The 224,616-nt window shown below is 61.2% G+C and carries 211 protein-coding genes, 2 tRNA genes, 3 rRNA genes, 1 pseudogene and 3 riboswitches (2 of these 220 cut by a window edge); of the genes and pseudogenes, 117 read left to right on the top strand and 100 right to left on the bottom strand.

What is annotated here, in order from left to right; all coding sequences use genetic code 11:
- Together AB6Q56_RS10830 and AB6Q56_RS10825 are read right to left on the bottom strand one after the other, a co-directional pair.
- A protein-coding gene (locus AB6Q56_RS10830; RefSeq protein WP_434517052.1) for a hypothetical protein crosses the window boundary here: on the bottom strand, positions 1 to 21 show its start. It extends 183 nt beyond the left edge of the window; the window shows 21 of its 204 coding nt (coding positions 1-21); the start codon lies at positions 19 to 21; its stop codon lies off the left edge, out of view.
- Between the two features lie 14 nt (positions 22 to 35).
- Complete coding sequence (locus AB6Q56_RS10825) at positions 36 to 335, bottom strand: hypothetical protein (RefSeq protein ID WP_434517051.1); 300 nt, start codon at positions 333 to 335, stop codon at positions 36 to 38.
- Positions 336 to 796: 461 nt separating this feature from the next.
- Between AB6Q56_RS10825 and AB6Q56_RS10820 the strand changes: the two genes are divergently transcribed.
- From AB6Q56_RS10820 to AB6Q56_RS10810, 3 genes are all read left to right on the top strand, one after another.
- Complete coding sequence (locus tag AB6Q56_RS10820; protein ID WP_434517050.1) at positions 797 to 2,956, top strand: TonB-dependent receptor family protein; 2,160 nt, start codon at positions 797 to 799, stop codon at positions 2,954 to 2,956.
- A gap of 321 nt (positions 2,957 to 3,277) precedes the next feature.
- Positions 3,278 to 4,438 carry a porin gene (locus tag AB6Q56_RS10815; protein ID WP_434517049.1) on the top strand — a complete coding sequence of 387 codons (1,161 nt, stop codon included), beginning with the start codon at positions 3,278 to 3,280 and terminating at the stop codon, positions 4,436 to 4,438.
- Positions 4,439 to 4,492: 54 nt separating this feature from the next.
- Positions 4,493 to 5,002 carry a hypothetical protein gene (locus AB6Q56_RS10810; RefSeq protein ID WP_434517048.1) on the top strand — a complete coding sequence of 170 codons (510 nt, stop codon included), beginning with the start codon at positions 4,493 to 4,495 and terminating at the stop codon, positions 5,000 to 5,002.
- Between the two features lie 14 nt (positions 5,003 to 5,016).
- On the opposite strand, the gene fnr is transcribed toward AB6Q56_RS10810, so the two are convergent.
- The gene (gene fnr, locus AB6Q56_RS10805) at positions 5,017 to 5,760 is read right to left on the bottom strand and encodes a fumarate/nitrate reduction transcriptional regulator Fnr (RefSeq protein WP_434517047.1); all 744 of its coding nucleotides are present in this window, start codon (positions 5,758 to 5,760) and stop codon (positions 5,017 to 5,019) included.
- Between the two features lie 85 nt (positions 5,761 to 5,845).
- Here fnr and hemN point away from each other — a divergent pair, with 85 nt between their 5' ends.
- The 10 genes from hemN (at position 5,846) to AB6Q56_RS10755 (ending at position 18,239) form a co-directional block, all read left to right on the top strand.
- Positions 5,846 to 7,249 carry an oxygen-independent coproporphyrinogen III oxidase gene (gene hemN / locus AB6Q56_RS10800; protein ID WP_434517046.1) on the top strand — a complete coding sequence of 468 codons (1,404 nt, stop codon included), beginning with the start codon at positions 5,846 to 5,848 and terminating at the stop codon, positions 7,247 to 7,249.
- A 64-nt stretch (positions 7,250 to 7,313) separates the two neighbouring features.
- The gene (locus AB6Q56_RS10795) at positions 7,314 to 7,985 is read left to right on the top strand and encodes a sulfite exporter TauE/SafE family protein (protein WP_434517045.1); all 672 of its coding nucleotides are present in this window, start codon (positions 7,314 to 7,316) and stop codon (positions 7,983 to 7,985) included.
- A gap of 13 nt (positions 7,986 to 7,998) precedes the next feature.
- Positions 7,999 to 8,424: a universal stress protein gene (locus tag AB6Q56_RS10790; protein WP_434517044.1), complete on the top strand. Its 426-nt coding sequence runs from the start codon at positions 7,999 to 8,001 to the stop codon at positions 8,422 to 8,424.
- Entirely contained in the window at positions 8,421 to 10,619 is a 2,199-nt protein-coding gene (locus tag AB6Q56_RS10785; RefSeq protein ID WP_434517043.1) for a heavy metal translocating P-type ATPase, read from the top strand. Before AB6Q56_RS10790 ends, AB6Q56_RS10785 begins: the two co-directional genes overlap by 4 nt.
- Positions 10,606 to 12,363 carry a putative bifunctional diguanylate cyclase/phosphodiesterase gene (locus tag AB6Q56_RS10780; protein ID WP_434517042.1) on the top strand — a complete coding sequence of 586 codons (1,758 nt, stop codon included), beginning with the start codon at positions 10,606 to 10,608 and terminating at the stop codon, positions 12,361 to 12,363. Before AB6Q56_RS10785 ends, AB6Q56_RS10780 begins: the two co-directional genes overlap by 14 nt.
- A gap of 7 nt (positions 12,364 to 12,370) precedes the next feature.
- Positions 12,371 to 12,577, top strand: coding sequence for a heavy-metal-associated domain-containing protein (locus tag AB6Q56_RS10775; protein WP_434517041.1), 207 nt, complete (start codon positions 12,371 to 12,373; stop codon positions 12,575 to 12,577).
- A gap of 43 nt (positions 12,578 to 12,620) precedes the next feature.
- Entirely contained in the window at positions 12,621 to 13,667 is a 1,047-nt protein-coding gene (selD, locus tag AB6Q56_RS10770; RefSeq protein WP_434517040.1) for a selenide, water dikinase SelD, read from the top strand.
- 229 nt (positions 13,668 to 13,896) lie between these two features.
- The gene (locus AB6Q56_RS10765) at positions 13,897 to 16,050 is read left to right on the top strand and encodes a TonB-dependent receptor (RefSeq protein ID WP_434517039.1); all 2,154 of its coding nucleotides are present in this window, start codon (positions 13,897 to 13,899) and stop codon (positions 16,048 to 16,050) included.
- Positions 16,051 to 16,069: 19 nt separating this feature from the next.
- A complete protein-coding gene (locus AB6Q56_RS10760) occupies positions 16,070 to 17,083 on the top strand; it encodes a Fe(3+) ABC transporter substrate-binding protein (RefSeq protein ID WP_434517038.1) in 1,014 nt (337 codons plus the stop codon).
- A 13-nt stretch (positions 17,084 to 17,096) separates the two neighbouring features.
- Entirely contained in the window at positions 17,097 to 18,239 is a 1,143-nt protein-coding gene (locus tag AB6Q56_RS10755) for a DUF1513 domain-containing protein (RefSeq protein WP_434517037.1), read from the top strand.
- Between the two features lie 275 nt (positions 18,240 to 18,514).
- Here AB6Q56_RS10755 and AB6Q56_RS10750 read toward each other — a convergent pair whose 3' ends face one another.
- The 4 genes from AB6Q56_RS10750 to bfr (AB6Q56_RS10735) form a co-directional block, all read right to left on the bottom strand.
- On the bottom strand, positions 18,515 to 18,718 hold the full coding sequence (locus AB6Q56_RS10750; RefSeq protein ID WP_434517036.1) for a (2Fe-2S)-binding protein: 204 nt from the start codon (positions 18,716 to 18,718) through the stop codon (positions 18,515 to 18,517).
- A gap of 82 nt (positions 18,719 to 18,800) precedes the next feature.
- Positions 18,801 to 20,060 (bottom strand): HD domain-containing phosphohydrolase, encoded by a 1,260-nt coding sequence (locus AB6Q56_RS10745; RefSeq protein WP_434517035.1) that lies wholly within the window; start codon positions 20,058 to 20,060, stop codon positions 18,801 to 18,803.
- Positions 20,061 to 20,210: 150 nt separating this feature from the next.
- The gene (gene bfr / locus AB6Q56_RS10740; RefSeq protein ID WP_434517034.1) at positions 20,211 to 20,693 is read right to left on the bottom strand and encodes a bacterioferritin; all 483 of its coding nucleotides are present in this window, start codon (positions 20,691 to 20,693) and stop codon (positions 20,211 to 20,213) included.
- A gap of 10 nt (positions 20,694 to 20,703) precedes the next feature.
- On the bottom strand, positions 20,704 to 21,189 hold the full coding sequence (gene bfr, locus AB6Q56_RS10735) for a bacterioferritin (RefSeq protein ID WP_434517033.1): 486 nt from the start codon (positions 21,187 to 21,189) through the stop codon (positions 20,704 to 20,706).
- A gap of 278 nt (positions 21,190 to 21,467) precedes the next feature.
- Between bfr (AB6Q56_RS10735) and AB6Q56_RS10730 the strand changes: the two genes are divergently transcribed.
- The 4 genes and pseudogenes from AB6Q56_RS10730 to AB6Q56_RS10715 form a co-directional block, all read left to right on the top strand.
- Positions 21,468 to 23,195, top strand: a complete 1,728-nt coding sequence (locus AB6Q56_RS10730) for a PAS domain S-box protein (protein ID WP_434517032.1) — start codon at positions 21,468 to 21,470, stop codon at positions 23,193 to 23,195.
- Positions 23,196 to 23,296: 101 nt separating this feature from the next.
- Positions 23,297 to 24,322: an IS110 family transposase gene (locus AB6Q56_RS10725; protein WP_434515924.1), complete on the top strand. Its 1,026-nt coding sequence runs from the start codon at positions 23,297 to 23,299 to the stop codon at positions 24,320 to 24,322.
- A 356-nt stretch (positions 24,323 to 24,678) separates the two neighbouring features.
- On the top strand, positions 24,679 to 25,470 hold the full coding sequence (locus AB6Q56_RS10720) for a sensor histidine kinase (RefSeq protein WP_434517031.1): 792 nt from the start codon (positions 24,679 to 24,681) through the stop codon (positions 25,468 to 25,470).
- Positions 25,467 to 27,476 (top strand): annotated as a pseudogene (locus tag AB6Q56_RS10715) (EAL domain-containing response regulator); the annotation flags it as partial. The gene AB6Q56_RS10720 and the pseudogene AB6Q56_RS10715, both read left to right, overlap by 4 nt.
- A gap of 244 nt (positions 27,477 to 27,720) precedes the next feature.
- Here the strand turns inward: AB6Q56_RS10715 and AB6Q56_RS10710 are convergent.
- A complete protein-coding gene (locus AB6Q56_RS10710) occupies positions 27,721 to 28,944 on the bottom strand; it encodes an MFS transporter (RefSeq protein ID WP_434517030.1) in 1,224 nt (407 codons plus the stop codon).
- Positions 28,945 to 29,033: 89 nt separating this feature from the next.
- Here AB6Q56_RS10710 and AB6Q56_RS10705 point away from each other — a divergent pair, with 89 nt between their 5' ends.
- Entirely contained in the window at positions 29,034 to 29,681 is a 648-nt protein-coding gene (locus AB6Q56_RS10705) for an HD domain-containing protein (RefSeq protein ID WP_434517029.1), read from the top strand.
- 55 nt (positions 29,682 to 29,736) lie between these two features.
- On the opposite strand, the gene AB6Q56_RS10700 is transcribed toward AB6Q56_RS10705, so the two are convergent.
- Positions 29,737 to 30,201 (bottom strand): PaaI family thioesterase, encoded by a 465-nt coding sequence (locus AB6Q56_RS10700; RefSeq protein ID WP_434517028.1) that lies wholly within the window; start codon positions 30,199 to 30,201, stop codon positions 29,737 to 29,739.
- A 195-nt stretch (positions 30,202 to 30,396) separates the two neighbouring features.
- On the opposite strand from AB6Q56_RS10700, the gene AB6Q56_RS10695 reads away from it, so the two are divergent.
- The gene (locus AB6Q56_RS10695) at positions 30,397 to 30,627 is read left to right on the top strand and encodes a DUF2789 domain-containing protein (RefSeq protein WP_434517027.1); all 231 of its coding nucleotides are present in this window, start codon (positions 30,397 to 30,399) and stop codon (positions 30,625 to 30,627) included.
- 33 nt (positions 30,628 to 30,660) lie between these two features.
- On the opposite strand, the gene AB6Q56_RS10690 is transcribed toward AB6Q56_RS10695, so the two are convergent.
- Positions 30,661 to 31,041 (bottom strand): hypothetical protein, encoded by a 381-nt coding sequence (locus AB6Q56_RS10690; RefSeq protein ID WP_434517026.1) that lies wholly within the window; start codon positions 31,039 to 31,041, stop codon positions 30,661 to 30,663.
- A 72-nt stretch (positions 31,042 to 31,113) separates the two neighbouring features.
- Positions 31,114 to 31,518 (bottom strand): phage holin family protein, encoded by a 405-nt coding sequence (locus AB6Q56_RS10685; RefSeq protein WP_434517025.1) that lies wholly within the window; start codon positions 31,516 to 31,518, stop codon positions 31,114 to 31,116.
- A 202-nt stretch (positions 31,519 to 31,720) separates the two neighbouring features.
- On the opposite strand from AB6Q56_RS10685, the gene AB6Q56_RS10680 reads away from it, so the two are divergent.
- Complete coding sequence (locus tag AB6Q56_RS10680) at positions 31,721 to 32,113, top strand: glutaredoxin family protein (protein WP_434517024.1); 393 nt, start codon at positions 31,721 to 31,723, stop codon at positions 32,111 to 32,113.
- Between the two features lie 105 nt (positions 32,114 to 32,218).
- Here the strand turns inward: AB6Q56_RS10680 and fliD are convergent, their stop codons facing one another.
- The 7 genes from fliD to AB6Q56_RS10645 form a co-directional block, all read right to left on the bottom strand.
- Positions 32,219 to 33,214: a flagellar filament capping protein FliD gene (gene fliD / locus AB6Q56_RS10675; RefSeq protein WP_434517023.1), complete on the bottom strand. Its 996-nt coding sequence runs from the start codon at positions 33,212 to 33,214 to the stop codon at positions 32,219 to 32,221.
- Positions 33,215 to 33,369: 155 nt separating this feature from the next.
- Positions 33,370 to 33,879 (bottom strand): hypothetical protein, encoded by a 510-nt coding sequence (locus tag AB6Q56_RS10670; RefSeq protein ID WP_434517022.1) that lies wholly within the window; start codon positions 33,877 to 33,879, stop codon positions 33,370 to 33,372.
- Between the two features lie 10 nt (positions 33,880 to 33,889).
- Positions 33,890 to 35,671, bottom strand: a complete 1,782-nt coding sequence (locus AB6Q56_RS10665) for a restriction endonuclease subunit S (protein ID WP_434517021.1) — start codon at positions 35,669 to 35,671, stop codon at positions 33,890 to 33,892.
- A complete protein-coding gene (locus AB6Q56_RS10660; RefSeq protein WP_434517020.1) occupies positions 35,668 to 36,720 on the bottom strand; it encodes a PDDEXK nuclease domain-containing protein in 1,053 nt (350 codons plus the stop codon). The genes AB6Q56_RS10665 and AB6Q56_RS10660 overlap by 4 nt, the downstream gene beginning before the upstream one ends.
- Entirely contained in the window at positions 36,717 to 38,210 is a 1,494-nt protein-coding gene (locus AB6Q56_RS10655; RefSeq protein WP_434517019.1) for an N-6 DNA methylase, read from the bottom strand. The genes AB6Q56_RS10660 and AB6Q56_RS10655 overlap by 4 nt, the downstream gene beginning before the upstream one ends.
- A gap of 12 nt (positions 38,211 to 38,222) precedes the next feature.
- Complete coding sequence (gene hsdR / locus AB6Q56_RS10650; RefSeq protein ID WP_434517018.1) at positions 38,223 to 40,565, bottom strand: EcoAI/FtnUII family type I restriction enzme subunit R; 2,343 nt, start codon at positions 40,563 to 40,565, stop codon at positions 38,223 to 38,225.
- Positions 40,566 to 40,840: 275 nt separating this feature from the next.
- Positions 40,841 to 41,737 carry a LysR substrate-binding domain-containing protein gene (locus AB6Q56_RS10645; RefSeq protein ID WP_434517017.1) on the bottom strand — a complete coding sequence of 299 codons (897 nt, stop codon included), beginning with the start codon at positions 41,735 to 41,737 and terminating at the stop codon, positions 40,841 to 40,843.
- A 102-nt stretch (positions 41,738 to 41,839) separates the two neighbouring features.
- Between AB6Q56_RS10645 and AB6Q56_RS10640 the strand changes: the two genes are divergently transcribed.
- Both AB6Q56_RS10640 and AB6Q56_RS10635 read left to right on the top strand, forming a co-directional pair.
- On the top strand, positions 41,840 to 42,238 hold the full coding sequence (locus AB6Q56_RS10640) for a tautomerase family protein (protein ID WP_434517016.1): 399 nt from the start codon (positions 41,840 to 41,842) through the stop codon (positions 42,236 to 42,238).
- Positions 42,239 to 42,242: 4 nt separating this feature from the next.
- Positions 42,243 to 43,133 (top strand): DMT family transporter, encoded by an 891-nt coding sequence (locus tag AB6Q56_RS10635; RefSeq protein WP_434517015.1) that lies wholly within the window; start codon positions 42,243 to 42,245, stop codon positions 43,131 to 43,133.
- An 18-nt stretch (positions 43,134 to 43,151) separates the two neighbouring features.
- Here the strand turns inward: AB6Q56_RS10635 and AB6Q56_RS10630 are convergent, their stop codons facing one another.
- The 12 genes from AB6Q56_RS10630 to AB6Q56_RS10575 all read right to left on the bottom strand — a co-directional run bounded on the left by AB6Q56_RS10630 (position 43,152) and on the right by AB6Q56_RS10575 (position 52,058).
- On the bottom strand, positions 43,152 to 44,543 hold the full coding sequence (locus AB6Q56_RS10630; RefSeq protein ID WP_434517014.1) for a 4Fe-4S binding protein: 1,392 nt from the start codon (positions 44,541 to 44,543) through the stop codon (positions 43,152 to 43,154).
- Positions 44,536 to 45,339: an FTR1 family iron permease gene (locus AB6Q56_RS10625; RefSeq protein WP_434517013.1), complete on the bottom strand. Its 804-nt coding sequence runs from the start codon at positions 45,337 to 45,339 to the stop codon at positions 44,536 to 44,538. The genes AB6Q56_RS10630 and AB6Q56_RS10625 overlap by 8 nt, the downstream gene beginning before the upstream one ends.
- Positions 45,340 to 45,416: 77 nt before the next feature.
- Positions 45,417 to 45,749, bottom strand: coding sequence for a cupredoxin domain-containing protein (locus AB6Q56_RS10620; protein ID WP_434517012.1), 333 nt, complete (start codon positions 45,747 to 45,749; stop codon positions 45,417 to 45,419).
- Between the two features lie 8 nt (positions 45,750 to 45,757).
- The gene (locus AB6Q56_RS10615; RefSeq protein ID WP_434517011.1) at positions 45,758 to 47,230 is read right to left on the bottom strand and encodes a carbohydrate porin; all 1,473 of its coding nucleotides are present in this window, start codon (positions 47,228 to 47,230) and stop codon (positions 45,758 to 45,760) included.
- Between the two features lie 3 nt (positions 47,231 to 47,233).
- Positions 47,234 to 47,779, bottom strand: a complete 546-nt coding sequence (locus AB6Q56_RS10610) for an iron transporter (protein ID WP_434517010.1) — start codon at positions 47,777 to 47,779, stop codon at positions 47,234 to 47,236.
- 102 nt (positions 47,780 to 47,881) lie between these two features.
- Positions 47,882 to 48,301, bottom strand: coding sequence for an ExbD/TolR family protein (locus AB6Q56_RS10605; RefSeq protein WP_434517009.1), 420 nt, complete (start codon positions 48,299 to 48,301; stop codon positions 47,882 to 47,884).
- 1 nt (position 48,302) lies between these two features.
- The gene (locus tag AB6Q56_RS10600) at positions 48,303 to 49,046 is read right to left on the bottom strand and encodes a MotA/TolQ/ExbB proton channel family protein (RefSeq protein ID WP_434517008.1); all 744 of its coding nucleotides are present in this window, start codon (positions 49,044 to 49,046) and stop codon (positions 48,303 to 48,305) included.
- A gap of 2 nt (positions 49,047 to 49,048) precedes the next feature.
- Positions 49,049 to 49,684: a TonB family protein gene (locus tag AB6Q56_RS10595; protein WP_434517007.1), complete on the bottom strand. Its 636-nt coding sequence runs from the start codon at positions 49,682 to 49,684 to the stop codon at positions 49,049 to 49,051.
- 103 nt (positions 49,685 to 49,787) lie between these two features.
- The gene (hemP, locus tag AB6Q56_RS10590) at positions 49,788 to 49,964 is read right to left on the bottom strand and encodes a hemin uptake protein HemP (protein ID WP_434517006.1); all 177 of its coding nucleotides are present in this window, start codon (positions 49,962 to 49,964) and stop codon (positions 49,788 to 49,790) included.
- Between the two features lie 109 nt (positions 49,965 to 50,073).
- The gene (locus tag AB6Q56_RS10585; protein WP_434517005.1) at positions 50,074 to 51,375 is read right to left on the bottom strand and encodes a DUF2325 domain-containing protein; all 1,302 of its coding nucleotides are present in this window, start codon (positions 51,373 to 51,375) and stop codon (positions 50,074 to 50,076) included.
- Between the two features lie 64 nt (positions 51,376 to 51,439).
- Positions 51,440 to 51,868 carry a hypothetical protein gene (locus tag AB6Q56_RS10580; protein ID WP_434517004.1) on the bottom strand — a complete coding sequence of 143 codons (429 nt, stop codon included), beginning with the start codon at positions 51,866 to 51,868 and terminating at the stop codon, positions 51,440 to 51,442.
- Complete coding sequence (locus tag AB6Q56_RS10575; protein WP_434517003.1) at positions 51,852 to 52,058, bottom strand: hypothetical protein; 207 nt, start codon at positions 52,056 to 52,058, stop codon at positions 51,852 to 51,854. Before AB6Q56_RS10575 ends, AB6Q56_RS10580 begins: the two co-directional genes overlap by 17 nt.
- A 292-nt stretch (positions 52,059 to 52,350) precedes the next feature.
- A riboswitch (cobalamin riboswitch) is annotated at positions 52,351 to 52,550 on the top strand.
- A gap of 157 nt (positions 52,551 to 52,707) precedes the next feature.
- Between AB6Q56_RS10575 and AB6Q56_RS10570 the strand changes: the two genes are divergently transcribed.
- The 9 genes from AB6Q56_RS10570 to AB6Q56_RS10530 are packed head-to-tail and all read left to right on the top strand — an operon-like array spanning position 52,708 to position 65,398.
- Positions 52,708 to 55,482: a ribonucleoside-diphosphate reductase subunit alpha gene (locus tag AB6Q56_RS10570; RefSeq protein ID WP_434517002.1), complete on the top strand. Its 2,775-nt coding sequence runs from the start codon at positions 52,708 to 52,710 to the stop codon at positions 55,480 to 55,482.
- A 57-nt stretch (positions 55,483 to 55,539) separates the two neighbouring features.
- The gene (locus AB6Q56_RS10565; protein ID WP_434517001.1) at positions 55,540 to 57,564 is read left to right on the top strand and encodes a TonB-dependent receptor plug domain-containing protein; all 2,025 of its coding nucleotides are present in this window, start codon (positions 55,540 to 55,542) and stop codon (positions 57,562 to 57,564) included.
- 56 nt (positions 57,565 to 57,620) lie between these two features.
- Entirely contained in the window at positions 57,621 to 58,229 is a 609-nt protein-coding gene (locus tag AB6Q56_RS10560) for a MotA/TolQ/ExbB proton channel family protein (RefSeq protein ID WP_434517000.1), read from the top strand.
- Positions 58,207 to 58,548, top strand: coding sequence for a DUF2149 domain-containing protein (locus AB6Q56_RS10555; protein ID WP_234085643.1), 342 nt, complete (start codon positions 58,207 to 58,209; stop codon positions 58,546 to 58,548). Before AB6Q56_RS10560 ends, AB6Q56_RS10555 begins: the two co-directional genes overlap by 23 nt.
- 4 nt (positions 58,549 to 58,552) lie before the next feature.
- Positions 58,553 to 62,494 (top strand): cobaltochelatase subunit CobN, encoded by a 3,942-nt coding sequence (locus tag AB6Q56_RS10550; protein WP_434516999.1) that lies wholly within the window; start codon positions 58,553 to 58,555, stop codon positions 62,492 to 62,494.
- Positions 62,491 to 62,619: a hypothetical protein gene (locus AB6Q56_RS10545; RefSeq protein WP_434516998.1), complete on the top strand. Its 129-nt coding sequence runs from the start codon at positions 62,491 to 62,493 to the stop codon at positions 62,617 to 62,619. The genes AB6Q56_RS10550 and AB6Q56_RS10545 overlap by 4 nt, the downstream gene beginning before the upstream one ends.
- Positions 62,620 to 62,630: 11 nt before the next feature.
- On the top strand, positions 62,631 to 63,770 hold the full coding sequence (locus AB6Q56_RS10540) for a PepSY-associated TM helix domain-containing protein (RefSeq protein ID WP_434516997.1): 1,140 nt from the start codon (positions 62,631 to 62,633) through the stop codon (positions 63,768 to 63,770).
- A gap of 30 nt (positions 63,771 to 63,800) precedes the next feature.
- On the top strand, positions 63,801 to 64,934 hold the full coding sequence (locus AB6Q56_RS10535) for a ribonucleotide-diphosphate reductase subunit beta (RefSeq protein ID WP_434516996.1): 1,134 nt from the start codon (positions 63,801 to 63,803) through the stop codon (positions 64,932 to 64,934).
- On the top strand, positions 64,931 to 65,398 hold the full coding sequence (locus AB6Q56_RS10530; protein ID WP_434516995.1) for a GNAT family N-acetyltransferase: 468 nt from the start codon (positions 64,931 to 64,933) through the stop codon (positions 65,396 to 65,398). Before AB6Q56_RS10535 ends, AB6Q56_RS10530 begins: the two co-directional genes overlap by 4 nt.
- A 41-nt stretch (positions 65,399 to 65,439) precedes the next feature.
- Here AB6Q56_RS10530 and AB6Q56_RS10525 read toward each other — a convergent pair whose 3' ends face one another.
- From AB6Q56_RS10525 to AB6Q56_RS10500, 6 genes are all read right to left on the bottom strand, one after another.
- Complete coding sequence (locus AB6Q56_RS10525) at positions 65,440 to 66,153, bottom strand: class I SAM-dependent methyltransferase (RefSeq protein ID WP_434516994.1); 714 nt, start codon at positions 66,151 to 66,153, stop codon at positions 65,440 to 65,442.
- A 47-nt stretch (positions 66,154 to 66,200) separates the two neighbouring features.
- A complete protein-coding gene (locus tag AB6Q56_RS10520; protein WP_434516993.1) occupies positions 66,201 to 67,655 on the bottom strand; it encodes a TolC family protein in 1,455 nt (484 codons plus the stop codon).
- Complete coding sequence (locus tag AB6Q56_RS10515; RefSeq protein WP_434516992.1) at positions 67,652 to 68,593, bottom strand: HlyD family secretion protein; 942 nt, start codon at positions 68,591 to 68,593, stop codon at positions 67,652 to 67,654. The genes AB6Q56_RS10520 and AB6Q56_RS10515 overlap by 4 nt, the downstream gene beginning before the upstream one ends.
- The gene (locus AB6Q56_RS10510) at positions 68,590 to 69,336 is read right to left on the bottom strand and encodes an ABC transporter ATP-binding protein (protein WP_434516991.1); all 747 of its coding nucleotides are present in this window, start codon (positions 69,334 to 69,336) and stop codon (positions 68,590 to 68,592) included. The genes AB6Q56_RS10515 and AB6Q56_RS10510 overlap by 4 nt, the downstream gene beginning before the upstream one ends.
- Positions 69,337 to 69,346: 10 nt before the next feature.
- Positions 69,347 to 70,468 (bottom strand): ABC transporter permease, encoded by a 1,122-nt coding sequence (locus tag AB6Q56_RS10505; protein WP_434516990.1) that lies wholly within the window; start codon positions 70,466 to 70,468, stop codon positions 69,347 to 69,349.
- Between the two features lie 136 nt (positions 70,469 to 70,604).
- Positions 70,605 to 71,198: a TetR/AcrR family transcriptional regulator gene (locus AB6Q56_RS10500; protein WP_434516989.1), complete on the bottom strand. Its 594-nt coding sequence runs from the start codon at positions 71,196 to 71,198 to the stop codon at positions 70,605 to 70,607.
- A 287-nt stretch (positions 71,199 to 71,485) separates the two neighbouring features.
- Here AB6Q56_RS10500 and AB6Q56_RS10495 point away from each other — a divergent pair, with 287 nt between their 5' ends.
- From AB6Q56_RS10495 to AB6Q56_RS10470, 6 genes are all read left to right on the top strand, one after another.
- Positions 71,486 to 73,159, top strand: a complete 1,674-nt coding sequence (locus AB6Q56_RS10495) for a cytochrome D1 domain-containing protein (RefSeq protein ID WP_434516988.1) — start codon at positions 71,486 to 71,488, stop codon at positions 73,157 to 73,159.
- 514 nt (positions 73,160 to 73,673) lie between these two features.
- Positions 73,674 to 74,378 carry a Crp/Fnr family transcriptional regulator gene (locus AB6Q56_RS10490; RefSeq protein ID WP_434516987.1) on the top strand — a complete coding sequence of 235 codons (705 nt, stop codon included), beginning with the start codon at positions 73,674 to 73,676 and terminating at the stop codon, positions 74,376 to 74,378.
- A gap of 47 nt (positions 74,379 to 74,425) precedes the next feature.
- Positions 74,426 to 75,838: a PLP-dependent aminotransferase family protein gene (locus AB6Q56_RS10485; RefSeq protein ID WP_434516986.1), complete on the top strand. Its 1,413-nt coding sequence runs from the start codon at positions 74,426 to 74,428 to the stop codon at positions 75,836 to 75,838.
- 94 nt (positions 75,839 to 75,932) lie between these two features.
- Entirely contained in the window at positions 75,933 to 77,324 is a 1,392-nt protein-coding gene (gene ccoG / locus AB6Q56_RS10480) for a cytochrome c oxidase accessory protein CcoG (protein WP_434516985.1), read from the top strand.
- Between the two features lie 23 nt (positions 77,325 to 77,347).
- Positions 77,348 to 79,021 carry a nitrite/sulfite reductase gene (locus AB6Q56_RS10475; RefSeq protein ID WP_434516984.1) on the top strand — a complete coding sequence of 558 codons (1,674 nt, stop codon included), beginning with the start codon at positions 77,348 to 77,350 and terminating at the stop codon, positions 79,019 to 79,021.
- On the top strand, positions 79,005 to 79,493 hold the full coding sequence (locus AB6Q56_RS10470) for a DUF934 domain-containing protein (protein WP_434516983.1): 489 nt from the start codon (positions 79,005 to 79,007) through the stop codon (positions 79,491 to 79,493). The genes AB6Q56_RS10475 and AB6Q56_RS10470 overlap by 17 nt, the downstream gene beginning before the upstream one ends.
- An 18-nt stretch (positions 79,494 to 79,511) precedes the next feature.
- On the opposite strand, the gene AB6Q56_RS10465 is transcribed toward AB6Q56_RS10470, so the two are convergent.
- From AB6Q56_RS10465 to AB6Q56_RS10435, 7 genes are all read right to left on the bottom strand, one after another.
- A complete protein-coding gene (locus AB6Q56_RS10465; protein WP_434516982.1) occupies positions 79,512 to 79,820 on the bottom strand; it encodes a hypothetical protein in 309 nt (102 codons plus the stop codon).
- Between the two features lie 2 nt (positions 79,821 to 79,822).
- A complete protein-coding gene (locus tag AB6Q56_RS10460; RefSeq protein ID WP_434516981.1) occupies positions 79,823 to 80,428 on the bottom strand; it encodes a cytochrome c oxidase subunit 3 family protein in 606 nt (201 codons plus the stop codon).
- Between the two features lie 143 nt (positions 80,429 to 80,571).
- Positions 80,572 to 81,450 carry a DMT family transporter gene (locus tag AB6Q56_RS10455; RefSeq protein ID WP_434516980.1) on the bottom strand — a complete coding sequence of 293 codons (879 nt, stop codon included), beginning with the start codon at positions 81,448 to 81,450 and terminating at the stop codon, positions 80,572 to 80,574.
- Between the two features lie 295 nt (positions 81,451 to 81,745).
- Positions 81,746 to 83,563: a DEAD/DEAH box helicase gene (locus tag AB6Q56_RS10450; protein ID WP_434516979.1), complete on the bottom strand. Its 1,818-nt coding sequence runs from the start codon at positions 83,561 to 83,563 to the stop codon at positions 81,746 to 81,748.
- Positions 83,564 to 83,762: 199 nt separating this feature from the next.
- On the bottom strand, positions 83,763 to 84,554 hold the full coding sequence (locus AB6Q56_RS10445) for a ferritin-like domain-containing protein (RefSeq protein ID WP_434516978.1): 792 nt from the start codon (positions 84,552 to 84,554) through the stop codon (positions 83,763 to 83,765).
- The gene (locus AB6Q56_RS10440; RefSeq protein WP_434517151.1) at positions 84,554 to 85,591 is read right to left on the bottom strand and encodes an NADP(H)-dependent aldo-keto reductase; all 1,038 of its coding nucleotides are present in this window, start codon (positions 85,589 to 85,591) and stop codon (positions 84,554 to 84,556) included. Before AB6Q56_RS10440 ends, AB6Q56_RS10445 begins: the two co-directional genes overlap by 1 nt.
- A 24-nt stretch (positions 85,592 to 85,615) precedes the next feature.
- Positions 85,616 to 85,948 (bottom strand): hypothetical protein, encoded by a 333-nt coding sequence (locus AB6Q56_RS10435; RefSeq protein ID WP_434516977.1) that lies wholly within the window; start codon positions 85,946 to 85,948, stop codon positions 85,616 to 85,618.
- A 105-nt stretch (positions 85,949 to 86,053) separates the two neighbouring features.
- Between AB6Q56_RS10435 and AB6Q56_RS10430 the strand changes: the two genes are divergently transcribed.
- Positions 86,054 to 86,692: a DUF47 domain-containing protein gene (locus tag AB6Q56_RS10430; protein ID WP_434516976.1), complete on the top strand. Its 639-nt coding sequence runs from the start codon at positions 86,054 to 86,056 to the stop codon at positions 86,690 to 86,692.
- 14 nt (positions 86,693 to 86,706) lie between these two features.
- A complete protein-coding gene (locus AB6Q56_RS10425) occupies positions 86,707 to 87,714 on the top strand; it encodes an inorganic phosphate transporter (RefSeq protein WP_434516975.1) in 1,008 nt (335 codons plus the stop codon).
- Positions 87,715 to 87,859: 145 nt separating this feature from the next.
- Here AB6Q56_RS10425 and AB6Q56_RS10420 read toward each other — a convergent pair whose 3' ends face one another.
- Complete coding sequence (locus AB6Q56_RS10420) at positions 87,860 to 88,081, bottom strand: DUF465 domain-containing protein (RefSeq protein WP_434516974.1); 222 nt, start codon at positions 88,079 to 88,081, stop codon at positions 87,860 to 87,862.
- A 67-nt stretch (positions 88,082 to 88,148) separates the two neighbouring features.
- Between AB6Q56_RS10420 and AB6Q56_RS10415 the strand changes: the two genes are divergently transcribed.
- The 8 genes from AB6Q56_RS10415 (at position 88,149) to htpG (ending at position 96,658) form a co-directional block, all read left to right on the top strand.
- Positions 88,149 to 88,457 (top strand): hypothetical protein, encoded by a 309-nt coding sequence (locus tag AB6Q56_RS10415; protein ID WP_434516973.1) that lies wholly within the window; start codon positions 88,149 to 88,151, stop codon positions 88,455 to 88,457.
- Positions 88,457 to 89,014, top strand: coding sequence for a transcription elongation factor GreB (gene greB, locus AB6Q56_RS10410; protein ID WP_434516972.1), 558 nt, complete (start codon positions 88,457 to 88,459; stop codon positions 89,012 to 89,014). Before AB6Q56_RS10415 ends, greB begins: the two co-directional genes overlap by 1 nt.
- 390 nt (positions 89,015 to 89,404) lie before the next feature.
- Positions 89,405 to 90,942 (top strand): 16S ribosomal RNA (locus tag AB6Q56_RS10405).
- A gap of 59 nt (positions 90,943 to 91,001) precedes the next feature.
- Positions 91,002 to 91,078 (top strand) — tRNA-Ile (locus AB6Q56_RS10400).
- A 94-nt stretch (positions 91,079 to 91,172) separates the two neighbouring features.
- Positions 91,173 to 91,248, top strand: a tRNA-Ala gene (locus AB6Q56_RS10395).
- Positions 91,249 to 91,455: 207 nt separating this feature from the next.
- Positions 91,456 to 94,336 (top strand): 23S ribosomal RNA (locus AB6Q56_RS10390).
- 88 nt (positions 94,337 to 94,424) lie between these two features.
- Positions 94,425 to 94,537: ribosomal RNA gene (gene rrf / locus AB6Q56_RS10385) — 5S ribosomal RNA — on the top strand.
- Together the 16S, 23S and 5S rRNA genes with 2 tRNA genes alongside form the textbook arrangement of a ribosomal RNA operon.
- A gap of 204 nt (positions 94,538 to 94,741) precedes the next feature.
- Entirely contained in the window at positions 94,742 to 96,658 is a 1,917-nt protein-coding gene (gene htpG / locus AB6Q56_RS10380) for a molecular chaperone HtpG (RefSeq protein WP_434516971.1), read from the top strand.
- A gap of 88 nt (positions 96,659 to 96,746) precedes the next feature.
- On the opposite strand, the gene AB6Q56_RS10375 is transcribed toward htpG, so the two are convergent.
- The gene (locus AB6Q56_RS10375) at positions 96,747 to 97,280 is read right to left on the bottom strand and encodes a YgjP-like metallopeptidase domain-containing protein (protein ID WP_434516970.1); all 534 of its coding nucleotides are present in this window, start codon (positions 97,278 to 97,280) and stop codon (positions 96,747 to 96,749) included.
- A gap of 312 nt (positions 97,281 to 97,592) precedes the next feature.
- On the opposite strand from AB6Q56_RS10375, the gene AB6Q56_RS10370 reads away from it, so the two are divergent.
- Positions 97,593 to 97,805, top strand: a complete 213-nt coding sequence (locus tag AB6Q56_RS10370; protein WP_434516969.1) for a DUF3820 family protein — start codon at positions 97,593 to 97,595, stop codon at positions 97,803 to 97,805.
- Between the two features lie 58 nt (positions 97,806 to 97,863).
- Here AB6Q56_RS10370 and AB6Q56_RS10365 read toward each other — a convergent pair whose 3' ends face one another.
- A complete protein-coding gene (locus AB6Q56_RS10365; protein ID WP_434516968.1) occupies positions 97,864 to 98,391 on the bottom strand; it encodes a hypothetical protein in 528 nt (175 codons plus the stop codon).
- 138 nt (positions 98,392 to 98,529) lie between these two features.
- Here AB6Q56_RS10365 and AB6Q56_RS10360 point away from each other — a divergent pair, with 138 nt between their 5' ends.
- Entirely contained in the window at positions 98,530 to 100,314 is a 1,785-nt protein-coding gene (locus tag AB6Q56_RS10360; RefSeq protein WP_434516967.1) for a GspE/PulE family protein, read from the top strand.
- A 50-nt stretch (positions 100,315 to 100,364) separates the two neighbouring features.
- On the opposite strand, the gene AB6Q56_RS10355 is transcribed toward AB6Q56_RS10360, so the two are convergent.
- From AB6Q56_RS10355 to nth, 3 genes are read right to left on the bottom strand one after another with little or no spacing between them, the layout of a single operon-like run.
- Positions 100,365 to 100,796: a DUF1841 family protein gene (locus tag AB6Q56_RS10355; protein ID WP_434516966.1), complete on the bottom strand. Its 432-nt coding sequence runs from the start codon at positions 100,794 to 100,796 to the stop codon at positions 100,365 to 100,367.
- The gene (locus AB6Q56_RS10350) at positions 100,789 to 101,805 is read right to left on the bottom strand and encodes an FIST C-terminal domain-containing protein (RefSeq protein WP_434516965.1); all 1,017 of its coding nucleotides are present in this window, start codon (positions 101,803 to 101,805) and stop codon (positions 100,789 to 100,791) included. The genes AB6Q56_RS10355 and AB6Q56_RS10350 overlap by 8 nt, the downstream gene beginning before the upstream one ends.
- Positions 101,802 to 102,434, bottom strand: a complete 633-nt coding sequence (nth, locus tag AB6Q56_RS10345; RefSeq protein WP_434516964.1) for an endonuclease III — start codon at positions 102,432 to 102,434, stop codon at positions 101,802 to 101,804. The genes AB6Q56_RS10350 and nth overlap by 4 nt, the downstream gene beginning before the upstream one ends.
- Positions 102,435 to 102,522: 88 nt before the next feature.
- Between nth and AB6Q56_RS10340 the strand changes: the two genes are divergently transcribed.
- A complete protein-coding gene (locus AB6Q56_RS10340) occupies positions 102,523 to 103,932 on the top strand; it encodes a sensor domain-containing diguanylate cyclase (RefSeq protein WP_434516963.1) in 1,410 nt (469 codons plus the stop codon).
- Here the strand turns inward: AB6Q56_RS10340 and AB6Q56_RS10335 are convergent.
- The 8 genes from AB6Q56_RS10335 to AB6Q56_RS10300 form a co-directional block, all read right to left on the bottom strand.
- The gene (locus AB6Q56_RS10335; protein WP_434516962.1) at positions 103,921 to 104,988 is read right to left on the bottom strand and encodes an RNA methyltransferase; all 1,068 of its coding nucleotides are present in this window, start codon (positions 104,986 to 104,988) and stop codon (positions 103,921 to 103,923) included. The genes AB6Q56_RS10340 and AB6Q56_RS10335 overlap by 12 nt on opposite strands.
- Positions 104,989 to 105,021: 33 nt before the next feature.
- Positions 105,022 to 105,711, bottom strand: a complete 690-nt coding sequence (locus tag AB6Q56_RS10330) for an electron transport complex subunit E (RefSeq protein WP_434516961.1) — start codon at positions 105,709 to 105,711, stop codon at positions 105,022 to 105,024.
- Positions 105,708 to 106,370, bottom strand: coding sequence for an electron transport complex subunit RsxG (gene rsxG / locus AB6Q56_RS10325; RefSeq protein ID WP_434516960.1), 663 nt, complete (start codon positions 106,368 to 106,370; stop codon positions 105,708 to 105,710). Before rsxG ends, AB6Q56_RS10330 begins: the two co-directional genes overlap by 4 nt.
- Entirely contained in the window at positions 106,367 to 107,398 is a 1,032-nt protein-coding gene (locus AB6Q56_RS10320) for an RnfABCDGE type electron transport complex subunit D (RefSeq protein WP_434516959.1), read from the bottom strand. The genes rsxG and AB6Q56_RS10320 overlap by 4 nt, the downstream gene beginning before the upstream one ends.
- A complete protein-coding gene (rsxC, locus tag AB6Q56_RS10315) occupies positions 107,398 to 109,128 on the bottom strand; it encodes an electron transport complex subunit RsxC (RefSeq protein WP_434516958.1) in 1,731 nt (576 codons plus the stop codon). Before rsxC ends, AB6Q56_RS10320 begins: the two co-directional genes overlap by 1 nt.
- Entirely contained in the window at positions 109,128 to 109,688 is a 561-nt protein-coding gene (gene rsxB, locus AB6Q56_RS10310; protein WP_434516957.1) for an electron transport complex subunit RsxB, read from the bottom strand. The genes rsxC and rsxB overlap by 1 nt, the downstream gene beginning before the upstream one ends.
- Positions 109,688 to 110,272: an electron transport complex subunit RsxA gene (gene rsxA / locus AB6Q56_RS10305; protein ID WP_295007106.1), complete on the bottom strand. Its 585-nt coding sequence runs from the start codon at positions 110,270 to 110,272 to the stop codon at positions 109,688 to 109,690. The genes rsxB and rsxA overlap by 1 nt, the downstream gene beginning before the upstream one ends.
- A gap of 72 nt (positions 110,273 to 110,344) precedes the next feature.
- The gene (locus AB6Q56_RS10300) at positions 110,345 to 111,376 is read right to left on the bottom strand and encodes a quinone-dependent dihydroorotate dehydrogenase (RefSeq protein WP_434516956.1); all 1,032 of its coding nucleotides are present in this window, start codon (positions 111,374 to 111,376) and stop codon (positions 110,345 to 110,347) included.
- Between the two features lie 94 nt (positions 111,377 to 111,470).
- Between AB6Q56_RS10300 and AB6Q56_RS10295 the strand changes: the two genes are divergently transcribed.
- From AB6Q56_RS10295 to AB6Q56_RS10270, 6 genes are all read left to right on the top strand, one after another.
- Positions 111,471 to 111,947, top strand: coding sequence for an ankyrin repeat domain-containing protein (locus tag AB6Q56_RS10295; protein WP_434516955.1), 477 nt, complete (start codon positions 111,471 to 111,473; stop codon positions 111,945 to 111,947).
- A 94-nt stretch (positions 111,948 to 112,041) separates the two neighbouring features.
- On the top strand, positions 112,042 to 113,430 hold the full coding sequence (locus AB6Q56_RS10290) for a TolC family protein (RefSeq protein ID WP_434516954.1): 1,389 nt from the start codon (positions 112,042 to 112,044) through the stop codon (positions 113,428 to 113,430).
- On the top strand, positions 113,427 to 114,641 hold the full coding sequence (locus AB6Q56_RS10285; protein WP_434516953.1) for an efflux RND transporter periplasmic adaptor subunit: 1,215 nt from the start codon (positions 113,427 to 113,429) through the stop codon (positions 114,639 to 114,641). The genes AB6Q56_RS10290 and AB6Q56_RS10285 overlap by 4 nt, the downstream gene beginning before the upstream one ends.
- Positions 114,641 to 115,384: an ABC transporter ATP-binding protein gene (locus AB6Q56_RS10280; RefSeq protein ID WP_434516952.1), complete on the top strand. Its 744-nt coding sequence runs from the start codon at positions 114,641 to 114,643 to the stop codon at positions 115,382 to 115,384. Before AB6Q56_RS10285 ends, AB6Q56_RS10280 begins: the two co-directional genes overlap by 1 nt.
- Complete coding sequence (locus tag AB6Q56_RS10275) at positions 115,381 to 116,601, top strand: ABC transporter permease (RefSeq protein WP_434516951.1); 1,221 nt, start codon at positions 115,381 to 115,383, stop codon at positions 116,599 to 116,601. The genes AB6Q56_RS10280 and AB6Q56_RS10275 overlap by 4 nt, the downstream gene beginning before the upstream one ends.
- Positions 116,598 to 117,848 carry an FAD-dependent oxidoreductase gene (locus AB6Q56_RS10270; protein ID WP_434516950.1) on the top strand — a complete coding sequence of 417 codons (1,251 nt, stop codon included), beginning with the start codon at positions 116,598 to 116,600 and terminating at the stop codon, positions 117,846 to 117,848. The genes AB6Q56_RS10275 and AB6Q56_RS10270 overlap by 4 nt, the downstream gene beginning before the upstream one ends.
- Before the next feature lie 390 nt (positions 117,849 to 118,238).
- On the opposite strand, the gene AB6Q56_RS10265 is transcribed toward AB6Q56_RS10270, so the two are convergent.
- The 22 genes from AB6Q56_RS10265 to AB6Q56_RS10160 all read right to left on the bottom strand — a co-directional run bounded on the left by AB6Q56_RS10265 (position 118,239) and on the right by AB6Q56_RS10160 (position 137,501).
- Positions 118,239 to 119,279 carry a zinc-dependent alcohol dehydrogenase family protein gene (locus AB6Q56_RS10265; protein ID WP_434516949.1) on the bottom strand — a complete coding sequence of 347 codons (1,041 nt, stop codon included), beginning with the start codon at positions 119,277 to 119,279 and terminating at the stop codon, positions 118,239 to 118,241.
- Between the two features lie 380 nt (positions 119,280 to 119,659).
- Entirely contained in the window at positions 119,660 to 121,111 is a 1,452-nt protein-coding gene (locus tag AB6Q56_RS10260) for a PepSY domain-containing protein (RefSeq protein ID WP_434516948.1), read from the bottom strand.
- A gap of 1 nt (position 121,112) precedes the next feature.
- The gene (locus tag AB6Q56_RS10255; protein WP_434516947.1) at positions 121,113 to 123,227 is read right to left on the bottom strand and encodes a TonB-dependent receptor; all 2,115 of its coding nucleotides are present in this window, start codon (positions 123,225 to 123,227) and stop codon (positions 121,113 to 121,115) included.
- A gap of 129 nt (positions 123,228 to 123,356) precedes the next feature.
- Positions 123,357 to 123,618: riboswitch (cobalamin riboswitch) on the bottom strand.
- 49 nt (positions 123,619 to 123,667) lie between these two features.
- A complete protein-coding gene (locus AB6Q56_RS10250) occupies positions 123,668 to 124,033 on the bottom strand; it encodes a (2Fe-2S) ferredoxin domain-containing protein (RefSeq protein ID WP_434516946.1) in 366 nt (121 codons plus the stop codon).
- Positions 124,023 to 125,021, bottom strand: coding sequence for a precorrin-3B C(17)-methyltransferase (gene cobJ, locus AB6Q56_RS10245; protein ID WP_434516945.1), 999 nt, complete (start codon positions 125,019 to 125,021; stop codon positions 124,023 to 124,025). Before cobJ ends, AB6Q56_RS10250 begins: the two co-directional genes overlap by 11 nt.
- Positions 125,018 to 125,413 carry a cobalamin biosynthesis protein gene (locus AB6Q56_RS10240; protein ID WP_434516944.1) on the bottom strand — a complete coding sequence of 132 codons (396 nt, stop codon included), beginning with the start codon at positions 125,411 to 125,413 and terminating at the stop codon, positions 125,018 to 125,020. Before AB6Q56_RS10240 ends, cobJ begins: the two co-directional genes overlap by 4 nt.
- Positions 125,414 to 125,687: 274 nt before the next feature.
- The gene (locus tag AB6Q56_RS10235) at positions 125,688 to 126,422 is read right to left on the bottom strand and encodes a cobalt-precorrin 5A hydrolase (RefSeq protein ID WP_434516943.1); all 735 of its coding nucleotides are present in this window, start codon (positions 126,420 to 126,422) and stop codon (positions 125,688 to 125,690) included.
- A 38-nt stretch (positions 126,423 to 126,460) separates the two neighbouring features.
- Positions 126,461 to 127,261 (bottom strand): precorrin-2 C(20)-methyltransferase, encoded by an 801-nt coding sequence (gene cobI / locus AB6Q56_RS10230; RefSeq protein ID WP_434516942.1) that lies wholly within the window; start codon positions 127,259 to 127,261, stop codon positions 126,461 to 126,463.
- Between the two features lie 30 nt (positions 127,262 to 127,291).
- Positions 127,292 to 127,840: a GNAT family N-acetyltransferase gene (locus tag AB6Q56_RS10225; RefSeq protein WP_434516941.1), complete on the bottom strand. Its 549-nt coding sequence runs from the start codon at positions 127,838 to 127,840 to the stop codon at positions 127,292 to 127,294.
- A complete protein-coding gene (locus AB6Q56_RS10220; protein WP_434516940.1) occupies positions 127,837 to 128,181 on the bottom strand; it encodes an antibiotic biosynthesis monooxygenase family protein in 345 nt (114 codons plus the stop codon). Before AB6Q56_RS10220 ends, AB6Q56_RS10225 begins: the two co-directional genes overlap by 4 nt.
- A gap of 3 nt (positions 128,182 to 128,184) precedes the next feature.
- Complete coding sequence (gene cbiE / locus AB6Q56_RS10215) at positions 128,185 to 129,477, bottom strand: precorrin-6y C5,15-methyltransferase (decarboxylating) subunit CbiE (protein WP_434516939.1); 1,293 nt, start codon at positions 129,475 to 129,477, stop codon at positions 128,185 to 128,187.
- Positions 129,474 to 129,893, bottom strand: coding sequence for a GNAT family N-acetyltransferase (locus AB6Q56_RS10210; protein ID WP_434516938.1), 420 nt, complete (start codon positions 129,891 to 129,893; stop codon positions 129,474 to 129,476). The genes cbiE and AB6Q56_RS10210 overlap by 4 nt, the downstream gene beginning before the upstream one ends.
- Positions 129,890 to 131,068: a cobalt-precorrin-5B (C(1))-methyltransferase gene (locus tag AB6Q56_RS10205; protein ID WP_434516937.1), complete on the bottom strand. Its 1,179-nt coding sequence runs from the start codon at positions 131,066 to 131,068 to the stop codon at positions 129,890 to 129,892. Before AB6Q56_RS10205 ends, AB6Q56_RS10210 begins: the two co-directional genes overlap by 4 nt.
- 18 nt (positions 131,069 to 131,086) lie before the next feature.
- Positions 131,087 to 131,770 (bottom strand): precorrin-8X methylmutase, encoded by a 684-nt coding sequence (locus AB6Q56_RS10200; protein ID WP_434516936.1) that lies wholly within the window; start codon positions 131,768 to 131,770, stop codon positions 131,087 to 131,089.
- A 16-nt stretch (positions 131,771 to 131,786) separates the two neighbouring features.
- On the bottom strand, positions 131,787 to 132,716 hold the full coding sequence (locus tag AB6Q56_RS10195) for a sirohydrochlorin chelatase (protein ID WP_434516935.1): 930 nt from the start codon (positions 132,714 to 132,716) through the stop codon (positions 131,787 to 131,789).
- Complete coding sequence (gene cobM, locus AB6Q56_RS10190; RefSeq protein ID WP_434516934.1) at positions 132,709 to 133,500, bottom strand: precorrin-4 C(11)-methyltransferase; 792 nt, start codon at positions 133,498 to 133,500, stop codon at positions 132,709 to 132,711. Before cobM ends, AB6Q56_RS10195 begins: the two co-directional genes overlap by 8 nt.
- 31 nt (positions 133,501 to 133,531) lie before the next feature.
- Positions 133,532 to 134,410: an energy-coupling factor ABC transporter ATP-binding protein gene (locus tag AB6Q56_RS10185; protein WP_434516933.1), complete on the bottom strand. Its 879-nt coding sequence runs from the start codon at positions 134,408 to 134,410 to the stop codon at positions 133,532 to 133,534.
- Positions 134,407 to 135,147, bottom strand: a complete 741-nt coding sequence (gene cbiQ, locus AB6Q56_RS10180; RefSeq protein WP_434516932.1) for a cobalt ECF transporter T component CbiQ — start codon at positions 135,145 to 135,147, stop codon at positions 134,407 to 134,409. The genes AB6Q56_RS10185 and cbiQ overlap by 4 nt, the downstream gene beginning before the upstream one ends.
- Positions 135,137 to 135,457: an energy-coupling factor ABC transporter substrate-binding protein gene (locus AB6Q56_RS10175; protein ID WP_434516931.1), complete on the bottom strand. Its 321-nt coding sequence runs from the start codon at positions 135,455 to 135,457 to the stop codon at positions 135,137 to 135,139. The genes cbiQ and AB6Q56_RS10175 overlap by 11 nt, the downstream gene beginning before the upstream one ends.
- On the bottom strand, positions 135,454 to 136,131 hold the full coding sequence (locus AB6Q56_RS10170; RefSeq protein WP_434516930.1) for an energy-coupling factor ABC transporter permease: 678 nt from the start codon (positions 136,129 to 136,131) through the stop codon (positions 135,454 to 135,456). The genes AB6Q56_RS10175 and AB6Q56_RS10170 overlap by 4 nt, the downstream gene beginning before the upstream one ends.
- A 131-nt stretch (positions 136,132 to 136,262) precedes the next feature.
- A riboswitch (cobalamin riboswitch) is annotated at positions 136,263 to 136,472 on the bottom strand.
- Positions 136,473 to 136,539: 67 nt separating this feature from the next.
- A complete protein-coding gene (locus AB6Q56_RS10165; protein ID WP_434516929.1) occupies positions 136,540 to 137,034 on the bottom strand; it encodes a DUF411 domain-containing protein in 495 nt (164 codons plus the stop codon).
- Positions 137,028 to 137,501, bottom strand: a complete 474-nt coding sequence (locus AB6Q56_RS10160; protein ID WP_434516928.1) for an ankyrin repeat domain-containing protein — start codon at positions 137,499 to 137,501, stop codon at positions 137,028 to 137,030. Before AB6Q56_RS10160 ends, AB6Q56_RS10165 begins: the two co-directional genes overlap by 7 nt.
- Before the next feature lie 101 nt (positions 137,502 to 137,602).
- On the opposite strand from AB6Q56_RS10160, the gene AB6Q56_RS10155 reads away from it, so the two are divergent.
- Positions 137,603 to 137,911: an acylphosphatase gene (locus AB6Q56_RS10155; RefSeq protein WP_434516927.1), complete on the top strand. Its 309-nt coding sequence runs from the start codon at positions 137,603 to 137,605 to the stop codon at positions 137,909 to 137,911.
- A gap of 28 nt (positions 137,912 to 137,939) precedes the next feature.
- On the opposite strand, the gene AB6Q56_RS10150 is transcribed toward AB6Q56_RS10155, so the two are convergent.
- Genes AB6Q56_RS10150 through AB6Q56_RS10140 form a run of 3 tightly spaced genes read right to left on the bottom strand, consistent with a single transcriptional unit; the run spans position 137,940 to position 139,778 of the window.
- Positions 137,940 to 138,389 carry a MaoC family dehydratase gene (locus AB6Q56_RS10150; RefSeq protein ID WP_434516926.1) on the bottom strand — a complete coding sequence of 150 codons (450 nt, stop codon included), beginning with the start codon at positions 138,387 to 138,389 and terminating at the stop codon, positions 137,940 to 137,942.
- A gap of 19 nt (positions 138,390 to 138,408) precedes the next feature.
- Positions 138,409 to 139,377 (bottom strand): CapA family protein, encoded by a 969-nt coding sequence (locus AB6Q56_RS10145; protein ID WP_434516925.1) that lies wholly within the window; start codon positions 139,375 to 139,377, stop codon positions 138,409 to 138,411.
- Entirely contained in the window at positions 139,374 to 139,778 is a 405-nt protein-coding gene (locus AB6Q56_RS10140; protein ID WP_434516924.1) for a hypothetical protein, read from the bottom strand. The genes AB6Q56_RS10145 and AB6Q56_RS10140 overlap by 4 nt, the downstream gene beginning before the upstream one ends.
- Positions 139,779 to 140,071: 293 nt before the next feature.
- On the opposite strand from AB6Q56_RS10140, the gene AB6Q56_RS10135 reads away from it, so the two are divergent.
- The 3 genes from AB6Q56_RS10135 to AB6Q56_RS10125 are packed head-to-tail and all read left to right on the top strand — an operon-like array spanning position 140,072 to position 143,579.
- Positions 140,072 to 142,240 (top strand): TonB-dependent siderophore receptor, encoded by a 2,169-nt coding sequence (locus AB6Q56_RS10135; RefSeq protein ID WP_434516923.1) that lies wholly within the window; start codon positions 140,072 to 140,074, stop codon positions 142,238 to 142,240.
- A 5-nt stretch (positions 142,241 to 142,245) separates the two neighbouring features.
- The gene (locus tag AB6Q56_RS10130; RefSeq protein ID WP_434516922.1) at positions 142,246 to 143,388 is read left to right on the top strand and encodes a PepSY-associated TM helix domain-containing protein; all 1,143 of its coding nucleotides are present in this window, start codon (positions 142,246 to 142,248) and stop codon (positions 143,386 to 143,388) included.
- Positions 143,385 to 143,579 (top strand): hypothetical protein, encoded by a 195-nt coding sequence (locus AB6Q56_RS10125; protein ID WP_434516921.1) that lies wholly within the window; start codon positions 143,385 to 143,387, stop codon positions 143,577 to 143,579. The genes AB6Q56_RS10130 and AB6Q56_RS10125 overlap by 4 nt, the downstream gene beginning before the upstream one ends.
- Positions 143,580 to 143,649: 70 nt before the next feature.
- Here the strand turns inward: AB6Q56_RS10125 and AB6Q56_RS10120 are convergent, their stop codons facing one another.
- Genes AB6Q56_RS10120 through AB6Q56_RS10105 form a run of 4 tightly spaced genes read right to left on the bottom strand, consistent with a single transcriptional unit; the run spans position 143,650 to position 146,826 of the window.
- On the bottom strand, positions 143,650 to 144,306 hold the full coding sequence (locus AB6Q56_RS10120) for a YbaY family lipoprotein (protein ID WP_434516920.1): 657 nt from the start codon (positions 144,304 to 144,306) through the stop codon (positions 143,650 to 143,652).
- A complete protein-coding gene (locus tag AB6Q56_RS10115; protein ID WP_434516919.1) occupies positions 144,303 to 145,046 on the bottom strand; it encodes an arginyltransferase in 744 nt (247 codons plus the stop codon). Before AB6Q56_RS10115 ends, AB6Q56_RS10120 begins: the two co-directional genes overlap by 4 nt.
- A gap of 2 nt (positions 145,047 to 145,048) precedes the next feature.
- A complete protein-coding gene (aat, locus tag AB6Q56_RS10110; RefSeq protein WP_434516918.1) occupies positions 145,049 to 145,747 on the bottom strand; it encodes a leucyl/phenylalanyl-tRNA--protein transferase in 699 nt (232 codons plus the stop codon).
- Positions 145,744 to 146,826: an ABC transporter ATP-binding protein gene (locus AB6Q56_RS10105; protein WP_434516917.1), complete on the bottom strand. Its 1,083-nt coding sequence runs from the start codon at positions 146,824 to 146,826 to the stop codon at positions 145,744 to 145,746. The genes aat and AB6Q56_RS10105 overlap by 4 nt, the downstream gene beginning before the upstream one ends.
- A gap of 30 nt (positions 146,827 to 146,856) precedes the next feature.
- On the opposite strand from AB6Q56_RS10105, the gene AB6Q56_RS10100 reads away from it, so the two are divergent.
- A complete protein-coding gene (locus AB6Q56_RS10100) occupies positions 146,857 to 148,494 on the top strand; it encodes an ABC transporter permease (protein ID WP_434516916.1) in 1,638 nt (545 codons plus the stop codon).
- A 36-nt stretch (positions 148,495 to 148,530) separates the two neighbouring features.
- Here the strand turns inward: AB6Q56_RS10100 and AB6Q56_RS10095 are convergent, their stop codons facing one another.
- From AB6Q56_RS10095 to AB6Q56_RS10085, 3 genes are all read right to left on the bottom strand, one after another.
- A complete protein-coding gene (locus AB6Q56_RS10095; protein WP_434516915.1) occupies positions 148,531 to 149,100 on the bottom strand; it encodes an ankyrin repeat domain-containing protein in 570 nt (189 codons plus the stop codon).
- Between the two features lie 58 nt (positions 149,101 to 149,158).
- Positions 149,159 to 150,175, bottom strand: a complete 1,017-nt coding sequence (locus AB6Q56_RS10090; protein ID WP_434516914.1) for a Fe(3+) ABC transporter substrate-binding protein — start codon at positions 150,173 to 150,175, stop codon at positions 149,159 to 149,161.
- Between the two features lie 119 nt (positions 150,176 to 150,294).
- A complete protein-coding gene (locus AB6Q56_RS10085) occupies positions 150,295 to 150,801 on the bottom strand; it encodes a C40 family peptidase (protein WP_434516913.1) in 507 nt (168 codons plus the stop codon).
- A 122-nt stretch (positions 150,802 to 150,923) separates the two neighbouring features.
- Between AB6Q56_RS10085 and AB6Q56_RS10080 the strand changes: the two genes are divergently transcribed.
- Genes AB6Q56_RS10080 through AB6Q56_RS10070 form a run of 3 tightly spaced genes read left to right on the top strand, consistent with a single transcriptional unit; the run spans position 150,924 to position 154,976 of the window.
- Entirely contained in the window at positions 150,924 to 151,919 is a 996-nt protein-coding gene (locus AB6Q56_RS10080; RefSeq protein ID WP_434516912.1) for an oxidoreductase, read from the top strand.
- Between the two features lies 1 nt (position 151,920).
- On the top strand, positions 151,921 to 153,036 hold the full coding sequence (locus tag AB6Q56_RS10075) for a diguanylate cyclase (protein ID WP_434516911.1): 1,116 nt from the start codon (positions 151,921 to 151,923) through the stop codon (positions 153,034 to 153,036).
- A gap of 47 nt (positions 153,037 to 153,083) precedes the next feature.
- Entirely contained in the window at positions 153,084 to 154,976 is a 1,893-nt protein-coding gene (locus AB6Q56_RS10070; protein WP_434516910.1) for a propionate--CoA ligase, read from the top strand.
- A gap of 202 nt (positions 154,977 to 155,178) precedes the next feature.
- Here AB6Q56_RS10070 and AB6Q56_RS10065 read toward each other — a convergent pair whose 3' ends face one another.
- From AB6Q56_RS10065 to AB6Q56_RS10055, 3 genes are read right to left on the bottom strand one after another with little or no spacing between them, the layout of a single operon-like run.
- Positions 155,179 to 156,516 carry a PepSY-associated TM helix domain-containing protein gene (locus tag AB6Q56_RS10065; protein ID WP_434516909.1) on the bottom strand — a complete coding sequence of 446 codons (1,338 nt, stop codon included), beginning with the start codon at positions 156,514 to 156,516 and terminating at the stop codon, positions 155,179 to 155,181.
- Between the two features lie 2 nt (positions 156,517 to 156,518).
- On the bottom strand, positions 156,519 to 158,603 hold the full coding sequence (locus AB6Q56_RS10060; protein ID WP_434516908.1) for a TonB-dependent siderophore receptor: 2,085 nt from the start codon (positions 158,601 to 158,603) through the stop codon (positions 156,519 to 156,521).
- A gap of 58 nt (positions 158,604 to 158,661) precedes the next feature.
- Positions 158,662 to 158,868 (bottom strand): hypothetical protein, encoded by a 207-nt coding sequence (locus AB6Q56_RS10055; RefSeq protein ID WP_434516907.1) that lies wholly within the window; start codon positions 158,866 to 158,868, stop codon positions 158,662 to 158,664.
- A gap of 461 nt (positions 158,869 to 159,329) precedes the next feature.
- Between AB6Q56_RS10055 and ppx the strand changes: the two genes are divergently transcribed.
- From ppx to AB6Q56_RS10030, 5 genes are read left to right on the top strand one after another with little or no spacing between them, the layout of a single operon-like run.
- Positions 159,330 to 160,832 carry an exopolyphosphatase gene (gene ppx, locus AB6Q56_RS10050; protein WP_434516906.1) on the top strand — a complete coding sequence of 501 codons (1,503 nt, stop codon included), beginning with the start codon at positions 159,330 to 159,332 and terminating at the stop codon, positions 160,830 to 160,832.
- A complete protein-coding gene (locus AB6Q56_RS10045) occupies positions 160,829 to 161,935 on the top strand; it encodes an ABC transporter permease (protein ID WP_434516905.1) in 1,107 nt (368 codons plus the stop codon). Before ppx ends, AB6Q56_RS10045 begins: the two co-directional genes overlap by 4 nt.
- Entirely contained in the window at positions 161,932 to 162,687 is a 756-nt protein-coding gene (locus AB6Q56_RS10040; protein ID WP_434516904.1) for an ABC transporter ATP-binding protein, read from the top strand. Before AB6Q56_RS10045 ends, AB6Q56_RS10040 begins: the two co-directional genes overlap by 4 nt.
- Before the next feature lie 9 nt (positions 162,688 to 162,696).
- The gene (locus tag AB6Q56_RS10035; RefSeq protein ID WP_434516903.1) at positions 162,697 to 163,623 is read left to right on the top strand and encodes an MlaD family protein; all 927 of its coding nucleotides are present in this window, start codon (positions 162,697 to 162,699) and stop codon (positions 163,621 to 163,623) included.
- A gap of 1 nt (position 163,624) precedes the next feature.
- Complete coding sequence (locus AB6Q56_RS10030) at positions 163,625 to 164,230, top strand: ABC-type transport auxiliary lipoprotein family protein (RefSeq protein ID WP_434516902.1); 606 nt, start codon at positions 163,625 to 163,627, stop codon at positions 164,228 to 164,230.
- Here AB6Q56_RS10030 and AB6Q56_RS10025 read toward each other — a convergent pair.
- Positions 164,227 to 164,850, bottom strand: a complete 624-nt coding sequence (locus AB6Q56_RS10025; RefSeq protein ID WP_434516901.1) for a TetR/AcrR family transcriptional regulator — start codon at positions 164,848 to 164,850, stop codon at positions 164,227 to 164,229. The two genes, AB6Q56_RS10030 and AB6Q56_RS10025, sit on opposite strands and share 4 nt — an antisense overlap.
- 117 nt (positions 164,851 to 164,967) lie before the next feature.
- Here AB6Q56_RS10025 and AB6Q56_RS10020 point away from each other — a divergent pair, with 117 nt between their 5' ends.
- From AB6Q56_RS10020 to dnaB, 10 genes are all read left to right on the top strand, one after another.
- Positions 164,968 to 165,729: an electron transfer flavoprotein subunit beta/FixA family protein gene (locus AB6Q56_RS10020; protein ID WP_434516900.1), complete on the top strand. Its 762-nt coding sequence runs from the start codon at positions 164,968 to 164,970 to the stop codon at positions 165,727 to 165,729.
- 2 nt (positions 165,730 to 165,731) lie between these two features.
- Positions 165,732 to 166,664, top strand: a complete 933-nt coding sequence (locus AB6Q56_RS10015) for an electron transfer flavoprotein subunit alpha/FixB family protein (RefSeq protein WP_434516899.1) — start codon at positions 165,732 to 165,734, stop codon at positions 166,662 to 166,664.
- Positions 166,665 to 166,700: 36 nt separating this feature from the next.
- Positions 166,701 to 167,366: an energy-coupling factor ABC transporter permease gene (locus AB6Q56_RS10010; RefSeq protein WP_434516898.1), complete on the top strand. Its 666-nt coding sequence runs from the start codon at positions 166,701 to 166,703 to the stop codon at positions 167,364 to 167,366.
- A gap of 41 nt (positions 167,367 to 167,407) precedes the next feature.
- Entirely contained in the window at positions 167,408 to 169,216 is a 1,809-nt protein-coding gene (locus tag AB6Q56_RS10005) for a type IV pilus assembly protein FimV (protein ID WP_434516897.1), read from the top strand.
- Between the two features lie 5 nt (positions 169,217 to 169,221).
- Positions 169,222 to 171,003: an acyl-CoA dehydrogenase gene (locus tag AB6Q56_RS10000; protein WP_434516896.1), complete on the top strand. Its 1,782-nt coding sequence runs from the start codon at positions 169,222 to 169,224 to the stop codon at positions 171,001 to 171,003.
- A 114-nt stretch (positions 171,004 to 171,117) separates the two neighbouring features.
- Positions 171,118 to 171,492 (top strand): 30S ribosomal protein S6, encoded by a 375-nt coding sequence (rpsF, locus tag AB6Q56_RS09995; protein ID WP_434516895.1) that lies wholly within the window; start codon positions 171,118 to 171,120, stop codon positions 171,490 to 171,492.
- 67 nt (positions 171,493 to 171,559) lie between these two features.
- Complete coding sequence (gene priB, locus AB6Q56_RS09990) at positions 171,560 to 171,844, top strand: primosomal replication protein N (RefSeq protein ID WP_434516894.1); 285 nt, start codon at positions 171,560 to 171,562, stop codon at positions 171,842 to 171,844.
- Positions 171,816 to 172,091: a 30S ribosomal protein S18 gene (rpsR, locus tag AB6Q56_RS09985; protein ID WP_027458986.1), complete on the top strand. Its 276-nt coding sequence runs from the start codon at positions 171,816 to 171,818 to the stop codon at positions 172,089 to 172,091. The genes priB and rpsR overlap by 29 nt, the downstream gene beginning before the upstream one ends.
- Before the next feature lie 18 nt (positions 172,092 to 172,109).
- Positions 172,110 to 172,556 carry a 50S ribosomal protein L9 gene (gene rplI, locus AB6Q56_RS09980; protein ID WP_434516893.1) on the top strand — a complete coding sequence of 149 codons (447 nt, stop codon included), beginning with the start codon at positions 172,110 to 172,112 and terminating at the stop codon, positions 172,554 to 172,556.
- Positions 172,557 to 172,625: 69 nt separating this feature from the next.
- A complete protein-coding gene (gene dnaB / locus AB6Q56_RS09975) occupies positions 172,626 to 174,035 on the top strand; it encodes a replicative DNA helicase (RefSeq protein WP_434516892.1) in 1,410 nt (469 codons plus the stop codon).
- 6 nt (positions 174,036 to 174,041) lie between these two features.
- Here dnaB and AB6Q56_RS09970 read toward each other — a convergent pair whose 3' ends face one another.
- From AB6Q56_RS09970 to AB6Q56_RS09960, 3 genes are all read right to left on the bottom strand, one after another.
- A complete protein-coding gene (locus AB6Q56_RS09970) occupies positions 174,042 to 175,319 on the bottom strand; it encodes a transglutaminase-like domain-containing protein (protein ID WP_434516891.1) in 1,278 nt (425 codons plus the stop codon).
- 83 nt (positions 175,320 to 175,402) lie between these two features.
- Complete coding sequence (locus AB6Q56_RS09965; protein WP_434516890.1) at positions 175,403 to 176,824, bottom strand: PhoH family protein; 1,422 nt, start codon at positions 176,822 to 176,824, stop codon at positions 175,403 to 175,405.
- Positions 176,825 to 176,853: 29 nt separating this feature from the next.
- A complete protein-coding gene (locus AB6Q56_RS09960) occupies positions 176,854 to 177,309 on the bottom strand; it encodes a peroxiredoxin (RefSeq protein ID WP_434516889.1) in 456 nt (151 codons plus the stop codon).
- A 77-nt stretch (positions 177,310 to 177,386) separates the two neighbouring features.
- Between AB6Q56_RS09960 and AB6Q56_RS09955 the strand changes: the two genes are divergently transcribed.
- Together AB6Q56_RS09955 and AB6Q56_RS09950 are read left to right on the top strand one after the other, a co-directional pair.
- Positions 177,387 to 179,531: an ABC transporter substrate-binding protein gene (locus AB6Q56_RS09955; protein ID WP_434516888.1), complete on the top strand. Its 2,145-nt coding sequence runs from the start codon at positions 177,387 to 177,389 to the stop codon at positions 179,529 to 179,531.
- Positions 179,528 to 180,700 carry a methyltransferase gene (locus AB6Q56_RS09950; RefSeq protein ID WP_434516887.1) on the top strand — a complete coding sequence of 391 codons (1,173 nt, stop codon included), beginning with the start codon at positions 179,528 to 179,530 and terminating at the stop codon, positions 180,698 to 180,700. The genes AB6Q56_RS09955 and AB6Q56_RS09950 overlap by 4 nt, the downstream gene beginning before the upstream one ends.
- Before the next feature lie 514 nt (positions 180,701 to 181,214).
- Here the strand turns inward: AB6Q56_RS09950 and AB6Q56_RS09945 are convergent.
- The 4 genes from AB6Q56_RS09945 to AB6Q56_RS09930 all read right to left on the bottom strand — a co-directional run bounded on the left by AB6Q56_RS09945 (position 181,215) and on the right by AB6Q56_RS09930 (position 184,711).
- Positions 181,215 to 181,883, bottom strand: coding sequence for an HAD family hydrolase (locus AB6Q56_RS09945; protein ID WP_434516886.1), 669 nt, complete (start codon positions 181,881 to 181,883; stop codon positions 181,215 to 181,217).
- Between the two features lie 5 nt (positions 181,884 to 181,888).
- The gene (gene ubiG / locus AB6Q56_RS09940; RefSeq protein ID WP_434516885.1) at positions 181,889 to 182,584 is read right to left on the bottom strand and encodes a bifunctional 2-polyprenyl-6-hydroxyphenol methylase/3-demethylubiquinol 3-O-methyltransferase UbiG; all 696 of its coding nucleotides are present in this window, start codon (positions 182,582 to 182,584) and stop codon (positions 181,889 to 181,891) included.
- A 70-nt stretch (positions 182,585 to 182,654) separates the two neighbouring features.
- On the bottom strand, positions 182,655 to 183,320 hold the full coding sequence (locus tag AB6Q56_RS09935; protein WP_434516884.1) for an OmpA family protein: 666 nt from the start codon (positions 183,318 to 183,320) through the stop codon (positions 182,655 to 182,657).
- A 56-nt stretch (positions 183,321 to 183,376) separates the two neighbouring features.
- On the bottom strand, positions 183,377 to 184,711 hold the full coding sequence (locus tag AB6Q56_RS09930; RefSeq protein ID WP_434516883.1) for a TRZ/ATZ family hydrolase: 1,335 nt from the start codon (positions 184,709 to 184,711) through the stop codon (positions 183,377 to 183,379).
- A gap of 98 nt (positions 184,712 to 184,809) precedes the next feature.
- Here AB6Q56_RS09930 and gyrA point away from each other — a divergent pair, with 98 nt between their 5' ends.
- From gyrA to AB6Q56_RS09750, 36 genes are all read left to right on the top strand, one after another.
- Positions 184,810 to 187,452, top strand: a complete 2,643-nt coding sequence (gene gyrA, locus AB6Q56_RS09925; RefSeq protein ID WP_434516882.1) for a DNA gyrase subunit A — start codon at positions 184,810 to 184,812, stop codon at positions 187,450 to 187,452.
- Positions 187,452 to 188,537: a 3-phosphoserine/phosphohydroxythreonine transaminase gene (gene serC, locus AB6Q56_RS09920; RefSeq protein ID WP_434516881.1), complete on the top strand. Its 1,086-nt coding sequence runs from the start codon at positions 187,452 to 187,454 to the stop codon at positions 188,535 to 188,537. Before gyrA ends, serC begins: the two co-directional genes overlap by 1 nt.
- 4 nt (positions 188,538 to 188,541) lie before the next feature.
- On the top strand, positions 188,542 to 189,645 hold the full coding sequence (gene pheA / locus AB6Q56_RS09915) for a prephenate dehydratase (RefSeq protein ID WP_434516880.1): 1,104 nt from the start codon (positions 188,542 to 188,544) through the stop codon (positions 189,643 to 189,645).
- Positions 189,646 to 189,655: 10 nt separating this feature from the next.
- Positions 189,656 to 190,744 carry a histidinol-phosphate transaminase gene (hisC, locus tag AB6Q56_RS09910; protein ID WP_434516879.1) on the top strand — a complete coding sequence of 363 codons (1,089 nt, stop codon included), beginning with the start codon at positions 189,656 to 189,658 and terminating at the stop codon, positions 190,742 to 190,744.
- On the top strand, positions 190,745 to 191,626 hold the full coding sequence (locus AB6Q56_RS09905; RefSeq protein WP_434516878.1) for a prephenate dehydrogenase: 882 nt from the start codon (positions 190,745 to 190,747) through the stop codon (positions 191,624 to 191,626).
- On the top strand, positions 191,626 to 192,465 hold the full coding sequence (locus AB6Q56_RS09900; RefSeq protein WP_434516877.1) for a DNA ligase: 840 nt from the start codon (positions 191,626 to 191,628) through the stop codon (positions 192,463 to 192,465). The genes AB6Q56_RS09905 and AB6Q56_RS09900 overlap by 1 nt, the downstream gene beginning before the upstream one ends.
- Before the next feature lie 45 nt (positions 192,466 to 192,510).
- Positions 192,511 to 193,521 carry a UDP-glucose 4-epimerase GalE gene (gene galE, locus AB6Q56_RS09895; RefSeq protein WP_434516876.1) on the top strand — a complete coding sequence of 337 codons (1,011 nt, stop codon included), beginning with the start codon at positions 192,511 to 192,513 and terminating at the stop codon, positions 193,519 to 193,521.
- 91 nt (positions 193,522 to 193,612) lie between these two features.
- Complete coding sequence (locus AB6Q56_RS09890; RefSeq protein WP_434516875.1) at positions 193,613 to 194,725, top strand: DegT/DnrJ/EryC1/StrS family aminotransferase; 1,113 nt, start codon at positions 193,613 to 193,615, stop codon at positions 194,723 to 194,725.
- A 13-nt stretch (positions 194,726 to 194,738) separates the two neighbouring features.
- Positions 194,739 to 195,236 (top strand): acyltransferase, encoded by a 498-nt coding sequence (locus AB6Q56_RS09885; RefSeq protein ID WP_434516874.1) that lies wholly within the window; start codon positions 194,739 to 194,741, stop codon positions 195,234 to 195,236.
- Positions 195,236 to 196,192: a Gfo/Idh/MocA family protein gene (locus AB6Q56_RS09880; protein WP_434516873.1), complete on the top strand. Its 957-nt coding sequence runs from the start codon at positions 195,236 to 195,238 to the stop codon at positions 196,190 to 196,192. The genes AB6Q56_RS09885 and AB6Q56_RS09880 overlap by 1 nt, the downstream gene beginning before the upstream one ends.
- The gene (locus AB6Q56_RS09875; protein ID WP_434516872.1) at positions 196,189 to 197,175 is read left to right on the top strand and encodes an NAD-dependent epimerase/dehydratase family protein; all 987 of its coding nucleotides are present in this window, start codon (positions 196,189 to 196,191) and stop codon (positions 197,173 to 197,175) included. Before AB6Q56_RS09880 ends, AB6Q56_RS09875 begins: the two co-directional genes overlap by 4 nt.
- A complete protein-coding gene (locus AB6Q56_RS09870; RefSeq protein WP_434516871.1) occupies positions 197,172 to 198,260 on the top strand; it encodes a DegT/DnrJ/EryC1/StrS family aminotransferase in 1,089 nt (362 codons plus the stop codon). Before AB6Q56_RS09875 ends, AB6Q56_RS09870 begins: the two co-directional genes overlap by 4 nt.
- 13 nt (positions 198,261 to 198,273) lie before the next feature.
- Positions 198,274 to 198,903, top strand: a complete 630-nt coding sequence (locus AB6Q56_RS09865) for an acyltransferase (RefSeq protein ID WP_434516870.1) — start codon at positions 198,274 to 198,276, stop codon at positions 198,901 to 198,903.
- A gap of 173 nt (positions 198,904 to 199,076) precedes the next feature.
- On the top strand, positions 199,077 to 200,312 hold the full coding sequence (locus tag AB6Q56_RS09860; RefSeq protein ID WP_434516869.1) for a lipopolysaccharide biosynthesis protein: 1,236 nt from the start codon (positions 199,077 to 199,079) through the stop codon (positions 200,310 to 200,312).
- Positions 200,305 to 201,459: a glycosyltransferase gene (locus tag AB6Q56_RS09855; protein WP_434516868.1), complete on the top strand. Its 1,155-nt coding sequence runs from the start codon at positions 200,305 to 200,307 to the stop codon at positions 201,457 to 201,459. The genes AB6Q56_RS09860 and AB6Q56_RS09855 overlap by 8 nt, the downstream gene beginning before the upstream one ends.
- Before the next feature lie 41 nt (positions 201,460 to 201,500).
- The gene (gene asnB / locus AB6Q56_RS09850; RefSeq protein WP_434516867.1) at positions 201,501 to 203,462 is read left to right on the top strand and encodes an asparagine synthase (glutamine-hydrolyzing); all 1,962 of its coding nucleotides are present in this window, start codon (positions 201,501 to 201,503) and stop codon (positions 203,460 to 203,462) included.
- Entirely contained in the window at positions 203,459 to 204,595 is a 1,137-nt protein-coding gene (locus AB6Q56_RS09845; protein WP_434516866.1) for a glycosyltransferase family 4 protein, read from the top strand. The genes asnB and AB6Q56_RS09845 overlap by 4 nt, the downstream gene beginning before the upstream one ends.
- Before the next feature lie 121 nt (positions 204,596 to 204,716).
- Complete coding sequence (locus AB6Q56_RS09840) at positions 204,717 to 204,920, top strand: sugar phosphate nucleotidyltransferase (protein WP_434516865.1); 204 nt, start codon at positions 204,717 to 204,719, stop codon at positions 204,918 to 204,920.
- A 50-nt stretch (positions 204,921 to 204,970) separates the two neighbouring features.
- A protein-coding gene (locus AB6Q56_RS09835) for an IS3 family transposase (protein WP_374755713.1) occupies positions 204,971 to 206,097 on the top strand; the annotation gives its coding sequence in 2 pieces (ribosomal slippage) (positions 204,971 to 205,229 and positions 205,229 to 206,097; 1,128 coding nt in all).
- A 130-nt stretch (positions 206,098 to 206,227) separates the two neighbouring features.
- On the top strand, positions 206,228 to 207,775 hold the full coding sequence (locus AB6Q56_RS09830) for a glycosyltransferase (protein WP_434516864.1): 1,548 nt from the start codon (positions 206,228 to 206,230) through the stop codon (positions 207,773 to 207,775).
- Positions 207,766 to 209,421, top strand: coding sequence for a glycosyltransferase (locus tag AB6Q56_RS09825; RefSeq protein WP_434516863.1), 1,656 nt, complete (start codon positions 207,766 to 207,768; stop codon positions 209,419 to 209,421). Before AB6Q56_RS09830 ends, AB6Q56_RS09825 begins: the two co-directional genes overlap by 10 nt.
- The gene (locus AB6Q56_RS09820) at positions 209,418 to 210,062 is read left to right on the top strand and encodes an acetyltransferase (protein ID WP_434516862.1); all 645 of its coding nucleotides are present in this window, start codon (positions 209,418 to 209,420) and stop codon (positions 210,060 to 210,062) included. Before AB6Q56_RS09825 ends, AB6Q56_RS09820 begins: the two co-directional genes overlap by 4 nt.
- A 75-nt stretch (positions 210,063 to 210,137) precedes the next feature.
- The gene (locus AB6Q56_RS09815) at positions 210,138 to 211,292 is read left to right on the top strand and encodes a glycosyltransferase (protein ID WP_434516861.1); all 1,155 of its coding nucleotides are present in this window, start codon (positions 210,138 to 210,140) and stop codon (positions 211,290 to 211,292) included.
- An 8-nt stretch (positions 211,293 to 211,300) separates the two neighbouring features.
- Positions 211,301 to 212,284, top strand: a complete 984-nt coding sequence (locus AB6Q56_RS09810; protein ID WP_434516860.1) for an NAD-dependent epimerase/dehydratase family protein — start codon at positions 211,301 to 211,303, stop codon at positions 212,282 to 212,284.
- Positions 212,281 to 212,844: a sugar transferase gene (locus AB6Q56_RS09805; protein ID WP_434516859.1), complete on the top strand. Its 564-nt coding sequence runs from the start codon at positions 212,281 to 212,283 to the stop codon at positions 212,842 to 212,844. The genes AB6Q56_RS09810 and AB6Q56_RS09805 overlap by 4 nt, the downstream gene beginning before the upstream one ends.
- Positions 212,845 to 212,901: 57 nt before the next feature.
- Positions 212,902 to 214,725, top strand: coding sequence for a polysaccharide biosynthesis protein (locus tag AB6Q56_RS09800; RefSeq protein WP_434516858.1), 1,824 nt, complete (start codon positions 212,902 to 212,904; stop codon positions 214,723 to 214,725).
- A gap of 60 nt (positions 214,726 to 214,785) precedes the next feature.
- Positions 214,786 to 216,717: a bifunctional 3-phosphoshikimate 1-carboxyvinyltransferase/cytidylate kinase gene (locus AB6Q56_RS09795; protein WP_434516857.1), complete on the top strand. Its 1,932-nt coding sequence runs from the start codon at positions 214,786 to 214,788 to the stop codon at positions 216,715 to 216,717.
- An 89-nt stretch (positions 216,718 to 216,806) separates the two neighbouring features.
- Entirely contained in the window at positions 216,807 to 218,486 is a 1,680-nt protein-coding gene (gene rpsA, locus AB6Q56_RS09790) for a 30S ribosomal protein S1 (RefSeq protein WP_434516856.1), read from the top strand.
- A 12-nt stretch (positions 218,487 to 218,498) separates the two neighbouring features.
- The gene (locus AB6Q56_RS09785; RefSeq protein ID WP_150430159.1) at positions 218,499 to 218,783 is read left to right on the top strand and encodes an integration host factor subunit beta; all 285 of its coding nucleotides are present in this window, start codon (positions 218,499 to 218,501) and stop codon (positions 218,781 to 218,783) included.
- Positions 218,784 to 218,853: 70 nt separating this feature from the next.
- Positions 218,854 to 219,135 carry a LapA family protein gene (locus tag AB6Q56_RS09780; RefSeq protein WP_434516855.1) on the top strand — a complete coding sequence of 94 codons (282 nt, stop codon included), beginning with the start codon at positions 218,854 to 218,856 and terminating at the stop codon, positions 219,133 to 219,135.
- Complete coding sequence (gene lapB, locus AB6Q56_RS09775) at positions 219,132 to 220,304, top strand: lipopolysaccharide assembly protein LapB (protein ID WP_434516854.1); 1,173 nt, start codon at positions 219,132 to 219,134, stop codon at positions 220,302 to 220,304. The genes AB6Q56_RS09780 and lapB overlap by 4 nt, the downstream gene beginning before the upstream one ends.
- Before the next feature lie 8 nt (positions 220,305 to 220,312).
- Positions 220,313 to 221,632, top strand: a complete 1,320-nt coding sequence (locus AB6Q56_RS09770; protein ID WP_434516853.1) for a UDP-glucose dehydrogenase family protein — start codon at positions 220,313 to 220,315, stop codon at positions 221,630 to 221,632.
- A gap of 12 nt (positions 221,633 to 221,644) precedes the next feature.
- Positions 221,645 to 222,568 carry a D-glycero-beta-D-manno-heptose-7-phosphate kinase gene (gene rfaE1, locus AB6Q56_RS09765; protein WP_434516852.1) on the top strand — a complete coding sequence of 308 codons (924 nt, stop codon included), beginning with the start codon at positions 221,645 to 221,647 and terminating at the stop codon, positions 222,566 to 222,568.
- Between the two features lie 10 nt (positions 222,569 to 222,578).
- Positions 222,579 to 223,577: an ADP-glyceromanno-heptose 6-epimerase gene (rfaD, locus tag AB6Q56_RS09760; RefSeq protein WP_434516851.1), complete on the top strand. Its 999-nt coding sequence runs from the start codon at positions 222,579 to 222,581 to the stop codon at positions 223,575 to 223,577.
- Positions 223,570 to 224,469 carry a cysteine synthase CysM gene (cysM, locus tag AB6Q56_RS09755; RefSeq protein WP_434516850.1) on the top strand — a complete coding sequence of 300 codons (900 nt, stop codon included), beginning with the start codon at positions 223,570 to 223,572 and terminating at the stop codon, positions 224,467 to 224,469. Before rfaD ends, cysM begins: the two co-directional genes overlap by 8 nt.
- Positions 224,466 to 224,616 carry the beginning of a 3'-5' exonuclease gene (locus AB6Q56_RS09750; protein ID WP_434516849.1) on the top strand. Its footprint extends 635 nt past the window's final position, so only the first 151 of its 786 coding nucleotides appear in the window; it begins with the start codon at positions 224,466 to 224,468; its stop codon lies off the right edge, out of view. The genes cysM and AB6Q56_RS09750 overlap by 4 nt, the downstream gene beginning before the upstream one ends.

The following is a 224,616-nucleotide window of genomic DNA, read 5'->3' as shown; positions in this document are numbered from 1 at the left end:
AGAAGCGTTTGCCGGGGGCAATGGCTCGGCGATTTTCAGGAGGGGCTCCTCTTCGGGGTGAGCGGTGGATGCGGTGCGTCGCCTTCGGGAAGGATGATTTTGATGCGCTGCTCGGATAGGTGAACGATGAGCTCGAGTTCGCCGCCGAGGGCAGCGATGTGGCGACGCAGGGTCTCCAAGTGCATGTTGGCCTGGTTTTCGATCTGCGCTACGTGCGGCTGGGAAACACCGAGTCGGCCGGCGAGCGTGAATTGCGACAGGCCGAGCAAGCGGCGCAATCCGCCCAGGGTGGTCGGCGAGATCTGCTCAGCGCAGCGTGTCGTGGCCGACGGCATGGAGGCCTCGCGGGGCGTTGTGCGGCGATATCGTCACGGTGTGGCAGATGTGCCGGCTGGAGGGCGCTGAAATGGGTTTTTGGGTGTCGTGCATGCTCTCGATATGTTCTGGTGTATATAGTGATATTCCGGTTGTTTTGCTTGTTTGTTTTTAATGTATTGTTTTAAATTCATTTTCTGTTGCTTTGATGTCGATGTATATATGACTATACAACGATATCGGTGAGGTGATAAGAGGTTTCATATTTCAACGTTGAACCTGCATGCTCCGGCTGCCCTTTCTGTGCGCGGATGTTCAGGGGGCTGGGTGGCCAAAGTTTCACCCAAAGCCGGCAAGGTCGCTGCAGTCTCATGATTTTCTGTAGGTAACTCGGGTGATCATTTGGAGGCGAAGATCTTCTCCAATCCGAATAATTGCTCCTGGGGCAGCTGCGAGCTCGCCAATAAAAACAGGAGACAATATGAATACCCATCTTCCCGTACGGATTGCCCGGCCCAGCCGGATGGTTGCCTTGCTGGCCGCAGGTTTTCCCGGGCTGGCCGTGGCGGATGCCGTGGTGAACCTCGATACCGTCGTCGTTACCGGCAGTCGTGTCGAACACAATACCTTCGACCTGCCGGCCGCGATCGATGTGGTTGATGCGGCGCGCATCGGCGCCGACCAAGCCCGTGTCAATGCCTCGGAAGCGCTGGCGACGGTGCCCGGGATCACCGTGCAGAACCGCCAGAACTATGCGCAGGATTTGCAGATTTCATCGCGCGGCTTCGGCGCCCGTTCGGCTTTTGGCGTGCGCGGCATCCGCCTGGTTTCCGACGGCATCCCCGCATCGATGCCGGATGGTCAGGGGCAGGCCGCCACCTTCAACCTCGATCGCGCCGAGCGTATCGAGGTCATGCGCGGCCCGATGTCGGCGATCTACGGCAATCATGCCGGTGGCGTCATCCAGATGTTCACGCCGGATGGCAAGGGCGCGCCGAGCGTCGAGGGTAGCTTTGCGGCGGGCAGTTATGGCACCTGGAAGACCAATCTGAGCGCCCAGGGCGAGGTCGGCGGTCTGGGTTATGTGATCGACGCCTCGCGCTTTGTCACCGACGGCTATCGCGACCACAGTGCCGCCGAACGCGACCAGACGCTGGTCAAACTGACCTACCGGCCGAGCCAGGACGGCAAGCTGACCTTCATCGTCAACACTTTTCGGCAGGATGCCCAGGACCCGCAGGGGCTGCAGTGGTCGGAATTCAAGGCCAACCCGCGCGGTCTGGCCTGGGATGCGGCGCGTAACAACTATCCGGCACTGGCCTACGACACCCGCAAGAGCATCGATCATGCACAAGGCGGTTTGACTTACGAGCATCGCTTCGGCGACCACAGTATCCAGGTATCCACCTACGCCGGCCAGCGTTCGACGACGCAGTACCAGTCCATTCCGGTGGGAACCCAGACGTCGTCAGCCCGGCAGTCCGGCGGGGTGATCGATTTCGACCGCGAATTCGCCGGTTTGTCCGGCCGGTGGACCGGGCTTTTCGGCTTGGCCGGCGGTCGCCTGACGACGACGCTTGGGTTTGACTACGAACAGGCCACCGACGACCGGCAGGGTTACGAGAATTTTGTCGGCAGCGGCACGCCCGCCAATTGCATCGCCAACATCTGCGGCGTCACCGGCCGCCTGCGCCGCAATGAGGAGGATCGCGTCGCCACCTTCGATCAGTATGCTCAGGCCGAGTGGCAAGGAGAGCGCTGGGTGTTCAGTGGCGGCCTGCGTCACAGCCGGATCGCCTTCCGGGTCGATGACCGTTATCGCAGCGGCGTCAATGGCGACGACAGCGGTCGTGTCAGCTACGACAAAACGACGCCGACCGTCGCGGCCATGTATCGGGTCACCGATACGCTCAATGTCTATGCCAGTGCCGCGCGCGGCTTCGAGGCGCCGACCTTTAACGAGATGTTCTATTCCAGCGGCGGCGGCTCCTTCAATTTCTCGCTCAAGCCGGCGACCAGCACACATTACGAAGTCGGCCTCAAGGCCATGCTCGGTACGAGCAGCCGCCTCGATGTGGCGCTGTTCGATATCAAGACGCAGGATGAACTGGTTGTCCTTTCCAGTACCGGTGGCCGAACGGCCTACCAGAATGCCGGCAAGACCGAGAGGCAAGGTATGGAGGTGGCGCTCGACAGTCGCTGGGGCGACGGGGGGAGCAGTCGCCTGGCTTGCACTTTCCTTGATGCGCGCTATGCCGACAGTTTTTTGAACGCCGGCGGCATCGTCCCGGCCGGCAGCAAGCTGCCCGGCATCGCCGCCCACAATCTGTTCGGCGAACTGGCTTGGCGGCACAAGCCAAGCGGGTTCCACGCTGCTGTGGAGGGCGTTGTCCGCGACAAGGTGTACGTCGAGGACAGCAACTTGCGCCAGGCGGCGCCAGGCTACGCTATCGCCAACCTGCGCGTCGGTGTTGATCGCAAATACGGCCCCTTGAGCTTGCGCGGCTTTGTCCGGCTCGACAACGTTTTTGACCGCCAGTACGTCGGATCGGTCATTGTCGGCGACAGCAACAACCGTTTCTACGAGTCGGCGCCGGGCCGCAACTGGCTAGCCGGCGTGAGCGCCCGTTACGCATTCTGAGTTCTCTCCTTTCCCAATTTGCCCGGCCGCGTGCCGGGTTTTTTGTTTGTTGTCGGGGTGTTGATTTTTGGGGCAGAAGATCGTGCGTTGTCCAATAAATGAGCATCCAGTTGTGCAGCATTTGATGTTCGAGCGATTCGCCTTCTCTCAATTAAATCCAATCAAATCAAATGCATTGATTTGATGTGGAGGGTTTCGTCTTGAGCTGGCACGCGCTTCGCAAAGGGTAGGCGTCCTTGTTGCCACTGATTCGGCACTGGGGGAAGCCGCCGTGCCCGAGGGGGGTGGGCGTATTTCTGTACACACATCTGGAGACAATTCATGCAGAAAAAAATTATTGCCCTGGCTATCGCCGCCGCAACCTCAGGCGCCGCCTTTGCTCAATCCAACGTGACCATCTATGGCAATATCGACATGGGGTGGCTGACTACCAGCGGCACCAACGGCGCCGTGCCGGCCGGTGGTGCCGTGGGTACCGCCAACCAGGCCCGCAATTTTACCGGGCAAGCCGCATCGTTCAGCCACTTGGGCTTCAAGGGGGTTGAAGACCTCGGCAATGGCCTCAAGGCGCTGTTCGACATCCAATACCGCTTTAACCCGGACGCCGGCAGTGGCCTGAACCAGGCTGGTCGCTCCTATGTCGGTCTGACAGGGGGATTTGGTACAGCCGTTGCCGGTTATCTTGATGGCCTGCGCTATGGGATCTATGGCAAGTACAACCCATTTACCAATTATTCGATCGGCAATTTTGCCTCGATGACTACCCAGTATGATCGCGCAGCCAACGCGATTGCCTATATCTCTCCTGCCTGGAAAGGCTTTACGTTGATTTTGGCGACCGCCACCAACACTCAAGGCAATGAGGGTAGTTTGAAAGGTATTCATACCAACGGTGTTAATGCCATAACGGGTAGCAGCAACGCTGACGACCGCCTGTTCTCGGTCAATCTCGTCTATACGAACGGCCCGTTGAACGTCGATCTGGATTACGAAACCACCAAGGCTGCCGGTCTGTCGGATAGCCGTTTGTACGTGGCGACTGGTGGTGTTTCCTACGATTTCGGCGTGGTCAAGATCGGCGGCGTCTACGATGTGATCAAGGGGCAACAGAACTCTTTGATTGGCGGCAACATCGATCTCGACGGTGCCACCGCTGGTTTGCAGAATCTGGGCGGATTGGCGGCCGGTCAAGAATACGATCGCCGCAATTGGTTTGTCGGGGCTACCGTGCCGTTCGGAAAGGCCAAAGTTTTGGCCAGCTACGGCCAAGTTAAAGACAAAACCTTGAGCGACGCCGATGCCAGCAAGTGGGCAATCGGTGCTCGTTATGCTTTGTCGAAGCGTACCGAGTTGTATGCCGACTACGCCCATATCAAGAACGAGCGCAACGCTTCTTTTACCATCAATCCGATGGGTAACTCGGCAGGCCTTTCCGGTAACGGTGTCAACGGCTTTGCCATGGGTATCAAGCACGCGTTCTAAGTTTAGCTGGATCGGGGGGCGCTGCTTCAGCTATCCCTCGTCCGGGAGCGACTCTTGCGTCAGATGTCATTTCTGCATCTGTTTGGGGTGCCGTCAGCGGTACCCCGTTTTTTTGCTTGCCTCCTCATGCTCTGGGTGTCGCAGGGGCAGCAGGCTTGGGCTGAGGGTGATATCCGGACCTATCCTGTTCCTGATGGGGGGTATGAGGCCGCGCGCGATGCCTTGATCGAAGTGATTGAGGCAGAAGGACTGGTTGTCGGTGCTGTGTTTCCGTTCAATCAGATGCTGCAACGCACGGGGGGCAAGGGAGGCGTGTCTCCGTTCGAGAGCGCCGAAATCGTACAGTTTTGCAGTAGTGCGCTTGCCTGGGAATTGGTGCTGGAAGCAGTTGAGCACCTTGCTGTGTGCCCGCTGTCGATTGCTGTTTATCGTAAAGCCGCGAGCAGGGATGTCATGTTGGCTTATCGTTTTCCCGGCGATGCAACGCTTGGTCGTCGAAAGGCTGTCGAACTGCTACGGCGGATTGCTGTTCGGGCTGTGGAATTGGCTCGTTTGCGCTGGTGAGATTTGCCTGAGTGTCAGCGCTGGTGATTCATCAAGGCCTTGAGGCCGTTGACGTTCAGTATCCGGATGTGTTTCTGCTGGACTGCGATGTGGCCATCTTCCTGGAATTTGGAGAAGGCACGGGACACCGTTTCCAGTTTCAGGCCGAGGTAGGAGCCGATTTCCTCGCGCGTCATGCGCAGGTAGAACTCGGCATGCGAGAAGCCGCGGGACGTGAAGCGCTGCGACAGGTTGAGCAGGAAGGCGGCCAGGCGCTCTTCGGCGCGCATGGTCCCGAGGAGCATCATGACGCCATGGTCGCGGACGATCTCGCGGCTCATGACCTTGTGGAAGTGATGCTGCAGGGTATGGATTTCCCGGGACAGGACTTCCAGTCGGGAGAAGGGGATGGCGCAGATCTCGCTATCTTCAAGCGCGATGGCGTTGCAGGTGTGGTGTTCGGTGCTGATGCCGTCTAGTCCGAGCAGTTCCCCCGCCATCTGGAAGCCGGTCACCTGGTCGCGGCCATCCTCGAGTAGCACGTCGGTCTTGAAGAAGCCGCTGCGGATGGCGTAGATGGCGTCGAAAGCCTCGCCGGCACGGTACAGGTGGTCGCCGCGTTTGACACGGCGCCGGGTCGATACCAAGTCGTCCAGTCGCTCCAACTCTTCAAGGCTGAGCCCGAGCGGCAGGCACAGTTCGCGGAGGTTGCAGTTCGAGCAGGCTGTCTTGATGACGGACAACGAAACTTCCTGATTCAGCGGGCGTGTTTGGGGCATTGGCAACCTGCGTTGGCTTGATCCATGTCAACCACGATATGATGCCCTCCGAACATAATCCGAGCAATACTTCGTGGCTTGTCTAATGAATTTCGCAACTGAAAATCTCGTCTTCGATCCGCAGATCATTCGCCGTTTTGACGTCAACGGCCCTCGGTATACGTCCTATCCGACTGCCGACCGCTTCGTTGAAGCATTCGATGCGGAGGCAGCCAATCTATGGCTGGGCAAGCGCAATATCGGCGGAATCAGCAGACCGCTCTCATTATACTTCCACATCCCCTTCTGTAACACTATTTGCTATTACTGCGCCTGTAACAAGATCATCACCAAGGATCATGGGCGCAGCGCCAAGTATCTGAAATATCTGGCGAAAGAGCTTGATATGCAGGCTGCGGCCCTGGAAGGGCGCGACGGTGAGCATGAGGTGATCCAGCTGCATTGGGGTGGCGGTACGCCGACATTCCTGTCACATTCTGAAATGCGTCAGCTGATGGGTGAGACCCGCAAGCATTTCAAGTTGCTCGACGGCGGCGAGTATTCCATCGAGGTTGACCCGCGCAAGGTCGATTACGAGACCGTCGCGCTGCTTGGCGAACTCGGCTTCAACCGCATGAGCGTCGGCGTTCAGGATTTCGACGAAAAGGTGCAGGTTGCCGTCAATCGCGTGCAGAGCGAGGAGGAAACCGCACTGGTCATCAACGCGGCCCGTGCCAACGGTTTCAAGTCGGTTTCCATCGACCTGATCTACGGTCTTCCGTACCAGACGGTGATGGGCTTCAATCGTACCCTCGAACGTGTGCTGGCCATGGATCCGGATCGTCTGTCGATCTACAATTATGCGCACATGCCGAGCCTGTTCAAGCCGCAGCGCCGGATCAACGAAACCGATCTGCCGTCGGCCGACACCAAGATGCAGATTCTGGCGTTGGCCATCAAGAAGTTGACCGAGGCCGGTTATGTCTATATCGGCATGGACCATTTTGCCAAGCCGGACGACGAACTGGCCGTTGCCCAGCGTCAGGGGCGCCTGCACCGCAACTTCCAGGGCTATTCGACCTATGCCGATTGCGACATGCTGTCCTTCGGTATCTCGTCGATCAGCAAGGTCGGGCCGAGCTACTACCAGAACGTCAAGACCGCCGACGAGTATTACGATCGCATTGATGCCGGCGTGCTGCCGGTGTTCCGTGGTATCGAGCTGACCGCCGACGACATCCTGCGCCGTTCGATCATCCAGGCCCTGATGTGCCATTTCGAACTCTCCATCGAAAGCATTGAAAGTGCCCACCTGATCGACTTCCGCAAGTATTTCGCGGCCGAACTGGAAGACATGAAGGAAATGGAGCGTGCCGGCCTGCTCAAGGTCGAGCGTGAATGGATTTCCGTGTTGCCGCCGGGGCGCATGCTGGTCCGCGTGATCTCCATGGTCTTCGACCGTTACCTCCGCGAGGGGCGGCAGCGGGCGAATTACTCCAAGGTGATCTGATCGCCTGACACGACACGAACGGGCAGGTTAAACTGCCCGTTTTGCTTTTTGGCCCTGTCGTTCAATGCCCGATACCGGTTTTCTTGCCCTGTTCCTCGTCGGTTTGCTTGGCGGTACACACTGCGTAGGCATGTGCGGCGGCATCGTCGGCGCCATGTCTATGGGCGGCAAGGCCGGGTGGGGGATGCATTTCGCCTACAACGGCGGGCGCATTCTCTCCTACGTCGCCGCAGGCGCCATCGCTGGTGCGCTCGGTGCGGCCAGCCTGGGACTCGAGGGGCAGGTGCCGGCCCGCATGGTTCTTTATTTCATCGCCAACTTGATGCTGGTTGCGCTCGGGCTTTATTTGCTTGGCATTACCAGTGCGCTGGCTTTCACCGAACGGGCCGGGCAAGGTTTGTGGCGTCGCTTGCAGCCGTTGACCCGGCGTTTTCTGCCCGTCCGCGGCGTCGCTCAGGCTTTTCCGCTCGGCCTGCTGTGGGGTTGGCTGCCTTGTGGCCTGGTTTATAGCGCCCTGGCGACAGCGCTGGCCGCAGGGTCGGCAGGGCGGGGAGCGGCCGCGATGCTGGCCTTCGGGCTGGGTACCCTGCCCAATCTGTTGCTTGCAGGCCTGTTGCTGGCGCGACTGAACGAATTCGTCAAGCGTCCGGCTGTACGTACCATCTCCGGACTGTTGGTGCTAGGCTTCGGGATATACGGATTCTTCGGCCTGATGCGCTTGTCGGGCTGGATTTAAGATAGGTCTCGCCATGAAAATCTTGTTGCCGGCGGATGGTTCGCCTTGTTCGCTGCGTGCCGTCGACCAGTTGATCGCGACAGTCGCCTGCTTGCGCGACGTGCCGGAAATTCACTTGTTGCACGTTCATTTGCCAATTCCCATCGGCCGCGTTCAGGCGCATGTCGGCAAGGAGACGCTGCACGCCTATTATCTGGAAGAGAGCCAGGAGCAGTTGCTGGCTGCGCAGCAGAAGCTCGATGCGGCCGGGCGCTTTCACACCACACATATCCACGTCGGTCAGCCGCCCGAGGTTATTTGCAAGATGGCCGGTGAGCTTGGCTGCGATCTGATCGTGATGGGAACCCATGGGCGCAATCCACTTGCCGGCCTGCTCATGGGGTCGGTGGCGACGCGCGTGCTGCAGCACGCGCCTTGCCCCGTCTTGCTGGTCAAATGAGCGATAACGAATCGGCTCGGGTCGTCGAATTTTCCATCGGCGGCATGACCTGTGCTGCCTGTTCTGCCCGTCTGGAAAAGGTGTTGAATCGCCAGGCCGGCATGCAGGCGTCGGTTAATCTGGCCGCTGAGCGGGCCCGGGTGCGGCTCTCGGGGGCTGCCGACGAGACGGCTGTGGTCGCCGCGGTGGGCAAGGCCGGTTTTGTGGCCCAAGTCGTCGACGCCCGTACGCGCGAGCGAGAAAAAGCGGACAAGCTGCATAGCTATCGACATGATCTCAGGCGCTTCTGGATTGCCGTGCTGCTGACTGTGCCATTGGCCGGGCAGATGTTGTTCATGTTCGGCGAACAGGGTCACGAGCGTGAATTGCCTCGCTGGCTACAGCTGCTGCTGGCGACCCCGGTGCAGTTCTGGATCGGCTGGCGCTTCTACGAAGGAGCCTATAAGGCTCTGCGCGGCGGCGGTGCAAACATGGATGTGCTGGTCGCGCTGGGCACCACCATGGCTTGGGGGCTTTCAGCCGTGGTAACGATTTTTGAGCTACCGCAGCATGTCTATTTCGAAGGCGGAGCAGCGGTGATTACGCTGGTTCTGCTGGGTAAGCTGCTCGAAGCGCGGGCCAGGGCGCGGACCTCCGAGGCTATCGAGTCATTGATCCTGCTACAGCCGAAGACCGCGCGAGTCGAACGAGACGGGCGGTGGGTGGAGGTGGCAGTCGATACATTGATGCCGGGCGATATTTTCCAGGTCCGGCCCGGTGAGAGCGTTCCGGTCGATGGCGAAGTGATCGACGGGGAGTCCAGCATCGACGAAGCCATGCTTACCGGCGAGAGCATGCCAGTCAGGAAGCGCGCTGGCGACAAGGTTTTCGCGGCCACTTCGAACGGGCAGGGCGCCATGCGCTGCCGGGCGACCGGGGTTGGCGAGCATACCTTGCTGGCTGGCATCATCCGGCTGGTCGGCGAGGCTCAAGGCTCCAAGGCGCCGGTCCAGCGCCTGGCCGACCGGGTTTCCGCCATTTTCGTGCCCGCCGTCTGCGCAATCGCCTTGCTGACTTTCGTCGGGTGGTGGCTGTATTCGGGCGAGGTCGCCGAGGCGCTGATCAATGCGGTTGCCGTACTGGTCATCGCTTGTCCTTGCGCCCTGGGTCTGGCGACGCCGACGGCAATCATGGTCGGTACCGGACAGGGGGCGCGGGCCGGCATTCTGGTCAAGAACGTCGAGGCGCTGGAGCGGGCCGAGAAAATGAAAGTGCTGGCGGTGGACAAGACGGGGACGCTGACGTGTGGCCTGCCGCAGGTGACGGACAGCGAGGCGCGCGGCATGCCGGCCGCCGAGGCGCTGCGTCTGGCCGCTGCGCTGGAACAAAACTCCGAGCATCCCTTGGCGTGCGCCATCGTCGCTGCCGCAGCCGACGCAACCATCCTGCCGGTGAGCGGCTTCAAGGCCTGGGCCGGGATGGGGGTGGAGGGCGTCGTCGCGGGGCGCTCGTTACGCCTGGGGGCTCCGGAGTGGCTGGGTCTTGGGGGTGATGGCGTGGCCCACCGTTGGCAGCAGGAAGGCAAGACGGTCGTCGTGCTGGCAGAAGGCGCCGTGATACTGGCAGTTTTTGCGGTGGCGGACGCCTTGCGCCCAACGTCGCGTGCTGCGGTCGAAGGTTTGCGGCGACAAGGTATCCGCGTGGTCATGCTCACCGGCGATAATCCGAGAACGGCGGCAGCCATTGCGGCACAGGCCGGCATCGAAGAATTCAGGGCAGCCATCCTGCCCGGCGGTAAGGCAAGTGCCGTCAATGAACTGAAGGCGGGCGGCAATCTGGTCGGCATGGTCGGCGACGGCATTAATGATGCGCCAGCGCTGGCTGCTGCCGATGTCAGCTTTGCCATGGGGGCCGGCTCGGATGCAGCCATCGAGGCGGCGGATTTGACGTTGATCCGTAGCGACCTGCTCGGGGTGGGCGAGGCGATCTCCTTATCCACTGCTACTTTACACAAGATCCGACAAAATCTTTTCTTTGCTTTCATTTACAATGTGCTCGGAATTCCGCTTGCTGCCTTGGGTTTGCTCAGTCCGGTCGTTGCAGGCGCCGCCATGGCGATGAGTTCGGTTTCGGTGGTTTCGAATTCCTTGCTGCTCAAGCGTTGGCGGCCGCGGAATCAAATGGGGCAATTGGGGAAGTTCGATGGTCGTCGCTGATGATCGCGAGCTTTACAGCAAAGTGGGTGTCGATAATGGCAAGGAATTGGCAGATAGCACCGTAACGATGAGCGATCAGGAAACAATGTTTCGAGATGCGATGGAGGCGGCCCAGGTGGGTATCTTCATCATTCAGGATCAGCGTTTCAAATTCGTTAATCCCTTTCTGGCAAGCTTGCTGGGCTATACGGTCAAAGAAATGGTTGACCGGATGGGGCCGCCCGATGTCGTAGCATCCGAGCATCAGGGGCTGGTTTACGAGCAGATGTCCTTGCGCGCGGCGGGCATTCCCGGGCATGCCTATGAATTGACTGTCGTCCGCAAGGACGGCTCGACATTCCCGGCCATGGTTCAGGGCTCGCCGGCGGTGATTGGCGGTCGTCAGGCTTCTGTCGGAACGATCGTCGACATATCGACGCAAAAATCCGCTGAACAGCGTATACGCGAACTGGCCGATTACGATGTTCTGACCGGCTTACCCAATCGCCGCTTGCTGCGTGAACGCTTTACCCAGTTGCAGGCTGCGGCGGAGCGTGACAATGCTGAACTGGCGCTGATTTTCCTCGATCTCGATCATTTCAAGCGGGTGAACGATTCACTGGGGCACAGCGTTGGAGACGAGTTGTTGTGCGAAGTCGCGCGCCGCCTGGGTAGCGTGGTTCGTCGCGTCGACACCTTGGCCCGCCTGGGCGGCGATGAGTTCATCTTTGCCATGCCGGGCTTTCATACTGCGGCTGCCGCCGATGTCGCGCGACGGTTGATCGATGTCTTCGCGCGCCCTTTCGAGGTGGCTGGACATGAACTCACCGTGACGCCGTCGCTGGGGATCAGCATTTATCCGCATGACGGCGACGACCTGGAAACTTTGCTGCGTAACGCCGATACGGCGATGTACCGGGCCAAGGAGGTCGGTCGCAACGCATTCCAGTTCTACGCGAGCGAGATGAACTCTTCGTCGCTGGATCGCCTGCTGATGGAGAGCAACTTGCGTCGTGCGCTGGTCCAGCGGGAATTCGTCCTGCATTACCAGCCGCTGGTCAATCTTGAGAGCGGCCTGATTATCGGCGTCGAGGCGCTGATTCGCTGGAATCATCCTGAACTCGGTTCCATTCCGCCGGATCGCTTCATTCATGTGGCCGAAGAGTCCGGCCTGATCAATCCGATCGGTGACTGGGTGCTGTGCGAGGCCTGCCGTCAAGCCCAGGCCTGGCGCGACGAGGGGCTGCCGCCGATCACCATGGCGGTTAATGTGGCCCCCGTGCAATTCAGGCAATCCGGCTTCATTGAAGTGGTTGCCGGCGCCCTGGCTACTTCCGGCCTCGAGGCGGGCCGCCTCGAACTGGAGCTGACCGAACGCACCGTCATGCACGATGCCGATGCCACCATGGGAACCCTGTCGGCATTGCATCGCATGGGCGTCGAACTGTCGCTCGACGACTTCGGTACGGGCTATTCTTCGCTGGCTTACCTGAAGCGCTTTCCGGTCGGCAAGCTGAAGATCGACCGCTCTTTCGTCAATGATCTGGAAACCGATCCGGACGACTGGGCGATTGCCTCGACCATCGTCAGCATGGGACGCAGCCTGCGCATGACCGTGTTGGCGGAAGGTGTCGAAAAGCCCGAGCAGTTGGCGTTATTGCGTAAAATGGGCTGCGATATGGCGCAGGGCTATCTTTTCAGCCGTCCGCTTTCGGCCGAGGGAATGGCCGACATGCTGCGTCATCAACCTTTCATCCACGAGTAATCCGAACATGGAAAATACGATCATCAAGATCGGTGGCATGAGTTGCCAGGGGTGCGTCAGTAATATCGGTGGCGTGCTGGCCGGGCTGCCCGGGGTGGCTTCGGCCGACGTGTCCCTGGAGTCGGCCGAGGCCCGGGTGGCATTCGACCCGCAGGTCGTTTCGCGTGCCGTACTCGTGAATGCCATCGAAGATGCCGGTTTCGATGCCGAATGACCGGTTTCACCCACAATAATCAGCCTTACCCGAGAGAATAGCCGTGCCGGATGAATCCGTCAGATTGACCCAGCTTTCCCATGGTGGTGGTTGCGGTTGCAAAATCGCCCCTGCCGTTTTACAAAAAATCCTTGGCGGCATGACGCCCGGTATCGTGCCGCCGCAACTGCTGGTCGGCACGGAAACCAGCGACGATGCGGCGGTCTACCAGATCAATGCGCAGCAGGCGATCGTCGCGACGACCGATTTTTTCATGCCCATCGTCGACGATCCACGCGATTTTGGGCGCATTGCCGCAACCAACGCCATCTCGGACGTTTACGCCATGGGCGGTACGCCGCTGTTCGCGCTGGCGCTGGTCGGCATGCCGGTCAACGTGCTGCCGCTGGAAACGATCGGCAAAATCCTGCAAGGGGGCGAGGATGTCTGCCGCGCAGCCGGCATTCCCATCGCGGGCGGGCACACCATCGATTCCGTCGAGCCTATTTACGGGCTGGTCGCCATCGGCCTCGTCAATCCGGCGCACCTGAAGCGCAATTCAGGTGCGAAGCCCGGAGATAAGCTGATTCTGGGCAAACAGCTCGGGGTTGGCATTTACAGCGCAGCGCTCAAGAAGGACCGGCTGCGCGCCAGCGACTACGAGACCATGGTCGAGACGACCACCCAGCTCAACACCCCGGGGCCGGTTCTCGCCTGCCTGGACGGCGTGCATGCAGTGACCGATGTCACAGGCTTCGGCCTAGCCGGCCACCTGCTCGAAGTGTGCAAGGGCAGTGGTCTGCGGGCCAGGGTCAATTACGCCGACCTGCCCTTGTTGCCACGGGCGCGGGAGTTTGTCGAGGCCGGTCTGATGACGGGCGCCTCGGGGCGCAACTGGGCGAGCTATGGCGACCGGGTGCGCTTGGCGGCCGCTCTGGAGGCGCCGGCGCAAACCCTGGTAACCGACCCCCAGACCTCGGGCGGTTTGTTGGTTTCCTGCGCCCCGGATACGGTGACGGAAGTTCTTTCCATCTTCCTGCAGCACGGCTTTTCGCATGTTTCGGTGATCGGCGAGATGGGTGATGGCGAGCCCGGTGTCGACATTGCCTGACTTCCTTTTCTTCGGCGAATAACAACGCTTCTTGCATCTCGACCAGGGTGAGCCCCTGGCCGAGATGTTTTATATTGCAAATGCGATATATTCGCATTATCATTCGCGGCCGTATTCTGCTGTTCGAGGGGGATTTTCTCGCAGCCGATATGTAGACGACTCCAACGTCCGGCAAGCCAGCCTCTATGCCAGCCAGCCAAATTTGACTGACTATAAAAAAGGCTTGCACATGAGAATTCAATATTATCCGGGGCGACAGGCTCCGTTCGCCCCTGATTCGACGAAGGGGGGCGCACTCTTTTCTCACCGTCTGCCACTGGCTGCTGCCATGGCCACCGCGATGCTCGCAACGGGCGGTTACGCCTGGGCGGAGGACGACAAGACCCTGAAGGCGGTGACGGTTACGGCGACGCAGGAGCAGCCGGATGGCTATCGCGCCACCAAGACCCGGGTCGGCAAGGTGGTGCAGGACCCGCATGACGTGCCGCAGGCCATTACCACCGTGACGCGTGCCTTGATCGAGGAGCAGGAGGCGAACTCGTTGCGCGAGGCGCTGCGCAACGTGTCCGGCCTCAGCTTCAATGCCGCCGAGGGCGGCCGCTCGGGCGACAACATGAATTTGCGCGGTTTTTATACCTTCGGCGACATGTATCTCGACGGTATACGCGACACCGCCCAGTACAACCGCGAAGTTTTCAACCTCGAACAGGTTGACGTGCTGCGGGGTGCGGCGGCCATGCTCTTCGGCCGCGGTCAGGCGGGCGGGGTGATCAACCAGGTCAGCAAGACGCCGATGCTCTACGGCATCAACAAGGTGGGCGTCGGCGTCGGCACCGACGGGTTTCGCGAGGTCAAGGCCGATCTCAATCAGCGGGTTGGCGATACCACCGCTTTCCGGCTCAACGTCATGAACCGCGACGAAGGTAGTGCACGTAGCAACCCGTATACCGGCACGGAGCCGGAAATTCACCGCATGGGTTTTGCGCCGAGCATTTCCTTCGGACTCGGCACCAATCACGAAGTAACGCTTAGCCACTTCTGGCTTAAGACGAACGATCGTCCCGACTACGGCATTCCGTTCACCGCTCGCCGTCCGAACGAGGCAATGGCCAAGGCCGGCAACTACTACGGGGTTAGCGACAGTTTCGACGACAGCGAAACGAAGGTCTCGACCCTGAACTACCTCTACAAGATTTCGCCGGATACCCAGTGGCGCACCGTGTTGCGCTCGGCCAACTACAAGCGTGCCTACTGGGCGGTGGCCGGCCAGGGAACGCTGACCCAGTACAGTACGACCAGCCAGGCCAAGACCCGCCAGTTTGAGACCGACAACTATGTATTGCAGAGCGATCTGAATACGGTTTTCAATCTGTTCGGCATGCGCAACGAACTGATTACCGGCGTCGAGTATCTCAACGAGGATTCCATCCGCAGGGCGCTACGCAACGTCGGCTCGACGGCGCGGCCACTATACCTGCCCGGACAGTTCACGACGGCGGCACCGATTACCTACAAGGGCGAAACCTACAGCGCCTATGTTCAGGACACCGTCGAATTCGTGCCCGACTGGAAGCTGACCCTCGGCGTTCGCCGCGACATCATGAAGTCCGACTACTTCACCACGACGGCTTTCAGCGGCAATTTCAGCGAAAACAGCTATCGCGCCGGCCTGTCCTGGCAGCCGACGGCAGCCCAGCATTATTATGCCGGGTGGAGCGATTCGTTCAGCCCGACGGCCGACCTCTACCAGTTGTCCGGCAGCCAGTATCCAGCCGAGCGTTCCAAGGTCATGGAACTGGGCAGCAAGTGGCTGCTGGCCGACGGCAACCTCTCGCTGCGTACCGCGCTCTATCGCGCCATCAAGGACTGGGAGCGCAATACCGACCTGGAGTCCACGGCAACCATCCTGACCCGCAAGCGCCAGTCGGATGGTGTTGAGCTTGAGGTGGCCGGCCGCATCACCGACAACTGGGAGGTATTCGGCGGGCTGTCCTACATCCATGCGGAGATCCGCGAGGTGGCACCGGGCAACGGCAACCCCAATTTCATCGGCCAGTCGCCACGCAACACGCCGCGCAAGACGATGAATCTGTGGACGACCTATCAGCTGCCCTACGGTTTCAAGGTCGGCGGCGGCATGGAGTACAAGAGCCGCCGCTACGGCGGTTCGCCGACCGGAACCGCAGCCTTCAACCCGAACTGGGTCGATTCCTACGTGCGCTGGGATGCCATGGTCTCCTACGACCAGCCGAAATACACGGTCAAGTTCAACGTCCAGAACATCTTCGACAAGCTGTATTACGACGCGCTGTACGACAGCGGCGGCTTTACCGTGCCCGGCCAGGCCCGTCGTTTCATCCTGAGCACCGAGTACAAATTCTGATCGCAACGGAGTCATCATCATGAAAAAGCAATTGGCCCTGGTCGCGCTGGCAGTGCTGGCGAGTTTCGCAACGCAGGCGCAGGAGAAAGTCCTCAACCTGTACTCCGCTCGTCACTACCAGACGGACGAGAAGCTCTACGACAACTTCACCAAGCAGACCGGCATCAAGATCAACCGGATCGACGGCAAGGAAGACGAACTGATGGAGCGCATCCGCAACGAAGGCGCCAACAGCCCGGCCGACGTGTTCATTACCGTCGATGCCGCGCGCCTGGCGAATGCCGATGCGCTCGGCCTGTTCGCGCCGGTCAAGTCGAAAGTGCTGGAGAGCCGCATTCCGGCTCACCTGCACACCGACACCTGGTTCGCCTTCTCGACCCGTGCCCGCGTCATTATCTACAACCGCAATGCGGTCAAGGCCGAGGACGTCGCCACCTACGAATCGCTGGCCGACCCGAAGCTGAAGGGCAAGCTGTGCAGCCGCTCGGGTTCGCATCCGTACAACCTGTCGCTGGTCGCCTCGCTGATCGCGCATGACGGCGAAGCCAAGACCGAGGAATGGGCCAAGGGCGTTGTTGCCAACTTCGCCCGGGCGCCGAAGGGCGGCGATACCGACCAGATCAAGTCGGTCGCCCTCGGCGAGTGTGGCGTGGCGGTCTCGAACACCTACTACCTGGCCCGCCTGATCCGTTCCGACAAGGTCGACGAGCGCCGCATGATGGAGCGCGTCGGCATCGTCTGGCCGAACCAGGGCAATCGCGGCACGCACATCAACATCTCCGGCGCCGGTGTGGTCAAGACTTCGAAGAACGTCGAGGCGGCCGTCAAGTTCCTCGAGTATTTGGCCAGCGACGACGCGCAACGCTACTTCGCCGACGGCAACAACGAGTGGCCGGTGGTGGCCAGTGTGGCGACCAACAATCCGGCGCTGGAAGCCATGGGCAAGTTCAAGGCCGACACCCTGCCGATCGGCGCGCTGGCCAAGAACGTCGTGGCAGCGCAGAAGCTGCTCGACCGCGCCGGTTATCGCTGAGCGGAGAAGGCTGATGACGCACAACATGCAACGCCGGCAATTCCTCAAGCTGGCCGGCGCCTGCAGCCTGCTCGCCCAGGGCGGAATCGCCCTGGCGGCGGGCGACAAGGAGCCACAGCGCGCACTGGTGGCGGCTGCCTGGCGTGGCCCCAACCCGACCGATCCCTACCATGCCGGCATTCTGGCCGCCGATTGGGGGCGCAAGAAGCTCGACATCCTGTGTTCGGTGCCCCTGCCGACGCGGCCGCATGGCCTGTTGCCCGAGGCGGACGGCAGCCTGCTGGTGGCCGGCGTGCGCCCCGGCACCTGGCTGATGCGCATCGACCCCGAAGGCAAGGTGGCGCGCCGGATTGACATCGAGCCCTCGGCCAATGTCCTGCTCAATGGTCACGCCATTGTCGGCAAGGCCGGCGACGTAGTGTTCACCACCGAAACCGATTTCGCCTCGGGGCGGGGCAAGATCGGCGTCCGCGACCGCGTCACGCTGAACAAGCTCGACGAGTGGGAGAGCGGCGGCATGGAGCCGCATCAGGTGCTGCTCGATGCCGACGGACATCTGATGCTGGCCAACGGCGGCATTCCGCGCAACCGGGCCGACAAGAAATACGATCTGCCGCGCATGAATTCGTCGCTGGTCCGTCTCGATGCCCGTAACGGCAAGCTGTTGCACCAATGGAAGCTGGACGACCCCCGCCTCAGCCTGCGCCACATCGCCTGGAGTACGGCACCGGACGGCGAGCGACGTCTGGGGATCGCCATGCAGGCGGAGCACGACGATGCCGTTCTGCGCAGCCGGGCGCCGATTCTCGCGGTTCTGGAGGCGGAGCAACTGCTTGTGCCGACCCGCGCCAACGACGGCTTTGGTTATGGCGGCGACCTCGCTGCAGCCTATGCCGGCGGTTTCGTCGTCTCCAGCAATCAGGCCGGGCTGGCGCAGCTTTGGTACCCGGGGGCACCCGATAAACTGACGCCGGTGGTCGAGTTGCAGGAGGCCTATGCGATGGCCGAGTGGAATGGTCCCAGGCCGGGCGGCGGCGTGCTGGTGTCGACCGCGCTGGGTCTGGTGCGCTGGCATCCCACGGCCAAGGCGGCCTTCCTGCCCTGGCCGAAACCCATGGCGCTGGACAACCATTGGGCCCTGGTCAGCGAGGCCTGAAAGACGGTGCGCGGGATGACTTCTGATTCCCGCGCCTGCGCATCACCGACCATTTCGCGCGGGTAGGCCGCGCTCGTCGGGGCTCGGGCATGGTGCTGCGCAATCGCCTTGCCATCCTGGCCGATGGGCATCAGGCGTTCGGGAGTTGGCGGTGCTACGTCTGAAAATCCGTTTTCAGTGCTGTGATGTGCTGCTTTGCATCGCTGGAGCGGCGAATGCCAGCCGTTGGCCTGCCAGCGCGGAGGGCCGGCAGGGAGCGGCTCTTGTCGTATCGCTCAGGCGCTTCGGCGCGATGCCTTGGCCGGCGTTTTGGCGTCACCATGAACCTCGCGCAGGCAGTCGTGCGCGCAGGAGGCACAACGACCGCATTCGCGCGTGACACCCAGGTCGCGACGCAAGTCCTTCAGCGTGCGGGCACCCCCCAGTGCGGCTTCGCGAATTTGCCGGTCGGTGACAGCCTTGCAGACACATACGTACATGAACGATCTCCGCTAGTTGCGAGAATGAGAACCGTTCTTATTGTATTTAAATGAGAATGAATGTCAATATTATTCTTGTTTGCTAGGAGTGCGCGGCTGGAAGGGCGGCAGCCATCACGTCGTTGATTGCCGATTTGGCGACGGCGACGATGCGAGCATCCAGCCGATGTTCGGCAACGAGTTTGTCGAGGAAGGCGACGACATCGCTGGCGCCGAGACCTTTTCGATAGGGGCGGTCCTGGGCCATGGCCTGAATGATGTCGGCAACGCGCAGGATGCGTGCTTCCAGTGGCATTTCGCTTTCCGTGATCCGGAAGGGGTAGCCGCTGCCATCGGGTTCTTCGTGATGGTAGGCGGCCCAGCGGGAAATTTCGTCAAAACCGTCGATATTGCGAAGGATCTGGAAGGTCTCGAAACTGTGCGCGTTGATTGCCATGCGTTCCTCGGGGTCGAGTTTGGCCGGCTTGTCGAGAATTTCATCAGGGACGCGCAACTTGCCCAGATCATGCAGGAGGCCGGCAATTTCGAGTTTGTCGCAATTGATCGGCGTGATCCCCATTTTCTCCGCCAGCAAACGCGCCAGATTGGCCACGCCAAGCGAATGTTCGGCGGTGTAGGGGCTCTTGGCATCGACAATGCGGGAAAAGAGGGTCGCCAGCTGTTTCAATTCGCCGATGGTCGCCAGGCAGCCTTTTCCCTGCGACAGCATGTCCTGCAGCGAGCATTGGATGGATCGCGGTTCCAGCAGCAGCCAGAAGGCTTCCGGGGCCGAAGCTTCGAGGAAGGCGGCGACGAGATGGGGGGCAAAGTAGGTTCCGGTTCGTTGGCGAATTTGCTCGCGGATATGCTCCTTGTGCAGCAACATGCTGTTGGTCGCGTAGTACGGAGCGGTCAGCGCATCGACGCGATCCACCAGCAGGATCAGGTTGGCTTGCTCGGCGATTTTCGGCTCGACCTCAGTGGTGAGCAGGCGGTCCCAGCGGGTATGGTGATAGCGGATCGGCTTGGCCATGGCGGCGAGCGGCTTGAAGTCGACGAGCAGGTCGTGGCCGACGATGGCGTGATTCTGCGAGCCGGCCCAGTCGAACTCGCCGACCAGGTGTCGATGGATGTTGGTCGAGGAAACCCCGATGTCGTGGAGCAGCCCGAGGTCGAACAGGAAGGTCGTCTCCGTGTCGCTGTAACCCAGTTGGCGGGCGCATTCGGCGGCCATGATGCCTACCCGCTTGCCGTGTGCGACATCGTCGACGCCGACCAGATCGAGGGCGTCGGATAACGCATAGATTACGTGCCTGAGGTCGGCCTGTATCGAGGCCGCTGTGACTTGAGGGGGGCTGCGCATGATTTTTCCCGATTATTGTTTGATTGCGAGCAGATGCTTTTTCACATGGGTGCATCCATAATATAGCAAAAAAACAAAAATCATCAATATTGATTGTGGTTGTAAAAAAAGCCACAAGTCTCTTGTGGCTTGTTCGGGCTTGGGACCGGCTCAGTCGCCGCCGGGCTCCATGTGTGCCTGCAAGTAGTTCGGCAGGGTCACGTTTTCGATCAGGCTATGCTGGGTTTCCAGCCAATCGATGGCCTCCTCGCAGTGTTCGAGCAGTTCTTCGAGCAGTTCGCGGCTGACGTAATCCTGCAGTTCCTCGCACAGCGCGATGGCGTCGATCAGCAACGGACGCTGCGTCTCCCGCTCGTATTTGAGATCGCCTTGCAGGCATTCGACGACGTTTTCACCGATCAGCAGCTTGCCGAGGTTCTGCAGGTTGGGCAGGCCTTCGAGGAAGAGGATGCGTTCGATCAGTTCATCGGCTTCCTTCATGACGCGGATCGACTGCTTGTACTGATAGTCGTTGAGCTTCTCCAGGCCCCAGTTGCGGAACATGCGGGCATGCAGGAAATACTGGTTGATCGAGGTCAGTTCGTTCTTCAGGACCTTGTTGAGGATGTCGATGATCTTCTTGTCGCCTTTCATCGTACGCTCCTCAAGCCGGTTTGCCCGAGCCCATCTGGCTCTGCTGGTAGTTTTCGAGGCCGACCAGCTCGATCAGCCGGAGTTGCTTTTCGAGGTAGTAGGCGTGATCCATCTCGGTGTCTTCGAGTTGTACGCCGAGCATGTCGCGGGTCACGTAGTCCTGGGCCTTTTCGCAGGCGGCCATGGCCTTCTTGAGTTCGCCGACGACCTTGTATTCGACGGCGAGGTCTGATTTGAGCATGTCGGGAACGGTCTTGCCGATCTTCAGGGCTTCCCGCTTCGAAAGATCGGGCTTGCCTTCGAGGAAGAGGATGCGCTGGATCAGGGCGCGGGCATGCTGGCGCTCGTGGTCGGATTCGTGGATGGCCTTGTCGGCGAGTTCCTGCAAGCCCATGTCGGCATACATTTCGCCATGGATCAGGTACTGGTCCACGGCAGTCAGTTCGCCGGCCAGCAATGCGTTCAGGATGTCGATGATTTTCTTGTCGCCCTTCATGGCTATCTCCTTGGGAATCAGTGTTTCAGAATGGCATAGGGGGCTGTTGAAAGCAAGGCGGGAGAAGCCCCCGAGCTGCGACTGCAGCGTGATGAGCCGGAAGCGTATGTCGGCAGGAGCGGCGTTGCCTTGCTACTTGCCCGGAACGTTTTGAAGGTTCATTATCAATAAAAACGTCAAAACTGGAGGAGTTTTGATTCCCCATATCCCATGCGCGAATCCTCAAGGCTTCGTTCTTCCGGCGGTGAGATCGTGCCGCCCGGTTCCGGCAAGCACGCGTGGAAGCGCCTTCTGACGTGGCCGGCATATCCGATCAGGCGGCGATCCTCCACGCGGCCATTCTCGACAACTCAGGTCACGCAATTATTGCGACGGATACCGATGGAATCATCTCCGTATTCAACCGGGCTGCCGAACGCATGCTGGGTTACTCCGCCTCCGAGGTCATCGGAAAGCTGACCCCGGCGCTGTTTCACAAGCCTGAAGAAGTCGTCGAGCGTGCCCGGCTGTTCTCCGAGGAGACCGGCGTACCCATTGAGCCTGGTTTCGAGGTATTCGTGGCGAAGGCCAGGTTGAATCTGCCGAACAATCACGAATGGACCTACATCCGGAAAGACGGCTCCATCCTGCGCGTTTTGCTGTCGATTACCGCGTTGCGCAACGAATTCGGAGCATTGTTCGGCTTTCTCGGCATGGTGGTGGATGTCAGCGAGATCACCGTCTATCGTTCGACACTGGAGGAGCGGGAAGCCCAGTATCGGCAGCTGTTTCAGGAAAATCCGAATGCGATGCTGGTCTATGATCTCGACAGCACCCGCATCCTGGCGGCAAACGAGGCCTTGCTCGAAATGTATGGCTATCAGGCGGGGGCGCTCACGGGCCTGCCGCTGGGCGACCTGTTGGTGAGCGAGGATCGCGCCAGATTGAGCGAAATGGTCGTCGCGCAGGCCGACGACAGCAACCCAGGCACCCTCAACAAGCGCTGGCGTACCCGGCACCGCGACGGGCACGAAATCATCGTCGAGACGACCTCGCGGGCGCAGACGCTGGGCGAATATCGGGCCCGCCTGGTCCTGGTTCAGGAGGTGACGGACAAGGTCCTGACCGAAAAGAAAGTGGCCGATCAGGGGCGCTTCCTAAGTAGCCTGCTCGATGCATTGCCGGTGCCGGTGTTCTACAAGGACCGGGCGGGGCATTATCTGGGCGGGAATCCGGCCTATTTCTCGTTGATCGGCGTGGCCCCTGAGGCCTATATCGGAAAGACGGTCGACGATATTTCCCCACCCGAACTGGCAAAAACATACCGTGCGGCCGACGAGGATGTCTTCGCCGAGCCCGATGTCGTCCAGATTTACGAATCCCGGGTCCGGTCGGCCAATGGCGACCTGCGCGATGTGGTCTTTCACAAGGCGGCATTTCGCGATCACCAAGGGGCGGTCGCCGGTCTGATCGGCATCCTGCACGACATTACCCAGCAGCGCCGCGTAGACAAAGCACTGCGCGAAAGCGAGGCCCGCCTCTTGCAAGTGCTGCACAATAGTCCGCTCCCCATTTTTGTAGTCGATCAGAACCAGCGGGTGGTGTTGTGGAATGGCGCCTGCGAGCGGGTGATCGGTATTCCCGCGGGCGACATTCTGGGGACGACCGATGCATGGCGGGCCTTCTATCCCGAGCGGCGCCCCGTGCTGGCCAACCTGATCGTCGAAGGCGGCGACGAGGGCGTGGTCAGAGGCTATTACGGGTCCTCGTGTCGGCGTTCGCCGCTCAATCCGGATGCCTTCGAAAGCGAAGGCTTCTTCCCCCGGATCGGCGATGGTTCGGGGCGGTGGCTGTACTTCAGTGCCTCCCCCTTGCGTAATGCCGAAGGGGAAGTGATCGGTGCCATCGAAACGCTGGTGGACATCACCGAGCGCAAACGGGCCGAGGCCGAGGCACGGCAACTCACCGAGGAACTGGAGCTGCGGGTGGAGCAGCGTACACAGGAACTGGCGCGGGCCAACGAATGAAAGGGACTTCCCCGTCCCGAAGTAGCGGCGGAAGCCGCCGGCAGGGTGAGCTGCCATGATTGAGTTTCCACACTGAATCATTTGCACGAAAGGGGAAGTCCATGAATATTGTCACCGTAGGCATCGATCTCGCCAAGAATGTATTCGCTTTGCATGGCGTTGACCAGAGTGGCAAGGCGGTTTTCATCAAGCCCAAGGTGGCTCGCGGCCAATTGCTCGAAATGGTCGCCCACCTGCCGCCCTGCCTGATCGGCATGGAAGCCTGTTCCGGCGCCCACCACTGGGCAAGGGAATTCAGCCGCTACGGCCACACCGTGAAGTTGATGGCCCCGAAGTTCGTGGCGCCGTACCGGATGAGCGGCAAGCGTGGCAAGAACGACGCCGCCGATGCCGCTGCCATCTGCGAAGCCGTCACCCGGCCCAACATGCGCTTTGTCCCGGTCAAGGACCTCGATCAGCAAGCCATCCTCTGCCTGCACCGCACCCGGCAAGGTTTCATCGAAGAACGCACCGCGCTCTACAACCGCCTGCGCGGCCTGATCAGCGAGTTCGGCATTGTTCTGCCGCAGAAAGTCGAACGCCTGCGCCGGGAAATCGGCGCCCACCTTGAAGCTCTCCCCGGCTGGGCCAATCGTTGCGTCGGCGACCTGCTCGTACACGCTGACCGCCTCAATGAACGCATCGAAGAATACGACCGGGCCATTGCTGAAGCCGCCCGCCAGGACGCCAGAAGTCGGCAACTCATGCAACTCCCCGGCATCGGTCCGACCACAGCCAGTGCGCTGGTCGCCAGTCTCGGTGGTGGGCATGACTTCAAGAACGGCCGGCAACTCGCCGCCTGGGCCGGGCTGGTGCCCGGTCAATACAGCAGTGGCGGCAAAGCCCGGCTGGGCAGGATCACCAAGGCCGGTGATGCCTACCTGCGCAGCCTGCTCGTTATGGGTGCCCGCGCCGTTCTTGCCGGACTCGGCGAGAAGCAGGACCGGTTCAGTCGTTGGGCCAGAAACCTGGTTGAACGACGCGGCTACTGGAAAGCGGCGGTCGCCATCGCCGCCAAGAACCTGCGGCTGGCCTGGGCGATATTGCACTACGGCGAGGATTATCGACCAATCGAAGAAACTGCCTGAACAGCAAAAGCGTCGATAGAAAAACAGGAAAGGAATCACCGGCTGATCGCTGGCAGCCCAAGCCCAGCGAAGCACTGCCACGTTGATGTGAAGCGGGTTGGACCCGCGCGGGGAGCGCCTGATTAGCTCCAGGAGAGGAAGTCACTCTCGGCTAACGAATGAGGCCCCCGCGCGCGTCTTTCATCAGGGTCCGGGCAAACGCCCAAGATGACCGGTTGTAGTACCGCAGTCCTTCACCTTCTCTCTCACCGATACGGCAGGGTTCGATGAACAGATATTGAACAGGATCAGGAATGAAACGTTAAAACTTCAGAACGCTTGCAGAGAATGGGGAAGCCCTTGTAGAAGAGCTACGGATGGCGATGTCGCAACTGGTTCAGGCCGAGAAGCTGGCTTCGCTGGGGACGCTGGTGGCGGGCGTCGCCCACGAACTCAACACACCGCTGGGCAATGTGCGTACCGTGGCCAGCACCATGCAGGGGCGTGTCGCCGATTTTGCCCGGGCAGTGGCGGAGAATTCCTTGCGCCGTTCCATGCTCGATGACTTCCTTGCGTCGTCGCTGGAGGCCTCCGAACTGATCGACCGCAATGCCCAGCGGGCCAGCGACCTGATCGCCGACTTCAAACAGGTTGCCGTCGACCAGACCAGTACCCGGCGGCGACAATTCGATTTATCGCAGGTGGTGCACGAAATCTACGCGACCATGCGCCCACGCCTGAAACACTCGCCCCATCGCTTGTTGCTGGATATTCCACCGGATATCGGCATGGACAGTTTTCCGGGGCCGCTGGAACAGGTGCTGCTCAATTTTTTCAACAATTCCCTGATGCATGCGTTCGAAGACGATCACTCCGGAACCATCTCGATCAAGGCGCGCCAAAGTGGTATGCGCGTCGATATCGAATACGCCGACAACGGTTGCGGGATGAACGCCGAAACGGTGGCGCGGGCCTTCGATCCGTTTTTCACCACGCGCCTCGGCAACGGCGGGAGCGGGTTGGGGTTGTATATCGTCTTCAATCTCGTGACGGCCGTGCTGGGCGGCGAGATTCGCATGGAAAGCGAACCGGGCAGGGGAACCACCTTCCACCTCAGGCTGCCGCTGGTGGCGCCCAAGCAGAGCATTGTCCAGGAGCCCTATCGATGAGCGACGACGACCAACTGATCACGATCTTCGACGACCTTCCGGATGTGCCAGCCAGCCCCCTGCAGAAGGCTTGGCGGATACTGATCGTCGATGACGACGCCGAGGTGCATTCGGCGACGGCTTTTGTCCTGCGGGGTTTCACCTACCAGGGGCTGGGCATCGAGATGCAGCATGCCTATTCGGCAGCCGAGGCGCGCCGGATTCTCGCCACCGATCCCGGATTCGCCGTCATCCTGCTCGATGTCGTCATGGAAACCGAGGATGCCGGCCTGAAAATGGTCCGTCACATCCGCGAGGAACTGGGCATGGCCGAGGCGCGGATCATCCTGCGTACTGGCCAGCCGGGATACGCAATGGAACTCGAGGTATTCACCGGTTACGACATCAACGACTACCGGACCAAGAGCGAGCTGACCCAGGTTCGCCTGTTTACCGCGATGATTTCGGCCTTGCGCTCCTACGAGCAGATACGCTCCATCGCCGAGAATCGCCGGGGCCTCGAAAAGATCGTCCATGCCTCGGCTGATCTGATGGAGCTGCATGCCGTCGGCAGCTTTGCCGAAGGCGTCCTGATCCAGCTCGGCGGCCTGCTGCGCGTCCCCATGCATGGCATTGTCTGCGCCCAGCGCGGCTCGCCCGTCGATGGCTCCGATCCGGATGGCCTCTATGTCATCGGGGCGACTGGCCCGCATCGTGACTGGCTGGCGTTGCCACTGGAAAAACTGGAGCAGCCCCGCATCGTCGAGGCCATTGGGCGGGTTGTCGCCAGCAAGGAGCACTACTACGGCGACGGGTGCACTGTCATCTACATCCGGGGAGGGGAAAGCGAAGGCGCGGTCTACGTCGAAACCGCCAACGCCCTGCAGGAGACGGATCGCCAGCTGCTCCAAGTGTTCGCGGCCAATATTTCGTCCTGCTACAGCAACGTCAAACTCGTCGAACGCCTGAACTATGTTGCCTACCATGATGGCCTGACCCACCTGCCCAATCGCAGCCACTTCATCCTCGAACTCGATGCGGTGGCAGTGGCCGGCGAGCAGGTCGTGGTGGCCCTCGTCGACCTGCGCCACTTCGCCGACCTGAACGACGGCCTCGGGCACGACGTGGGCAACAAATTGCTCAAGTCCGTTGCCATCCGCCTGCGTGAAGAACTGGGCGGCGTCTGCCGCATCGCGCGCGTCGGCGCCGACGTGTTCGGGGTGGTCGGGCCGGAAAACCGGGTCAATCCGGACTACCTCGGCCGCGTTTTCGAGCGCCCGTTGGCGGTCGGCGAACATGCCCTGCCGGTGTCGATCAATCTCGGCCTGTGTCGTGTGCTGGGCGACGAGCGTTCCGGACTGGCCCTGCTCAAGGGCGCGAACATCGCGCTGAATCGCGCCAAGCGCAGCCTGTACGACAACCACCAGTACTTCGTTTCGGAGATGGAGGATCGCTCCCGCTGGCGTCTCGAGATCATCAACCGGCTGCGCGGCGATTTCCGCAGCGGCAAGCTGGCCGTCTGGTATCAACCCAAGGTCGCGCTCAAGGGCGGTGCCTGCGTCGGGGTTGAGGCGCTGTTGCGCTGGCCGGGCGAAGGGGGCGGCTTCATCCAGCCGCCCGATGTCTTCATCCCGCTGGCCGAATATTCCGGTGTGATCGTCGAGATCGGCCGCTGGGTGCTGGAGGAATCAGCGCGTGCCTACGCAGCGCTGCGTCGGGAAAGCGAGGGCGAGATGTCGGTGGCGGTCAATGTCAGCATGCCGCAGTTTCTCAACGCCGGTTTCGTGCGGGAGGTGCGCGAGATCATGGCGCGCCATGCGCTGCCGCCCGGTGCGCTGGAACTGGAGATCACCGAGAGCGTGGCGATGGAGGAACCGAAAGCCGTCATCGGCAGCCTGGCAGCGCTGCGCGAGGCCGGGGCGCGTGTCGCCATCGACGACTTTGGCACCGGCTACTCGTCGCTGGCCCAACTCCACGAACTGCCCATCGACTGCCTGAAGATCGACCGCGCCTTCATCAAGGACATCGCCGCCGGCAAGGGGGGGCATGTTTGCCGAAACCATCGTCGCGCTGGGCAGCAAATTGGACTTGACCATCGTCGCCGAGGGCGTCGAAACCGAGGAGCAGGCAGGTTTTCTGCGGGGCTTGGGGTGCAAGGTCGCCCAGGGTTTTCTCTACGCCCGTCCGATGCCCCTGCCGCAATTGCTGGCGTGGCTGAAGCAGCGCCGGCAGAGTACTTGAAGCTCAGGGGCGGATCTTGCCGGGGGCGGATTACTGCGCTGCCGGGGGTGTTCGCCCATGCATCACGATGCGGCCCGCGAACCAGATCGCCAACAGGTTGGCGGCGACGGCGACATAGCCGACCAGCGGGTAGCCGACAATCTTTCCGCTGCTGTCGAGACCGGTCAGGAAGCCGGCCAGCGTCGTCGCCAGGCCCATGGCCAGCGACTGCATCGTGCCGTTCAGGGACATGAAGGTGCCGCGCAATTTGGGTTGGGCGGCCGAGGCGATGACGGCCATGGCCGGGATCATGCGGCCCGAGGTAAGCACGAAGAAGGTCGTGCTGAAGATCAGCCAGATGCCCAGCGGCAGATGGCCGGCGTGGGTTACGGCCAGCAGCGGCAGCGTCGCCAGCAGCGCAACCCGGCGATAGACCTCGACCTTGCCGTACTTGTCCGCCCAGTGGCCGATCAGCCGTGCGCTCACGAAAGTGGCGCTGCCGCCGACCAGATAGACGATGGGGATGTCGCCCTGGGCGATGCCAACGTTGTTCACGGCATAGACGGTGATATAGGGAATGATCGTGAAGCCGGAGAAGATGATCAGCGCCGAGAAAAGCAGGGCGCGCAGGTGGTTGGCGTCGGCGAGCACGCTGAAGGTCGCCGACAGCAGGTGGGCGCGCTTCTCGTCGCCCAGGTGATGACGCAGTTCCGGCAGGAAGCGCACTCCGACGACGATGAACAGCACGCTGAGCACGGCGATCAGCACGAACGGCGCCCGCCAGCCGAGGTGGTTGGCCAGCCACAGCGACAGCGGTACGCCGGCGATCGTCGACAGCGAAAAGGCGCTGGACACCACGCCGCTGGCCCGGGCGCGCCGGGAGAAGGGAATGGCGTCGCCGATCATGGTATGGATCAACGCGCCCATGATGCCGCCGAAAACGCCGGCCAGGCCGCGAGCGACGAGCAGCGTGGCGAAGCTCGGCGCCAGGCCGCAGGCCAGCGTGGCCAGCCCGAACAAGGCAAAGCAGGCGAGCAGCACGCGCTTGCGCTCGAAGAGGTCGACAAAAGTCGCTGCCAGGATGCCGGATACCGCGGCACTGAAGCTGTAGGAGGCCACCAGCAGGCCGAATTCGTGGGTGTCGATGGCGAAGAACTGCATCAGGATCGGGCCGAGCGGCATCATGATCATGAAATCGAGTACATGGCTGAACTGGATACCGGCCAGGGTAAGCAGGAAGAAACGTTCGGCGCGGGGCGTCAGGGTGGTGGTCATCGACGGATTCGTGGGGCGAAGGGGGCAAGGATACGCGGAGCATCGCGGCGCGGTACACTGCAGCCCCTGCAAAATACGAGGCAATCCGCATGCAAACCCTGGTCGACCGCGTTGCCGCGCATATCAAGGCACGCTTTCTCGCCGAAGGTTCCGGCCACGACTGGCACCACATCAACCGCGTGTGGCAACTCACCCGGCGTATCGCCGCGCAGGAAGGCGCCAATGGCGAAATCGCCGAACTCGGCGCGCTGGTGCACGACATTGCCGACTGGAAGTTCCGCGGTGGCGACGACAGCGCCGGCCCGCGCGCTGCTGAAGCGCTGCTGCGCAGCGAAGGGGCGAGCGACGAGCTGATCGCGGCGGTGGTCGACATCGTCGCCACCATTTCCTTCAAGGGTGCCGGCGTCGTCACCGCGATGCGCACGCTGGAGGGCCGATGCGTGCAGGATGCCGACCGTCTCGATGCCATCGGCGCCATCGGCATCGCCCGCTGTTTCGCCTATGGCGGGCATGCCGGCCGCCTCATGCACGACCCCGACGAGCCGCCGGTGCTGCACCAGACGGCCGCCGCCTACAAGGCCTCCAAGGGAGCCAGCCTCAACCACTTCTACGAAAAGCTCTTTCTCCTCAAGGACCGGACGAACACGCCGACCGGCCGCGCCCTGGCGGAGCAGCGCCACCGCTTCATGGAGGAATTCGTGGCGCAGTTTCTCGCCGAGTGGAATATCGCCGCCTGAGTGCCGGCGCTGGGTGAAAGCGTGCCCCGGCCCCTGGTGGGCGGGACGATCGTGATTATTTCGCCACGAAGGTATCCGGCATCTGCACGGCCACCACTTCGCCGCGCGCCGTCGCCACGCCCTCGGCGTAAACCGTCACCTCGACCACCACCTTGCGCCCCTTGATTTCCTTGACCAGGCCGCGCAGCTCCAGCTCCGGGCCGAGTGGCGTCGGCTTCAGGTAGCTCACCTGCAGCGAACCGGTCACGAAGCGGAAGGCCGGCAGGCTATCCACGGCGCGGTTCTCCGCACGGTACATCGCGGCGGCGGCCGTTCCCGTGCCGTGGCAGTCGATCAGCGAAGCGAGCAGGCCGCCGTAGACGAAGCCGGGGATCGCCGTATGCTCCGGGCGCGGTTGAAAGCGGGTGATCGTCTCGTCGCCATCCCAGAAAGTCTTGATCTGGTGGCCATGCTCGTTATTGCGGCCGCAGCCGTAGCAATGCGCGAGATTCTCCGGGTAGTAATCCTGAAAAGCCTGCATGCTGTCTCCTTGTTGTTTTGTGCAAAAAGGCATCGTAGGCGAGGCGGTGCCGGGTGGCTACTGCAGGGGAGGACAGGGTTCGTGCAAGTTCCGCCAGTCCAGCGTCGCGCAGCGTAATGCTGCGTAGGGGCGCGAGGGAACGCTTTACGGGTCGGCCCGTCCAAACCTTGGGTCATCGAGATCGAGGAGCGTTCCATGCAGGAGCAATTGCACACCCTGAACAACCTGTTCGCCCAACTCGGTTTGCCGAGCGAAGATGCGGCGATTGATGCTTTCATTGCCAGCCATCGCCCGCTGGACAACAGCATTCCGCTCTACCGGGCATCCTTCTGGAGCGACGCGCAGCGGGATTTCCTCAAGGAAGAGATCATCGAGGATGCCGACTGGGCCACGGTGATCGACGATCTCAACCGGCGGCTGCGCTAGGCAGGCGCGTTTCGGGCAGCCGGAGACGGCAGCCTAGTTGCCGCCGGAATCCGCCACCAACTTGCCGCCCGAAGCCATCACCCGCTCGCCGAGCGTCTGCACCATGGCCTGCGCCTCGTCGGCGGCTTCCTGCATTTCCTCCGCGCTCAGCGGCCGGGCCAAAGCCTCCAGCTCGATACGCTGGATATTCGGGCATTTCTCGACCGCGCCGTGCAGGATCGCATCCACCTTTTTCGGCCCCAGGCCGAACAGCACCTTTTCCAGAACGAACAGGCGGACGACGATGATCTCCTCCGGACTCTGCGCGCTGGCCTGCACGGCCTGAATTTCCTTGCGCAGATAACCGCGAAACTTGAGCGGCGTCACCTCGGCGGGAACCTGCAGGACGGAAGAACGGAACTGGCCTTGGATCATGATCGGGCGTGGGGTAGAAAAACGGCGATTCTCGCAGAAGGGTGGGGGTGGGGGAAGCCCGAATGACAGGGCTTACATCGAGATCGTCCGTCCGGATGGCGGTAGGCGATAGACTTCCATTTCGGCGTCGGGCATCAGCGAATTCAGGAACAGGCTGAAGATCGAAATGAACAGGCTGGCGAAGAAGGCTGTCCAAAAGCCCGAAATCGTGAAGCCGCGCACCAGTTTCGCGACCAGCAGCAAAAATAGGGCGTTGATCACCAGCAGGAAGACGCCCAGGGTCAGGAAGGTCAGCGGCAGCGTCAGCACTACCGCGATGGGCCACAACACGGCATTGACGAAGCCAAGCAGCAGCGCTGAAACGACCAGAGTCGACTTGTCGGCAAAGCGGATACCGTCGAAGACGAGGCTGGCCACCCACAACGAAAGCGCGGTGATGCCCCACTGGATGAGAAAGCCGGTCAGGTTGGCGAGCATGGTGGTTCCTGATTGAACGAAGTGGTCATTATCGAGCAAGTGATTCCATGCCGGAACTGACGCACCTTGTCGTCAGCCCCGCGCTTCATCCCTGGCGTGCTGTGCTGCCGCATTCCGGCCGACACTTATGTTCAGCCATGAGGAACTCCGCAGCGTATCGGCTGCCTTAAGCCCGTCTTTTTAAGGAATCGAGCCATCACCCATGAAAACAGTCGTCAGAGCCTTCTTCAAAACCCTGCGTGTCATTCTCAGCCCCTTCATGCTGCTCGGCGAATTCGTCACCCGGCCGAAGGCCATGCTGCGGCCCGCTGCGCGTCAGGCCGAGGTCGATCGGCAGTGCACCGGCATCGTGCTCTATCAGTACAAAACCTGTCCGTTCTGCATCAAGGTGCGCCAGGAAATGCGGCGTCTGGCGCTCACTGTGCAAAAGCGCGATGCGCAACAGCCGGGGGCAATCCGGGACGAACTGGTCAACGGTGGCGGCAAGGCGAAAGTGCCCTGCCTGAAAATCACCGATGCGGCCGGCAAGACGGAATGGCTGTACGAGTCCGGCGAGATCATCAAGTACCTGCGCAAGCGCTTCGCCACCGCCTGACGAAGCGGGTCGCTATGGAGCGGCAGTTCCGCCAGCCCCTTTGGCAGCCGTCTCGGCCGCTTTCAAATCGGGCTGCCTTGCTTCATTCACCCAAAGCGCCGACGCTCAGCCCTTGCCGTGCGAGGCGTTGTAACCGGCCAGTGCCTTGGCCTGTTGCGCGGTCGGCGTCGCCGGGTCGCCCAGGCCGAATTCGGCTTGCAGGGAGGCCAGGTTGCTGTCGATATAGACAATCACGCGCGACAGGTTGTCCAGGCGGTTATTGATGAAGTTGCCCGCCGAGTTCAGCAGCTCGGCCGCCTTGGCGAAATGGCTGGTGAATTCGCGCAGCGCCCCCATGGCCGCCGATTTGCCGTTGGTCAGCGCGGCATCCAGGCGGGCGTTATCCACGGTCGCCAGCTGGGTCACCGGGTCGATGCTCAAGCCCAGGTCGGCCATGCCGCGCAAGCCGTCCTTGGCGCCGTGGAACGGATTGGCGATGCTCTGCTCCAGTTCCCACTGCGCCACCTTGGCCGCCTGCGTGCCGGCCAGCATGCCGCCATCCTGCAACGCGCTGCCGAAACGCTGCATCCAGCCGTTGTAGGCATCGGCAAACGCCTGCACGCGGGCGCGGACTTCCTCGCTGCCGGCGGAAGCATCGACGCCGCCCAGCTTCATGGCCTCCTGCCGCAACGTCGACACGTAAGCCTTCATATCGCTCATTTCGGATGACTCGGCCTTGTAGGCGACGGCCCGGGCGTTGATGGTCGTCATCATCCGGTACGCCGATTCCGGGTCGAACAGCGCCATGTTGCGCCCGGCAGCCGCCACGCCATGCGTACCGCCGATGCCGGCGGCGCTGCCCAGCAGCGCATCCAGCGCCGAATTGCCGGATGCTTTGCCGGCCCCGAGGAGTTCGGCAAAATTTGCCCCGCCCGCCACCTTGCCGGACCCCGGCGCGGATGCAGCCAAGGTGTTGAGCGCTTGCGACTGAATGCCGGCCATCTGCAACTTCAGCGCGGACGAAAAATCCACCGCGCCCGCCGAACCGGCCGCCGGAGCTGCCTTGCCGCCCTGGAGCTTCGAGAAATCGAAGCTCTTGCCGTTGATTTGATTGATCGACATATCGCCTCCTGCTGTGTGAAAGGCCAAGGGCCTTCGTGCTGGGTTACGGCGGATTACGAGCAACAACCGTACCGGATTTGCACATGTCCTCTAGGCTGCGTAATCCAGAGCAAAGTTGCCCTTGCGGACTGCTCGGCCTTAGCTGCCGGCGGTGATTAGATTTGCCAACGTCGAATATGGAAATCGAAGCCAGACATAAGCATGACACCGATCCCAGCCAACAGTTCTTCGATGCGTTCGGCTGCGATATGCACCGTTTTGCCCTGGTGGCGCAGATGCCCCTGCCAGCTTGAAAACCCCGCCGATGCCGAAATGCCCGCCCCGACCAATGGCACCACCGCCCCGGCTGCCATGAGATCAACAAGCTGAATGAAGTGATCCACATTGCGCGGGAAGCAATGGTCATCGCCAAGCTGCTCCTGAAACCAGGACTCGCCCAGCGCCTCGTGACGACAGGCTTTGCGAAACGCCAGGAATGCTTCGTCGCAGCCGTTTCTGTCCCCCGCAAACAGCGCCTTGCCGGGTTGGGGCAAGGCGTCAACGCCATAGTCAGTCCGGGCCGCCTGCCACTCCTCGCCATCCAGCCACGCGTTGAAATCGGCAAAGTGCGCGTAACGAGTGTGCTCGTCTTCATCGCACCAGATTTTGTGCAGCGCCGGCGTCATGTCCTGCTACTCAGCCGATGGCCTGTTCGACGAGGGCGTCGGCAAGGTGGAGCTGGGTGGTTTGGGCGTCGCTGAGGCGGGACTTGAGCTGGTCGCAGAGTGCCATCAGCTCGTCGACTTTGGCCACGATGCGATGTTGTTCGGCGAGTGGCGGGATCGGAATATTGAGGTTCTCGACATCGCCTACTCGTAGGTGTTTCACGGTTGAGCCAATTGCGTACTCGGATGCCCTTTCCAGCAAGTGTGGTTCAGTCAACGCCAACAACAGGTATTCAGCAGAAATATGATCATGCATTGGACGTATTAGCATCGTCCTTTGGCCAAGACAGTACTGTGCTTCTTGCGGAATTATTGCCGCTTCACCCATAGGTGCCTCACGCGTAAAGATGATATCTCCCGGCGCAGGCGGGCATCTCCTCGACCAGTAGTTATATGTGTCCAAGGATACAAATTTGACGTCCTCCATCCTGAAGCGCCTCTCACGGACGTTTGAGGTTCTAATGATGGGGATTCCCTGTGCTGAATATGGGGCCGTCTTGTTGTGGCAATCTACGAGCAACAAACTGACCTGTATCAGGTGAGCACAACCCCAAGTTTCCGGAAGCGGAAAAGGTGCTTTGGGCACTCCGAGCATTTTCAGCTTGCGCAACATCGTTGTGCACTCTGGATTTTGTTCTTTGCACACCATCAGCCACGAGTCTCGCGCGGCAAACAACCTCTTGAGCAACCCACTCGCCGGTTCGTCGTTCGGGTCTTGCGGGACGAGCTTGCCCATCACCGCCAGTTGCAGGATGGTTTGCTTGAGCTGGGCTATGCTCTCTTCGGTCGTGAACAGCGTGTCGAAGTGGCCGGCGATGCGCTGCCAGGCGCTGGCGAATTGCGCGTGATCGGCGGCGCTGGTCAGCGTGCTCAGCAAGGTTTCCACCAGCGTTTGATGGGCGCCGAGGCTGGCCTCGGTTTGTTGCTCAAGCTGGTCGCACAGCGCCATCAGTTCGTCGACTTTGGCGACGATGCGGTGTTGTTCGGCGAGCGGGGGCAGCGGTAGAGGATTGAAAGAAAAAAACTCTGTTGGTACGCGTTTTTGGCCGGCAGAGCCTGTCATCTTGGTTTCGCCAACACGCAGGAATGGTGGCGACTTTAGGTACAACAATAAATAGCTTCTGCTTACGAATTCACCCATTGGCCGAACAACGTGAAGCTCGGTGGTCCCCGCACCAATACCATTGTGAAGGCCTGAAAATATCGCAGCCTTGCTGTTTTCAAAGCACGGCGTGATTTTCGCTATTGCTACGTCTCCGTCTGCGAAGTGTGTATAGCCTTTCTTGATTTCAGCCCAGGTCGTTGACTCGTGGTCATGCCGACCATCGAATCTTGTCGAGATCAGTGGCATCGGAACAAACGATGCAATGACATCGTCTTTGACTTCGTTTCGAGGGGCGATTTCTCCGAGTGCGGCCATGCACGTCCAAGACCAGCCAGACGGCAAATGCTGGCTTCCTCCCGAAATTGAAGGCAGTGGCTTCCCCTTCTTGATCCTGCCTTCCTTCATCTGTTGGGCCTTCTCGGCGGCAATCTTCTTGAGCAGTTCGCTAGCGGGTTCGTCGTTCGGGTCTTGCGGCACCAGCAGGCCGCGCACAGCCAGTTCCAGAATCAGCTCGCGCAGCTTCCTGATGCCGTACAGCTCGATCTTGCTGGACGAGCCCCGGCCGGCGGCGGATTTGCGTTTGAGGGCGGCGGTCCACAGGTCGAGGTGATCCGTGACGAGGGCTTCCACGGGCGACACGGCGTTCATGCCTTAGCCTCGCGCTGGTTTTCGAGCAGGGCGCGGTCGCGTTGCAGTTCGGCTTGCAGTTCGGCCTCCGAGGGCAGGAAGGGGCGGTAGCGGCTGGCGAAAAGTTGCTGGCTGCCGGCGAGCAGCGAGTATTTGGCGACGGCTTCGTTGCGCTCGGAACAGAGGATCAGGCCCAGGGTTGGGTTGTCGCCTTCGGCGCGGTATTGCTCTTCGAACACGCGCACGTACATGTCCATCTGGCCGACGTCCTGATGGGCGAGCTTGCCGATCTTGAGATCGATGAGCACGAAGCATTTGAGCACGTAGTTGTAGAAGACCAGATCGATGAAGCAGTCTTCGTTTTCAACGCGCAGGTGCTTCTGGCGGGCGACGAAGGCGAATCCCTTGCCCAGTTCGAGCAGGAAGGCTTGCAACTGCTGGATGAGGCCGGTTTCCAGCTCGCTCTCGAAGAGGGTGGCGCCGGGCTGGGCGCCGATGAACTCAAGAATGTAGGGGTCGCGGATGAAGTCGCGCGGATCGGCCGGGGTTTGCGCGGCGATCAGGCTGCTGGCTTCCTGCCGGAGGGCGGCCTTGTCCTGGCTGGAAAGCAGGCGCTCGTAGTAGAGGGTGGCTATCTGGCGATCCAGGGCGCGGGCGCTCCAGCCTTGCTGGCTGGCTTCGTTCATGTACCAGTTGCGGGCGTCGAGGTTGTCGATGCGCATGAGCTGGCGCAGGTGGGTCCAGGTCAAATTGCTACGCAGTGCGTAGCGAATCTGCTCGTCGGTGAAGGTGAGGTAGAACTGACGGAAATTGCGCAGGTTGGCGGTGGTGAAGCCTTTGCCGAAATCTTCGGTCAGCCGCGCGGCCAGCGCGGCGAGCACGCCCTGACCGTAGGCGGCGCGGGCCTCGCCGCCTTGTTCATGGTCGACGATGCGGCGACCGATCTGCCAGTAGGCTTCGACCATGGCGGTGTTGACGGCACGGTAGCTCTGCTGGCGGGCGGCATGCAGGATGCCGTGAATCTGCTGGTACAGCTCGGGCGGGAGCGCGGTGTTTTCCAGCCGGCTCATGCGTCGCGCTCCAGTGCAGCGGCGAGGATGATCTTGAGCTGGTCGCGCAGCGACTGGATGTCCTGCTGCTGTGCCCGATACTGCTGCAGGAGCTCTTCCGGGTCGTGGCTGATCTGCTCGCCGACGTGCGGGTTCTTGATGTCGAGGTTGTAGTTGCGGGCGGCAATGTCATCAAGGCTGACCTTCCAGGCCTGCGGGGTTTCGACGCGGGCAGCGAAGCCGTCGGCTTCGTCGCCCCACCAGGCGCATTCGGTGGCGAACTCCTCGAACTGCATGGGGCGGGTCTTGTTGTAGCTGGTGACGCCCTCGGGGTAGGGGTGCTCGTAGAACCAGACGTCCTGGGTTGCCGGCCATTCGGCCTCGGGCTTCTTGGTGAAGAAGAGGATGTTGGTCTTGATGCCGGTGTAGGGGTTGAACACGCCATTGGGCAGGCGGACGATGGTGTGCAGATGGCATTGCTCGAGCAGCGTCTGCTTGAGGCGGGTCTTCATGCCTTCGCCGAACAGGAAGCCATCGGGCAGGACCACGGCGGCGCGGCCGTGGCTCTTGAGCAGGCGGACGACGAGCGCCATGAACAGGTCGGCGGTTTCGCGGGTGCGCAGGGTCGCGGGGAACTGGTTTTCGACGCCGTCTTCTTCCATGCCACCGAAGGGCGGGTTGGTGATGATGACGTTGACCCGGTCGGCCTCGCAGTAGTCGGTGTAGGCACGACGGCTGAGCATGTTGTCGTGCTCGATCTGGGTCGGGGTGTCGATGCCGTGCAGGATCATGTTGGTCGTGCACAGCATGTGCGGCAGGGCTTTTTTCTCGACGCCATGGATGCTGGCGACGAGGACGGCTTCGTCCGCCGCGTTCTTCACGTAGCGGTTGCGCTTGTGGTCGATGGCGCAGGCGAGAAAGCCGCCGGTGCCGCAGGCCGGGTCGAGCACGCTTTCGGCGAGCTTGGGATCGACCCGGTCGACGATGAATTTGGTGACGGCGCGGGGGGTGTAGAACTCGCCGGCGTTACCGGCGCTTTGCAGGTCTTTCAGAATCTGCTCGTAGATGCTGCCGAAGGTGTGGCGGTCTTGCGTGTTGTTGAAATTGATTTCGCAGATCTTGTTGATGACCTGCCGCATGAGGGTGCCGGACTTCATGTAGTTGTAGGCATCCTCGAAAACGTTGCGGATGACCTTGGCGCGCTCGCCGCTGGGGCCGCTGAGCGCGAGTTTGTTCTTCAGCGTGGGAAAGAGCTGAAGGTTCACGAAGTCGCCGAGTTCGTCGCCGGTCATGCCTTCGGGGTCGGCCGCCCAGTTGCGCCAGCGCAGGTGCTCGGGCAGCGGCGATTTGTAGTGGTCTTCGAGCAGTTCGATTTCGGCTTCGCGGTCATCGTAAATTTTGAGGAAGAACATCCAGACCAACTGGCTGATGCGCTGGGCGTCGCCGTCGACGCCGACATCCTTGCGCATGATGTCCTGGATGGATTTGATGATGCCGCTGATGTTGCTCATGGTGCTTTCTGATTAACTTGCTTGTTTGAAGAGTTCGGTTTCAAGGGCCTGCAAGGCGGCTTCGTATTGAGCCTTGCCGCCGAAGACGCCGTTGATGATTTCCACCGGCGTGCCGAGCTGCTTGAAGGGATCAAGCTTGAGGACGTTGTTGTTCTCGATGCTGGCGATGCCTTCGTCGGCGTATTTGTCGAGCAGGGCTTCCAGCACGGCGCGCGCCTTGTCGCCGTATTGGGTGAAATAGTTGCGCTTCTTGACGTTGTTGGCGCGCTCGGCTCGGGTGAGGGGCGGCTGGTCAAAGGCGATGTGGCAGATGAGGTCGAAATCGCCATAGTCCTTGCCGACTTCCCTGGCGAGCTTGGGCAGCTCGATGCCGTATTCGGCAAGGGCCTCGATGATGGCGGCCTTTTTCTTGCTGCCGTTCCATTTTTGCAGGAAGTCGTCCAGTGAGCCGAATTCCTGGCGGATGTTCTTGCGGCTGTAGTCGCGGTAGCTTTCGGTGACCATCTTGCCGTCTTCGCCATAGACCTCGACGCGCTCGGAGACGATATGAACGGTGACGCCGCCGACGTGGTACTTCTTGATGATTTCGCCCTCTTCACCCCCCGCTTCGCCTTCTTCTCCGTCGCCTTCGGGATCGGGAGGGACGGGGTCGTCGTCATCGTCAGGCTCGTAGATGACTACCGGCTCACCATCGAAATCCGGGTCCTTGAAGAGCTCGGTGGCCTTCTTGAAATCCATGATGGTGAAGAAGAATTTGTTCTGCGACTCTTCGATGCGCGTGCCACGGCCGACGATCTGCTTGAAGGTGGTCATCGAGTTGATGGTCTTGTCGAGCACGATGAGCTTGCAGGTCTTGGCATCGACGCCGGTGGTCAGCAGTTCCGAGGTGGTGGCGATGACGGGGTATCTGCTTTCCGGGTCGATGAAGTTGTCCAGTTCGGCCTTGCCCTCGATGCTGTCGCCGGTGATGCGCATCACGTACTTGCTATTGGCTTTCGCCAGCTGGCCGGAAGCATTGACGATGGCTTTGCGCATGCGCTCGGCGTGGTCGATGTCTTCGCAGAAGATGATGGTCTTCTGGAACGGGTCGGTGGCGTTGAGCAGCTTCATGACGCGCTCGGCGACGAGCCGGGTGCGCTGGTTGAGCACCAGGATGCGGTCCATGTCGATCTGGTTGTATTCGCGCTGCTCGATCTCGTTGCCGAGATCGTCCTTCATGCCGGGCGGCGGCGTCCAGCCGTGAATGTCCTTGTCGATGTCGATACGCACCACCTTGTAGGGTGCGAGGAATCCGTCCTGAATGCCCTGTTTCAGCGAATAGGTGTAGATCGGCTCGCCAAAGTAGGTGATGTTGGAGGCGTACTTGGTTTCCTTGGGCGTGGCGGTCATGCCCAGTTGGATGGCACCGTCAAAATATTCGAGGATTTCTTTCCAGGCGGAATCATCGTTGGCGCTGCCACGGTGACACTCGTCGATGACGATCAGATCAAAAAAGTCGCGCTTGACCGACTTGAATATCTTGTCTTCCTCATCGGGGCCGGTGAGTGCCTGATACAGGCCCAGATAAACCTCGTAGGAAGGGTCGATCTTGCGATTGCGGATCTTGGTCATGACCGAGCCGAAGGGCTTGAAATCGTTGACCAGTGTCTGGTCCGCCAGAATGTTGCGGTCGACCAGAAAAAGAATGCGCTTGGCTTTCTTGGCCTTCCAGAGACGGTAGATGATCTGGAAGGTGGTGTAGGTCTTGCCGGTGCCGGTGGCCATGACCAGTAGCAGGCGTTTTTCGCCTTGGGCCACTTTTTCGATCACGCGGTTGATGGCTTCGGCCTGGTAGTAGCGGGGCTCCTTATTGCTGCCATCATCGTGATAGGGTTCGGTGACGAGGGATTCCTGATCGTCTGCAATGCCTCTGAAACGCTTGTAGCGCGCCCACAGTTCCGCTGGCGAGGGAAACGCATCCAGCCCGAATTCGGTTTCAGTGTCTTCGCCTTCGGCAGCCACCTTGTTATGGCTGGCAAATCCGTCGCCGTTGGAACTGAAGGCGCAGGGCACATCCAGGATTTCGGCATAGCCCAGGGCCTGCTGCAAGCCATGGCTGATGGTGTAGTTGTTTTCCTTGGCTTCTACCACCGCTACCGGCACGCCTTTTTCCTTCTGGAGCACGTAGTCGGCGAATTTCTTCTTTTTCTTGTTGCGCGAGGATAGATTGCCGCGAACGACGACCGGGCCCGGCGTCAAGGTTACCTCACGGCGAATCTGCGTCATCTCGTCCCAACCTGCTTGGACGATGGCCGGCGTGATGAACTTGGCCTTGATGTCAGATTCGCTGAGTTCCTTCTTCTCGTTGTTATCCATCAGGTAAATCCAAAGTTGAATGGCGCACGGCTTGTTTGCGCGATCGCTACGCTGATCGGCTTTGAAGTCTACCCGGTTTCTGCAATGTCAGCTTAGCGGCATATTGCGCCCACTCTGTAGAATAGGTCGGTAAGTCGGCTATGGCCGAGGAGTGCTGGTTGTTTCCATGGCAGTTTTCGGAGCGCAGCGGTCGTTTGTATGGCGATTTTCTGGAAATCCTGAACGCTAACAATGGGCCGGTTAAAGCCAGCCAACTTCTGTTCATTGGGCGATAACTAAGCACTACGCCTACCCATCGCACCCCCCACGAGTTCGGCAAAACGCCGTGCCGCCGTTCCCGGCGTGCCGGGGGCGTGGGCGGCGAGTAGCCGGGCCGGCGGCAGGGCGGGCAGGGGGCGGTCGGCGAGGTGGGTGACTTCCGCCATGTCCGGGCCAAGCAGGCTTTGGGGCAGGGCGGTGATGCCGAGGCCGCAGCGCACGGCGTGGCTGAGGCCGGTGACGCTGTGGCCGGTGTAGGCGAGCGACCACGCTTGCCCGGTGCGGGCCAGGGCGGCGGTCACGGCGAGGCGGAAAACGCAGTTCTCGCCGAACAGGGCGAGCGGCAGGCCGGCCTCGCCGGGCGCGCTCAGGCTGTCGCGGTAGGCGCTGCCGACCATCCACACCAGCGCTTCCTGCCAGAGCACCTCGCTATCGGCGGGGGCTTTGTCGCCGCAGTGCTTGTAGAGGGCGAGGTCGAGCGACCCGGCGGCGAGCGCCTGTTGCAGGGCTTGCGAGGTGTCGGCATGAAGGGTCAGGCGCAGGCGCGGGTAGAGCGCGCGGAAATGCGGCATGACGGCCGGGAAGACGCTTTCCATCAACTCCTCGGGCAGGCCGATGCGCAGGGTGCCGATTTCGGCATCCTGGGCGACGGTGGCGTAGGCTTCGTCGTTGAGGCGCAGGATCTGCCGGGCGTAGGCGAGAAGCGCCGTGCCTTCGGCGGTCGGCCCTTCGACACGCCCCTGCACGCGCTGCAGCAGGGTTTGCCCGAGCACCTGTTCCAGCCGCTTGATCTGCAGGCTGACGGCCGACTGTGTGCGGCCGAGCTGGGCGGCGGCGGCCGAGAAGCCGCCGCTATCGACGATGCAGGCAAGGGCGCGGAGGGCTTCGATATCGAGATGGCGGCGCGGCATCATTTCCAATAATTGTTTTGAACGGAGATTAATCAATTTTTGCAATTTAAGGGTAATCGCTACAGTCTCCTTGACGCAAGTTCATTTCACCCCAAGGAGAACAGCATGCCCTTCATTCGCATCACCCTCGGCCAATCCGTAGCCCTTGCCCGGCAACAAACCCTGGCCCGCCGGGCGACGGAATTGATCGCCGCCATCCTGCACAAGCGGGCGGAGGTGACGGCCGTTCAGGTCGTGACGGCTGGCGCGGACGCCTGGTGCATTGCCGGCGATGCCGTCGCGCCGACGCTGACCCCGTCGCACGCCGAGTTGTTCATTACCGAAAGCACCAATACGCCGGCCGAGAAGGCGGAGATGATCGTTGCCCTGCATTGTGCGCTGGCGGAAACCTGCGGGCCGTTGCCGGAGGCGAGCTACATCGTCATTCATGAAGTACCGGCCGGCAATTGGGGCTATGGCGGGCTGACCCAGGCGGCACGCCAGCAGGCGCGGCAGGGGTTGTAAGGGGATGGCGACGCTGGCGATGCGTGGGGTGCAAGCCGGTGACCGCTGGCTGGCGGTTGGGTTCGTGACCCTCTCCGGCGCCGGCTTTGTCGGCGCCCGCCTGGGGCTGCCGCATGCCGAACCGTTTGCCTTCCTGGCGCTGCGTTTCGGGATCGCCGCCATCATCCTCGCCGTGATCGCCCTGGCCATCGGCAGGGACATAGCGCGCGCACCCCGGCAATGGGGGCATATCGTCGCGGCCGGCCTGCTCACGGTGGGAGTTTTCTCGGCCGGCGTGTTCTACAGCATTGCCGGAGGCGTCTCGCCGGCGCTGTCAGCGCTGATCGTCGCCCTGCATCCGATTGTGGTCGCCATTGCAGCCCCGGCCCTGCTCGGCGAACGGGTGGGGGCGCGGCAGTGGCTGGGTTTGCTGCTCGGGCTGGGCGGGGTGTTCCTGGTCGTCGGCCACGGGCTGGCACTCGATCCCGCGCTCGGCTGGCCGGTCGCCTGTTCGTTCATCGGCTTGTTCGGCATGTCGGCCGGCAACCTGTACCAGAAAGCGCGCTGTGCCGACATGCCCTTGTTTGCCGGCAGTGCGGCGCAGTGTGCGAGCTGTGCGCTGGCCTGCGGGCTGGGGGTGGCTGCTTTCGAAAGTGGACACATCGCCTGGACGGGCGAGTTCGTGGTGGCGGTGGGCTGGATGTCGGTCGTCGTCTCGGTCGGCGCGGTTAGTATTCTCTACGTGCTGATCCAGCGCGGCGAGGTCAGCCGGGTGGCCGGGCCGTTCTATCTCATTCCGGTCGCCGCTGCCCTCGCGGCCTGGGGGTTGTTCGGGCAGGGCCTGTCGATGATCCAGTGCCTGGGCATGGCCGTGGCCGGGAGCGGCATGCTGCTGGTGACAAGGCAGCCGGGCTGAATCCGGCCGCCCTGTTGCTTACCAGATGAAGAAGACCAGGCTCCACAGCGTGACCATCAAGGCCACGGGCAGGGTCATGGCAACACAGGCAACGCCTTTGCCGGGCAGGCCAGCCGAAGAACGCCGCACTAGCTGCAACGCCAGCCACAGCGTACCGGCGGAACCCAGGCCGAGCAGGGCGATGCGGAAGGCGGGCAGCCAGCCGAGCCACAGGTGTTCCGCCTTGAGGTGGGTGACGGTGAGCATCGACAGGCCGAGGATGACGCTGGCGGCGGCCATCGGTGCCAGGGCGAGGGCGAAGCGCTGCCAGCTCAGGTGCTCGTTCTTGAGCAGGCGGGAGGCGATGGCCGGGCCGACGAGAAGCAGGCTGCCGAGCAGGAAGCCGCCGCCGATCAGGTAAGTCAGGATCAGCGCGCCGTCGAGCCAGGTGAACAGGTCGTTGGCTTCCGGGTAGTGGGTGAGCAGCCACCACGGTACGTCGTTGTCGAGCAGGGCGAACTGCTCGCGCTCGACCAGCCATTCGGCGATGGCCAGCTTCATGTGCAGGAACCACGGGCTGACCGTCCACTGGAAAGCGGCGGTGGCGACGCCGAGCACGCCGTAGACCAGGGTCAGCACGTCCGGCGTCTTGGCCGGGTTGTTGAAGTCGAGTACTTCCGCGAACGGCGAGCGCCAGGACAGGGCGATGGCGTCGCGCTGGCCGGCGCAGCGGCCGCAGCTGTGGCATTCGCCGGCGCTGGTCATGCGCCGGATGTCGACCAGGGGCGCGCAATTGACCGGCTGGTATTCGCCTGCGTAGCGATCCCACGCGGCGCGGTCGACCTTGTAGTGCACCGGGGCGATCTTGGCCAGCACGGCGAAAACGCCAGAGGCCGGGCACAGGTAGCGGCACCAGATCCGCTTCTCGCGGCCGTAGAGCAGGCCGATGACGACGGCGGCGACGGTCGAGCCGCCCAAGACCAGCAGGGCGGCCTGCGGGTATTCGTATACGCTGACCAGCTGGCCGTAGACGGTGGTGCAGATGAAGGCGACGAAGGGCCAGCCGGCCCACTTCAGCCAGCCGGGCAGCGCCTTGCCGCGGCCATACTTGCTGATCCATTCGGAGATGAAGCCCTCGGGGCAGAACAGGCCGCACCAGACGCGGCCCATGGTCACCGTGGCGATCATCACGCCGGGCCACCACAGGCCCCAGAAGCAGAACTGGGCGAACAGGCGCAGGTTGTCCCAGATGTGGGCGTCTTCCGGCGGCAGCGGGAGGAAGCTGGGAATGACGACCAGCCCGGCATAGACCACGACGACCAGCCACTGCATGGCGATGATCGGTTTGCGATGCTGGCGCAGCCACAGGCCGAGGGCTTGCAGCCGGCTGCGCGGCCGGTTCGGGTGGAAGGTCAGGACATGTTCAGCCACGGGAAGTCCTCCGCCAGGCGAACAGCACGACGCCCCAGTAGGTTGCCCAGATCAGCAATTCGGATAGCGGCGGACGGGCGCGGTAGCCGGAAAAGTCGGCGATCAGCTTACCGCCCTTGGTGGTGTCGTCGAGCAGCCGCGAGGTATCCCACACCGGGTCGAGCAGCGGCGGCAGGTAGCCGGCGCCGATCAGGCGGTCGAGGGCGGCGACGAGCAGCGCCGAGGCCAGCACCAGCAGCAGGATGGACGACAGGCGCAGCAGCAGGGCGATGTTCAGCTTGGCCAGGCTTTTCGCGGTAATCCAGGCGGTCAGCGCGGCGACGGCCAGGCCGGTGACGGTGCCGAAGGCGAGCGCGCTCAGTTCGCCGCCCTGGGCCAGGCCGTACAGGAAGATGACCGTCTCGGCGCCTTCGCGGGCCACCGCCAGCGCGGCGACGACGGCGACGCCGAGGTGGCCGGATTTCTCGGCGGCGGCGGCGAGGTCGGCATGCAGGCGGGCTTTCATGGTCCGGCCGTGCTTGCGCATCCACAGCACCATCTGGGTGATCAGGCCGGCGGCGACGAACAGCGTCGCGGTCTGGAACAGGTCCAGCGCTTCGCCGGTCAATTCATCCTGCACGCCGAGCAGCGCCCAGCCGAGCAGGCAGGCCAGGCCGACGCCGGCCCCCAGCCCGAGGAACAGGGCACGCTTGCCCTTGCCCGTATCGTCGTTGGCCTGCAACCAGGCGAAGAGAATGCCGGCGATCAGGAAAGCTTCGAGGCTTTCCCGCCAGACGACAAAAAATGCGTTACCCATGCTGTGCTCCGTACTTGCTGGCTTGGTGGTCGGTTACGAGGGAGACCACGGCTTTTATATGGCTGGCTGCGGAAGGTTTATTTGGCGACGATGCGGGCCTGCCCGGTTTCCGGGTGGAAGTCGTCGAAGAACTTGTAGGTGCCCGGTTTGAGCGGGAAGAAGACCATGGTCCGGGTGACACCGGGGGCGAGCACCAGTTCCTTCTTCAGTTCCAGGCTCTCGAATTCCGCCGCGCCCGGTCCTTCGTTCTTCACTTCCAGGCGAAAGCGGGTGCCGGCGGGGACTTCGACGGCTTCGGGAATGATGTGGCCGTTCTTCATCAACACCTTGAAGGTCGGCATGTCGTCGGCGAAGGCGCAGCCGGCTGCGAGCAGCAGGGCGAGCGCGGCGGAATGGAGAGCGTGTTTCATGGCGTTCCTCAGTAGGCGATGTTGGCGCGCACGGCGAAGACCTTGACCGACTTGGCATCGGCGTTGCCGCCGCCGTTGGTCACGTACTGGAAGTCCGGCGACAGTTCGAATTGCGGCGACAGGCGGTAGCGGTAGTAGATTTCCGTGACCTTTTCCGCGCCCTGCGGCGTGAAGGCGTAGGCCAGCTGGCTCCTGGCGTCGTCCAGCCAGGCCGATTGCGTGGTGGTCCGGTAGGCCTTGCCCGATTGCAGCCAGGCGGCGGCGATACCGATGGCGTCGGCGCCTCGGTTCCAGTACAGGCCCGAGAATTCGGCGCCGACCGTGGCCGTCTGGTTGAAGGGCAGCTCGCCCTTGATCATCTTGCCGTAGCGGGCGAAGACGGTGACGCCGTCGCCGATGCGCTGGTCGATGGAGGCGCCGATACCGGTATGGCGAGCTGTTTCGCCGGTGTAGTCGATACCCTGGCTGCGGTTCCAACCGTACAGGCGATAGTTGCCGGGCAGGCCGTCGAAACGCAGTTGTTTTTCCACCTGCGCCATGAGCAGCGGCGACGACAAGCTGTGCTGGTAGTTGGCCCCCTTGCTGCCGGCGCCGAAAACGCCGAACGACACGCGCCATGGTTGCGGCTTGTCGAACCAGTTCAGGTACGAGGCGACAAAGCCCGGCTGGAAGCCGTTGGCATCGACGCCGACTTCGCGGCCGGCATCGAGCAGCGGGTTGTGCAGGAAAACGGAGTTCAGGAATTGCCGGGATTCGTCGCCGGCGCCCTTGTTCTGGTCGAAGAAGCCGAAGATGTCCATCTTGCCGAAGGTCAGCTCCAGCGTTTCCCGCGAGTAAGGCTTGAAGCCGAGGAAAGGCAGCGGGATGGCCGCCTGGTACCAGGCCTGGCCGAGGATGGTCACCGAGTCATCCGGGCTGGCGCCGGAAGCGCGGAAGGCGAGGGCGTTCGGCGTGTTGGCGAATAGGCCGAGATTCGAGAACGGGGCGTTGAGGCCGAGGCCCTGGCCCATGCGCAGGTGGGCGAACAGCTTGTGTTCAATGTCGCCGACCGGCTTCAGCGGCAGCTCGATCGAGATGTCGGCCCGGTAATTCAGCTGGCTGGCGCCGTTCTCGATGCTGTCCGGCAGCCCGAAGACCTTTTGGCCGACGGTGGCCAGCGAAGCGCCGACCTTGATGCCTTCGAGGCCTTCGGCGATTTTCTGGGCCTTCCGCATGTTCAGCTGGTCTTTTTCCACCCCCTTCAGGCGTACCGTCAGTTCGGGCTCGTCCTCCGACAGGCGGGGGTTGTCCAGCGCCTGGGCGACCTTGGCGTTTTCGCCCTTCAATGCCAGCACTTCCTTTTCCAGCTCGGCATTGCGGGACTCGAGCTTTTCCAGGCGGGCGGCCAGCTTTTCCAGCAGCGCCGCTTCGCTCGGGCCGGCCAGTGCGGGCATGGCCAGCCCCGCCGCGACGAGCGCGGCAGTCAATTTGGCGAGCCGCATGGCTTAGTACCCGCCCTTCTTGCCGATACCGACGTAGGTGAATTCGTATTCGACTTCGATCGGCTTGAACCACGGGCGAACGCCGGTGGCGCGGTCGGTGTGGCGGCCGAAATGGGCGTGCGGGTTGGCCGACGGCGGCAGCACGTTGTACTTCACCTTGTACTTGCCGGGACCGGCCAGCTTCACGTTATCGCCGTAGTGCGGGCCGTCGTTGGCGACCATGGGCATGAATTCGCCGGCGACCTTGTAGTCGCTGCCGATCTTGCTGACTTCAAACTTGACCACAAGGTAGGGAATCCAGGAACCTTCCTCGAAACCGTTGGGGTTGTTGGCCAGGGCGTGGATGTCGGCTTCGAGGTGGATATCGGATTCCGACGCCTTGCGCATGTGGCCTTCCGGCTCCATTTCGACCGGCTGCAGGTAGACGGCGGCGATTTCCATGCCGGCACGCTGCTGCGGCACGCCGATCGGGTATTCGATGGCCAGGGCCGGTGCGGAGAGGGTGGCGGCCAGCGCGAGGCCGGCAAAGAGTTTGCTGATGCGTTGCATGATTGGACTCCCTGAATTCCCCTGCCTTGTTGCCTGTCGCGGCGGACGAGGCGGCAGGAGGTGTTGGTGTTGTTGAAAATGGTTGAATGAATCGCGTTGGTGCTACTCGCTACCGGGTTGGGTGATGAAACCGATCTTGGTCAGGCCGGCGCGACGGGCGGCGCTCATGGTTTCAGCGACGGTTTCGTAGCGCGTATTGCGATCGGCTTTCAGATGCATCTCGACGTTGGCGTCCTGGGCAACGGCTTCGCGGAATTTCTGCTCCAGGCCGTTGCGGTCGATGGTTGCGTTGCCGACGTAGATGATGTTTTCGCCGGTGATCGACACTTGCAGCGTCATCGGCTTGTCCGGCGTCGGCGTGCTGGCGGCGCGCGGCAGGTCGACCTTGACCGAATGGGTGAGCAGCGGGGCGGTGATGATGAAGATGATCAACAGCACCAACATCACGTCGACCAGCGGCGTCATGTTGATTTCGGCCGTCGGCATCTGGCTGCCGCTCGAATTGAACGAGCCCATGGCCATGTTATGCGGCCCCCGTGGCGGCGCGGGCGCGCATCGGGTGGATCTGGGCACTGTTGGCGACGAAAGGCTTGCCGACGGTGAAGAAGGCGTGCAGATCGTGAGCAAAGGCGTCGAGATCGGCCAGCACGACGCGGTTGGCGCGGGTGAAGGCGTTGTAGGCGAAGACGGCGGGCAGGGCGACGGCGAGGCCGGCGGCGGTCATGATCAGCGCCTCGCCGACCGGGCCGGCGACCTTTTCCAGCGCAGCCTGGCCGGAAATGCCGATGGCGACCAGCGCGTGATAGATGCCCCAGACGGTGCCGAACAGGCCGACGAAGGGCGCGGTGGCGCCGGTCGTGGCAAGCAGGGTGAGGCCGTTTTCCATGCCGGCCTGGGTGGTGGACAGCTGCTGGCGCAGGGCGCGTTCCATCTGCTCGGCCGGATCGAAGCGGGAAGCCAGGCGGCCGGTGACGGCCTCGCATTCGTGGTTGCAGCAATTGGCCTGCTCGGCGAGCTGGGCGTAGGGGCTGTCTTCACCGCCCTGGCGCAGCTTTTCGATGCCTTCGCTGACGCTGGTGGCGGCCCAGAAGCCGGCCACTGCGCTGGCAGCGCGGCGGGTGCGATACCAGTCCCAGGCCTTGGCCAGGATCAGGTACCAGCTGGCGATCGACATGGCGGCCAGGATGTAGGCGACGCTATGCGAGACGAGGTCGCCCGACGCCCACAGGTGGGCAAAGCCGAAGGCGTTTGGTACGGTTTCCTGCATGTTTATTGCTCCAATTTGAAAATGATCGGGACGAGGACGAAGCTCTGGACGGCTTCGCTGCCGCGCTTGGCGGGGATGAACTTCCAGGTGCGGACGGTCTTTTGTGCCGACTCATCGAGGCGCTGGCTGCCGGATGAGGTCTTGATCTCGACGCTTTCGGCCGTGCCGGCCGGGGTGACCGAGACGCGCAGGATGACCTTGCCTTCTTCGCCCATGCGGCGGGAAAGCGGCGGGTAGGGCGGGGCCGGGTTCTTGAGGTAGTCGGCATCGAAACGGGCCTGGACGACCGGCTCGGGGGCGGGCGGGGCGGGGGGCGCCGGCTTGACCTCGGGCGGCGTCGCCACGGGGGCGGCGGGAGCGGGCAGGGTGCTTTGCGTGGCTTCGACGACGGGAACGTGCTTTTGGGGCGTTGGTTGCTGGCGTACCGGTTGCGGCTTGACGACCGGCAGCGGCTTGGCTTCCGGCGGTTTTTCCTGAGCCGGCTGGATCAGGTCGACGATCAGCGGCATTTCCATGATCTGCGGTACGACCGTCTTGCTGGCCATGACGATAAGGATGATTCCGATGTGGGTGCCGATAACGATCCCGAGAAGGCCGCTGCGGCGGGCTGTGGTGGGACGGGAGAGGGCGTAACTCATGTGTTCGGACTCGAGAGTCGCCCCAGAGCACTGCAAAAAACCCTTGGCTCGCTGGCGCGCGGCTTGCTGGCTATGGGAACGAGAGGTTTACAACGGAGGAAAATTATTTGGTCAGGATCAGCTTGTTTTCACGGGTGACACGCAGCAGGTAACGCTGGCCGGCGTGTTCGATCTCGACAGTCGGGGCACCACGCATGAGCGTTCCGCTATCGATGCGCGGGCGTTGGGCGTCTGGTGCGTTGGCCAAGTTCTGGGCGGGCGGTTTGGGCTGGCTATTCATGATGTAAAGACAAACGAGAATGGTTCGTATTATTTAAGTAATGAGAATTATTGTCAACAAGCAATTGGGCATTTGTGCACTTGCTATGCAGCTGTTGGCGCACTGATGCTCAGTCGCTAGCGGCGTCTGCGGTTTCTTCGCCGCACAGATCAGCGAGAATCCGCCCGAAACTGGAGACGCCGCCGCGTTTGACGAAGAGGCAGGGCTTGCCGGTCCGCTTGCATTGCTCCTTCACGCGCCAATAGGCGTTGTGGCTGATGCAACCGGCCTGGCAGATGACCAGGTCGGCTGCCGCCAGCACGCCGTCGATGCGGTGCAGGCTTTCTTCCAGCCCGCCGTCGTGGTGCAGGAAACGCCCGCCCTGCCGCTCGACCGCATCGCGGTAGGCATCCATGGCGCCAGAACGACCGCCGACGCACAGTACGCACTTGCCGTAGAGGGATTCGGCGGCGTTTTCGCGTGACAGGTCGGCATTTGCAGGTTGCGTTGCCACAGTATCGGCGGTGCGGCCGCTGTTTTCGAGTTCGTCGAGCCGGCGGCGCAGGCGTTCCAGCGTTTCCGCCTGTTCGCGGCATTGGGCGACGAGCGCGCTGGCCCGGGCCTCGGCATCCTCGGCGCGGCGTGCCAGGGCTTGGCGTTGGCGCAGTTCGGGAACACTGTCGCGCAGCTTGGCCAGATCGGCCGACAGACGGGCGATACAGGCATCCCGCCCGGCCTGCTCGGCGCGCAATTCGGTCAGGCGCTCGCCCAGCGCGCGGGTCTCGCCGGCCTTTTCGTTGCGCGCCGCTTCGGCATCCTGGCGTAGGCTGTCGACCTGGCGGCGCAGCTCGGCATTTTCCGCGCGCAGCGCCTGTAGTGTCTTGAGATCGGTTCGCGTGCCAGTGCCGACCTGGTGCTGGATCATGTGGATGTCGCCGTAGATTTCGTGCTCCAGCAGGCTGTCGCAGGCCGGGTGCGTCCACGCCGCCCACAGGGCGCCGGGCAGCTCCATGCCGCTGGCGACGGCTTCCTGCCAATGGCGGCGCACGCCTTCCGCCGTTTTGCTGGCGGCGAAGCGGCGAACGATCAAGGCGTAGCGTTTTTCCAGCGTCTTGTGCAACAGCCCGGCGAGCGCCGTGCGGGTCTCGCAGGCACCGACGGCGGTTGTGTGCAGAACGAAGTCGCTGGTGTCGCGGGGCAGATGCATGACCTTGTGCATCAGGGGGCGCAGCTCATTCACCGCGAAGCAGGTGCCGATGACCGGGCAGTGGAATTTATGGGGAATTTCCCATAGGCGGCGGCGACGCGACGAACTCGCCGTTTCCGGCAATTCGGCCTGCGGACGCTTCAGGAAGCTGGCGTCAATTTCTGGGCCGAGGGCTTTTTTGGCGATGAACAGGCCACCGGCAACATGAAAGGGATGATCGAGCATGGTCAGGCTCCAGTGAGGGCGATTGGCTGGCTGACCGGGTTTCCCGGGGGGCTGGCTGGGGATATCAGGCGTGGGCGTTTTGGAAGATGCCGGTTTGCAGATGGTCGAGTGCTTGTTCTCGCGCCGCCCTCAGGCGCTCGCATTCGCCATGGGCGGTACGCAGGCCGTGGTTGAGGTCGCAGACCCGGCGGGCGGCGGCGATCAAGGCGTCGTTTTCGGCACGCAAGGCCATCAATTGCTGGCCGAGGGCGACGATGCTCTGGCCGTTCTCGAGTTCTTCCAGGCGCTGGCGCAATTGCCGGTTTTCTTCGCTCAGGCGATTGATGTCGTTGGTCAGCGCCACGGTCTGGCGAACGCCTCGGGTGGCTGCACGCCGCAGGGCCTGGCGGGCTTCGCGAAGGGCATTGCGCAACATGGTTTCCGTATCTTCTTCCGGGTCATCGTCTTCGCCTGATCGGGCGAGGACGCTGCGATCCTTAAGCGGGGCAAGCATGGCGGCTCTCCTGGCAGGACAGGCGGGCGCTGGCGCGTTCGCAGAGCTTGCGGGTGTCGTCGTCGACATCGTCCGCATCGCAGATTTGGTCGAGCAGGCGGGCGGCGTTGTGGGCCGAGTGGGCGCAGCCGGTTTCCTCGTGCAGCAGGAGAAGGCTCAGGGCGCCGGCCCAGATTTCGCGGGATGGCATGGTGCCTCCTTTCAAAACGGAAAGGCTGTCAGAAGCGCCGTGCCGAGGAGCAGGGCGGCAATTGAAACATGGGCGATCAGGCTGTTCATGGCACCTCCTGTAGATGAGAATGTTTCTCATCATAAGGGGTTTTTGCTTATTTGCAAATGGGAATTGTTATTATTTGTGACAGAGGGATTTTTCAAGTGGTTCGCAAAGCGCTGTTTGGGCGACTGGATACTGCCGCTAGTGCATAACAATTATTTGACTACTACCGGTAGTGTTCTTGTTGACACCGACCCGCAACGAACGGTAGTCTGAAAAAGTTGATGGTTCCCCGTCAGGGGATTAAAAGGGAATCCGGTGCCGGGCCGTAAGGTCTGAAATCCGGGGCTGCCCCCGCAACTGTCATCGGCGAGCGTTTCGCCATTCTAGCCACTGGTTCTTACCGGGAAGGCGGACGAAACGCGCTGAGCCGAGAGCCAGGAGACCTGCCGCAACGTCCTTCCAACCAACGATGGGGCGGGGTGTCCCTGACGAAAGGTTTTTGCGTGTTGCTGCTCGTCTTTGTTCGTGCGTCGTTTGCCGTCTCGGGCCTGGCCCGCGCCGGCGTTCGTCCTGCGTCCGGCACGCTCTTTCGATTCTCCGCCCCTCATCCCGGAGAGTCGTCGTGTCCTCGAACGTCCTAGCCCGCATTTCCGATTATTCGGCCAGCGAAACGGCGCTTGCCGCCCTGCAAGTCATCCGCCGCAATGGTGCCGTTGTCGCCTTCCATCCGGAGAAGATTTCGGTCGCCCTGACCAAGGCCTTTCTCGCCGTCGAGGGCAGCCAGAGCGCCGTGTCGTCGCGGGTGCGCGAAGTCGTCGCCCGGCTGACCGACACTGTCGTCCGCTCTCTGACCCGCCGCCTGCCGGATGGCGGCACCGTGCATATCGAGGACATCCAGGATCAGGTCGAACTGGCCTTGATGCGCGCCGGCGAACACGACGTCGCCCGCGCCTACGTGCTTTACCGCGAACGCCGCGCCGCCGAGCGAGCCGCGCAGGCGGAAGTGCAGGGCGTGCCGGCGCTGCATGTGACGGTCGACGGCGAGCGTCGCCCGCTCGACGTCGCCGCCTTGCTGAAAACCTGCGAAGCGGCCTGCGCCGGGCTGGGCGAGGGCGTGTCGGCCCGTAGCATCCTCGACCATGCGCTGAAGAACCTCTACGACGGTGTCGCCCTGGCCGAGGTCAGGCAGGCGCTGATCCTCGCCGCGCGCACGCTGATCGAACGCGAGCCGGGCTACAACTACGCTACCGCCCGCCTGTTGCTCGCTAGCCTGATGGACGAAGCCATTGGCCAGCCGGTGGAGCCGGACGCCACTGCTGCGGTGGTCCGCGACTATTTGCCGACATTCATCGCTCAGGGCATCGCCGCCGAGCTGCTCGACCCGCGCCTGAAGGACTATGACCTCGACCGCCTGGCCGCCGCACTCAAGCCGGAGCGCGATCACCTGTTCGGCTACCTCGGCCTGCAAACCCTGTACGACCGCTACTTCCTGCACATCGACGGTCGCCGCATCGAGTTGCCGCAAATCTTCTTCATGCGTGTCGCCATGGGCCTGGCGCTCAACGAGATTGACCGCGAAGCCCGTGCCATCGCGTTCTACGACCTGATCTCCAGCTTCGATTTCATGTGCTCGACGCCGACGCTGTTCAACAGCGGCACGCTGCACTCGCAGTTGTCGTCGTGCTACCTGACGACGGTGGCCGACGACCTCGACGGCATCTACCAGGCGGTCAAGGAAAACGCGCTGCTGCAGAAATACGCCGGCGGCCTGGGCAATGACTGGACGCCGGTGCGCGCGCTGGGCAGCCGCATCAAGGGCACCAACGGGCAGAGCCAGGGCGTCATTCCCTTCCTCAAGGTGGTCAACGACACGGCGGTGGCGGTGAACCAGGGCGGCAAGCGCAAGGGCGCGGTCTGCGCCTACCTCGAAACCTGGCACCTCGACATCGAGGAATTCCTCGATCTGCGCAAGAACACCGGCGACGAGCGCCGCCGCACGCACGACATGAACACCGCCAACTGGATTCCCGACCTCTTCATGCAGCGCGTGCAGGCCGGCGGCGAATGGACGCTCTTTTCGCCTTCCGACGTGCCCGATCTGCACGACAAGTTCGGCGCCGATTTCGCCGCCGCCTACGAAGCCTACGAGGCCAGGGCCGCCGCCGGCGAGATCCGCCTGCACAAGAAGGTGTCGGCCGTGCAGCTGTGGCGCAAGATGCTGACCATGCTGTTCGAGACCGGGCATCCGTGGATCACCTTCAAGGACGCCTGCAACCTGCGCTCGCCGCAGCAGCACGTCGGCGTCGTTCATAGCTCCAACCTGTGCACCGAGATTACGCTGAACACCTCCGACGAAGAAACCGCCGTCTGCAACCTCGGCTCAGTCAACCTGCTGGCCCACCTCAAGGACGGCGCACTCGACCAGGCCAAGCTGGCCCGCACCATCCAGACGGCCATGCGCATGCTCGACAACGTGGTCGATATCAACTTCTACGCCACGCCCAAGGCGCGCAACGCCAATCTGCGCCACCGCCCGGTCGGCCTCGGCATCATGGGCTTTGCCGATTGCCTATATGAGCTCGGCCTGGCCTACGCCTCGGCGGACGCCATCGAATTCGCCGACCGCAGCATGGAAGCCGTCTGCTTCCACGCCTATTGGGCTTCCACCGAGCTGGCCAGCGAACGCGGCCGTTATTCCAGTTTTACCGGCAGCCTGTGGGACCAGGGCATCCTGCCGCTCGATTCCATCGGCCTGCTCGAAGCCGGGCGAGGGGAGGCCGTCGAGGTCGACAGCAGCGCCCGCCTCGACTGGGCGGCTCTGCGCCTGCGCATCGCCACCCATGGCATGCGCAACTCAAACTGCGTCGCTATTGCACCTACCGCCACCATCTCCAACATCGTCGGCGTCTCGGCCAGCATCGAGCCGGCCTATCAAAACCTCTACGTCAAATCCAACCTCTCCGGCGAGTTCACCGTGGTCAACGAAGCCCTGGTGCGCGACCTGAAAGCGCTCGGCCTGTGGGACGAAGTGATGGTCGCCGACCTCAAATACTTCGACGGCTCGCTGGCCCGCATCGACCGCGTGCCGGAAGAACTGAAAGCGCGCTACGCGACAGCCTTCGAGATGGACCCGGTGTGGTTGGTCGAAGCCGCCGCCCGCCGCCAGAAATGGATCGACCAGGCGCAATCGCTCAACCTCTACCTGGCGCTGCCCTCCGGCAAGAAACTCGACGAACTCTACAAACTGGCCTGGAAGCGCGGCCTGAAGACGACTTACTACCTGCGCACGCTGGGTGCCAGCCAGGCGGAGAAAGCCGGCGGACGTGACGACGTGTTGGTACAGGAGGAGCCCAAGTTCTGCGCCATCGACAACCCCGAATGCGAGGCATGCCAGTAGGAAATGCCTCGCGCTCTTTTAACCCAACAAATCACAAGACAACAAGGGGGAATCACGATGTCAAATCAGTCCATCAAGGGGCTTCCCGGCGCACTGGTGTTTGGCGCAGTTTCCGCGCTCATGCCGCAAGCCACGTTGGCCGAAGGCAACACACTCGATACGGTGGTCGTCACCGGGCGTCGCGCCGAGGCACGTCTGGAAGACACGCCGCAGCGCATCGAGGTCATTACCAAGAAGGATATCGAGCGGACGCCAGCACGCGAGCTCACGGATCTGCTCAAGAAGAACACCAGCGTTGATGTCATCCAGTATCCCGGCAATCTCTCCGGCATTGGCATTCGCGGCTTCCGTCCTGAATTCTCCGGCATCAACAAGCGTTCGCTGTTGTTGATCGATGGCCGGCCGGCGATGGCCACCAATCTCAGCCTGGTCAACATGGACAACATCGAACGGGTCGAGGTACTGAAGGGGCCGGCCTCGGCACTCTATGGCTCATCCGCCATGGGCGGCGTGGTCAACCTGATCACCCGCGAGCGACGCGGCGAACTGGGCGGCTTCGCCCAGGTTGGCTATGGCAGTTACGACACTCGCGAAATCCGTGGCAGTGTCGGTGGAGCCTTGTCGCGCTTCTTCGATTTCGACTACAGCGGCTCCTATTTCGATCAGAACGACGACTTCAAGATGGGCGACGGCAATGTTCGTCCGAATACCGCCTACAGCCAGCAGAACCACGCCTTGCGCCTCGGCTTCAATCTGAGCGAGGACTGGCGCCTGCTACTCAGCAGCGACCTCTACCGGGGCCGTGATATCGCGACTCCGGGCGATCTCTCCAAAGGCACCAACGCCCAGAGCAACAAGGACATGGACCGCCAAGGCAACGACCTCAAGCTGACCGGACGCCTGGGGGCACACCGCCTGAGCCTGCGTGCCTTTGGCGGCGAACAGTCTTACGAGTCGTATACCAAGACCACGACGACCGCAGCCGACAAGAAATATCTGCCCTTCCGCAGTTTTGACGAGGTGCTTGAGTACAGCGGCTGGCAGGTTCAGGATCAATGGGCCTGGAGCGACTGGGGGATGACGGTAATTGGCATCGATCAGGAAACCGCCAGACAGACCACTCGCAGCTACCAGGCCAATGGCGCGCGCAAGGCGCCATCGAGCGCCAACAACCAGCGCGAGTCGCTGGGTTATTACGTGCAAAACGCGTTCTTCCTGAACGAGGGGAACACGACCATCGATGTTGGTCTGCGCCGCGATCAGATCACGACGAAAACTTTTGCCACCCCGTTGCTCACGAGTTTCCAGCCGGGTGAAGCCGAATTCTCGACAACCAACCCCAGCATCGGGTTCAAACAGCGCCTGATCGGCGATCTGCGCCTGCACGGTACGGCCGGCAAGGGTTTCGTGCCGCCCTCGGCAGGCGAGCTGACGGGTTCGGCGATCACCGTCAAGGCCCCCAAGAACGATGTCCTGTCTGGTAATGCCGGCTTGAAGCCGGAGTCCAGCGTGACCTGGGATCTCGGCCTGGAGTGGTCATCCGGCGGCGTGTTCGTCGATCTGACTGTCTTCCGTACCAAGGTCAGGGACAAGATCACCCGCGTCCAGATCGGCGAGGATGCCGGCAATCGCTACTACTCCTACGCCAATGCCAATACCGCCCAGATGGAAGGCCTGGAATGGAATGGCCGCTGGCAGGCTGCCGACTTCCTCACGCTCTCGGTGTCCGGCACGCACTACTTCAAGCGGGAGGAAGAGCTGAGCGGCGGAAGGGCGACTATCCGCAATGTACCGGACAACATCCTGCGTGCCGCCGCCGACGTTCAGCAGGGGGCCTGGAGCGGCCGCCTGGGGATGCGTTATGTCGGGGAATTCTTCGATAACGACTGGAACGGCAATAGCAGCAACATCATCGCCTACAAGCCGTTCACGGTTTTCGACCTGTCCGCTTCCTACCGCATCGATCGTCATCAGTCGGTGTCGCTGCTGGTGGACAACCTGTTCGACCGCTTCTATTCGGAAAAGGGAGGCTATCCCTTGCCGGGTCGCAATGGGCGACTGGCCTATCGCTATAGCTTCTGATTCGCGCAATGTCATTGAACGCCCCGGCACCGTCCGGGGATTCTGGAAAGCCTGAGATGAATATTATTTCCCTGATCGAACATCTGCTCTACGAAGTGTCGACGGCGCTGTATCTGCCGGTCATCGCCGGTTGCGCCCTGCTCGTCGCCTATACCCCCGTGCAACTCGGCATGACACTGTTTGACGCCTGGCAGCGCCTGCGCGGCCGCTTTGCCGAACGCAGCGCCTTCCTCGCCGATCTGGCGCGGATTGCCCGCCCGCATCAAGGCATGGCGCAATACCCCATCGAGGTTGAGCGCCTGCTGCAGGCCCATGAACTGATGCTGTCGCGCCGCCTGGATCGCATCCGCTTCGTGATCAAGGTCGGCCCGGCGCTCGGCCTGATGGGCACGCTGATCCCGATGGGTATTTCGCTGGCGGCGCTGGCCGAGGGCAACATCCCGAAGATGGCCGGCAGCATGGTTACCGCCTTTACGGCGACGGTGGCCGGCCTCGGTGCCGGCGTGCTCGCCTACCTGATCGCGCTGTCGCGCGAGCGGTGGGCGCGCGAGGATGTGCGCGAAATGGCACACGCCGCCGAACTGGCAATTGCTGGCGTCGAGCACGGCGTTCTTCCCCATCACCTGCAAGCGGAGGCCGACGATGCGATTGTTGCAGCGGCGTAGGCGTTTCGCCCTCGACGGCGAGGCGCTCGAAGACCCGATCGCCGGGGTCGCCAACCTGTTCGACGCGAGCATTGTCTTCATCGTCTCGATGATGATCGCGCTGTTCATGGCCTACAACATGATGGACCTGCTCGATCCAAGTTCCGAGGTGACGATGGTCAAGAAGAACGCCAATGGCGAGATGGAAATCATCACCAAGAAGGGCAAGGAGATCAAAGCCTCGAAGGTGACCGACCAAAAATTGTCGGGCAAGGGCGAGCGGTTGGGCACGGCCTACAAGCTGCCGGACGGGAAGGTGGTCTATGTTCCGGCGGAGTGAGCAGATGGTCTGGCTGCGGACGGTTTTTCTGCTTTTCCTGTGGTCGACCGCGACATGGGTAGAGGCCAGGCCGTTGACGGTCGTGCTGTTTCCCGGTGATCCGGCGACACTGACGGCGGTCAATGCGGTGCAGCAGTTGCGCCGCGACCCGGCGCTGAAGGACGTGAGCTTCCGTATCGCTTCGTCGTCGCGACCGTCGCCCGAGGATCTGGCGGCGCTGGGCGGTGCCGATCTCGGACTGATCTACAACATGGGCCGCGAACTAGCCGGCGCGATCACGCCGGCGGTGGCCCGCATGAAGGCGCGTGGCGCCAGGGCCTACGCGGTCGGCGCGCCGTTCGAGGAAGGCGAGAAGCAGGCCGGCCTGACACGCGACGAAACGCTGCGCGAATACGCGCAAGCTGGCGGCGTCGACAACTACGCGGCGATGGTGCGGTGCGTGCTGGCCCGCGATTTCGGCTTGCCCGTCACCGCCGCGCCGCCGCGCGCCTATCCCCAGACGGCTTTGTGGAATCCGCGCAACGGCCGGACTTTCGAGGATTTTGACACCTTCCGCGCCGACTACCTGCAGGGCCATCCCGACCGCGAAGGGCGCCAGTGGGTCGGCCTGCTGTTCAACCGGGTGACCGCCCAGTCCGGCCGCTCCCCCTTGCTAGTGGCCATGATCGAGGCGCTGGAAGCACGCGGCTTCAACGTGCTGCCTACCTTCGGCTATCCGTCCGAGGTCGCCATCGAGAAATATCTGATCGACGCCGGCGGCAAGGCGCGTGTCGTCGCCGTCGTCGGCCTGGCGCTGAAAATGGGCAACGTCCCGGACAGGACCATCCCGGTGATGCGGAAGCTCGACGTGCCGGCGATCAACGCAATCTCGCTGTATAGCCAGTCGCTCGCCGAGTGGGAAGCGTCGCCGCTCGGGCTGACGCTGATGGAGCGCGCCTGGCAGATTTCCGGCGCCGAGTTCGCCGGCGCCATCGCGCCGACCGTGGTCGCCAGCAAGGAGCGCCTGCGCGACCCGGCGACCGGGCTCGAATACGTCAACGAGGCGCCGATTCCCGAACGTATCGAGCGCCTGGCTGACCGCATCAGGAAGTGGGTGTCGCTGCGCTACGAACTGAACCGCAACAAGCGCGTCGCGGTGATCTACTACAACTACCCGCCGGGCAAGGAGAACATCGGCGCCGCCTACCTCAACGTGTTGCCGCGTTCGCTATGGCAGATCCTGGGCCGCCTGGAAGGCGAGGGTTACGCCACGCAGGGTCGGCCGGCGACGGAGGAGGCGCTGTTCGACCGCCTGCGCGAGCACGGCACCAACATCGGCAATTGGGCGCCCGGCGCGCTGGAGAAACTGGTGCGCGGCGGCGGCGCGATGCTGCTGCCGGTGGCCGACTACCGCAAGTGGTTCGACCAGCAGCCGAAGGCATTGCGCGAGGCGATGGTCAAGGCTTGGGGCGAACCGGAGCAGTCGACGGTGATGCTCTGGCGTGACGGCCGGGGCAAGCCGCACTTCGTCTTCCCGGCGCAGCGCTTCGGTAACCTGGTTTTCGCGCCGCAGCCGTCGCGCGGCTGGGAGGGAGACCCGAGGAAGATGTACCACGATGTGGCGCTGCCGCCGCACCACCAGTACCTGGCCTTCTACCTGTGGCTGCAGAAGGGCTTCCAGGCGCACGCGATGGTGCACGTCGGCACGCATGCGACGCATGAATGGCTGTCCGGCAAGGAGGTCGGCTTCACCGCCGCCGATCCCGGTGAGGCCATGGTCGGCGACGTGCCGCAGCTCTATCCCTACATCGTCGACGACATCGGTGAGGCGTTGCAGGCCAAGCGGCGCGGCATGGCGACGATCATCTCGCACCTGACGCCGCCGTTCGACAAGGCGACGCTGAACAGCGAACTGGTGATGCTCAAGGGGCTGATCGACGATTACCTGGTCGCCGCCCAGAAGAGTGAGTCGGCCGCCGCCGCCCGCCTCGCTGAAATCAACGCGCAGGCCGGCAAGCTCGGCGTGCTCAAGGACATCGGTAAGAGCGCGCTGGTCGATGGCGAGGATGTCGAGCTGATCGAGCATTACCTGAAGGAAATCGGCGAGACGCAGACGCCCTACGGCCTGCATACCTTTGGCGTGGCGCCGCCCGAAAAGCTGCGCCGATCTACCGCCGAGGCCATCGCCGCGCTCGACGGCAAGCTGTCGCCAGCCGAACGCGCCCGCCGCGTCGGCGAACTGGAAGCCCTGCTCGAAGCCAGCGGCCAGGCCGAACTCGACGCGCTGGTCGCCGGCCTGGCCGGCCGCCACGTCGCCGCCGGGCCGGGCAACGATCCGCTGCGCAACCCGGCCGCACTGCCCAGCGGCCGCAATCTCTATGGCTTTGATCCATCGCGCCTGCCGACGCCGGGCACCTGGGAACAGGGCAGGGGGCTGGCCGACAAGTTCATCGCCGACTACCGGCAGCGCCACGCCCAGTTTCCCGACCGCGTCGTCTTCAACCTGTGGAGCACCGAGGCGATGCGCCACGAGGGTGTTACCGAGGCGGAAATCCTGGCGCTGATCGGCGTCCGGCCGACCTGGGATGAGCGCGGCCGGGTCGACGGTCTGCAGGTTATCCCGCGCGGCGAGCTCGGGCGGCCGCGCGTGGACGTCACCATCGTGCCTTCCGGCCTCTACCGCGATGCGCTGCCGACGCTGATGCTGCTGCTCGACAAGGCGGTCAGCGCGGTCAAGGACCTCGACGAAGCCGACAACCCGGTCCGCGCCAACGTCCGCCAGACGCGCCAGGCGCTCGAGGCACGCGGCATCCCGGCGGACGAGGCCGAACGCCTGGCAGCGGTGCGCATCTTCACCGAACCGTCCGGCGCCTACGGCACGGGCGTGGACAACGTGGTCCAGGCGAGCAATACCTGGGACAAGGAAAGCCAGGTCGCCGACGTTTACTTCAACCGCGTCGGCCATCTCTTCGGCCAAGGCTACTGGGGCGACCGGCCGGGCGGTGCGGCGCTTGCCGTCGACCTGTTCAAGATGGCGCTGAAGGATGCCAAGGCAGCGATCCACTCGCGTTCGAGCAACGTCTTCGGCACGCTCGACAACGACGATGTCTTCCAGTACCTGGGGGCGACGGCGATGGCCATCCGCCAGGTCAACGGCAAGACGCCGGAGACCTATATCCTCAACCTGGCCGATGCTCGCGGCGGTAAGCACGAGACGCTCGACCAGTTCATGGGCCGCGAGCTGCGCACCCGCTACACCAACCCGCAATGGGTCAGGGCGATGCTCGATGAAGGCTACGCGGGCGCCCGCTTCGTGATGAAGGTGACCGAGCACCTGTGGGGCTGGCAGGTCACCGTGCCGGAGGCGGTCGACGGCGCCAAGTGGCAGGAGATGTACGAAACCTACGTCGCCGACCGCAACCAGATCGGGGTCAAGGAGAAGTTCCGCCAGGCCAAGAACCTGCTGGCCTACCAGGCGATCGTCGACAAGATGCTGGTGGCGATCAACAAGGGCTACTGGCAGGCCGATCCCAAGGTCAAGGCCGATCTCGAGAAGGTCAATCGCGAGCTGATCGCCGAAGCCGGCGTCGCCTGTAACGCCGCATCGTGCAGCAGCCCCGAGGTGACCGCGCTGGCGCAGGCGCAGGACCGCCAGGCGATGGCCGAGGCGCTGGCGATGAAGGCGCCGGACCTTGGCCGCCAGTCGGCGATGCCGCCGGCGGCTGTGCGTACGGCGCAAGCGGCGGCCAGTCCGGCGGCATCGGACGCCCGTCACGCCGCCGATGCTGCCGCCGGGGCCGCCCAGGCGGCGCCCGATGGCGCCGTTGTCGAGGGCTACGAAGTCAAGGAACAGGACAATCGGGCATCGCCCTTGCCACAAAGCGCCCGTTACGTGGCATTGCTCGGGTTTTTGCTGATGGTCGCCCTTGGTGTGTTGTCGCGGGCCCGTTTCCGGAGAAAGACATGAACCCGTCCGATCCGCGTGCCGCACTCGCCCGGCGCATCGCACTGCTGCATCTCGAACCGGTGCTCGGCGGCATCGTCTTCGTCGACAGCGAACGCGAACAGCGCTTCCGTGAGCTAGCGCCATGAGACTGCGGCGAATGCTGGCCCTTGTCCATCGCTATAGCGGCTTGCTGCTACTGGTTTTCGTGCTCATTTCGGCGTCTACGGGCAGCGTGCTGGTCTTCTCGCACGAGATCGACCGTTGGCTCAATCCTGGCCTGTTGCGAGTCACGGTGCCGGCCGATGGCCGCGTCCGGCCCTACGCTGAACAGCTGGCGGCGGCAATCGCCAGCCAGGCCGGGGAGGCCGAAGCATGGCAGCCGGTGTCGTTGGTCCCGGGGCGACAGGCCGACGGTGCCTCCAGCGTTCTGTTCCGCTACCCGGATTCGACGCGGACCGACCGCTTCATCTGGCGGCAGGTGCTGGTCGATCCCTACTCCGCCCGCGTTCTCGGTCAGCGCGAACGGACCCGGCTGAGCGCTGATCGTCCCGGCCTGATGAACCTGATCGGTGAAGTGCATGGCAAGTTACTGCTCGGTGATGCCGGGCGCCGCTGCTTCGGCATCGTCGCCATCGTCTGGCTGCTCAGCCTGCCGCTCGGCCTGTTCCTGTGGTGGCCCGGGCGCGGCAAGTTGCGCCTGGGGCTGACCGTGCGCCGCGACCTCGGCCCGGCCCGGCGCAATATCGACCTGCACCGCGTCACCGGTTTCTATAGTGCGCCGGTGATCGCCGCCGTGACGCTGAGCGGTATCTACATGACCTGGCCGGGCGAGGTGAAACAGCTGGTTGGGATGGTGCTTGCGGTTGACGGCAATGCCGCGCCCAAAATGCCGGTCGCCGACGGGCAGGCGCAGATTGATGCCGACGCGGCGCTGCGTGCCGCTCGCTCCGTCTTCCCCGAGGGCGAACTGCGGCGGATTGGCCTGCCGCGCCGGCCGGGCGAGGCCTATGCGGTGTCGATCCGCCTGCCCGGGGAGGTTCGCCGGCCGTCGACAGCACGTAGCACGGTCTGGGTCGACAGTCGCGACGGCAGGCCGTTGAAGGTTTACGACGCAACCCGCGCCGCCGCCGGCGACACCTATCTCGACTGGCAGACACCGCTGCACACCGGCAGCGCCTTCGGCCTGGCCGGACGCCTCGCGGTCGCGTTCGGCGGGCTGGCCGCCGTATTGGGCTGCCTCAGCGGTTTTCTCGTCTGGCGCCGGCGCACGGCGGCCGGACGCCTTACTCGATCCTGAATTACCTCTCCGAATCCGAAAGGCTCAACAATGTACAGCGCACATCATTTCGACGACTGGGATAGCCCGGTATCAGCAATCCCCCCGGCCGATGCGGTGGTTGAAGCAGGAGCGCCGGTAAAAACCGCGCTGGGCCACGACCGTGAGGCGTTCGCCGCGCTGGCACCGGTCGCCGCCACCGACAAGCGCATCGTCAACGGCAAGGCCGACATCAACCAGCTGGCGCCGTTCAAGTACCCGTGGGCCTGGGAATTCTTCCTCAAGGCCAACCGCAACCACTGGACGCCGCTGGAGATCAGCATGGCGCAGGACGTACACGACTACCACCACAAGCTCAGCCCGGCCGAACGCCATGTTTTCGAGAACGTGCTCGCCTACCTGACCACCTCCGATATCCTCGCCATGCGCAACATCGGCCTGGCCGTGATGGAGAAGATGAGCGCGCCCGAGCTGCAGATCTACCAGGCCCGGCAGGTGTACGAAGAAGCACTGCACACCTGGACTTACCAGCACTGTATCGAGAGCCTCGGCCTCGACCAGCAGGAAATCTATAACCGCTATCGCGTCGTGCCGGAAATCCACAGCAAGATCGCGCTCGCCAACCGGCGGCTGGAAAAGGTCTTGCGCTCGGATTTCGATCTCACCGACCGTGCCAACCTGCACGAATTCGCGCTCTCCTACTTCTTCTTCGCGGTGATCTTCGAAGGCTGCTGGTTCTACAACGGCTTCACGCCGGTCTTCGCGCTGCAGCGGCGTGGGTTGATGAAAGGCGCTGCCGAGCAACTGCAATACATCATGCGTGACGAGGTGCTGCACTGTGCCTTCGGTATCCGGGTCATCCGCGAACTGCTGAAGGAGGAGGGCTTCGGGCTCGACCCGCAGGCCCTGCGCCAGTTGTGGGACGAGGCCGAGGCCGCCGAAGCCGCCTACGCCGGCTACATCCTGCGCGATCCCATCCTCGGTTATAACGCCGAGCTGCATGTGCAACAGTTCCGTTTCATCGCCAACCGTCGGGCCCGCCAGGTTGGCGTCGACGAGCCGTTTCCGGGGGCGGAAAACGTCCTGCCCTGGCTTGACGAACAGGCCAACCTGCGCAAGGAGAAGAACTTCTTCGAAACCCGGGTGACCGAGTACCAGACGGGCGGGGCGCTGGCTTGGGAGTGATTGCCAAGTGCTTGATCACCACGCCGTTGCGCCTCTCGGCGGTGTGGCGGCCAGCCGTGCTCAAGCATCTGCTTTCCTTGAGTCGCGATGACCGCTACGGCCGTTTCGCCAGCCCGCTTCCCGACGAAGGCGTTGCCGCTTACGTCGAGCGTATCGACTTTCGAAAGGACTGCTGCTTCGCCATTCTCGAACCAGACAGCCAACTGTCAGGCTTCATCCATCTCGCTGTCCATGGCGCGTTCGCCGAACTTGGCGCCAGCGTCCTTGCCGCCCGCCGTCGCCAAGGTTGCGCTCGCCTCCTGTTCCGAAGCGCGCTATCCCATGCCCGGGAAGGCGGCATCCACGAAATTCATCTGGCTACCGGCCACCCGGCTGCGCGACGAATTTGCGCGGGATTGGGGTATGGGCTGGCATCGGGAGAAGACTATCCCAGGGTGCGAGTCAATCTGCAGGGAGCAAAGTAATCGAATTGCTGGTTCGCGGCCTTGCCGGGGATATGATGGCATCACGTGCCCAGCACGAAGCAGGCATAGGCTATTTGTTCACGATCCCGTTCCCAGGCCGAGATTTCGGTGGCGACCATTTTCCCGGCCGGCGTGGCTGCCAGATCGGGGTCCTGGTCGAGGCGCTTGCGTAGCGGCTGGTAATAGGCCAGCCACGCGCCATCGCTCAATTCGAAATCGGCCAGCAGGGCGTAGCCGGCATCGGCGATCTGCTGCCGGCGATGGCTGGCCGTGGTCATGTCCGGATATTCCGACTGCCAGAAGTCGCGAGCCGCCGCGGAGGGGCTGTCGCCACGCCAGACGAGGTCGCTGACGACGAGCTTGCCTCCGGGGGCCAGCAGGGGCTTCCAGAGGGCGAGGGCATGCGTGAAGCCGATCACGTAGGCGCTGCCTTCGGCCCACAGCCAGTCGAAGCTGCCTCCGGGAAAGGGGATGGCCGCCATGTCGGCACAGCAGGTCTCGAGGCGGCTGGCGGCCGGTTCCCCGGCCATCGCGCGGCTCAGTGTGTCGAGATTGGGCGGGTAGTCGTCAAGCGCGACCAGCTTGGCCGTGGTGTGGCCGAGTAGGAGGCGGCTGGCCGGTCCGGTGCCGCAACCGATGTCGAGAATACGCGCCGGCCTCTCTCCGGCCAGGTAGCTCAGGGCGCGCAAGGTGTCAGCATCGCTACCCGGTCCCAGATGGTCCAGGTTGGCGTAAATGCGTTCGAAGTCATTCATGGCAATTTCCTTGTTTGTTGTGTTGTGACGTTTCGATCAAGGGGCGTTCATTCGCCCAGGGCATGACGACTGGCCGCCCATGCCGCGAGATGGTCGCGGCGTGTCGAGCGGAGCAGGGTCTCGTGTTCCAGGGTTTGCAATTCGGTGGACAGTAGCGCACCCCGGCCGTGGCGTCCGCCGACCTTGGCTTGCCGGGCGCTCGCCAAGGCGTTTTGCAGGCGGCCCTGCTGCCGGTTTTGGGCGGCGAGCCGCGTTTCGCTGGCGGCCAACCGGGATAGCGCGCTTTCGACTTCGGCCAGGGCCGTGTAAACCTGCCGTCGCCACGCTGCTTCGGCCATCTCGCTGGCGGCCTGCGCCCCGGCGTGGCGGGCGGCGTTGCGACCGCCGTCGAGCAAGGGGCCGCCGAGCGCGCCACCCACCAACCAGGCCAGTGCTTCGCCGCGCAACCAGCGCTGCAGGCTGTCGCTGATAAAGCCCAGGCTCCCGGTCAGGGTCAGGGCCGGGTAGCGTTCAAGGCGTATCCGCTCGGCGTCGATTCGACTGGCCTCCCGCAGTTTGTCGGCGGCGGCGATATCGGGGCGTCGTGACAACAGGCTGGCCGGCAGGTTGGCGGGCAGGGCAGGCAATGGGATGTCGTCGGCAAAGTAGGTTGCCTCGGCATCGTGCAGCTCGCGCGGCAAGCCTGCCGTCTCCTCGCCAAGCAGTTGGGCGAGGCGGGCCAGCGCATGGCGCCGGCTCGCCTCGTATTCGGCGATATCCTGGCGAATGGCGTCGGTTGCATGGGCTGCTTCACGGGTTCGCGACGGTGCATCGATACCGGATTCGACGCGGGCTGACGTGGCGCTCAGCAGCGTTTCCTGCAGTAGGAGGGCGCGTCGGGCCAGCGCCAGCAAATCGTACGCCAGCCGGAAATCCGCGTAGGCGGCGATCACTTCGTGGCGGACGCTCAAGCGCACGGCACGCCATTCTGCCTCGCCGGCGGCAAGCAAGGCTTCGGCGCTGGCGGCACGAAGCTGCTGGCGGCCGAAGAGGTCGATTTCATAACCGGCGCTCAAGTGGGTGTCGAACAACTGGCTACGGTAGGCGGGAATGCGGTGGCGATTGCCGTCGCCATCGCGCATGCTGCTCTCCGGCAGGCGTTTGCGCTCGGCGTTCAGGCCGCCATGTAGCCATGGTCGGCGGTCGGCGGCGGCCAGCGCCCGTTCGGCCTCGGCTTGACGCAGGCGGGCGTTGGCCAGTTCAATATCGGCATTGTTCCTGTCGGCCCAAGCCAGAAGCTCCCGTAGCAGCGGGTCGTGAGGAAGCTCGCCGTCGAGGCTGTGGCGTGGCACTCCCGTTTGCATCTCCGGCTTTTTTGCGCCGGTTTCGCGCGGGCTTTCGGCGAGGGCGGGAGGGGCTGCTGGCGGGATGCCCGGTGTTGCCGGCTCGGCGCTTGTCGGGCCGTTCGCCAGCAGTCCCAGCACCAGCAGCCAGCGCCATCGATGGGTGTGGCAAGCGGTCATGGCTTTCCTCCTTCCGCCGATGTGAGGTGATCATTGCGGGCAAAGCGCGCGATCACCCGCTGTCCGATCAAGGCTTCCCGGGCTTCGATGCTGACCACCACCTCGACAACGCGGTTGTCCTGCCGTTCGCCGGGATCGTCGCCAGGGCTCCGTTGGGCGACCAGGTGACCAATGCGCAGCACGCTGCCGGACCAATGACGGCTGTTGTCCGCATCAAGCACGACATCGACGGACTGACCGACGAATATGCCCGGGAGCGCATGCTCTTCAACTTCGATGCGGGCGATGCGCGGCACGTCTGGGACGAAGACAAAAAGCGGTGTGACGTTGAGCGTGCTGACGCCATTTCCCGGCCGAGCGGTGCGTTGGGCAATCAGTCCGGAGAGGGGGGCGACGATACGCCGCTCGTCGATTTCGCGTTCCCCCAGCGCCACGCGCGCCTGCGCGGCGGTCAAGGCCGCGTCGGCAGCGCGTAGTGCCGATGTTGCCGAGGCCAGCCGGTCGGCGGCGAGGTCGATTTCCTGCTGGGCGATGTCCTCGTTGCCGATCAGGCTCTGCAAGCGTCTGGATTCGCGCTCGGCGGCTTGCAGTTCGACCTTGGCTTTCTGGCGCTCGGCAGCCGATTGCAGGCTTTCCGCCTTGGCGAATTCGACGTGACGGCGGGCGGTTTCGAAGTCGAGTTCGGCGAGCACCTGGCCGGCGGAAACGCGCTCGCCTTCCTCGACCAGAACCCGGGCGACAATGCCGTCGCGGCGGGCGGCCAGGCGGATGACGCCGCCTTCGATATCGATGCGCCCCTTGCCGCTGGCAATCCACGGGGCGGGGGCATTGCTCGCCCCATCGTCGGGCTTTGAGCAGGCGTCCAGCAGGGTGACGGCAAACAGGGCCATGAGCAGCCGGGATGCCCCAGCGGAGCGGATTTTCTGAAACAGCGTCATGGTGATTCTCCTTGTGTGTCGGCGCCGATGTCCGCCCCTTGGCGGTCGGCGAGGATGCTCCCGTCTTCCAGCGTGATGACCCGATCGGCGTGGGAAAGCAGGCGCGGGTCGTGGGTGACGCCAAGTACCGTGGCACGGTGCCGGTGGGCAATGTCTTTCAGCAGGTCGATGACGATCTGGCCGTTGTGTTTGTCGAGCGCCGAGGTTGGCTCGTCGGCAAAAATGAAGCGCGGTTCCTTGACCAGCGCCCGCGAAATGGCCACCCGCTGCTTTTCGCCACCAGAAAGTTCGCCGGGGCGGAGATGGGCGCGTGCCGCCAGGCCGACCTCGTCGAGTGCCTGCAAGGCCCGCCGCGTTGCCGCTTCCTTGTCGATGCCGAGGTATTGCAGGGGCAGGATCACGTTCTGCAAGGCGGTCAGCGCATTGAACAGGTTGAATCCCTGGAAGATGTAACCGCAGTATTGCAAGCGAAAGCGATCCAGTTCGCTTTCGCTGAGCGCCCAGATATCCTGGCCGAAGGCCGCGAAGTGGCCGGCATCCGGGCGCAGCAAGCCGGAGAGCATCGACAGCAGCGTGCTTTTCCCCGAGCCGGAAGGGCCGACGATCAAGGTTAGTTCGCCGGGGTGGATGGCGAGGGTGATGTCGCGAATCACCGTCTGCGTAATGCTGCCTACCGTGAAGGATTTGGCGGCGCCGATACAGCACAGGCTGGCGGCAGGGCGTTCGGGGTGGGCGTTGGTCATGGCTTGCTCCTTAGCGCAGCAGGGTTGCCGGATCGGCGGCATCCAGCGGGCGGAGCGCGAGCAGGCCGGAAACGATGGCGATCAGCAACATCAGGCCGGCTACCCCGCCCAGCATCCAGCCGGGAAAGCGCATCTCAACCCGCGCCAGATCACCAAGGACGGCCAGGGCAAGACTAAGAATCCCGGCGACCAGGAGTCCGGCAAGCCCGATCCACAAGGCTTGCTCGATGACGACCCGGCGCAGCGCGGCGCGCGTCACCCCGAGGGCGCGCAAGGCGGCGAACTCCTTGATCGAGGCCAGTATCGCCGCCGACAGGGTCTGGCTGGTGATGACCATGCCGACGATCAGGGCGAGCAGCGATGCGAAGGCGGTTCCGGTTCCGGCGCCGGTTTCGAACAACCAGTAGCTCTGCGAACGTCCGGCCAGTTCGGCGGACTGCCATACCTGATGGCGCGGAAAACGGGCATCGTCCCGGAGCGCCTCGCTCACCCGTGCCGGATCGCTTCCGGGGCGCAGTGTCACCACCATGAAGGTCGGGGCGAGGGTGTTCTCAGGGGCCAGGCGGCGGGCAGTGAGCAGCGAGCTCAGGATGTTGACGCCGCCAATGGCGCGTATTCCCACGACAACGCCGGCCAAACGCACCCGGTGGCCGTTGATCTCGATCGTTTCACCCACTGCGATGCGCAGCTTCGGCAAATCGGCGGCATCGACCAGGATGTTGTCCGGCTCGGCCAGGGCCGCTCGCTGCCCAGGAGTCAGCAGCTTGGCGTACACCGACCCCTGCGGGCGCGCATCGATGCCGTTGATGAGGACCGACAGCGGCGCCCCGTCGGCGCGACGCAGGTCGCCGTATGCCGTCAGGTAGGGTTCGATCCGCTCGACATCCGGATGGCGCCATGCCGGCGCATCGGCAAAACGATGCAGGGGGCGCCCCAGGTCGACGCTGGGCGTGTTGCGAAAGCCGATCCACAAATCGCCGCGCGATTGTTCGACCACTGCCGAGACCGTGCCGAACATGCCGAGCAGCAAGGCCAGTTGCACCACCAGCAACAATCCCGCGAAGGTCAGCGCCAATACCGCAGCGAGATAGCGCCGCCATTCGTGGACCAGGTTGGCGCGGGCAAGCGACACGGTTTGGACTGGCGGTTGCCGGGGGGCGCCAGTGGGGTGTTGTTCGGGCGATGGTTTCCGTGATAATAAACGGAGTAGTCCGTCGCTAAACTCGGCAAGTTTTTGCGCGATGCGCGGGCGATCGGGCATGGGGGCCTCAGTTCAGGAAATAAATGCGGAACAGCCTGGCCAGCGTCGATGCAACGGCTGCCCGGCCTGCGGTCAGGCCGATCTCGCGGTCGATGATCAGGCCGCCGATGAGCGCACACAGCAGGTGGGCAGCGCCTTCGCAAGGTAGTGCGGGGTGAATCCAGCCTTCCCGCTGGCCGCGCAAGAACTCCTGCGTCAGCGTTTCACGCAGTTCGGCTTCGAAGCCGATAATCCGCTCGCGCCATTCGGGGTCGCGCAGCAACTCAAGCCAACTGTCGCTGCCCAGGTCGTATTCGGTTGGTGCCAGTAATTCGTTCAGCGCGCTTTCATCAAGTTGTGACAGCCACTGCACCCCCTCGCGGGTTGCCAGCAGGCGAATCTGCGACTGGTAATGGGTGTATTCGCGGGTGGCGATCTCCAGAATCACTTCGCGCTTGCTGGCGAAATGACGAAATACCGTTCCCGAGCTGAGGCCGGCTTCGGCGCAGATGTCCTCGGTGCGGGCGGCATGGAAGCCTTTGCGCTTGAAGACGCGGGCGGCAGCCAGAAGAATGTCCTCGCGGCGTTGTGCATGCAGTTGTTCGTCTTTGGGTCGGGACATAATGTTATGAGATGGAGTAGTTAGTCGCATTATTTATCAGCCAGGCCCACACTGTCAAACGCTATAACAAGACTGCTGCACGGGGCAGCTACGAAGCCGCTGTCTCGTACTTTGCCACTTTCGGGAAAAGCCTTGCCGTTTCAACTGTTCCCGTCGAAAACCGCACGAACTGTTAGCAATGCTGGCGTCGGGGCGGTGATCCAATGCGTCGCATAACAGAGGCACATTCGATGCTTCGGCAAGGGAAACCAACAGTCCTGTGTTTTTTCAACGAAAAGGGACGGAAGATGTTCAAGTACTTGGTCAAGGGGGCGGGGTTTCTGGCGCTTTCATTCATGGCATCGACGACGTTTGCAGCCGATGCGCCGACATTGTCACCGGAAGCAAAAAGCGCCAGCGGCAATATCTATTTCGAGCGTTGTGCCGGTTGCCACGGCATGTTGCGCAAGGGAGCGACGGGTAAAAACCTCGAACCCGCCTGGTCGCGCAAGGATGCCGATGGTCAGCTGAGCGAAGGGGGAACGCTGAAACTTGGTTCGTCCCGCCTGGAGAAGATCATCGGCTACGGCACCGAGGGCGGCATGCCGAACTTCGACGACATCCTGTCAAAGGACGAAATCAAGAACATGGCCGCCTATATCCAGATGCCGCCCGATGCGCCGCCGGAGTGGAGCCTGAAGGATATTCGCGGGACGTGGAAGCTGCACGTGCCGGTCGACCAGCGGCCGACGCGCAAGATGAACAACGTCAACCTCAATAACGTTTTCTCGGTCACGCTGCGCGATGCCGGGGAGGTGGCGTTGATCGATGGCGATACCAAGCAGATCTGGGGCGTCGTCAAGACCGGGTACGCGGTACATATTTCGCGCTTGTCGCTGTCCGGTCGCTATATCCACGTCGTCGGCCGCGATGGACGCCTGGACATGATCGACCTGTGGTTCGAGAAGCCGACGGTCGTCGCTACGGTCAAGGCCGGTATGGAGACGCGCTCGGTCGAAACCTCGAAGGCCAAGGGCTTCGAGGACAAGTATGTGATCGTCGGCTCCTACTGGCCGCCGCAGTACACCATTCTGGACGGCATGACGCTGGAGCCGCTGAAGAATGTGTCGACCCGCGGCGTGACGGTGGATGGCGACTATCATCAGGAGCCGCGCGTGGCCTCCATCGTGGCCTCGACCACCAAGCCGGAATTCCTGGTCAGCGTCAAGGAAACCGGGATGGTCAAGATGGTGGACTACTCCGACCTGACCAACCTGAAGGAAACGACCATCAATACCGCCAAGTTCCTGCATGACGGCGGTTACGACGCAACCAAGCGCTATTTCCTGGTGGCGGCCAATGCGTCGAACAAGGTCGCCGTGGTCGACGTCAAGGAAGGCAAGTTCACCGCGCTGGTCGATACCGCCAAGATTCCACATCCCGGACGTGGCGCCAATATCGTGCATCCCAAGTATGGTCCTGTGTGGGCGACCTCCCATCTCGGTGCCGATGTGATCACGTTGATCGGCACCGACCCCGAGAAGCATCCGCAGTATGCCTGGAAGGTAGTTCAGGAGCTCAAGAACCATGGCGCCAACTCGCTGTTCGTGAAGACCCATCCGAAATCCGACAACCTATGGGCCGATTCGCCGCTGAACCCGGACCCGAAGCTGGCCGGTTCGGTGACCGTCTATCGTGTCTCCGACTTGGGCAAGGCGGATCCGCAGCCCGAGGTGATCGACATCGCGGCGGCGGCCAACCTGGGCAAGACCAAGGGCATACAGCGGGTCGTCCAGGGCGAGTACAACCAGAATGGCGACGAAATCTGGTATTCGGTGTGGACAGGCAACAAGACGGAGCCGTCGGCCATCGTCGTGATTGACGACAAGACACGCAAGGTCAAGACGGTGATCAAGGACAAGCGATTAGTCACCCCGACCGGCAAGTTCAACGTCTTCAATACACAGCACGATGTCTATTGATTGACGGGAAGGAAAGCCAAAGCCCCGCTCTGCAGCGGGGCTTTTTGTTTTTGGATCAGTACCTCGGGCATGGTTTTCGGTGCGATTGGCTGTGCTGGTCGAAAAGTGTTTCAGCTGTAACTGTGTGCAGCAAATAGGCGTTCGTCTGTTACCGGAGCGGACTTCCTCCGCGTGTTCTACTGGCGGTCGGGGCTGCCTGGTGCAAGCAGAAAGGCCCTGGAAAACCTGGCTGCCAAAGGCCCGGTTTGCAAGCAGTTCGGTCGGAGGGTGTGCTCCCCCAAAACCTCTCCTGGCACACCCTCCGATTTTTTATTTCGCCCTGCCGGCCATGAACGTGAAAAGCAATTGCTATCCATCCACGCCGTTGGCGGCACAGACAGCATTGCCGGAGCACTGTTCCTGTTGGAATCGTCGGTGACTGTAACTGTTTTTGTATCCCGCGTTCTGGTGTACTGCCCGGTATTGCGAAAGCAGCCCCGGATTTCCGGGGGGGGCTCGGCGTGCGGGGGGGAGGATGACCGAACAGCAGTGCAAGGAAATGGAGGAGTGCATCGCGTCGTTCCAGGCGCGTTTCCCCTTGGAGGGTATCAGCCGGCAGGTCGTGCTTCGAAATCGCTATGTATTTCATGCCGGGAACCCCGCCCAAGGCCTGTACCTGCTGATCGATGGTTTGGTCAAGGTATTCAAGGTGAGTCGTGCCGGAAACGAAAAAATTCTCCACGTCGCTGTGCGCGGGGATTTCCTGGCAGAGGTACCCGTCCTGCTGCAGCAGGGGTACGACACGACCGCGCAGGCCGCTTCGGATGCGGTGTTGTTCCATATTCCGGAACAGGCTGTCTTCGTGTTGCTGGTCGAGTCGCCGTTGCTCTCTCGGCGATTGCTGGGGGGCATGGCGCGCAAGGTACATGGTCTGATTCAGGACATCGAATCCAACTTCAAGGCCGGCCATGAGCGGGTTGCCGATTTTCTGCTCTCCCATGTGACGGAGGCGTCGCCGCGCCAGGCCTCACTGAGCGTCGTCCTGCCCATCACCAAGACGGACCTGGCCTCGTGGCTTGGGCTGACGCCCCAGCATTTTTCCAGGATTCTTCAGGACATGCGGCGAAAAGGGCTCATCGAAGTCGTCGGGCCGGCCATTCATGTTCCCTCGGTGGACAACCTGCAGAAGGGGTGCCTGCGCTTTGGTCGGGATGAATCGATGTCGAGGGCTGCCTGCTGAGGCATCATGCGGGTTCCGGCAAATATGATCGAGGGAGAGATGTAGGCATGGTGCGCTATCAGAGTCTTGCGTACGAAACGGAAAAGTTGATTGTCGATGGCGTATTGCGGCCAGGCGATCGCCTGCCTTCAGTTCGACAGGTGTGTCGGACGCACACCATCAGTCCGGTGACGGTGACACAGGCCTATTACCTGCTAGAGAGCCGAGGCTTGATCGAGGCCAGGCCAAAATCTGGATACTTCGTTCGCGCTCGCCTTGGACAGAACCTGAGCGAGCCGGAAATGAGCCATCCGGTGGGTAATTCGACATCGCTTCAGGTTAGCGACTTCATCTTCCAGATCCTGAACAGCGTCAAGGACCCGGCGGTCGTGCCCTTGGGGTCCAGCTTTCCCAGCCCCTTCCTATTCCCGTTCGACAAGCTCGGCCGTTTTCTCTGCCAGGCGGCGCGGCGCTTCGATCCGCTGTCAACGGTTACCGACTTGCCACCCGGCAACGAGGAATTGCGCCGCCAGATCGTGCTGCGCTACCTGTCGCGCGGCGCGGGCGTGGCGACCGACGAGGTGGTGGTCACCTCCGGCGCGATGGAGGGGATCAACCTGTGCCTGCAAGCCGTGACCCAGCCCGGCGATCTCATCGCCATCGAGTCGCCGACCTTCTACGCGGGGCTCCAGGCGAGTGAGCGGCTGGGCCTCAAGGTGATCGAGATTCCGTCGCATCCGCGCGAGGGGATCAGCATCCAGGCGCTGGAGGATGCGCTGCGCCACCATCCGATAAAAGCCTGCCTGCTGATGCTCAACTTTGGTAATCCGACCGGCAGCCTGGTCAGCGAGGAGCGCAAGCGCCATCTGATCGACTTGCTGGCCCGTCACGACGTGCCGTTGATCGAGGATGACGTTTATGGCGAACTGTATTTCGGCCCGCAGCCGCCGCTGTGTAGCAAGGTGGTAACCAGGGCCGATCATGTCATGCACATTTCGTCGTTTTCCAAGTGCCTGGCGCCTGGCTATCGCCTAGGTTGGGTCGCAGCGGGTCGCTACGCCGAGAAGATCGTGCGCCTTAAGCTGGCGACGACCCTGGCGACGACGACCCCGGTCCAGATTGCTGTCGCCGAATACCTCAAGCACGGCGGCTACGATCATCACTTGCGGCGCTTGCGGCAGCAACTCCAGCTACAGGAATCGATGTTGCTGGAAGGCGTCGAGCGTTTCTTTCCCGGCTCGACCCGCCTGGCCCGACCGGCTGGCGGCTACTTCGTGTGGCTGGAATTGCCGGAGTCCGTCGATGCGCTCAAGCTACACCGCATGGCGCTGGATCAGGGAATCAGCATCGCGCCAGGGCCGATCTTTTCAGCGAAGAAGGAATTCGCCAACTGCATTCGCCTCAATTTCGGCCACCCGCAAACCGAAGTGATGCAGCGGGCCGTCGCCACGCTCGGTCATCTGGTATCGACGCTATCCTGATATCTGTGTCTATTTGAAATTGAATTAGCTGCATCTGTTATCGATCAGGCCCCGGTGATTTACTGATGTCCAGTCATCAAACTAGGGAAACGACATGGACAGGCCGGTCAGCAAGGTTCGCGAAGCGAAGCTCGAACTCTATCGAAAGAAAGGGAAAATCCACGCCAAGGCGGTAGCGGGGCGCTTCAACACGCTGCGCTGGGGCATGGTATGGCTGACCCAGGCCATTTTCTACGGTTTGTGCTGGGTCAATTGGGATACTGCCGGTTCGGTTCGGCAGGCGGTGTTATTCGATATTGCCCACGAAAAATTCTATCTGTTCGGCCTGGTGCTCTGGCCGCAGGATGCGCTCTTGCTGGCGCTGGTGCTGATCATCGCGGCGACGGCGCTCTTTCTGGTCACCGCCCTTGCTGGGCGCCTGTTTTGCGGGTTTGCCTGCCCGCAGACCGTTTATACCAGCATCTTCACCTGGATAGAGGCGAAGGTCGAGGGTGACCATCTGGCGCGCCTGCGCCTCGATGCCGGTCCGCTGACGCCGCGCAAGCTGCTGCTCAAGACAGCAAAGCACGGTATCTGGGCCATCGTTGCCCTATGGACGGCGGTGACCTTCGTCGGTTACTTCACCCCGATCCGGGAGTTGCTGCCTAGCATTTGGGCGCTGAATACCGGCCCTTGGGAGGCGTTCTGGCTGATCTTCTACGCTGCTTTCACCTATGTCCAGGCTGGCCTGTCCCGCGAGGCGGTCTGCCAGCACATGTGCCCCTATTCGCGTTTCCAGGGCGTGATGTTCGATCCGGCGACGAGCAACGTGGCCTACGACCGCCAGCGCGGCGAACCGCGCAGCAGCCGGCGCCAGGCCGGGACAACCGGGGACTGCGTCGATTGCGGGATCTGCGTTCAGGTTTGCCCCACCGGCATCGACATTCGCGACGGCTTGCAGTATCAGTGCATCAATTGCGGGCTGTGCATCGATGCCTGCGATCAGGTCATGGACAAGATCGGCGTTCCGCGCGGCCTGATCCGCTTCTCTTCGGAAACGGCGCTGGTCGCTCCGGAAAAACACCGGCCGTGGTACGTCCGGCCGCGTATCGGCGCGTATGCGCTGCTGTTGCTGCTTTTCTGCGGCATCGGCGCGTGGACCCTGGACCAGCGCTCGCTGTTGCTGGTCGATGTGTTGCGTGACCGCGGCGCCTTGTTGCGGGAAACGACAGAAGGGGAGATTGAGAACGCCTATACCCTGAAGCTGATGAATCTCGCTGAGGTGCCGCGTGAGTTCGTTGTTCGCGTCTCCGGGGTACCGGGCGCCCGGATCGTCGGTGACGCGCGTTTCAGCGCCGAGCCGGGCAGTATCCGGCCGGTGTCGCTGACCGTATCGGCTCCAGCCGACAGCGGCTTGTCCGGCATCCAGCCGGTGACTTTTTCCATCGAAGCTGCCGACGACCCTGCCATCAGGGTCGTCGAAAAAAGCAGTTTCGCCTTGCCGTAATTTTCCTCGCCCCAACATTCGCCATGTACATCTACAACCCCATCGATCAACGCCTGGTGGATGACCGGGTGGCCTTGTTTCGCGACCAGACGCGGCGCTTCCTGAACGGCAGCTTGAGCGAGGATGACTTCCGCCCGCTGCGTCTGCAGAACGGGCTCTATGTCCAGCGCCAGTCGCCGATGCTGCGCGTGGCCATTCCCTACGGCACCCTCTCCAGTCAGCAGATGCGGGCGCTGGCCAGGATCGCCCGGACCTGGGATCGGGGCTACGGCCATTTCACTACCCGCTGCAACATCCAGTTCAACTGGGTTCGCCTGGCCGAGGTGCCCGACATCCTGGCCGAGCTGGCCAAGGTACAGATGCATGCCATCCAGACCTCGGGCAACTGCATCCGCAACGTCACCACCGATCCGTTCGCCGGGGTGGCTGAAGACGAGGTCTTCGATCCGCGGCCCTACTGCGAAATCATTCGCCAGTGGTCGACGCTGGCACCGGAATTCCTGTTCCTGCCTCGTAAGTTCAAAATAGCCATCGCTGGCGGCGCGGAAGACAGGGCAGCCGTGCGTTTTCACGACATCGGCGCGCTGGCCGGACGCGATGCCGACGGCCGGCCGGGGTTCGCAATCCATGTCGGCGGTGGCCTCGGGCGGACACCAATGGTCGGGCAGTGCATCAAGCCCTTCCTGCCGCGCGCCGAACTGATCAATTACCTTGAGGCCATCCTCCGGGTCTACAACCGCTACGGCCGGCGCGACAATAAATACAAGGCGCGCATCAAGATACTGGTCAAGGACCTGGGCCTCGCAGAATTCGCCAAGGCGGTCGAGAAGGAATGGGCTCACGAGATAAACGGGCCGAATACGATTTCCGAAGCCGGTTTTGCTGCCATGGAAGCCTTTTTCAGCGACCCGCCTCTACTCACGCGATCTCCATTCGACGCGGCCGATGCAGATGCACTGCGCAATAACCGCACCTATGCGCGCTGGGTGGCGCGCAACGTGGCGATGCATAGCCAGCCCGGCTATCGGATCGTTACCCTCACACTGAAGAAAACTGGCATGCCACCGGGAGATGCCACTGCCGATCAGATGGATCTCGTTGCGGAACTGGCTGAGCGCTTCAGCGCCGGGGAGGTTCGGGTCACGCATGCGCAGAATCTGCTTCTGCCCTACGTTGCCCGGGGGAATCTGTTCGCCCTGTGGGCCGTCGCCAGCGCCCATGGCCTGGCCACCCCCAATGCGGGCTTGCTGAGCGATATCGTGTGCTGCCCCGGCGGCGATTTCTGCTCCCTGGCCAACGCCCGGTCCATCCCGGTCGCCAAGGCCATCCAGGAACGGTTCGACAAACTCGATTACCTCTTCGACCTCGGGCCGCTGGCGCTGAATATCTCGGGTTGCGTCAATGCCTGCAGCCACCACCATATCGGGCACATCGGAATTCTCGGCGTCGATAAGAACAACGAGGCGTGGTACCAGATCACCCTCGGCGGCCGTGCCGGGAATCGTTCGCATATCGGCCGGGTCATTGGTCCCGCGTTTGCCGCAGCCGACATTCCGGATACCGTCCAGTCCCTGCTCGAGACCTACATCCGGCTGCGCCACGACGAGGAGCCGTTTATCGACACCGTCGAACGTGTCGGCCTGGGGCCGTTCAAGATTGCCGTGTATGGCGGAGGCGCCCATGAAGCGAATCATTAAGGATGGCGCGATCGTCGAAGATGCCTGGGAGACCCTGGCGACGCCGGATGTCGCGTCCGCCATGTTCCTGGGCAAGGGCGTAAAGGCCATTCTGCCCCTGGCAATTTACCTGGCCCAGGTTGCCGCTCTTGCGGACAGCCAGGCCTCCATCGGTGTCCTGCTCGGGCCGAACGACGATCCAGACGCACTGCTGCCTCATCTCAAGCGGCTGCCGCTGATAGCGGTCAATTTTCCAGCTTTTGCCGACGGCAGGGGCTATTCGACCGGCCGGCTATTGCGCTCGCGTTATGGCTTTGCCGGCGAATTGCGCGCGGTCGGCGACGTCTTGCGCGACCAGTTGTACTTCCTCGAGCGCTGCGGATTCAGCGCCTTTGTGTTGCGGGATGACCAAGACCTCGAGGCAGCCCTGACGGCTTTCGGCGACTATGCCTGGCAACCCGCCTGGCAGAACCATTCCCGCCTGCCGGGCTGACGTACCCGGGGGGCTTTCTCAGAGCGACGCAATGCGTGCAAACTCCTTGCCGAAGAAGGCCGTCAGCACCAGGGCAAGCGGTGTGAAAGCGACAAAGGCATGGGTGACGCGGCGAATGAAGGGGTGGGCAAGGCGTGTCTCGATGAAATGCCTGGCGATCAGGTCGCCCTTGATCCAGACGATGGCGGCAACCAGCAGTTGTAACCAGGCGTCACCGTGCAGGTACTCGCTGAGCAGGACGCTGATCAAGGTCAGACCAACCAGCGCCAGCCAGGTTTTTACCAGGGGAGTGTAGGCTGTCGATGGAGCGGTTTGGAGCGGACTCATGCTTACACCAGAACGTAGAAGAAGGGAAAGATGACCAGCCAGATGATGTCCGTGGCATGCCAGTAGCTGGCCAGCGCCTCCAGACCAGCGTAATCCTCGGCCGAGTAGCCGCCGGTTAGGTGGCGGGCCAGAACCCAGAGTATTCCCAGAATGCCCCAGGTGGCGTGCACCAGATGGTTGAAGGTGAGGTAATAGTAGACCGTGAAGAAAATGCCGGACTCGCCATTGATGCCGTGCGCCAGATTCCACTGGATCTCGAAATACTTGGCGACCGGGTAGCCGATCGCCAGCACCAGCCCTGCAATCAGCCAGTAGAGCGACTGCCTGCGCTTGTCGGCACGGATGGCAACCACTGAGCAGGCGATGAAAAAGCTGCTGGTCACCATCAACAAGGTGATGACGGTCCCCGCAAGCCGCGACAGTTTTTCGCTCCCTGCCTCGAAGGATTCGGGAAAGTGCGCCCGGGCGACGAAGTAGACGGCGAAGAGGACCAGGAATTCGACGAACTCGCAGGTGATGCCGACCCAGATGCCCTTGTTGCCGGGAATGCGCTCTGTGCTGCCGGTGGCTGGTGGCGTTTCGGGCAGGGGGATGGCGAGCGAACTCATGGCGACTCCATATGAATAGATGGTCGATTTTTCCCCTGTTTGGCGCGCGATAACAGATACAGCCGGGTTGAATTGGAATGGGCACAGTGCCGGCTGGCGCAGTTCGGTACTGTGCTGGGTAATGTGCCTTCGAATCCGGGGCTTCAGCTTCGTCGCCGGGCGGCGATCACCAGGGCGATGCCGCCAAGGATGGCCAACGAACCGAGCATCAGGCGCGGCGTGATTCCCTCGCCGAGAAAGACCACGCCACCCAGTGCGGCCAGTACCGGCACGCTGAGTTGCACTGTGGCGGCGTAAGTCGCTGTCAGTCCCGGCAGTGCTGCGTACCAGATGGCGTATCCGAGCCCCGATGCGAGGGCGCCCGATGCGACGGCATAGGCGATGCCCGGGCCGTCGGCAACGAGTGTGCTGGAGGTGACGGCGCTCAGGGCCAGGGCGAAGGGAATGGCCCGCAGAAAGTTTCCGGCGGTGGTTTCAGTGGCGTTTGCTGCGCCACGGCCACGCAGGGAATAAATACCCCAGGCAGCACCGGCGATCATCATTAGCGCGGCGCTGAATGGCGGCGGTGCGGTGAGTCCCGGCAGGAGCAGCCCGATCAGTCCGGAGACAGCGAGCAGGAGGCCGATGGTTTGTTGGGGGCGGAGACGTTCGCCTGACCAGAGGCCAAAACCGATCATGGTCAGCTGTACTGCCCCGAACAGCAAGAGCGCACCAACGGCTGCCGATAGTTGCAGGTAGGCATAGGAGAATCCAGCGGCATAGACGAAGAGGGCCAGAGCGGAGCGCCAGCTGCCTGATGGGAGGCGAGCGGTACGGCGTTGACGCCACCAGACAATGAGTAACAAGGTGATGGCACCGGAGATGATGCGCACACCCGTGAAGCTGGCGGCATCGATGCCTGTGCCACGCAGTGCAACACGACAGAACAGCGAGTTTGCGGCAAATGCCGTCAAGGCCAATGCAACGAGCAGGAAAAGACGGCCACCGTGCGGCGCTGTGTTGACTTGGGTGGATGGTTTCAAGGTTTGTCTCCAAAGTTTTTGTGTTTTTTCAAAACCTTATGGCGCGCTAACAGTAGCCGGTGAGAGCGATTTTGCCAAGGCGCGGGATGCCGGAAATAGCGCAAATAGCAACACGGTTTTGCCGTCGCAAAGCCTGATGGAGTCAGGCCTTGGCGGGATGCGGTGTCAGTCGTGGAACGGGCGCTTGCGCACCGAAAGAAGCATGAGAGCACATTTGTTTCGGGGCGATTGCTCCCAGATTCCGGGGAAAAAAAAGCCACGGCATGCCGTGGCTTTAGTTGACTGCTGTTGCGTCTCAGCGATCGAATTTCTTTTTCTTGAAACTGCGGTCGCCGTCGAATTTCCGCTCGCCGCCGAAACTGCCGCCCGGACGGCCTTCGTCCTGGCGCAGGTTGATCGGCACGCCGCGGATGCGGGTGCGCTTCAGCGCATTGGCGGCTTCGGCCGGCATGCCGGCAGGCAGCTCGACCGTGCTCGATTCTTCATAGAGACCGATGCGGCCGATGAAACGGCTTTCGATACCGGCTTCGTTGGCAATGGCGCCGACGATGTCGCGCACTTCGACGCCATGTTCACGGCCCACGTCGATGCGGTAGCGCACCATATCGCCGGCCGGTGCCGGACGCGGCGGGCGCTCGGAGCGCGGCGGACGATCCTCGAAGCGGGGGCGTTCGCCACGGTCTTCAAAGCGCGGACGCTCGCCGCGGTCCTCGAATCGCGGCCTGCGCTGCTCGCGCTCGCCGAAAACGCCCGGGCGGCTGTCGCGCGGGGCCGGTGCAGGGCGCGGGTCTTCGCCGGCGATCTGCAGCGGCTTGTTTTCCTGGGCCATCATGGCCAGCGCGGCGGCGACTTCCTCGGCGCCGACATTCTGCTCCTCGGCGATCTGCGAGACGATATTGGCGAAGAATTCCAGGCCTTCGGCGTTGAGCACCTCGGCGACCTTGGCCTTGAAGTCGGCGACGCGCTTGTTGGTCACGTCGGCGCGGCTGGGCAGGGTCAGCGGTGCGATCGGCTGGCGGGTGGCGCGCTCGATGGTGCGCAGCATGCGGATTTCGCGCGGCGCGACGAACAGGATGGCGTTGCCGTTGCGGCCGGCGCGGCCGGTGCGGCCGATACGGTGCACGTAGGCTTCGGTGTCGTACGGAATGTCGTAGTTGACCACGTGGCTGACGCGCGGCACGTCGATACCGCGGGCGGCGACGTCGGTGGCGATGACGATGTCCAGGGCGCCGGACTTCAACTGCTCGATGACGCGTTCGCGCATCTGCTGGTTAAGGTCGCCGTTCAGGGCAGCAGCAGCGTAGCCACGGGCGTTGAGCTTGTCGGCCAGTTCGACGGTGGCCGTCTTGGTGCGCACGAAGATGATGGCGGCGTCGAAATCGTCCTCGACTTCCAGAATGCGGGTCAGCGCATCCAGCTTGTGCATGCCGCTGACCTGCCAGTAAACCTGACGGATGGCGGCGACGGTGGCGGTGGCCGACTTGATCTTGATTTCACGCGGCTCGACCAGGTACTTCTGGGCGACGCGGCGAATCTGTTCCGGCATGGTGGCCGAGAACAGCGCGGTCTGGTGCTGTTCCGGGGTGCGTTCGAGAATCCATTCGACGTCGTCGATGAAGCCCATGCGCAGCATTTCGTCGGCTTCGTCGAGGACCATGGTCTTCAGGTGGTCGAGGTTCAGCGTCTTGCGCTCCAGATGGTCCATGACGCGACCCGGCGTACCGACGATGACATGGGCGCCGCGTGCCAGTTGCTTCAACTGGATGGTGTAGCTCTGGCCGCCGTAGATCGGCAGCACATGGAAGCCCGGCAGGTTCTTGGCGTAGCTTTGCAGCGCTTCGGCAACCTGGATGGCCAGTTCGCGCGTCGGCGTCAGGATCAGGGCCTGCGGCTTGACGGTCTTGACGTCGATGGTTTCCATCAGCGGCAGCGCGAAGGCGGCGGTCTTGCCGGTGCCGGTCTGCGCCATGCCCAGGATGTCGTGTCCGTCGAGCAGGATGGGAATGCACTGCGCCTGGATGGGGGAGGGGGTTTCGTAACCGATTTCGCTGAGCGTTTTGAGAAGCGACTCGCTCAAGCCGAGCTCGGCAAAGCTTTCGACGGATGTCGACATATGCTGTTTCCTTTCCTCGTCGCCCTGCGTGTTGTTATAACTGGCGACGGATTGGCCCGATGGTCGGGCGGCCTGGGTGACCCCGACGCAGCCATGCCGGGGAATGAATCAATGGGGTGAATCCTGCACAAGAACCTACAAAACCGGGGGCTGCTCGGAATGACTGCGGGCGAAACATCAACGCATTGAACTGATTATTCTACACTTTTTCCGCGAGGGCCGCCAGTTCGGCGGCGCTGAAGCCGGCTTGCAAGCGTGCCGATTCGTTCATCGGCAGGATCGGGCGAGGTGCTTTGAAGCTTTGCAACAGCTCGCGATAGGTGCTTTCCGGTTCGACACCGCGCTCGGCGCACAAGCGGCGGAACCATTGATCGCCGAGGCCAACGTGGCCGATTTCGTCACGCAGGATGATGTCCAGCACGCGGGCGCTGGCTTCGTCGCCGGCTTGTTCGAGGCGGCGCTGGATCGGTGGCGTCGCATCCAGGCCACGTGCCTCAAGCAGGCGGGGCACCAGCGCCATCCGGGCCAGTGGGTCGTCGGCGGTCTTCATCGCCATTTCCCAGAGCCCGGCGTGCGCCGGAAAATCGCCGTAGTCGTAGCCGAGGCTGTTCAGGCGTTCACGCAGGATGGTGAAGTGGTACGCCTCCTCGGCGGCGACGCCGATCCAGTCGGCGTAGTATTCCTCGGGCAGGCCACGGAAGCGGGCGGCGTGGTCGAGCGCCAGATTGATTGCCGAGAACTCGATATGCACGATGGCGTGCAGCAGCCGAGCGCGACCTTCTTCCGTCTGCGGGCTGCGTTGGGGAACCCGCTTGGGCGGGACGAGTTCCGGCTTGTCCGGAATGCCGCAGTGCAGTTCGACTTCGCCGGTGTCGCGCCAATCGAGGCGGGCGTTGGCCCAATCGTCGGCGAGCGAGGCTGTGAGCGCGAGTTTGCGGGCGATGTCGGTGGTGGCCAGTGCCTCGGCCAGTCGCAGGAAGAGGGATTCCATCAGGGGGCAGGGTTGGTGTATTGCAGGTGTATGGCGTCGATGGCCGCCAGGATTTCATCGGAAAGCGGCGTCAGCGTGGCGGGCAGGGTTTCCTGCAGTTGTGTCAGCGACGAGGCGCCGATGATGGTGCTGGCCACGAACCAGCGGGAGCGCACGAAGCCGAGCGCCAGTTGCGTCGGTGTCAGATCGTGCTGGCGAGCCAGCGCGGCATAGGCGGCAACCGCCGGGGCGACGTTGGGCTTGGTGTAACGCTGGCCGAAGAAGGGCCACTGGGTCAGGCGGCCGGGCGCCGCCGGATCGGCAAGGTATTTCCCGGTCAGGTGGCCGAAGGCGAGTGGCGAGTAGGCGAGCAGGCCGATTTGTTCGCGATGGGATATCTCGGCCAGACCAGTCTCGAAAGTCCGATTGAGCAAATGGTAGGCGTTCTGCGTCGACACGATGCGCGGCAAGCCCAATTCGTCGGCAAGGCGAACGAACTGCATCAGGCCCCAGGCGTGTTTGTTCGAAACACCGACATAACGTATCTTGCCCTCGCGCACCAGCTCGGCCAATGCCTCAAGCTGTTCGCGTATCGGCGTGCCCCCGCGCTCGGCCTTCGGGTCGAACTGCCATTGCCCGAACATCGGCTGGTTGCGTTCCGGCCAGTGGAGTTGGTAGAGGTCGATGTAATCGGTTTGCAAACGCCGCAGCGAGCCTTCGATGGCGGCGCGTATGTTGGTGCGGTCCATCGCTTGTGGGCCGTTGCGTATCCAGGTCAGGCTGCGTGCCGGACCGGCGATCTTGGTGGCCAGGATGATCTTGTCGCGTTGCTGGCGCTTGAGCCAGTTGCCGACGATGGTTTCGGTCGCCCCGTAGGTTTCAGCACGCGGTGGCACCGCATACATTTCGGCGGTGTCGATGAAATTGACGCCATGTGCCAGGGCGAAGTCGAGTTGCGCATGGGCGTCAGCCTCGCCGGTTTGCTCGCCGAAGGTCATCGTGCCCAGGCAGATTTCCGGGACGGTCAGCTCGGATTTGCCGAGGGCGCGATACTGAATCGTGGTCATGTATGTCTCCAATAATCAGGGTTGGCCGCAGAGGACGCCGTAAATCAGGATGGGGCGTTCGAAAACAGGATCGTAGCCGGCTGGGACGATTGCAAGATGGTGCTCGGTCGGGTCGTCGCAATGCTGGAGCACCCATTGACTGGCCGCTTCGAAGGCGTCGTCGAAGCTGGCGAACAGCGCGGCGAGCCCTTGAGTGCGTATGGGGAGCAGTTCACCCGTGCGGCGATCGAGGAGCAGGTCTGAGTCAAGCTGCTGGACCGCGTAGCCGGCCGGAGGGCGAGACAGCGGCAGCGCCGACAATTCGAAGCGGTCGCCGAAGGTGTCGGCAGATAGGTGGTTTCCGGACATGCTCCATTTTATATCCACCAATTGGTCTTAGTCAGTGTTGGTCAAGGAAGGTTCAGGCTGCCATGCTAGAATGGCGGACTGTAACAATCACTTAACGGAACTGTCATGTTCGGTCGCTTGATGCCCAAAGAGGGCAAGTATTTCGATCTTTTCAACGCTCACGCGGAGCTGATCACGCAAGGCGGCAAAGCCTTGTCGAACCTGATCGGCGCGTTGGTCGACCAGCCGGATCAGGCGGGTCGTTTTGCGGAGGAGATCGACAACCTGGAGCGCAAGGCGGACGATATTACCCATGACACCCTGTCGCAACTGCACACGTCGTTCATCACGCCGTTCGACCGCGACGAGATCCATCAATTGATCAGCGGTATGGACGATATCCTGGACATCATCCAGGATGTGGCGGAATCCATGTCCCTGTACGATATCCGCAGGGTACCGCCGGAAGCCAAGGAAATGGCTGCTGTCACCGAAAAGTGCTGCCGCGCGGTCGAATCGGTCGTCAAATTGCTGCATAGCATGGATAACGCACCGGCCATCCTCAAGTTCTGCCACGAAATCGACGAGCTCGAGTCGGAGGCCGATCGCGGCTTGCGCAGCCTGATGTCCAAGCTCTTCCGCGACGAACCGGATGTCCGCGAGGTCATCAAGCTCAAGCAGATTTACGAGATACTCGAATCGGTCACCGATCGCTGCAAGGACGTGGCCGGCACCGTCGAAGCCATCGTCCTCGAAAACTCCTGATCGGGTAGCGCGGCATGGATACCGTGCAAGTCAGCATCTGGGTTGTCGGAACCCTGGTTTTCGTGGCCTTGCTGTTCGATTTCATGAACGGCTTTCACGATGCAGCCAATTCGATTGCGACCATCGTCTCGACCCGGGTTCTCAAACCGCATCACGCAGTCATCTGGGCTGCGGCATTCAACTTCCTGGCCTATTTCCTGTTTCAGCTGAAGGTCGCCTCGACCATCGGCAAGGGGACCATCGATCCGGCGATCGTCGACTATTACGTCGTATTTGGCGCCTTGGTCGGGGCCATCATCTGGAACATCATCACCTGGTACTACGGCATCCCCTCGTCCTCGTCACATGCGCTGGTTGGTGGCCTGGTTGGTGCCGCGGTTTCGAAAGCAGGTGTCGACGGACTGATCACGGCTGGCGTGCTGAAGATCGTTGCCTTCATCTTTGTTGCGCCCTTTTTGGGATTTGTCATGGGCGGTCTGTTGATGGTCGTGGTGTCGTGGATTTGCCGGAAAATGGCGCCACGCAAGGTCGACAAGCATTTTCGGCGGTTCCAGCTGATTTCCGCAGCAGCCTACAGCCTGGGACACGGCGGTAACGACGCACAGAAGACCATCGGCATCATCTGGATGCTGCTGATCGCGACCGGATATTCCCATACTTCTGATCACATTCCCGGTTGGGTCGTTCTGGCCTGCTACTCGGCCATGGGGCTGGGTACGATGTTCGGTGGCTGGCGCATCGTCAAGACCATGGGCAATCGCATCACCAAACTCAATCAGGCGCGTGGTTTCTGCGCCAACAGCGGCGGTGCGGCCACCCTGTTTCTGGCAACAGCCTTTGGTATCCCGGTTTCTACTACCCACACTATTACCGGTGCCATCGCTGGTGTCGGTTCGACGCGCGGTGCTCGTCGTGTGCGCTGGGGGGTTGCCGGCGGCATCGTCTGGGCGTGGATACTGACCATTCCGTGTAGTGCTGCCATGGCGGCAGTTGCCTGGTACCTCGGCACCCTGGTGCTTTGATTCTTCGTTGGGTTTTGTTTTCGGCCCTGCTGGCGCTGCTGGCAGGGCTGGTCTGGCAGTTTCCTGTTTTGTGGGAACTGGCCTTGGCGGGGCTGATCGGTGGCGTCTACTGGATATTTTTTCGCGTTCCGCCGCGCCACGACGATTAGGCCGGAATGTCCGGAACCAGCATCTGCTCCAGTTGCAGGATGCGATCTTTCAACAATAGCTTTCTTTTCTTTAGGCGCCGAACAAGCAACTCATCCGGAGGCGGCTTGTCGATCAGGTGAGTGATCACCAGATCAAGGTCACGATGCTCGACCTGCAACTCATGCAGTTGATTTCGAAGGTCGCTGATTTCGACTTCGGTCAGCGGGTGAAGTGACATGTTCGTCTCCTGATGGCTTCCTTTGTTTTGCTAGAATACCTTGAACAAATCAACGGAGGAGAGAGAGATGCAGCATCATGTAATTGTATCGTTCGGGAAAGACAGTGAGTTCGATTTCAAGTTTTCCGGTGGCGCGGCGCCCGATGAGGCGCGGAAGTGGTTCGATCATGAATTCCGCGTTCTCGAATGCGATGTTGCCACCCCGACGGGAAAAATTCTTGCAGTTGATCGCATTCTCAGTGTCGCCAAGTATGCGGGTGAAAATCGTTTTCAGCAGCAAAGTGCTTGGGCCGATCAATTCGCCAAATACACAGCAGCCTTGCTTGGTCGCGACCTGATCCGTGTCGATGTCGAGCATTACAGCATCGGGTACTGATGAACAAGGCGTTTGTGCGGGAGAGCGAAGGTGACGATGAGGAGCAACTCGAGCCGTCGCTGAAGCTCCCGCCCGGTACCCGCAATTACATTACTCCGGCCGGCCATGCCCGGCTAAGGGAAGAGTTGGAAAACCTCGTCAAGCGCGAGCGTCCTCACGTCGTCGAAATTGTGGCCTGGGCTGCTTCCAATGGCGACCGCTCGGAAAATGGTGACTATATATATGGCAAGCGTCGCCTCAGGGAGATTGATCGACGTATTCGTTTCCTGAGCAAGCGCCTCGATCTGGCCGAGGTCGTTGATCCCCTTCGTCAGGGCGACAACGACCAGATCTTCTTCGGTGCCAGGGTTACCATCGCCGATGTGGGTGGGCAAGAAAATACCTACACCATCGTTGGTGTCGATGAGGCGGACGTGCTGCGCGGAAGGATTAGTTGGATATCGCCGCTAGCCCGGGCTTTGATCAAAAATCGGGAAGGTGATTCGATTCGTTTCCAGAGTCCGGTCGGTGTGAGGGAGATCGACATCCTCGAAGTGGTATACGAAGAGATAGATTGAACAAAAATCGGTTTATTGAAAAGAAAGTCGAAAAAGGGTGTTGACGGCAAGTTTAGTCTCTATATAATGCGCACCTCTTCTGCAGCGACGGGGTTTTTCGGCGGTGCAGGGGGTCAAGGGATTTCGAAGTTGTTGAAAAATAATTTCTGAAGTAGCTTGACTGGAGTTGGGGGGTGCTTCATAATCTCGCCTCTCTGCTGCTGACGAATCGAACGAAACGGCGCGGCACTGATCTTTAACAAATTGGACAACCGATAAGTGTGGGTGTCTTGATGCGAAGCGACGCAAGTTGCAAAAGAGTATTAAGGCAAACGCACTGGTGAAAAAAGATGGAGCAATCCATCGAGGTAGAGAAATCTACCGTCAGTGAATTTGCGAGTTTGTTGGATTGAACTGAAGAGTTTGATCCTGGCTCAGATTGAACGCTGGCGGCATGCCTTACACATGCAAGTCGAACGGCAGCGGGGACTTCGGTCCGCCGGCGAGTGGCGAACGGGTGAGTAAAGTATCGGAACGTACCTTTCAGTGGGGGATAACGTAGCGAAAGTTACGCTAATACCGCATATTCTGTGAGCAGGAAAGCAGGGGATCGCAAGACCTTGCGCTGATTGAGCGGCCGATATCAGATTAGCTAGTTGGTGGGGTAAAGGCCTACCAAGGCGACGATCTGTAGCGGGTCTGAGAGGATGATCCGCCACACTGGAACTGAGACACGGTCCAGACTCCTACGGGAGGCAGCAGTGGGGAATTTTGGACAATGGGGGCAACCCTGATCCAGCCATGCCGCGTGAGTGAAGAAGGCCTTCGGGTTGTAAAGCTCTTTCGGCCGGGAAGAAATCGCATAGGTTAATACCCTGTGTGGATGACGGTACCGGAATAAGAAGCACCGGCTAACTACGTGCCAGCAGCCGCGGTAATACGTAGGGTGCGAGCGTTAATCGGAATTACTGGGCGTAAAGCGTGCGCAGGCGGTTTCGTAAGACAGAGGTGAAATCCCCGGGCTCAACCTGGGAACTGCCTTTGTGACTGCGAAGCTAGAGTACGGCAGAGGGGGGTGGAATTCCACGTGTAGCAGTGAAATGCGTAGAGATGTGGAGGAACACCGATGGCGAAGGCAGCCCCCTGGGCCGATACTGACGCTCATGCACGAAAGCGTGGGTAGCAAACAGGATTAGATACCCTGGTAGTCCACGCCCTAAACGATGTCAACTAGGTGTTGGGTGGGTAAAACCATTTAGTACCGTAGCTAACGCGTGAAGTTGACCGCCTGGGGAGTACGGCCGCAAGGTTAAAACTCAAAGGAATTGACGGGGACCCGCACAAGCGGTGGATGATGTGGATTAATTCGATGCAACGCGAAAAACCTTACCTACCCTTGACATGTTCAGAATCCTGGAGAGATTTGGGAGTGCCCGAAAGGGAGCTGGAACACAGGTGCTGCATGGCTGTCGTCAGCTCGTGTCGTGAGATGTTGGGTTAAGTCCCGCAACGAGCGCAACCCTTGTCGTTAATTGCCATCATTTAGTTGGGCACTTTAACGAGACTGCCGGTGACAAACCGGAGGAAGGTGGGGATGACGTCAAGTCCTCATGGCCCTTATGGGTAGGGCTTCACACGTCATACAATGGTCGGTACAGAGGGTTGCCAAGCCGCGAGGTGGAGCCAATCCCAGAAAGCCGATCGTAGTCCGGATTGCAGGCTGCAACTCGCCTGCATGAAGTCGGAATCGCTAGTAATCGCGGATCAGCATGTCGCGGTGAATACGTTCCCGGGTCTTGTACACACCGCCCGTCACACCATGGGAGCGGGTTCCGCCAGAAGTAGGTAGCCTAACCGCAAGGGGGGCGCTTACCACGGCGGGGTTCGTGACTGGGGTGAAGTCGTAACAAGGTAGCCGTAGGGGAACCTGCGGCTGGATCACCTCCTTTCTAGAGAAGCATCCTGGCACCCACAACTTATCGGTTGTTCAGAAGTAGCAAACAGACGAGGGTCTGTAGCTCAGTCGGTTAGAGCACCGTCTTGATAAGGCGGGGGTCGTTGGTTCGATTCCAACCAGACCCACCAACGTCATCAAGAAAGCTTGCAGTACGAGGCGCAAGGAAAGGCCGCATAGCAGCGCTATGCAACTGACCGAGCAACAAAGTAATGCATGCTTTACGGGGGATTAGCTCAGCTGGGAGAGCACCTGCTTTGCAAGCAGGGGGTCGTCGGTTCGATCCCGTCATCCTCCACCAAAACCCAAAGATAAGCAGCGATGTTTATCTTTGGCTTTTGAGAAATCAAATTGCTACGCTCTTTAACAAAACGGAAGAAGGTTGTGTATCGCAGTGATGAGCTGCTGATACACGTTGTGATTGCATCTGTTCTCGTATTACAGCTAGTACGAGACAGCACAAATGAGTTGCCTGTAGCCGCTCTCTAACGAGAGCACAAGGTTATAGGATCAAGCGACTAAGTGCATGTGGTGGATGCCTTGGCGATCACAGGCGATGAAGGACGTGCAAGCCTGCGAAAAGCGGGGGGGAGCTGGCAATGAAGCTTTGATCCCCCGATGTCCGAATGGGGAAACCCACTCAGCAATGAGTATCCTGATCTGAATACATAGGGTCAGGAGGCGAACCCGGTGAACTGAAACATCTAAGTAGCCGGAGGAAAAGAAATCAACCGAGATTCCCCAAGTAGTGGCGAGCGAACGGGGAAGAGCCTGCTAGTGATAGCGGAACTGTTAAGAGAACGGAATGGAAAGTCCGGCCGTAGTGGGTGATAGCCCCGTATTTGAAAACAGATCCGTGGTACTAAGTTAGCGAAAAGTAGGGCGGGGCACGTGAAACCTTGTCTGAACATGGGGGGACCATCCTCCAAGGCTAAATACTCGTGATCGACCGATAGTGAACCAGTACCGTGAGGGAAAGGCGAAAAGAACCCCGGGAGGGGAGTGAAATAGAACCTGAAACCGCATGCATACAAACAGTGGGAGCCTCCTTGTGGGGTGACTGCGTACCTTTTGTATAATGGGTCAGCGACTTACGTTATGTTGCGAGCTTAACCGAATAGGGGAGGCGTAGCGAAAGCGAGTCTGATAAGGGCGTTTAGTAGCATGGCGTAGACCCGAAACCGGATGATCTATCCATGGCCAGGATGAAGGTGCCGTAACAGGTACTGGAGGTCCGAACCCACTAACGTTGAAAAGTTAGGGGATGAGCTGTGGATAGGGGTGAAAGGCTAAACAAATCCGGAAATAGCTGGTTCTCCCCGAAAACTATTTAGGTAGTGCGTCACATATCACTTCCGGGGGTAAAGCACTGTTATGGCTAGGGGGTCATCGCGACTTACCAAACCATGGCAAACTCTGAATACCGGAAAGTGCGAGTGTGGCAGACAGACAGTGGGTGCTAACGTCCATTGTCAAGAGGGAAACAACCCAGACCGCCAGCTAAGGTCCCCAAGACACAGTTAAGTGGGAAACGAGGTGGGAAGGCATAGACAGCTAGGAGGTTGGCTTAGAAGCAGCCACCCTTTAAAGAAAGCGTAATAGCTCACTAGTCGAGTCGTCCTGCGCGGAAGATGTAACGGGGCTCAAACTGTGCACCGAAGCTGCGGATATCGAAAGATATGGTAGGGGAGCGTTCTGTAGGTCTGTGAAGGTGTCTTGTAAAGGATGCTGGAGATATCAGAAGTGCGAATGCTGACATGAGTAGCGATAAAGGGAGTGAAAAGCTCCCTCGCCGAAAGCCCAAGGTTTCCTACGCAACGTTCATCGGCGTAGGGTGAGTCGGCCCCTAAGGCGAGGCTGAAAAGCGTAGTCGATGGGAAACAGGTCAATATTCCTGTACCGATTCTAGATGCGATGTGGGGACGGAGAAGGTTAGGTCAGCCAACTGTTGGAATAGTTGGTTTAAGCGTGTAGGCGTGCCCCTTAGGCAAATCCGGGGGGCTAAGCTGAGGCGTGACGACGAGGCACTACGGTGCTGAAGTGATTGATACCAAGCTTCCAGGAAAAGCCACTAAGCTTCAGTCTAGAGTTGACCGTACCGCAAACCGACACAGGTGGGCAGGATGAAAATTCTAAGGCGCTTGAGAGAACTCAGGAGAAGGAACTCGGCAAATTGACACCGTAACTTCGGGAGAAGGTGTGCCCCGGTAGGTTGTAGAGATTTACTCTCGAAGGCCGATGGGGTTGCAGTGAAATGGTGGCTGCGACTGTTTAATAAAAACACAGCACTCTGCAAACACGAAAGTGGACGTATAGGGTGTGACGCCTGCCCGGTGCTGGAAGATTAAGTGATGGGGTGCAAGCTCTTGATCGAAGTCCCAGTAAACGGCGGCCGTAACTATAACGGTCCTAAGGTAGCGAAATTCCTTGTCGGGTAAGTTCCGACCTGCACGAATGGCGTAACGATGGCCACACTGTCTCCTCCTGAGACTCAGCGAAGTTGAAATGTTTGTGAAGATGCAATCTCCCCGCGGCAAGACGGAAAGACCCCATGAACCTTTACTGCAGCTTTGCATTGGACTTTGAACCGGTTTGTGTAGGATAGGTGGGAGACTGTGAAACCGGGACGCTAGTCTCGGTGGAGTCGTCCTTGAAATACCACCCTGATTTGTTTGAGGTTCTAACCTTGGTCAGTGAATCCTGACCGGGGACCGTGCATGGTAGGCAGTTTGACTGGGGCGGTCTCCTCCCAAAAGGTAACGGAGGAGTACGAAGGTACGCTTAGGGCGGTCGGACATCGCCCATAAAGTGCAATGGCAAAAGCGTGCTTGACTGCGAGACCCACAAGTCGAGCAGGTGCGAAAGCAGGTCATAGTGATCCGGTGGTTCTGTATGGAAGGGCCATCGCTCAACGGATAAAAGGTACTCTGGGGATAACAGGCTGATACCGCCCAAGAGTTCATATCGACGGCGGTGTTTGGCACCTCGATGTCGGCTCATCTCATCCTGGGGCTGTAGCCGGTCCCAAGGGTATGGCTGTTCGCCATTTAAAGAGGTACGTGAGCTGGGTTTAAAACGTCGTGAGACAGTTTGGTCCCTATCTGCCGTGGGCGCTGGATATTTGAAGGGGGCTGCTCCTAGTACGAGAGGACCGGAGTGGACGAACCTCTGGTGTACCGGTTATGACGCCAGTCGTATCGCCGGGTAGCTATGTTCGGAAGAGATAAACGCTGAAAGCATCTAAGCGTGAAACTTGCCTTAAGATGAGATATCCCGGAGTCTTGAACTCCTTGAAGGGTCGTCGAAGACCACGACGTTGATAGGTCAGGTGTGGAAGCGCAGTAATGCGTTAAGCTAACTGATACTAATTGCCCGTACGGCTTGATCCTATAACCTTGGATCTCTACAACAACTCATACCAACAATCACAACACCTTCTTCCAGTTTTGCGCTGCAACCGCAGCGTTACAAGTTACGTCTGGCGTCAATAGCCTGCTGGTACCACCCCTTCCCATCCCGAACAGGACCGTGAAACAGCATCGCGCCAATGATAGTGAGCTTCCGCTCGCGAAAGTAGGTCAACGCCAGACTCCCCATTCAAAGCCCCAGCCGGTCAGCCGTCTGGGGCTTTGTGCTTTGGCACCGCGAAAAAGCTAGAGACTGCCTAGATCAATAACGGCAATAACCCGCTTTGGCGGCCATCGATGAACAATCGAAAAATAACGACTTGAATTCGAGGCGCTTGGCCCCATATCCAAACCTACGTTTTGTTTTGAATGATGGGAGTTTCTCGCATGTCCGAGTCTGCAACCGCAAATCGCGAAACGCTCGGCTTCCAGACGGAAGTCAAGCAGCTGCTGCACCTAATGATCCATTCCTTGTACAGCAACAAGGAAATCTTCCTACGCGAACTGGTGTCGAATGCGTCCGACGCTTGTGACAAGCTGCGCTTCGAGGCGCTGAATAATGCCGCGCTCTATGGTGACGATTCGGAGTTGAAGATACGCGTCGCCTTCGACAAGGCCGCACGTACGGTGACTATTTCCGACAACGGTATCGGTCTGAGCCGCGATGAGGCGGTCGCTCATCTCGGTACCATCGCCAAATCCGGTACCAAGGAATTCTTTTCGGCGCTGACCGGCGACCAGGCCAAGGATGCGCATCTGATCGGCCAGTTCGGCGTCGGCTTCTATTCGTCATTTATCGTTGCCGACAAGGTCACCGTAATTTCCCGTCGTGCCGGTGTCGAGGCCAATCAGGCCGTGTGCTGGGAGTCGGCGGGCGAGGGTGAATACACCGTTGAGATGGTCGAAAAGTCCGGGCGCGGTACCGATGTCATCCTGCATCTGCGTGATGGGGAAGACGATTTCCTGAGCGGCTGGAAACTGAAATCGATCATTCGCAAGTATTCCGACCATATCACGCTGCCGATCATGATGAAGAAGGAGGAGTGGAAGGACGGCGAGCAGATCGAGACCGACGAGGATGAGACGGTCAATCAGGCCAACGCGTTGTGGGTGCGCAGCAAATCGGATATTACCGACGAGCAATACACAGAGTTCTACAAGCATGTCGCCCATGACTTCGAAGATCCCCTGTGCTGGACCCATGCCCGCGTCGAAGGCAAGCAGGAATATACGCAGCTGCTCTACATCCCGGCCCGCGCGCCGTTCGACATGTGGGACCGCAACGCTCGCCACGGCATCAAGCTCTACGTGCGCCGCGTCTTCATCATGGACGATGCCGAACAGTTGATGCCGCTGTACCTGCGTTTCGTGCGCGGGGTGGTCGATTCGGCCGACCTGCCGCTCAACGTTTCGCGCGAAATCCTGCAGCAGAGCAAGGACATCGACAACATTCGCAGCGGTTGCACGCGCAAGGTGCTGTCCATGCTGGAAGGCTTGGCTACTAGCGACGAGGCGGCAGACAAGGAAAAGTACGCCAAGTTCTGGGAAGCCTTCGGCGCTGTTCTCAAGGAAGGTGTCGGCGAGGACCACGCCAACAAGGACAAGATTGCCGGATTGATCCGCTTTGCGTCGACGCATGGTGACGGCGACAAGCAGGTCGTCTCGCTGGCCGACTATATCGCCCGCATGAAGGAAGGCCAGGAAAAGATCTACTACGTGACGGCCGATAGCTTTAATGCCGCCAGGAACAGCCCGCATCTCGAAATCTTCAAGAAGAAGGGGATCGAGGTCCTGCTGCTGTCCGACCGCGTGGACGAGTGGGTCGTGGGCCATCTGACCGAGTTCGATGGCAAGCAGTTGCAGTCCGTCGCCAAGGGCGGCCTGGATCTCGGCAAGCTGGAAGACGAAGCCGAGAAGCAGGAAGCCGAGAAGGCCGCCGACGAGTACAAGGATCTGCTGGAAAAGGTGAAGACCTCGCTCGGCGACAAGGTCAAGGACGTGCGCGTGACCTATCGCTTGACCGATTCGCCGTCCTGCCTGGTTTCCGACGAGCACGATCCCTCCGGCAACCTGGCTCGCCTGTTGAAGGCAGCCGGCCAGAAGGCACCGGACGTCAAGCCGATCCTCGAAATCAATCCGCAACATCCGGCCGTGATGCGCCTGAAGTACGAGGAGACGCGCTTCGACGACTGGGCTGCCCTGTTGTTCGAGCAGGCCACCCTGGCTGAAGGCGGGCAACTGGACGACCCGGCTGGTTTCGTCAAGCGCATCAATGACCTGATGATGGCCTTGTCGGCGAAGTGATTTCACTTCGCCGTAGCCGATAATCGGTTTGCGTCGATCAAAGGCCGCCTGTTCAGGCGGCCTTTTTGCATTCTCCAATGCTAAGCCGTCAGGCGGCTGGCGATAGTGTCCAGAGTGCCTTGCCGCCAGCATTCAGGTAGCTCAGATAAGCGCGCAGATCGAATTCCAGCTGGAAATAATCAGGCTCCATGTGCAGGCAGAGCTGGTAGAAACTTCTGTTGTGTTCCGATTCCCTGAGATGGGCCAATTCATGCACGACGATCATGCGGAGGAATGCGTCCGGCATTTCACGAAACAATCCAGCAACGCGTATTTCCCGTTTGGCCTTGATCCTGCCACCGTGTATCCTGCCAACCGTGCTGTGGGTTCCCAGCGCCTTTTTTAGCGTTTGCAACTTGCTGTCGTAGGCGACCTTGCTGACCGGTGCAGTGGTTTTCAGATAGCGATTGCGAATAGCCTGCACGTAGTCGTACAGCGCCCTGTCAGTACGTATATCGTGGGTCAGTGGATATTTTTCGAGCAGAGCCCCGCCCAAGCGCCCTTGTGCAATGGCGTGGCGTACCGAGTCGACCAGATGGACGGGATAACCGGCAAGATAGTCGGGAGGTGGCGTGGGGCGCATGCGATTGCAAGTTGAGCGAATTTCGGGATTTTACAGAAGCCTCGCATTCTCAGAGGCATCGGCGGGCCGAGCGGGTATGCTTGCGGCTGTTCCACTTCGCTCCGCTGTCATGCAGAACTCCACTTCCAGAATCATCCCGTCGTTCGGTATTGTGGCCTTTCGGAGGCCGATGATTGATCACCGTGCAATGCGCTTTATCCCGAAGGGGAATGTGCAGATGGGAAGCAGGGGGCGTCGCATTGCGTGCTTGCTGTCGCCGGGCTGCGTTCTCGATTTTCCCGGGCACAATCACCAGTGGCGAGCCTAGGGCCGATGAACCCCGACGATCTGCTCCTGCTGATCACCCGGACGATGCCATTCGGCAAGTACAAAGGCAGGTTAATCGCCGACTTGCCGGGGCACTACCTGAACTGGTTTGCCCGTGAAGGGTTTCCGCCCGGAGAAATCGGCCGTTTGCTGGCCTTGATGCAGGAGATCGACCACAACGGACTGTCGGGTTTGCTGAAGCCGCTACGACAACGCTAGCGGGCTGCCTGGAGCAGCCCGCCTCGGGTAGTGGAGAGCGATACGCCATCCATCTCCCTTATGGCGTATTGAATTGCTGGCGCAGGCAGGCCTTGTGTTCTGGGCCAAGCTTGTCCTGGCAGGCGGTGCGGGCTTTTTGGTGCTGCTCGCAACGTGCCGGATTGGGCGCCTTGCTGCAGTCGACCGCCGGTATCTTCTGCTGAACACATTGGCGGAAAGCGCTCCCTGTCTGGCTCTGGCATTCCTTGTAGGCAATCTTGCGCGACTCGCATTGCTGCGGATTGGCTGCTTGGGCGCAGTCAAAATTCTGCATCTGCTGCTGCAGGCATTGACGACGCTGCGGGCCGACATTGGTTTTACAGGCCTCGATCGCTTGTGCACGGGCTTCACGATGAGCGTTGCAGGCGGCCGGATTCAGCGCCCGGCTGCAGTCCCGCTGGGCGCTTGCCCGGGGCGGATTGCCCTGTGCCATCCCCGGGCCCATTCCGCTCATGCCTCCCATCCCGGGGCCTGGCTGAGCACTGGCTGCTAGGCTGGTCAGCGAAGCTGCGAGTGTGATGGCGATCATCATCAGACGGTTTTTCATTTTTCGCTCCTCATTGACGGTTGTCACGGCTTCATTTTAGGCGTTGTTTCGGATGGGTTCCGATCAAGTTGTAAAGGAGTGCAAACATGCCGGAAGCGAGTTACAAAACGTTACGACCCGCATGCTATATTGCCGCGCATGAATGACAGGAATGTAGGCGAACATCGCCTGACTCTCGCCGAGGTCGTCGATTGGATGGTCGAGGATGGCCTTGTCGGTCGCGAAACGGCCGACGCCCTGAAGAGCGAGCGCCGCCTGCATGGCGGCAAGACCCATCCGCTGATCGTTATCGCCGACCAGAAATGGCGCAGCGACAAGGCACCCGCACAACTGCTCAACCTGGAAAACCTGACCGAGTGGTTGGCCGGGCGTACCGGTCTGGATTACCTGCACATCGATCCGCTGAAAATCGACTTCACCGGGGTTGCCGAGGTGATGTCGAGCGCTTATGCGGCACGCTTCGGTATCCTGCCTGTCCAGGTTACGACGCGCGAGGTGGTGATCGCCACCGCGGAGCCTTTCGTCCGCGAGTGGGTGGCCGAGCTGCAGCACATCCTGCGCAAGGAAATCCGTCGGGTGATGGCCAATCCGGACGATATCGGGCGTTATCTGGTCGAGTTCTTCAACTTGGCCAAGTCGGTCAAGAAGGCGGCGGCACGCGGCGAGGTGACGAGCGGCCTGTCCAGCTTCGAGCAGCTGGTTGAACTGGGCAAGGTGAACAGGACCTTCGATGCCAACGATCAGCACATCATTCACATCGTCGACTGGTTATGGCAATACGCCTTCGACCAGCGGGCATCCGACATCCACATCGAACCACGGCGCGACCTGGGCATCGTCCGCTTCCGCATCGATGGCGTGCTGCATCAGGTGTACCAGATCCCGATGGCGGTGATGAACGCGATGACCAGCCGCATCAAGCTGCTCGGCCGTATGGACGTCATCGAGAAGCGTCGTCCGCAGGATGGCCGGATCAAGACGCGGACGCCGGCCGGGCAGGAAGTCGAGTTGCGCTTGTCCACACTGCCGACGGCTTTCGGCGAAAAACTGGTCATGCGCATTTTCGATCCGGAAGTGCTGGTGCGCGATTTCCGTTCGCTCGGTTTTTCCGATGACGACCAGTCACGCTGGAAGCAGATGACGACGTCGCCGAACGGCATCATCCTGGTCACCGGCCCGACCGGCTCCGGTAAGACAACGACGCTGTACACCACACTGAAGCAGTTGGCGACGCCGGAAGTCAATGTAAGCACCATCGAGGACCCGATCGAGATGGTCGAGTCGGCCTTCAACCAGATGCAGGTCAACCGCGCCATCGACCTCGGGTTTGCCGATGGCGTGCGCGCCTTGATGCGCCAGGATCCGGATATCGTGATGATCGGCGAAATCCGCGATCTGGAAACTGCCGAAATGGCCATCCAGGCGGCGCTGACCGGGCATCTGGTCCTGTCCACGCTGCATACCAACGATGCGCCGTCGGCAATCACCCGCATGCTCGATCTCGGCGTGCCGGCCTATCTGATCAATTCGACCCTGCTCGGCGTCATGGCCCAGCGCCTGGTGCGTACGCTGTGCCCGCATTGCAAGAAGGCGATGCCGATTACCGAGGATCAGCGGGCCGCTTGGCGGGCGCTGGTGGCACCGTGGAAATCGGCCGAGCCGGCGCAACTATGGCAGCCGGTCGGCTGTCTCGAATGCCGGATGACGGGCTACACCGGGCGCGTGGGCATCTACGAGGTGCTGCTCAATTCGCCTGAAATCCGCAAGCAGATCAAGCCGATTTCCGAGATACCCAAGTTGCGTGAGCAGGCTTTTCGCGAAGGCATGCGACCGCTGCGCATTTCCGGCGCCTTGAAGGTTGCACAAGGGCAGACCTCTCTTGAAGAGGTCATCAAGGTCGCCCCGCCGTCCGACGACGGCTGAGAGTCGTTGCAAGTCGCTGGTAGCTGGCAAGCGATGCCAACAATCAACGCTTAAATCATACTGGCCTTGCGGCGTACGGCATCGACATAGGCCATGGCATCCATGGCCTGGCCGTTGCGCTGGGCCTGCCAGATCGTCTCGCCCAGGCATTCGAGCAGGACGTGTTCCGCATCGTGCGCATCCATGCGCGCCCGCAATTGCTCGAAGGCCAGGCGGATGCCCGGCGGCTGGTCGATGCTCACCTGTTCGTGGATCGCCAGGTGCAGCGATAGATGCAGGAAGGGATTCATCGCCCCGCCTTCCGGCACCCATTCCTGATTCACCGCTGCGTCGGGATTGCCTAGCAGCGCATGGTATTCCGGGTGCCGGGCGGCGATGTCGGCAGCCGTGACTTCGGCGCCAACCAGGGGCAAACGGTCGAGGTGTTTTTTCCAGGCGTCGCAGAAGAAGCGGCGTACCTGTTCGCGGGACGGATTAAACATGGGCGCTTTCGTAAAGCAAGGTCAGGACGGCATTGTGATACAACTGGTTGCTGCCGGCCCGGTGAATGATCTGTCCGGTGCCGTAGGCGCCGAGCAGGGGCGTATCCGGGAAGCGTTCGCGAAAGGCCAACAGGTCGCGGTCATCGTTGCCGTAAAAGAGCGGTCCGCGGCCGATGCACGAAAACATCAGCGCAAACGCTGGCGGGGCCTGGTCCTCGCCTTGGCTGGCGAATGCTGCGCGAATTTCCTGTTCGGCCGCCAGCGGCTGGCGGATGGCCCAGACGATGGGCTCACCGGGCGCGAGCGCCTCGGCCAGCATCAGCGAGCCATCGCCATTGGCAGCCAGGATGGCTATCCCGGGTTCCCCTGCGTGGCGCAGCACGGCAATCTGGTGCCAGGGCGGATGTTCGCGCAAGTCGGGAGGGAGCGCTCGGAGCAGGCTGTCGATGGCACGATGTCCTCCTACCCGCTGCAGTTCGTAACCTCGGCTTTGCTCGACGTTTTGTGCCTCACCGAGGATGCGCATGCCAGTGGATTGGATCGGGCGGGCGCGGACACCCGGCAGGCGAAGTTCGGCGCAGCCCTGCTCGGCAAGCCGGCCACGCGACCAGGCCATGCCATCGGAGTCGAGAAAGCCGGCACGTGGTGTATCGGCCTGCCAGCCAAAGGGCAAAAGACTGTGGGAGGAGAACGAGAGCAGCAAGTCGTCGGGCGGTGCCGCAAAATCCGTTGTCGAGAGTATCAGCACGGCGGCCGCCGATTGATCCAATTGCCAGCCGCGTTCGGTGAGCAGGCCGCTGGCGGTGCAGCCGCAGACCGACAGGCAGCCGGCCGCCCGGGCTGCGGCCAGCACGGCAGGTTGCGGGTTGCGTGCGTAGTCGCGGCTCAGAAAGAGCAGTACGTTGTCGGCGCGGTCCACACCGGCGACGGCCAAGGCATTGGCGACAGCCTCCTGGGCCAGCTCGGCAACCGGCCTGGCGCCAGTGGCCAGGCCGCTGGCCACCTTCATACGGTTTTACCCCGGAAAGCGCAGAGATCGATCACGACACAGCGCGCGCAATCCGGTTTTCGCGCCTTGCAGATATAGCGGCCGTGCAGGATCAGCCAGTGATGGGCATCTTTTTTGAACTCGTCCGGCGTGACGCGTAACAGCTTCTGCTCGACCTCGACGACCGTCTTGCCGGGGGCCAGGCCAGTCCGGTTGCCAAGACGGAAGATGTGCGTGTCGACGGCGATGGTCGGCTGCCCGAAGGCTGTATTGAGCACGACGTTGGCCGTCTTGCGGCCCACGCCGGGCAAGGCTTCCAGGGCCTCACGATTGGCCGGGACTTCTCCGCCATGCAGTTCGAGCAGCATCCGGCAGGTGGCGATGACGTTTTTCGCCTTGGTGCGGAACAGGCCGATGGTCTTGATGTACTCGAGCAGCCCTTCCTCACCGAGGGCGAGCATGGCCTCCGGTGTCGGGGCGACCGGGAAAAGACGGGCGGTCGCCTTGTTCACGCCGACGTCCGTTGCCTGGGCGGACAGAATGACCGCAATCAGCAGCTGAAACGGGGTGGCGTAGTGCAATTCGGTCGTCGGTGCCGGGTTGGCTTCGCGCAAGCGGGTGTAGAACTGCTCGATCTGGGCTTTTTTCACGGGTAGTCAATGCGGGTGATTGTTATTTGGCGCCGCCTGCGCGATATTTGTACAAACAATTCTACCCGACAGAGAGGCCTGTTTCCTCATGCAGCACGCGAGCGCAAACAATGGTGTCGCACTGACCCAGTTGGTCGAGGGAAATCCGGTGGCGACCATCGTGATCGACGCGGATCATCAGGTTACCCACTGGAATCGCGCCTGTGCCATGCTGACCGGTGTCCCGGCAGCGGAAATGATCGGTCGTTCGGAGCAATGGCGCGCCTTTTACGATTCGGCTCGTCCGATCATGGCCGATCTGGTGGTCGATGGCGTGCTCGAAGACGGCGTCGACCGCTACTATCACGGCAAATTCTCGAAATCCGCGCTGATTCCCGATGCCTACGAAGCCGAGGATTTCTTTCCGGCTTTCGGCGAAGGCGGCCGCTGGCTGTTCTTTACCGCCGCAGCGTTGCGCGATGCTGACGGGCGGATCGTCGGCGCCATCGAAACCTTGCAGGACGTGACCGAGCGCCGGCGGGCCGAGGCCGCCTTGCGCGACAAGGAAGCTTACCTGGCGCAGGTGGTCGATGGATCGTCCGTCCCCACCATCGTGATCGATGCCGATCACGTGGTGACGCACTGGAACCGTGCCTGCGAGGCCTTGAGCGGGCTTCCGGCGAGCGAGGTGATCGGTACCCGCGATCATTGGAAGAGCTTCTACCCCGCTCAGCGCGCGATCCTTGCCGACTTGATCGTCGACGGCGTCGGGGAGCGCGAGGTCGACCGCCTGTACCACGGACGCTTCCGCGGCTCCTCCCTGATCAACGGCGGCTACGAAGCCGAGGATTTCTTTCCCAATGTCGGAAAAGGTGGCCGCTGGCTGTTCTTCACGGCTGCGCCATTGCGGAATGCGGATGGCAAGGTCATCGGCGCGATCGAGACCCTGCAGGACGTGACCGAGCGGCGGCGGGTCGAGGAGGCCTTGCGCGACAGCGAGGAACGCTATCGCTCCTTGAGCCAGACCGATCCGCTAACCGGACTGTTCAACTCGCGCCACATGCGCGAGGTGTTGCCGGTCGAGATCGATCGCACGACCCGCTACGGCCGGCCGTTGGCGATGCTGGCGCTGGACTGCGACAACTTCAAGGCCGTCAACGACAACCACGGCCACCTGGGCGGCGACCGGGTATTGCAAAGCCTGGCCAACGCCATCCATCAATGCCTGCGCCGTTCCGATTCGGCTTTTCGCTACGGCGGCGAGGAGTTCGTGGTGCTGCTGCCGGAAACCGATGGGCCGGCCGCGTTGCTGATCGCCGAGCGTCTGCGCGCGGCATTTGCTCAGGTGAGTACACCTTCGCCCACCGGCGAGGCCATTTCCTGCACGGTGAGCATCGGTGTGGCGCTCTGTCGTGCCGACGACAACGAAATGAGCTTGATGCGTCGTGCCGACGAGGCCTGCTACCGGGCCAAGCGGGCAGGAAAGAACCGGGTCGTCGAGGACGACTCAGGAGGCTGAGCCGCTTGCTGGCGAGATGGGACGGAGGGGGTGAATCGGCCGGGATTTCCGGGGCGTCTCCAGATTGCGGGCGCGCAGCTGTCCGCAGCCGCCGTCGACATCCTGCCCGGCCGAATTGCGTACCGTCGTCCGGATGCCGCGCGCGTGCAGGTAGCGTACCAGCGCGGTCACCCGTTCGACCGGTGGACGCCGATAGTCGAGCGCGGCGGTCGTGTTGTAGGGAATCAGGTTCATCAGCGCGTATTTTCCGGTCAGGAGCCGGACGATGCCGTCCATTTCCGCCTCGCTGTCGTTGACCCCTTCGATCAGGGTCCATTGGTACTGGATCGGGTAGCCCGTGTCGCGGGCATAGGCTTCGGCCAGTTCGACCAGTTCGTCGGGGTCGATCGGCGCCGCCTTGGGCAGCAGGGTACGGCGCAATTCGGGGCGCGTCGTATGCAGCGAAATGGCCAGGGCCGGGCGAACGCGCCCGGCAGGCAGGCGCTCGAAAACGCGGTGATCGCCGACGGTCGAGAAAACCAGGTTCTTGTGGCCGATGGCGCCATGGGTACCCAGGATGTCGATGGCTTCGAGCACGTTGTCGATATTGTGCGAGGGCTCGCCCATGCCCATGAAGACCACGCGGCTCACCTTGCGCTGGCGGCGGGCAAGAACCACCTGGGCGACCATTTCGCCGCTGTCCACCTGGCGCAGCAGGCCGTCGCGGCCGGTCATGCAGAAAGTGCAGCCGACCGCGCAACCGACCTGGGTCGAGATGCACAGGCCGTCGCGCGGGAGCAGAACGCTTTCCACCAACTGGCCGTCGCCGAGTTCGACGAGCAGGCGGGCGCCATCCTCGCCGGCATGCTCGGAACGGATGCGTGCCAGCCCGTTCAGCTGGGATGACAATCCGGGAAGGGCGTTGCGCAATCCAAGCGGGAGAAAGTCGGCAGCCGGCTGGTGGCGCGGCCCGCTGTCAAGCGCCTGGCCTTGCGTCCAGGCGCGCAGCACGCGGTCGGCATGGCAATCCTTGGCGCCGGCGGCGTACAGGGCTTGGCGGATGGTTTCGATACGCATGGGAAAAAACATGGGCCCCGCAGGGCCCGCGACTTAGTGGCAGCCGGCGGTGGCGACCGGGGTCGGCGGCTTCAGGCGGGCCCGTTCGGCCGCCTTGGCATCCATCCAGTTCTTCCAGGCGATCATGCAGCCGAGCAGGATGAAGGCGCCCGGTGGCAGCAGGGCGAGCAGGAAGCCTGGATAGCTTTCCGGCAAAACCTGGATCGGGTGCAGGCTGGGGAAGACCATGTCGATACCGCCGAACAGCGTGCCGCTACCGAGAAACTCGCGCATACCGCCAAGCAGGGCCAGCGTCCACAGCATGCCGACACCCATGAACACACCATCGAAGGTTGATTGCAGCGGCGGGTTCTTGGCGGCGAACGCCTCGACACGGGCGAGCACGATGCAGTTGGTGACGATCAGCGGAATGAAGATGCCGAGTACCAGGTAGAGCTCGTGCAGGTTGGCGTTGAACAGCAGGTCGATGACGGTGACCAGCGCAGCGACGATCAGGATGAAGACCGGGATGCGGATTTCGTGCGGAATCAGGTTGCGCAACGAGGCGACGGCGACGTTGGAGAGCGCCATGACGATGATTGTCGCCAGCGACAGCATGATGCCGTTCACCGCGTTGGTGGTCACGGCGAGCAGCGGACACAGGCCGAGGATCTGGGCGATCGAGGTGTTCTGCTTCCAGATGCCGTTGCCGGCGATGGTGCGGAATTCTTCGCGGGTGATCATTGGGCGCCTCCTTCGGCGAACAGGCGATCAAGATTGGCTGCGGCCCAGTGCGCCGCCTTGAGGGTGGCCTTGGTCACGGCGCGGGGGGTGACGGTGGCACCGGCGTAATAATCGATCTTGCCGCCATCCTTCTTCACCTTCCACTCTTTGTCGGTCACCTGGGCCAGCGACATGCCGGTGAATTGCGTGATCCACGGGCGAGCCTTGTTCTTGTCCTTCTTGACCTCGATGTAGTCGCCCAGACCCGGCGTTTCCTTGTGCTGGGTGACGCGGACGCCGGCTAGCTCGCCGTTGGCGCGGATGGCGACGATCAGGCGAATCTTGCCGGCGTAGCCGTCCTGGGCCACCGTCTCGAAAACCAGCGCCGCCGGCTGCCCGCCCAGGCGCGCGCGGTAGAGCGTCGACGGGTCGGCCAGGCCGAGTTCGGCGGTGGCCGGCAGGGCGACGGTATCGCTGAGCAGGTTGTTGTCGTACTCGCTGCGCGGTAGGACCTCGTCGACCAGCTTCATTTTTTCCTCGGCTGCCGAGGCTTCGATGGCTGGCTTGGTCCACAGGTAGGCACCGGACAGCAACCCGGTGAAGATGATGACGAAGATGAACAGAATGGCCGCTGTGCGAACGGCCATGCCGGAAGCGGTGAATTCGCGGGCCGCGCTCATGCCTCGCCTCCCTTGCCGTTGTCCTTCATGCCGAAGATGCGGGGCTGGGTGAGCAGGTCGATGACCGGTGCGCACAGGTTCATCAGCAGTACCGCGAAGGCGACGCCGTCCGGGTAGCCGCCGAAGACGCGGATGATATAGGCGAGCAGGCCGGCACCGGCACCGAAGATCAGCTTGCCGCGCGGCGTGGTGCAGCCGGAAACCGGATCGGTGGCAATGAAGAAGGCGCCGAGCATGGCGCCGCCGGACAGCAGGTGGAACAGCGGGCTGGCAAACTGGGCCGGGTTGACCAGCCACAGGGCGCCGGAAATGGCGACCAGCGAGGCGACGAAAGCGAACGGTACATGCCAGGTGATCAGCTTGCGCTGCCACATCCACAGTCCGCCGATCAGGTAGCCCAAGGCCACCCATTCCCAGCCGCGGCCGGCGAAATTGCCGTAGATGTCCTGATTGGCCAGCAAGGCGGCGACATCCTGGCTGCCTTCGCTCAGCTTGAGGGCCGTCTTCATGGCGTCGAGCGGGGTGGCGCCGGACAGCGCATCGACACGCGGCGCCAGACCGAGAATGACATTGATCTGGTCGGCCAGCGGCAGTTGCAGGCCGATGCTCGGCCACTGCGACATCAGCGCCGGAAAGGAGACGATGCAGATGGCGAAGGCGACCATCGCCGGATTGAACGGGTTCTGGCCGAGGCCGCCGTAGAGGTGCTTTGCGACGACGATGGCGAAGACGGTCCCGGTGGCGACCAGCCACCACGGCGCCAGCGGTGGGAAGGTCAAGGCGATCAGCCATGCGGTGACGATGGCCGAGCCATCGGACAAGAAGAGCGCCAGCGGCTTTTTCTGGATGCGCAGCATCGCCGTTTCGGCGATCAGTGCAGCCAACGAGGCGATGACCAGCTGGACCAGGATGGCCGGGCCAACCAGCCAGGCGTAGGCGGCGATGCCAGGCACCAGCGCGATGCAGACTTGCGTCATGACCTGGCTGACGCTGGTGTCCTTGAGCAGAAAGGGGGCGGGGGCGAACATTACTCGGATTTCTCGTTGGCCGGTGTTTCCGGCGAGGCCAGGCCCGCGGTGGCGCGCCGGGATTCGATTTCTTCGGCGGCGCGCTGCTGTTCCGGCGTCAGGTGGTCGGTATTTTTCGGCTGGGCGGCTTCACGCTGGGCCTTGGCGCGTTCCATGGCGGCCTGAATGGTCGCCAGTTTGGCGGCTTTTTCGGCATCGGCTGCCGACGGTGCTTCAGTCGGGGCCGGGGCTTCGGTCGCAGGCGCGGGGGCATTGTCGGCGGCAGCGGCTGCCGCAGCCTCGGCGGCCTTCTTGGCAGCCTGCGCGGCGGCGGCCTTGGCCAGTTTCTCTGCCTTTTCAGCCTTTTCGCGTTCCTCGCGGAACTGCTTGAACTCGAAACGCTCCTTGGCCTGGTCGGCGGCGTTTTTCTCGCGTTCGCGCGCCCAGATCTCGCTCTTGGCGAAGCGGAAATACTGGACCAGCGGTATGCGCGACGGGCAGACGAAGGAACAGCAACCGCATTCGATGCAATCGAAGATGTGATATTCCTGCGTTTTGCCGAAATTCTTGGCGCGCGAGAACCAGTACATCTCGAACGGCTGCAGTTCGTGCGGGCAGGCCTGGGCGCAGGAGCCGCAACGGATGCACGGCATTTCCGGCGCCTTGGGCGGGAACAGGCGCTCGGAATGAGCGATCAGGCAATTGGTCGCCTTGACCACCGGCACACCCGGCTCGGGAACCAGGAAGCCCATCATCGGGCCGCCCATGACGATGCCGTCGGTGTCCGGGTGCGGCGTCGCCAGCTTGAGCAGTTCGTCCATCGGCGTGCCGATCAGGACTTCGTAATTGCGCGGCTCGTGCACGTTGCCGGTGATCGTCACCAGGCGCGACACGACCGGCTCACCGTGGGCGATGGCACGCCATGCGGTGTAAGCGGTGGCGACGTTGAAGCACTGGACCCCGAGATCGGTCGAGCGCTTGCTGGCCGGGACTTCCTTGCCAGTCAGCACGCGGATGAGCTGCTTGGCGCCGCCGGCCGGGTAGAGCGTCGGTACCGTGATGACCTCGAAGTGTTCGCCAACGGCCTTGACGGCGGCACGCATAGCTTCGGCGGCTTCCGGCTTGTTGTCCTCGATGCCGATCAGCACCTTCTTCGGTTGCAGCAGGTCGCGGAAGATGCCGACGCCGCGCACGACTTCCTCGGCGCGCTCGCGCATCAGCAGATCGTCGCAGGTGATGAAGGGCTCGCATTCGGCGCCGTTGATCACCATCTCTTCCATCGGCACCGTCTTCGAGGCGGTCAGCTTGCCGTGAGTCGGGAAAACCGCGCCGCCGAGACCGACCACGCCGGCCTGCTGCAGGCGTTCGCGGACCTGCTCGGGTGTCAACGCCTTGTAGTCGATCGGCTCGCGGGCAATCCACGCGTCCTTGCCGTCCGGTTCGATGACCACGCACATCGCATCAAGGCCTGACGGATGCGGTTGGACATGCATGGCGACCTCGACAACCGTGCCTGAAGTCGGGGCATGGACGGCGGCGGATATCCAGCCGTCGGCCTCGCCGATCAGTTGGCCCTTCAGCACCTTGTCGCCTGCCTGGACGACAGGACGCGGCGTGCCGCCGATGCTCTGGTGCAGCGGCACGACCAGGCGCGACGGCAGGGGCGCGACGGCGATCGGCTTGCCGAGCGACTGCGTCTTGTTGGTCGGCGGTTTGACGCCACCCTTGAACTTGAACAGGTTCATCAGCATCAGGCAGCCTCTTTCATTGGAGCGGCCTTGATTTCAACGACCGGGTATTTCCATTTCCAGCTGTCGATGTTTTCGGCAATGACTTCCATGTGGATGCATTCGACCGGGCAGGGCGGCAGGCAGAGTTCGCAACCGGTGCATTGCTGGCCGATGATGACGTGCATCTGCTTGGCGGCGCCGATGATGGCGTCGACCGGACAGGCCTGGATGCAAAGCGTGCAGCCAATGCAGGTGTTCTCGTCGATGACGGCGAGCTGTTTCGGTTTTTCCTCGGCGTCGAGCGGCTTGACTTCGCGGCCGAGCAGATCGGCCAGGCGCTGCACACCTTCGGTACCGCCCGGTGGGCACTTGTTGATTTCCTCGCCGTTGGCGATGGCTTCGGCGTAGGGCTTGCAGCCCGGGTAGCCGCACTGGCCGCATTGGGTTTGCGGCAGGATGGCCTCGATCTTTTCGATCAGTGGGTCACCCTCGACCTTGAACTTGATCGAGGCGAAGCCGAGCGCGGCGCCGAGCACGACGGCGCCGAGGGCCATGATGGCGATGGCGAGGAGGATGTCCATTACTGATATTTGTCCAGGCCGGCAAAGCCCATGAAGGCGAGGGCCATCAGGCCGGCGGTGACCATGGCGATGGCGACGCCGCGGAAGTGGACGGGGACGTCGGCGCCTTCGATGCGTTCGCGAATGCCGGCGAAGAGGATCAGCACCAGCGAGAAGCCGACAGCACTGCCGGCACCGAAGAGCAGCGAATCGACAAAGTTGTAGCCGTTGGCGATGTTGAGCAGCGGCACGCCGAGCACGGCGCAGTTGGTGGTGATCAGCGGCAGGTAAATGCCCAGCGTCTGTTGCAGCGCCGGCGAGGTCTTGGCGATGACCATCTCGGTCAGCTGGACGATGGCGGCGATGGTGACGATGAAGGACAGCGTGCGCAGGTATTCCAGCCCGAACGGCATCAACAGGTAATGGTCGATGATGTAGCTGGCGCCGGTCGCCATGGTCAGCACGAAGGTCGTCGCGGCGCCCATGCCATAGGCGGTTTCCAGCTTCTTGGAAACGCCCATGAAGGGACAAAGACCGAGAATCTTCACCAGCACGACGTTGTTGACCAACACCGCGCCGACGAGAATGAAGAGATAGTGGCTCATGATTTAGGCAAGCGTGAGGCGCGTATTATCGAATTTTGCTGCAGTGCAAACAACCGCGCGCCCCTTATGGCCTTATGCGTTTTTCTTGCGCAGCATGATAGCGAGCGTGTCTGCCACCTCGCTGACCAGCTCTGGGCCGCGATAGATGAAACCGCTGTAGAACTGGACCAGTGACGCGCCGGCCTTGATCTTTTCGGCCGCATCCTCGCCGCCCATGATGCCGCCGACGCCGATGATCGGCAGTTCGCCGGCCAGGGCCGTGGACAGCTTCTTCAGGACATCGGTCGATTTGCGGAAGACCGGGGCACCGGACAGACCGCCGGTCTCGGCGGCGTTGGTCAGACCCTCGACGCCTTCGCGCGACAGCGTGGTGTTGGTGGCGATCACCGCGTCGAAGCGGTGGCGGCGCAGCGCGTCGGCGATGGCGGTGATCTGCTCGTCGTCGAGATCGGGGGCGATCTTGAGCGCCATCGGCACATACTTGCCGTTCTTGTCGGCCAGTTGCAGCTGCCGGGCCTTGAGCTGCGACAGCAGGTCGTCGAGCGCCTCGTCCTTCTGCAATTCGCGCAGGTTCTTGGTGTTCGGTGACGAGATGTTGACCGTGACGTAGCTGGCGTCGTTATAGACCTTGTCCAGGCAGATCAGGTAGTCGTCGGCGGCCTTTTCGATAGGCGTCGTCGCGTTCTTGCCGATGTTGATGCCGAGAATGCCGCCTTTTTTCGGGAACTCGGCGGCGCGGACGTTTTCCAGCAGCTTGTCGACACCGGCATTGTTGAAACCCATGCGGTTGATGATGCCCTGCGCTTCCGGGATACGGAACAGGCGCGGCTTCGGATTGCCATCCTGCGGGCGCGGCGTGATGGTGCCGATCTCGATGAAGCCGAAGCCGAGCCGGGCCAGGCCGTCGATGTGGTCGCCGTTCTTGTCCAGACCGGCGGCGAGGCCAACCGGATTCGGGAATTTCAGGCCCATGACCTCGACCGGGCAAGACGCGACCGGCTTGGCCATCAGGCAGGCGGCGCGATCGATGCCCATCATGCCGATGCCGTGCGCGGTTTCGGCGTCGAGGGAGAAGAAGAATTTGCGGATGAGTGGATAGAGCATAACCCCGCATTTTACCAGTATTGACTGGACAATTCGGCTGAAAATCACGGTGTTAAACTACGCACATCTTAATGTTTCGGAAATCATGCTCCCGATGGAACTGCTGAAAGCCATTCGTGCCGGTCGTCTCAAAGATGTGCAGGCAGCTCTCGATGCCGGAGCCGCCATCGACGACGAGGGGCAGCCCGGATTCATGCTCGGCATGGCCTGCTTCCTGGGGCATGTGGAGATCGTGCGTGCCCTGGTGGCGCGCGGTGCGCAGGTCAATGCTGTCGACAATGCGGCAGTGACGGCGCCGCTGGCGATGGCTGTCCGGGGCAAGCACAAGGAGGTCGTGCGCACCCTGGTCGAGCTCGGGGCGCAGGTTCCGGACGGCATGGCGGTCGGTCTCGGCGAACAGGAGCTGAAGGCTGCGCAGTGGGTCGCCTTCCGGGATGGTTACGCCAAGCTGGACGATGCCGATGCCGTGATATCCGGCGAAGTCGAGGAAATCCACTTTGCCCGCCCCAGTCATGTCGATACGCAGGTGCTGGAGGCCGAGGCCTTGCGCGCCGTGCTCGGCAAGGATTGATTTGCACGCTTGCGCATCCTGATCGCGTGCCGGAGAGCGTTTTCTAAACAATCAGTAACAACTTTTTATCGGCGTCGAGGCTAAACTGCCGGCCATGCGAAATTTCGGAACGTTTCTGCTTCTTGCCGTGGCCGCGCTGTCCGTGCGGGCAGGCGGTCTGGACGACCCGCTGGACACGGCCGGGCAGCTGCCGCTGAAGCCGTCGTCGCGCTTGATGGCGCGGGTCGGCGAGGCGCCTTGCGCGACGGCCCTGCCAAGTACTCCGCTGACGGCCGTCGATGCGGTGGATCTGATGCTGTGCAACCACCCGCAAACCCGCGAAGTCTGGGCTTCGGCCAGGGCGCAGGCGGCGCTGCTCGGCGTCGCCCGGGCGGGCTGGTTGCCGACCTTGTCCGGAACGGCGTCGACAACACGCTTCGAGTACCGGAACACGGCCTATACCCGCGATGCCGCAGCGGTGACGCTGTCGTGGCTGCTCTACGATTTTGGCCAGCGCTCGGCCAACGTCGAGAATGCCGGGCAATTGCTGGCGGCAGCGGCGGCAACGCAGGATGCGACGGTGCAGACGCTGTTCCTGAATGCCCTGCAGACCTACTATTCCGCGCAGGCCACGCAGGCTGCGGTGACATCGGCGCTGCAGGCCGAGCGTTCCGCCCGCGAAAGCTACCAGGCGGCGGAGGCGCGCTACAGCGTCGGCGTCGCCACGCCGGCCGACCGGCTGCAGGCGCAGACCGCGCTGTCGCAGGCAACCTTGAATCGGATCAAGGCCGAGGGCGACGCCCGCAATGCGCTGGGCGCCCTGGCCAATGCCCTTGGTTTCGGCGCCCAGCAGTCCATCGCGCTCGCCGAGCCACCGACCTTGCCGGCCGGCGTGAGCTTCCAGAAGGAAGTCGATGCCCTGATCGCCGAGGCCCAGGGGCGGCGTCCCGACCTCAAGGCGGCCGAGGCGCAGCTCAGGGCGGCGCAGGCCAGCGTCGACCTGGCGCGGGCGCAGGGGCGGCCGACCATTTCCCTTGGCGCCGGGCCGACCTGGCAGGAATCGGCTGGCGTTACCCAGCAGGGCGGTAGCCTCGGGCTGACGCTCAACGTGCCGATTTTTTCCGGTTTCGACACCACCTACCGCGTGCGCTCCGCCGCCGCCCAGGTGGACGTCCGCGAAGCCCAGCGCGACCGCATCCGCAACCAGGTCGCGCTCGATGTGTGGAAGGCCTACCAGAGCCTGACAACGGCAACGCAAAGCCTGCAGACGACGGCCGATCTGGTGGCCAGCGCCGAGCAGTCGGAGCGCGTGGCGCTCGGACGCTACAAGGCCGGCGTCGGCACCATCCTCGACGTGCTGGCTGCCCAGTCGGCCCTGGCCAGCGCCCGCCTGCAACGCATCCAGGCGCAACTCGACTGGAACGTCTATCGCGCCACGCTGGCCCAGTCGGTCGGGGCGCTCGATTACACGCTGCTGCAACCGGCGGCGGAAGGAAGACCATGAAACATCTCGGCAAGACTTTGATCGGCGTCGCTGTCGTCGCGGCATTGGCGGGGGGCGGCTACTGGTTTGTCCAGCAGCGCGCTGCGCAAAATCCCGAAACCCGCTACAAGTTCGCGACCGTTGAAAAAGGCGATGTCACGCAGACCGTGTCGGCCAATGGCACCTTGACCCCGCTGGTGCTGGTCAATGTCGGCACGCAGGTATCCGGTACGGTGCGGAAGCTGTACGTCGATTTCAATTCCAAGGTCAGCGCCGGCCAGAAACTGGTCGAACTCGACCAGTCGCTGCTGCAGACCGTGGCCCGCCAGAGCCAGGCGAACGTGGTGAATGTCCAGACCTCCTACGATCTGGCCAAGGCCAACGAGGCCCGGATGCGTGCGCTGCTCGACAAGGAGTACATTTCCCGCCAGGACTACGACCAATCCCTGCAGAGCCTCAAGTCGGCCCAGGCCCAACTGCTACAGGCCAAGGCGGCGGCGGACAAGGATCAGGTCAACCTCGGTTACTCGGTCATCACCTCGCCGGTTTCGGGCGTTGTCGTCGCCCGCCTGGTCGACATCGGGCAGACGGTGGCGGCCAGCTTCCAGACGCCGACGCTGATCCAGATCGCCCAGGACCTGACCAAGATGGCGATCGATACCAGCTTTGCCGAAGCCGACATCGGCAATATCAAGGAAGGCATGCCGGTACGCTTCACCGTCGATGCCTTCCCGAACCGCAGTTTCCAGGGCGTCGTGCAGCAGATCCGCCTGAATCCGACCAATACGCAGAACGTCGTTACCTACAACGTGCGCATCAATGTCGATAACCCGGAACTGGTTCTCCTGCCGGGCATGACGGCGTATGTCAGCATCGGCGTGCAGAAGCGGCCGGGTGCCTTGCTGGTGCCGAATGCGGCGCTGCGCTTCAAGCCGGCGGATGCCGCGGGCAAGAAGGAGAGCGATGCCGGCAAGCCGGCGGGCGGCGGTCAGGGCAATGGCGCGCCGGTCGGCGGGCAGGGCGGCAAGGCCAAGAAGCGCGACAGCCAGAGCGGCACGGTCTATGTGCTGGCTGAAGGCGAGATCAAACCGCTGACCGTGCAGATCGGCATCACCGACAACCGCAATACCGAAATCGTCAGTGGCGAGTTGAAGGAAGGCGATCGCATCGTCACCGGCGAGAACAGCAACGGCGACAAGAAACCGTCGTCGGTCGGCATGCGGATGTTCTGATGGCCGAGTCGGTTATCCGGGTCGCCGGTCTCGGCAAATCCTACGAAACCGCGGCCGGTCTCTTCCCGGCGCTGAAGGGCGTTGACCTTGAAATCCGCCCCGGCGAGTTCATCGCCATCATGGGACCGTCCGGCTCGGGCAAGTCGACCTTCATGAACCTGCTCGGCTGCCTCGATACGCCGACGGTCGGTGACTATTTCCTGGCCGGCGAGAACGTCGCGCACATGGACAAGGACGCGCTGGCACTGCTGCGCAACCGTACACTGGGGTTCGTCTTCCAGGGCTTCAACCTGCTGCCGCGCATGAGCCTGCAAGACAACGTCGCGCTGCCGCTGGTCTATGCCGGCGTCGACCGCGAGACACGCCGGGCGCGGGCACGCGAACTGCTCGCCAAGGTCGGGCTGGGCAAGTACGCCGAATCGCTGCCCAACCGCATTTCCGGCGGCCAGCAGCAGCGCGTGGCGATTGCCCGGGCGCTGGTCAATACACCGCGCCTGATCCTCGCCGACGAGCCGACCGGCAACCTCGACAGCCATACCAGCGAGGAAATCATGCGCCTGTTCGAAGAATTGAACGGCGAAGGCATCACCATCGTGCTGGTCACCCACGAACCGGACATCGCCGCCCACTGCAAGCGCCAGGTGCGCTTCCTCGACGGGCAGATCGTCAGCGACCAATCGACCGCCCGGCTTGCGACGCGAGGCGCTCACGAAGGCGCGCTATCCGGAGAGGAAGCATCATGATCCATCCGATGCTCGGCGAAGCCTGGCTGGCGATGGGTGCCAACCGCCTGCGCACGGCGCTGACCATGCTCGGCATGGTGATCGGCGTCGGCGCCGTGGTAATCATGATGGCGATCGGCCAGGGCGCGCAGTATGCCGTGCAGCAGACGATCAGCACCATGGGCTCGAACCTGTTCATCGTCCTGTCGGGCTCCTTCACCGCCTCCGGCGTGCGCAGCGGCTCGGCTGGCGCGCCGACGCTCAACGTCGCCGACGCCAACGCCATTGCCGAACTCGATGGCGTGGTCAATGTCGCGCCCACCCACCAGGGCACGCGGCAACTGGTCTATGGCTCGCAGAACTGGAGCTCGCAGGTATTCGGCACGACGCCGGAGTATCTCGACGCGCGGGCTTGGAGCATCGCCCATGGCGCTGCCTTCGGCGACTCCGACGTGCGCTCGGCGACGCGGGTGGCGATCATCGGCAAGACGGTGGCCGAGAACCTGTTCGGCGACGACGATCCGGTCGGTAAGACCATGCGCATCCAGCAGAATCCGTTCATCGTCATCGGCGTGCTCGGCAGCAAGGGACAGAACCTCGACGGCCGTGACCAGGACGACACCGTGATCATTCCGCTCACCACCGCCCAGCGCAAGGTGTTCGGCACCCCCTTCCTCGGTTCGGTGCGCATGATCATGGTGCAGGCCGAATCGGCCGAAACCATGCAGCGTACGATGGACAGCGTGACCGCGCTGCTGCGCCAGCGCCACCGCCTGCGCGAGGGCATGCCCGACGACTTCTTCATGCGCAACCTGTCGGCCGCCGCCGAATCGGAAGCCGAAACGACGCGCACCATGTCCATCCTGCTCGGTGCCATCGCCTCCATTTCGCTGCTCGTCGGCGGTATCGGCATCATGAACATCATGCTCGTGTCGGTGACCGAACGGACGCGCGAAATCGGTATCCGCATGGCCATCGGCGCCCGCCAGAAGGATATCCTCAGCCAGTTCCTGCTCGAAGCGGTGATGATCTCCTTCGCCGGCTGCCTGCTCGGCCTGTTGCTCGGCCTCGGCATCGCGCTCGCCATCAATGCCTTCACCGGCATGGTCATCGTCATTTCCGGCAGCGCCGCCATGATCGCCTTCCTCGTCGCGGCCGGCGTCGGCATTTTCTTCGGCTGGTATCCGGCGCAGAAGGCGGCGCGGCTGGACCCCATAGAGGCCTTGCGCTACCAATGACCAACCGTCGCCAGTTCCTGCTTGCAGCCGGGCTTCTGTCGCTGTTGCCCCCGGTTTTCGCCGCCAATCGGCGGGTCGTCATCGTCGGCGGCGGCTGGGGCGGCCTGGCGGCGGCCAGCCAACTGCGGCAACTGGTGCCCGAACTGGAAGTCACGCTGGTCGACCGCCAGCCGGCCTTCATGTCCTTCGCCCTGAGCAATCGCTGGCTGGTCGAGGCGGGGGCGGCCCCTTGGGCGCGCCACGATTACGCCGGGCTGGCAAAAAAGCACGGCTATCGTTTTGTGCAAGGCGACGTGACCGAGGTCGCTATCGCCCAGCGCAACGTGGTGACCACCCATGGAGTCCTCCCTTACGACTGGCTGGTGCTGGCGCCCGGCATCCGCGAAAACTGGTCGGCCTGGCAGGTTGAAGACCCGCAGGCGATTGCCGAGTTGCGACGCCGCCATTCCGGCGTCATGCAGTCGGCAGCCGACCTGCCGGCCCTCAAGCAGCGCCTCGCCAACTTCAAGGGCGGCGACCTGCTGATGACCATCCCGCCGGCGCCTTTCCGCTGCCCGCCGGCGCCCTACGAGCGCGCCCTGTTCATCGCCTGGTGGCTGAAGACGCAGAAGATCCCCGGCAAGCTGGTCATCATCGACCCCAACCCGATGATGCCGGCCTTCCGCAACATCCTGCTCGACCGCTACAAGGATCAGGTTACCTACCTCGACCACGCCAAGGTGCGCAGCGTCGATCTGGTGCGCCAATCGGTCTCTACCGATATCGACGACATCCGCTTCGACGAAGCCTTGCTATGCCCGCCCCAGCAGGCAGCCGACGTGCTCTGGCAGTCCGGCCTGATCCGGCCTGAGGAAGGCGGCAAGCCCAGTGGCTGGGCGGCACAGGGCGCCACCGATTTCCGCAGCGCCGCCGATGGGCGCGTATTCGTGATCGGCGATGCCGCCGGGCTGGTCTCGCCGCAATTCGGCTACTTCCCGAAAACCGGCCAGGTCGCCAGCCGCATGGGCCAGGCCGTCGCCCGCCAGATCGCGGCGCAGGCCGCCGGCAAGCCCCAAACCCCGCTGCTGCCCGAAAGCGTCTGCCACGTGACGAGCAGCATCGAGCCGCTCGAAAACATCCGCATCGATACCAGCTATCGCGACCGGGGCGATGGCTTTCTGATCCAGACCGTCAAGCAGACCCGCAATCCCAACCCAGCCGGCGAGGATGCCGCCTGGGCGGCGGCGATGTATCGGGAGTTTCTTTAAACGTCGGTCTATCAATATATGGCAGCGAACCGGGGGCTAAAGTGAAGCGATATCACTACGACTCTCTCGACCAACTCAAAGCCCGCTTGCAGGCCATTTGACGGCCTACAACTTCGCCCAAGAGTTGCAGACCCTCAAGGGTCTTATTCCTTACGAGTGCCTCTGCAAAACCTGGGCAACAGCACTTGACACCATTAACCGCCCCCTGCCTACCGTGGGACTAAACACCCAGAGTCAGACGCTACGCAATTTCGGGGTGGGGCGTCGCCACCAACCTGAATGCGATCTGACCATCCGGGAACCGTCAAAGCAGGTAACCGTCAGATCAGGCCGCGACTTCTTCAGCTAGGTGACGCCCTAGCCAACATTGGCATTTGCCTAGCGGATTGCTCACTCCGTGCTGATCACTACCTTGAGCGCTTTGCTCTTCGCAGCGCTGCCAAATGTCTCGTAGGCATCCAACACCTGATCCAGTGTGTAGCGGTGGGTGATCAGTTGAGAAGGATCGAGTTTCTTTGCAGCGACTGTCCTTAGCAGCATGCTGGTTGTCGCTGTATCCACCAGACGGGTGGTAATTGCGATGTTATGTGCCCACAGTGTCTCAAGATGCAGATCAACCTTGGCTCCATGTACGCCGACGTTGGCGATGACACCACCTGCCGCGACGATGTTCTCGCAGATAGTGAATGTCGCAGGTATCCCGACCGCTTCGATCGCCGTATCGACGCCTTGGCCGCCTGTCAGGGCCTTGACTGCTGAGGCTGCTTTGCCATCGGCGCTATTCACCGTGTCCGTTGCCCCAAATCGCCTGGCAACCTCCAGACGATTTTCGTCAAGGTCGACAACAATAATTTTCGCCGGTGAATAGAAATGGGCCGTGAGTAGTGCCGCCAAGCCAACCGGACCGGCGCCGACAATGGCTACCGTCGCCCCGGGTTGCACCTTGCCGTTGAGCACGCCACATTCGAATCCAGTGGGCAGGATGTCGCTGAGCATGACCAGCGCCTCTTCATCCGCACCGGGCGGAATCGGATACAGGCTGGTATCGGCATGGGGTATCCGGGCGTATTCCGCCTGGGTTCCATCAATCATGTGGCCGAGTACCCAGCCGCCGGTCGTGCAATGGGAGTACATGCCTTTGCGGCAGAATTCGCACTTGCCACAACTACTGATGCACGAGATCAGGACGCGATCCCCCGGCTTGAATGTCGTCACTCCGCTACCAACCGATTCCACGATGCCTACGCCTTCGTGACCGAGGATGGTACCCGGGGTGCATGTCGGGACGTCGCCCTTCAGGATATGAAGATCGGTTCCGCAGATTGTCGTCTTGGTAACGCGAACTATCGCATCCGTCGCATCCTTAACAATCGGCTTGGGCCGTTGTTCTAGGCTCTTTTTGCCTGGGCCACCATAAACTAATGCCTTCATCGGTCTTTCCTCCGTTGACAGAATCGTGTTGAAAAAAAGCGTTCATGAGCGAGCCGCCCGTCTCAAGCAATCAATGCCCGTGCCAGGTCGATCCTCTTTGGCATCAAGCGCCCAACCGTATGAATAATCAGCAAGTTCAACAGATACCGTAAATTTCTGGTTCTTACGCCAGTCCGGTTTGCGGACATACTGTCCGGTCATAGTGTTCGAATATCGAACACCATTGAGGGAAATGGCGGATTTTGTCGATCCGTTCTTGCCGTGGTGTTTACCGGCAGATGCGCGCTTAACGACTGACCAAGGCCAATCAATAGGCCAACGGCCGTATTGACCAAAGTTTCGTCTCTGGTCGTACCAACAGGCTTCAGGCCGCTAAAGCGCTATTCCTGCCCTCCACGCTTCACGCTCAGCCGATGCCACGCCAGCATCACCCCAGTCAGGGTCAGTCCGAAGCCGAGCAGGGACAGGGCGATGATGAGGCCGTCGCGCAGCATCGGGCGGGCGACCAGGGGGGCGAGGTCGAGGCGGTGCAGGGCTTGGTAGAGCCAGCGGTGGGCGCTATCGCGGCGGTCGCGGTAGTGCGCGATGCGGCCGCTGCTGGGGGCGATGTAGAAGGTGCTGCGGTCGGCGTCGGCGAAGCGTAGGCGGAGGACGGGGAAATCGCGGGGGCTGTGGCGCAGCGGGAAGTAGTGTTCGTCGGCGGTGGTCAGCCAGTCGGAGTCGAAGCTGACGCCGGGGCGTAGGGCGGGGGCGGCGGCCTCGATGTCGGCGCGGGTGAGGGCACTCGTCGGCGGTGTGTCGGTGCCGCTCAGGCTGCTCGTGCCATCTCCCTTGCTTTGGCGGATCAGCGTTTTGCCGGCGAAGAGCAGCCATTCGGCGGAGCGGGTATCGGCATCGATGCGGGGCAGGGCGTGGAGCGCTGCGGGCGTCAAGGCGCCGCCGGCGAGCCGCCGGGCGTCTTCGCGCGACATGCCGTTGCTGCTGGCCAGGCCGAACGGCGCGAGCGACAGCCAGCCGCTGAGCAGCCAGGTCAGCACAAAGACGCCGCCACACAGGCCGAGGAGGTGGTGGTAGCGCTTCCATCCGCTGCGATAGGGCGTCAGCCGTCCGCCGGGATAGCGCCGGCGCCAGCGCAGGCGTTGCCAGCCGAGCCAGATGCCGCCGACGGCGAGCAGCAGGGCGACGAAGCTGGCGTACAGCACGGTATTGCGCCATAGCGGCTGCTGCATGCGCAAGGGGGTGAAATAGAGCCAGTGGACGACGCTGCCCAGGTAGTTCCACAGCCGCTCGCCGCGGCTGGTGTCGAGCACGACGGCGCCGTCGCGTTGCGAAACGTAGATGTCGCGGCCGTCGGTCAGTTCGACACGGAAGAACGGCCGCCGCGCATCATGGCTGCGATAGACAGTCCATTGGTCGTAATCGACCGGCGTTACCGTGTCGACCGTGCCGCCACGGGCGAAGCGCAGCGCGCTGCGGGTGGCGGCGTCGGGGTCGATGCCGGCGATCACCGAGCCGTCGTCGGCATGCACGGCGGACCACCGCCCGCCGCTCAGGAAGCGGTAGGCAGGGCGGCCGCTTTCGGCGTCGAGGCGGACGGACTCCGGCCAGCCCGGCTGCCTGAGCGACCGCCAGGCAGCCAGCGGGGGCAGCTTGACGCTGTCGGCGGCAATCGCCGGCAGGGCGGCGAGGCGTTCCTGTTCCGTGAGTTGGGGACGGGCGACAAAGAGCATGACGACCCCGGAAACGAACCAGCACAGCACCAGCCAACCCAGTGCCATGCCGAGCCAGCGGTGGCCGAGATGCAGCCAGCGTGTCAGCGTCGCCCCCGCCATGTCAGAACTTCAGCTCGGCGACGAGATCGAAGCGGCGCGCCTGGCCCAGCACGAACTGCTGACTGCCGTAGGACGTGGTGGCATAGACCTTGTCCGTCAGGTTGCGGCCGAAGAGGCGCAGCGTCGTCCGGTTATCCACCTTCCAGGCGAGGGCGGCATCGGCGACGACATAGCCGGGCAAGGCGACGGTGTTGGCATTGTCGGCGTAACGCTTGCCGACGTAGCGCCCGCCGAGCGAGGCCTGGAACGGGCCGAAGCGGTAATGGCCCCACAGGTTGGCGACCTGTTCCGGCACGTCGGTGGGCCGATTGCCGGCGCGGCTGCTACCGTCGCTGTCATACAGCACATCGTAGCGAGCCTGAAGGATCGTGTAGTTGCCCTCGAAGCGCCAGTTTTTTCTCGGTGCGATGGCGGCGCTCAATTCTACGCCTTGCGAATATTGGCTACCACCCTGTATCCAGCGCGATGGACTCGCCGGGTCGCGGCTCAGGATGTCGTCTTTATCGATGCGGAACACAGCAGCGGTCCATTCGCCGAGGCCGTTGCCCAGACTTTGCTTGACCCCGGCTTCAACCTGACGGCCCTTGGTCAGCGAGAAATCGCGGTTGGCGACATTGAGCGTGACGATGCTATCGATGGGGTCATGGCCGGCGCTGGCCTGTGCGTAGAGGCTGGTGGTTGCAGTCAGATTGTGTGTCAGGCCGAGTCGCCAGGCATTGCCGTTGAGCCTCTTGTCGAGTCCGCTGCTGCTGACCAGGCTGCGGCGCGAGACGTCGGCCGTGTCGTAGCGGAAGCCTGCGAGGAGCAGCCAGCGTTCGGCGAGTTGCCAGGCATCTTCGGCGTAAAAGGCGTTGAGCGTGGTCTCCGTATCGAATTTCGGGAAGGTCAGGTCGCCGCCGAGAAAACTCCCATGCGCAGGGTTGTTCGCATTGACCGTCGTGCTGCCGGTGAACGCGAAGTTGTTGGTGTTGCGGAAATTGACCTTGGCGACTTCCCAGCCGAAGACGGCACGATGCTGCTCATTGCGGAGGGCGGCTTCCAGGCGGTTGCCCGTCTGCTCCATATTGTGTTTGATTTCAAGGTAGTCCGAGCGGTCCACTGTACGGGGCGACGGGTTGAGGCTGTATTGCTCGAGATTCTTCCAGTGACGATTGGCCTCGAAGTAATAGAGCTCGTTGCGCAGGGTCAGCCAGTTTGTCGCATTCCACTCGACGCGGCCGCGCAGACGCTTGTCTTCGTAGGCGATGGTGCTGTCCTCGACGTTGTAGTTTTCGCGGCGCAGGCTACTGTCGATACGGCCGTTGTTCAGGGGCGTGCCCCAGTAGCGTTCGGGTCTTTGCTGGCTGTAGTCGGCGATAAGCTCGATACGCAGGTTGCTGCTGGGTTGCAGGCGCACGGTACTCATCAGCTTGCCGCCACTCGCTTGGCCGAGATCGCGCTCGCCGTGGCTGAGGTGGCCGTAGGTATCGACCCGGAAACTACCGATCTCGCCGAACCCGCCCGTACCGCCCAGTCCGGCCTGGGCGCTGCCGTCAGTGCCGATGCCGAACAACGCTTCCGCGCTGGCGTTGCGGCTGGGTGCCTTGCGTACCGCATTGATTGTGGCGCCTACCGTGCCGCTGCCGAAAACGACGGATGCCGGTCCACGCAGGACTTCAATGCGCTCATAGCCCCAACTGTCGCTGGGGTGGGTTTGCGTTCCGGCACCGGTGGACAGGCGTACACCATCCTCGGCAACACCAACGGAATTCGGACCGGAAAAGCCGCGTGCCGAAAACGACAACCCTCCATTGCCGCTGGCGCCGATGCCAGTCAGGCCGGTACTGCGGGTAATGGCGTCCATCACCCGGTAATCGCCGCGTTCCCGGATATTGTGGCTGTCGATGGCTTCGACGCTGGCCGGGGTTTCGCGTGTGCTCAGGCCGGTTCGGCTGCCGGTGTTGTTCGGCTGATCGAGGCCGAGGCCGGCGACATCGCGGCTGGCGCTGACGGCGACGGCGGGCAGCGTGGTTTCGGCATGGACGGCGCCGAGGCCGGCCAACGCACCGGCCACAGCGAGTGGCAGTGGGCGCAACGAACGAGGGAAGCTGGCGGGGCGGCGGATTTTCATCAACATGGTCAAACTCCTTGGTTCGACCGTCTGCCCGCGCATGCCGGCACGGCATGGTGTTGGCCCATGCATCGAATGCCGCATCCGCAACCCCGCAGACGGTCAGTTACACCTTGCCGGCCCGCCGGTGGGCGGTACGGCACCTTGCAACAGGCCGGTCTCCGGGCTTGCAAGTCTTGATGCATCGCCTTCCCGCAAGACCCGCGCGCACTGCCTGCCGGCAATGCCACGGCGTTCTTCCAGTGGCTGGCGATCCTGCAGGATCGCCGTGATGCACCCGCACTTGCTTACCGTTGCGGGGGCAGCCGGGGAATTGCGACCTTGCTGCGGTCGCGCACCCCGTTCCCGTTTCACCCGACGCCTTGCGGCGGCGGGCACCTGTTGCCAATGTGTCCGGCGCTACATCCCGTTTCCCCGCCAGGCCGGACGCCGGCGGGGCGCGTATTTCATTCTCCTGATCCGTTGCGGTGGAAGACGAGGTCTTCGACGACCCGGCCGTTCTTCAGATGTTCTTCGACGATGCGATCCATATTCTCGTCAGTGACGTTGTAGTACCACACGCCATCGGGCTGCACGGCGACGATCGGCCCGCCCTGGCAGGCGGCGACGCAGCCGGTGCGGGTGCGCTTGACCCGGGCCGGACCGGCATCGACGCCGAGACCGGCGGCGCGGAACTTGGCCTGCAGGGCGTTGAACAGCGCTTCGCCCTCGCCGTTCTGCGTGCAGCGCGGGCCGGTGCAGATCAGCACCTGCCGGCTATATTCGCGAATCGTCGGCTTGACGATGTCGTCGGCGTCGCGCTCAGCCTTCAATTGCGTTCTCCTCGCCTTCGGGCGGCACCTCGCTGGCCAGCACGGCGGCAATGTAGTCTTCCGGCAGCCGGTATTCGGCCGCCAGTTCGGCGGCGCTCTTGCCGCTCGCCTGAATCGCCGCCATCCAGCCGTTGAGGCCGGTGGACAGCGAACGACCGGCCTGTTCGCCGTCGTGCGTGTTGCGCTCGCCGTCTTCCACCGCGTACTTGTTGGCGTAGCCGCGCGGGGTGACCATCAGGCCGTGCTTGACGAAGGTGTTGGAATTGCCGATCAGCACCGTCGATAACATGCCGATGTCGCACTCGTTCATTTTTTCCAGCGTCGTGAATTCGATGCGCTGCTTCGGCCGGTAGCCGGACTTGACGATGGCGACCGGGGTTTGCGGATCGCGGTGGCGCAGGAAGAGGCGCTGGGCTTCGACGATCTGCTGCGTACGGCGGCCGCTCTTCGGGTTGTACAGCGCAACGACGAAGTCGGCGTAGGCCACGGCATCGAGGCGGCGGGCGATGGTCGGCCACGGCGTCAGCAGGTCGGACAGCGAAATGGCGCAGAAATCGTGCGTCAGCGGCGCACCGACCAGCGCCGCGCAGGTGTTGAGCGCCGAGGCGCCGGGAATGATCTCGACCTCGATCTCCGAATCCGGCGTCCACCCGGCCTGGAACAGCACCTCGAAGGTCGGCCCGGCCATGCCGTAGACGCCGGCATCGCCCGAGGAAATCAGCGCCACCTTCTTGCCCTGGCGGGCGCGGTCGAGCGATTCGATGGCGCGGTCGAGTTCCTCGGTCATCGATTTCTTGATCACTTCCTTGCCCTCGACCAGGTCGGCGACGAGGCGGATGTAGGTGACGTAGCCGATGATCGTGTCGGCCTCGGCAATGGCGGCGCGCGCGCGCGCGGTGAGGTGGTCGTTGCTGCCCGGGCCGAGGCCGACGAGCATGATCTTGCCGGTTTTCACGGTGGCGGGGGCGACTGTTTCAGGTGCGTTCATTGGGGAATCCTTGCAATGGAGACGGTGGCGTTGCGGCCATCCGGGCCGCGCAGCTTGTGTTTTTCGATGATCAGGTGGCTCTGGTCGGTGCCGGCGACGAGAATGGCGGCAGCTTCCGAGACGGAGGGGGTGCCGGTGTACTTGCGCACGGTTTCGGACGGGTTCGGTACCTCGACCTTGGCCAGTTCGGTGGCCGGGTAGAAGCGGATCGTCCAGCCGTTGGCCTGGGCGACTTCGGCAAGGCCGATTTCGTCGGCCTTGAGATCGATGGAAGCGACGGCCCACACGTCGGCCAGCGCGGCCGTGGCTTGGGCCAGCGCTTCGGCGATGCACTGGGCGATGGTGCTGGCGGGGGTGCCGCGGTCGCAGCCGAGGCCGAGGGCGATGTTCATATCCTCCCTCCGTAACCAAGCGTGGTACGGAGCGCCCCCTTCCCCATCGAGAGCGCCGAGCAGCGCAGAGCGACCGGGGGCAGTCGGTTTGCAATGTTTGAGCCGCAGGCGAGTTTTGCAAACCGCCCGGTTGATCGAGCAGCGCAGGGAACCGGGCCAACGGCCCGGCGCGAACGCTGGGGTCGCCTTTCTTTGCTTCCTTTCTTTGGCGAAGCAAAGAAAGGAAGACGCCGCTCAACGGCGGAAAGCAGCGGTTGAAGCGCTTGCATGTACGTCATTGCGGCCGATAAACCACACGCCGTCCGGCAAGTTGCGCGGCGATGCCGTCCGGCATGGCGCGCTGGCTGACCCACAGCACAGCCGCAAACCGATCCAGCGGCACCTCTTCGAGCTTGCCGAACTGCGTCACATTGGCCGGCAGCGGCCCCTTGCGGCCGTTGGCATGGTTCGCCCACCAGTCGGTACTGCCCGCTTCCTGGACCAGTGCCACGGCTTCGTCGTTCACCATCGCCGCGCTGCAGCGGACAATTTCGTCGTGGGTGGCCTCGAATTTCCAGCCCAGTTCGCGGCCGAGCAGGTCGACGGCGATGGTTTCGCGGGCGTCCGAGGCGGTGGTCAGAACCGCTTGCGCACCGAGTGCGGTGGCGAGGTGGCCGGCGAGCTGATTGGCGCCGCCGAGGTGGCCGGAAAGCATGGGAATGACGAACTTGCCGGCTTCGTCGATGACGACGACGGCCGGATCGGTTTCCTTGCTCTTCAGGTGGGGCGCGATGAGGCGGACGACGGCGCCGAGCGAGACGATGCAGACGATGCCGTCGAAGGCGGCGAACAGCGCCGGCACCTGGTCGCCGACCTTGCCTTCGTAGCAGTGGAAGGCGCCGGGGGCGGCATGGCCGCCTTCCGTGCTGAATTTTTCGGGACAGAAGAGCTGGGCACCGGGCAGCGCGGCAACGACCTTGCCGGCCAGGGCGATGCCGTGCTTGGTGATCGAGACGACGGCGATTTTCATGGGAAGGGTTCTCTGTTGGGGTTGGTTTTTATGGGTTTTCAGGCGGCGGCCGTGGCGGAAACATCGACGGCTTCCTTGCGCTTGCGGCAGCCACGGCGCAGTTCGCCACGCTCGCGCTTGGGGTTCTGCACGAGCATCAGCGACAGGTAGTTAACTTTTTCGCCCTTCAGGCTGGCTACGTCACGCACGATGCGTTCGTCCGGCGAGCCGACCTTTTCGATGAAGACCGAGGTGGTCAGCAGCTCGCGACGTTCGAGCAGTTCGATGACCTCATCCACCAGCGGCTTGACCTTGAGCAGGGCCAGGGTGTCGAACTCGTCGAGCAGATGGTCGATGACCTCGACGCCATAGGCGGCCGGGATGATGGCGAAGGTTTCGTCTTCCTCGGCCAGCGTCACGCCGGTGGTCGCGGCGGCGGCGGCGAAGGAGGAAACGCCGGGAATGGTCTCGACTTCAACCGCCGGCACCAGCTCGCGGACGACGCGGGCGAGGTGGCCGAAGGTGGCGAAGGTCGAGGCATCGCCTTCGACCAGGAAGACGAGGTCGCGGCCTTCGGCGAGCAGTTCGACGGTCTGCACGGCGGCGCGGCTCCAGGCCTTGGCGAGGATTTCGGCGTCGCGGGTCATCGGGAAGACCAGCTCGACCGCATCGCCCGGCACGACGATGCCGCCGCGCTCGACGATGGACAGCGCGTAGGATGATTCCTCGGCCTTCTTGACCGGGTACAACCAGCGGGCGCCGGATTGCAGCGCAGCCCAGGCGCGGCGGGTGATCAGTTCGGGGTCGCCGGGGCCGAGCGAGGCGCCGATCAGCTTGCCGTAGCGTTTTGGTTCAGTCATGCGGGTTCTTTCAGTCGAAAAGTACGGTGTTCAATGGGCTTGCCAGGCATCGCGGGCGAGGCGGTACCAGCAGTGCTCGCGCAAGGGATGACCGGCCGGTACGGCCGGGTGCTCGAAGGTTGTGGCGGCCCGGTGCATGCCCAGGCGGGTCATCACGGCTTGCGAGCGGAGGTTGCCGAGAGCGGTGAACGCGACCACCTCATCCAGCGCCAGATCGTCGAAGGCGAAGTGCAAGGCCGTGCGCGCGGCTTCGCTGGCGTAGCCTTGTTGCCAGAACCGACGGGCCAGTCGCCAGCCGATTTCGACGCAGGGCGAGAACGGCAGTTCGGCTACCGGCCGGTGCAGGCCGACAAAGCCGATGAATTCCCCGGTGGCCTTGATTTCCGTGGCCCAGAAACCCCAGCCTTGCGTGTCGATCAACTCCCGGCAGCGTGTAGCCAGCGCATCGCTTTCCGCCGGCTTGAGCGGCGCGGGAAAATGCGCCATCACCTGCGGGTCGGCATTGAGCGCCGCGAAGGGGGCGAAATCTTCGTCCCGCCATTGGCGTAGACGCAGACGCGGGGTCTCCAGTGACGTCATGCGGCGCCTTCCGAGACCCGTTGCCGAGAGGTCGGCAGCCCCGTCAGCCGGTTGTCGCCATAGGTACGCAAGACCTGGGAGACGATGACTTCGTAGCCATCCAGCCACTCAGCCTGCGCCTGCTTGGCTTCAAGGTGCCGGGGGTGTTGCATCAAGGCTTGCAAGGCATCCAGCGATTCCCAGTAGTAAACGTTGGCGAACAGCCCGGTTTGCGGGTTTTCCCACGCTTCTTCGCCGAGATAGCCGGGAATGGTCTTGGCCGCCTCGGCGATGGCTTGATCCAGTTGATGAAAGCGCGCATCGAACTGCTTCTTGCCGAAAATGAAGGTGGAGGCGTACATGGCTTATGCCTTGGCCGCCGTGACCACCCACACCGGGTTTTGCGCGGCGAGGCGGTGCATGTCGAGGATCGGCTGCGAGCGGCTGGCCTGGAGCTGGACGACATCCCATGCCGCGCCCTTTTCCTTGAGCGTGGCGGTGGCGGTGGCGAGGTTCTCCAGCGTCACGAAGTTCATCACCAGTCGGCCGCCGGGTTTCAGGCGGGCGAGGATGAGGCCGATCAGCTCGCCGAGTTCGCCGCCCGAGCCGCCGATGAACACGGCGTCGGGGTCGGGCCAGGTGTCGAGCAGGGCCGGGGCCTTGCCTTCGCACAGCGTGTAGTTGCCGATGCGGAAGCGCTCGGCGTTGGCGCGGGCGTTGGCGGCGTCGCCTTCGTTCTTCTCGATGGCCCAGACGTGGCCGTGCGGTGCCAGACGGGCGCATTCGAGGCCGACCGAACCGGAACCGGCGCCGATGTCCCAAACGAGGGCGTCGGGTTTGAGGCGCAGCTTGGCGAGCGACAGGGCACGCGCTTCCTGCTTGGTGATCAGGCCTTTTTCCGGCGAACGCTGGATGTATTCGAGGTCTTCCAGCCCGAAGCTCGGTTGGGCGGCATCCGGCGTGCGCTCGACGAGGACGACGTTGGGCTGCGGGAAAGTCATGTGCGCTGCCTCGGCCGGAGTGAGTCCGGTGTGGATGATTTCATCGTCGAGCAGCAGGCGGCAGGCGACCGACAGCGTCGCGTCTTCGCCGTAGCCGGCGGCGATCAGCGCCCGCGCCAGCCGGTCGGGCGTGTTCTCCGGGCCGGTGAACAGGGCGACGCGGGGATGCAGCGCAATGGCCCGCATCAGCTTGTAGAGGCCGTGCTCGGGCGTGGCGCCGACAAACCACTCGCCGGCATCGGCGCTGTGGCAGGTCGAGATTTTCACGTCCTGCCAGGCCGTCTTGAAGCGGGCAAAGGCGAGTTGCAGCGTCGATACGGCGGGAATGATCGCGAAGCCATCGCGGCCGAGCTTACCGGTCAGCCACGAGGCGATGCCGTGGCAGAGCGGGTCGCCGGTGGCCAGCGCGACGGCGCTTTTACCCTGAGCGCGGGCATCCAGAATCCAGCCGGCGACCTGGCCGAGCTTGCCGTCCATGTCGAGTATTTCTGCTCCGGTGGCCAGATGCGGTCGAACCAGATCGAGCGTGCGCCCGGCGCCGATCACCACGTTGGCCGTCGCCAGTCGCTGGCGGGCGGTATCGGAAAGGCCGGCCCAGCCGTCGTCGAGGATGCCGAGCAGGGTGGCGGTCAGCGGTGTTTTTGTTTCGGGCGTCATGGTTTTCTCAACATCCAGGCGCGTGGGTTGTGCTCGAAACCCAGCTTGGGGTAGTAATCGTTGGCCTTGGGGGCGGCGAGCAGCACCAGCATGCAGCTTGCGCCGAGACGGCTCTGGGTTTCCTCGATCAGTCGCTTGCCGATACCCTGCTTCTGGTAATCGGCATCGACCGCCAGATCGGCCAGATAGGCGACATAGCTGAAATCGGTCAGCGAGCGCGCGATGCCGACTAGCTGCGTACCATGCCAGGCCGAAATGGTCAGGTTGGCATGCTGGAGCATGTCGGCGAATGCCTCCGGGCGGTCGACCGGCCTCCGTTCGCCGAGGGTGGAGCGGCGGTAGAGCGCGATGGCGGTGTCCACGTCGATGGGTTCATTGACGCGATACGCGATCTCGGATGACAGGGCGAGGCTCATGCCGCATCCTCTTCATCGACCCGGCAAATGAACTGGCCTTCGAAGTCGCAGACCAGCACAGCGAGGTGGTAGTCGCCCGGATAATGGCCCTTGAGGCTGCGGATGGCCTTTTTCGCCAGCTGGCGGTGGAATTCGACGGCCAGGCCGAGCTTGGCCAGTCGTTCGGCGGCAAAGCGGGCGGTTTCGGCGGCGCGGATTTCCTCGATCAGGTCGTCCGGGGCGCCGACTTCGCGCGCCGAGTCGGCGAGGATGTCGCGGTCGACTTCGGCTTTCCAGGCATGCGTCACGGCGAGACCCTGGCACATCTTGGTCAGCTTGCCGACCATGGCGCCGATATAGACGTGCGGCAGCTTGCGCTTGATGGCGCTGGTGAAGGCCGCCTTGACGAAGTCGCCCATCTGCACGAAACAGGACTCGTCGAGTTCCGGCAGCTGCTTCATCGCGAATTTCTCGGTGCGGCCGCCGGTCGTGAAAACGACGCTGGTCTGGCCCTGCCTGGCGGCGACATCGACCGCCTGCACGACGCTGGCGCGGAACGCGGCGGTCGAATAGGGACGGACGATGCCGGTGGTGCCGAGGATGGAAATGCCGCCGAGGATGCCGAGGCGGGCGTTGAGCGTCTTTTTCGCCATCTCGTCGCCGCCGGGGACCGAAATGGTGACTTCCAGCCCGTCGTGGTCGAGCAGTTCGCCGGCCACCGCGCGCACGTTGTCAATGATGTTGCGGCGCGGCACCGGGTTGATCGCCGGGCCGCCGACTTCGAGGCCGAGTCCATCCTTGGTCACGACGCCGACGCCGAAACCGCCCTTGAGCACGACTTCACCGGCGTGGTGCTTGAGGATGCGCACGTCGGCGGTCATGTGCGCGCCGTGTGTCGCGTCGGGGTCGTCGCCGGCATCCTTGACGATCACCGCGTGCGCCAGCCCGGCGCTTTCCTCGACACTGCCGTCGGTGACGGCAAAGCTCACGTCCTGGCCATTGGGCAGCCGGCAGACAACGGTTTCCGGCACTTCGCTCTGCAGCAGCCCGAGCGTTGCCGCCCGCGCCGCTGCTGCCGAGCAGGCGCCGGTGGTGAAGCCGGTGCGGTTGCCGCGCTCGCGCTTGGCGTCGCCCTTGCGCACTTTTTCCGGTTTGGTTGCCGCGTCGAGCGCGGCAACCTTGTTTTCTTCGCTCATCGTGTGTTGGCCAAGGGGTCAGGCGACCTGTTTCTTCTGCGCCGCTTCGGCCAGCGACAGCATGGCGTGGATGGCCGCGACGACCAGCGTCGAGCCGCCCTTGCGGCCCTTGATGGCGACCCACGGCACTTCGCTGACCGTCATCATCAGGTCCTTCGACTCGGCGGCCGAGACGAAACCGACCGGCATGGCGACGACCAGTGCCGGGCGCACGCCTTCCTCGCGGATCAGGCGGACCAGTTCGATCAGCGCGGTGGGCGCATTGCCGATGCCGACGATGGCCCCGTCCAGCTTGCCTTCGCGGTGCGCCTTGCGCATGGCTTGCACGGCGCGGGTGGTGTCTTCGGCCTTGGCCTGCTCGATCACATCCTCGTCGGAAATGTAGTGGTGCGTGGTCAGGCCGAAATGCTTGAGGCGCGGCTTGGAGAGGCCGACGCAGATCATTTCGACATCGGCGACGATCGGCGTGTTGCCCTTGAGCACGGCCTGGAAGCCGGCAGTCATTGCGTCCGGATGGAAGGCGGTCAGGCCGTTGAATTCGAAGTCGGCGTTGGCGTGGATCATCCGGCGCACCAAGGGCCATTGTTCGGCGGTGTAGCCGTGCGGGCCGGCTTCGGCATCGATGACGGCAAACGATTCGTGCTCGATGGCGCGGCCGGCGGCGGTCAGTTGTTCGGTGGCGGTATTGAATTGGGTCGTCATGCTCGTCTCCGTGCGATCAGTCGTGTTTGTGTGAACAGCCGTGATGATGCGCATGGCCGTGATCGTGTCCTTGATGGTGATCATGGCCGTGCGCGCAACCGCCGCCGGTGGCGGTGTGGCTGTGATCGTGCAGATGTTCTTCCTCGGCCAGTTCGCGGTATTTGCAGCCGTCGCATTCGAGCATGCCGCCGGCCGGTTGTTCGCCATCGACCTTGGTGTCGAGCAGTTCGAAAATGCCCTTGTCGAAGCCGAAATGCGTGCCGAGCGCGAAACTGATTTGCGGGTACTGGCGTTGCAGGCGTTCAACCTGCTCCTTGATGCGCTCGATCAGCACGCCGGTGAACAGATAGACCGGGATGATGGCGATCTGCATCATGCCCAGCCGGACCTGGCGCTGGACCATGGTTTCCAGGCGCGGCCAGGTGACGCCGGTGAAGGCGAGGTCGACCAGTTCGTGGTCGTTGTCCTCGAAAATCCAGCGCGCCATCTTGGCCAGTTCGCCATTCGCCCCGGCGTCGGACGAGCCGCGGCCGAGCAGGATGACGCCGGTGGTCATCGGGTCCGGCATGGCCAGTTGCTTCATCAGGCGTTCGAGTTGCCCCTGCAGCACGGCGAAGATCTCGCGCCCCATGCCGAGGTGGCGGGTGACGACGAACTCGACGCCTGGATGGCGTTCGCGTGCTTCTTCCAGTGCGTGCGGCAGCTCCATCTTGACGTGGCCGGCGGCGTTGAGGATGAAGGGAATGGCGACAACCCGCCGGGCGCCCCGCGCGGCGCGGTCGAGGCCTTCGTCGAGCAGCACGTCGGCGTGCTCGATGAAGCACACCTCGATGCGCCACTCGGGATGGCGCTCGCGCCACTGGGCGGCGAAGTTGATCGTTTCCGTATTGCCTTCACGGCCGCGCGAACCATGGCCGACGAGGAGGAGGGTGGTGTCGTTAGTCATTGGGTTTCTCAGATGCCTTGCGGAAGCGGTGCGTGAAGGTGGGGTCGTAGAGCTTGGAGCGGATCAGGTCCGGCCAATCGGCGGCGCCCAGCGTCGGGCTGGCGACGATCATGGCCTGGCTGGCGATTTTCTCGTCCTGGCATTTCCGCTTGATGTCCTTGATCGTGCCGCGCACGATTTTTTCCTCGCCCGGCCAGCTCGCTTTCTGCACCACCAGGATCGGTGCATCTTCAGACCAGTCGGCGGCGAGCAGCGCTTCCTGGACCTTGTGCAGTAGCGTGATCGACAGGTAGATGCAGAGCGTCGACTTGTGCGCGGCCAGCGATTCGAGATCTTCGCCGGGCGGCATCGGCGTCCGGCCGGCAACCCGGGTCAGGATCACGGTTTGGGTAACTTCAGGCAGGGTCAGCGTCTCGCCGGCGGCGGCCAGCGAGGCCATTGCCGAGGAAACGCCCGGGACCACCGCCCATTCGATGCTGGCGGCGGTCAGCGGCCGCGTCATCTCGATCAGCGCGCCGTAGAGGCCGGGGTCGCCGGTTTGCAGGCGGACCACGGTTTCGTGCTTTTCAGCCGCCGCGATCAGCCACTCGGTCATTTCCTCCAGCGTCATGTCTTTGGAGTCGCGGATTTCGCAGCCCTCGGGCGCGAACAGCGTTGCCGCCTGGTCGACCAGCGAGCCGGCGAACAGCACCGCGCCCGATGCTTCCAGCAGCTTGCGGCCCTTGACGGTGATCAGGTCGGGGTCGCCCGGGCCGGCGCCGACAAACCAGATCTTGCCGGCCATCAGGGCTTGCTCCGGCAAGCCGTAGCGTGGTTCAGGCGATAGTGCATGGTTTTTCCTCGGGTTGAAGCGCCCCGGGCAGCATCGCCAGCAGGGCATCGGTTGAGCGGGGGCGCGGCTCAGCGGGTACCAGGCCTTGCGCGGCGAGCCGGGCATGGAGCGGGATTACCGACGGCAGCGGCAAACCGGCGGCGGCCAGTTCGGCGGTCCGTTGCGGCAGTTCGCCGGCGGGAAAGCTCGCCACGCAACGCCCGGCCGCCATGATGTGAATGTGATCGGCCCAGCGGTAGGCGAAATCGACATCGTGCGTGGACAGCAGGATGCTCATGCCCTGCTCGTGCAGATCGTCGAGAATCGCCAGCAGGTCGGCCTGCATGGCCGGGTCGAGGCCGGCCTTGGGTTCGTCGAGGACCAGCAGTTCGGGATGCATGGCCAGCACGCCGGCAATGCAGACGCGCTTTTTCTGCCCGAAGCTGAGTTGGTGCACCGGTCGTTCGCCGATTTCGGCCAGGCCGACGGCCGCCAGGGCTGCGGCGACGCGCCGGCGCACGGTGTCGTCGTCGAGGCCGAGATTGAGCGGGCCGAAAGAAACGTCCTCGGCGACGCTGGCCGAGAAGAGCTGGCGATCCGGATTCTGGAAGAGCATGCCGACCCGGCTGCGCAGTTCGCGCAGTCCGTTGCGCCCGTAGTCGACCGGCTGGCCGGCATAGCGCACTGTGCCGCTGGTCGGGCGCAACAGGCCGTTGGCATGCTGGAACAGGGTTGTCTTGCCCGAGCCGTTGGCGCCGAGCAGCGCATTGCGGCTGCCGCGCAGGATGTCCAGCGAACAGCCGTCCAGGCCGGTGTTGCCGTCGGCATAGCGAAAGGCTACCTGCTCGAATTGCAGCAGGATGTCGTCGCGCGGCAGCGTCATGCCAGTTGCCCGATCATGATGAGCAGCGTCCCGCCGGCGAGTGCCAGCAGGCTGTCGCGCCGGGCGTGCGGGAAGGTTCGCGCCATGAAGCGCAGCGGTCCGTCGCTGTTGCGGGCCTGTGCGGCGACATGCAGCGCCTGGGCGCGTTGCCAGACCTGCACGGCGAGATTGGCGATCAGTCCGCCCAGCGAACGCCAGGCATGGCGACGCGTGGCGTAGCCGAGACGCGCCGTCTGCGCGGTCACCGTGTCATGCACCGTCGCCGAGAAAACCGACAGCATGCGGTAGCCGAGCACTGTCAGGTCGAGCAGTAGCGCCGGGGTTTTCAGGCGGCGGAGCAGGTCGATCAGGTCCGGTAGCGGCGTCGTCAGGACCAGCAGCAACAATGCAGCGAGCGCGGCCAGCGAACGGCTGCCCACCTGCCCGAGCTGCGCTCCGGCGTCGGGTGCTCGGGTCAGTGCCAGCCCGCCGCCGTCGACGCTGCCCAGCGACAAGGCGAGCGACAGGCTGCTCAGGGCGAGAAAGAGAAGGGGCGCTGCCGCCGCCCGCAGATAGGTCGGGATGGGAACGCCGGCAGCCAGGCGGGTGACGGCGAACAGCAGGCCGGCGACCGCCAGCGCGCCGCCCGGCGTCGGCGCGGCAAATGCCGCAACCACGCCGGCCAGCGCAAACAGCCCCTTGGCGACCGGCGAGACCGGCCGCCAGCGGCTGACGCAGGCGGCGTGCTCAAGGTGCATCGTCACCCTTTTCGGCGGCGCGCCGGTACTTCTCGCGGGTGACCGACACCCCGAGCCAGTAGCCGATGATGCCGGCGCCCAGCGCCGCCTGCAGCGCGAACAGCAGCGACTCGATCTCCTTGCCCGGCGGCGTCAGGATGGATTCGAACCAGGGGCGGTAGTTCGGCGCCAGTTCGCCGATGGCCTGTTGGCCCTGGGTGTCGGAGCCGCCGAACAATTCGGCGTCCGGGTCCGGCTTTTGCACCAGCCACAGGGGGAGGGCGGTGAGCAGCACGACCCCGAGCAGCAGCAGGATGGTTCTCGGCTTCATGCTTTGACTCCGCCTGGTCCGGACAGCCGCAGCGCCAGCAGTTCCTGCGCATTGAAGCGGCGCAGGGCGTTGAAGATCAGTACGGTGAGCAGTCCTTCGCTGATCGCCAGCGGAATCTGGGTGAGCGCGAAAATGCCGGCGAACTTGACGAAGGCGCCGACAAAACCGCTGATGGGGTCGGGGAAGGCGAAAGCCAGCTGGCCTGCGGTGGTGACGTAGGTCATCAGGTCGGCCAGGCAGGCGGCGAGAAAGACGGCGACGCTGCACGAGGCGCGGCAGGCGGTGGCGAGCCGGAACACGCCAGCCGCGACGAGGGGGCCGACGACGGCCAGCGAGAACAGGTTGGCGCCCAGCGTGGTCAGTCCGCCGTGGGCCAACAGCAGGGCCTGGAAGAGCAGGACGACGAAGCCGATCGGCGCCATCGCCGCCGGTCCGAACAAGATGGCGCCCAGCCCGGTGCCGGTCGGGTGCGATGAGCTGCCGGTCAGCGACGGCAATTTCAGGGCGGACAGAACGAAGGAAAAGGCGGCGGCGACGCCGAGCAGCATGCGCAGTTCCGGATGCTCGCGCAGCCGGCGATTGACCGAATGGATGCCGTAGGCGACGAAAGGCACCGCCGCCAGGCTCCAGCCCACGGCATGCTCGACCGGCAAAAAACCTTCCATGATGTGCATGATTCATCCCTCAGCAAACATCGAAACATGCCAAGGGGGATATGACGGATGCGGGACGGATGGCGGCGTGTACCCGGAGTGGATAAGCAACGGCAAGCCAACTGCACCTTTCCCTTTACCCCGGAGAAATGGCACGACATTGGTTTCAGGCCGGTCTTCTGGCTCGCCTTCAATCTTCTCCACCGGCCTTCCCATGCGATGCGCACAGTGGCGTGGGGTGGAGTCGTCAGGCCTACAGCAGCGGGGGCTGCGCCGGACTGTCTGCTTGCGCAGCATCACCGGCTTCCCGTTTCACCTGCCCCACGACTGTGAGGTCAGGCACCTAAAACTGCACTGATTCTACTCTGAAACTTTCTGGGGGATAAAGCTTTTCGCCGCGTGCGTGGCTGGCAAACCGCCCGGCGCGGCTCAGTGCCGGGCGTAGATGGAGGTCTTGCCGTCCTTCTTAACCAGCAGGGTTTCGTAGAACTCGCGCCGCACGCGGGGGGCGACGGCGCTGTCCTTTTCCAGCACGGTGCAGGCCGTTTCGCAGGTCGGGCTGGAGAATTCGCGGCCGGGCGCGCCGAGCGGCAGGCCGGGAACCGCCAGGCCCAGCGCCTTCGGTTTTTCGGCGAGCAATTCCTTGATCTGGTCGGCGTGCACATGGCCTTCAATGAAGTAGCCGGCTACCAGGCCGGTCGGTACGGCCTCCAGGTCACGCGGTACTTTCAGGCGGCGTTTGACGGCTTCCATGTCGTCCGTCTGCGTCACTTTCACGGTGAAGCCGTTCTGGCGCAGATGCTCGGCCCATTCGATGCAGGCCAGGCAGACCGTCGGCGTATAGACCTCGATGACCGGCAGGGGCTGGGCGGCGGCGATCTTGGCGCAGAGCAACGCCAGCAGCAGGGCGAAACGCTTCAGCATGGCTTGCCCGCCTTGCAGCCCTTGAGTATCCACAGCGAGATGATGCCGGCGGTTTCGTCGGCCTTGACCTTGCGTGCCATGGAGCCGGCGTCACGACCGTTGTCCGTCTTGGCCAGCGGGTCGGCGCCGGCCTCGAGCAGCAGTTGCGTGTGCGTCGTGCGGCTGCCGTAGGCCGCCATGTGCAAAGGCGTTGCCCCTTCGTTGTCGCGCGCATTGGGGTCCGCCTTGGCGGCGATCAGCACCTTGAGCGCACTGGTGTCCGGGTTCATGGCTGCAAGATGCAGCGGCGTCGAGCCGAGTTCTGTGCGAACGTCGCGTTGCTTGGGGTCGGCCGCGAGCAACTTGCTGACTTCGGCTCCGGTTCCGGTTCTTGCCGCGTCATGGATCGGCCGGTCGTGGCTGGTGGGCTGGCTGAAGGCCGGTGCGCTGACGAACAAGGCGAGCAGGATGGGCAGCAGTTTTTTCATGGGCGTGGCGCTTGGGTCGGGAGGATCATTGTTGCGTTAGTCTATTGGACAATCCTTGATCTGTCGCAGTTTCGTTATTCCCTAATATAATGATTCCATTGATGAATTGGCGGAAAACGGAGGCGATGGAGATGGGGAGTATTGCGCGTCACCTACGCATCGAGGGGCGGGTGCAAGGGGTCGGTTATCGTTGGTCGATGTTGGAACAGGCTCGCGCCCTGAGGGTCAATGGCTGGGTTCGCAATCTTGGCAGCGGCGATGTCGAGGCCATGCTGGCCGGCGAAGAGGAGGCGGTCCTCAAGCTGATTGCCTGGGCGCAGCGCGGCCCGGCCCATGCCCGGGTCGAACGGATCAACGTATCCATCGGCAGCGGCGACTTCACGGATTTCGCGCAACTGCCCAACGCTTGAAACGCGGCCAAGCTGCGGGGCGATTCGCCTAGCCCGTCTTGCGACGGAGCAAGTGATTGACGATGAAGGACAGCACGACTTCGCCACGCTGATTGATCGCGTGATACTTCAAGCGGGCAATGCCGCGATCCGGCTTGGAATTCGAGGGCCGTACTTCCAGCACCTCGATTTCACTGTGCAGGGTATCGCCCGGCCGCACCGGCGCCAGCCAGCGCAATTCGTCGATGCCCGGCGACCCCATGCTCGATTCGGCCAGCACGCCGGACTGGATGAAGAGGCGGAAGCAGATGGCCAGGCTCTGGAAGCCGCTGGCGATCAGCCCGCCATATGGCGAATCGGCCGCCGCGTTGGCGTCGAGATGGAAAGCCTGCGGGTCGTAGCGCCAGGCGAAGTCGATGATTTCGGCTTCGGTCAGCGTCAGGCCGGGCGAGGTAAAACGCTGGCCGGGGATGAGGTCGTCAAGGTAGCGGGTATCCATGCGGTCTCCTGAGGTCTGTCTACGGGTTGATACATTGCGCGACGGAGGTTTCTCCCCGGCTGCCGCAGGGTGTTGCTTGACCCGGGGCGGGGTGGGGCGTGCCGTCGGCGTCGATGTGGGCGGCGAGGGTTTCCCAGTGCCGCACGCCGTCGCGGTCGATTTCCAGGCGAAGCAGCCAGCCCCGGCGGCCGTTTTCGTAGTCGAAGCCGTCGAAGATAAAGTTGCCGAGGCTGTAGACGATGGGTTTGTCTTTGTAGATGTCGGCCCCTTGCGTGACGTGCGGATGGCTGCCGACGACCAGGCTGGCACCTTCGTCGATCATGCGGCGGGCGAAGGTCTTCTGGCGCTCGTCGGGTTGGGTGTTCTTTTCCCAGCCCCAGTGCATGAAGGGGATGACGTGGTCGGCGCCGGCAGCCTTGGCGGAACGGATGTCGGCGATGACCTGTTCGTCCTCGCTCCACGCGATGCCCGGCGTCTGTGGACCGCCCTCGAAGCGGCGCGGTTTGTATTCGTTGTAGCCGAGGACGGCGATCTTCATGCCCTTCTTCTCGATCCACAGCGGGCGGTGGGCTTCGGCGAGGTCGCGGCCGCCGCCGAAGCGGGCAATGCCGGCAGCGTCGAGGTGCTGGGTCGTTTCGATGAAGGCTGCCTGGCCGTAGTCGCCGGAGTGGTTGTTGGCGAGCGAGACGGCGTCGAAGCGGCCTTGAAGAACCTTCAGGGTTTGCGGCGCGGCACGGAACGACCAGATTTTGGAGGGTTGGGCCTGCCCGCCGTCGGCGACGGCGCATTCGAGATTACCGATACGGTAGTCGGCGGCTTCAAGGATGGATGCAAAGGGGGCGAGCGGATCGCCGCCTGCGGCGATGACACGGCCGGGGCCGTCATCGAGCATGATGTCGCCGGCGAAGATCAGGGTCAGCGGTTCGGCGTGCGCGGCGGCAGCCAGGCAGGTGGCGGCGAACGTCGTGGTCAGGTGTTTGAGGTTCATCGCGGCGCCCCTTCGCGGAGTTCGCACCAGTAAATCAACTCGCTCTCGCGCTTGGGTTCGTAGATGCGCTGCAGCCCGGTGAAACCGTAGCGTGCCTGGTTGCGTACCGGGTAGGGGTGGCTGGCGTGCTGCAGTGGGATCGGCGCTTCGCCGAGATCGGCGTGAATGTAGAGGTTGATGCGCGCCAGGTCGGCTGGCTCGGGCACGAAGACAATGCGGAACAGGAAGAAGGAGCCTATGGCGGTCGGTACGCCGCCATAGGGCGATGCGGTCGGGGCGCTTTCGATAGTCTGCGTCTCGCCGCCGTAGGTCAGGTGGCAGGCGACGGTTTCGGCGTGGGCAGCGGCTACGGTGGCAAAAAGCAGGCTTGAAACCAGTGCAGCGACAAGGCGTTTGGGCATGGGGGAAGTTGGCATTCCGGGTACAAGTGGCACACAGCGGTGTGCCAGTGCGGTGAGGATGTGGGTGGCATTCTACCCCGCCGTCTCCCGTGCGTTGCGTGTTGCCGGATGGAGGTGGGCGTTGGGCAGTTGTGCGGATTGATGCCGGTCGTTTGGCTGCTGCTGCCGGGTTTTCGGTCATTCGCTTGAAAATGCAATTGCGAATTGTTATCATCTAGAAATTAGCCAGCCAATCCCGTTCTCTGCGACCCGGAAAGCCAGCCAGTCGATCAAACATACAAACGGGGGCTGGTGTGCAGCGCTGCAATTCTTTTGGCAATTCATTCAGGATCAAGACTATTCCGCTGATGGTGGCGCTTGTGCTGCCAGCCTTGGCGGCGGCTCAGGAAACGAGGGGCGAGACGACGCTGTCGGCGGTCCGGGTGTCCGAGCGGGTAATGGGCGAGAAAACCGAGGGTTCCGGTTCCTATACCACCGGCAAAACGAAGACGGCCACGCCGCTCAGCCTTTCTCCACGCGATACGCCGCAGTCGGTATCGGTCATGACGCAGCAACGCATCGAGGACCAGGGCTTGTTGAACATCACGGATGTGGTCAATAACGTCACCGGCGTGTCGGTCAACCAGTACGAGACGCACCGCGCCCAGTTTCATGCGCGGGGCTTCGATATCAATACGCTGATGGTCGATGGCGTGCCGACGACCTGGGATCAGCAATGGAGCTCGGGCGAGATCATGACCGGCCTGGCCATCTACGACCGGGTGGAGGTGGTGCGCGGCTCGACAGGTTTGACAACAGGCGCCGGAGATCCGTCGGCGGCGATCAACCTGGTGCGCAAACGGGCGAGCAGCAAGGAGCTGACCGGTACGCTGCAGCTTGGCTACGGCAGCTGGAACGAAATGCGCGGCATGCTCGATGCGGCGACCCCGGTCAACGAGGCGAAGACCCTGCGTGCCCGCATCGTCGGCGAGTATGTCGAGCGTGGCAGTTGGGTGGATAACCTGGAGAACAAGAACCAGACGGTGCTGGCGACTTTCGAGGCCGACCTGACACCAAATACCCTGCTGTCGGCCGGCATCAGCCGGCAGGAAAACAGTCCGCGCGGTTCGATGTGGGGCGGCTTGCCGGTGTGGTACAGCGACGGCAGCAAGGCCAACTGGGATCGCTCGAAGACGACAGCGGCCGACTGGACGCGCTGGGATTCGACCTACGAAAACTACTTCGCGACGCTGGAGCATCGCTTCGCCAACAACTGGAAGGTCAAGGCCAGCTACAGCCATGGCGACCGCAAGGCCGATTCCTACCTGCTGTACCTGTACGGCACGCCGGATCGCACCACTGGCCTGGGCCTGTTCTCGTGGCCGGGTTCCTATCAGGTGCATACGCAGCAGGAGGATTTCGGCCTGCAGGCGAACGGCCCGTTCGCGCTGTTCGGCCGCATGCACGAATTGGCCCTTGGCTACACCTACGCCTACCAGCGTTTTACGGCCAATAGCCGGGCAGCGAGCACCTTCGGCTCGGTCGGCAATTTCAATGCCTGGAATGGCAAGAACTTCCCGGAGCCGAGCTGGGGGGCGCCCACCTATTACGGCAAGGGCGAGACGCGACAGGAAGCGCTGTTCGCAGCGGCACGCATCAACGTCGCCGATCCGCTCAAGGTGATCCTCGGCAGCCGCCTGACCCGATACGAGAAATCGGGCGACGATGCATCGACCAGCTCGTACGCGATCAAGATCAACGACCAACTGACACCCTATGCGGGGATCATCTACGACCTGAACGACAACCTGTCGCTCTACGCCAGCTATACCGACATCTTCCAGCCGCAGCAACGGCGCGATATTAGCGGAAAATTCCTCGATCCGGTCATTGGCAAGAGTACCGAGGGGGGCGTCAAGGGTGAGTTCTTCGGCGGTCGCCTGAACGCCTCGCTGGCTGTGTTCCGCATTGCGCAGGAAAACCTGGCGCAGAGCACGGGCCAGACCATCCCGGGTACGACGCCGCCTGAAACCGCCTACCGCGCCAGCAAGGGGGCGACCAGCGACGGCTACGAGCTTGAACTGGCCGGCGAACTGATACCGGACTGGAATGTCAGCGCCGGCTACACGCACTTCAAAGCAAAAGACGCGAAAGGGGCCGACGTCAACAGCATCTACCCACGCGAGCTGTTGAAGTTGTTCACCACCTATCGCCTGCCGGGCGCGTTGAATGCGCTGACCGTTGGCGGCGGGGTGAACTGGCAGGGGGCGACCTATACCTTCGTCGGTGGCGAGAAGTTCGAGCAGAAGGCTTACGCGCTGGTTAACCTGATGACGCGCTATGACTTCAGCAAACAGCTTTCCGCCCAGCTCAACGTCAATAACCTGTTCGACAAGACCTACTACGGCATGTTCGATGCGTACAACCAGTACACCTACGGTGCGCCGCGCAATGCGACCCTGACCTTGAAGTACCGGTTCTGACGGCGATGTACGGAAACCGCCTGCGCCTGTGGTCGTGGCTGCATACCTGGAGCAGCCTGGTATGCACGCTCTTCATGCTGCTCCTGTGTCTTACCGGGCTGCCGCTGATTTTTCACCACGAGATCGGGCATTGGCTCGGCACCGAGATCGAGGCGCCGGCGATGGCGCCCGATGCGCCGCGCGCCAGCCTGGACCGGGTGTTGGCAGCGGCGCAGGTACAGTATCCGGAGCGTGTCGTGCAATACCTCTCACAGGAGAAGGACGAGCGCGACAAGTGGTTCGTGACGATGACGCCGACGCCCGAGCCGACCGACGATTTCCGTTCGGTGGTCGTCGACGCGCGCAGTGCCGAGGTGCTCGGCCAGCCGCGCTTCGACGAGGGCTTCATGCGGGTCATGTTCAAGCTGCATGTCGATCTCTTCACCGGCTTGCCCGGCAAGCTTTTTCTCGGTTTGATGGGCTTGCTACTGCTGGTTTCCATCATCAGCGGCGTCGTGCTCTACGGGCCGTTCATGCGCAAGCTGGCGTTCGGCACGGTGCGCCGCGAACGTCGCCCGCGGCTGAAGTGGCTGGACCTGCATAACCTGCTGGGCATCGTCACGCTGGTCTGGTTTTTTGTCGTCGGCGCGACGGGCATGATCAATACTTGGGCCGACCTGCTGATTAAATATTGGCAGCACGACCAGTTGAGCATCTTGCTGGCGCCCTATCGCGAGCAGCCAATGGTGCACCCTGCGGAGCGCGCATCGCTGCAAAGCGCGTTCGAGGCGGTACAACGGCAGGTTCCGGATAGCGCCGTGTCGTTCATCGCCTTTCCCGGCACGGCCCTGTCGAGTCCGCACCATACGACTTTCTTCCTGCGCGGCAATGCCCCATTGACTTCGCGCCTGCTACAGCCGGTGCTGGTCGATGCGCGTACTGCAGAGGTCACGGCTGCGCCCGCCTTGCCCTGGTACCTGACAGCCTTGCTCGTCTCACAGCCCCTGCATTTCGGTGACTACGGCGGCCGAGCGATGCAGATTCTGTGGGCCTTGCTGGATATCGTCACCATCGTCGTCCTGGGGAGCGGGGTCTATTTGTGGGTGCAGCGTCGACGGCGCCCCTCTCGTCTGTCTGCTGCCGTCGCACAGTCGGAGGCGGCGGGATGAGGGGGCGTGTCGATATCTGGGTGTGGCCCACTGTACTCGGGGTGTTGACGGCCATCGGCCTGATGTCCGCCCTGTTCAGCGAAGGCGGTTTCGGGGATGTGCTGGCCGCCGTCTGCCTCGCCTCGCCCGTGGCGGTCGGTTTATGGTTCGGCTGGTTCCGCGATTCGGGAGTTGATAGGCGTGGCCGCTGAGCAGGGTATCTCTCTGCACAGTACCCTGGGGCAACAGGAAAATATCTGCCCTTGTAGTTCTGCAGCGGGATTACTGCTTTGCTGCGGGCTTGAGTTCCAGATTGAGCGGCTGTTCCGGTGACGGGTAGGTCTTGCTGCCGGCGAAGCGCCGCTTGCCGTGCTGGTCGATTTGGGCGGTGACGGTGAGGCTCGGCTTCTTGCCCAGCAGGTCGCGGTCGATGCTGGCCGAGAATGGGATCGGGGGTTGCGCACCATTCAATTCATAGCGTTGTTCGACCAGAGTACGGCCGGCTGAGCGGATGCGGATGGTCAGGATGGCGTCGGGCGGCAGGGCGATCCGCGCCAGGTAGCTGACCGTGCCGCCGATCTCGATGAAGCTGCTGGCTGCTGCCGGCGTGGTTGTGGAGGGTGCTGCCGGAGAGGGCGGCGGTACGGCGCCACGCGCGCAGCGGCGCAAGTTGCCTTTGCCGTCCTCAAGCACGGCATCGTCGCCCTTGGTGTGCAGGCGAATCTCGCCCCGGCGGTACTGCACGCCGGAGGCGGAGGGTACTTGCGGCAGCACCACCGCTTCGTCGGCGAAATGCAGGGTGGCGAGCGGGCGGCCCTCGGCGTCGGCGGTGAAGGCGATCTCCAGGTTGCTCCCGTTGTCGCAGGCGTAGGGAAATCGATCGTCGGCAGCGTGTGCGGAGAGGGCGGCGAGAAGCAACAGCAGGGCAGGTGTTTTCATGCGGGGTCGAGTTCGGGAAGCGTTGTCCAGTGGCCGTCGATGAGGCCTTCGATCGGCCGGAAGGCCGCCTTGTAGGCCATCTTGCGGCTTTCGGCAATCCAGTAGCCGAGGTAGAGGTAGCGCAGGCCGAGCGCCCGGGTCTGGGCGGCCTGCCAGAGGATGTTGTAGGTGCCGAAGCTGGCGCCCGGGACATCGGGGTCGTAGAAGGTGTAGACGGAGGAAAGCCCGTCATCGAGTACATCGATCAGGCTGACCATGCGAATGGCCTGGTCGTCGCTGAATTCGATCAGTCGCGTGTCGACGCGGCTCTGCAGCAGGAACTGGGCGTACTGTTCGTGGCTGTCCTCGTCCATGCCGCCGCCCGGATGGCGGGATTGCTGGTAGCGGTTGTAGAGGTCGTAGTGGTTGTCGAGGTAGGCCAGCGGTAGTTCGCGTGCCCGCAGGTTGGCGTGGTGCTTCGCTGCCCGGCGCTGGCTGCGGTTGGGTTCGAGGTCGGCAACGGGAAGACGGACCGGAATGCAGGCGCGGCAATGGTCGCAGTGTGGGCGGTAGGTGAAGATGCCGCTACGCCGGAAACCGGCGCGCACGAGCGAGCTGTAGATTTCGTCGTCGATCAGGTGGGCCGGGGTGGCGACTTGCGAGCGCGCCTCGCGATCCGGCAGGTAGCTGCAGGGATAGGGCGACGTTGCGTAGTAGAGCAGCAACGAGAAGGGCAGTTCGGCGTCGTCGGGCTGGGCCATGGCTATTGCCCGGAAGGCTCTGTTGCCCACACCGAACGCGGGTTGCCCGTGGCGATCAACACGGAGAGCTTGTCCACGAAGTCCTGGCGCGGAATTTCACGGCCGCCAAGCGAGGCGAGGTGGTCGGTATACATCTGGCAGTCAATCATCCCGAATTGGTTGGCAACAAGATAACGCACGAGGTGGGCGAAGGCGACCTTCGATGCGTCGGTTCGGTGGGAGAACATCGATTCGCCGTAGAACATGCGACCGATGGCCAGTCCATACAGGCCGCCGACCAGGGTATCTCCCTCGTAGGTTTCGACCGAGTGGGCCCAACCGAGTTCGTGCAGGCGGCAATAGGCTGCGAATATCTCGTCGTTGATCCATGTACCGTTCTGGCCGGGGCGCGGGGTTTGTGCGCAATGGGCGATGACTGCACGAAAATTGCTGTCGAAGCGGACGGTGAAGCGCTGGCGCCGAACGAGCTTGTCGAGCGAGCGGGTCAGGCGGAATTCTGCCGGAAAGAGCACCATGCGCGGATCGGGGCTATACCACAGCGGATGACCTTCGACCGTTCCCCAGGGAAAAATGCCGTGCCGATAGGCGCCAAGTATCCATTCAGGTGCCAGGCTGCCGCCGATGGCGAGCAGGCCATCCATGTCCTGGCGTGCCGATTCGACGGGTGGAAAAGTGTCGAACGGGCTGAGGAATGGAATCACGCGTGATCGTGATGCGACTGTTTCTTGAAGGCGATGACGTGATCGGCATCGAGGCGGATGCCGATCTTTTCGCCCAGGGCATGATTGTGGTGCGAGGGAACCAGCGACAGTACCTCGGCGCCGCTGGCCAGGCGCAGGGTGTAGAGGATGTCGGCGCCGCGGAAGGCCTTGTGCAGCACTTCGGCCTGCAGGGGGCTGCGGTCGTCATGGACCACGTCGTCGGGCCTGAGCAGCACGTCGACGTCGCAGCCATCGGCGCAGTTGGCGCAGGTCTCGCTGCATTCGACCGGGATGTCGGAAACCAGCTGGCCGAGTTCCATGTCGACATTGGTGCCACCGGCGACGATGCCGGGCAGCAGCACGCCCTGGCCGATGAAGTCAGCAACGAAGCGGTTCGATGGCCGATGGTAGAGGTTGTAGGGCACATCCCATTGCTGGATGTGACCTTCGTACATGATGCCGATCTCGTCGGCCATGGCGAAGGCCTCGTGCTGGTCGTGGGTGACCATGATGGCGGTCGAACCTTCGCGCTTGAGGATTTCGCGCACCTCGACCGAGAGCCGCTCGCGCAGGCCGACGTCGAGATTGGAGAAGGGCTCGTCGAGCAGGATCAGGTTGGGGCGCGGCGCCAGCGCGCGGGCCAGCGCCACCCGTTGTTGCTGCCCGCCGGACAGTTCGTGCGGGTACTTGTTTCCCTGGCCATGCAGACCGACCGTGGCAAGCAACTGGCGGACGCGCAGATGGGCGTCTTCAGCAGGCTTGCGGCCCAGTCCGAAGGCGACATTCTGTTCGACGGTGAGGTGCGGGAATAGCGCATAGTCCTGGAAGACCATGCCGATTCGCCGCTTCTCCGGTGGCGTGGACAAGCCGGGCTTGCTGACCACCTCGCCGTGCAGCCGGATTTCGCCGTCGGCAATTTCCTCGAAGCCTGCGATGCAGCGCAGCAGGGTTGTCTTGCCGCAGCCCGACGGACCGAGCAGGCAGGCGATGCTGCCGGCTTCGAGGCGGAAATCGACGCCGTCGACGACGGTATGCCTGCCGTAGCGCAGAACGACGCCATTTAGTTCAAGTTGAGCCATAGCGGTCGATTATAATTCGCATTCACAGACATGCGCATTGCCTCTTACTCCCCCCTGTTGATCGTCGGCCTCGTGGTCGCCCTGCTGGCCGGCTTGCCGGTAGCCAGCGTCGGACTCAATCTGTTCGCCGGCGGGACAAGTGAAACCTGGGCGCATCTGTCGTCGACGGTGCTGCCGGAATACATCGTCAATTCGCTTTGGCTCTGTCTGGGGGTCGGCCTCGGTGTCGGATCGTTGGGGGTGACGACCGCCTGGCTGACGGCGATGCACGAATTCCCGGGGCGGCGCTTTTTCGAGTGGGCGCTGGTGCTGCCGCTCGCGGTACCGGCCTACGTCATGGCTTACGTATATACCGATTTCCTGCAGTTCGTCGGTCCGGTGCAGACTTTTTTGCGCGAGACTTTCGGCTGGGAGCACGGCGATTACTGGTTCCCGGATATCCGCACCCTGCCGGGAGCGATGATGATGTTCGTCTGCGTGCTCTATCCCTATGTCTATCTGCTGGCGCGGACGGCGTTCCTGGAGCGCGCGAGCGGCATGCTGGAAGCGGCACGAACGCTGGGCATGGGGCCGTGGCGGGCTTTCTTCGCGGTGTCGCTGCCGCTGGCGCGCCCGGCCATCGTCGCAGGCGTGGCGCTGGCGTTGATGGAGACGCTGGCCGACTACGGCACGGTGGCCTATTTCGCGGTCAACACCTTCACGACCGGCATCTATCGCGCCTGGTTCTCGCTGGGCGATCGCATCGCCGCGGCACAACTGGCCGCCATGCTGCTGGCTTTCGTGCTCTTTCTGCTGATGGCTGAACGCGTTTCCCGGGGGCGGGCGCGCTACCACGATACAACGGGGCGGAACCGCCCGATGGCCGGTGCGCGCTTGCGGGGCCTGGCCGCCGTGCTGGCGGTCGTCGGCTGTGCCTTGCCGTTGTTGCTGGGCTTCTTGGTTCCGGCCGGGCTTCTGTTGAAGATGGCACTGACCGAGGGTGACGCCCAGTTCGGCGAGCGCTTCCTGGTGCTGTCGCGCAACAGCTTCGTACTGGCCGGCGCGACGGCGGCAATTGGCGTTCTGCTGGCCTTGCTGCTTGCCTATGGTGCGCGTCTTTCCAAAAGTGCCCTGGCGACCGGCTTGAATCGTCTGGTCGGCCTGGGTTATGCCGTTCCCGGCGCGGTGATCGCGGTCGGGGTGCTGATCCCGGTGACCCGGCTCGACAACTGGCTGGCTGGGCAGTGGGAGACCTGGTTCGGCCATAACCCTGGCTTGCTGCTGACCGGTGGTATCGCTGCCTTGATTTATGCCTATCTTGTTCGTTTCCTGGCCGTGGCGCTGCATACGGTGGAGTCGAGCCTGGGTAAGATCACGCCGAACATGGACGATGCAGCGCGCAGCCTGGGACTGGGGCAGGGCGAAACGATGCGCCGCGTGCATGTGCCGATGCTGCGCGGCAGCCTGCTGACGGCTGGATTGCTGGTCTTCGTCGATGTCATGAAGGAATTGCCGGCGACGCTGGTAATGCGTCCCTTCAACTTCGATACCCTGGCGACCCAGGCCTATACGCTGGCGTCTGACGAGCGACTGGCCGAAGCGTCGACGGCAGCGCTGGCGATCGTCGTGGTGGGTTTGCTGCCATTGATCGCGTTGTCGCGACAGATATCTGCCGCGCGCCGAAAGTAAGCGTCGATAGGTCGCTGTCGTCGACTCGCTGCCCCGTTACGGTTTGGCCGGTGTTTCCCAGGAAATAGGCGGAATTTCGTCTACGTCGAGAAAGAGCAGGTCGGCGGAGATCGCATTGGTCTCGGTGCCGAACGATTCGGTCGTTTCGGCTGCCCCCGGCTTGTGAAACGACAGGTTGCTCGGGGTGAATTCGATGAGATTGTCGGCTGCCGTACCGGGTAGTTCGGGTACGACGGCTTCACCGGGCAGAGGGGCGCTCTTGATGCCCAGAACGTCCGGCGGAATCGTCATGTCGTTTGGGGGGCGGGCCCCTTCCTGAATCAGCAAGGCGGCAATTTCGTAATGCTCGCGACGCAAGGCCAGACGGAGCGGGGCGCTGGCGCCATCGGCCGCGCTGGCATTCGGATCGGCGCCGCGGATCAGCAATTCCCGCACAATGGCCAGGTTGCCTTCGAAGCAGGCGGTGCGCAACGGTAGGCCAGCGTGTCCGTGAACGTCGACCTCTTCGAGGTCCGCACCGTCATCCAATGCAATTACAACGCCGCTCAGGCGAGCGGCGCGTATGGCACGAATGAGCTTGCTCGGGGGAAGTCCTTTTTCAGTCATCAATCAAACGCCTTGGAGGAGTTCGATTGTAGGCAATTCCCCGGAGCTTGACGAGGTCTTACTTGAAGCCGGCGCGATCGAAAATGATCTGGGCCTTGGTCTGGTACATCGCCAGGTTCTTGACGGGGAGTTTGTCCGCCTTGAACTTTCCTAGCGATTCAAGCGCCGGATTGGCGACCTTGACGCTTTCCACGACCGGCCATTCGTTGTTGCCGTCGGCAAAATAGCGTTGCGCCTGGTCGGAGGCCAGGTACTCAAGGAATTTGACGGCCGCTGCCTTGTGCGGTGCGTTCTTCAACATGCCGCCACCGGAAACGTTGATGTGGGCACCATTGCCACTCTGGTCGGGCCAGATGATGCCGACCTTTTCCATCAGCTTGGTTTCTTCCGGCTTGGTCGAGCGCAGCAGGCGGGCCACGTAATAGGTGTTCGAGATCGTCACGCCACATTCACCTGCAGCGACTGCCTTGATCTGGTCGGTGTCGCCGCCCTTGGGTGCGCGGGCGAAGTTGGCGACCATGGCGCGGGCCACTTCCTCGGCCTTGGCTTCACCCTGGTGGGCAATGATCGAAGCCATCAGCGACAGGTTGTAGGGATGCGAGCCGGAGCGAGAGCAGAGCTTGCCCTTCAGCTTGGGATTGGCCAGGTCGGCGTAGTTCTGGACGTCTTCCGCTTTTACCTGGGTCTTGTTGTAGACGATGACGCGGGCGCGCGTCGAGAAGGAAAACCAGTCCTCGGTGCGTAAATGGGCCGGAATCCGGGTTTCCAGGGTTTTCGAGGCCACCGGCGCGAACAAGCTCAATTCGTGGGCCTTGGCCAGACGGGCTGCATCGACCGTCAGGAAGATGTCGGCCGGGCTGTTGGCGCCTTCGTTCTTGATGCGTTCGAGCAACTCGTCTTCCTTGCCCTCGATCCGGTTGATCTTGATGCCGGTTTGTTGCGTGAAGTTGTTGTAGAGCGCTTCATCGGTCTGGTAATGGCGGGCTGAATACAGGTTGAGAACATTTTCCTCCGCCGTGGCGGCATTCATTAGCGACAGGACGGCGGCGGCTACTAGACCGAATTTCAGTTTCATCAAGCAACTCCAGTTTGGTTCAGGAATCCTGTCAGTTTACTGTCAGGAAACAAAACTGTAAATGAGAATGGTTATCGAAGTTTGGTATTAAAAAAGCGGCTCGCGAGCCGCTTGATCGATCAGTTTCCGTCGAGAATTCGGCGGGCGCCGTTGTAGCGCTGGACCCAGTAGCTGCTGTCCATGCTTTCGACGCGAACTTCGGCGCCGGTGCGCGGGGCATGCATGAAGTGATTGTCGCCGAGATAAATGCCGACATGCGAAAACGTGCGGCGCATGGTGTTGAAGAACACCAAATCACCCGGCTTGAGCTGGCTGGCGTCGATTTGCTGGCCGACTTCGCTCATTTCCTTGGCGGTGCGCGGTAGGGATGCGCCGATGCTGTCCTTGAAGACGAGGCGGACAAAGCCGCTGCAGTCCAGTCCGCTATCCTCGTTGTTGCCGCCGAGGCGGTAGCGGACGCCCACCAGCTTCAGGCCTTGCAGAATGACATCCTGCGCGGCGTTGGTGTAACGTTCCAGGAACGACGGTTGTTCATCCTTGCGGACTTGCTCGGCAGCAGTGGACGCCCCGATCCCGCTGATCAGCAGCGAAACCGATAGAAGCAGGGAGGCCAGTACTTTATGCATAGCCCCGAAATGTATTTGAAAAAACGGATGCTGTAAAGGCGCGGTAAAAATCGACGGGTACGACTATGTTCATACTCTGTAATTATGAATACAATTTATTTTCCCAAGGAGTGAGGAAAACGATGGATTCTTTCAAGGCATTGTTGATCGAGGAGCGTGACGGGAAGGTTGGCAACGGTTTCGTTCAAATGAATGAAGGTCAGCTGGATGCTGGCGAGGTGACGATCCGTGTGGCCTACTCGAGCATCAACTACAAGGATGCCTTGGCGGCAACCGGTGCTGGCAAGATCATTCGCCGCTTTCCGTGCATTGGCGGCATCGACTTGTCGGGGACGGTCGTCGCCAGCAGCGATGCGCGCTTCAAGCCCGGCGATCCGGTGATCGCCACCAGTTTCGATATCGGTGTGGCCCACCACGGCGGTTATGCCGAAGTTGCCCGGGTGCCGGGCGACTGGGTCGTGCCTTTGCCGGCCGGTTTGTCACTTTATGACGCCATGGCACTGGGGACGGCCGGGTTTACCGCCGCCCTGGGCATCGTGCGCATGGAGGAAAACGGCCTTCGTCCGGAAAAGGGGCCGGTCATCGTGACCGGTGCTACAGGCGGCGTCGGCAGCCTGGCGGTCGACATGCTGGCCAAGGTTGGCTACCACGTCGTGGCACTGACCGGAAAGGAAAGCGAAAAGGACTATCTGCTCGGTCTGGGGGCTGCAGAAGTGTTGATGCGCCAGAGTTTGGATCTCACGAAGATCCGCCCGCTGGACCGAGGGCGCTGGGCGGGGGCGGTGGACAATCTGGGCGGCGATGTCCTGGCATGGATCGCCAGCACCATGGAGCAGGGCGGGACGATTGCCAGTATCGGCCTGGCGGCCAGCCACGTGCTGAATACGACGGTCATGCCTTTCATCCTGCGCGGTGTTTCCCTGCTTGGCGTCGATTCCGGCTATATCCGCGAACCGTATCGCAGCGGGGTTTGGCAGCGCTTGGCGACCGATTTGCGCCCGCCGCACCTCGACGCGATGTCGCGCCGGATTCCCTTCGATGCCTTGCCCGCCATGTTCGACGAATACATTGCCGGGCGTGCGAAGGGTCGCGTGGTCGTGGAAATCGCCGGAGGCTGAGGTGGCCGATCTGCCGCATATCCTGATCGTCGATGACTCGCGGGTGGTCAGGGTATCGCTCATCCATCACCTGAAGGCGGATTACGAGGTCAGGGAGGAAAGCGACGGCGAGGCGGCATGGCAGACGTTGGTGGTTGATCACTCCATCAAGGCGGTGATTTCCGATTTGCAGATGCCCAAGCTGAATGGCTATGAGTTGCTTGAGCGCCTGCGGACATCGAAGCTCAAGCGCTTGCAGCAGTTGCCTTTCATTCTGGTTTCGGGGGAAGAAACCGAGGAGGAGCGTCTCAAGGCCAAGGCACTGGGGGTTTCGGATTTCGTGACCAAGGGTGCGGGCGGCGCGGAACTGCTAATCCGCTTGAATAACTTGCTTAGCCTGACGCGTGCTCAGGAGAATATCGAGGCCGATCGCGAGCGTCTGGTTCAGGATCCGGTGAGCGGATTGTTTACACGTAAATATCTGGAAATGCAGATGGCCCAGGCGCTGTCGCATGCTACCCGGCACGGTGTCGATGTGAGTGTCATGGTGCTGGGGTTCGATGATTTCGGCGCTCTCTGCCAGCGTTTCGGTCTGCAGGTAGCCGAAGAGATTTGCAATCGCTTCGCCAAGATGTTGGCCGGCAAGATGCGACATGAGGATAGTCTGGGTCACTTCGGCCAGGGGCAGTTTGCCATCGTTTCCCCCGGTACCGCGCCGGCCTTTTGCGCCACCTTTGCCGAGCGCGTGCGCGAGGCTGTCGAAATGGCCAAGCTGACGATCAGCGGCGAAACGGTCGCCCTGACTGTGAGCATAGGCCTGGCCAGCATGCCAACGGATCCACCTACCTCGGCGGTGGCCTTGCTCGACCTGGCCGGCGAACGCATGCACCGGGCCATGGGCGAGGGCGGGAATCGTACCGAGTCGGGTGGCGTTTTGCCCGCGACGCGTCCGATCTCGATCAATCATGCGCTGGAGTTGCTGGCGGCCAACCGGATCGATCCGGTCATTCCACACTTGCCCGCGCTGGGCGAAAGGCTGATGCCGCTGTTGCAACTTATTGAAAAGGAATTGGGCTTGGCTCTGCCGCTGGTGGAGATTGAACGCCTTTTAAGTGAACGGAAATCTCAAAAAAATTAGTCCGTTCAGTATTTTGTAGTGCAGGAAAACTTTTGAAGAGGGATTTTATGGCGACGTACAAGGAGTTTCACCAGTATTCCATTGAAAAGCCGGATGAGTTCTGGACCGAGCAGGCCCAACTCATCGACTGGAAGGAGCCGTTTACTCAGGTTTGCGATTATTCCAGGCCGCCGTTCGCGAAGTGGTTCGTCGGTGGCAAGACCAACCTCTGCTACAACGCCATCGATCGCCACGCTGCCAAGCGTCCGAATGACCGTGCCCTGATCTACATTTCGACCGAAACCAATGAGGAGAAGGTCTACTCCTTCGCTGAGTTGCAGCGCGAAGTCGAGCGCATGGCCGCGATCTACAAGAGCCTCGGCGTCAAGAAGGGCGACCGCGTCCTGATCTACATGCCGATGATCGCCCAGGCTGCTTTCGCGATTTTTGCGGCAACGCGCATCGGCGCCATTCATTCGGTGGTGTTCGGCGGTTTTGCCTCGGGCTCCCTGGCGACCCGTATCGACGACGCCAAGCCGACCCTGATCGTGTCGTCCGACGCCGGCATGCGCGGCGGCAAGGCCGTGCCGTACAAGCACCTGCTCGACGAAGCGATCGAGATCGCCGAGCACAAGCCGGCCAAGGTTCTGATGGTCGACCGTGGCCTGGACAAGGGCTTCAACAAGGTCGAAGGCCGCGATGTCGATTACGCCACCCTGCGCGCACAGAATATGGATGCCAAGGTCGACTGCGAATGGCTGGAATCCTCCGAGCCGTCGTACATCCTCTATACCTCGGGTACGACCGGCAAGCCGAAGGGGGTGCAGCGCGACACCGGCGGCTACGCCGTGGCCCTGGCTTCGTCGATGAAGCACATCTACTGCGGCGGCGAAGGCGAGACCTATTTCTCGACCTCGGACATTGGCTGGGTGGTCGGCCACTCCTACATCATCTACGGCCCGTTGATCGCCGGCATGGCGACCATCATGTACGAAGGCACACCGCTGCGGCCGGACCCGGGCATCTGGTGGCAGATCGTCGAGAAGTACAAGGTCAACGTCATGTTCTCGGCGCCGACCGCTGCCCGCGTCCTGAAGAAGCAGGACCCGGCCTACATGCACAAGTACGACCTGTCCTCGCTCAAGCACGTCTTCATGGCCGGCGAGCCGCTCGACCAGCCCACCCATGAGTGGTTCCAGAACGAATTGCAGAAGCCGGTCATCGACAACTACTGGCAGACCGAAACCGGCTGGCCGATGCTGGCCGCGCTGCACGGCGTGGAAAAGACCCCGATCAAGTTCGGTTCGCCGTCCTTCCCGGTCTATGGTTACAACCTGCAGATCTTCCGCGAGGATGGCTCGGTCTGCGGCGCCAACGAAAAGGGTATCGCCGCCGTCGTGCCGCCGCTGCCGCCGGGCTGTCTATCCACCGTTTGGGGGCAGGACGACCGCTTCGTCAGCACCTACTTCACGCTGTTCAAGGAGCCGCTGGTCTATTCTTCCTACGACTGGGCGATCAAGGATGAAGAGGGTTACTTCACCATCCTCGGCCGTACCGACGACGTGATCAACGTGGCCGGCCACCGCCTGGGCACCCGCGAAATCGAGGAGGCGATCCAGAACCACCCGGCGGTTGCCGAAGTGGCCGTGGTCGGTGTCGAGGACAAGCTGAAGGGGCAGATGCCGATGGCCTTCGCCGTCGTCAAGGACGCTTCCAAGGTGGCCACGCCGGAGTTGGTCAAGGCACTGGAAAAGGAAGTCTTCGCCACGGTCGACGGCATTCTCGGTGCCATCGCTCGTCCGGCCCGTGTGCACTTCGTCACCGGCCTGCCGAAGACCCGCTCCGGCAAAATGCTGCGCCGTTCCCTGCAGGCGCTGGCCGAGGGGCGCGATCCGGGCGATCTGACCACCATCGAGGATCCGTCCACGCTCGAACAGATCAAGAACGCGCTGGCCAGCTAGGTTTTGCCGTTCGTGCTCGCAAAAGCCCGCCGATGAAAATTGGTGGGCTTTTTAACTTTGATTACCGCGAATTTTGCAGATTCAAGATGAGTATTTCTTGCAATACAGACTCTGGACATGCGTGAAGTTAACGTAGCAAATACAATCACAGCATGTGAAGACAGTACTCGCAAGAGACAACGCAAATTGCCGAATTCGCCTGCTAGCAGGGGGCAGCCGTTGGTGATTTCGATTGCTGTCGGCGTGCTCGGCGCTTCCTGGCCCAGATCGCAACGCCCGTCACGCTGAGCATGGCGACGACCATCCCGATGGCGCCGATGAAGAGTTTCATCGGCATTCCCCCCAGTGCAGCCATGTGCAGGCTGGTGATCCAGGTACGGATCGTGTCTCCGGCAGCCGCGCCGACGGGCCGCCATATACCGGTCAATGCGCCTGATTCTGCCGAGAAACTGACCCGGGTGAGCCGCCAGCGTGCCGAGAGATCGCGGTCGCTTTGCGCGAAGTAATGGTATTGACCGCTTCGCGGGTCATAGGAAATCTGGTGTTCGCGACGGATGGAAAATCCGCCGGCGCGCGCCTGTTCGGCCATCAGCCGTTGCCCGATTCCGCGTGCCTCCACCCAGCCGATCGGCGGGGACGGCAGCGGCTTGAGCAACGGCGCGGTACGCCCATCGTGCTGGGTCGCGAACAGCGTGCGCATGATCGGGTCGTAGACCTCGGCAAGGTTGAACGACACGCCGCTCCAGGCCAGGACGAGCAGCATCGCCCATGGCCATAGGCCGCCGGCGCGATGCAGATGGAAATTCACCTTGTAGGCGTCGCCACGCCAACGAACCCGCCATGCCGGCCACCAGCGCGCCGGCCACGATTGGCCCGCCTTCCCGTGGGCCGGCGCCAACCGGGCGGATACGGGCTGTTTCCCGCGCTGGCGCGGGGGAAAGGTGAGGCAGGCGCCGACGAAGCAGTCGATCGTCCATACAAGCGCGACGATGCCGAGCAGGGTGCTGCCCACCGTACCCAACGCCAGCGAATGATGCAGGCGGTAAATGAAGGGCATCAGGTTTTTCCGGCCTTGGCTAATGTCTCCCCATTTTCTCTGGCCCAACACGTCGCCGGTGTAGGGATTGACGAAAACCTGGTCGTTGGCCAAAACGGGTGCCGCACCCGTACCCGAATCCACTGCGGGCTGGAGGCGAAATACCATCGCTTTGCCCGGTTCGACCGTGAGCGGTACACGCCCCACGAACACCCCGGGATTGTCCGCCTGCACCTTCTCGCGCAGCAACAGCGGGTCGAGCGGCGTCGCATCGGGCGCTGGCGGCGATGCCTTGAAAAGCGACGGACTGACCAGCGCTTCCAGCTCGCTGTTCCAGGCCAGCAGGCTGCCGGTCAGGCCGGCAAGCAGCAGGAAGCCGGCCAGTGCCAGGCCGACATAGCGATGGATCAGGACGAGGAGCGGGCGCAGGCCTGAACCCGAACAATCACGCTGGCGTCGGCCGTGCGCGGTGGGCCGGGGATTTCCTTCCCGGAGAATCGGCACGATCAGAATTCGACCTTGGCCGTGACTTTCAGGGTGCGCGGTGCGCCGACGCCGAGCAGGCCGTTGCCGGCGGTACTCCAGTAGTTCTTGTCGGTCACGTTGTCGACTACCGCCTGGAAAGTCGTGCGCTTGCCACCGATTACGGTCGTATGGCGCGCACCAAGGGACAGCGTGGCATAGCTGTCGACGAAGGCCTGATTCTCATTGTTCACCGGCCGCTTGCCGACATAGTAGATGCCGCCGCTGAGCGCCAATCCCGGAACGGTCGGCAGCCGGTATTCGGCGAACAGGCTGGCGGTGCGTTCCGGCGTATTGTCCGGAGTCTTGCCGAAGGTGGCGGCATTGGCCGCATTCAACTGCTTGGCCTCGAGAAAGAGGAGCGATGCAATCAGCGACAGGTTCTTGGTGACTTCGCCGCTGGCGGCCAGTTCGACGCCCTGGTATTGAGCCAGACCGTTCAGCACGAAGCGGTTGCCCGAATCGACCGTGGTCGACGGGCGTTTGATGTCGAAATATGCAGCCTGGAACAAGATGCCCTGCGCCACCTCGGCCTTGATGCCGATTTCCGTTTGTCTCGAGAGCGCCGGTGGCAGCAGTTCACCCGCGTTGGCCCGGTTGCCGGGGGCGAAGCCGGTTTCCTCGACCCCTTCCAGATAGCTGCCATACAGGGACATGCGGTGCGTCGGTTTGTACATCAGCGCTGCCGCCGGATTGAGTTCTTTTGCCTGGTAGCGCGTGCTGCTCGTCACGCTCTCGTAGCGGCTGCCGCGAACGCCGAGCATGACCTGCCACTGCTCGCCGAACGAAATGCGGTCGAACAGGTACCAGCCGGTGTCCTTGATCGTCGACCGGTTCGGGCCGCTTGCGATGCCTGGCGAGCGCTCGGCGACGGTTAGCGGGGTGTAAAGGTTTTGCGGCACATCCGCCAGGGACGAAGTGCCGGGATTCTGGCTGCGCTCGTTGGTGGCGAAGCCGAGGGCCAGTTCGTGGGTCATCCACTGCCCGGGCAGGCGGCCGGATAATTCGGTGCGGTAGTTCTCGTTCTCCCACTCTTGGGCGCGATTGAAGAAAATGCGCAGGGTGCCTTGGCCGGTGGCGAGGTTGTAGTTCTGGAACTGGGAAAAATTGCGCTCACGCTCGATACGTGCCTTGCCCGCTTCGAACAGCACGGCCCAGTTGTCGTTCAGGGCATAATCGGCGCGGAACAGCAGGTTGCTCGCCTCGGCGTCGAATTTTTGCCACTCTCCGGCCAGATTGCGCCGCGCATCCGGGACGCCGGGCAGTGTTACTTTCCCGCCGACGGCGGCTGGCACGGCAATCGCGGCCTGTTCGGAGACGTTCTTGCGGTAGCGTTCGAAGTCGAGCTTGAACGAAAGCTTGTCGCTGGCGCGCCAATCGAAGGCAACGGCGGCCAAGGAGCGATCGCCGGAGAAATTGTCGATGCCGATATCCTCGCGCCCTTCGAGCAGGTTGACGCGCACGCCGAATTGCTGCTCGCCGCCGAAACGCCGCCCCAGGTCGGCATGAATGTTCGCGCCTCCATGCTGGTTTGCCGATACGGTTAGATTGGATACCGGCGCCTTGCCGGCACGCTTGGTCACCAGATTGACAATCCCGGATGGCGGTACGAAGCCGTAGTAGAGCGATGATGCGCCTTTCAGCACTTCGACGCGCTCTTTGTTCTCCAACGGAATATCAAGCAGGTTGACGACCGGCAGTGAGCCGTTGAGACGATAGTTGCTGCGGTTTTCAACAAAGATGCCGCGGATGGCGATGTTGTCGAAGGTCGAGCCGTTCAGCTGGGCGCGGGTGACGCCGGCCGTATTGCGCAAGGCGCCGAAGAGCGTGTTTGCCCCCTGCGCGTCGAGCACCTCGCGGGTAATCACGTTGCTGGTCTGCGGTACGTCGAGCGGTGAGGCATCGCGGAATGTACCGACCTGGACCGTATTGGCCTTGAAACTGCCTTGATACTCGGAGGTAACGGTCACAGCGGGCAGTTCCTTGGCCGCGTCGGCCTGCGCGTTGGCCTGGGGTGCGGACAATGCGAGAGAAAAGAAGCCTGTCAGGGCAGATAAGCGAAATCGCATGGGGATACCTTCTTGAAGAACAGTGAGGGAAATAAGGACAAAGCAAGCGGCACCGGAATCAAGCACCGAAGTACAGCCGCTCCGGGTGCGGGTGGGGGGGCTCCACACCATCGAGAATGCTGTTGAGGATCATGGCGTCTTCCCCCAGATGCCCGAGGCTATGCTTGGGGATTGAGTGGGTAGCTTTGCCGATGGGGGCGTGACACAAAGACGTCGAAACCAGCCGGCTTGCAGCCTGAAAGACTGCAACTGAGTTGAATAGCATGACACCTCCCGCCAAATGAAACCGATGACAAATGGCTGGCTTGGCCTGGAGAGGCGTGGCGGGCTGAGGGGATGACTCCAGTAACTGGGCGGCTGCGCCAACCCTTGATGCAAATGATAATTGCTATCAATGCCGTTGTCGATATTCGTTCATGGTGGTGTTACGCGGTACTCCTGTCATGTGTCTGGCGAGAACCGCATATTGTCTTGCTGTAAGCGTTTCGCATCGAAAAGTGGCATTGTCCGATGCGCTCTGGCTGTTGATTCATGCGATCGCCCCTTGGCCAGTCTTTTGGGACTCACAGTGTTTTTTTTGTTTAACTGCTTGATTTTTATTTCGTATTTTGTGGCGGTGATTGAGAAAGGTTGGCGGCTGTTTTTTTTCTTGCCAGACCGTCGGAAAGGCATTTAACGGTGGGTGGTAGAATCCCCGCCAATCCAAGCAACCTGCCGTTTTCTCCGATGATTTACGAAACCGTCGCTGCCGTCGATCTGGGTTCAAACAGTTTTCGCCTGCAAGTCGGGCGTGTGGTCGATGACCAGATTTATACCCTCGATTCGATGAAGGAGCCGGTTCGTCTGGCTTCTGGGTTGATGCCCGATAAGCGCCTGGATACAGCCTCGCAGGCCAGGGCCTTGGATGGTTTGCGCCGCTTCGGCGAGCGTTTGCGCGGCCTGGATGGCGGTGCGGTGCGCGCCGTGGCGACCAATACCTTGCGTGTCGCCAAGAATGCGGCCGAGTTCCTGCCGCTGGCCGAGGAAGCCCTGGGCTTCCCGATCGAAATCATCGCCGGGCGCGAGGAGGCGCGGCTGATCTATATCGGCGCCTCGCATTCCATGCCATCGGCGGCGCACAAGCGCCTGGTCGTCGATATCGGCGGCGGTTCGACCGAATTCATCATCGGCAAACGGCACGAGCCGCAGCTGATGGAATCGCTGTACATGGGCTGCGTCAGCTATACGCTGCGTTTCTTTCCGGATCGCCGGATCGACAAGAAGCGTTTGCGGGAAGCCCAGGTGGCGGCGGCCAAGGAAATCGAGTTGATCGCTCACGACTATCAGCGCATGGGCTGGAAGGAGGCGGTCGGTTCCTCGGGCTCGGCGCGCGCGATTGCCGACGTGCTCGAACTCAACGGGCTCAATCCCAACGGCGAAAGCGGCATTACCCGGATCGGGCTGGACCGGCTCTGCGCCCTGCTCATCAAGGCCGGCTCGGCGGAGGCGCTCGATCTCCCGGGAATCAAGGGCGACCGCCTGCCCGTGTTTCCGGGGGGCGTGGCCATCATGTCGGCCATTTTCGAAGAGCTGGGCATTGAGCGGATGACCTACGCCGATGGCGCGCTTCGTCTCGGCGTCCTCTACGATCTGCTCGGGCGTTTTCATCATCACGACATGCGCGATGCGACGGTGAAACAGTTCCGGCGTCGCTATCAGGTCGAAGGTGATCAGGTCGAGCGGGTGGAAGCGACTGCACTTTCTGCCTTGATGCAGGCCACCGGTGGCGCCCCGGCGGAGCAGGATGTCCAGTTTTTGACCTGGGCTTGCCGTTTGCATGAAATCGGTATTTCGGTGGCGCATAACGCCTACCACAAGCACGGTGCCTACATCCTGACCTATGCCGACATGCCGGGCTTCTCGAAGAAGGATCAGGCGCGGCTCGCCATGCTGGTGCTCGGCCACCGCGGGAAGCTGGAAAAGCTGGGGGGCATACCGGCTTCCGACAGCGCCTGGAATCTGATCTTTGCTCTTCGTCTGGCCGTACTCCTTCATCGTACGCGCGATGACCGTCCGCTACCGGCCTGGCACGTCGAACGCACACCCGGAGGCTATTTGCTCGACCTGCCCGGCGACTGGCTGGCGGCCAACCCTTGGACGGCGGCCGCATTTGGCGAGGAAGCCGCGGTCTGGAAGGCCATGGGTCGGGAATACGTCCTGAAATCCAAGCCGGCGAGGAAATCCGCGTGAGCGACCGCCCCCGCTTGCATGTCGAGCCGGGGAGGGTGGTGTTGTCCGGCGCATGGACCTTGGCGGAGATGCTGCCAAGACTGTCCGAATTGCAGGACGGACTGACGGCGGCGACCAACGGAAAGCGGCAGTGGGATTTGTCCTCCTTGACCCGTCTGGACAGCGCCGCTGCTGTTTTGCTGTGGCGTGCCTGGCAAGGAGAATGGCCGGCTGCCGTGGATATTGGCGACATGCACCGCCGCATTGTCGAGCGGGTGGCCGAACTGCCCCAGGAAATGCCGCCGCCGCCGGTCGCGCGCGTGCACTTGCCCGAGTTCATCGGGCATTACCTATTCAAGGCCGCGGCCAACCTGCGCGGTATGATCGCCTTGTTCGGACAGTTGATTCTCGATGGCTTTTTCCTGCTTGGGCATCCGAGGGATATTCCTTGGCGAGAGTTCGCCGCCAACGTCTACAAGGCCGGCGCGCTGGCCTTGCCGGTTACTGCGCTGGTCGGTTTCCTGATCGGGGTGACCATCAGCTACCTGTCGGCCCTGCAGTTGAAAAGCTTTGGCGCAGACCTGTTCATCGTGAATATTCTCGGCATCTCGATCATCCGCGAACTCGGGCCGGTACTGGTTGCCGTGCTCGTCGCCGGTCGCTCCGGTTCGGCGATGACGGCGCAGATCGGCGTAATGCGGGTGACGGAGGAAATCGATGCGCTGTCGACCATGGGCATTTCGCGGAGCATACGTGTCGTACTGCCTAAAGTCGCCGGGTTGACGGTGGCCATGCCGCTGCTGGTGCTGTGGACTTCGGCGGTGGCCATGTTCGGCGGCATGCTGGCGGCGTTGCTGCAGCTGGATTTGTCGCTGGTTTATTTTCTTGAAAACCTGCCGCGCGTGGTGCCGGTCAGCAACCTCTACATCGGCTTGGGCAAGGGGTTCGTATTCGGCTTCGTAATCGCGCTCGTCGCCTGCCATTTCGGCTTGCGCGTCAAGCCCAATACCGAGAGCCTGTCCGCCAACACGACGAGTGCCGTGGTTACATCGATTACGACCGTTATTCTGGTCGACGCCATTTTTGCCGTATTCACCCGGCAGGTCGGTGTGCCGCAGCTATGAGCCGGCAAACGGTCATCGAGCTGGATGGCGTGAACACCAGTTTTCGCGGGCAGGTTGTCCATCGTGACCTCAGCTTGCAGGTGAAAGCGGGGCAGATCGTCGGCTTGCTCGGTGGCTCGGGGAGCGGAAAGACGACCTTGCTGCGCGAGATCCTCGGGTTGCATCGGCCGGATGCGGGCATTGTCCGCCTGTTCGGCGTCGATCTGAACGAGCCGGATATCCAGGTGCAGCGCAATATCCGTCGCCGTCTGGGTATGCTCTTCCAGCATGGCGCCCTGTTCTCGGCCTTGTCGGTGTACGACAACATCGCCTTCCCCCTGCGCGAGTTACGTTGCCTCGACGAGGACTGGATTCGCCGTCTGGTGCATCTCAAACTGGCCATGGTCGGTCTGGGGGCCACGCATGGAAAGCTGATGCCGGCCGAGCTTTCCGGCGGTATGGTGAAGCGTGTGGCGCTGGCGCGGGCGCTGGCGCTCGAACCGGAGCTGCTGCTGCTCGACGAACCGACGGCCGGGCTCGATCCGGATCGAAGCCAGAACTTCGTCGAGCTGATCGGGGAATTGCAGCGTGAGCTGGGCCTGACGGTGGTCATGGTCACCCACGACCTGAATACGCTGGCCGGCCTGGCGAGCCATGTCGCCATTCTGGCCGATCATCACATCATCGCCCACGGAACGCGCGCCGAAATCATGACCATCGATCACCCCTTCGTGACCGGCTTTTTTGGCGCGGACCGCCGGAAGCTGCTTTAATTACGGGCAATGGAAAACAAGTCGCATGCCTTCGCTGCCGGCCTCTTCGCCCTGCTACTCGGGTTGGCGGCCATCATCGCCCTCTACTGGCTGGGGGGCGCGCGTGACGAGTCGCATGACTATATCGTCGTCACCAAGCAGAACATTGGCGGCCTCAACCCGCAAGCCCAAGTGCGCTACCGCGGCATCCGGGTCGGCAAGGTTAGCGATATCCGCCTCGATCCGGACGATTACAGCAATATCCTGATCACCATTTCAGTCAACGAAAACGTGCCTCTGACCACCGGTACGGTGGCCAAGTTGAACTACCAGGGGGTGACCGGGCTGGCACACATCCTGTTGCTGGAAACCGGCAAGGACAGCACGCCGCTCGAACCCAACGATGAAGTGCCTCCGCATATCGCCATGATTCCCTCCTTGTTCGACGAATTGGGCGAGACGGGCGCAGCGACCCTCAAACAGGCCAAGGTTTTGATGCAGAGCGCCAATTCGCTGCTCAACGACGAGAATAGGGCGCATCTGACTGCGACATTGGCAAATCTGGAAAGCGCTTCAGCCAATTTGAAGCCGACGCTGGAGAATCTGAATGCCACCCTGGTGCAGGTCAAGAAGGTGCTTGATGACCGCAACATCAAGCATTTCTCGCAAGCGGCTGGCGAAGTCGGCCCTCTGCTGGCCGATACGCGGGTGTTGGTCGGCAAGATGCAGGCGGCAACGGACAAGCTGGATGTCGCCATCGGCGATGCATCGGCCGGCGGCACCTCGGCGCTGATGCCCCGCTTGAACGAGCTGGCGCAGGATTTTTCGCTGACTTCGCGGCAACTGAGCCGGGTCTTGCGCATACTCGAGGATACGCCGCAGGGACTGGTGTTTGGTGTGTCACCGCAGTCGCCCGGGCCTGGTGAAGCTGGTTTCAATCCGACGGGAGGGCAGTGAGGTGGCGAAGCTGCTCGGATTGTTCTGCTGTCTGCTTCTGGCTGGCTGCTTTACCTCCGGAAAGCGCGGGGGCGATGCGCCGTTGGCAATCTATGATTTCGGGCCGTCCCGTGCGGAAGCGATGGTGGTCCAGCGACGGGTGCCCTTGGCGCTGGAGGTCAGGGCGCCGTTGTGGTTCGACACCATGGGTATCGACTATCGGCTGGCCTATGTCGATGCGGCGCGTTTGCGCGAATACGCCAAGGCTCGCTGGGCTGGCCCGCCAGCGCTGTTGTTGCAACAACGCTTGTCGCAACAGCTTCGCCTGTCGCCGTCCGGGCAGGGGCAGGCGCGTTGCCTGCTGCGCGTCGAGATTACCGAGTTCAGTCAGGTTTTTTCGGCGCCGACGGCCAGTCGGGGGGTTGTGCAGGGGCGGGTCGTGTTGCTTGACCGGTCGCGCCGCCAGGTCGCCGAATTGCCGGTCAATCTTGAAAAAACGGCGGTGACGCAAGATGCCCGAGGGGGCGTGGGAGCCCTGACCGAGGCAGTCGATCAGCTGGCGGTGGACCTTCGTGCGTGGGAGGGCGTGCTGACCGACAAGCCGCTGACCGGAGCCTGTTTCAGCTAGCTGGAAACGATGCGTTCGGCAATCCGCTGCTTGAGGTCTGACAGGTTATCGTCGAAGTGCGTGTAATGCATCAACGACAAGCCAAAGACGCAGGCGTAAAGCAACAGGCTGCGGCTCTTGGCTTCGGCGTCGGTCATGCCGGAATTGACAAACAACTTGCGCGTGCACTCGAGCCGATAGAGGTCGACTTCTTCGACAACGGCGGCAGCCTTGGTGTCGTGCCGGGCCCAGTCGCGTACGGCCAGTTCGATCGACATGCCTTTCCGATTGCGGTTCGCGCCATAGACCTCGATGACGTAATGCAATTGGTCGCGCGGGTCGCCCTGCATCATCGCCGTGGTCTTCTCGATGTCGCGGATGCGGCCTTCCTTCCAGCGGGCAAGGACAGCGTCGAGCAGGGCCTGACGGTCCTTGAAATGCCAATAAAAACTGCCCTTGGTAACGCCGCAATGCTTGGCGAGTACCTCGACGCGCAAACCGGTAACCCCTTCGCGGGCGAAGACGTCGATCGCCGCGTCGACCCAGGCGTCGGGGTCGAGTTGCGTACGCGGCTCGGCGCTGGTGCGACGGGCACGAGTTGGTGGTTTAATGGCGGTGGACTTGACAGGTTTGTTTTCCATACGCTACCGTATGCTTTTCCATACGACACAGTATGGTCATTGTGCTGATTGAGTCAACGTCTGTCAAACAGGCGATGCTGGTTATACAAAATCTAACCGAGTAAAAGGAGAAGGCTTGTGAAGATTCTGGTCCCTGTAAAACGGGTTATTGACTACAACGTGAAGGTACGTGTGAAGGCGGACGGGTCGGGTGTTGATCTGGCCAACGTCAAGATGAGCATGAACCCGTTCGACGAAATCGCCGTCGAAGAAGCCGTGCGCCTGAAAGAAGCCGGCATTGCCACGGAAGTCATCGCCGTCTCCTGCGGCGTTGCCGCCTGCCAGGAAACCCTGCGCACCGCCATGGCCATCGGAGCCGACCGCGGCATTCTCGTCGATTGTAGCGAACTGAGCGACGTCGACCTCCAGCCGCTGGCCGTCGCCAAGCTCTTGAAAGCCCTGTGCGACAAAGAGCAACCGCAACTCGTCATCTGCGGCAAGCAAGCCATCGACGACGACGCCAACCAGACCGGCCAAATGCTCGCCGCCCTGCAAAACTGGCCGCAAGCCACCTTCGCCTCCAAAGTCGTCCTGGCGGATGGAAAAGCCACCGTCACCCGCGAAATCGACGGCGGTCTCGAAACCCTGCAGATCACCCTGCCGGCCGTCGTTTCCACCGACCTGCGCCTGAACGAACCGCGCTACGCCACCCTGCCCAACATCATGAAAGCCAAGAAGAAGCCGCTCGACACCGTCAAGCCGGCCGACCTTGGCGTCGACGTCACCCCGCGCCTGACCACCCTCAAGGTCACCGAACCTGCCAAGCGCAGCGCCGGCGTCAAGGTCGCCGATGTGGCCGAACTGGTGAACAAGCTCAAGAACGAAGCCAAGGTGATCTGATCATGACCATTCTCGTTATTGCCGAACACGACAACGCCGCCCTCAAGGCCGCCACCCTCAACACCGTCGCTGCCGCCCAGAAGATCGGTGGCGACATCCACGTCCTCGTCGCCGGAACCGGCTGCGCAGCCGCCGCCCAACAAGCCGCCGGCCTGCAAGGCGTCGCCACGGTCAAGGTTGCCGATGCCGCCCACTACCAGAGCCAGACCGCCGAGAACCTCACCGCCCTGGTCATCGCCAACGCCGCCGGCTACAGCCACATCCTCGCCCCGGCCACCACCTTCGGCAAGAACCTTGCCCCGCGTGTCGCCGCCTTGCTCGATGTTGCCCAGATCTCCGAAATCACCGCTGTCGAATCGGCTGACACCTTCGTTCGCCCGATCTACGCCGGCAACGCCCTGGCCACCGTCAAGAGCGCCGATGCGGTGAAAGTCATCACCGTGCGCAGCACTGCCTTCGACGTCGTCGGCACCGGCGGCAGTGCCGCGGTCGAAAGCATTGCCGCGGCAGCCGATACCGCCCAGAGCACCCTGACCCACCGCGAACTCACCAAGTCCGAGCGTCCGGAACTCGGTGCCGCCAAGATCATCGTCTCCGGCGGTCGTGGACTGGGTAGCGGCGAGAACTACCACAAGCTGCTCGAACCGCTCGCCGACAAGCTCGGTGCTGCGCTGGGCGCTTCCCGTGCCGCCGTCGATGCCGGCTTCGTGCCCAACGACTACCAGGTCGGCCAGACCGGCAAGATCGTCGCCCCGCAGCTCTACATCGCGGTCGGCATCTCGGGTGCCATCCAGCACCTGGCCGGCATGAAGGACTCCAAGGTCATCGTCGCCATCAACAAGGACCCGGACGCCCCGATCTTCCAGATCGCCGATTACGGCCTGGTGGCCGACCTGTTCGAGGCTGTGCCGCAGTTGGAGGGGGCTGTAGGTTGATGTCACAAGGTCGGTTGCCGGCACTAGAATAGCCATGTGAATCTGACCGATACCTTGTTGGGCGAAGCGTGGTACTGGGTGGCTTGGGCTGTCTGGGTGCCGCTCTTCGCCTTTTGCATTTTTGCGGCGCCGTGGGGCCGTCTACGCGACTCGGAGTGTCTGAATGTCTGGCTGGGCATGATTGTCCTGCTGACGCTGATCTGGAGCCTGAAGGCTGGTGTCAAGCCGGGGTTGGCTCTCCATTTGTTGGGTGCAACCGTCTTTACGCTGAGCTTTGGCCCATCGCTGGCCTTTATCGGATTGTCTTTTGTTACGCTGGGTGTGGCGCTGAACGATGGAACGGGGGCTTTCGCCTACGCGATGAATGCACTTCTTCTGGGTGGTCTTGGCGTTTTTTTCAGCCAGGGCTTGCATCGGGTCTTTTCCTGGATATTTCCTCGGCATTTCTTTGTGTACATATTCATCCACGCTTTCCTGGGGAGTGCCTTGACCATCGTGGGGGTGGGCTTCGGAATCACTGCCTTGCTGGCATTCGCAGGGGCGTATTCATGGGATTATCTGATTGAGGAATATTTCCTCTATTTCCTGTTGTTGGGTTTTTCGGAAGCTTGGTTATCGGGGATGGTTGTGACGTTATTTGTTGTTTACCGCCCGAATTGGGTGCTTACGTTTGACGACAATCGTTATCTGGCGGGGAAATAAGCGCTACAATTTCAACACTTTTGTCATTAGGGGTTTTCTTGTTGGATCGCGTTGCTGGCCGGGTTGCGGTTTCACTGTTGGCACTGATTCTTTCAGGGCGTGTATTTGCCGTCGGGTTGGGCGATATGCGAGGGCAGCCGGTTCTGGGTGAGTCGATAAGGCTCGAAGTGGCACTCTTGGGGACTGAAAAGCAGAGGCTGGATGCTGCTTGTTTTCGTTTGGTCCAGCCCATGTCAAGCGATGGGCTTCCTTGGCTGAAAAAGGCGACCATGGCAGTGCGCGGGGGGGCTTCCCCTGTTCTGGAGATACGCACCGAGGTTCCGCTTCGCGAACCGATCATGCAGGTGGCACTGTATTTGGGCTGCGGCCACGAGATTTCGCGTGACTACATCCTGATGGCCTCTCCGTCGATAGTCGGGGAAACTACACCGTTTGCTGCGTCGGCGATGGGGTCGGTTGCGGCAGAAAATCCGGGCGTCGCTCCACTCGAAAGGCGTCCCCCGAGGCTTCGTCCGCCTGCGCCCGCAGTGCTCGAAGAGGGGCAGGTTAAACCGGTTCCTCGTAAAGCGGGTCGGCGCACGCCTGTAGCGGCGATGCAGGATCGTCTGCTTTTGTCGGGTGATGAAGGTGTTTCTGCCGGCGAGCCGTCGTTGCGGCTGGCTACCGAATTGCGCAGTTCGGCAGTCCTCAAGGAGGCGCAGCGTGATGTCCTGAGGCTTGAGTTTCGGATGTTGATGGCGTTGCATGATCAGGCTGCGTCGCAAATGGCGACAGCTGAAAAACTGCGCAACATGGAAGGGACACATGGTGAGCTGCAGGCCAAAGCGGCGCAGTTTGCACAGCGCGTCGAGGCGGAGGTTGGTTCTGCGGTTCCCTCGTCTTCATCGGCTGCACCATCCGGGGCGGCGGCACAGAAGCTGGATTCGCTACCAGCGCCTACTGCACGGCCGGCCTCGCATCCAGCTCCGGTTGTGGTGGAGTCCGTTTCTGATACGCCTTGGGCGCTGTATGGATTGGCATTGGGTGTTTTCCTTGGCTTGTCCGGCTGGCTTGGCTGGCGTAAATATCGGGAGGTTCGTGAACTTCGGAGTGATGGTGCGCTTGATGACACGGCGGCACTTGCTGTTCCCGAGGTGCGTATCGATCCTAAACGGCTCGACGAGTATGATGGGGCGGCCAGCGATGTCGATCTCCATTTCGAACCAGTGGAAAGGGGCGGGGTGGCCCATGTAGACCTCGATCTCGATCTTGGCAACCATGCCCCGGAAGAAACTCCAGTCGCCGAGCGCGCTGTCGAGAAGGCTTCTTCGCGAGGTCCAGACTCGGTGCTTTCGATCAGTGCCACGACTCTGGATGAGCATTTCGAAGCCAATCCGGTCATGGAGCTGGCCGATATCATGTTGTCCTTCGGTCGGGTCAAGGGGGCTGCGCAGGCGCTTCAGGAATTCATCGATCACAACCCGGAAGAGGCCTTGCGCCCCTGGATTCGCCTGATGGATGTCTACCGCATGGCTGGCATGCGTGCTGAGTTCGAAACGGTCGCCCGCGATCTGAATCGGCATTTCAACGTGGAAATTCAGAGTTGGGATGGGCTGGCCTCGGAGATTTCCTCCGCTGCGACGACAGCCGATCAAACGGGTGCCGAGTCTTCGTACTCGCCGTCACTGGAGGATATGCCCCGGCTGATGAACACGGTTGTCGCCATGTGGGGTGACGGCGATGTCGTTGGTTACCTGTATCAATTACTGCGCGACAATCGTGGTGGTCAACGACAAGGGTTTGTACTGTCGGTGGTCGAAGACATCCTGTTCCTGATTGAACTGAAAGAAACCGCTAACCGAATGGAGTGAGGCTGATGAGCGAATATGTTGCCCCGTTGAAGGATATCCGTTTTTCGATGCAGGAATTGGCTGGTCTGGGGCAGGTAGTCGCTCTGCCGGGCTGCGAAGAGGCTTCACCGGATGTTGTCGATGCCATTCTCGATGAGGCGGCAAGGTTCGCCGGTGAGGTGCTGTCGCCGCTCAATCGTATTGGCGATACGAACGGTGCCAAATGGAAGGATACCGTCGTTACCTCTTCGCCAGGATTCAAGGAGGCTTATCGCCAGTTTGTGGACAATGGCTGGAATGGCCTGGGTTGCGAACCGGAGTTCGGCGGTCAGGGGTTGCCCAAGCTTGTTTCAGCCGCCGTCAGCGAAATGTGGAAAGCTTCCAATCACGCCTTCTCGCTGTGTCCGATGTTGACTCAGGGGGCGATCGAGGCGCTGACCATCGCCGGTTCTGATGAGCAGAAGGCGGCTTACCTGCCCAAGCTGATTTCCGGAGAATGGACCGGGACGATGAATCTGACTGAGCCAAATGCCGGCTCCGACCTGGCTGCCGTGCGTTCTCGCGCCGAACCGGTCGGTGACGGTGCTTTCAGGATTTTTGGCCAGAAGATCTTCATCACCTGGGGCGAGCACGACATGACGGACAATATTGTCCATCTCGTACTGGCCCGCACGCCTAATGCGCCAGAGGGGGTCAAGGGGATTTCCTTGTTTGTCGTTCCCAAGTTCCTGCTCAAGGCCGACGGTACGCCGGGTGAGCGGAATGACGTGTATTGCGTGTCGATCGAACATAAACTGGGTATTCACGGCAGCCCGACCGCAGTTCTCGCGTTCGGCGACAACGGCGGTGCCATCGGTACCCTGGTCGGCGAAGAAAATCGCGGGCTGGAATATATGTTCATCATGATGAACGCAGCCCGTTTCAACGTCGGTCTGGAAGGGCTGGGCGATGCTGAGCGTGCGTATCAGCGTGCGGTCGTCTATGCCAAGGAGCGCGTCCAGGGCACGGAACTGGGGGTCAAGGGCGGCCCGAAGGTGCCGATCATCAAGCATCCGGATGTCCGTCGCATGCTGATGTCGATGCGTTCGCGCATCGAAGCCATGCGAGCGCTGGCTTATGTTACCGCGGCCGCGCAGGACCATGCCCACTGCAATCCGGACGAGGCTGCGCGTCAAAAGGGGCAGGCATTTGCCGATCTGATGATCCCGGTGGTCAAGGGCTGGAGTACCGAAAGTGCCATCGACGTGGCATCGCTCGGCGTTCAGGTTCATGGCGGTATGGGGTTCATCGAGGAAACCGGCGCCGCCCAGCATTTGCGCGATGCGCGGATCACGGCCATTTACGAAGGGACGACGGCGATCCAGGCCAACGATCTCATCGGTCGCAAGATCGCTCGCGAGCAGGGTGTCACCATTAAGGCTGTGATTGCTGAAATGCGGGTCGATGCGGCTCTGTTGGATGGTGACCTGTCCGGCATCGGCGCCCGCCAGCGGGGTGGTATCGATGCCGTGGAAAAAGCAGTCGACTGGATCGTCGCCAACTTCAAGGGCGATCCTAAGGCGACCCATGCTGGCGCCGTGCCCTTCCTGTTTCTGCTTGGCATCGTAGCTGGCGGCTGGCAGATGGGGCGGGCTGCAATCATCGCCCGGGACAAATTGGCCACCGGTGACAGCGACCCGTTCTGGACTGCCAAGCTGGCGACGGTTCGTTTCTTTGCCGATCATTTCCTGACCCAGGCCGCCGGATTGGCCGAGTCTGTCGTGGCTGGCGCGGCCGGTGCACTGGAGATCGCAGACGACAGTTTCTGAAAATAAACGCTCGCCGTTCATTCAAAAGCCCGCGAATGTTGTTATAATCGCGGGCTTTTCAACCTTGCCCTACCGCAAACGCATGGCGGAGGGTTCATCCCAAAAGGAGTTTGCATGCGCCATTACGAAATCTGCTTTATCGTCCATCCGGACCAAAGCGAACAAGTGCCCGGCATGGTCGAGCGCTATCGCTCCATCGTGACTGCCAAGGGCGGTTCGATTCATCGTCTGGAAGACTGGGGTCGCCGTCAGCTGGCTTACCCGATCCAGAAGATCCACAAGGCCCACTACGTTCTGATGAACATCGAGTGCGACGGCGAGACGCTGAACGAACTCGAGCACTCGTTCAAGTTCAACGATGCCGTTCTGCGTCATCTGACTGTCAAGATGAAGGCTGCCGTGACTGCTCCGTCCCCGATGATGAAGGAAGAGAAGTCCAAGTCCCTGCTCGGTGGCGATGCCGCCCCGGCGGAACAGGCTGCTGCCTAAGCATATTGGTACGGGCTGACTGCTGAACAGCATCACGATCTCCGGGCTGCTGGCCGAGCGTAAAGCCTTGCGCTACACGCCAGCCGGAATTCCGGTCAGTGAAGGACGTTTGCAACACAACTCCTCGCAGATCGAAAACGGTGCACAGCGTCTGGTTGAGGTTGAAATCGCTGTCGTGGCCCTGGGTGAAAATGCCCGCTGGCTACAGGCTGCCCCTCTGGGGGGGCAGCTCAAGGTGACAGGGTTTCTCGCCGCCAGAAGTCTGAAAAGCCGGTCTCCTGTACTGCATGTGAATACACTCGAATATTTGGAAGGAAACGAAAATGGCTCGATTCTTCAAGAAGAAGGATGACGACAAGAAAAAGAAGCGCGGTGGCGGCCTGTTCAAGCGTCGCAAATTCTGCCGCTTCACCGCTGAAAAGGTCGAACAGATCGACTACAAGGATGTTGACGTCCTGAAGGAATATATCCAGGAAAACGCCAAGATCATGCCGGCTCGTCTGACCGGCACCAAGGCCGGCTATCAGCGCCAGCTGGGTACCGCTATCAAGCGCGCCCGCTTCCTGGCCCTGCTGCCGTACACCGACAACCATCAATAATTCTCGGGGAGACGAAACATGCAAATCATTCTGCTCGAAAAGGTTGTCAACCTGGGTAACCTCGGTGACGTCGTCAAGGTCAAGGACGGCTACGCCCGTAATTTCCTGATTCCGCAACGCATGGCCAAGCGCGCCACGCCGGCCGCCATGGCCGAGTTCGAAGCGCGCCGCGCCGAGCTGGAAAAGGCTGCCGCCGAGAAGCTGGCTGCCGCCCAGGGCGTCGCCGACAAGATGAACGGCACCAGCATCACCGTCACCCGCAAGGCCGGTATGGATGGCCGCCTGTTCGGTTCCGTCGGCAACGCCGATGTTGCCGAAGCGCTGAAGGCTGCCGGTTTCGATGTCGACAAGTCGGCTGTCCGCATGCCGGAAGGCCCGCTCAAGGCGATCGGCGAGTTCCCGCTTGATATCGCCCTGCACACTGACGTGCTGGCCAACATCACCGTGACTGTGGCTGCTGAGTAATTTTCAGCTTCGCTGTCAGTAAAGAAGGCTCCGCAGATGCGGGGCCTTTTTTAATTTAAACTTCCCGCCATGAATCAGCGCCCACCCAAATCCAAAGTCACTGACGCCACCCTGGACTCCCTGCGCGTTCCGCCGCACTCCATCGAAGCCGAACAATCGGTCCTCGGCGGCCTGTTGCTCGACAACCAGGCCTGGGACCGGATGGGCGACCTGGTTACCGATACCGATTTCTATCGTGACGAACACCGGCGTATCTTCCGGCAGATTCGCAATCTGCTGGAGCGCGCCAAACCGGCTGACGTTGTAACGGTTGCCGAGGCACTGGATGGTGCGGGCGAGGGCGACCAGACCGGCGGCCTGGCTTACCTCGGCGAGTTGGCTGCCAACACGCCATCTGCCGCCAATATCAAGCGCTATGCCGAAATCGTGCGAGAGCGTGCGGTATTGCGCCAATTGGTGGCGACGGCTGACGAGATCGCCGCCGATGCGCTGAATCCCTTGGGGCGCGACGCGGAAACCCTGCTCGACGAGGCGGAGTCGAAGATTTTCAAGATCGCTGAAGCGGGGGCGGGGCACAACGAAGGATTCGTGCATATCAATCCGCTGCTGACCCAGGTGGTCGAGCGTATTCAGGAGTTGCATGATCGCGAAAACCCGTCGGATATTACCGGCGTCCCTACCGGTTTCATCGATCTGGACCAGAAAACCTCCGGTTTCCAACCCGGAGACCTGATCATCGTCGCCGGCCGTCCGTCGATGGGCAAAACGGCGTTTGCATTGAACATTGCTGAAAATGTGGCGGTTGATTCCGGTTTACCGGTCGGTGTTTTCTCGATGGAAATGGGCGGCGCCCAACTGGCCACGCGTATGCTGGCTTCCATCGGCCGCCTCAATTCGCAGAGTTTGCGTACTGGCCGGATGAGCGACGACGAGTGGTCGAAGCTGTCGTTCGCCCTCGGCAAACTACACGAAGCCCCCATCTACATCGATGAGACCGGTGGCCTGAGCCCGGCCAACCTGCGCGCCCGCGCCCGTCGTCTGGCCCGCCAGTACGGCGGTAAGTTGGGCTTGTTGGTCATCGACTACATCCAGCTGATGTCCAGCAACAAGCAGGGTGAAAGCCGGGCCAACGAAGTGTCGGAAATCTCGCGCTCGATCAAGTCCCTGGCCAAGGAGTTGCAGGTGCCCATCGTCGCGCTTTCCCAGCTTTCGCGTAAGGTCGAGGAGCGGACCGACAAGCGGCCGATGATGTCCGACTTGCGCGAATCGGGCGCTATCGAGCAGGATGCCGACGTGATCCTGATGATGTACCGCGACGAGTACTACAACAAGGAAAGCCAGGACAACAAGGGCATGGCCGAGGTCATCATCGGCAAGCAGCGTAATGGTCCGACCGGCACGGTGCGCCTGGCCTTCCTGGGCGAATACACGCGCTTCGAGAACCTCGCCAGTGGTGGCTTCGTCGATTCGCCCAACTGATTTTCGCTAGATTACGACCTGTCGCGTCTTGATGGCGTATTGCGCGCCATCGTCGACAGTACGGCCGGATATTTCCAGTTGTGGGTGAAGCAGGAAAGGTATCGCCGAGTTCTTGCCGGGCAGGGTGATGTCGGTGCCCAGGTTGAAGGCGATCCAGTTCATTTCCCAGACGCCGAACAATATCTTGCGCAACGAGATCAGTTTGCTGTCGCGGTCGGACATGATTTCCATGGCGATGACCCGGCGCACGTCGCTCGGATCGACCGGCACCCAGCCGTAGCCCGGGATGTAGAACTCGGCCCGGACGTGCTGGCCGCGCGTGGCATCGTCACCGGAAATGCCCAAGCTGCGGAAGAGGCGCGAGGAGCCGGTACGCAAGCCGTAGACGCAGCGGGCCGGAATACCGATGGCACGGCAGATGCTCACGAACAGGCCGTTGATGTCCGCCGATTTCCCACCATACTGGCCGCTGATCAATTGCTTGCGGACATCGCCAGTGCCGCAGCCGGGCAGGCTGGGGTCGTAAGTCGTATTGTCGACCACCCAGTCGTAAATGGCCTTGGCTTGGGCTACCGGATCCTTGATCCGCCCCAGGATGCGTTCGCCGAGTTGGAAAGCGAGTCCGTCGTTGGGAATCAGTTGCGATGCCTGCAGATTGCGGCGCAGGATGTCATCGCGTTCCGGCGCTACGGTACGCTTGGTGACATCGAAATGGCGGTCTGCCGTGGTTACCAGCGTAGTCAGCTGCAGTCGGGCATCGCCGCCATCCGGCCATTCGCAATGGAAAACCTCGAGGTCGCCATCCGGCAGGCGGCGCATGCCGGCGTTGGCCGGGTTACCGGTCCATGAGTGGCCGAGCGTGCGTTGATAGAGGGTATCCTGATTCAGCGGCAAGGGGAGCCAGAAGCGAGTCGGGCCGCTCCTGCCCTTGAGGTTGACGGTGGTGGTGATTTCATAGGTCCGCCACTCGTTGGGCGGCTCGGGGGCCTTGACCGGGGGCAGGCGCGAGGCTGAAGTGCCTTGCGGCGGGCGTTCGATGACCGGGTCGTCGGCGGTGTGTACCGCCGACTGTTGCGGCTTTTGGGAGGTGAGCTGCCTGCCATGCGTGCCCCGGCCCGATGGTTTGGCTGAGCGCGAGCCAGGCTTGGTGGATCCGGGTTTGGCTTTGGCGGCTCCTGTAGGCTTGGTGCCGGTTGCCGGTTTGGTTTGTTTCTTGGTAGCCCAGGCTTCGGAAGCAAACAGGGAGAGTGCTGCGGCAGATGCCAGAAAGTCGCGACGTTTCAAAAAATTCCTCCGGCGGAAGCTGTCCGTGGCTGAAACGAAAGGGCCGTGTCGCTGACACGGCCCCTTTACTTGTGTGCGGCGGATTATAGCACTTCGGCCGCGTGGTCAGCCAGACGCGAGCGCTCGCCGCGTTGTAACGTAATGTGACCGGAATGTGGCCAGCCTTTGAAGCGATCGACCACGTAAGTCAGGCCGGAACTGCCCTCGGTCAGGTAAGGCGTGTCGATCTGCGCGATGTTGCCGAGGCAGATCACCTTGGTCCCAGGGCCGGCGCGGGTGACCAAGGTTTTCATCTGTTTCGGCGTCAGGTTCTGCGCCTCGTCGATGATCAAGTACTTCTTCAGGAAGGTGCGGCCGCGCATGAAGTTCAGTGACTTGACCTTGATCTTCGAGCGGATGATGTCGTTGGTCGCCGCCTTGCCCCAGTCACCGCCGTAGGGGCCGCTGTCCTCGGAGTGGGTCAGCACTTCCAGGTTGTCTTCCAGCGCGCCCATCCACGGCGCCATCTTCTCCTCCTCGCTGCCGGGCAGGAAGCCGATGTCCTCGCCGACCGGCACGGTGACGCGGGTCATGATGATCTCGGCGAAGTGCTTGCTTTCCAGCGTCTGGGTCAGGCCGGCGGCCAGCGTCAGCAGGGTCTTGCCGGTACCAGCCTGGCCGAGCAGGGTGACGAAGTCGATATCCGGATTCATCAGCAGGTTGAGCGCGAAGTTCTGTTCGCGGTTGCGCGCTGTGATGCCCCACACGGCATTCTTGGGGTGGGTGTAATCGACCAGCGTTTCCAGCACGGCCGTCTTGCCGGCTGTTTCCTTGACGATTGCGGCGAAACCGTCGCTTTCCAGCCAGACGAATTCATTGACCAGGAATTGCGGGGAAAGCGGGCCGGTGACCTTGTAGTAGGTCTTGCTGTCCTTCTTCCACGACTCCATGCCCTTGCCGTGCTTGTCCCAGAAGTTGTCCGGGAGCGGGCGGGTGCCCGAGTAGAGGATGTCGGTATCCTCCAGCACCTTGTCGTTGAAGTAGTCCTCAGCCAGCAGGTTGAGTGCTCGCGACTTGATGCGCATGTTGATGTCTTTCGACACCAGGATGACCGGGCGCTTGGGGAATTTCTTCTGCAGGTGGATGACTACCGACAGGATCTGGTTGTCGACCTTGGAGGTCGGCAAGCCCTGTGGCAATTCACCGTTGATCGCCTCGGTCTGCAGGTAGAGGCGACCGCTGGCCAGTTTGGAAGAGGGGCCGTAGAGGTCGATACCTTCATCGATATCGACTTCGTCGTGAGCCAGCATTTCGTCCAGCATGCGCGAGGCCTGGCGGGCGTTGCGGGCGATTTCGGTCATCCCCTTCTTGTGGTTGTCCAACTCCTCCAGGGTCATGATCGGAATGAAGATGTCGTGTTCCTCGAAGCGGAACAGACAACTCGGGTCGTGCATCAGCACGTTGGTGTCGAGGACGAAGATCTTGGTAACGGCGGGCTTCTTTGCGGCAGCGGGTTTGCGCGGCATGAGGGGGCCTTTGGTCTGGGGTTGGGAAATCAGAGCGTCTGCACGTAGGCAAGAACTTCTTCGACATGGCCGGGCACCTTGACGCCCCGCCACTCGCGGCGCAGCACGCCCTTGCCGTCGATGACGAAGGTGCTGCGTTCGATGCCACGCACCTGCTTGCCGTACATCATTTTCTGCTTCATGACGCCGAACAGGGTGCAGACCGCTTCGTCGGCATCGGAACCGAGTTCGAAGGGAAAGCCTTGCTTGGCCTTGAAGTTCTCGTGCGACTTCAGGCTGTCGCGCGAGATGCCCAACACGACCGCATTGGCGGCAGCGAACTGGTCATGAAGGTCGCGGAAATTCTGGCCCTGCGTGGTGCAGCCTGGCGTGCTGTCCTTGGGGTAAAAGTAGATGACGACCGTTTTGCCGGCTTGGTCAGGCAGGTTGAAGGATGTGCCGCCGGTGGCTGGCAGCGAGAAGTGGGGGACTTTTTTGTCGAGCATGGACTGCCTCTCTGTTGTTTGTTTGAGCCATTGTGGTCAATGGGCAGCCGGGCGGTCAAGTTGTTAAACTGCTCGCCATGCGAAAAATCTGTGCCTGCCTTTCCCTTGTTGCTGCGTTGTCCGGATGCGGACAGACCTGGAACGACCCGTATCCGGCCGCCGATGCCGGGCGGAATGTGCTCTACACGGCGTTTACCGAGCGTCCCAAGCACCTCGATCCGGCGCAGTCCTATGCCGAGGATGAGGCGACCTTCACGGCGCAGATTTACGAGCCACCGTTGCAATATCACTACCTCAAGCGCCCGTACCAGCTGGTTCCGGCCACGGTCGAACAGGTTCCCGTGCCGCGTTATGTCGATGCCTCCGGTCGCGTCTTGCCGCAGGATGCACCGGTCGAGCGTATCGCCGAGAGCGTTTATGAACTCAGGCTCAAGCAGGGTATTCGCTTTCAGCCGCATCCGGCCTTTGCCATCAACGCGCAGGGGCGGCCCGAGTATCTCGGTCAAGGCGCCGCCGAAGGCCGCCAGTCGATTAGCGACTTTCCGAAACAAGGGACTCGCGAGCTGACCGCCGATGACTACATCTACCAGATCAAGCGCCTTGCCCATCCCCGGCTGCATTCGCCCATCTTCGGGATGATGGCCGACAAGATCGTCGGCCTGAAGGAACTCGGTGACGCGCTCGGCAAGGCATCCAAGGACCTGCCCAAGGACGGCTGGCTCGACCTTGACGCCTTCCCGTTGGCGGGTGTCGAAAAGGTCGATGCCCACACTTGGCGCATCCGCATCAAGGGCAAGTACCCGCAGTTTGCCTACTGGCTGGCCATGCCCTTCTTCGCGCCGGTGCCGCGCGAGGTCGATCGTTTCTATGCCCAGCCCGGCATGGCCGAAAAGAACCTGACGCTCGACTGGTGGCCGGTCGGCACCGGGCCCTTCATGCTTACCGAGAACGACCCGAACCGTCGCATGGTGCTGTCGCGCAACCCCAATTTCCACGGCGAAGCCTACCCCTGCGAAGGCGAACCGGGCGACCGCGAGGCCGACCTGCTGGCCGATTGCGGCAAGCCGCTGCCGCTGCTCGACCAGGCGGTTTTCACCCGCGAAAAGGAGGCGATTCCCTACTGGAACAAGTTCCTGCAAGGCTATTACGACGCTTCGGGGATTTCCTCGGACAGCTTCGACCAAGCCGTGCGCGTCAATGTCGGCGGCGACGTGGCGCTGACCGATGAGATGCAGGAGAAGGGCATTCGTCTGCTCACCTCGGTCAAGTCCTCGATTTTCTACATGGGTTTCAACATGCAGGACCCAGTCGTTGGCGGCCTCAATGAGCGGGCGACCAAGCTCCGCCAGGCGATCTCCATCGCCATCGACCAGGAAGAGTTCATCTCCATCTTCCAGAACGGTCGCGGCATCGCCGCGCAAAGCCCCCTGCCGCCGGGCATCTTCGGCTACGAGGCAGGTGAGGCCGGACTGAACCGCACGGTGTACGACTGGGTGGACGGCAAGCCCAAGCGCAAGCCAGTCGAGGCGGCCAAGAAACTGATCGCCGAGGCCGGCTACCCGAATGGCCGCGACGCCAAGACCGGCGAGCCGCTGGTCGTCAATCTCGACACCACCGGCGGCGGCATGGGCGAAAAGTCACGGCTCGACTGGCTGACCCGCCAGTTCGCCAAAATCGACATACAACTCGTCGTTCGTTCGAGCGACTTCAATCGCTTCCAGGACAAGATACGCAAGGGCAACGTTCAGCTTTTCTACTTCGGCTGGAATGCCGACTACCCCGATCCCGAAAATTTCTTCTTCCTGCTCTACGGTCAGGAGGCCAAGGTGCCGCATGGCGGCGAGAATGCCGCCAACTATGCCAATACGGCATTCGACGCGCTGTTCGGACAAATGAAGAACATGGACAACACACCGGAGCGCCTGCAAATCGTCCGCCGCATGAACGCCATCCTGCACCACGATGCGCCCTGGGTTTTCGGCCTGCACCCCAAGAGCTACACACTGAGCCACCGCTGGCTGACCAACCGCAAACCCAACGACGTCGCCAACAACCTGCTCAAGTACCAGCGCATTGACGGTGTCGCCCGCGCCGAGGCGCGCAAGGCATGGAACGCACCAGTGCTGTGGCCGCTGGCTGTCGGTTTCGTCGTGCTGCTGGCTGCTGTTCTGCCCGCCTGGCTCGGCTATCGCCGCCGTGAACGCGGCGCCGCGCTGAGGTGAGGGCCGCCGAGCATCGCCGGCAACTCGACATCGCACTGCTGGCCTGGCGCGACCTCTGGCACCCGCAACCCTTCCGCGAAGCGCGCCCGGTCTGGTGTGAGCAATGGCCGGCGCTGACTGCCGCCTTGCTGGCGCTGAGCGATGCTGAAGCCGCCCACCTCAACGACGACGTCACCGACGCGCTATGTTGGCTGGCCGGCTACCTGCCCGATATCGACGCCCTGCTGCCGCTGATCGAGATTTCGGCCGCCGAACATGCGCCGCCACCCGTGCCCGGCGAGCGCTGGGCGTGGGAAATCCCCGGCCGCAAACGCTCGCAGATCGAAGCCTTCGCTGGCGCCGTTAAGTCGGGCGGCGAGGGCATCATCGACTGGTGCGGCGGCAAGGGCCACCTCGGGCGCCTGCTCGGTCTCGCCTGGCAACAGCCGGTGCATACGCTGGAGATCGACGCTGCACTGTGCGCCGACGGCGAGCACCTGGCACGCCGCATCGGCCTCGACCACCGTTTTCTCGAATGCGATGCCCTGGCTGTCCCCGACTGGCCGCGCCAGGGTCAGCACGCTGTTGCCCTGCACGCCTGCGGCAACCTCCATCGCCGCCTGATCGAGCGCGGTGCCGGGGTAGGCGTCAACCGCTTTGACGTCGCGCCGTGTTGCTACTACCGGGGCATCGAAACGCACTACCAGCCCTTGAGCGCCAGCGGTCAGCTGCAACTGACGCGCGACGACACCCGCCTCGCCGTCACCGAAACCGTCACTGCCTCACCGCGCCTGACGCGCCAGCGCGACCACGACATCGCCTGGAAGCTTGCCTTCACCGAATGGCGCGCGCAGCTTAGCGATGCGCCGTACAAGACCTTCAAGCCGGTACCGGCCTCCTGGCTGCGTGGCAGCTTCGCCGATTTCCTCTCCCGCATGGTTGCCCGGGAAAATCTGCCGGCGCCTGAAGTGCCCCATCTGGAGGCCATCGAGGCCGTTGGCTGGCAACGCCAGCGGGAGGTCATGCGCCTCTCCATTCCCCGTCACGCCTGTCGCCGCTCCCTCGAACTCTGGCTTGCCCTCGACCTGGCCGAATACCTCGAAACATGCGGCTACAAACCTAGTCTCACCACCTTCTGCAACCGCCAACTGACACCACGTAACCTGCTGCTGACGGCGTGGCGGGTGTGATTTCAGGTGGCGAATCCAGTTGCGGAATGGGCGTGTGCGAGGGTTAGGTTGCCGAAATCGCGAACCATATAAGGCAAGCCGATATTCCGAGCGCTAACCAACCAGGGTGGCGTCCCTTGGTTCCAAACAAAACCAAAAGACTTCCTATCAGGCAAGCGGTTGCTATCGAATGTGACAGCAGCGGTATGGCTGGGAAGTTCTTGGTTCCTGTTTGAAAGAGAATGAATGCAAGCACGAAGCCAAAGACGGTCGTTAAGTGCCAGCTTGCCCACAGAATACGAATATTGCGTTCCTTTAGTGGCGGGGCGCTTCGATTTGGGACTATCTGGCCCCCACTGACCTTTCTGAAAATCATGAGCTCGCCAATAAGCGAGTGTGCTATTCCCGTTAAGACGAGGACAATGCTAGCGGCAATATATAGATGGTTCATTTCAGCTCCACGGGCTATGCACCATAAAAACCGGTAAGCAGTTTGTCGTTTTCTGGTTCGAAAAAGTTGCAGCAGTCCTGGGGGTTACGAGAAACCCAATGCCCGACTCAGATAGGTGGACAGTTCTTGCGGTGAATTGATCTGGAAATCTGCGCCCCAACTCAGTACTGGCCCACTATCTCCGAGATAACCGTAAGCTGCCGCCACGGTCCTGCAGCCCGCCGCATTTCCGGCAACGATATCCCTCCGGTCGTCACCGACGTAGAGCGTCCGTTCCGGGCGGCAGTTGAGTAGTTGGCAGGCGTGCAGCACGGGCAGCGGGGAGGGCTTGGCTTCGGCGGTTGTGTCGCCGCTGACGACGCAGGTTGTGCGTGGCGTCAGGCCGAGTTGGGCGACCAGTGGGTCGGTGTAGCGCATGCGCTTGTTGGTGACAATGCCCCAGGCTAGGCCGAGGGCGTCGAGTTCGTCGAGCAGTTCGACAACGCCGTCGAAGAGCACGGTGTCGACGCACAGGCGCTCGGCGTAGCGCGCCAGGAAGCGTTGGGCAAGATTGTCGTAGCCCGGTTGGCCGGGCGCGATGTCGAAGGCGGCGTGGAGCAGGCCGCGCACGCCTTGCGAGGTCCACGGGCGCAGCGTGGCGAGCGGCAGCGGCGCCAGTCCTTCGGCTTCGCGCAGTGCGTTGGCCGCCCAGCCCAGGTCGGGCGCGGTGTCGGCCAGCGTGCCGTCGAGGTCGAAGAGGACGGCGTCGAACATCGGTGTCAGACGCGCGTGGCGCGCATCAGGTAATTGACGCTGGTGTCGTTGCCCAGGCTGTATTGCCGGGTCAGCGGGTTGTAGCTCATGCCGATCAGTTCTTCCGGCTCCAGGTTGGCCAATTTGGCCCAGCGCGAGAGTTCGGAGGGCTTGATGAACTTGGCGTAGTCGTGCGTGCCTTTGGGCAGCATCTGCAGTACGTATTCGGCGCCAACGACCGCGAACAGGTAGGACTTGGGGTTGCGGTTGAGCGTGGAGAGAAAGACCTGGCCGCCCGGCTTGACCAGCCGCGCACAGGCGGTGATGACGCTGGAGGGGTTGGGAACGTGTTCGAGCATTTCCAGGCAGGTCACGGCGTCGAAGGATTCCGGCATTTCATTGGCTAGGTCTTCGACGGCGATCTTGCGGTATTCGACTTTTTGACCACTTTCGAGCAGGTGCAACTTGGCGACGCCGAGCGGTTTTTCGGAAAGATCGATGCCGGTGACGATCGCGCCGCGTGCTGCCATGCCTTCGGAAAGCAGGCCGCCGCCGCAGCCGACGTCGAGGATGCGTTTGCCGGCGAGGCCGATGGCGTTGTCGATCCAGTCGAGGCGCAGCGGGTTTATATCGTGCAGCGGCTTGAATTCGCTGTTCGGGTCCCACCAGCGGTGGGCAAGTTCTCCAAATTTGTCGAGTTCGGCTTGATCGGCGTTGAGCATGGTGTTCAGGGTATTGGGGAGAAAAGAAAAAGCCCCGCTGGGCGGGGCTTTTCGTTGAAGTTCGGTCGGCTTACTTGGTGCCGATGACTTCGATATCGACGCGACGATCCGGCTGCAGGCAGGAGATCAGTGCGGCGGTCTTCTTATCGCCCTTGCACTTGTCGCCGGTAACCGGCTGCTTCTCGCCCTTGCCTTCGGTGTAGACGCGGTTGGCTTCGATGCCCTTGGCAACCAGGTATTCCTTGACGGCGGCAGCGCGCTTCTCGGACAGCTTCTGGTTGTAGGCGTCGTTGCCGATGCGGTCGGTGTGGCCGACAGCGAGGATCACTTCCAGCTTGATGGCCTTGGCCTTGGAGACCAGATCGTCGAGCTTAGCCTTGCCTTCCGGACGCAGGACAGCCTTGTTGAAGTCGAACAGTGCGTCAGCAGCGACGGTGATCTTTTCACCGGACGGCTTCACGCCAGCCGGGGCGGCAGCGGCGCCAGCCGGAGCGGCAGCGGCCTTCGGCTCGCAGGTTTCCTTCGGCAGCAGGTCCTTGTCGCATTCGCAACCGGCCTTGTCGGCGGCAGCAGCAGCCGGGGTCCAGTAGCCGTCGCGCCAGCACAGGCCGAAGCCGCTCTTGGCGACGACGTCACGCTGGTCGATCAGGTAAACGCGCTCTTGCGCAACAGCGGAGAAACCGATACCGGCCAGCAGGGCCAGAACCAGGGACTTCTTGGCGATGTTTTTGATCATTGTTTTCCCTCATTGAAGAAAATTTCGGAAATCTTTAACCCGTACGACAACCGAATTCACGATTGTTGGCGGAATTCCAAAATATTCTGCCATAGCGCCAATGCAGACTCCAAGTTATTTTGCTTGGTTTTCCGTAAAGATTTGTTGTCTACGCAACACTTTCCGGCTACCCATACGTGCGTGACGTGCTCCCGCCCGGCAACATTGATTACGTGCGACAGCGGATCGAAGCAGGGGCGGGTTTCCGGAGCACCGAGGTCAATGGCGCAAAGATCGGCCTGCTTTCCCGGAGTGATCGAGCCGATTCTGTCAGCCATGCCGAGGGCTTGGGCGGCACCGAGCGTCGCCATGCGCAGGACTTCGCGTGCGGGGAGGGCTTGGGCATTGCCGCTGACGCCTTTGGCGAGCAGCGAGGCCAGGCGCATTTCCGCGAACATGTCGAGGCGGTTGTTGCTGGCGGCGCCGTCGGTGCCGAGGCCGACATTGATGCCTATTTGTCTCATTTTTGCTACGGGGGCGAGTCCGCTGGCCAGTTTGAGATTGGAGGTGGGGCAGTGGGCGATGTTGCTGCTGGTTGTGGCCAGTAGTTCCAGGTCATCATCGTTCAAATGGACGGCGTGTACCCCGATTAGGTTCGGGCCGAGCAGGCCGAGTCTGTGCAGGCGCTTGAGCGGGCGCATGCCGTGCTGACGGATGCTCTCTTCGACTTCTTGTGCGGTTTCATGAAGGTGGCAGTGGATCGGCAGGTTGAGCTGTTCGGATAGTGTCAGAATGCGCTCGAAGCTGGCATCCGTAACCGTGTACGGTGCATGGGGGGCAAGGCAGAAATTGATAAGGGGGTTGCTTAGCCAATCCTGGCGAACGGCCAGGCCTTTGCTGATGTAATCGGTTGCGTCGCTGGCGTAGGGGGTTGGAAACTCCAAGGTTGTAATGCCCAGCACGGCGCGCATGCCGAGGTCGGAGGCGGCACTGGCAGCTGCATCCGGATAAAAGTACATGTCGTTGAAGCAGGTGATGCCGCCCTTGAGCATTTCGGCGCAGGCCAGTCGTGTTCCGTCGTGTACGAACTGCGGAGAGAGGTTGGCGCCCTCTGTCGGCCAGATGTGCTTCTGCAGCCATTCCATCAGCGGCAGGTCGTCGGCGATGCCGCGCATCAGCGTCATCGCGGCGTGGGTGTGCAGGTTGATCAGGCCGGGGATCAGAATGTGGTCATCAAGCTTGGTGTGCGTTGTCGGCGCAAAGCGGGTGCGCGCTTCCCGGGTCGGCAGGACGGCCACGATCCGGTCTTTGTTGATTGCAACGGCGTGGTTGCTCAGGGTGCTGTCCGAGTCGACGGCGGCGATCCAGCGAGGCTCAATCAGTAAGTCGATCTTTTCGGGTGTTGTTGTCATGAAAAACGGGGTCTGTGCGGTGGTGGGGGCGTGTTAAAATAGCAAATTACGCTCGATTCAACCAACAAAGTGCCGCTTAGGCGGTGCGGATGTGAGACATGGACCAATTCGCCAAAGAAACATTGCCGATCAGCCTCGAAGACGAGATGCGGCGTTCCTATCTCGATTACGCGATGAGCGTGATCGTCGGCCGGGCGTTGCCGGATGCGCGCGACGGCCTGAAGCCGGTGCATCGCCGTGTGCTGTACGCCATGCACGAGACGAACAACGTGTGGAACCGTCCTTTCGTTAAATGCGCCCGCGTCGTCGGCGAGGTCATGGGTAAGTATCACCCGCACGGGGATTCGGCCATTTACGACACGCTGGTCCGCATGGCGCAGGATTTTTCGCTACGCTACACGCTGGTCGACGGCCAGGGCAACTTCGGTTCCATCGACGGCGACAATGCGGCGGCGATGCGTTACACCGAATGCCGCCTGGAGCGCATTTCCTCCGATCTGACGGCCGATATCGACAAGGAAACGGTCGATTTCGAGCCGAACTACGACGGCAAGGAGCTGGAACCCTCCGTCCTGCCGACGCGCATCCCCAATCTGCTGATCAACGGCTCGGCCGGTATCGCGGTTGGCATGGCGACTAACGTTCCGCCGCACAATCTGCGCGAAGTGGTGCGCGGCTGCCTGGCCTTGCTGGAAAATCCGGCGATTTCGATCGACGATCTGATCGAGCTGATTCCGGCGCCGGATTTCCCGACGGCTGGCCTGATCTACGGCGTGATGGGCGTGCGTGAAGGCTACAAGACCGGTCGCGGCCGCGTTGTGATGCGTGCTCGCACCCATTTCGAGGATATTGGCCGGGGCGACCGCCAGGCGCTGATCGTCGACGAGATTCCCTATCAGGTGAACAAGAAGTCGCTGATCGAGAAGATCGCCGAGCTGGTCAACGAGAAGAAGATCGAGGGCATCTCCGATATCCGCGACGAGTCCGACAAGTCGGGCATGCGCATCGTCATCGAACTGAAGCGCGGCGAGGTCGGCGAGGTCATTCTCAACAACCTGTACAAGCAGACGCAGCTGCAGGATACCTTCGGCATGAACATGGTGGCGCTGGTTGACGGCCAGCCGCGCCTGCTGAACCTGAAGATGGCGCTGGAGTGCTTCCTGTCGCACCGCCGCGAGGTGGTGACCCGGCGCACGGTGTTCGAACTGCGCAAGGCGCGCGAACGCGGCCATATCCTTGAGGGTCTGGCTGTTGCGCTGTCCAACGTCGATGAAATCATCGCCCTGATCAAGGCGGCGCCGACGCCGCCGGACGCCAAGCGTAGCCTGATGGCGCGTGACTGGCGCAGCCCGGTGGTCGAGGAAATGCTGGCCCGTTCCGCGTCCGATGCCTCGCGTCCGGAGGGACTGCTGCCGGAATTCGGCCTGTCGGCGCAAGGCTATCGCCTCTCCGACGCCCAGGCACAGGCGATCCTGGAGCTGCGCCTGCAGCGCCTGACCGGCCTGGAGCAGGACAAGATCGTCGGCGAGTACAAGGAAATCATGGACAAGATCGTCGATCTGCTCGACATCCTGGCCAAGCCCGAGCGCATCACGGCGATCATCGTCACCGAACTGAACGAAATCAACGAACAGTACGGCGACGAGCGCAAATCCGAGATCGTCCTGCACACCCAGGAACTCGGCATCGAAGACCTGATCACGCCGATGGACATGGTGGTCACGCTGTCGCACGGTGGCTACGTCAAGGCCCAGCCGCTGGCCGACTACCGTGCCCAGAAGCGCGGGGGACGCGGCAAGCAGGCGGCGGCGATCAAGGACGAGGATTTCGTCGATCACCTGTTCGTCGCCAACACGCACGACTACATCCTGTGCTTCTCGAACCGTGGCCGCTGCTACTGGCTGAAGGTCTACGAAGCGCCGCAGGGTAGCCGCAACAGCCGCGGCAAGCCCATCATCAATCTCTTTCCGCTGGAAGAGGGTGAGCGCATCAACGCCGTGCTGCCGGTCAAGGAGTTCGCCGACGACAAGTTCATCTTCATGGCCACCCGCGACGGCACGGTCAAGAAGACGCCGCTGTCCGACTTCTCCAACCCGCGCAAAGCCGGCATCATCGCCGTCGACCTGCTCGACGACGACTACCTGATCGGCGTTGAACTGACCACCGGCCAGAGCGATATCGTGCTCGTCTCCGACGCCGGCAAGGCGGTGTGGTTCGATGAAGAAGACGTCCGCCCGATGGGTCGTGGCGCCCGTGGCGTGCGTGGCATGAAGCTGCAGCCGGGGCAGACGGTCATTTCCTTGCTGGTCGCCGAGTCCGACCAGCAGACCGTGCTGGTCGCCACCGAGAACGGCTTCGGCAAGCGCACCGTGCTCGCCGATTTCCGTCACTCCGGCCGCGGTACGCAGGGCGTCAAGGCGATTGCCGACTCCGAGCGCAACGGCGTGGTCATCGGCGCCAAGCTGGTCGACGACAACGACGAGGTGATGTTGATCACCACCGGTGGCGTGCTGATCCGTACCCGCGTTTCCGAAATACGCGGCATGGGCCGTGCGACACAGGGCGTGACCTTGATTTCGCTGGATGAAGGCGAGAAACTGGCCGGCTTGGAAAAGGTTGCCGAATCGGTGGCCGAGGTGGAAGCCGAGGCAGAGGTGGACGCTGCCGCTGTCACTCCGGAGGCCTCCGATGCGACGCCGGTTGAGCAGCCTGCCGACAACAACGAAGGTGGAGAGGCCTGATGAGCCGTATCTGGAATTTCAGCGCTGGCCCGGCTGCGCTTCCTGAAGAGGTCCTCCGGCAGGCGCAGGAGGAACTGCTCGACTGGCACGGTGCCGGTTGCAGCGTGATGGAAATGAGCCATCGCGGCAAGGACTTCATGTCCATCCTCGAACAGGCCGAGGCCGACCTGCGCGAATTGATGGGCATCCCCGAGCAGTACAAGGTGTTGTTCCTGCAGGGCGGTGCGACGCAGCAGTTCGCGCAGATCCCGATGAACCTGCTGGCCGGTCGTTCGGCGGACTACATCGTCACAGGCTCCTGGTCGAAGAAGGCTTTCAAGGAAGCGCAGCGTATCGGCAAGGTGCGTTGCGCGGCGACGACCGAGGCGAGCAATTTCACCCGCCTGCCGTACGCCAACGAAATCCAGCTCGATCCGTTTGCCGCCTACCTGCACGTCTGCACCAACGAGACGATTCACGGCGTCGAGATTCCCGCCCATCGCATTGCCGACACGGGCGTGCCGCTGGTTGCCGACATGTCGTCGCATATCCTGTCGCGACCGATCAATGTCGAGAAATTCGGCCTGATCTATGCCGGGGCACAGAAGAACATCGGTCCGTCGGGCCTGACGTTGGTCATCGTGCATCGCGACCTGCTCGGCATGGCGCCGTTGACCATTCCGACGGTGATGGATTACGCGGTGATGGCAGAGAACGGCTCGATGCTCAATACGCCGCCGACCTACGGCATCTACATCGCCGGCCTAGTGTTCCAATGGCTGAAGCGCCAGGGCGGACTGGAGGGCATGGCCGCGATCAACGACGAAAAAGCACGCATCCTTTACGAATGCATCGACCAGTCCGGTGGTTTCTACGCCAACCCGGTCGATCCGGATTGCCGCTCGGCGATGAACGTGCCCTTCGTGCTCGCCAATTCCGAACTCGATGCGGCTTTCCTGGCCGAATCCAAGGCCGCCGGTCTGGTTTCGCTGAAGGGCCACAAGTCGGTGGGCGGTATGCGCGCCTCGATCTACAATGCCGTGCCGCTGGCCGGTGTGCAGGCGCTGGTCGATTTCATGAACGATTTTGCCAAACGTAACGGGTAGAGGCATGAGCGATCAACCGCAGAACGATCTCCAGAAGGCGCTCGCCGGCGTGCGCGCCGATATCGACCGCATCGACGGCGATTTGCTCAAGCTCTTGAACGATCGGGCGCGTTGCGCGCAGCGAGTTGGCGAGATCAAGGCCGAATTTGGTGAAGCCGGGTTCATCTATCGCCCCGAGCGCGAGGCGCAGGTTCTGCGTCGCTTGCAGGAAGCCAACGCCGGACCGCTACTCAACGAAAACATCACCTTCTTCTTTCGCGAAGTGATGTCGGCCTGCCTGTCGCTCGAACAGCCGCTCGGCATCGCTTTCCTGGGGCCGCTCGGCACCTTTTCTGAGTCGGCCGCTACCAAGCACTTCGGTCATGCTGGCCGTTTGCTGCCACAAAGCTCAATCGATGATGTTTTCCGCGAGGTTGAATCCGGGCATGCACACTATGCCGTCGTGCCGGTTGAGAACTCGACCGAGGGGGCAGTCGGGCGGACCATGGATTTGCTGCTGCAGTCTTCGCTGAAGATTTGCGGCGAGGTGGTGTTGCGCATTCATCAGAACCTGCTGACCCGCGAAACCGATCTCGGCAAGATCACCAAGGTCTATTCGCATGCCCAGTCGCTGGCCCAGTGCCACGAGTGGCTGAACCGCATGCTGCCGCATGCGCAACGTATTTCCGTGGGCAGCAACGCCCAGGCGGCCCAGAAGGCTGCCGAGGAGTCCGGTGTCGCGGCCATCGCCGGCGAGGCGGCAGCGGAGCGTTATGACTTGCCCAAGCTGGTCGAGAACATCGAGGACGAGCCGAATAACACGACGCGCTTCTTGGTGCTCGGCAAGCACGATGCCGGCCCGTCGGGGCGCGACAAGACCTCGCTGATCATGTCGGCACCGAACCGCACTGGTGCGCTGCACGAGTTGCTGCTGCCGCTGTCGTCGGCCGGCGTGTCGATGTGCCGGCTGGAGTCGCGTCCGGCGCGCAATGCCTTGTGGGAGTACGTTTTTTACGTCGATATCGAAGGGCATCGTGACGAGCCGGCGGTCAAGGCTGCTCTGGAAAAACTGGCCGGTTCTGCGGCCTACTTGAAAACACTCGGCTCCTACCCGGTCGCCGTTTATTGAGGATCGCGTCATGAGCCTTGCCGATCAAGCCCTGTCCTACGTCCGCGCCATCTCGCCCTACCAGCCGGGCAAGCCAATTACCGAACTGGCCCGCGAGATGGGCATTCCGGTCGACAGCATCGTCAAGCTGGCGTCCAACGAGAACCCGCTGGGCATGAGCCCCAAGGCCCGTGCGGCGGTCGAAAAGGCGATCAGCGGCGTTGAACGTTATCCCGACCAGTTTGACCTGATCGCCAGAGTCGCGGAGCGTGCCGGCGTCGCGCAGAACCAAGTGGTTCTCGGCAACGGTTCGAATGACGTGCTCGACCTGATCGCCCGCGTGTTTCTGGCGCCGGGCCGCTCGGCGGTTTTCGCGCAGCATGCTTTCGCCGTCTATCCGCTGGCCACGCTGTCCACCGGCGCTGAACTGATTTCCACGCCGGCCAAGAACTACGGTCACGATCTTGCCGCCATGCGTACCGCGATCCGTCCGGATACCCGCATTGTGTGGATCGCCAACCCGAACAACCCGACTGGCAATTTTCTACCCTACGCCGAGGTGCGCGCCTTCTTGGAGAGTGTTCCCAAGGATGTGGTAGTCGTGCTCGACGAAGCCTACAACGAGTACATCCCGGCTTCCGAGCGCGTCGATACGGCTGGCTGGCTGACGGAGTTCCCGAATCTGGTCATCTGCCGGACCTTCTCCAAGATTTACGGCCTGGCCGGCCTGCGCGTCGGTTATGCGCTGGCCTCGGCGGAGGTGGCCGACCTGATGAACCGCGTGCGCCAGCCGTTCAACGTCAACAATCTGGCACTGGCCGGGGCGCTGGCAGCGCTTGATGACCATGAATTCCTGCAGGCGAGCTACGAACTGAATCGCGCCGGCATGGCGCAGATCGTCGCTGCGCTGGAACGTCTGAATCTGGAATACATCCCGTCGTACGGCAATTTCGTGACCTTCCGCGCCGGTGACGGCGCAGCGGTCAATCAAAAATTGCTCAAGCAGGGCGTTATCGTTCGTCCGATTGGTGGCTACGGTCTGCCGGAATGGCTGCGCGTGACGATCGGTACCGAGCGTGAGAACGCCCGTTTCATCGAGGCCCTGGAAAAGGCACTGTAAATGGAAGCCGGATTGCCCGAGTTCGGCAAGGTCGTCATCTTCGGCACCGGCCTCATTGGTGGCTCGTTCGCACTCGGCCTCAAGGAGGCGGGGGCGGTCGAGGAAGTGGTCGGTTTCGGGCGAACGCCAGCTACCCTGCGCAAGGCGCAGGAACTCGGCGTCATCGACCGGGCCGGGATCAATCCGGCGCATGAAATCGGCGATGCCGATATCGTCCTGGTAGCGACGCCAGTGGCGCAGATGCCGGAAATCTTCGAACGAATCGCGCCCTATCTCGGTCCGAACACCATCGTCACCGACGGTGGCTCGACCAAGGGCGATGTCGTTGCAGCGGCGCGGGCTGCCTTCAAGGGGCATATCGGCAAGTTCGTGCCGGCCCACCCCATTGCCGGTGCTGAGAACAGTGGCCCTGCTGCGGCGCGATGGGATCTCTATCAAGGCAAAAAGGTCGTGGTGACGTCGCTGCCGGAAAACAACGACGAGCGCCTCGACCGCATCAAACGCGCCTGGTCGCTGTGCGGTGCCGATATCTACGAACTGACGCCGGAAATGCATGACCGCGTCTTCGCCGCCGTCAGCCACCTGCCGCACCTCCTGTCGTTTGCGCTGGTCCATGACCTTGCGGTGCGTGACGATGCCGATCTGTTCTTCACCTTTGCGGCATCCGGCTTCCGCGATTTCACACGCATCGCCGCCAGTCATCCGGAGATGTGGCGAGACATCTGTTTGGCCAATAGAGAGGCTCTGTTGGGGGAGCTTGATTCCTACAGGGCCCAGCTTGATGCGTTGTGTGTCGCCTTGGCGAACAACGATGGCGAAGCACTTGAGAATACCTTCAGCGTCGCTCGGCAAGCCCGACGTAACTGGGCGGGCGAGGTCTGATGTCACGTCTGTTACAGACCCTCCTCCTGGCTGCCTTGCTTGGGCCTGCGCTGGAGGTTGGTGCTTTTACGCCCCCTGCCATGCTGTTGGCTTCAACATATTCGCCGTCTCTGGACGTAGGCCGTTATCTAGTCAGCGAAAAACTCGATGGCGTACGGGCATTTTGGGATGGCAAGGTTCTACGTTTTCGCAGTGGTCGTGTCATTGCGGCTCCTGCCTGGTTTGTCGCTGCGTTGCCCCAGGTGGCCTTGGATGGGGAGTTGTGGATCGGTCGTGGTCAGTTCGATCGGCTCTCGGGTATCGTTCGTCAGATGCAGTCAGACGACCAAGTGTGGCGTGCCGTACGCTACATGGTATTCGAGTTGCCGGGGGGGCAGGGCTCATTTGTGGAGCGCAACAAGCGGCTGGGTGAGATTGTGCTGGCGGCCAATGTGCCATGGTTGATACAAATTCCGCAGGAGTCGCCGATCGATCGCCGGCACCTTGAGTTGCGCTTGGCTACCGTGGTGGCTGAAGGCGGCGAAGGGTTGATGTTGCATCGGGGTGATGCACCTTACCTGACCGGGCGTAGCGATACACTGGTCAAAATGAAGCCGGAGCAGGATGCAGAAGCGCGTGTTGTTGGCCATGTCGCAGGGAAGGGGAGGCATGCCGGTCGCCTGGGAGCTTTGTTGCTGGAGACCGAAGATGGGCTCCGCTTCAAGCTGGGTTCGGGGCTGAGCGATGCTTTGCGCGAAAACCCACCCGCCATCGGCAGCAAAATCACCTACCGTTACCGTGGTTTCACCTCCCGTGGTTTGCCACGCTTTGCAAGTTTCTGGCGCCTCTATGACGAATGAGCGCAGCCGGGTAAAATACTTTGCCCTTCCGAGGAGTACCGCACCATGATTCTCGTCACTGGCGGAGCCGGCTACATCGGTTCTCACACCTGCGTCGAACTGCTCAATGCTGGGCATGAGGTCGTGGTTTTTGACAACTTCTGCAACAGCCATCCGGAAGTGCTCAACCGCATCCGGATGATCACCGGTAAGGCACCTCATCTGGTGCGCGGTGACATTCGGGATACTGCAGCGCTGACGGCTGCCCTGCGCGAGTATGCCTGCACCTCGGTTATCCATTTTGCCGGCCTCAAGGCTGTCGGCGAATCAGTCGAGAAGCCCCTCGATTATTACGATAACAATGTCGTTGGTACGTATTCTTTACTGCGTGCGATGCTGGCCTGCGATATCAAGACACTGGTATTCAGTTCATCGGCGACGGTTTACGGAGAACCGCAGTTCTTGCCCCTGACGGAAGATCATCCGCTGTCCGCCACTAATCCTTACGGGCGCACCAAGTTGATGATCGAGGAAATCCTGCGGGATCTCTACCACGCCGATCCTGTTTGGCGCATCGCAATCCTGCGTTACTTCAACCCAGTTGGTGCGCATGAGTCGGGGCTGATCGGCGAAGATCCTCAGGGCATTCCGAATAACCTGATGCCGTTCATTGCTCAGGTAGCGGTTGGACGACGGGAAAGGCTGCAGATTTTTGGTAACGATTACCCGACGCCGGATGGGACGGGGGTGCGAGACTACATTCACGTAGTTGATCTCGCCGAAGGACATCTCAATGCCTTGAGCAGTCTCAAACAAGCGGGTTGTTTCGCGTTGAACTTGGGAACGGGGATCGGGTATAGCGTGCTTGAAGTGGTGCGTGCTTTTGAGTTGGCCTCCGGGGGCAAAGTAGGGTGTGCCTTTGGATCTCGTCGAGAAGGTGATACGGCAATATGTTATGCCAATCCTTTGCAGGCTCGGCAGTTGATTGGATGGCAGGCTCAGCGCGGACTAGTAGATATGTGTAGCGATGCATGGCGTTGGCAGCAGAGGAATCCGAGGGGCTACGCTGGATTTTAGGCCTGTGATATGGGCTGGCGGGATTGCTATGCCGTGGTGTTGCAGTAGCAATGTCTACTGATTGATTAAATAAACGCATGTGCGAGGATTTATGGCAGTTCCTTTTGTTGACTTGAAGCGCTTTGAAAGCGGCTTTCTGGATCGTTGGATGGAAAAGGTTTCGACAATGAGCAGCACGGCTAGCTTTATTGGCGGTTCGGAGGTGGCGAAACTGGAGGTGGCGCTCTGCGAACGACTAAGGGTTGCGTATACGGTTTCTTGTGCCAATGGCACGGATGCGCTGCAGCTTGCCTTACGAGCGATGGGAGTTGGCGCCGGTGATGTTGTGCTCGTACCAGATGTAACCTTCTGGGCGACTTTCGAAGCTGTGGTTAACGTGGGCGCCAGCCCTGTTACGCTCGATGTCGATCCAGAGGATGGCGGAGTCGATCTCACATCTATTATCCGGGCGATTGATAACTACGCACCGAAGGCGGCGATAATTGCCCATCTTTATGGCTGGGGCAGTACTCAGTTGAAGGCGATTCGCCAGCTGTGCACTGAGCGTGGCGTTATGCTGCTGGAAGACGGAGCGCAGTGCTACGGTGTCGAATACAACGGCAATTCGATTTACCAAGATGCACTCATTTCCACGACGTCATTTTATCCGGCTAAGGTGCTAGGAGCAGCGGGTGATGGCGGTGCGGTCTTCACCAATAATCCGGATTTGGCCGATAGGGTTCGCCAGCTTAGCAATCATGGCCGGACCCAACATTACGGTTACGCTAGCGTCGGCTGGAATTCGCGAATGGATTCTTTACAGGCTGCTTTTGTCAATCTGTCACTCGATCATATTGAGCAGCGCCTGGCCTCGAGGCGCCAATCGGCCGAATACTATCGTCAGCAACTGCGTGGACTACCGCTGCGTGTGATGGATGTGCCAGAAGGCTATGTTGAAAACGGCTACTGCAATGTCTGCCACCTCGAGGCACCGCTACGGGCCATGCTGGAGGCAGTCTTGAAAGCCGAAGGCATTGGTTTCGGAAACATCTATCCAGGTGCGTTGTCGGCTCAGCCGGGTGCTGAGGGTTATATCCACGCGGCCGTCTCGAATGGCCGAGCTGCTGAATACTGCACCACCGTCCTCAATTTACCGCTGTTCCCCTACATGACCGCTGATGAATTGGAAGCCGTGGTCGCCGTCGTCAAGAAGACGCTTGTCTAAGAAAAGATAGCCGATGTCCGAAGTATTTATTCACCCCACCGCCTCGGTATCGCCCAAGGCGCAGCTTGGTCAAGGTACCAGGGTCTGGATCAACGTCCAGATTCGCGAAAACGTAGTGATCGGTGAGAACTGCATCGTCTCGAAAGATGCTTATATCGATCACACCGTGACGATCGGTGATCGCTGCAAGATTCAGAATAGTGTCTCGGTCTATCATGGCGTGACGATCGGCAACGATGTCTTCGTTGGGCCGAACGCCTGTTTTACTAATGATCGGATACCACGCGCTTTCAATGCTGACTGGAAAATAACACCGACTTTTGTCAGGGACGGTGCGAGCATCGGCGCTAATTCAACGCTGATCTGTGGCATAACCGTTGGGGAATACGCGATGGTGGCGGCGGGCAGCGTCGTTACCCACGACGTCGAACCTTATACACTCGTAATGGGTAACCCGGCACGCCCGGTCGCACGCATCGACAAGGCCGGTAACAAAGTGGAGGAGCTCTGATGTCCAGCAAACCGCTACGGGTAGGCCTATTTGGCCTCGGAAAAATGGGGCGCAATCATTTGCGTGTATTGTCCATGCTCAACTCTGTCGATCTGGCCTTGGCCTTCGACGTCGATGCCAATGCTGTGGCCCATGCTGCGGCTGTGGATGTTCCTTTTATTTCTGAATTGCCGTCTGGAAATCTGGATATTGAGGCTGCGGTGGTTTGTACGCCCACCTCGACGCATGCTGAATTTGTCCATGCTCTGCTCGCCCGTGGCGTGCGCAAACTGTTTATCGAAAAGCCGCTGGCCGATACGCTGGAACGTGCCCAAGGCATCGTTGCTGCCTGTGAAGCAGTTGGTGCGACCCTCCAGGTCGGTTTCATCGAGCGCTTCAATACGGCAGTCCAGGAACTGAAGAAGATTACCGACCGCTCGCAGCAGCTAGTCAGCATCGATCTGACCCGGACTAACCGGGTCAGCTCGCGGATTACCGACGTCGATGTGATCACCGACCTGATGATTCACGATATCGACCTTGCGCTGCATATCAATGGCCCAGTAGTCGATGTCTCGGCGCATGGCTTCTGTGAGGGGCAGATGATCGATCTCGCCTCGGCCCTGCTGACGCACAAGAACGGTCGCTTCTCGCGTATCCAGGCTAGCCGGGTCACCGAAAAGAAAATTCGTATGATCCAGGCCACCTGCCTCGATATGTTTGTCGATTGCGACCTGCTGCGCAAGGAAATCCTGATTAGTCGGCAATCCGAAACCAGGCAGCCAGATGGCGGTGCCTACGTGATTTCTTCCTCGAACGAAGTGGTTGAGGTTCGTCCGCAGGAAGCGTTGCTACTTGAGTTGCAGGCGTTTGTTGGTGCCTGTCGGGGGGCGGTCATACCAGGCTTCCCGGATGCTGCTGCCGGCCTCGATGCCCAGGTGATTTGCCAGAAAATTCGTGAGGCGGTGCTTCGATGAGGCTTCGTGCGGGCCTGCGCGGGCAAACCGTTCTCGTGACGGGGGGGGCGGGGTTTATTGGAAGCCATCTGGTCGATCGTTTGCTGGCTGACGGAGCCTCCCATGTGGTGGTGATTGACAATCTATTTCTCGGTGACGAAGCGAATTTGCAGGCTGCGCTGGCGACGGGTATGGTAACTTTCTACCGTGACGATATTGAATTTACGAGTTCGCTCGAGTTCATCTTTGCCAAGCATGCGATTGAAACGGTCTTCAACTGCGCGACCAAGGCGCTGAACTATTCGTTCTTGAATCCAGCTAATGCCTTCGCTACTAATGTGACGGGCGTTCTCAACCTGCTCGAATTACAGCGTGCAGGGCGCTTCAAGACCCTGTGCCACTTTTCGACCTCAGAAGTTTACGGTACTGCCGTGTACGAGCCGATGGACGAGAAGCATCCGCGCAACCCGACCACCACCTACGCCGCCGGCAAGGCGGCTGCCGACCTCGCCGTGGAAAGCTACGTCCGCATGTTCGACGTTGACGCCTTCATAGTCCGGCCATTCAACAACTACGGCCCGCGCCAGAACCACAAGGGCATGCTCGCCGGGATCATTCCGCTGACTGCATGGCGCCTGCTCAACGGCATTGCTCCGGAAATCCATGGCACCGGCCAGCAAAGCCGAGATTTTATCTACGTCAGCGATACTGTCGATGCCGTGGTCAAGCTCTATGACGTGATGCCGGCCGGCGATAACATCAACATTTCGACCGACAATCAGATTACCGTCGAGCAATTGATCTACCAGATTTGCGACTATTACGGTTATACCGGCGAGATTCCGCGTAAGGAGGGACGTAAGTCCGACGTGCTTTGTCACAACGCCAGCAACGAACGCGTGCAGACATTGATTGATTACCAACTGACTGAGTTCGATGCCGGCCTAGCTCAGACGCTGGTGTGGTATCAGAATGCCTTGGGATCAAAGGGAGAGCGTGCGTGATACGCTTGATTCGCCCCTACATTACCTTCGACGAAGTCGAGGCCGATTTCCGTCAGATGTTCGCCGATGGCATGTTCACCCGCGGGCAGCACGTCGAGGGCTTCCGCAAGGAAATCGCCGCCTATTGTGGTGTGTCGTATGCCCATCTGGCTACGTCTGCAACCACGGCGCTCAGTGTTTGCCTGAAGTTGCTCGGGGTCGGGAGGGGCGACGAAGTTGTTGTCTCGGACTTCTCCTTCCCGGCGACCGCCAACGTCGTCGAGGATCTGGGGGCGCGGCCGGTTTTCGCCGACGTTTCCTTGGAAACCTACAACATGTTGCCCGCGACGCTGGAGGCGCGGATTACCGAGCGCACCAAGGCGGTCATCTTCGTTGATGCCTTCGGCAATCCGACTGGCCTGCATGACATCCTTGCCATCTGCCACGCCCACGGCATCCCGCTAATCGAGGATGCCGCCTGCGCTATCGGCAGCAGCGAACGTGGTGTCAAGGTTGGGGGTATCGCCGACTTGACCTGTTTCAGTTTTCATCCACGCAAATTGCTGACGACGGGTGAGGGAGGGGCTATTACCACGCGGTGCGACGACTGGTCGGCGTGGTTCGACATCAAGCTCAACCACGGCGCCAGGGGAATGCTGGGTTATGGCTTGAATTTCGTCGAGCAGGGCTACAACTATCGTCTCTCCGAGCCGCAAGCCATTATGGGCCGGGTGCAACTGCGCAAACTCGATGCCATTGTGGCCGAGCGCAATGAAATTCGCAAAGCCTACATCGAAGGCCTCTCCGGGGCCGGTTTCGTGCCCCAGGCACGAGGTAGTGATGTTGTGCACAACGTGCAGTCGCTGGTTTTTCGGGTGCCGTCCGGCGTCGACCGGGATGCCTTGATTGGCCGGTTGCGCGAGCAAGGTGTCGAAACCACCATTGGTACCTATTCGCTTAGTGGCACGACGTATTACCGCCGGTGCTACGACAATGTGCAACCCAATGCCGTGCGCTTGCAGCATGAAACGCTGACCGTGCCGTGTTACACAGGGGTCGATGTCGAGACTGTGTGCACTGCGATTTTGACTAATATTTCCGGTTGATCGGATATCAAGCATGCGGGAACAGTCTGAATTGAAGGCCGAGTTACTGCATATGATGCGGGAGCTCTGGTTGTGCGAGGATTTCTGCCTCAGCGATAGCGAACGCAGCGCCCGTCTGCGTCCAGAAATCATGCGCCGACTGCTTGGGTTGGTTATGACCGACGACGAGCGAGCAGCTGACCTAGGTTTGCCTGCTGGTTGTCGTGTACGGGAGTCCGCAAAGATCATCGCGCCGCAAAATCTAGTCTGCGGTCGGCATTGTTGGTTTGGCGAAAACTCAATCACCGATGCATCTGGTGGGCTAATCATTGGCGATCATACGACTATAGCCAGCGGTGTCTTCGTATGGACGCATTCCAGTGCCTTGTCCAATATCATGGGTAATAATGAACCCGGCAATCCGTGGATTCGACGGGCGCAAACTTCAATTGGCCATCGTGTATTTATTGGCGGTCCTTCGGTCATCTACCCTGGGGTCAAGATCGGTAACGGCGTTATCGTAATGCCAATGTCAGTGGTGATCGGCGACATACCTGATAATGTCGTAGTGGCTGGGGTTCCGGGAAAGGTGCTTCGAACCGTTGACGACGCCTGGATTCAGTCGGTGATCAACGATGTAAAGGCTGCCTCCGAGGGAAACTGAGCTTCTGTAGTGGTTGAGGGGCTTGCAGCTGCTTGTTGTTATCCGATTGGTTTTAGACCAGTGGGCTCTGTCGCTGTGTATCCGCAGAAGGGTTTACATGATGCCATCAGGTGTCTGAGTTGGCAAAACTAGGCTGGATTCGGCGTGTCTGAGTTTGGGGAGCGTTTTATACTGTGAGCAATTCCGCCCGGCCTCGATTTCTTGGAATCGTTGAGTATTCTCTAGTTTTTGTAGGTGACATGCTGCCTTATGGTGTGGTGTTGTTGCTGACTATTGCGGTTGGTTACAGTTTGGGGCTGAAAGACGCTGGGATTCTCAGCCTAGCTTACGCATATGTAGCCCTTGTCACTGCATTGGTATGCGGACCAAATCTTTTGTCATTGCGGCGGCGAATGCCTCTTGCAGACTCTAGGTCAGCAGTTGTTTTTGCCGGGCTTGTATTGCGGACTATCGTGATTTCTGTCGGTGCCGCCATGGTTCTTTTCTGTGTATCGGTTACTGATGTAGATGGTCGCCCAGAGTTTGTCCGGCTCATTGCATACTTTTTTTTGGGACGATTGCTTGAAACCGCAATCGATGCTCCGGTCACAAGCCTCCAGTACGCTCGAGGGGGACGAGCATATTTTTTGTTGAGGGTTGTGGTGTTTTTTGTGATTTCTGGAATTACAGGCCTAGGTGTGTTAACTGCGGACGATCACGGAGTAGACTGGATCATCTTGTGGTATGTATTTGGCTCTGCAGTCGGTTTACTTGTGGCCCTCAAAGGATCTTTTTCTTCCCTTGGACCGATAAAGGGATTCTCGTTGGAAATTCGGGGGCAAGCTGCCGAATTCGGCCGTTTTTTTTTGGCGACGGCAATATTTTTATTAGCAAGCAGAGTTCATCCGCTAGTTATCGAACACCTTTCCGGGGCAGAAATGGCTGGGAAGTTTGCATTGGTACAAACGTTGTTTTCTGTCTTGGGACTTGCTGCGACAGGGATTGCTGGTGTGTTTTTCTGGTCGTGGAACCGTCAAGATGGTGTGCGGAGTGGACTTGGCGTGCCGTGGTGCTCCATAGTGAGTGGCGCCATCTTGGGGCTGCTATTGGGGGTTGTGGGTGCCTTAATAATCGATTTTTTGTTCTTGCGACCATTAAGATCACCGCTCGAGCTACGTCAAGCAGCTTGGATTCTAAGTATGGCAACGCCGCTACTTTTGGTGCAAGCGATGCTATCCAACTTGCTTGTGTTGCGTCTGCGTGACAGTGAAATGTTGAGACTCAGCGCCCTAAATGCCATTGGCGGCATCGTTTTGATAGTTATATTTGTTGAGATTTTTGGTGTTGTTGGCGCGGCGCTATCGGTCATGGGGGCTGCCTCGTTGTCGGTTATGCTCGGCATCTTCTTTGTCAGGGGGATAAATGCATAATCACGTTTGCCATGTGATTACTACCTTGGGTGCAGGGGGGGCAGAGCAGTATGTGGTGCAGTTATCGAATTCCCTAAAGACAGCGGGGATTTGCGTGAGTGTCGTTGCTGGCGAGCCTCACGACCTCGGTGAGCGATTGATGCCAGACATTCACGTTGAAACCATAAAATTGCATCCAGGTAACAGCAGATCATCCCTGAAATACATGGTTTTAATATTTCCCGCCATTAAAAGGCTTGTGGATTATTTTCGACGTGAACGCATAACCGTGGTTCATACCCATTTGGCAGCTTCGGCACTTCCTGCATGGATTGCTGCAAAAATGTGTGGAATTCCGGTTATTCATTCCAAAATGCATACTGGCTCAATCAGATCTGGGTTCGAATACCTGCTTTTTATTACCCGTCTTCATTTGATTCTTGTAAACCGTTTTTTGGCATTCACTCGTTACTCTGAACGTGAAGTGCGTGAGTGCTGGCGTGTGCCGGCTAGCCGTATTTCGGTGTCGTCAATAGGTGTGGATACGTTCAGGTATGCCCCTAATCCTGTTGTCAGAGCGGAAGCTAGGAGCAGGTTTGGTATATCCGTTGATGATCGTGTGTTACTAGTGGTGGCACGTTTGCATCCGGAAAAGTGTGTGGAGTTGGCGGTTCGAGCCGCGTGCGCATTGAATGATGACCGATATGTACTGCTAGTGGTTGGGGACGGGGAGGAGCGAGGAAGACTTGAGCAATTGGCGAGCGATCTCCCCGGTAATCACAGAATCCACTTTCTCGGAATAATGAAGGATACTGCTCCCATTTATGCTTTGTCAGATATCTTGTTGCAAACAACGCGCTGTCCAAATATGGGAACAGTAGTGTTAGAGGCTATGGCATCAGGAATGCCAGTACTAATTGCCTATCGCGACGACGATGAATACCGGATGGCAAAGGATACTTTCGATGATGTCGATGCTGGTGAGATTGCCAAAGCAACGCCGGAGGATATCGCAATTACTGTCAAAGAGATGTTTTATAATGAAACGCACCTAACCGCACAGCGTCAAGCGGCGCGTGCCTATGCCGAAAGTCGGCATTCTCGTCGGTCTGTTTATCCTGCCATGACCGATATTTACGCCTTGCTCAATGATACTTCTGAGCATTGATGGAGTATCCGTGACAATGTGCGTCGAATAATAAAGCGATTATGTGTGGTTTGACTGGATTCTTGGCAGCTTGTCCGATGCGACATGATGTTATTTTGTCAAATATTACAAATATGGCAAATGCTATCGTCCATCGTGGTCCAGATGATGCTGGCTATTGGGTAGATACATCCGCTGGCTTGGGCTTGGCACATAGACGTCTTGCCATTCTTGATCTCTCAGCGGCTGGGCACCAACCCATGCGGTGCCCACTCGATCGTTATGTTCTAGTCTTCAACGGCGAAATCTACAATCACCTTGAGTTGCGCGCAGAACTTGAGAGGCTTGGTTGGGCCCCGCGGTGGCGAGGTCATAGCGATACGGAAACCCTACTTGCCGGATTTTCTGCATGGGGTATCAGTGAGACTATAGTACGCTGCACCGGCATGTTTGCCCTTGCCGTTTGGGATAGAGAGCTAAGGCAGCTTACGCTGGCACGTGATCGTCTCGGCGAAAAGCCTCTTTATTATGGCTGGCAGGGACGAGGGCAACAGGCGTGCATGTTGTTTGGCTCAGAGCTTAAGGCGCTGCGGGCCCACCCAAAATTTGAGAGGCAGATTAACCGGGGTGCCTTGGCGCTGCTGATGCGCCACAACTATGTGCCGACGCCCTATTCGATTTATCAGGGTATCTACAAACTGCCGCCGGGTTGCTTGCTGACTGTTTCATTACATGAGCCTCAATCTCACCCTGTGGCTTATTGGTCACTCGCTGATACTGCAGCCACTGGTCAGAAAAATCCATTTTCCGGTACAGTGGATGAGGCCGTCGATGCTCTTGAGCATCTGCTGAGGGATGCGATAGGCCAGCAAATGCTTGCAGATGTTCCTCTGGGGGCATTTTTATCTGGAGGTATTGATTCCTCAACTGTTGTTGCCTTGATGCAGGCGCAGTCGGCGCAGCCGATCAAGACGTTTACGATCGGTTTTAGCGAGATCGACTATAACGAAGCTGAGCACGCCAGTGCTGTTGCCAAGTATCTTGGTACCGATCATACGACGCTGTATGTGTCACCAAAGCAAGCGATGGACGTCATTCCAAGGCTGCCATCGCTTTACTGCGAACCGTTTTCCGACTCATCCCAAATTCCCACCTTCCTTGTTTCCCAATTGGCACGTCAGCATGTCACTGTGTCTCTATCCGGTGATGGCGGAGATGAACTCTTCGGTGGTTACAACCGCTATGTGTTTACCGATAGACTTTGGCGGAATCTGTCGAGGTTCCCTCGGTCTCTTAGGCGTGTGCTTGCCGATGGGATTCGGTCCGTATCTCCTAGAGCCTGGAATAACTTTGCTGGCCTGTTTCTGTCGGCATTGCCAGGAAAATGGCAGCTTACCAATCTTGGTGAGAAGTTACACAAGGGGGCTGGAGTGTTGGCGGCTGAAAACGTCGATGACCTTTATCGCGGCCTAGTTTCTCACTGGAATCCATCCTCTGTAATGCCTGAGGGTAGAGAGTTGCCCAATTTTTTTTGGAACGCTCCTAAGCTAGCCGACCTCAAACCCGTTTCGCGTATGATGGCCTTGGATGCCTTGAGTTATCTGCCGGATGATATTTTGACCAAAGTGGATCGGGCGGCCATGGGGGTTTCACTTGAAACCCGGGTGCCAATGCTTGACCATCGGATTGTCGAGTTTGCCTGGAGATTGCCGCTCGACTATAAGATCCGTGATGGGCATGGCAAGTGGCTTTTGCGTCAGGTTCTTTATCGGCATGTTCCCACTGAGTTGATCGATCGCCCCAAAATGGGCTTTGCAGTGCCGATCGATGCTTGGTTACGTGGCCCTCTACGTGACTGGGCGGAGGCGCTAATGGATCCTCGGCGTCTACGAAGCGAGGGCTACTTCGATGCGGCAATCATTGAGTCGCGTTGGCGTGAACATTTGTCAGGTCGGAGAAATTGGCAATATCACCTATGGGATATCCTCATGTTCCAGGCTTGGCTTGAACAACACGCTCAATGAAATCCAGACTCCTATTTGTCGTTAACACTGACTGGTTTTTCGTTTCTCATCGACTGCCCATTGCGGAAGCGGCTATCAAGGCTGGCTACGAAGTCCACGTCGCTTGCACTTTGACTGGCGCCCATAAAAAAATCGAAGCGGTTGGTGCGGTGGTTCATGAGCTGCAAATTTCACGTGGCGGTCGCCGCTTGCTTGCGACCTGGCATGAATTCGACGCCATGATGAATCTCTACCGACGCCTGCGTCCGGATATTGTGCATCTGGTAACGATCAAACCGGTGCTACTTGGCGGGATCGCCGCCCGCTGGGAAAGGGTTCCCGCCGTGGTAGCTGCCATCTCTGGACTCGGATTTATTTTTCTAAGCCGAGGTTGGAAAGCCAGCGTTCGAAGGATCCTAGCTGGCGCAATGTATCACATTGCTTTATCACATCCGCGAATAAAAGTGGTTTTTCAGAATCCGGATGATCGCGATGCAGTGCGCTCGTTCGTTGACTTGCCGGAGGTTGCGATTGAATTGATCCGTGGTTCAGGGGTTGATCTGCGCGCTTTTAGAGCGTCCTCGCTCCCCAAGGGAGTTCCGCTAGTATTAATGGCCTCCCGCTTATTGCGAGATAAGGGGGTCGGTGAGTTTGTTGAGGCAGCTCGCTTGCTCAAGATACGTGGGGTGATCGCACGTTTCTGCCTCGTTGGAGATTTGGATCTTGCGAATCCTTCGTCATGGAGACAAAAAGATCTGGACGAGGTAGTGGCTTCGGGAGCAATTGAGTATTGGGGGCATCGCGACGATATGGCCGCAGTGCTGCATCAAGCTAGCCTAGTTGTTCTTCCGTCATATCGAGAAGGACTGCCTAAAGTTCTTCTCGAGGCGGCAGCGAGCGGTCGACCTGTCATCACTTGCGATGTGCCGGGGTGCCGGGATGCCATCGAACCTGAAAGCACAGGCTTATTGGTTCCCGCGCATGATAGTGTGCGATTGGCAGACGCCATTCAGTCCCTTGTTGAGGATTATTCCTTGAGAGAAAACATGGGCTATGCAGCAAGAAAACTCGCTGAAGAATCGTTCAGCATTGAAGTGGTCGCCGAACGTCATTTGACAATTTATGAGGCCTTGCGAATCGCATCAATTACCTGACCCATATCTTCAGTTGAGCTCACTCTGGTAATGGGGGTCGATATCAAGCGATTGTCATTGTGAGATTGGCGGTTTGACTGCGGGGAGAGTATACTGTTCGGTTTTCGCATTTGAATATCATATGCTTATTCCTGTGGTACTTTCTGGTGGGGCAGGTTCCCGTCTTTGGCCTGTTTCTCGTGAGGGGCGCCCAAAGCCATTTATGCAGTTGGCTGATGGTCAGAGCTTGCTCCTCAAGACCTATCTCCGGGCCGCGGGTGTTGCCTTGAGCAACGATCATGATGGAGAGAGGTGGTTCCGCGAATCCGGACATCGAGTTAAGTGAAATCTCTGCTTCAATGGGCGATGGAAATCGCCTGCCTAGGAGCAGAAGCAATGAGAAGACCCCGCCGTAACCACACAGCCGCCTTCAAGGCCAAAGTGGCGATTGCCGCCCTCAAGGGCGATGAGACGCTGGCTGCGTTAGCAGAGAAGTTTGACGTTCATCCGAATCAGATTACGCAATGGAAGACACAATTGCTCGAGAACGCCTCGGGTGTCTTTGCGACGGCTGCCGAGAAGCAGGCGGCCACGCCGGACCTGAAGGATTTGCATGCAAAGATAGGCCAGCAGGCGTTGGAGATTGATTTTTTGGCCGTCGCGCTCGGTCGCATCGGCGATGCGAGCGCAAAACGATGATCGACAAGGCCCACGATCTGCCTGTCGTCAGGCAAGTCCAGTTACTTGAGCTTTCGCGTTCTTCTGTCTATTACCAGCCGCAGCCCACATCCGAAATCGATTTGATGCTGATGCGGCGGATTGATGAACTGCACCTGGAGCATCCCTTTGCCGGTGCGCGGATGTTGCGCGATATGCTCAAGCTCGAAGGCCATGAAATCGGTCGCAAACATGTCGGTACGCTGATGAAGAAGCTCGATATCCAGGCCATCTACCGCAAGGCCAACACCAGTCGGCGCAACCAGGCACACCGCATCTATCCCTACCTGCTGCGCGGCCTTGCCATCGAGCGTCCGAATCAGGTCTGGGCCATGGATACGACCTACATCCCGATGCGCCGGGGCTTCGTCTATCTGAGCGCGGTGCTTGATTGGGCAACCCGTCGGGTGCTGAGTTGGCGCCTGTCGAACAGCCTGACGGCTGATCCCTGCGTCGATGCTCTGGAAGAGGCCATCATGAAGTATGGCCGACCGGAAATCATGAACACAGACCAGGGCAGCCAATTCACCAGTTCGGCCTTCATTGGCTTGCTTCAGGAGCACAGCATTCAGGTCAGCATGGATGGCAAGGGCTGCTGGCGCGATAACGTATTCGTCGAACGCCTCTGGAAATCGGTCAAGTACGAGGAGATTTACCTGCACGGCTACGACACCGTTTCCGAGGTCCGACAGGCGCTGGCCCGCTACTTCGATTTTTACAATCGTCGTCGCCCGCACTCAACGCTTGACGGGCAAACCCCGGATACGGCTTACTTCAACCAGCCGCTGCTCGCCGCAGCGGCTTAACCCGCAGAGAACTCACTTAAGAAAACCAAATTTCTGTCCAACTGCGCGGGGCCACCTCTGTGCTCAACCAGTCGAAGTTGAGGATCCGAATGTCATAGGGTTTGTCTCTCGTGAGCGGCATGTCCAGAACATGCGCGAGCATCGTTTAATGTTTTATCACTCGCAAGAGAAAAATCATATTCACTATCATCCTTTTGAGGCGGTTGCAGCTGGGATGCCCTTGGTTTTTATGGCTGGTGGGCTGCTGGATATGCTGGGTGGCTCGAGTTTGCCAGGACGCTGTAATTCGATCGAGCAAGCTCGCAGCAAAATTAAGCGGATTCTGGCGGGAGACGAGCGTTTGATTCGTTCGATTCGGTCAACGCAACCAATTCTGCTTGATGCCATCAAGGCAGAAAGCTGTTCGCCCGCTTGGCGGACTGGTTTCCAGCAGGTCTTGCGGGAACTGGATTTGGCAAGGGTAAACACTACTCTGCGCCCGATGGTTGTTCGCAAACGAGTGGCCGTTATTTTGCCGATCGCTTACAAAGGGGGCAGCCTTCGCGGGGCCAAACTAATCGCTGAGGCGATACAACTCGGCAGTCGAGAAGCCGGCGAGCCGGTAGAGGTTGTGTTTGCTCACCTTGATAGCGAGGGGGCATACTCGGCTGATGATTTTGACGATCTGCCAAGAGGGATAAAGCGGCGTCCTTTCAACTTGCGTGACATCTCGGCGTCGGATGCCAAACGTGCCATGCGCTATGCAGGTCATGATGACTGGGAACCGCAAGCCGAGCGCTATGTGATTCTCGATGATGGCATCAAGCAGTTCGTCGACTGCGATCTATGGTTAATTGTCTCGGACCGGCTGATGGCCCCTATCTTGCCCTTGCGGGTAATTGCGCACATGGTCTACGACTATCTTCAGCGCTATGTGCCATTTTTGCCGAAGGGGGCTGACCAACCATTTCTTGATGCTGCGCGAGTTGCAGAAAGAGTGTTTGTTACCACGAACTTTACTCGCGTCGATGCACTTCAGTACGCAGGAGTCAGCCCGCACAAGGTGGTGAAATTGCCGATGCTGGCTCCTCTTTGTGTCTCGAATGAATGTGCAGTATCACAGGCAGAATCTGACTACTTCATCTGGACAACCAATCTCGCGCAGCATAAAAATCACGATAAGGCGCTTCGGGCGCTACAGATTTATTACGGGGATCTTGGTGGTAGCTTGCGCTGTGTAATTACTGGGGTAGATACCGATTCTTTGCTGTCTTCGTCGCTTCCTCATCTCAAGTCAGTGATGGCAGGCAAGAAAAACAACAAGGGCTTACAGCGCCGTTTGACTTTATGCGGCAACCTTTCGGACAAAGATTATTTGCGCCAGTTGTCTGGTGCAGCGTTTCTCTGGCACCCCTGCCGTATTGATAACGGTACATTCAGCGTCATTGAAGCGGCAAGACTTGGTGTTCCAGCCTTGAGTAGCGATTACCCGGCGATGCGAGAAATTGACGATCAATTCCGACTAAACCTGATGTGGCAGATGGCGGATGACGCGCGATCAATGGCTGATGCTTTATTAAAAATGGAGCGCGATTACACCGCTCTTAAAGGCAAACTTCCGACGGCGGATGAATTGGCCACCCAAGACGTGCAACGACTGGCTGGCGATTATTGGAAGGCAATTCACGAATGTCTGTGAAACGCTATGGAATATATTTGGCATATGCCCCTACCGTGGATTTGCGCCACGAGGGCTTGGGGCGTTATCTGGCGGCTTTCCTTAAGGGGGCAGCCGCGAGAGAGGATGTTCATTTCGTGATCGTCTGTCCCAGTTGGTCACGTAATAGCCTTGAACGGCTTTTCGAGGCCGAGCACGTACCACTGCGATGTGTGGATATCGTTGCACCGGACATGGTTCCAGCAGCACTAAACCTTTACCAAGGCTGGCTCGATTATCGAAAGCGCAAGCGGAAATCGTCGCGCTTGGGTGATCTTGCCAATAGATTACGAAACTTCAAGACCCGCGTTGTTGAAAACACGCTTCGCGGGATTGCCACGGCCGAGTCAGTAGGAGCGCTGATCCTTCGGATGCTGCCGATCTTCCTACTGATACTGGCGTTTCTAGCGCTGATGCCTTTGTGGTTGGCTTTGGGCATCTTTGTTGGGGCCGGTTTTTTGGGCCGACGCGTGTTCTGGCGCATCGTCAAACGGCTGGGGAAATTGCATCAACGCTTACAAGCCTTGATCGCGAAGCCCAAGGATGATGGCGTTGCGCTGCGAATGTATCGAGTTATGGAGCACCATGAGGGCCAGCGTATGCTGGCGCTGATAAACAATTTGCAGGATATTCGCGCCTGGTACTGCCCAACGGCCTTCTGGCCTGCCTTCAACGGCATCAAGGTGCCGCGTCTGATGTGTGTCCCAGACGTGGTGCTGGCCGATTTTCCGGTTGGCTTTGCCGGCGTCGGTGGTGATCGCTTCCTTGAAACTTTCCAATTCGTTGAAAGTGCCATTCGAGGTGGCCAGCACTTTGTCACCTATAGCAACAGTGTTAAGTGGGACACTTTGGTGGATCGCTACGCTGTATCTCCTGGGTGCGTCGCTGTCGTTCATCATGCTCCCAATGATTTGAGTCATTGGGTCAATATCAAGGGCCTTCCCGACCATGAGGCGGCCTCGCGCAATTATTGCCAGGGCCTGTTGATCAATGCGATCCAGCGTTCATTTAACCAAGGGTATGCCAAAGGGTTTCAAAATGGCGAACTGAAATTCTTCTTTTATGCCAGCCAGTTGCGGCCAAACAAGAATGTTCTGACGCTGCTTCGCGCATATGAGTATCTTTTGCGGAAGCGGTTTGTCGGCCACAAGTTGATTATGACCGGCAATCCTTACGGATGGGCACCGGTTCAGAAGTTCATTGAAGAACATCATCTGGAGAATGATGTGTTGTTCTTGCATGGATTGAAGGTACAGGAACTTGCAGCCTGCTACAAACTTGCTGACTTAGCGGTAAATCCCAGTCTGAGCGAGGGGGGGTGCCCATTTACCTTTACCGAAGCTTTGTCGGTCGATACGCCCGTGGTGATGGCGAGAATTCCGGTCACCGAGGAAGTGTTGACCGATCCGGAACTCCAAGACATGACCTTTTTCGACCCTTACGATTGGCTGAGTCTGGCTGATCGGATCGAATGGGCTCTGGCTCATCGTGATGATCTTCTGTCTATCCAGCGCCGCACCTATGCGGAGTTGTTGCGGCGGACCTGGGCCGATGTCGTCGATGAGCATCTTGTTGTGCTTGAGCGGATAGCGCAGCTTCCAGAGCAATCAGCGGGCAGCGTGGCATGATAGAACGCAGAAAGCTCCTGATTCTGGGCTTTGGAGGGCATGCGCGGAGCGTTGCGGATGTCGCGTTGGCCTGTGGTTACGTCGAACTGGTTTTTGTCGACGAGCATGCACGCGATGGAGAGAGTTTTCTCGGGTATTCGGTCACCACTGATATCGTTCCTTACGTCGGGCTCGATTGGGTGATATTCCCTGCCGCGGGTGATAACCGAAAACGTGAAATCCAGTGTATCACTGCGTGCGAACTTGGATTTCCTATCGCCACGCTGATTTCGCCAAAGGCGAGTATTGGCGCCGGAGCGAGCCTTGCTGATGGTTGTTTTGTCGGCCACCATGCCCATGTCGGCCCAATGGCCGGGGTTGGTCGTGCCTGCATCATCAATACGGGCGCAATCGTCGAGCATGAGTGCCAAGTTGGCGATTTCTGTCACGTTTCAGTCAATGCCGCAATTGCCGGTAGGAGCAGGCTTGGCGACTATTCGATGCTGGGCGCTGGGGCAACGATCATCGATCAAGTTTTGGTGTGCAACGACGTAATCGTTGGGGCTGGTGCGGTGGTCAGTCGATCGATCGAAATTCCCGGGACTTACGTGGGGGTGCCTGCGAGGTCGCTGTCGATGAAGCCACCCTCCCAGAGTGCGTGATGCGATGACAATGGGGCTTGCCAAACACCTGATTTGGTCACTTTGTTTTTCGACGCCATACCATCGAGGCGTATTGTGAAAGTGTTGCATGTCTACCGAACGTATTTCCCCGACCCGCCCGGTGGTCTTCAGGAGGCAATTCGGCAGATCTGTCTTGGTACCCGTAAATTTGGTGTTGAGCCTTCTGTAATGACCTTGTCGCCACAGCCTATTCCGGGAGATGTGCGACTGCCGGAGGCGCGGGTTTGGCGAGAACGCTCCTGGTTGGCACCTGCTTCCTGCGATTTGGGAGGTATCTCCGCTTTTCGCCTTTTTGCCAAACGGGCAGCAGAAGCGGATGTCCTGCATTTTCATTTTCCCTGGCCGTTTGCCGATCTTCTCAACATCCTGGATGTCGCGCGTCGGCCGAAGGTGATGACTTATCACTCGGATATTGTTCGTCAGCGTACGTTATCCGTACTTTATGGCCCGCTGATGCGTCGGACGCTCAACTCAATGGATGCCGTGGTGGCCACTTCCCCGGCGTACATCAGAACGAGTTCGGTGCTCCGGTCTATCGTTCCTTCCGACAAGGTGAAGGCTATTCCACTCGGCATTCGGGATTACGTTACCGAGTGTTCGGCAGAGCAATCTGCCCGTGGTATCACGGAAGGGATCCTGCATCGTCTCAACTTGCCCGCAGGGAGATTTGTCCTCGCCCTGGGGGTGCTGCGTTATTACAAGGGCTTGCACACGCTGATCGAGGCTGCGAGCCAGATCGATTGCCCGATTGTCATTGCAGGCTCCGGACCGGAAGAGGGGGCGCTTAAGGCGCTTACTCATTCGCGTCAGGTGAGCAATGTCATCTTTGCTGGTCAGGTGTCGGAGGAGGAAAAGCGCGACTTGCTCGCCGGATGCGCCCTGTTTGCCTTGCCTTCTCAAGTCCGCTCTGAAGCTTTTGGCATGGTTCTGGTTGAGGCTTCCATGTTTGGGAAGCCGATGGTTTGCTGTGAGATCGGCACCGGAACCTCGTTTGTAAATGTTAATGGCGAAACAGGCTTGGTCGTTCCGCCGGAAAGTTCGGGCGATCTGGCAAGTGCCATCAACAAGCTAATTGGCGATGATGATCTGGCCAAGAAAATGGGTTTGGCGGCGCGGGCGCGTTATGAGAGCCTGTTTTCGGGAGAAGCTCAGGGCAGGGCATATTCGGCTCTCTATAAAGAGGTGTGTGAACGGCATAATGCTGGATAGGGCATGAAATGAGCAGCGGATTCGGTAGGCTCGCATTGATAACTGGAGCGAGTGGGTTTGTCGGCAATCGATTGCTTTCAGCACTTGAGGCAGACGGTGTTCCCTCAAGAACTCTCTCGCGAATGTGGCGCGATAGCAAGAATGTGGTGGTTGGGGACTTGCAGGATGCAGCCTCCTTGGGGTTGGCCTGTGAGACTGTCGATACCGTGTTTCATTGTGCCGGGTATGCTCACGCGTTCTCGGCATTGAATCAGGATGAGGCAGTACGGCATCAGTTAATCAATTTTGAGGGGACACGCAATCTCGTGAATGCTGCCGGCCAGGCGGGTGTAAGGTGCTTTGTGTTTCTGTCCAGTGTCAAGGCTATGGCCGAGCCACGTGATGCTTGCGCAGACGAAGATTGGCCAGGTCTTCCTCAAACGGACTATGGGCGTGCCAAGCGTGCTGCAGAAGAAGCGGTGCTCGAGGCTGGGGTGCGTTATGGCATGCACGTGGTCAACTTGCGCTTGGCCATGGTCTATGGCGCCGGAGGGAGGGGAAATCTGGAGCGTATGGGTCGGTTGATCCGTTTAGGGATTTTTCCTCCACTGCCGGAAACTGGTAATCATCGTTCTTTGGTTCACGTTAACGATGTTGTTTCGGCGATACGCTTGGTAGTCAGTGATTCTCGGGCTGCTGGGCAAACATACATTGTGGCAAATGAATTCGCTCCGTCAGGGCGGCAGTTGTACGAAGCGATTCGAGGTGTGTCAGGTTTGCCTCGTCGGGGGGGGGCGGTGCCAAGGTTCTGGCTTCAAGGTTTGGCCAGGATTGGTGATGGCCTAGGCCGTGTTTCAGGCCGGCGCATGCCTTTTGATAGTGAGGTACTGCAACGCCTTTTGGGGTCGGCTTGGTATTCACCGGCGCGCATTAAGAGGGATCTGGGTTGGGGCGCACAGATATCCTTGGAGGATGGCCTCTCCGAGATGATGTCAGGCGGATTGAGTTTATGATGAAGCGAATTCTTGACCTTATGCTGGCTCTATTAGCCTTGCTGGTCCTGATAGTCCCTATTGTGCTCGTAGCATTGTTAGTAAGAATCACATCTCCTGGGCCTGTATTGTATTGGTCAGATCGTGTTGGTCGCCACAACTGTCTGTTCAAGATGCCTAAGTTCCGAAGTATGCGTGTCGATACGCCCGCCGTCGCAACGCATTTGCTTGAGAATCCCAAGGCTTGGTTGACTCCGATCGGATCATTTCTTCGGAAGTCTAGCCTTGATGAACTGCCGCAACTGTGGAGTATTTTGCGCGGTGATATGAGTTTTGTCGGTCCGCGACCTGCGCTGTTCAATCAGGATGATCTGATCGCACTGCGTACCGCGTGCGGGGCGCATGAACTGGTACCGGGGCTGACTGGCTGGGCTCAAATCAACGGACGCGATGAGTTACCGATTTCCGAAAAGATCAGGCTGGATGCGGAGTATTTGGAGAGAAGGTCGCTAGTCTTTGATATCAGGATTCTTTGGCTGACTTTTATAAAGGTGTTACGTCGAGACGGGGTGTCGCATTAAGTAAGGGGCAGGGCAGGTTACAATTGACCATTTGCCTGAATCTCCGAAAGTTTTTTCATGTTCAACCCCCGTACCCTTGCTGCTTTTATTCACGACTTGGTTGCTGTCGTGTTGGCATGGGGCATGGCCTTCGCGTTCCGCTTCAATTTTGACATTCCGACGGAGTTCCTTTCATCTGGCCTGAAGTCAACGCTTTGGATTTTTCCTCTGTTCGGTGGGCTGTTTTTCGCATTTGGGCTATATCGTGGTCTGTGGCGATTCGCTAGTCTGTCGGATATGCAGCATATCCTCGCGGCGGTCTGCGCTGGGGCATTGCTGGTCGTGCTTGCGGTAGTCTTTCTTGGTTTTGGGCCAATCCCGCGATCTGTGCTCGTTATGCACCCGCTGTTGCTGGCTGTGTTGATGGGGGGGAGCCGTTTTGCATATCGCAGCTGGAAGGAACACCGTCTTTATGGCCCAGCTAGGATGCGGGGGCAGCCGGTCCTGATACTGGGGGCTGGCGAGGCTGCGGACTCGCTGTTGCGGGAGATGCAACGAAGTGGGTTATGGTACGCAGTGGCATTGATTGACGACAATCCCTCCAAACAGGGGCGACGCCTGCGCGGACTGCCTGTTTACGGGCCATTGGATATGATCGCGCAGGTGGCGGAGAGCTACGATGTGAAGCATGTGGTCATGGCAATGCCTTCGGCTCGTCCTGCTGTGCGGCGCGCAGCAGCTGAGCTGGCAGCGGCAGCAGGTCTGTCGATTATGACTATGCCGTCGTATGATGATTTGCTGGCAGGGCGTCTGTCTGTCACCAATATCCGCAGGGTGGAGTTGGAGGACCTGTTGGGGCGGGAGCAGGTGTTTCTAGATGACGACAGTTTGCGGGCGATGTTGGCGGATAAGGTTGTTCTGGTAACCGGTGCTGGCGGGTCGATTGGTTCTGAGCTTTGTAAACAGATCGCGCGCTTTAAGCCTAGGCATTTGGTGTTGGTCGATTCTTCTGAGTTTGCGCTTTACCAGATTGACGAGGTTCTGCAGCAGGTTTTTCCAAGCGTACGGCGGCACTGTTGGGCGGCGGACGTTCGTGATGCCTCGAGAGTAGCCGAAATCATGGCCGCAGAAAGACCGGCGATGGTTTTTCACGCCGCCGCATACAAGCATGTTCCGCTGATGGAGGATGTTAACGCTTGGCAAGCTGTGCGCACCAATGCCCTGGGAACCTACACGGTGGCAAAAGCAGCAGTCGCGGCCGGTGTCGAGCGTTTCGTCCTGATTTCGACCGACAAGGCAGTCAATCCAACGAACGTCATGGGGGCGACGAAGCGTTTGGCCGAGCGCTTGTGTCAGACGGTAAATGCGGAACAACGCACAAAAATTGTTACCGTTCGCTTTGGTAACGTACTCGGTAGCAACGGAAGCGTGATTCCCAAGTTCCGCGAGCAAATTGCTCGGGGCGGCCCGGTGACTGTCACTCATCCCGATATCGTTCGCTATTTTATGACTATACCGGAAGCAGCGCAGCTGGTACTTCAGGCCGTATTGATGGGTAGGGGGGGCGAGATTTTTGTCCTCGACATGGGGGAGCCGGTTCGGATCGTCGATTTGGCACGGGATATGATCCGCTTGTCCGGCTTTTCGGAGGATGAAATTCGTATCGAGTTTTCGGGCCTGAGACCGGGTGAGAAGCTCTATGAGGAGTTGCTTGCCGATGATGAAACCACCCTGCCCACGCCACATCCAAAATTACGCATCGCTCGTCTTGCAGATGCAATGACGGACGAAGAGCGGGGCGATATCCTGGCTTGGCTGCAGGCGGCTGTTCGCTTCGAAACCGATGTCAAGGCGGCCCTGAGCCGTCATGTTCCCGAGTACAACCCATCGCGCGCGTTCTAGTATCTTTGGCCTGGATATTTGACCAGTCTGCGCTTTTCCTTTCAGCTATTGCGATACACCATGGAATTTCTTGACCTTCCCCAATTATGCTCTGCCAACGGTGGCGTACGACTGCCAGGTTCGAAAAGTATCTCCAATCGTGTTCTGCTTCTGGCGGCTCTGTCCGAAGGTGTCACCGAGGTTCGTGACCTGCTGGCTTCCGATGACACCGAGCGCATGCTCGATGCGCTCAGGGCGCTGGGCCTCGGTGTGGAGCATTTGGGCGCGGAAAGCTGGCGCATCACCGGTAGTGGCGGGCGTTTTCCGGTGAAGGAGGCAGAGCTTTTTCTCGGTAACGCCGGCACGGTTTTTCGTCCGTTAACTGCTGCCCTGGCGCTTTCTGGCGGTAATTACATCCTGAAGGGTGTCGCCCGTATGCACGAGCGGCCGATTGGCGACCTGGTCGATGGACTACGTCAGTTGGGCGCCGATATCTCCTATCTGGCGAATGAAGGTTATCCGCCGCTGCAATTGAAGCCGGCCAGCATCCAGCCGGGTGGCGTGGTCAAGGTCCGCGGCGATGTATCCAGCCAGTTCCTGACCGGCTTGCTGATGGCCTTGCCGTTGACGGGTGAGGAGGTGGTTGTCGAGGTGGTTGGCGAATTGATTTCTAAGCCCTACATCGAGATCACGCTGGCGACGATGGCTCGCTTCGGCGTTGTTGTGGAGCGTGACGGCTGGCAGCGTTTCATGATCAAGGCGGGGAGCCGCTATGTTTCGCCGGGAACGATCTATGTCGAGGGAGATGCCTCGTCGGCTTCCTATTTCCTTGCTCTTGGCGCCATCGGCGGTGGGCCGGTGCGTGTTGAAGGCGTTGGCCGAGACTCAATTCAGGGCGACGTGAAATTTGCAGAGGCTCTGGCTCAGATGGGGGCGCTGATTGCTGTGGGGCCGAACTGGATGGAGGCGAAGGCGCCGGAGGGGGGGCTGGTCGCGGTCGATCTGGATTGCAATCACATTCCTGATGCCGCGATGACGCTGGCTACGGCCGCCCTGTTCGCCAAAGGCACGACTACCCTGCGTAATATCGCCAGTTGGCGGGTCAAGGAAACTGATCGCATCGCGGCGATGGCGATCGAGTTGCGTAAGCTGGGGGCGGAAGTCGAGGAGGGGGCGGACTACATCCGTGTCACACCGGCAGTCCTGCATCCGGCTGCTATCGACACCTATGACGACCACCGCATGGCGATGTGCTTTTCGCTGGCAGCTTTCGGCACGCCGCTGCGTATCAACGATCCGAAGTGCGTTGCCAAGACTTTCCCGGATTACTTCGAGCGTTTTGCAGCGGTGACCCGTGCGGCGCCGGTCATTGCCATTGACGGCCCGTCGGCTTCGGGCAAGGGAACGGTAGCGGCACGGGTGGCCGAAGCGCTAGGTTTTGCCTATCTGGATTCGGGGGCGCTCTATCGCCTGACGGCCCTGGCTGCGAAACAAGCCGGCGTCTATTGGGCTGACGAAGCCGGCGTTGCCGGATTGGCGGCAGTCCTTGACGTGGAATTTTCCGGCAACAACATTCGGCTCAATGGTGCTCTGGTTGGTGATGCCATCCGCACCGAGGAAATGTCGGCCGGTGCCTCGAGAGTTGCCGCTTTGCCGGCCGTGCGCGAGGCGCTCTTGTTCCGTCAGCGTGCGTTCAATAGGCTGCCCGGCCTGGTTGGCGATGGCCGTGACATGGGGTCGGTCATTTTCCCGAAAGCCCCGCTCAAGGTCTTCCTGACGGCGAGTGCCGAGGCGCGTGCCGAACGTCGCTATAAGCAGTTGATCGAAAAAGGGTTCTCTGCTAATCTCCCGGACCTTCTGGCTGATCTGCAGCAACGCGATGCGCGCGATTCGCAGCGCAGCGTGGCGCCGCTTAGGCAGGAGGCTGATGCCAAGCTGCTCGACACCACGCATCTCACCATCGATCAGGCGGTGAATCAGGTGCTGGAGTGGGCCAGGGAGGCGTCTTTATAAAGGTGTTGCCGGCTGCAACGGTCGGTAACATGTTCTTAACCTCAACCCGCTGCGGGTCTCGCGATTCGTGGCAAGAAGGTCTGTCCGTAATGGAATCTTTTGCTCAACTTTTTGAAGAATCCCTGGCCCGCCAGGAAATGCGTCAAGGCGAAGTCATCACTGCCGAAGTGGTGGCCATCGATCACAATTTCGTCGTGGTCAATGCCGGCCTGAAATCGGAATCCTATGTTCCGCTCGAAGAATTCCTGAATGATCAGGGCGAGATCGAAGTCAAGGAAGGCGACTTCGTTCAAGTTGCCATCGAAATGCTGGAAGACGGCTACGGCGCTACGCGCCTGTCGCGCGATCGCGCCAAGCGCATCGCCGCCTGGAACTTCCTGGAAGAAGCCCTGAACAACAACACCCTGGTCACCGGCACCATCACCGGCAAGGTCAAGGGCGGTCTGACCGTCATGTCCAACGGCGTCCGCGCGTTCCTGCCGGGCTCTCTGGTCGACATGCGTCCGGTCAAGGACACCACCCCGTACGAAGGCAAGACCCTCGAATTCAAGGTCATCAAGCTGGATCGTAAGCGCAACAATGTCGTGATGTCCCGTCGTGCCGTGCTCGAAGCCACCGCTGACAAGGATCGCGAAAAGCTCCTCGAGAACCTTAAGGAAGGCACCACCGTCAAGGGTATCGTCAAGAACATCACCGACTACGGCGCATTCGTTGATCTGGGCGGCATCGATGGTCTGCTGCACATCACCGACCTGGCCTGGCGCCGCGTCCGTCACCCGAGCGAAGTGCTCAACGTTGGTGACGAAGTTACCGCCAAGATCCTCAAGTTCGACGCAGAGAAGAACCGCGTCTCCCTGGGTATGAAGCAACTGGGCGACGATCCGTGGGTTGGTATTGCCCGCCGTTACCCGGCCGGTACTCGCCTGTTCGGCAAGGTCACGAACCTGACCGACTACGGTTCCTTCGTTGAAATCGAACAAGGCATCGAAGGCCTGGTGCACGTCTCCGAAATGGACTGGACCAACAAGAACGTCCATCCGTCCAAGGTCGTTTCCCTGGGTGACGAAGTCGAAGTCATGATTCTGGAAATCGACGAAGAGCGTCGTCGCATCTCCCTGGGTATGAAGCAGTGCCTGCCGAACCCGTGGGACGATTTCGCCATGAACCACAAGAAGGGCGACAAGGTCCGCGGTGCCATCAAGTCGATCACCGATTTCGGCATCTTCATCGGCCTGCCGGGTGGCATCGATGGTCTGGTTCACCTGTCCGACCTGTCCTGGTCCGCGACTGGCGAAGAAGCCATCCGCAACTTCAAGAAGGGTGACGAAGTCGAGGCCGTCGTGCTCGGCATTGACGTCGAGAAGGAGCGTATCTCTCTGGGTATCAAGCAACTCGAAGGCGACCCGTATACCAACTTCATCGCTACCCACGAGAAGAACAGCATCGTGCGCGCTACCGTCAAGACGGTGGATGCCCGCGGCGCCGTGCTGACGCTGGATGGCGAGAACGAAGGTTACCTGCGTGCTTCCGAGTTCTCGCGTGATCGTATCGACGACCTATCGCAACACCTGAAGGTGGGCGACGAAGTCGAAGCCATGATCATCAACGTGGATCGCAAGACCCGTGGCATCAACCTGTCCATCAAGGCCAAGGACAATGCCGAACAGCACGAAGCGATGCAGAAGCTGGCTTCTGAATCCGCCTCCGCTGCTTCCGGTACGACCAACCTGGGCGCCCTGCTGAAGGCCAAACTCAACCAACAAGGCTGATAAGGCACTAGCATGACCAAATCCGAGCTCATCGCCCGACTGGCGGAGCGGTTTCCGCAGTTGGTGGCGAAGGATGCTGATTTTGCGGTCAAGATGATTCTCGATGCGATGTCCGAAGCGCTGGTGCGCGGAGATCGCATCGAGATCCGCGGATTCGGCAGCTTTGCGCTCAACTACCGGCCACCGCGTGTTGGACGCAACCCCAAGTCGGGGGAGAAGGTCAGTGTGCCGGCTAAATGGGTTCCCCATTTCAAGGCCGGAAAAGAGTTGCGCGAACGGGTCGATCAGATGATCTGACGCCGGGCTTGGCTCAATGTGGTAGATTCGGGGCAGTGAGTCGTTTCACTGCCCCTTTTTATTGAATGTCATGACAGCATTGACTTGGGCCATTCGGCTCATCATCTTCATTTTTTTGGTGGTGTTTGCCGCCCAGAACACTGATCCGGTCAGCCTGAGGCTTTTGCCGGGGCAGATATGGCAAGCGCCGCTGGTGCTTGCTTTGCTCGCTTTCTTCGTCGGGGGCGTGATCATGGGGGCGCTTTCGTTGCTCGGTGTGATCTTCCGCCAGCGGCGCGAGATTTCCCGGCTGAAAAAGGCGGCTGCCCGCAAGCCACAGGTGCCAACCATAGAACCTCCTCCTGTTGTATGAGCGAGGTTGTTGATTATTGGCAGCTGCTGCTGATTCCGGTTTTTTTTGGTCTGGGTTGGGCGGCTGCGCGTGTTGACATGCGGCAGGTCATTCACGAATCACGAGCATTGCCGCGATCCTACTTCCAGGGCTTGAATTTCCTGCTCAACGAGCAGCCCGATAAGGCCATCGATTCTTTTCTCGAGGTTGCCAAGGTTGACTCGCAAACCGTCGAGCTGCATTTCGCGCTGGGCAATCTCTTCCGACGACGCGGCGAAACCGAACGTGCCATCCGCATGCACCAGAACCTGATCGATCTGCCCGATCTCGACGAACGTGTGCGTTTGCAAGCTCTATCCGAACTGGGGCAGGATTACCTGAAGGCCGGTTTGCTTGACCGGGCGGAAGAAATTTTCAACAAGCTGCTGGGTACCTCGTTCGAAGAGGAGGCCAAGCGCAACCTGTTGGAAATCTACCAGGTCGAGAAAGAGTGGCTGAAAGCCGTCGGAATCGCCCGCGAAATGCCTGATGTCGCCTCGCATCGCGAAATCGCCGAGTATTATTGCGAGTTGGCGGCCAACGAAATCATGCGCTCGCGCCCTGATGAGGCACGACAATATCTTGATATCGCCATGCAGGAAAACCGCAAATGTGTGCGTGCAAGCTTGTTGCAAGGGGATTTGCTGCTTCAAGAAGGCAGGCCCCAGGAGGCGATTGAGGCTTGGCTGCGTATCGAGCAGCAGGACCCTGCCTATCTGGCACTGGTCGCCCAGCGTCTGCTGGAAGCCCATCGCAAGCTGGAGCGCCTTGCCGAGGGTATTGCCTTACTCAGCGGCTATCTGGAGCGTTACCCCTCTTTGGACCTTCTCGAGGTGGTCTATCAACTGGTTCTCGAAAGCGAAGGTACCGAAGCCGCTTATCGTCTGGTGCGTGCCGAATTGCAACGCAATCCGACGTTGCTTGGTCTCGAGAAATTGATGAGTGCGCGACTACCGCTTGCGGCACCTGAGGTCAGGCCGGATGTCGAACTGGCGAAGGCTATCATCCAAGGCTATACCAAGCGTCTGTCGCGCTATCGGTGCGATAATTGTGGTTTCAAGGCGCGCCAGTTTTATTGGCGCTGTCCGGCCTGTGGCGGCTGGGAAACCTATCCGCCGCGCCGTGGTGAAGAATTTGATCAATCCCTGTAGGAAGTCTTATGAAAATTACTGTTGTCGGCACCGGTTATGTCGGTCTGGTCAGTGGTACCTGTCTGGCTGAAGTGGGCAACGATGTCCTGTGCCTGGACGTCGATCCGGAAAAGATTCGTATCCTCGAAGAAGGTGGTATCCCGATCTATGAACCGGGTTTGCAGGAAATGGTTCGCCGCAACGTTGCCGCTGGCCGACTGCACTTCACTACTGATATTGAAAAGGCTGTCCAGCACGGTACCGTTCAGTTTATCGCGGTCGGCACGCCCCCAGATGAGGATGGCTCGGCCGATCTGCAGTACGTCCTCGCAGCTGCCCGCAACATTGGCCGCTTGATGACCGACTACAAGGTCGTCGTCGACAAGAGCACCGTGCCGGTCGGTACCGGTGCCAAGGTTCACGCCGCCATCGCCGACGAACTGCAGAAACGCGGTGTTTCCACGCCGTACAGTGTCGTTTCAAATCCGGAGTTTCTCAAGGAAGGGGCTGCTGTCGAGGATTTCATGCGTCCTGATCGTATCGTCGTCGGTGCCGAGGATGAGCAGGCCATTCACCTGATGCGTGCCCTCTATGCACCCTTTCAGCGCAACCACGAACGACTGATTGTCACCGACATCAAGAGTGCCGAATTGACCAAGTATGCGGCCAATGCCATGCTGGCGACGCGCATCAGCTTCATGAATGAACTGGCTAACCTGGCCGAAGTGCTTGGCGCCGACATTGAGATGGTCCGTCAGGGTATCGGCTCCGATCCGCGTATCGGTTACCACTTCCTGTACCCTGGTTGCGGCTACGGCGGCTCCTGCTTCCCCAAGGACGTTAAGGCACTGATCAAGACAGCCCAGGACGACGCCGACATCACGCTCAAGGTGCTGACCGCCGTAGAGGAAGCTAACGATGCACAGAAGCATGTGTTGACCAAGAAGATCCAGCAGAAATTCGGCGATCTCAAGGGTAAGCACTTCGCCCTTTGGGGCCTGGCTTTCAAGCCGAATACCGACGACATGCGCGAAGCGCCGAGCCGTGAGCTGATTGCCGACTTGTTTGCGGCTGGCGCCACGGTTTCTGCTTACGATCCGGTCGCCATGCACGAAACGCAGCGCATCTTCGGCGACGAGCCACGCCTGAAGTACGCCGAAAGTCCGATGGGCGCTCTGGAGGGGGCCGATGCGTTGGTTATCGCCACCGAGTGGAAAGAATTCCGTAGTCCGGATTTCGACGCCATCAAGGCTACTCTGAAGAACCCGGTCATTTTCGATGGCCGCAACCTCTACGACCCGAAATTCGTGCGTAACTCGGGCATCGAGTACTTCGCCATCGGGCGCTGAGAGAATCGCAAGATGCTGGAAAAGGTTTCGCAGGTTCGCCTGCTCGTGGTCGGCGATGTGATGCTGGATCGCTACTGGTTCGGCGACGTCAGCCGGATTTCGCCGGAAGCTCCTGTGCCGGTGGTCAAGGTTGAGCGCCAGGAAGAGCGTCTGGGAGGCGCCGCCAACGTGGCGCGCAATGCGGCGTCGCTGGGCGCCGTGACGGCTCTACTGTCGGTGGTCGGCGACGACGATGCCGGCCGCTCGTTGAGCCGCCTGCTTGAAGAGGGGCAGATCGATGCCGGCCTGCACGTCGACGACGATATCGACACCATTGTCAAGCTGCGCGTCATCGGGCGCCAGCAGCAGTTGCTGCGTATCGATTTCGAGACGCCACCGTCGCACGAAATCCTGCAGGCCAAGTTGGCCGATTTTGAGCGCCGTGTTGCCGATGCTGACGTGGTTATCCTGTCCGACTACGGCAAGGGCGGACTGACGCATATTTCCGATATGATTCGCATCGCGCGCGCCGCCGACAAACCGGTGCTGGTCGATCCCAAAGGCGACGACTGGGGTAAATATGCCGGAGCGACGGTGATCACGCCGAATCGTTCGGAACTGAAGCAAGTCGTCGGCAATTGGAGGAACGAGGAAGAACTGGTCGCCAAGGCAAACCGCTTGCGTGGTGAGCTTGGCTTGGAAGCCTTGCTCGTCACGCGCAGCGAGGAGGGCATGACCTTGTTCGCCGATGAGGTTCATCACCAGCCGGCAAAGGCGCGCGAGGTATTTGACGTCTCGGGGGCCGGCGATACCGTCATCGCCACGCTGGCTGTCATGCTCGCTGCCGGTGCCGCCTGGGACGAGGCCATCCGCATTGCCAACATCGCCGCCGGTATCGTCGTCGGCAAACTGGGAACGGCAGTCGTTACCCGCCAAGAACTGCTCGCTGCCTTGTAAGGAGAAACCCATGTATTACGTCGTCACCGGCGCGGCCGGCTTTATCGGCTCCAATATCGTCAAGGCGTTGAACGAGCGCGGCATCACAAACATCATTGCCGTCGATAACCTGACCAAGGCCGACAAGTTCAAGAACCTGATCGACTGCGAAATCGCCGATTATCTCGACAAGCACGATTTCATCGAGCGCATCCAGGCTGGCCATTACGATGGCGAGATCGAGGCTATCCTGCATGAAGGCGCCTGCTCCGACACCATGGAGACGGACGGCCGCTACATGATGGAGAACAACTATCGCTACTCGCTGATCCTGCTCGACTGGTGCCAGGATCAGGATGTGCAGTTCCTCTATGCCTCGTCGGCCGCCACTTATGGTGCCAGCAGCGTGTTCAAGGAAGAGCGCCAGTACGAAGGTCCGCTCAACGTCTACGGTTATTCGAAGTTCCTGTTCGACCAGATCGTCCGCCAGCGCCTGGCCAAGAATCCCTCGTCGCAGATCGTTGGCTTCCGTTACTTCAACGTCTATGGTCCACGCGAAACGCACAAGGGGCGCATGGCCTCGGTCGCTTTCCACAACTACAACCAGTTCAAGGCCGAGGGCAAGGTCAAGCTGTTCGAAGGCTCGCACGGCTACGAGAACGGCGGCCAGATGCGCGACTTCGTCTTTGTCGGCGACGTCGCCAAGGTCAATCTGTTCTTCCTCAACCACCCTGAGAAGTCCGGTATTTTCAACCTCGGCTCCGGCCGGGCGCAGAGTTTCAATGATGTCGCCGTCGCTGCCGCCAACGGCTGCCGCAAGGCCAAGGGCGAGACCGCCTTGTCGCTGGCCGAACTGCGGACCCAGGGCTTGCTCGAATACATCGCCTTCCCCGATGCGCTGAAGGGCAAGTACCAGGCTTTCACGCAGGGTGATCTGACCAAACTGCGCGAAGCTGGCTACGAAGCCCCGATGGCAACGGTGGAGGAAGGTGTTGCCCAATATATCGAGTGGCTGCATTGCAATGTATAAAACCCTGCAGGATTTTGTCGGCAATACGCCCCTGGTGCGCCTGGTGCGCATTCCAGGAGCGGATAACGACAAGCGTGGCAACGTCATTCTCGCCAAGCTGGAAGGCAACAACCCGGCCGGCTCGGTGAAGGACCGACCGGCTCTGTCGATGATCGTTCGGGCCGAGGCGCGCGGTGATATCAAGCCGGGCGACACGTTGATCGAAGCGACCTCCGGCAATACCGGTATCGCGCTGGCCATGGCGGCGGCGATGAAGGGCTACCGGATGATCCTGGTCATGCCCGAGAACCAAAGCGTTGAACGCCGTCAGAGCATGCGCGCCTTCGGAGCAGAACTGGTGCTGACGCCCAAGGATGGCGGCATGGAATTGTGTCGCGACGTCGCCGAAAAGATGCGTGACGAAGGCCGGGGCATTATCCTCGATCAGTTCGGCAACCCGGACAACCCGCTGGCTCACTACGAAGGCACCGGCCCGGAAATCTGGCGCGATACCGAAGGCAAGATCACGCATTTCGTTTCCAGCATGGGCACGACCGGTACCATCATGGGCACCAGCCGCTTTCTGAAAGAAAAGAGCCCTGCCATCCAGATTGTCGGTTGCCAGCCGGAAGAGGGTAGTCAGATTCCCGGCATCCGCAAGTGGCCGGAAGCCTATCTGCCCAAGATCTACGACAAGGCCAATGTCGACCGTATCGAATACGTCAGCCAGGCAGATGCCGAGGCGATGACGCGCCGTCTGGCCATGGAAGAAGGCATCTTTGCCGGTATTTCCTCGGGCGGCGCGCTGGCTGTGGCGCTGCGTTTGTCGCAGCAACTAGAGAATGCGGTCATCGTGTCGATCATTTGCGATCGCGGTGACCGCTATCTGTTGACGGGCGTTTTCCCGGCATGAAACCGGTTCTCGTCTTCGATATCGAGACTATTCCCGATGTGCCCGGCCTGCGCCGGCTCAACGATCTGCCGGGCGAACTGTCGGATGATGAGGTCGCAGAACTGGCCTTCCAGCAACGTCGCGCCAAGACGGGCAACGACTTCCTGC

This window comes from Dechloromonas sp. ARDL1 (genome assembly GCF_051122455.1).
Classification (GTDB): Bacteria; Pseudomonadota; Gammaproteobacteria; order Burkholderiales; family Rhodocyclaceae; genus Azonexus.
The sequence above is the reverse complement of the archived record's forward strand: the minus strand, read 5'-3'. Positions and strand labels throughout refer to the sequence as shown.

Excerpts from the sequence above, each read along its gene's own strand:
- AB6Q56_RS10825 (WP_434517051.1), bottom strand. The coding sequence starts at position 335 with ATGCCGTCGGCCACGACACGCTGCGCTGAGCAGATCTCGCCGACCACC.
- AB6Q56_RS10820 (WP_434517050.1), top strand. The coding sequence starts at position 797 with ATGAATACCCATCTTCCCGTACGGATTGCCCGGCCCAGCCGGATGGTT.
- AB6Q56_RS10815 (WP_434517049.1), top strand. The coding sequence starts at position 3,278 with ATGCAGAAAAAAATTATTGCCCTGGCTATCGCCGCCGCAACCTCAGGC.
- fnr (WP_434517047.1), bottom strand. The coding sequence starts at position 5,760 with ATGCCCCAAACACGCCCGCTGAATCAGGAAGTTTCGTTGTCCGTCATC.
- hemN (WP_434517046.1), top strand. The coding sequence starts at position 5,846 with ATGAATTTCGCAACTGAAAATCTCGTCTTCGATCCGCAGATCATTCGC.
- AB6Q56_RS10795 (WP_434517045.1), top strand. The coding sequence starts at position 7,314 with ATGCCCGATACCGGTTTTCTTGCCCTGTTCCTCGTCGGTTTGCTTGGC.
- AB6Q56_RS10790 (WP_434517044.1), top strand. The coding sequence starts at position 7,999 with ATGAAAATCTTGTTGCCGGCGGATGGTTCGCCTTGTTCGCTGCGTGCC.
- AB6Q56_RS10785 (WP_434517043.1), top strand. The coding sequence starts at position 8,421 with ATGAGCGATAACGAATCGGCTCGGGTCGTCGAATTTTCCATCGGCGGC.
- AB6Q56_RS10780 (WP_434517042.1), top strand. The coding sequence starts at position 10,606 with ATGGTCGTCGCTGATGATCGCGAGCTTTACAGCAAAGTGGGTGTCGAT.
- AB6Q56_RS10775 (WP_434517041.1), top strand. The coding sequence starts at position 12,371 with ATGGAAAATACGATCATCAAGATCGGTGGCATGAGTTGCCAGGGGTGC.
- AB6Q56_RS10765 (WP_434517039.1), top strand. The coding sequence starts at position 13,897 with ATGAGAATTCAATATTATCCGGGGCGACAGGCTCCGTTCGCCCCTGAT.
- AB6Q56_RS10760 (WP_434517038.1), top strand. The coding sequence starts at position 16,070 with ATGAAAAAGCAATTGGCCCTGGTCGCGCTGGCAGTGCTGGCGAGTTTC.
- AB6Q56_RS10755 (WP_434517037.1), top strand. The coding sequence starts at position 17,097 with ATGACGCACAACATGCAACGCCGGCAATTCCTCAAGCTGGCCGGCGCC.
- AB6Q56_RS10750 (WP_434517036.1), bottom strand. The coding sequence starts at position 18,718 with ATGTACGTATGTGTCTGCAAGGCTGTCACCGACCGGCAAATTCGCGAA.
- AB6Q56_RS10745 (WP_434517035.1), bottom strand. The coding sequence starts at position 20,060 with ATGCGCAGCCCCCCTCAAGTCACAGCGGCCTCGATACAGGCCGACCTC.
- bfr (WP_434517034.1), bottom strand. The coding sequence starts at position 20,693 with ATGAAAGGCGACAAGAAGATCATCGACATCCTCAACAAGGTCCTGAAG.
- bfr (WP_434517033.1), bottom strand. The coding sequence starts at position 21,189 with ATGAAGGGCGACAAGAAAATCATCGACATCCTGAACGCATTGCTGGCC.
- AB6Q56_RS10725 (WP_434515924.1), top strand. The coding sequence starts at position 23,297 with ATGAATATTGTCACCGTAGGCATCGATCTCGCCAAGAATGTATTCGCT.
- AB6Q56_RS10720 (WP_434517031.1), top strand. The coding sequence starts at position 24,679 with ATGGCGATGTCGCAACTGGTTCAGGCCGAGAAGCTGGCTTCGCTGGGG.
- AB6Q56_RS10710 (WP_434517030.1), bottom strand. The coding sequence starts at position 28,944 with ATGACCACCACCCTGACGCCCCGCGCCGAACGTTTCTTCCTGCTTACC.
- AB6Q56_RS10705 (WP_434517029.1), top strand. The coding sequence starts at position 29,034 with ATGCAAACCCTGGTCGACCGCGTTGCCGCGCATATCAAGGCACGCTTT.
- AB6Q56_RS10700 (WP_434517028.1), bottom strand. The coding sequence starts at position 30,201 with ATGCAGGCTTTTCAGGATTACTACCCGGAGAATCTCGCGCATTGCTAC.
- AB6Q56_RS10695 (WP_434517027.1), top strand. The coding sequence starts at position 30,397 with ATGCAGGAGCAATTGCACACCCTGAACAACCTGTTCGCCCAACTCGGT.
- AB6Q56_RS10690 (WP_434517026.1), bottom strand. The coding sequence starts at position 31,041 with ATGATCCAAGGCCAGTTCCGTTCTTCCGTCCTGCAGGTTCCCGCCGAG.
- AB6Q56_RS10685 (WP_434517025.1), bottom strand. The coding sequence starts at position 31,518 with ATGCTCGCCAACCTGACCGGCTTTCTCATCCAGTGGGGCATCACCGCG.
- AB6Q56_RS10680 (WP_434517024.1), top strand. The coding sequence starts at position 31,721 with ATGAAAACAGTCGTCAGAGCCTTCTTCAAAACCCTGCGTGTCATTCTC.
- fliD (WP_434517023.1), bottom strand. The coding sequence starts at position 33,214 with ATGTCGATCAATCAAATCAACGGCAAGAGCTTCGATTTCTCGAAGCTC.
- AB6Q56_RS10670 (WP_434517022.1), bottom strand. The coding sequence starts at position 33,879 with ATGACGCCGGCGCTGCACAAAATCTGGTGCGATGAAGACGAGCACACT.
- AB6Q56_RS10665 (WP_434517021.1), bottom strand. The coding sequence starts at position 35,671 with ATGAACGCCGTGTCGCCCGTGGAAGCCCTCGTCACGGATCACCTCGAC.
- AB6Q56_RS10660 (WP_434517020.1), bottom strand. The coding sequence starts at position 36,720 with ATGAGCCGGCTGGAAAACACCGCGCTCCCGCCCGAGCTGTACCAGCAG.
- AB6Q56_RS10655 (WP_434517019.1), bottom strand. The coding sequence starts at position 38,210 with ATGAGCAACATCAGCGGCATCATCAAATCCATCCAGGACATCATGCGC.
- hsdR (WP_434517018.1), bottom strand. The coding sequence starts at position 40,565 with ATGGATAACAACGAGAAGAAGGAACTCAGCGAATCTGACATCAAGGCC.
- AB6Q56_RS10645 (WP_434517017.1), bottom strand. The coding sequence starts at position 41,737 with ATGATGCCGCGCCGCCATCTCGATATCGAAGCCCTCCGCGCCCTTGCC.
- AB6Q56_RS10640 (WP_434517016.1), top strand. The coding sequence starts at position 41,840 with ATGCCCTTCATTCGCATCACCCTCGGCCAATCCGTAGCCCTTGCCCGG.
- AB6Q56_RS10635 (WP_434517015.1), top strand. The coding sequence starts at position 42,243 with ATGGCGACGCTGGCGATGCGTGGGGTGCAAGCCGGTGACCGCTGGCTG.
- AB6Q56_RS10625 (WP_434517013.1), bottom strand. The coding sequence starts at position 45,339 with ATGGGTAACGCATTTTTTGTCGTCTGGCGGGAAAGCCTCGAAGCTTTC.
- AB6Q56_RS10620 (WP_434517012.1), bottom strand. The coding sequence starts at position 45,749 with ATGAAACACGCTCTCCATTCCGCCGCGCTCGCCCTGCTGCTCGCAGCC.
- AB6Q56_RS10615 (WP_434517011.1), bottom strand. The coding sequence starts at position 47,230 with ATGCGGCTCGCCAAATTGACTGCCGCGCTCGTCGCGGCGGGGCTGGCC.
- AB6Q56_RS10610 (WP_434517010.1), bottom strand. The coding sequence starts at position 47,779 with ATGCAACGCATCAGCAAACTCTTTGCCGGCCTCGCGCTGGCCGCCACC.
- AB6Q56_RS10605 (WP_434517009.1), bottom strand. The coding sequence starts at position 48,301 with ATGGCCATGGGCTCGTTCAATTCGAGCGGCAGCCAGATGCCGACGGCC.
- AB6Q56_RS10600 (WP_434517008.1), bottom strand. The coding sequence starts at position 49,046 with ATGCAGGAAACCGTACCAAACGCCTTCGGCTTTGCCCACCTGTGGGCG.
- AB6Q56_RS10595 (WP_434517007.1), bottom strand. The coding sequence starts at position 49,684 with ATGAGTTACGCCCTCTCCCGTCCCACCACAGCCCGCCGCAGCGGCCTT.
- hemP (WP_434517006.1), bottom strand. The coding sequence starts at position 49,964 with ATGAATAGCCAGCCCAAACCGCCCGCCCAGAACTTGGCCAACGCACCA.
- AB6Q56_RS10585 (WP_434517005.1), bottom strand. The coding sequence starts at position 51,375 with ATGCTCGATCATCCCTTTCATGTTGCCGGTGGCCTGTTCATCGCCAAA.
- AB6Q56_RS10580 (WP_434517004.1), bottom strand. The coding sequence starts at position 51,868 with ATGCTTGCCCCGCTTAAGGATCGCAGCGTCCTCGCCCGATCAGGCGAA.
- AB6Q56_RS10575 (WP_434517003.1), bottom strand. The coding sequence starts at position 52,058 with ATGCCATCCCGCGAAATCTGGGCCGGCGCCCTGAGCCTTCTCCTGCTG.
- AB6Q56_RS10565 (WP_434517001.1), top strand. The coding sequence starts at position 55,540 with ATGTCAAATCAGTCCATCAAGGGGCTTCCCGGCGCACTGGTGTTTGGC.
- AB6Q56_RS10560 (WP_434517000.1), top strand. The coding sequence starts at position 57,621 with ATGAATATTATTTCCCTGATCGAACATCTGCTCTACGAAGTGTCGACG.
- AB6Q56_RS10555 (WP_234085643.1), top strand. The coding sequence starts at position 58,207 with ATGCGATTGTTGCAGCGGCGTAGGCGTTTCGCCCTCGACGGCGAGGCG.
- AB6Q56_RS10550 (WP_434516999.1), top strand. The coding sequence starts at position 58,553 with ATGGTCTGGCTGCGGACGGTTTTTCTGCTTTTCCTGTGGTCGACCGCG.
- AB6Q56_RS10545 (WP_434516998.1), top strand. The coding sequence starts at position 62,491 with ATGAACCCGTCCGATCCGCGTGCCGCACTCGCCCGGCGCATCGCACTG.
- AB6Q56_RS10540 (WP_434516997.1), top strand. The coding sequence starts at position 62,631 with ATGCTGGCCCTTGTCCATCGCTATAGCGGCTTGCTGCTACTGGTTTTC.
- AB6Q56_RS10535 (WP_434516996.1), top strand. The coding sequence starts at position 63,801 with ATGTACAGCGCACATCATTTCGACGACTGGGATAGCCCGGTATCAGCA.
- AB6Q56_RS10525 (WP_434516994.1), bottom strand. The coding sequence starts at position 66,153 with ATGAATGACTTCGAACGCATTTACGCCAACCTGGACCATCTGGGACCG.
- AB6Q56_RS10520 (WP_434516993.1), bottom strand. The coding sequence starts at position 67,655 with ATGACCGCTTGCCACACCCATCGATGGCGCTGGCTGCTGGTGCTGGGA.
- AB6Q56_RS10515 (WP_434516992.1), bottom strand. The coding sequence starts at position 68,593 with ATGACGCTGTTTCAGAAAATCCGCTCCGCTGGGGCATCCCGGCTGCTC.
- AB6Q56_RS10510 (WP_434516991.1), bottom strand. The coding sequence starts at position 69,336 with ATGACCAACGCCCACCCCGAACGCCCTGCCGCCAGCCTGTGCTGTATC.
- AB6Q56_RS10500 (WP_434516989.1), bottom strand. The coding sequence starts at position 71,198 with ATGTCCCGACCCAAAGACGAACAACTGCATGCACAACGCCGCGAGGAC.
- AB6Q56_RS10495 (WP_434516988.1), top strand. The coding sequence starts at position 71,486 with ATGTTCAAGTACTTGGTCAAGGGGGCGGGGTTTCTGGCGCTTTCATTC.
- AB6Q56_RS10490 (WP_434516987.1), top strand. The coding sequence starts at position 73,674 with ATGACCGAACAGCAGTGCAAGGAAATGGAGGAGTGCATCGCGTCGTTC.
- AB6Q56_RS10485 (WP_434516986.1), top strand. The coding sequence starts at position 74,426 with ATGGTGCGCTATCAGAGTCTTGCGTACGAAACGGAAAAGTTGATTGTC.
- ccoG (WP_434516985.1), top strand. The coding sequence starts at position 75,933 with ATGGACAGGCCGGTCAGCAAGGTTCGCGAAGCGAAGCTCGAACTCTAT.
- AB6Q56_RS10475 (WP_434516984.1), top strand. The coding sequence starts at position 77,348 with ATGTACATCTACAACCCCATCGATCAACGCCTGGTGGATGACCGGGTG.
- AB6Q56_RS10470 (WP_434516983.1), top strand. The coding sequence starts at position 79,005 with ATGAAGCGAATCATTAAGGATGGCGCGATCGTCGAAGATGCCTGGGAG.
- AB6Q56_RS10465 (WP_434516982.1), bottom strand. The coding sequence starts at position 79,820 with ATGAGTCCGCTCCAAACCGCTCCATCGACAGCCTACACTCCCCTGGTA.
- AB6Q56_RS10460 (WP_434516981.1), bottom strand. The coding sequence starts at position 80,428 with ATGAGTTCGCTCGCCATCCCCCTGCCCGAAACGCCACCAGCCACCGGC.
- AB6Q56_RS10450 (WP_434516979.1), bottom strand. The coding sequence starts at position 83,563 with ATGTCGACATCCGTCGAAAGCTTTGCCGAGCTCGGCTTGAGCGAGTCG.
- AB6Q56_RS10445 (WP_434516978.1), bottom strand. The coding sequence starts at position 84,554 with ATGGAATCCCTCTTCCTGCGACTGGCCGAGGCACTGGCCACCACCGAC.
- AB6Q56_RS10435 (WP_434516977.1), bottom strand. The coding sequence starts at position 85,948 with ATGTCCGGAAACCACCTATCTGCCGACACCTTCGGCGACCGCTTCGAA.
- AB6Q56_RS10430 (WP_434516976.1), top strand. The coding sequence starts at position 86,054 with ATGTTCGGTCGCTTGATGCCCAAAGAGGGCAAGTATTTCGATCTTTTC.
- AB6Q56_RS10425 (WP_434516975.1), top strand. The coding sequence starts at position 86,707 with ATGGATACCGTGCAAGTCAGCATCTGGGTTGTCGGAACCCTGGTTTTC.
- AB6Q56_RS10420 (WP_434516974.1), bottom strand. The coding sequence starts at position 88,081 with ATGTCACTTCACCCGCTGACCGAAGTCGAAATCAGCGACCTTCGAAAT.
- AB6Q56_RS10415 (WP_434516973.1), top strand. The coding sequence starts at position 88,149 with ATGCAGCATCATGTAATTGTATCGTTCGGGAAAGACAGTGAGTTCGAT.
- greB (WP_434516972.1), top strand. The coding sequence starts at position 88,457 with ATGAACAAGGCGTTTGTGCGGGAGAGCGAAGGTGACGATGAGGAGCAA.
- htpG (WP_434516971.1), top strand. The coding sequence starts at position 94,742 with ATGTCCGAGTCTGCAACCGCAAATCGCGAAACGCTCGGCTTCCAGACG.
- AB6Q56_RS10375 (WP_434516970.1), bottom strand. The coding sequence starts at position 97,280 with ATGCGCCCCACGCCACCTCCCGACTATCTTGCCGGTTATCCCGTCCAT.
- AB6Q56_RS10370 (WP_434516969.1), top strand. The coding sequence starts at position 97,593 with ATGAACCCCGACGATCTGCTCCTGCTGATCACCCGGACGATGCCATTC.
- AB6Q56_RS10365 (WP_434516968.1), bottom strand. The coding sequence starts at position 98,391 with ATGAAAAACCGTCTGATGATGATCGCCATCACACTCGCAGCTTCGCTG.
- AB6Q56_RS10360 (WP_434516967.1), top strand. The coding sequence starts at position 98,530 with ATGAATGACAGGAATGTAGGCGAACATCGCCTGACTCTCGCCGAGGTC.
- AB6Q56_RS10355 (WP_434516966.1), bottom strand. The coding sequence starts at position 100,796 with ATGTTTAATCCGTCCCGCGAACAGGTACGCCGCTTCTTCTGCGACGCC.
- AB6Q56_RS10350 (WP_434516965.1), bottom strand. The coding sequence starts at position 101,805 with ATGAAGGTGGCCAGCGGCCTGGCCACTGGCGCCAGGCCGGTTGCCGAG.
- AB6Q56_RS10340 (WP_434516963.1), top strand. The coding sequence starts at position 102,523 with ATGCAGCACGCGAGCGCAAACAATGGTGTCGCACTGACCCAGTTGGTC.
- AB6Q56_RS10335 (WP_434516962.1), bottom strand. The coding sequence starts at position 104,988 with ATGCGTATCGAAACCATCCGCCAAGCCCTGTACGCCGCCGGCGCCAAG.
- AB6Q56_RS10330 (WP_434516961.1), bottom strand. The coding sequence starts at position 105,711 with ATGATCACCCGCGAAGAATTCCGCACCATCGCCGGCAACGGCATCTGG.
- rsxG (WP_434516960.1), bottom strand. The coding sequence starts at position 106,370 with ATGAGCGCGGCCCGCGAATTCACCGCTTCCGGCATGGCCGTTCGCACA.
- AB6Q56_RS10320 (WP_434516959.1), bottom strand. The coding sequence starts at position 107,398 with ATGTTCGCCCCCGCCCCCTTTCTGCTCAAGGACACCAGCGTCAGCCAG.
- rsxC (WP_434516958.1), bottom strand. The coding sequence starts at position 109,128 with ATGCTGATGAACCTGTTCAAGTTCAAGGGTGGCGTCAAACCGCCGACC.
- rsxB (WP_434516957.1), bottom strand. The coding sequence starts at position 109,688 with ATGGACATCCTCCTCGCCATCGCCATCATGGCCCTCGGCGCCGTCGTG.
- rsxA (WP_295007106.1), bottom strand. The coding sequence starts at position 110,272 with ATGAGCCACTATCTCTTCATTCTCGTCGGCGCGGTGTTGGTCAACAAC.
- AB6Q56_RS10300 (WP_434516956.1), bottom strand. The coding sequence starts at position 111,376 with ATGCTCTATCCACTCATCCGCAAATTCTTCTTCTCCCTCGACGCCGAA.
- AB6Q56_RS10295 (WP_434516955.1), top strand. The coding sequence starts at position 111,471 with ATGGAACTGCTGAAAGCCATTCGTGCCGGTCGTCTCAAAGATGTGCAG.
- AB6Q56_RS10290 (WP_434516954.1), top strand. The coding sequence starts at position 112,042 with ATGCGAAATTTCGGAACGTTTCTGCTTCTTGCCGTGGCCGCGCTGTCC.
- AB6Q56_RS10285 (WP_434516953.1), top strand. The coding sequence starts at position 113,427 with ATGAAACATCTCGGCAAGACTTTGATCGGCGTCGCTGTCGTCGCGGCA.
- AB6Q56_RS10280 (WP_434516952.1), top strand. The coding sequence starts at position 114,641 with ATGGCCGAGTCGGTTATCCGGGTCGCCGGTCTCGGCAAATCCTACGAA.
- AB6Q56_RS10275 (WP_434516951.1), top strand. The coding sequence starts at position 115,381 with ATGATCCATCCGATGCTCGGCGAAGCCTGGCTGGCGATGGGTGCCAAC.
- AB6Q56_RS10270 (WP_434516950.1), top strand. The coding sequence starts at position 116,598 with ATGACCAACCGTCGCCAGTTCCTGCTTGCAGCCGGGCTTCTGTCGCTG.
- AB6Q56_RS10265 (WP_434516949.1), bottom strand. The coding sequence starts at position 119,279 with ATGAAGGCATTAGTTTATGGTGGCCCAGGCAAAAAGAGCCTAGAACAA.
- AB6Q56_RS10260 (WP_434516948.1), bottom strand. The coding sequence starts at position 121,111 with ATGGCGGGGGCGACGCTGACACGCTGGCTGCATCTCGGCCACCGCTGG.
- AB6Q56_RS10255 (WP_434516947.1), bottom strand. The coding sequence starts at position 123,227 with ATGTTGATGAAAATCCGCCGCCCCGCCAGCTTCCCTCGTTCGTTGCGC.
- cobJ (WP_434516945.1), bottom strand. The coding sequence starts at position 125,021 with ATGAACGCACCTGAAACAGTCGCCCCCGCCACCGTGAAAACCGGCAAG.
- AB6Q56_RS10240 (WP_434516944.1), bottom strand. The coding sequence starts at position 125,413 with ATGAACATCGCCCTCGGCCTCGGCTGCGACCGCGGCACCCCCGCCAGC.
- AB6Q56_RS10235 (WP_434516943.1), bottom strand. The coding sequence starts at position 126,422 with ATGAAAATCGCCGTCGTCTCGATCACCAAGCACGGCATCGCCCTGGCC.
- cobI (WP_434516942.1), bottom strand. The coding sequence starts at position 127,261 with ATGACTGAACCAAAACGCTACGGCAAGCTGATCGGCGCCTCGCTCGGC.
- AB6Q56_RS10225 (WP_434516941.1), bottom strand. The coding sequence starts at position 127,840 with ATGACGTCACTGGAGACCCCGCGTCTGCGTCTACGCCAATGGCGGGAC.
- AB6Q56_RS10220 (WP_434516940.1), bottom strand. The coding sequence starts at position 128,181 with ATGTACGCCTCCACCTTCATTTTCGGCAAGAAGCAGTTCGATGCGCGC.
- cbiE (WP_434516939.1), bottom strand. The coding sequence starts at position 129,477 with ATGACGCCCGAAACAAAAACACCGCTGACCGCCACCCTGCTCGGCATC.
- AB6Q56_RS10210 (WP_434516938.1), bottom strand. The coding sequence starts at position 129,893 with ATGAGCCTCGCCCTGTCATCCGAGATCGCGTATCGCGTCAATGAACCC.
- AB6Q56_RS10205 (WP_434516937.1), bottom strand. The coding sequence starts at position 131,068 with ATGAGCGAAGAAAACAAGGTTGCCGCGCTCGACGCGGCAACCAAACCG.
- AB6Q56_RS10200 (WP_434516936.1), bottom strand. The coding sequence starts at position 131,770 with ATGACGACCCAATTCAATACCGCCACCGAACAACTGACCGCCGCCGGC.
- AB6Q56_RS10195 (WP_434516935.1), bottom strand. The coding sequence starts at position 132,716 with ATGACTAACGACACCACCCTCCTCCTCGTCGGCCATGGTTCGCGCGGC.
- cobM (WP_434516934.1), bottom strand. The coding sequence starts at position 133,500 with ATGGCCGGCAAGATCTGGTTTGTCGGCGCCGGCCCGGGCGACCCCGAC.
- AB6Q56_RS10185 (WP_434516933.1), bottom strand. The coding sequence starts at position 134,410 with ATGACGCTGCCGCGCGACGACATCCTGCTGCAATTCGAGCAGGTAGCC.
- cbiQ (WP_434516932.1), bottom strand. The coding sequence starts at position 135,147 with ATGCACCTTGAGCACGCCGCCTGCGTCAGCCGCTGGCGGCCGGTCTCG.
- AB6Q56_RS10175 (WP_434516931.1), bottom strand. The coding sequence starts at position 135,457 with ATGAAGCCGAGAACCATCCTGCTGCTGCTCGGGGTCGTGCTGCTCACC.
- AB6Q56_RS10170 (WP_434516930.1), bottom strand. The coding sequence starts at position 136,131 with ATGCACATCATGGAAGGTTTTTTGCCGGTCGAGCATGCCGTGGGCTGG.
- AB6Q56_RS10165 (WP_434516929.1), bottom strand. The coding sequence starts at position 137,034 with ATGCTGAAGCGTTTCGCCCTGCTGCTGGCGTTGCTCTGCGCCAAGATC.
- AB6Q56_RS10160 (WP_434516928.1), bottom strand. The coding sequence starts at position 137,501 with ATGAAAAAACTGCTGCCCATCCTGCTCGCCTTGTTCGTCAGCGCACCG.
- AB6Q56_RS10155 (WP_434516927.1), top strand. The coding sequence starts at position 137,603 with ATGAATTGGCGGAAAACGGAGGCGATGGAGATGGGGAGTATTGCGCGT.
- AB6Q56_RS10150 (WP_434516926.1), bottom strand. The coding sequence starts at position 138,389 with ATGGATACCCGCTACCTTGACGACCTCATCCCCGGCCAGCGTTTTACC.
- AB6Q56_RS10145 (WP_434516925.1), bottom strand. The coding sequence starts at position 139,377 with ATGAACCTCAAACACCTGACCACGACGTTCGCCGCCACCTGCCTGGCT.
- AB6Q56_RS10140 (WP_434516924.1), bottom strand. The coding sequence starts at position 139,778 with ATGCCCAAACGCCTTGTCGCTGCACTGGTTTCAAGCCTGCTTTTTGCC.
- AB6Q56_RS10130 (WP_434516922.1), top strand. The coding sequence starts at position 142,246 with ATGTACGGAAACCGCCTGCGCCTGTGGTCGTGGCTGCATACCTGGAGC.
- AB6Q56_RS10125 (WP_434516921.1), top strand. The coding sequence starts at position 143,385 with ATGAGGGGGCGTGTCGATATCTGGGTGTGGCCCACTGTACTCGGGGTG.
- AB6Q56_RS10120 (WP_434516920.1), bottom strand. The coding sequence starts at position 144,306 with ATGAAAACACCTGCCCTGCTGTTGCTTCTCGCCGCCCTCTCCGCACAC.
- AB6Q56_RS10115 (WP_434516919.1), bottom strand. The coding sequence starts at position 145,046 with ATGGCCCAGCCCGACGACGCCGAACTGCCCTTCTCGTTGCTGCTCTAC.
- AB6Q56_RS10105 (WP_434516917.1), bottom strand. The coding sequence starts at position 146,826 with ATGGCTCAACTTGAACTAAATGGCGTCGTTCTGCGCTACGGCAGGCAT.
- AB6Q56_RS10100 (WP_434516916.1), top strand. The coding sequence starts at position 146,857 with ATGCGCATTGCCTCTTACTCCCCCCTGTTGATCGTCGGCCTCGTGGTC.
- AB6Q56_RS10095 (WP_434516915.1), bottom strand. The coding sequence starts at position 149,100 with ATGACTGAAAAAGGACTTCCCCCGAGCAAGCTCATTCGTGCCATACGC.
- AB6Q56_RS10090 (WP_434516914.1), bottom strand. The coding sequence starts at position 150,175 with ATGAAACTGAAATTCGGTCTAGTAGCCGCCGCCGTCCTGTCGCTAATG.
- AB6Q56_RS10085 (WP_434516913.1), bottom strand. The coding sequence starts at position 150,801 with ATGCATAAAGTACTGGCCTCCCTGCTTCTATCGGTTTCGCTGCTGATC.
- AB6Q56_RS10080 (WP_434516912.1), top strand. The coding sequence starts at position 150,924 with ATGGATTCTTTCAAGGCATTGTTGATCGAGGAGCGTGACGGGAAGGTT.
- AB6Q56_RS10070 (WP_434516910.1), top strand. The coding sequence starts at position 153,084 with ATGGCGACGTACAAGGAGTTTCACCAGTATTCCATTGAAAAGCCGGAT.
- AB6Q56_RS10060 (WP_434516908.1), bottom strand. The coding sequence starts at position 158,603 with ATGCGATTTCGCTTATCTGCCCTGACAGGCTTCTTTTCTCTCGCATTG.
- AB6Q56_RS10055 (WP_434516907.1), bottom strand. The coding sequence starts at position 158,868 with ATGCTATTCAACTCAGTTGCAGTCTTTCAGGCTGCAAGCCGGCTGGTT.
- ppx (WP_434516906.1), top strand. The coding sequence starts at position 159,330 with ATGATTTACGAAACCGTCGCTGCCGTCGATCTGGGTTCAAACAGTTTT.
- AB6Q56_RS10040 (WP_434516904.1), top strand. The coding sequence starts at position 161,932 with ATGAGCCGGCAAACGGTCATCGAGCTGGATGGCGTGAACACCAGTTTT.
- AB6Q56_RS10035 (WP_434516903.1), top strand. The coding sequence starts at position 162,697 with ATGGAAAACAAGTCGCATGCCTTCGCTGCCGGCCTCTTCGCCCTGCTA.
- AB6Q56_RS10025 (WP_434516901.1), bottom strand. The coding sequence starts at position 164,850 with ATGGAAAACAAACCTGTCAAGTCCACCGCCATTAAACCACCAACTCGT.
- AB6Q56_RS10015 (WP_434516899.1), top strand. The coding sequence starts at position 165,732 with ATGACCATTCTCGTTATTGCCGAACACGACAACGCCGCCCTCAAGGCC.
- AB6Q56_RS10000 (WP_434516896.1), top strand. The coding sequence starts at position 169,222 with ATGAGCGAATATGTTGCCCCGTTGAAGGATATCCGTTTTTCGATGCAG.
- rpsF (WP_434516895.1), top strand. The coding sequence starts at position 171,118 with ATGCGCCATTACGAAATCTGCTTTATCGTCCATCCGGACCAAAGCGAA.
- rpsR (WP_027458986.1), top strand. The coding sequence starts at position 171,816 with ATGGCTCGATTCTTCAAGAAGAAGGATGACGACAAGAAAAAGAAGCGC.
- rplI (WP_434516893.1), top strand. The coding sequence starts at position 172,110 with ATGCAAATCATTCTGCTCGAAAAGGTTGTCAACCTGGGTAACCTCGGT.
- dnaB (WP_434516892.1), top strand. The coding sequence starts at position 172,626 with ATGAATCAGCGCCCACCCAAATCCAAAGTCACTGACGCCACCCTGGAC.
- AB6Q56_RS09965 (WP_434516890.1), bottom strand. The coding sequence starts at position 176,824 with ATGCCGCGCAAACCCGCTGCCGCAAAGAAGCCCGCCGTTACCAAGATC.
- AB6Q56_RS09960 (WP_434516889.1), bottom strand. The coding sequence starts at position 177,309 with ATGCTCGACAAAAAAGTCCCCCACTTCTCGCTGCCAGCCACCGGCGGC.
- AB6Q56_RS09955 (WP_434516888.1), top strand. The coding sequence starts at position 177,387 with ATGCGAAAAATCTGTGCCTGCCTTTCCCTTGTTGCTGCGTTGTCCGGA.
- AB6Q56_RS09945 (WP_434516886.1), bottom strand. The coding sequence starts at position 181,883 with ATGTTCGACGCCGTCCTCTTCGACCTCGACGGCACGCTGGCCGACACC.
- ubiG (WP_434516885.1), bottom strand. The coding sequence starts at position 182,584 with ATGCTCAACGCCGATCAAGCCGAACTCGACAAATTTGGAGAACTTGCC.
- AB6Q56_RS09935 (WP_434516884.1), bottom strand. The coding sequence starts at position 183,320 with ATGATCAAAAACATCGCCAAGAAGTCCCTGGTTCTGGCCCTGCTGGCC.
- AB6Q56_RS09930 (WP_434516883.1), bottom strand. The coding sequence starts at position 184,711 with ATGACAACAACACCCGAAAAGATCGACTTACTGATTGAGCCTCGCTGG.
- gyrA (WP_434516882.1), top strand. The coding sequence starts at position 184,810 with ATGGACCAATTCGCCAAAGAAACATTGCCGATCAGCCTCGAAGACGAG.
- serC (WP_434516881.1), top strand. The coding sequence starts at position 187,452 with ATGAGCCGTATCTGGAATTTCAGCGCTGGCCCGGCTGCGCTTCCTGAA.
- pheA (WP_434516880.1), top strand. The coding sequence starts at position 188,542 with ATGAGCGATCAACCGCAGAACGATCTCCAGAAGGCGCTCGCCGGCGTG.
- hisC (WP_434516879.1), top strand. The coding sequence starts at position 189,656 with ATGAGCCTTGCCGATCAAGCCCTGTCCTACGTCCGCGCCATCTCGCCC.
- AB6Q56_RS09905 (WP_434516878.1), top strand. The coding sequence starts at position 190,745 with ATGGAAGCCGGATTGCCCGAGTTCGGCAAGGTCGTCATCTTCGGCACC.
- AB6Q56_RS09900 (WP_434516877.1), top strand. The coding sequence starts at position 191,626 with ATGTCACGTCTGTTACAGACCCTCCTCCTGGCTGCCTTGCTTGGGCCT.
- galE (WP_434516876.1), top strand. The coding sequence starts at position 192,511 with ATGATTCTCGTCACTGGCGGAGCCGGCTACATCGGTTCTCACACCTGC.
- AB6Q56_RS09890 (WP_434516875.1), top strand. The coding sequence starts at position 193,613 with ATGGCAGTTCCTTTTGTTGACTTGAAGCGCTTTGAAAGCGGCTTTCTG.
- AB6Q56_RS09885 (WP_434516874.1), top strand. The coding sequence starts at position 194,739 with ATGTCCGAAGTATTTATTCACCCCACCGCCTCGGTATCGCCCAAGGCG.
- AB6Q56_RS09880 (WP_434516873.1), top strand. The coding sequence starts at position 195,236 with ATGTCCAGCAAACCGCTACGGGTAGGCCTATTTGGCCTCGGAAAAATG.
- AB6Q56_RS09875 (WP_434516872.1), top strand. The coding sequence starts at position 196,189 with ATGAGGCTTCGTGCGGGCCTGCGCGGGCAAACCGTTCTCGTGACGGGG.
- AB6Q56_RS09865 (WP_434516870.1), top strand. The coding sequence starts at position 198,274 with ATGCGGGAACAGTCTGAATTGAAGGCCGAGTTACTGCATATGATGCGG.
- AB6Q56_RS09855 (WP_434516868.1), top strand. The coding sequence starts at position 200,305 with ATGCATAATCACGTTTGCCATGTGATTACTACCTTGGGTGCAGGGGGG.
- asnB (WP_434516867.1), top strand. The coding sequence starts at position 201,501 with ATGTGTGGTTTGACTGGATTCTTGGCAGCTTGTCCGATGCGACATGAT.
- AB6Q56_RS09845 (WP_434516866.1), top strand. The coding sequence starts at position 203,459 with ATGAAATCCAGACTCCTATTTGTCGTTAACACTGACTGGTTTTTCGTT.
- AB6Q56_RS09840 (WP_434516865.1), top strand. The coding sequence starts at position 204,717 with ATGCTTATTCCTGTGGTACTTTCTGGTGGGGCAGGTTCCCGTCTTTGG.
- AB6Q56_RS09830 (WP_434516864.1), top strand. The coding sequence starts at position 206,228 with ATGCGCGAGCATCGTTTAATGTTTTATCACTCGCAAGAGAAAAATCAT.
- AB6Q56_RS09825 (WP_434516863.1), top strand. The coding sequence starts at position 207,766 with ATGTCTGTGAAACGCTATGGAATATATTTGGCATATGCCCCTACCGTG.
- AB6Q56_RS09820 (WP_434516862.1), top strand. The coding sequence starts at position 209,418 with ATGATAGAACGCAGAAAGCTCCTGATTCTGGGCTTTGGAGGGCATGCG.
- AB6Q56_RS09810 (WP_434516860.1), top strand. The coding sequence starts at position 211,301 with ATGAGCAGCGGATTCGGTAGGCTCGCATTGATAACTGGAGCGAGTGGG.
- AB6Q56_RS09805 (WP_434516859.1), top strand. The coding sequence starts at position 212,281 with ATGATGAAGCGAATTCTTGACCTTATGCTGGCTCTATTAGCCTTGCTG.
- AB6Q56_RS09800 (WP_434516858.1), top strand. The coding sequence starts at position 212,902 with ATGTTCAACCCCCGTACCCTTGCTGCTTTTATTCACGACTTGGTTGCT.
- AB6Q56_RS09795 (WP_434516857.1), top strand. The coding sequence starts at position 214,786 with ATGGAATTTCTTGACCTTCCCCAATTATGCTCTGCCAACGGTGGCGTA.
- rpsA (WP_434516856.1), top strand. The coding sequence starts at position 216,807 with ATGGAATCTTTTGCTCAACTTTTTGAAGAATCCCTGGCCCGCCAGGAA.
- AB6Q56_RS09785 (WP_150430159.1), top strand. The coding sequence starts at position 218,499 with ATGACCAAATCCGAGCTCATCGCCCGACTGGCGGAGCGGTTTCCGCAG.
- AB6Q56_RS09780 (WP_434516855.1), top strand. The coding sequence starts at position 218,854 with ATGACAGCATTGACTTGGGCCATTCGGCTCATCATCTTCATTTTTTTG.
- lapB (WP_434516854.1), top strand. The coding sequence starts at position 219,132 with ATGAGCGAGGTTGTTGATTATTGGCAGCTGCTGCTGATTCCGGTTTTT.
- AB6Q56_RS09770 (WP_434516853.1), top strand. The coding sequence starts at position 220,313 with ATGAAAATTACTGTTGTCGGCACCGGTTATGTCGGTCTGGTCAGTGGT.
- rfaE1 (WP_434516852.1), top strand. The coding sequence starts at position 221,645 with ATGCTGGAAAAGGTTTCGCAGGTTCGCCTGCTCGTGGTCGGCGATGTG.
- rfaD (WP_434516851.1), top strand. The coding sequence starts at position 222,579 with ATGTATTACGTCGTCACCGGCGCGGCCGGCTTTATCGGCTCCAATATC.
- cysM (WP_434516850.1), top strand. The coding sequence starts at position 223,570 with ATGTATAAAACCCTGCAGGATTTTGTCGGCAATACGCCCCTGGTGCGC.